This is a genomic window from Dongia sp. (assembly GCF_041906375.1).
Taxonomy (GTDB): domain Bacteria; phylum Pseudomonadota; class Alphaproteobacteria; order Dongiales; family Dongiaceae; genus Dongia.
The window spans coordinates 171,092-400,238 of record NZ_JAYRJJ010000001.1 but is presented as its reverse complement, the minus strand read 5'-3'; the positions used below and the strand labels follow the sequence as shown (position 1 = coordinate 400,238).

Annotated in this window: 207 protein-coding genes, 1 tRNA gene, 1 other RNA gene, 1 pseudogene and 2 riboswitches (2 of these 212 cut by a window edge); of the genes and pseudogenes, 82 read left to right on the top strand and 128 right to left on the bottom strand. The window is 63.5% G+C overall.

The window, feature by feature from the left end:
- The 5 genes in view from gpmI to ACE3OA_RS01850 are tightly spaced (at most 20 nt apart) and all read left to right on the top strand, a layout consistent with a single transcriptional unit that may run on beyond the window.
- Window positions 1–685: the final stretch of a 2,3-bisphosphoglycerate-independent phosphoglycerate mutase gene (gene gpmI, locus ACE3OA_RS01870; protein WP_374307226.1), read on the top strand. 926 nt of this gene lie to the left of the window's left edge; only the last 685 of its 1,611 coding nucleotides appear in the window; its start codon lies beyond the left edge, outside the window; its stop codon occupies window positions 683–685.
- Between the two features lie 20 nt (window positions 686–705).
- Window positions 706–1,995 carry a murein hydrolase activator EnvC gene (locus tag ACE3OA_RS01865; protein WP_374307223.1) on the top strand — a complete coding sequence of 430 codons (1,290 nt, stop codon included), beginning with the start codon at window positions 706–708 and terminating at the stop codon, window positions 1,993–1,995.
- A 15-nt stretch (window positions 1,996–2,010) separates the two neighbouring features.
- Window positions 2,011–3,417: a S41 family peptidase gene (locus ACE3OA_RS01860; protein ID WP_374307221.1), complete on the top strand. Its 1,407-nt coding sequence runs from the start codon at window positions 2,011–2,013 to the stop codon at window positions 3,415–3,417.
- Between the two features lie 17 nt (window positions 3,418–3,434).
- Window positions 3,435–4,553, top strand: coding sequence for a divergent polysaccharide deacetylase family protein (locus ACE3OA_RS01855; protein ID WP_374307219.1), 1,119 nt, complete (start codon window positions 3,435–3,437; stop codon window positions 4,551–4,553).
- Window positions 4,554–4,559: 6 nt separating this feature from the next.
- Window positions 4,560–5,048, top strand: coding sequence for an RNA pyrophosphohydrolase (locus tag ACE3OA_RS01850; protein WP_374307217.1), 489 nt, complete (start codon window positions 4,560–4,562; stop codon window positions 5,046–5,048).
- A 68-nt stretch (window positions 5,049–5,116) separates the two neighbouring features.
- Here the strand turns inward: ACE3OA_RS01850 and acs are convergent, their stop codons facing one another.
- The 6 genes from acs to tsaD form a co-directional block, all read right to left on the bottom strand.
- Window positions 5,117–7,054 carry an acetate--CoA ligase gene (gene acs, locus ACE3OA_RS01845; protein ID WP_374307215.1) on the bottom strand — a complete coding sequence of 646 codons (1,938 nt, stop codon included), beginning with the start codon at window positions 7,052–7,054 and terminating at the stop codon, window positions 5,117–5,119.
- Window positions 7,055–7,277: 223 nt separating this feature from the next.
- Window positions 7,278–9,365, bottom strand: coding sequence for a methyl-accepting chemotaxis protein (locus ACE3OA_RS01840; RefSeq protein ID WP_374307212.1), 2,088 nt, complete (start codon window positions 9,363–9,365; stop codon window positions 7,278–7,280).
- A gap of 128 nt (window positions 9,366–9,493) precedes the next feature.
- Window positions 9,494–10,870, bottom strand: coding sequence for a cell envelope integrity protein CreD (gene creD / locus ACE3OA_RS01835; RefSeq protein ID WP_374307210.1), 1,377 nt, complete (start codon window positions 10,868–10,870; stop codon window positions 9,494–9,496).
- A 99-nt stretch (window positions 10,871–10,969) separates the two neighbouring features.
- Window positions 10,970–11,383, bottom strand: coding sequence for an EVE domain-containing protein (locus tag ACE3OA_RS01830; protein WP_374307208.1), 414 nt, complete (start codon window positions 11,381–11,383; stop codon window positions 10,970–10,972).
- Window positions 11,384–11,394: 11 nt separating this feature from the next.
- Entirely contained in the window at window positions 11,395–11,685 is a 291-nt protein-coding gene (locus tag ACE3OA_RS01825; RefSeq protein ID WP_374307206.1) for a YciI family protein, read from the bottom strand.
- Window positions 11,686–11,714: 29 nt separating this feature from the next.
- Window positions 11,715–12,776 carry a tRNA (adenosine(37)-N6)-threonylcarbamoyltransferase complex transferase subunit TsaD gene (gene tsaD / locus ACE3OA_RS01820; protein ID WP_374307204.1) on the bottom strand — a complete coding sequence of 354 codons (1,062 nt, stop codon included), beginning with the start codon at window positions 12,774–12,776 and terminating at the stop codon, window positions 11,715–11,717.
- Window positions 12,777–12,848: 72 nt separating this feature from the next.
- Between tsaD and hemC the strand changes: the two genes are divergently transcribed.
- The 6 genes from hemC to ACE3OA_RS01790 all read left to right on the top strand — a co-directional run bounded on the left by hemC (window position 12,849) and on the right by ACE3OA_RS01790 (window position 18,699).
- Complete coding sequence (gene hemC, locus ACE3OA_RS01815; protein ID WP_374307202.1) at window positions 12,849–13,820, top strand: hydroxymethylbilane synthase; 972 nt, start codon at window positions 12,849–12,851, stop codon at window positions 13,818–13,820.
- 10 nt (window positions 13,821–13,830) lie between these two features.
- Window positions 13,831–15,984: a uroporphyrinogen-III synthase gene (locus ACE3OA_RS01810; protein ID WP_374307200.1), complete on the top strand. Its 2,154-nt coding sequence runs from the start codon at window positions 13,831–13,833 to the stop codon at window positions 15,982–15,984.
- Window positions 15,985–15,997: 13 nt separating this feature from the next.
- A complete protein-coding gene (locus ACE3OA_RS01805; protein WP_374307198.1) occupies window positions 15,998–17,530 on the top strand; it encodes a heme biosynthesis protein HemY in 1,533 nt (510 codons plus the stop codon).
- 51 nt (window positions 17,531–17,581) lie between these two features.
- Window positions 17,582–17,656 (top strand) — tRNA-Thr (locus tag ACE3OA_RS01800).
- A gap of 173 nt (window positions 17,657–17,829) precedes the next feature.
- Window positions 17,830–18,333 carry a PAS domain-containing protein gene (locus ACE3OA_RS01795; protein WP_374307197.1) on the top strand — a complete coding sequence of 168 codons (504 nt, stop codon included), beginning with the start codon at window positions 17,830–17,832 and terminating at the stop codon, window positions 18,331–18,333.
- 111 nt (window positions 18,334–18,444) lie between these two features.
- On the top strand, window positions 18,445–18,699 hold the full coding sequence (locus ACE3OA_RS01790) for a Flp family type IVb pilin (protein WP_374307195.1): 255 nt from the start codon (window positions 18,445–18,447) through the stop codon (window positions 18,697–18,699).
- Window positions 18,700–18,750: 51 nt separating this feature from the next.
- Here the strand turns inward: ACE3OA_RS01790 and ACE3OA_RS01785 are convergent, their stop codons facing one another.
- The 20 genes from ACE3OA_RS01785 to ACE3OA_RS01690 all read right to left on the bottom strand — a co-directional run bounded on the left by ACE3OA_RS01785 (window position 18,751) and on the right by ACE3OA_RS01690 (window position 43,471).
- Window positions 18,751–19,260 (bottom strand): PAS domain-containing protein, encoded by a 510-nt coding sequence (locus ACE3OA_RS01785; protein ID WP_374307191.1) that lies wholly within the window; start codon window positions 19,258–19,260, stop codon window positions 18,751–18,753.
- A gap of 8 nt (window positions 19,261–19,268) precedes the next feature.
- Window positions 19,269–21,317, bottom strand: coding sequence for an NAD-dependent DNA ligase LigA (gene ligA, locus ACE3OA_RS01780; protein ID WP_374309192.1), 2,049 nt, complete (start codon window positions 21,315–21,317; stop codon window positions 19,269–19,271).
- Between the two features lie 53 nt (window positions 21,318–21,370).
- Entirely contained in the window at window positions 21,371–23,050 is a 1,680-nt protein-coding gene (gene recN, locus ACE3OA_RS01775; protein ID WP_374307189.1) for a DNA repair protein RecN, read from the bottom strand.
- 17 nt (window positions 23,051–23,067) lie between these two features.
- Window positions 23,068–24,180 (bottom strand): outer membrane protein assembly factor BamD, encoded by a 1,113-nt coding sequence (gene bamD / locus ACE3OA_RS01770; RefSeq protein ID WP_374307186.1) that lies wholly within the window; start codon window positions 24,178–24,180, stop codon window positions 23,068–23,070.
- A gap of 210 nt (window positions 24,181–24,390) precedes the next feature.
- Complete coding sequence (ftsZ, locus tag ACE3OA_RS01765) at window positions 24,391–26,181, bottom strand: cell division protein FtsZ (protein WP_374307184.1); 1,791 nt, start codon at window positions 26,179–26,181, stop codon at window positions 24,391–24,393.
- A gap of 42 nt (window positions 26,182–26,223) precedes the next feature.
- Complete coding sequence (gene ftsA, locus ACE3OA_RS01760) at window positions 26,224–27,480, bottom strand: cell division protein FtsA (protein WP_374307181.1); 1,257 nt, start codon at window positions 27,478–27,480, stop codon at window positions 26,224–26,226.
- Window positions 27,481–27,500: 20 nt separating this feature from the next.
- Window positions 27,501–28,496 (bottom strand): cell division protein FtsQ/DivIB, encoded by a 996-nt coding sequence (locus ACE3OA_RS01755; RefSeq protein ID WP_374307179.1) that lies wholly within the window; start codon window positions 28,494–28,496, stop codon window positions 27,501–27,503.
- Window positions 28,484–29,407 (bottom strand): D-alanine--D-alanine ligase, encoded by a 924-nt coding sequence (locus tag ACE3OA_RS01750; protein ID WP_374307176.1) that lies wholly within the window; start codon window positions 29,405–29,407, stop codon window positions 28,484–28,486. Before ACE3OA_RS01750 ends, ACE3OA_RS01755 begins: the two co-directional genes overlap by 13 nt.
- Before the next feature lie 17 nt (window positions 29,408–29,424).
- Window positions 29,425–30,369 carry a UDP-N-acetylmuramate dehydrogenase gene (gene murB, locus ACE3OA_RS01745; RefSeq protein WP_374307174.1) on the bottom strand — a complete coding sequence of 315 codons (945 nt, stop codon included), beginning with the start codon at window positions 30,367–30,369 and terminating at the stop codon, window positions 29,425–29,427.
- A gap of 11 nt (window positions 30,370–30,380) precedes the next feature.
- Window positions 30,381–31,820, bottom strand: a complete 1,440-nt coding sequence (gene murC / locus ACE3OA_RS01740; RefSeq protein WP_374307171.1) for a UDP-N-acetylmuramate--L-alanine ligase — start codon at window positions 31,818–31,820, stop codon at window positions 30,381–30,383.
- Window positions 31,820–32,962, bottom strand: a complete 1,143-nt coding sequence (murG, locus tag ACE3OA_RS01735; protein ID WP_374307169.1) for an undecaprenyldiphospho-muramoylpentapeptide beta-N-acetylglucosaminyltransferase — start codon at window positions 32,960–32,962, stop codon at window positions 31,820–31,822. The genes murC and murG overlap by 1 nt, the downstream gene beginning before the upstream one ends.
- Entirely contained in the window at window positions 32,959–34,083 is a 1,125-nt protein-coding gene (locus ACE3OA_RS01730; protein WP_374307167.1) for an FtsW/RodA/SpoVE family cell cycle protein, read from the bottom strand. The genes murG and ACE3OA_RS01730 overlap by 4 nt, the downstream gene beginning before the upstream one ends.
- Window positions 34,080–35,477, bottom strand: coding sequence for a UDP-N-acetylmuramoyl-L-alanine--D-glutamate ligase (gene murD, locus ACE3OA_RS01725; protein WP_374307165.1), 1,398 nt, complete (start codon window positions 35,475–35,477; stop codon window positions 34,080–34,082). Before murD ends, ACE3OA_RS01730 begins: the two co-directional genes overlap by 4 nt.
- A gap of 6 nt (window positions 35,478–35,483) precedes the next feature.
- On the bottom strand, window positions 35,484–36,572 hold the full coding sequence (gene mraY, locus ACE3OA_RS01720) for a phospho-N-acetylmuramoyl-pentapeptide-transferase (RefSeq protein WP_374307163.1): 1,089 nt from the start codon (window positions 36,570–36,572) through the stop codon (window positions 35,484–35,486).
- Between the two features lie 29 nt (window positions 36,573–36,601).
- Entirely contained in the window at window positions 36,602–38,035 is a 1,434-nt protein-coding gene (locus ACE3OA_RS01715; RefSeq protein WP_374307160.1) for a UDP-N-acetylmuramoylalanyl-D-glutamyl-2,6-diaminopimelate--D-alanyl-D-alanine ligase, read from the bottom strand.
- Window positions 38,032–39,504 (bottom strand): UDP-N-acetylmuramoyl-L-alanyl-D-glutamate--2,6-diaminopimelate ligase, encoded by a 1,473-nt coding sequence (locus ACE3OA_RS01710; protein WP_374307157.1) that lies wholly within the window; start codon window positions 39,502–39,504, stop codon window positions 38,032–38,034. The genes ACE3OA_RS01715 and ACE3OA_RS01710 overlap by 4 nt, the downstream gene beginning before the upstream one ends.
- On the bottom strand, window positions 39,491–41,455 hold the full coding sequence (locus ACE3OA_RS01705; protein WP_374307155.1) for a penicillin-binding transpeptidase domain-containing protein: 1,965 nt from the start codon (window positions 41,453–41,455) through the stop codon (window positions 39,491–39,493). The genes ACE3OA_RS01710 and ACE3OA_RS01705 overlap by 14 nt, the downstream gene beginning before the upstream one ends.
- A complete protein-coding gene (locus tag ACE3OA_RS01700; RefSeq protein WP_374307153.1) occupies window positions 41,452–42,030 on the bottom strand; it encodes a hypothetical protein in 579 nt (192 codons plus the stop codon). Before ACE3OA_RS01700 ends, ACE3OA_RS01705 begins: the two co-directional genes overlap by 4 nt.
- Window positions 42,027–43,016: a 16S rRNA (cytosine(1402)-N(4))-methyltransferase RsmH gene (rsmH, locus tag ACE3OA_RS01695; RefSeq protein WP_374307151.1), complete on the bottom strand. Its 990-nt coding sequence runs from the start codon at window positions 43,014–43,016 to the stop codon at window positions 42,027–42,029. The genes ACE3OA_RS01700 and rsmH overlap by 4 nt, the downstream gene beginning before the upstream one ends.
- Entirely contained in the window at window positions 43,013–43,471 is a 459-nt protein-coding gene (locus ACE3OA_RS01690) for a division/cell wall cluster transcriptional repressor MraZ (RefSeq protein ID WP_374307149.1), read from the bottom strand. The genes rsmH and ACE3OA_RS01690 overlap by 4 nt, the downstream gene beginning before the upstream one ends.
- Before the next feature lie 608 nt (window positions 43,472–44,079).
- On the opposite strand from ACE3OA_RS01690, the gene ACE3OA_RS01685 reads away from it, so the two are divergent.
- Both ACE3OA_RS01685 and ACE3OA_RS01680 read left to right on the top strand, forming a co-directional pair.
- Window positions 44,080–45,021, top strand: a complete 942-nt coding sequence (locus tag ACE3OA_RS01685; protein WP_374307147.1) for a tetratricopeptide repeat protein — start codon at window positions 44,080–44,082, stop codon at window positions 45,019–45,021.
- Window positions 45,018–45,152, top strand: a complete 135-nt coding sequence (locus ACE3OA_RS01680) for a hypothetical protein (RefSeq protein WP_374307145.1) — start codon at window positions 45,018–45,020, stop codon at window positions 45,150–45,152. The genes ACE3OA_RS01685 and ACE3OA_RS01680 overlap by 4 nt, the downstream gene beginning before the upstream one ends.
- Before the next feature lie 47 nt (window positions 45,153–45,199).
- Here the strand turns inward: ACE3OA_RS01680 and rnpB are convergent.
- The 8 genes from rnpB to ACE3OA_RS01640 all read right to left on the bottom strand — a co-directional run bounded on the left by rnpB (window position 45,200) and on the right by ACE3OA_RS01640 (window position 52,791).
- Window positions 45,200–45,633: RNase P RNA component class A (rnpB, locus tag ACE3OA_RS01675), an RNA gene on the bottom strand.
- Between the two features lie 35 nt (window positions 45,634–45,668).
- The gene (locus tag ACE3OA_RS01670) at window positions 45,669–46,643 is read right to left on the bottom strand and encodes a phosphoribosylaminoimidazolesuccinocarboxamide synthase (RefSeq protein WP_374307143.1); all 975 of its coding nucleotides are present in this window, start codon (window positions 46,641–46,643) and stop codon (window positions 45,669–45,671) included.
- Window positions 46,644–46,726: 83 nt separating this feature from the next.
- A complete protein-coding gene (locus ACE3OA_RS01665; protein ID WP_374307141.1) occupies window positions 46,727–47,599 on the bottom strand; it encodes a hypothetical protein in 873 nt (290 codons plus the stop codon).
- 112 nt (window positions 47,600–47,711) lie between these two features.
- Complete coding sequence (locus ACE3OA_RS01660) at window positions 47,712–48,827, bottom strand: DSD1 family PLP-dependent enzyme (protein WP_374307139.1); 1,116 nt, start codon at window positions 48,825–48,827, stop codon at window positions 47,712–47,714.
- 8 nt (window positions 48,828–48,835) lie between these two features.
- Window positions 48,836–49,495, bottom strand: a complete 660-nt coding sequence (locus ACE3OA_RS01655; RefSeq protein WP_374307137.1) for an N-acetylmuramoyl-L-alanine amidase — start codon at window positions 49,493–49,495, stop codon at window positions 48,836–48,838.
- 1 nt (window position 49,496) lies between these two features.
- Window positions 49,497–50,378 carry a DMT family transporter gene (locus ACE3OA_RS01650; protein WP_374307135.1) on the bottom strand — a complete coding sequence of 294 codons (882 nt, stop codon included), beginning with the start codon at window positions 50,376–50,378 and terminating at the stop codon, window positions 49,497–49,499.
- A gap of 46 nt (window positions 50,379–50,424) precedes the next feature.
- Window positions 50,425–51,309, bottom strand: coding sequence for a DMT family transporter (locus tag ACE3OA_RS01645; RefSeq protein WP_374307132.1), 885 nt, complete (start codon window positions 51,307–51,309; stop codon window positions 50,425–50,427).
- A gap of 207 nt (window positions 51,310–51,516) precedes the next feature.
- Window positions 51,517–52,791, bottom strand: coding sequence for an ammonium transporter (locus tag ACE3OA_RS01640; protein WP_374309190.1), 1,275 nt, complete (start codon window positions 52,789–52,791; stop codon window positions 51,517–51,519).
- 377 nt (window positions 52,792–53,168) lie between these two features.
- Between ACE3OA_RS01640 and ACE3OA_RS01635 the strand changes: the two genes are divergently transcribed.
- A complete protein-coding gene (locus ACE3OA_RS01635) occupies window positions 53,169–53,735 on the top strand; it encodes a heme NO-binding domain-containing protein (RefSeq protein ID WP_374307130.1) in 567 nt (188 codons plus the stop codon).
- A complete protein-coding gene (locus ACE3OA_RS01630; RefSeq protein WP_374307127.1) occupies window positions 53,732–54,925 on the top strand; it encodes a sensor histidine kinase in 1,194 nt (397 codons plus the stop codon). Before ACE3OA_RS01635 ends, ACE3OA_RS01630 begins: the two co-directional genes overlap by 4 nt.
- Before the next feature lie 10 nt (window positions 54,926–54,935).
- Here the strand turns inward: ACE3OA_RS01630 and ACE3OA_RS01625 are convergent, their stop codons facing one another.
- Window positions 54,936–55,760 (bottom strand): alpha/beta fold hydrolase, encoded by an 825-nt coding sequence (locus ACE3OA_RS01625; protein ID WP_374307125.1) that lies wholly within the window; start codon window positions 55,758–55,760, stop codon window positions 54,936–54,938.
- Window positions 55,761–55,891: 131 nt separating this feature from the next.
- Here ACE3OA_RS01625 and ACE3OA_RS01620 point away from each other — a divergent pair, with 131 nt between their 5' ends.
- Window positions 55,892–56,437 (top strand): GNAT family N-acetyltransferase, encoded by a 546-nt coding sequence (locus tag ACE3OA_RS01620; protein ID WP_374307122.1) that lies wholly within the window; start codon window positions 55,892–55,894, stop codon window positions 56,435–56,437.
- Here ACE3OA_RS01620 and ACE3OA_RS01615 read toward each other — a convergent pair.
- The 9 genes from ACE3OA_RS01615 to ACE3OA_RS01575 form a co-directional block, all read right to left on the bottom strand.
- The gene (locus tag ACE3OA_RS01615) at window positions 56,434–56,832 is read right to left on the bottom strand and encodes a rhodanese-like domain-containing protein (protein ID WP_374307119.1); all 399 of its coding nucleotides are present in this window, start codon (window positions 56,830–56,832) and stop codon (window positions 56,434–56,436) included. The two genes, ACE3OA_RS01620 and ACE3OA_RS01615, sit on opposite strands and share 4 nt — an antisense overlap.
- 61 nt (window positions 56,833–56,893) lie before the next feature.
- A complete protein-coding gene (locus tag ACE3OA_RS01610; RefSeq protein WP_320499519.1) occupies window positions 56,894–57,259 on the bottom strand; it encodes a VOC family protein in 366 nt (121 codons plus the stop codon).
- A gap of 32 nt (window positions 57,260–57,291) precedes the next feature.
- Window positions 57,292–58,140 carry a helix-turn-helix domain-containing protein gene (locus ACE3OA_RS01605; RefSeq protein ID WP_374307116.1) on the bottom strand — a complete coding sequence of 283 codons (849 nt, stop codon included), beginning with the start codon at window positions 58,138–58,140 and terminating at the stop codon, window positions 57,292–57,294.
- An 80-nt stretch (window positions 58,141–58,220) separates the two neighbouring features.
- A complete protein-coding gene (locus tag ACE3OA_RS01600; RefSeq protein WP_374307114.1) occupies window positions 58,221–58,754 on the bottom strand; it encodes a PAS domain-containing protein in 534 nt (177 codons plus the stop codon).
- A 117-nt stretch (window positions 58,755–58,871) separates the two neighbouring features.
- On the bottom strand, window positions 58,872–59,420 hold the full coding sequence (locus ACE3OA_RS01595) for an MOSC domain-containing protein (protein ID WP_374307112.1): 549 nt from the start codon (window positions 59,418–59,420) through the stop codon (window positions 58,872–58,874).
- A protein-coding gene (gene prfB / locus ACE3OA_RS01590) for a peptide chain release factor 2 (RefSeq protein ID WP_374307110.1) occupies window positions 59,417–60,536 on the bottom strand; the annotation gives its coding sequence in 2 pieces (ribosomal slippage) (window positions 59,417–60,466 and window positions 60,468–60,536; 1,119 coding nt in all). Before prfB ends, ACE3OA_RS01595 begins: the two co-directional genes overlap by 4 nt.
- Window positions 60,537–60,613: 77 nt before the next feature.
- Window positions 60,614–63,481, bottom strand: a complete 2,868-nt coding sequence (locus ACE3OA_RS01585) for a PBP1A family penicillin-binding protein (protein ID WP_374307108.1) — start codon at window positions 63,479–63,481, stop codon at window positions 60,614–60,616.
- Window positions 63,482–63,709: 228 nt separating this feature from the next.
- Window positions 63,710–64,471, bottom strand: a complete 762-nt coding sequence (locus ACE3OA_RS01580) for an ion channel (RefSeq protein ID WP_374307106.1) — start codon at window positions 64,469–64,471, stop codon at window positions 63,710–63,712.
- Between the two features lie 55 nt (window positions 64,472–64,526).
- Window positions 64,527–65,921: an N-acetylmuramoyl-L-alanine amidase gene (locus ACE3OA_RS01575; RefSeq protein ID WP_374307103.1), complete on the bottom strand. Its 1,395-nt coding sequence runs from the start codon at window positions 65,919–65,921 to the stop codon at window positions 64,527–64,529.
- 514 nt (window positions 65,922–66,435) lie between these two features.
- Between ACE3OA_RS01575 and ACE3OA_RS01570 the strand changes: the two genes are divergently transcribed.
- Window positions 66,436–69,594, top strand: a complete 3,159-nt coding sequence (locus tag ACE3OA_RS01570) for an Rne/Rng family ribonuclease (protein ID WP_374307100.1) — start codon at window positions 66,436–66,438, stop codon at window positions 69,592–69,594.
- A 92-nt stretch (window positions 69,595–69,686) separates the two neighbouring features.
- On the opposite strand, the gene ACE3OA_RS01565 is transcribed toward ACE3OA_RS01570, so the two are convergent.
- Both ACE3OA_RS01565 and ACE3OA_RS01560 read right to left on the bottom strand, forming a co-directional pair.
- Window positions 69,687–70,919, bottom strand: a complete 1,233-nt coding sequence (locus tag ACE3OA_RS01565) for a hypothetical protein (RefSeq protein WP_374307098.1) — start codon at window positions 70,917–70,919, stop codon at window positions 69,687–69,689.
- A gap of 136 nt (window positions 70,920–71,055) precedes the next feature.
- The gene (locus ACE3OA_RS01560; RefSeq protein WP_374307096.1) at window positions 71,056–71,664 is read right to left on the bottom strand and encodes a transglutaminase-like cysteine peptidase; all 609 of its coding nucleotides are present in this window, start codon (window positions 71,662–71,664) and stop codon (window positions 71,056–71,058) included.
- Between the two features lie 286 nt (window positions 71,665–71,950).
- Between ACE3OA_RS01560 and ACE3OA_RS01555 the strand changes: the two genes are divergently transcribed.
- On the top strand, window positions 71,951–74,071 hold the full coding sequence (locus ACE3OA_RS01555) for an HD domain-containing phosphohydrolase (RefSeq protein ID WP_374307093.1): 2,121 nt from the start codon (window positions 71,951–71,953) through the stop codon (window positions 74,069–74,071).
- 60 nt (window positions 74,072–74,131) lie between these two features.
- Here the strand turns inward: ACE3OA_RS01555 and ACE3OA_RS01550 are convergent, their stop codons facing one another.
- Window positions 74,132–75,763, bottom strand: coding sequence for an alpha/beta hydrolase (locus ACE3OA_RS01550; RefSeq protein WP_374307091.1), 1,632 nt, complete (start codon window positions 75,761–75,763; stop codon window positions 74,132–74,134).
- A gap of 148 nt (window positions 75,764–75,911) precedes the next feature.
- Here ACE3OA_RS01550 and ACE3OA_RS01545 point away from each other — a divergent pair, with 148 nt between their 5' ends.
- From ACE3OA_RS01545 to ACE3OA_RS01505, 9 genes are read left to right on the top strand one after another with little or no spacing between them, the layout of a single operon-like run.
- Entirely contained in the window at window positions 75,912–78,542 is a 2,631-nt protein-coding gene (locus tag ACE3OA_RS01545; protein ID WP_374307089.1) for a YdbH domain-containing protein, read from the top strand.
- Between the two features lie 56 nt (window positions 78,543–78,598).
- Window positions 78,599–78,811: a YnbE family lipoprotein gene (locus tag ACE3OA_RS01540; protein WP_374307086.1), complete on the top strand. Its 213-nt coding sequence runs from the start codon at window positions 78,599–78,601 to the stop codon at window positions 78,809–78,811.
- A 17-nt stretch (window positions 78,812–78,828) separates the two neighbouring features.
- Window positions 78,829–79,179 carry a YdbL family protein gene (locus ACE3OA_RS01535; protein ID WP_374307084.1) on the top strand — a complete coding sequence of 117 codons (351 nt, stop codon included), beginning with the start codon at window positions 78,829–78,831 and terminating at the stop codon, window positions 79,177–79,179.
- 38 nt (window positions 79,180–79,217) lie between these two features.
- Window positions 79,218–80,159 carry an AAA family ATPase gene (locus ACE3OA_RS01530; protein ID WP_374307082.1) on the top strand — a complete coding sequence of 314 codons (942 nt, stop codon included), beginning with the start codon at window positions 79,218–79,220 and terminating at the stop codon, window positions 80,157–80,159.
- A gap of 5 nt (window positions 80,160–80,164) precedes the next feature.
- On the top strand, window positions 80,165–81,367 hold the full coding sequence (locus ACE3OA_RS01525) for a VWA domain-containing protein (RefSeq protein ID WP_374307080.1): 1,203 nt from the start codon (window positions 80,165–80,167) through the stop codon (window positions 81,365–81,367).
- The gene (locus ACE3OA_RS01520) at window positions 81,364–81,687 is read left to right on the top strand and encodes an XdhC family protein (protein WP_374307078.1); all 324 of its coding nucleotides are present in this window, start codon (window positions 81,364–81,366) and stop codon (window positions 81,685–81,687) included. Before ACE3OA_RS01525 ends, ACE3OA_RS01520 begins: the two co-directional genes overlap by 4 nt.
- A complete protein-coding gene (locus ACE3OA_RS01515; protein ID WP_374307076.1) occupies window positions 81,684–82,358 on the top strand; it encodes an XdhC family protein in 675 nt (224 codons plus the stop codon). The genes ACE3OA_RS01520 and ACE3OA_RS01515 overlap by 4 nt, the downstream gene beginning before the upstream one ends.
- Window positions 82,355–83,983: an NTP transferase domain-containing protein gene (locus ACE3OA_RS01510; RefSeq protein WP_374307074.1), complete on the top strand. Its 1,629-nt coding sequence runs from the start codon at window positions 82,355–82,357 to the stop codon at window positions 83,981–83,983. The genes ACE3OA_RS01515 and ACE3OA_RS01510 overlap by 4 nt, the downstream gene beginning before the upstream one ends.
- A complete protein-coding gene (locus ACE3OA_RS01505; RefSeq protein WP_374307070.1) occupies window positions 83,980–84,390 on the top strand; it encodes an iron-sulfur cluster assembly scaffold protein in 411 nt (136 codons plus the stop codon). Before ACE3OA_RS01510 ends, ACE3OA_RS01505 begins: the two co-directional genes overlap by 4 nt.
- A gap of 9 nt (window positions 84,391–84,399) precedes the next feature.
- Here ACE3OA_RS01505 and ACE3OA_RS01500 read toward each other — a convergent pair whose 3' ends face one another.
- On the bottom strand, window positions 84,400–85,332 hold the full coding sequence (locus ACE3OA_RS01500; RefSeq protein WP_374307068.1) for a hypothetical protein: 933 nt from the start codon (window positions 85,330–85,332) through the stop codon (window positions 84,400–84,402).
- A 197-nt stretch (window positions 85,333–85,529) separates the two neighbouring features.
- Complete coding sequence (locus ACE3OA_RS01495; protein WP_374307065.1) at window positions 85,530–86,102, bottom strand: hypothetical protein; 573 nt, start codon at window positions 86,100–86,102, stop codon at window positions 85,530–85,532.
- 365 nt (window positions 86,103–86,467) lie between these two features.
- Here ACE3OA_RS01495 and ACE3OA_RS01490 point away from each other — a divergent pair, with 365 nt between their 5' ends.
- Window positions 86,468–87,397 (top strand): hypothetical protein, encoded by a 930-nt coding sequence (locus ACE3OA_RS01490; RefSeq protein WP_374307062.1) that lies wholly within the window; start codon window positions 86,468–86,470, stop codon window positions 87,395–87,397.
- Here the strand turns inward: ACE3OA_RS01490 and ACE3OA_RS01485 are convergent, their stop codons facing one another.
- Window positions 87,398–88,150 carry a hypothetical protein gene (locus tag ACE3OA_RS01485; RefSeq protein ID WP_374307060.1) on the bottom strand — a complete coding sequence of 251 codons (753 nt, stop codon included), beginning with the start codon at window positions 88,148–88,150 and terminating at the stop codon, window positions 87,398–87,400. It lies immediately after the preceding gene.
- Between the two features lie 128 nt (window positions 88,151–88,278).
- On the opposite strand from ACE3OA_RS01485, the gene ACE3OA_RS01480 reads away from it, so the two are divergent.
- Complete coding sequence (locus ACE3OA_RS01480; protein WP_374307057.1) at window positions 88,279–89,499, top strand: hypothetical protein; 1,221 nt, start codon at window positions 88,279–88,281, stop codon at window positions 89,497–89,499.
- A 41-nt stretch (window positions 89,500–89,540) separates the two neighbouring features.
- The gene (locus ACE3OA_RS01475; RefSeq protein ID WP_374307055.1) at window positions 89,541–90,173 is read left to right on the top strand and encodes a hypothetical protein; all 633 of its coding nucleotides are present in this window, start codon (window positions 89,541–89,543) and stop codon (window positions 90,171–90,173) included.
- A 105-nt stretch (window positions 90,174–90,278) separates the two neighbouring features.
- Here ACE3OA_RS01475 and ACE3OA_RS01470 read toward each other — a convergent pair whose 3' ends face one another.
- From ACE3OA_RS01470 to ACE3OA_RS01455, 4 genes are all read right to left on the bottom strand, one after another.
- On the bottom strand, window positions 90,279–90,788 hold the full coding sequence (locus ACE3OA_RS01470) for a hypothetical protein (protein ID WP_374307053.1): 510 nt from the start codon (window positions 90,786–90,788) through the stop codon (window positions 90,279–90,281).
- A gap of 378 nt (window positions 90,789–91,166) precedes the next feature.
- Window positions 91,167–91,616: a hypothetical protein gene (locus ACE3OA_RS01465; protein ID WP_374307051.1), complete on the bottom strand. Its 450-nt coding sequence runs from the start codon at window positions 91,614–91,616 to the stop codon at window positions 91,167–91,169.
- A 178-nt stretch (window positions 91,617–91,794) separates the two neighbouring features.
- A complete protein-coding gene (locus tag ACE3OA_RS01460; protein ID WP_374307049.1) occupies window positions 91,795–92,448 on the bottom strand; it encodes a DUF1013 domain-containing protein in 654 nt (217 codons plus the stop codon).
- A gap of 206 nt (window positions 92,449–92,654) precedes the next feature.
- A complete protein-coding gene (locus ACE3OA_RS01455) occupies window positions 92,655–93,653 on the bottom strand; it encodes an NAD(P)H-quinone oxidoreductase (protein ID WP_374307047.1) in 999 nt (332 codons plus the stop codon).
- Window positions 93,654–93,755: 102 nt separating this feature from the next.
- Between ACE3OA_RS01455 and ACE3OA_RS01450 the strand changes: the two genes are divergently transcribed.
- Window positions 93,756–93,938, top strand: coding sequence for a DUF1192 domain-containing protein (locus ACE3OA_RS01450; RefSeq protein ID WP_374307045.1), 183 nt, complete (start codon window positions 93,756–93,758; stop codon window positions 93,936–93,938).
- Window positions 93,939–94,383: 445 nt separating this feature from the next.
- Here ACE3OA_RS01450 and ACE3OA_RS01445 read toward each other — a convergent pair whose 3' ends face one another.
- Window positions 94,384–94,848, bottom strand: a complete 465-nt coding sequence (locus ACE3OA_RS01445) for an Hsp20 family protein (RefSeq protein ID WP_374307043.1) — start codon at window positions 94,846–94,848, stop codon at window positions 94,384–94,386.
- Window positions 94,849–95,094: 246 nt separating this feature from the next.
- Here ACE3OA_RS01445 and ACE3OA_RS01440 point away from each other — a divergent pair, with 246 nt between their 5' ends.
- Complete coding sequence (locus ACE3OA_RS01440; RefSeq protein WP_374307041.1) at window positions 95,095–95,541, top strand: DUF1465 family protein; 447 nt, start codon at window positions 95,095–95,097, stop codon at window positions 95,539–95,541.
- A 43-nt stretch (window positions 95,542–95,584) separates the two neighbouring features.
- Here ACE3OA_RS01440 and ACE3OA_RS01435 read toward each other — a convergent pair whose 3' ends face one another.
- Window positions 95,585–96,913, bottom strand: coding sequence for an ATP-binding protein (locus ACE3OA_RS01435; protein ID WP_374307039.1), 1,329 nt, complete (start codon window positions 96,911–96,913; stop codon window positions 95,585–95,587).
- Window positions 96,910–97,569: a response regulator gene (locus ACE3OA_RS01430; RefSeq protein ID WP_374307037.1), complete on the bottom strand. Its 660-nt coding sequence runs from the start codon at window positions 97,567–97,569 to the stop codon at window positions 96,910–96,912. The genes ACE3OA_RS01435 and ACE3OA_RS01430 overlap by 4 nt, the downstream gene beginning before the upstream one ends.
- Window positions 97,570–97,752: 183 nt before the next feature.
- On the opposite strand from ACE3OA_RS01430, the gene ACE3OA_RS01425 reads away from it, so the two are divergent.
- Entirely contained in the window at window positions 97,753–98,019 is a 267-nt protein-coding gene (locus tag ACE3OA_RS01425) for a PepSY domain-containing protein (protein ID WP_374307035.1), read from the top strand.
- 31 nt (window positions 98,020–98,050) lie between these two features.
- Window positions 98,051–98,593, top strand: a complete 543-nt coding sequence (locus ACE3OA_RS01420) for a cytochrome b/b6 domain-containing protein (protein WP_374307033.1) — start codon at window positions 98,051–98,053, stop codon at window positions 98,591–98,593.
- Between the two features lie 95 nt (window positions 98,594–98,688).
- On the opposite strand, the gene ACE3OA_RS01415 is transcribed toward ACE3OA_RS01420, so the two are convergent.
- The gene (locus ACE3OA_RS01415) at window positions 98,689–100,002 is read right to left on the bottom strand and encodes a methyl-accepting chemotaxis protein (RefSeq protein ID WP_374307031.1); all 1,314 of its coding nucleotides are present in this window, start codon (window positions 100,000–100,002) and stop codon (window positions 98,689–98,691) included.
- Entirely contained in the window at window positions 99,977–100,501 is a 525-nt protein-coding gene (locus tag ACE3OA_RS01410; RefSeq protein WP_374307029.1) for a PAS domain-containing protein, read from the bottom strand. The genes ACE3OA_RS01415 and ACE3OA_RS01410 overlap by 26 nt, the downstream gene beginning before the upstream one ends.
- Window positions 100,502–100,915: 414 nt before the next feature.
- On the opposite strand from ACE3OA_RS01410, the gene ACE3OA_RS01405 reads away from it, so the two are divergent.
- Both ACE3OA_RS01405 and ACE3OA_RS01400 read left to right on the top strand, forming a co-directional pair.
- Window positions 100,916–101,899 (top strand): TerC family protein, encoded by a 984-nt coding sequence (locus ACE3OA_RS01405; RefSeq protein ID WP_374307027.1) that lies wholly within the window; start codon window positions 100,916–100,918, stop codon window positions 101,897–101,899.
- A gap of 10 nt (window positions 101,900–101,909) precedes the next feature.
- Entirely contained in the window at window positions 101,910–102,533 is a 624-nt protein-coding gene (locus tag ACE3OA_RS01400; protein ID WP_374307025.1) for a carbonic anhydrase, read from the top strand.
- A 69-nt stretch (window positions 102,534–102,602) separates the two neighbouring features.
- Here ACE3OA_RS01400 and rpmE read toward each other — a convergent pair whose 3' ends face one another.
- Window positions 102,603–102,827 carry a 50S ribosomal protein L31 gene (rpmE, locus tag ACE3OA_RS01395; protein ID WP_374307023.1) on the bottom strand — a complete coding sequence of 75 codons (225 nt, stop codon included), beginning with the start codon at window positions 102,825–102,827 and terminating at the stop codon, window positions 102,603–102,605.
- 328 nt (window positions 102,828–103,155) lie between these two features.
- Here rpmE and cyaY point away from each other — a divergent pair, with 328 nt between their 5' ends.
- From cyaY to ACE3OA_RS01355, 8 genes are all read left to right on the top strand, one after another.
- Window positions 103,156–103,503: an iron donor protein CyaY gene (gene cyaY / locus ACE3OA_RS01390; RefSeq protein ID WP_374307021.1), complete on the top strand. Its 348-nt coding sequence runs from the start codon at window positions 103,156–103,158 to the stop codon at window positions 103,501–103,503.
- 5 nt (window positions 103,504–103,508) lie between these two features.
- Entirely contained in the window at window positions 103,509–105,332 is a 1,824-nt protein-coding gene (locus ACE3OA_RS01385) for an ABC transporter transmembrane domain-containing protein (RefSeq protein WP_374307019.1), read from the top strand.
- Complete coding sequence (locus tag ACE3OA_RS01380) at window positions 105,329–106,246, top strand: carbohydrate kinase family protein (protein WP_374307015.1); 918 nt, start codon at window positions 105,329–105,331, stop codon at window positions 106,244–106,246. Before ACE3OA_RS01385 ends, ACE3OA_RS01380 begins: the two co-directional genes overlap by 4 nt.
- Complete coding sequence (locus ACE3OA_RS01375) at window positions 106,243–107,151, top strand: pseudouridine-5'-phosphate glycosidase (RefSeq protein WP_374307013.1); 909 nt, start codon at window positions 106,243–106,245, stop codon at window positions 107,149–107,151. The genes ACE3OA_RS01380 and ACE3OA_RS01375 overlap by 4 nt, the downstream gene beginning before the upstream one ends.
- 330 nt (window positions 107,152–107,481) lie before the next feature.
- Entirely contained in the window at window positions 107,482–108,708 is a 1,227-nt protein-coding gene (locus tag ACE3OA_RS01370; RefSeq protein ID WP_374307011.1) for an aromatic ring-hydroxylating dioxygenase subunit alpha, read from the top strand.
- 68 nt (window positions 108,709–108,776) lie between these two features.
- Entirely contained in the window at window positions 108,777–109,415 is a 639-nt protein-coding gene (betI, locus tag ACE3OA_RS01365) for a transcriptional regulator BetI (RefSeq protein ID WP_374307009.1), read from the top strand.
- A gap of 22 nt (window positions 109,416–109,437) precedes the next feature.
- Window positions 109,438–110,613 carry an acyl-CoA dehydrogenase family protein gene (locus ACE3OA_RS01360; protein ID WP_374307007.1) on the top strand — a complete coding sequence of 392 codons (1,176 nt, stop codon included), beginning with the start codon at window positions 109,438–109,440 and terminating at the stop codon, window positions 110,611–110,613.
- 129 nt (window positions 110,614–110,742) lie between these two features.
- Window positions 110,743–112,020 carry an MFS transporter gene (locus ACE3OA_RS01355; protein WP_374307004.1) on the top strand — a complete coding sequence of 426 codons (1,278 nt, stop codon included), beginning with the start codon at window positions 110,743–110,745 and terminating at the stop codon, window positions 112,018–112,020.
- 117 nt (window positions 112,021–112,137) lie between these two features.
- Here the strand turns inward: ACE3OA_RS01355 and ACE3OA_RS01350 are convergent, their stop codons facing one another.
- Complete coding sequence (locus tag ACE3OA_RS01350) at window positions 112,138–114,204, bottom strand: FAD-dependent oxidoreductase (RefSeq protein ID WP_374307002.1); 2,067 nt, start codon at window positions 114,202–114,204, stop codon at window positions 112,138–112,140.
- Window positions 114,205–114,331: 127 nt separating this feature from the next.
- Between ACE3OA_RS01350 and ACE3OA_RS01345 the strand changes: the two genes are divergently transcribed.
- Complete coding sequence (locus tag ACE3OA_RS01345) at window positions 114,332–115,798, top strand: M81 family metallopeptidase (RefSeq protein WP_374306999.1); 1,467 nt, start codon at window positions 114,332–114,334, stop codon at window positions 115,796–115,798.
- Here ACE3OA_RS01345 and ACE3OA_RS01340 read toward each other — a convergent pair.
- From ACE3OA_RS01340 to ACE3OA_RS01310, 7 genes are all read right to left on the bottom strand, one after another.
- Window positions 115,795–116,718 (bottom strand): ribokinase, encoded by a 924-nt coding sequence (locus ACE3OA_RS01340; protein ID WP_374306997.1) that lies wholly within the window; start codon window positions 116,716–116,718, stop codon window positions 115,795–115,797. The two genes, ACE3OA_RS01345 and ACE3OA_RS01340, sit on opposite strands and share 4 nt — an antisense overlap.
- On the bottom strand, window positions 116,715–118,928 hold the full coding sequence (locus tag ACE3OA_RS01335) for an amylo-alpha-1,6-glucosidase (RefSeq protein WP_374306995.1): 2,214 nt from the start codon (window positions 118,926–118,928) through the stop codon (window positions 116,715–116,717). Before ACE3OA_RS01335 ends, ACE3OA_RS01340 begins: the two co-directional genes overlap by 4 nt.
- Entirely contained in the window at window positions 118,925–119,515 is a 591-nt protein-coding gene (locus ACE3OA_RS01330) for a cysteine hydrolase family protein (RefSeq protein ID WP_374306992.1), read from the bottom strand. Before ACE3OA_RS01330 ends, ACE3OA_RS01335 begins: the two co-directional genes overlap by 4 nt.
- On the bottom strand, window positions 119,512–120,582 hold the full coding sequence (locus tag ACE3OA_RS01325) for an ABC transporter ATP-binding protein (RefSeq protein WP_374306990.1): 1,071 nt from the start codon (window positions 120,580–120,582) through the stop codon (window positions 119,512–119,514). Before ACE3OA_RS01325 ends, ACE3OA_RS01330 begins: the two co-directional genes overlap by 4 nt.
- Entirely contained in the window at window positions 120,575–121,390 is an 816-nt protein-coding gene (locus tag ACE3OA_RS01320) for an ABC transporter permease (RefSeq protein ID WP_374306988.1), read from the bottom strand. Before ACE3OA_RS01320 ends, ACE3OA_RS01325 begins: the two co-directional genes overlap by 8 nt.
- Window positions 121,387–122,250, bottom strand: coding sequence for an ABC transporter permease (locus ACE3OA_RS01315; protein ID WP_374306985.1), 864 nt, complete (start codon window positions 122,248–122,250; stop codon window positions 121,387–121,389). Before ACE3OA_RS01315 ends, ACE3OA_RS01320 begins: the two co-directional genes overlap by 4 nt.
- A gap of 75 nt (window positions 122,251–122,325) precedes the next feature.
- On the bottom strand, window positions 122,326–123,441 hold the full coding sequence (locus tag ACE3OA_RS01310; protein WP_374306983.1) for a PotD/PotF family extracellular solute-binding protein: 1,116 nt from the start codon (window positions 123,439–123,441) through the stop codon (window positions 122,326–122,328).
- Window positions 123,442–123,704: 263 nt separating this feature from the next.
- On the opposite strand from ACE3OA_RS01310, the gene ACE3OA_RS01305 reads away from it, so the two are divergent.
- Window positions 123,705–124,958, top strand: coding sequence for an aminotransferase class V-fold PLP-dependent enzyme (locus ACE3OA_RS01305; protein WP_374306981.1), 1,254 nt, complete (start codon window positions 123,705–123,707; stop codon window positions 124,956–124,958).
- A gap of 27 nt (window positions 124,959–124,985) precedes the next feature.
- Window positions 124,986–125,660, top strand: coding sequence for a Fe2+-dependent dioxygenase (locus tag ACE3OA_RS01300; protein ID WP_374306979.1), 675 nt, complete (start codon window positions 124,986–124,988; stop codon window positions 125,658–125,660).
- Window positions 125,661–125,676: 16 nt separating this feature from the next.
- Here ACE3OA_RS01300 and ACE3OA_RS01295 read toward each other — a convergent pair whose 3' ends face one another.
- Complete coding sequence (locus ACE3OA_RS01295) at window positions 125,677–126,555, bottom strand: response regulator transcription factor (protein ID WP_374306977.1); 879 nt, start codon at window positions 126,553–126,555, stop codon at window positions 125,677–125,679.
- A gap of 165 nt (window positions 126,556–126,720) precedes the next feature.
- Between ACE3OA_RS01295 and ACE3OA_RS01290 the strand changes: the two genes are divergently transcribed.
- Both ACE3OA_RS01290 and ACE3OA_RS01285 read left to right on the top strand, forming a co-directional pair.
- On the top strand, window positions 126,721–128,265 hold the full coding sequence (locus tag ACE3OA_RS01290; RefSeq protein WP_374306975.1) for an amino acid permease: 1,545 nt from the start codon (window positions 126,721–126,723) through the stop codon (window positions 128,263–128,265).
- Between the two features lie 195 nt (window positions 128,266–128,460).
- The gene (locus ACE3OA_RS01285) at window positions 128,461–129,231 is read left to right on the top strand and encodes an SDR family NAD(P)-dependent oxidoreductase (RefSeq protein WP_374306973.1); all 771 of its coding nucleotides are present in this window, start codon (window positions 128,461–128,463) and stop codon (window positions 129,229–129,231) included.
- 8 nt (window positions 129,232–129,239) lie between these two features.
- Here the strand turns inward: ACE3OA_RS01285 and ACE3OA_RS01280 are convergent, their stop codons facing one another.
- The 7 genes and pseudogenes from ACE3OA_RS01280 to ACE3OA_RS01250 all read right to left on the bottom strand — a co-directional run bounded on the left by ACE3OA_RS01280 (window position 129,240) and on the right by ACE3OA_RS01250 (window position 138,340).
- Complete coding sequence (locus tag ACE3OA_RS01280; RefSeq protein ID WP_374306971.1) at window positions 129,240–131,060, bottom strand: prolyl oligopeptidase family serine peptidase; 1,821 nt, start codon at window positions 131,058–131,060, stop codon at window positions 129,240–129,242.
- On the bottom strand, window positions 131,057–132,901 hold the full coding sequence (locus ACE3OA_RS01275) for an alpha/beta fold hydrolase (protein ID WP_374306969.1): 1,845 nt from the start codon (window positions 132,899–132,901) through the stop codon (window positions 131,057–131,059). The genes ACE3OA_RS01280 and ACE3OA_RS01275 overlap by 4 nt, the downstream gene beginning before the upstream one ends.
- Window positions 132,902–132,910: 9 nt before the next feature.
- The gene (locus tag ACE3OA_RS01270) at window positions 132,911–133,894 is read right to left on the bottom strand and encodes an ABC transporter ATP-binding protein (RefSeq protein WP_374306967.1); all 984 of its coding nucleotides are present in this window, start codon (window positions 133,892–133,894) and stop codon (window positions 132,911–132,913) included.
- On the bottom strand, window positions 133,891–134,883 hold the full coding sequence (locus ACE3OA_RS01265; RefSeq protein ID WP_374306965.1) for an ABC transporter ATP-binding protein: 993 nt from the start codon (window positions 134,881–134,883) through the stop codon (window positions 133,891–133,893). Before ACE3OA_RS01265 ends, ACE3OA_RS01270 begins: the two co-directional genes overlap by 4 nt.
- Window positions 134,873–135,775 carry an ABC transporter permease gene (locus tag ACE3OA_RS01260; RefSeq protein ID WP_374306963.1) on the bottom strand — a complete coding sequence of 301 codons (903 nt, stop codon included), beginning with the start codon at window positions 135,773–135,775 and terminating at the stop codon, window positions 134,873–134,875. The genes ACE3OA_RS01265 and ACE3OA_RS01260 overlap by 11 nt, the downstream gene beginning before the upstream one ends.
- Window positions 135,768–136,688: an ABC transporter permease gene (locus ACE3OA_RS01255; protein ID WP_374306960.1), complete on the bottom strand. Its 921-nt coding sequence runs from the start codon at window positions 136,686–136,688 to the stop codon at window positions 135,768–135,770. The genes ACE3OA_RS01260 and ACE3OA_RS01255 overlap by 8 nt, the downstream gene beginning before the upstream one ends.
- A 62-nt stretch (window positions 136,689–136,750) precedes the next feature.
- Window positions 136,751–138,340: pseudogene (locus ACE3OA_RS01250) on the bottom strand (peptide ABC transporter substrate-binding protein).
- A 249-nt stretch (window positions 138,341–138,589) separates the two neighbouring features.
- Between ACE3OA_RS01250 and ACE3OA_RS01245 the strand changes: the two are divergent.
- Entirely contained in the window at window positions 138,590–139,897 is a 1,308-nt protein-coding gene (locus ACE3OA_RS01245; protein WP_374306958.1) for an aspartate aminotransferase family protein, read from the top strand.
- Window positions 139,898–139,901: 4 nt separating this feature from the next.
- Here ACE3OA_RS01245 and thiQ read toward each other — a convergent pair whose 3' ends face one another.
- From thiQ to ACE3OA_RS01225, 4 genes are all read right to left on the bottom strand, one after another.
- Complete coding sequence (gene thiQ / locus ACE3OA_RS01240; protein WP_374306956.1) at window positions 139,902–140,603, bottom strand: thiamine ABC transporter ATP-binding protein; 702 nt, start codon at window positions 140,601–140,603, stop codon at window positions 139,902–139,904.
- Window positions 140,590–142,170, bottom strand: coding sequence for a thiamine/thiamine pyrophosphate ABC transporter permease (gene thiP / locus ACE3OA_RS01235; protein WP_374306954.1), 1,581 nt, complete (start codon window positions 142,168–142,170; stop codon window positions 140,590–140,592). Before thiP ends, thiQ begins: the two co-directional genes overlap by 14 nt.
- Window positions 142,171–142,193: 23 nt before the next feature.
- Window positions 142,194–143,210 carry a thiamine ABC transporter substrate binding subunit gene (thiB, locus tag ACE3OA_RS01230; RefSeq protein WP_374306952.1) on the bottom strand — a complete coding sequence of 339 codons (1,017 nt, stop codon included), beginning with the start codon at window positions 143,208–143,210 and terminating at the stop codon, window positions 142,194–142,196.
- A gap of 64 nt (window positions 143,211–143,274) precedes the next feature.
- Window positions 143,275–143,389: riboswitch (TPP riboswitch) on the bottom strand.
- Window positions 143,390–143,434: 45 nt separating this feature from the next.
- Window positions 143,435–144,295, bottom strand: coding sequence for a phosphotransferase (locus ACE3OA_RS01225; RefSeq protein WP_374306950.1), 861 nt, complete (start codon window positions 144,293–144,295; stop codon window positions 143,435–143,437).
- 137 nt (window positions 144,296–144,432) lie between these two features.
- On the opposite strand from ACE3OA_RS01225, the gene ACE3OA_RS01220 reads away from it, so the two are divergent.
- The 3 genes from ACE3OA_RS01220 to pip all read left to right on the top strand — a co-directional run bounded on the left by ACE3OA_RS01220 (window position 144,433) and on the right by pip (window position 147,002).
- A complete protein-coding gene (locus tag ACE3OA_RS01220) occupies window positions 144,433–145,359 on the top strand; it encodes a diguanylate cyclase domain-containing protein (protein ID WP_374306948.1) in 927 nt (308 codons plus the stop codon).
- 72 nt (window positions 145,360–145,431) lie between these two features.
- Window positions 145,432–145,953 (top strand): hypothetical protein, encoded by a 522-nt coding sequence (locus ACE3OA_RS01215; RefSeq protein ID WP_374306946.1) that lies wholly within the window; start codon window positions 145,432–145,434, stop codon window positions 145,951–145,953.
- Between the two features lie 107 nt (window positions 145,954–146,060).
- Window positions 146,061–147,002 carry a prolyl aminopeptidase gene (pip, locus tag ACE3OA_RS01210; protein ID WP_374306944.1) on the top strand — a complete coding sequence of 314 codons (942 nt, stop codon included), beginning with the start codon at window positions 146,061–146,063 and terminating at the stop codon, window positions 147,000–147,002.
- Window positions 147,003–147,345: 343 nt separating this feature from the next.
- Here the strand turns inward: pip and secA are convergent, their stop codons facing one another.
- Entirely contained in the window at window positions 147,346–149,985 is a 2,640-nt protein-coding gene (gene secA / locus ACE3OA_RS01205) for a preprotein translocase subunit SecA (RefSeq protein WP_374306942.1), read from the bottom strand.
- A 216-nt stretch (window positions 149,986–150,201) separates the two neighbouring features.
- Between secA and ACE3OA_RS01200 the strand changes: the two genes are divergently transcribed.
- The 5 genes from ACE3OA_RS01200 (at window position 150,202) to ACE3OA_RS01180 (ending at window position 154,164) form a co-directional block, all read left to right on the top strand.
- Window positions 150,202–151,128 (top strand): peptidylprolyl isomerase, encoded by a 927-nt coding sequence (locus tag ACE3OA_RS01200; RefSeq protein WP_374306940.1) that lies wholly within the window; start codon window positions 150,202–150,204, stop codon window positions 151,126–151,128.
- Between the two features lie 58 nt (window positions 151,129–151,186).
- Window positions 151,187–152,422, top strand: coding sequence for a bifunctional glutamate N-acetyltransferase/amino-acid acetyltransferase ArgJ (gene argJ / locus ACE3OA_RS01195; RefSeq protein ID WP_374306938.1), 1,236 nt, complete (start codon window positions 151,187–151,189; stop codon window positions 152,420–152,422).
- The gene (locus tag ACE3OA_RS01190; protein WP_374306934.1) at window positions 152,403–152,987 is read left to right on the top strand and encodes a GNAT family N-acetyltransferase; all 585 of its coding nucleotides are present in this window, start codon (window positions 152,403–152,405) and stop codon (window positions 152,985–152,987) included. Before argJ ends, ACE3OA_RS01190 begins: the two co-directional genes overlap by 20 nt.
- On the top strand, window positions 152,984–153,394 hold the full coding sequence (gene mutT / locus ACE3OA_RS01185) for an 8-oxo-dGTP diphosphatase MutT (RefSeq protein ID WP_374306932.1): 411 nt from the start codon (window positions 152,984–152,986) through the stop codon (window positions 153,392–153,394). Before ACE3OA_RS01190 ends, mutT begins: the two co-directional genes overlap by 4 nt.
- Before the next feature lie 68 nt (window positions 153,395–153,462).
- Window positions 153,463–154,164, top strand: a complete 702-nt coding sequence (locus tag ACE3OA_RS01180) for a FecR domain-containing protein (protein ID WP_374306930.1) — start codon at window positions 153,463–153,465, stop codon at window positions 154,162–154,164.
- Here ACE3OA_RS01180 and ACE3OA_RS01175 read toward each other — a convergent pair whose 3' ends face one another.
- The gene (locus tag ACE3OA_RS01175) at window positions 154,165–155,061 is read right to left on the bottom strand and encodes a methyltransferase domain-containing protein (RefSeq protein ID WP_374306928.1); all 897 of its coding nucleotides are present in this window, start codon (window positions 155,059–155,061) and stop codon (window positions 154,165–154,167) included. It lies immediately after the preceding gene.
- 104 nt (window positions 155,062–155,165) lie between these two features.
- Here ACE3OA_RS01175 and ACE3OA_RS01170 point away from each other — a divergent pair, with 104 nt between their 5' ends.
- From ACE3OA_RS01170 to ACE3OA_RS01155, 4 genes are all read left to right on the top strand, one after another.
- Window positions 155,166–155,939: a ComF family protein gene (locus tag ACE3OA_RS01170; protein WP_374306926.1), complete on the top strand. Its 774-nt coding sequence runs from the start codon at window positions 155,166–155,168 to the stop codon at window positions 155,937–155,939.
- 163 nt (window positions 155,940–156,102) lie between these two features.
- Window positions 156,103–156,366, top strand: coding sequence for a glutaredoxin 3 (gene grxC / locus ACE3OA_RS01165; RefSeq protein ID WP_374306923.1), 264 nt, complete (start codon window positions 156,103–156,105; stop codon window positions 156,364–156,366).
- A gap of 47 nt (window positions 156,367–156,413) precedes the next feature.
- On the top strand, window positions 156,414–157,277 hold the full coding sequence (locus ACE3OA_RS01160) for a carbon-nitrogen hydrolase family protein (RefSeq protein WP_374306921.1): 864 nt from the start codon (window positions 156,414–156,416) through the stop codon (window positions 157,275–157,277).
- Between the two features lie 29 nt (window positions 157,278–157,306).
- Complete coding sequence (locus ACE3OA_RS01155) at window positions 157,307–157,942, top strand: peroxiredoxin (RefSeq protein ID WP_374306919.1); 636 nt, start codon at window positions 157,307–157,309, stop codon at window positions 157,940–157,942.
- Window positions 157,943–158,108: 166 nt separating this feature from the next.
- On the opposite strand, the gene ACE3OA_RS01150 is transcribed toward ACE3OA_RS01155, so the two are convergent.
- The 3 genes from ACE3OA_RS01150 to ubiA are packed head-to-tail and all read right to left on the bottom strand — an operon-like array spanning window position 158,109 to window position 160,409.
- Window positions 158,109–158,843 (bottom strand): MOSC domain-containing protein, encoded by a 735-nt coding sequence (locus ACE3OA_RS01150; RefSeq protein WP_374306917.1) that lies wholly within the window; start codon window positions 158,841–158,843, stop codon window positions 158,109–158,111.
- Window positions 158,844–158,847: 4 nt separating this feature from the next.
- Window positions 158,848–159,501: a methyltransferase gene (locus ACE3OA_RS01145; protein WP_374306914.1), complete on the bottom strand. Its 654-nt coding sequence runs from the start codon at window positions 159,499–159,501 to the stop codon at window positions 158,848–158,850.
- Window positions 159,498–160,409 (bottom strand): 4-hydroxybenzoate octaprenyltransferase, encoded by a 912-nt coding sequence (gene ubiA, locus ACE3OA_RS01140; protein WP_374306910.1) that lies wholly within the window; start codon window positions 160,407–160,409, stop codon window positions 159,498–159,500. Before ubiA ends, ACE3OA_RS01145 begins: the two co-directional genes overlap by 4 nt.
- Window positions 160,410–160,485: 76 nt before the next feature.
- Here ubiA and ACE3OA_RS01135 point away from each other — a divergent pair, with 76 nt between their 5' ends.
- The 4 genes from ACE3OA_RS01135 (at window position 160,486) to ACE3OA_RS01120 (ending at window position 163,952) form a co-directional block, all read left to right on the top strand.
- On the top strand, window positions 160,486–161,268 hold the full coding sequence (locus ACE3OA_RS01135; protein WP_374306907.1) for a 16S rRNA (uracil(1498)-N(3))-methyltransferase: 783 nt from the start codon (window positions 160,486–160,488) through the stop codon (window positions 161,266–161,268).
- 13 nt (window positions 161,269–161,281) lie between these two features.
- On the top strand, window positions 161,282–162,646 hold the full coding sequence (locus tag ACE3OA_RS01130; RefSeq protein WP_374306903.1) for a glutamate--cysteine ligase: 1,365 nt from the start codon (window positions 161,282–161,284) through the stop codon (window positions 162,644–162,646).
- Between the two features lie 146 nt (window positions 162,647–162,792).
- The gene (locus ACE3OA_RS01125) at window positions 162,793–163,425 is read left to right on the top strand and encodes a LysE family translocator (protein WP_374306900.1); all 633 of its coding nucleotides are present in this window, start codon (window positions 162,793–162,795) and stop codon (window positions 163,423–163,425) included.
- Window positions 163,426–163,505: 80 nt separating this feature from the next.
- Window positions 163,506–163,952, top strand: a complete 447-nt coding sequence (locus ACE3OA_RS01120; protein ID WP_374306898.1) for a DnaJ family molecular chaperone — start codon at window positions 163,506–163,508, stop codon at window positions 163,950–163,952.
- A 136-nt stretch (window positions 163,953–164,088) separates the two neighbouring features.
- Here ACE3OA_RS01120 and ACE3OA_RS01115 read toward each other — a convergent pair whose 3' ends face one another.
- Both ACE3OA_RS01115 and ACE3OA_RS01110 read right to left on the bottom strand, forming a co-directional pair.
- Window positions 164,089–165,273: a VWA domain-containing protein gene (locus tag ACE3OA_RS01115; protein WP_374306896.1), complete on the bottom strand. Its 1,185-nt coding sequence runs from the start codon at window positions 165,271–165,273 to the stop codon at window positions 164,089–164,091.
- A 3-nt stretch (window positions 165,274–165,276) separates the two neighbouring features.
- Window positions 165,277–166,131 (bottom strand): AAA family ATPase, encoded by an 855-nt coding sequence (locus ACE3OA_RS01110; RefSeq protein WP_374306894.1) that lies wholly within the window; start codon window positions 166,129–166,131, stop codon window positions 165,277–165,279.
- A gap of 181 nt (window positions 166,132–166,312) precedes the next feature.
- Between ACE3OA_RS01110 and hspQ the strand changes: the two genes are divergently transcribed.
- The 3 genes from hspQ (at window position 166,313) to nhaA (ending at window position 169,414) form a co-directional block, all read left to right on the top strand.
- Window positions 166,313–166,660, top strand: coding sequence for a heat shock protein HspQ (gene hspQ, locus ACE3OA_RS01105; RefSeq protein WP_374306892.1), 348 nt, complete (start codon window positions 166,313–166,315; stop codon window positions 166,658–166,660).
- Between the two features lie 279 nt (window positions 166,661–166,939).
- A complete protein-coding gene (gene nhaD / locus ACE3OA_RS01100; RefSeq protein ID WP_374306889.1) occupies window positions 166,940–168,238 on the top strand; it encodes a sodium:proton antiporter NhaD in 1,299 nt (432 codons plus the stop codon).
- 3 nt (window positions 168,239–168,241) lie between these two features.
- Window positions 168,242–169,414, top strand: coding sequence for a Na+/H+ antiporter NhaA (gene nhaA, locus ACE3OA_RS01095; RefSeq protein WP_374309188.1), 1,173 nt, complete (start codon window positions 168,242–168,244; stop codon window positions 169,412–169,414).
- Here the strand turns inward: nhaA and ACE3OA_RS01090 are convergent.
- Both ACE3OA_RS01090 and ACE3OA_RS01085 read right to left on the bottom strand, forming a co-directional pair.
- Window positions 169,411–170,178: a serine protease gene (locus tag ACE3OA_RS01090; protein ID WP_374306887.1), complete on the bottom strand. Its 768-nt coding sequence runs from the start codon at window positions 170,176–170,178 to the stop codon at window positions 169,411–169,413. The genes nhaA and ACE3OA_RS01090 overlap by 4 nt on opposite strands.
- A 12-nt stretch (window positions 170,179–170,190) precedes the next feature.
- On the bottom strand, window positions 170,191–170,544 hold the full coding sequence (locus tag ACE3OA_RS01085; protein ID WP_374306886.1) for a hypothetical protein: 354 nt from the start codon (window positions 170,542–170,544) through the stop codon (window positions 170,191–170,193).
- 286 nt (window positions 170,545–170,830) lie between these two features.
- On the opposite strand from ACE3OA_RS01085, the gene ACE3OA_RS01080 reads away from it, so the two are divergent.
- Window positions 170,831–175,642, top strand: a complete 4,812-nt coding sequence (locus tag ACE3OA_RS01080) for an NAD-glutamate dehydrogenase (RefSeq protein WP_374306885.1) — start codon at window positions 170,831–170,833, stop codon at window positions 175,640–175,642.
- Window positions 175,643–175,759: 117 nt separating this feature from the next.
- Here the strand turns inward: ACE3OA_RS01080 and ACE3OA_RS01075 are convergent, their stop codons facing one another.
- Window positions 175,760–176,389 carry a LysE family translocator gene (locus ACE3OA_RS01075; RefSeq protein WP_374306883.1) on the bottom strand — a complete coding sequence of 210 codons (630 nt, stop codon included), beginning with the start codon at window positions 176,387–176,389 and terminating at the stop codon, window positions 175,760–175,762.
- Window positions 176,390–176,543: 154 nt separating this feature from the next.
- Window positions 176,544–176,621, top strand: a riboswitch (SAM riboswitch).
- A gap of 65 nt (window positions 176,622–176,686) precedes the next feature.
- Here ACE3OA_RS01075 and metA point away from each other — a divergent pair.
- The 6 genes from metA (at window position 176,687) to ACE3OA_RS01045 (ending at window position 182,761) form a co-directional block, all read left to right on the top strand.
- Complete coding sequence (metA, locus tag ACE3OA_RS01070) at window positions 176,687–177,604, top strand: homoserine O-succinyltransferase (RefSeq protein ID WP_374306881.1); 918 nt, start codon at window positions 176,687–176,689, stop codon at window positions 177,602–177,604.
- Window positions 177,605–177,801: 197 nt separating this feature from the next.
- Complete coding sequence (gene pheA / locus ACE3OA_RS01065; protein WP_374306879.1) at window positions 177,802–178,728, top strand: chorismate mutase; 927 nt, start codon at window positions 177,802–177,804, stop codon at window positions 178,726–178,728.
- A 35-nt stretch (window positions 178,729–178,763) separates the two neighbouring features.
- Window positions 178,764–179,864 carry a histidinol-phosphate transaminase gene (gene hisC, locus ACE3OA_RS01060; RefSeq protein ID WP_374306877.1) on the top strand — a complete coding sequence of 367 codons (1,101 nt, stop codon included), beginning with the start codon at window positions 178,764–178,766 and terminating at the stop codon, window positions 179,862–179,864.
- On the top strand, window positions 179,861–180,742 hold the full coding sequence (locus ACE3OA_RS01055) for a prephenate/arogenate dehydrogenase family protein (protein WP_374306875.1): 882 nt from the start codon (window positions 179,861–179,863) through the stop codon (window positions 180,740–180,742). Before hisC ends, ACE3OA_RS01055 begins: the two co-directional genes overlap by 4 nt.
- A 4-nt stretch (window positions 180,743–180,746) precedes the next feature.
- Window positions 180,747–181,052 (top strand): chorismate mutase, encoded by a 306-nt coding sequence (locus tag ACE3OA_RS01050; protein WP_374306873.1) that lies wholly within the window; start codon window positions 180,747–180,749, stop codon window positions 181,050–181,052.
- Window positions 181,053–181,336: 284 nt separating this feature from the next.
- On the top strand, window positions 181,337–182,761 hold the full coding sequence (locus ACE3OA_RS01045; protein WP_374306871.1) for a homospermidine synthase: 1,425 nt from the start codon (window positions 181,337–181,339) through the stop codon (window positions 182,759–182,761).
- Between the two features lie 193 nt (window positions 182,762–182,954).
- Here ACE3OA_RS01045 and ACE3OA_RS01040 read toward each other — a convergent pair whose 3' ends face one another.
- The 9 genes from ACE3OA_RS01040 to ACE3OA_RS01000 all read right to left on the bottom strand — a co-directional run bounded on the left by ACE3OA_RS01040 (window position 182,955) and on the right by ACE3OA_RS01000 (window position 191,384).
- Entirely contained in the window at window positions 182,955–183,869 is a 915-nt protein-coding gene (locus tag ACE3OA_RS01040; RefSeq protein ID WP_374306869.1) for a DUF2125 domain-containing protein, read from the bottom strand.
- A 10-nt stretch (window positions 183,870–183,879) separates the two neighbouring features.
- The gene (locus ACE3OA_RS01035) at window positions 183,880–184,608 is read right to left on the bottom strand and encodes an ABC transporter permease (RefSeq protein WP_374306866.1); all 729 of its coding nucleotides are present in this window, start codon (window positions 184,606–184,608) and stop codon (window positions 183,880–183,882) included.
- 19 nt (window positions 184,609–184,627) lie between these two features.
- A complete protein-coding gene (locus ACE3OA_RS01030) occupies window positions 184,628–185,356 on the bottom strand; it encodes an ABC transporter permease (RefSeq protein WP_374306864.1) in 729 nt (242 codons plus the stop codon).
- Between the two features lie 280 nt (window positions 185,357–185,636).
- Window positions 185,637–186,437, bottom strand: coding sequence for a transporter substrate-binding domain-containing protein (locus ACE3OA_RS01025; protein WP_374306862.1), 801 nt, complete (start codon window positions 186,435–186,437; stop codon window positions 185,637–185,639).
- A 402-nt stretch (window positions 186,438–186,839) separates the two neighbouring features.
- The gene (locus ACE3OA_RS01020; protein ID WP_374306860.1) at window positions 186,840–188,021 is read right to left on the bottom strand and encodes a pyridoxal phosphate-dependent aminotransferase; all 1,182 of its coding nucleotides are present in this window, start codon (window positions 188,019–188,021) and stop codon (window positions 186,840–186,842) included.
- Between the two features lie 26 nt (window positions 188,022–188,047).
- Window positions 188,048–188,968, bottom strand: coding sequence for a DMT family transporter (locus ACE3OA_RS01015; protein ID WP_374306858.1), 921 nt, complete (start codon window positions 188,966–188,968; stop codon window positions 188,048–188,050).
- Between the two features lie 129 nt (window positions 188,969–189,097).
- On the bottom strand, window positions 189,098–190,738 hold the full coding sequence (locus tag ACE3OA_RS01010) for a tetratricopeptide repeat protein (protein ID WP_374306856.1): 1,641 nt from the start codon (window positions 190,736–190,738) through the stop codon (window positions 189,098–189,100).
- Window positions 190,739–190,862: 124 nt separating this feature from the next.
- Window positions 190,863–191,144: a hypothetical protein gene (locus tag ACE3OA_RS01005; protein WP_374306854.1), complete on the bottom strand. Its 282-nt coding sequence runs from the start codon at window positions 191,142–191,144 to the stop codon at window positions 190,863–190,865.
- Between the two features lie 21 nt (window positions 191,145–191,165).
- The gene (locus ACE3OA_RS01000; RefSeq protein ID WP_374306852.1) at window positions 191,166–191,384 is read right to left on the bottom strand and encodes a hypothetical protein; all 219 of its coding nucleotides are present in this window, start codon (window positions 191,382–191,384) and stop codon (window positions 191,166–191,168) included.
- Window positions 191,385–191,667: 283 nt separating this feature from the next.
- On the opposite strand from ACE3OA_RS01000, the gene ACE3OA_RS00995 reads away from it, so the two are divergent.
- A complete protein-coding gene (locus ACE3OA_RS00995) occupies window positions 191,668–192,558 on the top strand; it encodes a CoA ester lyase (protein ID WP_374306850.1) in 891 nt (296 codons plus the stop codon).
- Here the strand turns inward: ACE3OA_RS00995 and ACE3OA_RS00990 are convergent.
- A complete protein-coding gene (locus ACE3OA_RS00990) occupies window positions 192,555–192,719 on the bottom strand; it encodes a hypothetical protein (RefSeq protein ID WP_374306848.1) in 165 nt (54 codons plus the stop codon). The genes ACE3OA_RS00995 and ACE3OA_RS00990 overlap by 4 nt on opposite strands.
- Before the next feature lie 213 nt (window positions 192,720–192,932).
- Here ACE3OA_RS00990 and ACE3OA_RS00985 point away from each other — a divergent pair, with 213 nt between their 5' ends.
- Together ACE3OA_RS00985 and ACE3OA_RS00980 are read left to right on the top strand one after the other, a co-directional pair.
- Entirely contained in the window at window positions 192,933–193,628 is a 696-nt protein-coding gene (locus ACE3OA_RS00985; protein ID WP_374306846.1) for a Crp/Fnr family transcriptional regulator, read from the top strand.
- A 6-nt stretch (window positions 193,629–193,634) separates the two neighbouring features.
- A complete protein-coding gene (locus ACE3OA_RS00980; RefSeq protein WP_374306844.1) occupies window positions 193,635–194,951 on the top strand; it encodes a hemolysin family protein in 1,317 nt (438 codons plus the stop codon).
- A gap of 653 nt (window positions 194,952–195,604) precedes the next feature.
- On the opposite strand, the gene ACE3OA_RS00975 is transcribed toward ACE3OA_RS00980, so the two are convergent.
- Window positions 195,605–196,897: a M24 family metallopeptidase gene (locus ACE3OA_RS00975; RefSeq protein ID WP_374306842.1), complete on the bottom strand. Its 1,293-nt coding sequence runs from the start codon at window positions 196,895–196,897 to the stop codon at window positions 195,605–195,607.
- Between the two features lie 174 nt (window positions 196,898–197,071).
- On the opposite strand from ACE3OA_RS00975, the gene ACE3OA_RS00970 reads away from it, so the two are divergent.
- Complete coding sequence (locus tag ACE3OA_RS00970; RefSeq protein ID WP_374306840.1) at window positions 197,072–197,842, top strand: class II aldolase and adducin N-terminal domain-containing protein; 771 nt, start codon at window positions 197,072–197,074, stop codon at window positions 197,840–197,842.
- Window positions 197,843–197,998: 156 nt separating this feature from the next.
- On the opposite strand, the gene ACE3OA_RS00965 is transcribed toward ACE3OA_RS00970, so the two are convergent.
- The 7 genes from ACE3OA_RS00965 to ACE3OA_RS00935 all read right to left on the bottom strand — a co-directional run bounded on the left by ACE3OA_RS00965 (window position 197,999) and on the right by ACE3OA_RS00935 (window position 204,745).
- Entirely contained in the window at window positions 197,999–198,373 is a 375-nt protein-coding gene (locus tag ACE3OA_RS00965; protein WP_374306838.1) for a VOC family protein, read from the bottom strand.
- 55 nt (window positions 198,374–198,428) lie between these two features.
- Window positions 198,429–200,114 carry an acyl-CoA synthetase gene (locus ACE3OA_RS00960; RefSeq protein ID WP_374306836.1) on the bottom strand — a complete coding sequence of 562 codons (1,686 nt, stop codon included), beginning with the start codon at window positions 200,112–200,114 and terminating at the stop codon, window positions 198,429–198,431.
- 22 nt (window positions 200,115–200,136) lie between these two features.
- On the bottom strand, window positions 200,137–200,745 hold the full coding sequence (locus ACE3OA_RS00955) for a DUF1326 domain-containing protein (protein ID WP_374306834.1): 609 nt from the start codon (window positions 200,743–200,745) through the stop codon (window positions 200,137–200,139).
- A 28-nt stretch (window positions 200,746–200,773) separates the two neighbouring features.
- On the bottom strand, window positions 200,774–201,568 hold the full coding sequence (locus ACE3OA_RS00950) for a DUF2182 domain-containing protein (RefSeq protein ID WP_374306832.1): 795 nt from the start codon (window positions 201,566–201,568) through the stop codon (window positions 200,774–200,776).
- A gap of 63 nt (window positions 201,569–201,631) precedes the next feature.
- Window positions 201,632–203,032, bottom strand: a complete 1,401-nt coding sequence (locus tag ACE3OA_RS00945) for an ATP-binding protein (RefSeq protein WP_374306830.1) — start codon at window positions 203,030–203,032, stop codon at window positions 201,632–201,634.
- 3 nt (window positions 203,033–203,035) lie between these two features.
- On the bottom strand, window positions 203,036–203,755 hold the full coding sequence (locus ACE3OA_RS00940; protein ID WP_374306828.1) for a response regulator: 720 nt from the start codon (window positions 203,753–203,755) through the stop codon (window positions 203,036–203,038).
- Window positions 203,756–203,965: 210 nt separating this feature from the next.
- The gene (locus ACE3OA_RS00935; protein WP_374306826.1) at window positions 203,966–204,745 is read right to left on the bottom strand and encodes an EF-hand domain-containing protein; all 780 of its coding nucleotides are present in this window, start codon (window positions 204,743–204,745) and stop codon (window positions 203,966–203,968) included.
- Window positions 204,746–205,151: 406 nt separating this feature from the next.
- Here ACE3OA_RS00935 and ACE3OA_RS00930 point away from each other — a divergent pair, with 406 nt between their 5' ends.
- Window positions 205,152–205,397, top strand: coding sequence for a ParB N-terminal domain-containing protein (locus tag ACE3OA_RS00930; protein ID WP_374306824.1), 246 nt, complete (start codon window positions 205,152–205,154; stop codon window positions 205,395–205,397).
- Window positions 205,398–205,400: 3 nt separating this feature from the next.
- Here the strand turns inward: ACE3OA_RS00930 and ACE3OA_RS00925 are convergent, their stop codons facing one another.
- The 10 genes from ACE3OA_RS00925 to ACE3OA_RS00880 all read right to left on the bottom strand — a co-directional run bounded on the left by ACE3OA_RS00925 (window position 205,401) and on the right by ACE3OA_RS00880 (window position 215,700).
- Complete coding sequence (locus ACE3OA_RS00925; protein WP_374306822.1) at window positions 205,401–206,591, bottom strand: benzoate/H(+) symporter BenE family transporter; 1,191 nt, start codon at window positions 206,589–206,591, stop codon at window positions 205,401–205,403.
- Window positions 206,592–206,700: 109 nt separating this feature from the next.
- Complete coding sequence (locus tag ACE3OA_RS00920) at window positions 206,701–207,918, bottom strand: NAD(P)/FAD-dependent oxidoreductase (protein ID WP_374306820.1); 1,218 nt, start codon at window positions 207,916–207,918, stop codon at window positions 206,701–206,703.
- Window positions 207,919–207,928: 10 nt separating this feature from the next.
- A complete protein-coding gene (locus tag ACE3OA_RS00915) occupies window positions 207,929–208,246 on the bottom strand; it encodes a 2Fe-2S iron-sulfur cluster-binding protein (protein WP_374306818.1) in 318 nt (105 codons plus the stop codon).
- Window positions 208,247–208,267: 21 nt separating this feature from the next.
- Window positions 208,268–209,557 carry a hypothetical protein gene (locus tag ACE3OA_RS00910; RefSeq protein ID WP_374306816.1) on the bottom strand — a complete coding sequence of 430 codons (1,290 nt, stop codon included), beginning with the start codon at window positions 209,555–209,557 and terminating at the stop codon, window positions 208,268–208,270.
- Between the two features lie 46 nt (window positions 209,558–209,603).
- On the bottom strand, window positions 209,604–210,866 hold the full coding sequence (locus ACE3OA_RS00905; RefSeq protein ID WP_374306814.1) for a cytochrome P450: 1,263 nt from the start codon (window positions 210,864–210,866) through the stop codon (window positions 209,604–209,606).
- 45 nt (window positions 210,867–210,911) lie between these two features.
- Window positions 210,912–211,712, bottom strand: coding sequence for an acetoacetate decarboxylase family protein (locus tag ACE3OA_RS00900; protein WP_374306812.1), 801 nt, complete (start codon window positions 211,710–211,712; stop codon window positions 210,912–210,914).
- 13 nt (window positions 211,713–211,725) lie between these two features.
- Window positions 211,726–212,580 carry a fumarylacetoacetate hydrolase family protein gene (locus ACE3OA_RS00895; protein ID WP_374306810.1) on the bottom strand — a complete coding sequence of 285 codons (855 nt, stop codon included), beginning with the start codon at window positions 212,578–212,580 and terminating at the stop codon, window positions 211,726–211,728.
- Between the two features lie 39 nt (window positions 212,581–212,619).
- Entirely contained in the window at window positions 212,620–213,519 is a 900-nt protein-coding gene (locus tag ACE3OA_RS00890) for a hypothetical protein (RefSeq protein ID WP_374306808.1), read from the bottom strand.
- Window positions 213,516–214,973 (bottom strand): aldehyde dehydrogenase, encoded by a 1,458-nt coding sequence (locus ACE3OA_RS00885; protein WP_374306806.1) that lies wholly within the window; start codon window positions 214,971–214,973, stop codon window positions 213,516–213,518. Before ACE3OA_RS00885 ends, ACE3OA_RS00890 begins: the two co-directional genes overlap by 4 nt.
- A 91-nt stretch (window positions 214,974–215,064) precedes the next feature.
- Window positions 215,065–215,700, bottom strand: a complete 636-nt coding sequence (locus ACE3OA_RS00880; protein ID WP_374306804.1) for a MarR family winged helix-turn-helix transcriptional regulator — start codon at window positions 215,698–215,700, stop codon at window positions 215,065–215,067.
- 303 nt (window positions 215,701–216,003) lie between these two features.
- Between ACE3OA_RS00880 and ACE3OA_RS00875 the strand changes: the two genes are divergently transcribed.
- Window positions 216,004–217,452: an APC family permease gene (locus ACE3OA_RS00875; protein WP_374306802.1), complete on the top strand. Its 1,449-nt coding sequence runs from the start codon at window positions 216,004–216,006 to the stop codon at window positions 217,450–217,452.
- A gap of 71 nt (window positions 217,453–217,523) precedes the next feature.
- On the opposite strand, the gene ACE3OA_RS00870 is transcribed toward ACE3OA_RS00875, so the two are convergent.
- The 10 genes in view from ACE3OA_RS00870 to ACE3OA_RS00825 are tightly spaced (at most 49 nt apart) and all read right to left on the bottom strand, a layout consistent with a single transcriptional unit that may run on beyond the window.
- Complete coding sequence (locus ACE3OA_RS00870; RefSeq protein ID WP_374306800.1) at window positions 217,524–219,008, bottom strand: SRPBCC family protein; 1,485 nt, start codon at window positions 219,006–219,008, stop codon at window positions 217,524–217,526.
- A 3-nt stretch (window positions 219,009–219,011) separates the two neighbouring features.
- Window positions 219,012–219,449 carry an SRPBCC family protein gene (locus ACE3OA_RS00865; protein WP_374306798.1) on the bottom strand — a complete coding sequence of 146 codons (438 nt, stop codon included), beginning with the start codon at window positions 219,447–219,449 and terminating at the stop codon, window positions 219,012–219,014.
- Window positions 219,450–219,461: 12 nt separating this feature from the next.
- The gene (locus ACE3OA_RS00860) at window positions 219,462–221,669 is read right to left on the bottom strand and encodes a flotillin domain-containing protein (protein WP_374306796.1); all 2,208 of its coding nucleotides are present in this window, start codon (window positions 221,667–221,669) and stop codon (window positions 219,462–219,464) included.
- A gap of 19 nt (window positions 221,670–221,688) precedes the next feature.
- Entirely contained in the window at window positions 221,689–222,522 is an 834-nt protein-coding gene (locus ACE3OA_RS00855; RefSeq protein ID WP_374306794.1) for a phosphoenolpyruvate hydrolase family protein, read from the bottom strand.
- Window positions 222,523–222,527: 5 nt separating this feature from the next.
- Window positions 222,528–224,759: an ABC transporter permease gene (locus tag ACE3OA_RS00850; protein ID WP_374306792.1), complete on the bottom strand. Its 2,232-nt coding sequence runs from the start codon at window positions 224,757–224,759 to the stop codon at window positions 222,528–222,530.
- Complete coding sequence (locus ACE3OA_RS00845; protein ID WP_374306790.1) at window positions 224,752–225,534, bottom strand: ABC transporter ATP-binding protein; 783 nt, start codon at window positions 225,532–225,534, stop codon at window positions 224,752–224,754. The genes ACE3OA_RS00850 and ACE3OA_RS00845 overlap by 8 nt, the downstream gene beginning before the upstream one ends.
- 25 nt (window positions 225,535–225,559) lie before the next feature.
- On the bottom strand, window positions 225,560–226,798 hold the full coding sequence (locus ACE3OA_RS00840) for an ABC transporter substrate-binding protein (protein WP_374306788.1): 1,239 nt from the start codon (window positions 226,796–226,798) through the stop codon (window positions 225,560–225,562).
- Window positions 226,799–226,847: 49 nt separating this feature from the next.
- Window positions 226,848–227,894: a branched-chain amino acid ABC transporter permease gene (locus ACE3OA_RS00835; RefSeq protein WP_374306786.1), complete on the bottom strand. Its 1,047-nt coding sequence runs from the start codon at window positions 227,892–227,894 to the stop codon at window positions 226,848–226,850.
- A gap of 10 nt (window positions 227,895–227,904) precedes the next feature.
- Window positions 227,905–228,903: a branched-chain amino acid ABC transporter permease gene (locus tag ACE3OA_RS00830; RefSeq protein WP_374306784.1), complete on the bottom strand. Its 999-nt coding sequence runs from the start codon at window positions 228,901–228,903 to the stop codon at window positions 227,905–227,907.
- Window positions 228,904–228,913: 10 nt separating this feature from the next.
- Window positions 228,914–229,147, bottom strand: the final stretch of a protein-coding gene (locus tag ACE3OA_RS00825; protein WP_374306782.1) for an amidohydrolase family protein. It continues 1,116 nt past the right edge of the window; only the last 234 of its 1,350 coding nucleotides appear in the window; the start codon falls outside the window, past its right edge; its stop codon occupies window positions 228,914–228,916.

The window sequence follows — 229,147 nt, the reverse complement described above, 5'->3', positions numbered from 1 at the left end:
CAAGCTGATGCCCTGCCTGTTTCCGCCCGTGGAACTGACGCGCACCCTGGGCGAGATCGTCGCCGACCACGGCATGAAGCAGCTGCGCATGGCGGAAACCGAGAAATACGCTCACGTCACCTTTTTCTTCAACGGTGGCGAAGAGAGTCTTTTCCCCGGCGAAGAGCGGATCCTGGTGCCGAGCCCCAAGGTCGCCACCTATGACCTGATGCCGGAAATGTCAGCCTATGAACTGACCGACCGGCTGGTTGAAGCGATCAAATCCGACAAATTCGATCTCATTGTCGTCAACTACGCCAATGGGGACATGGTCGGCCATAGCGGCAACCTCGCTGCCGCGATCAAGGCGGTTGAGGTGATCGATTTCTGCCTCGGCCGCGTGCGCGACGCCATTGTCGAGCAAGGTGGCGCGCTGCTCATCACCGCCGATCACGGTAATTGCGAAATGATGAAGGATCCCATCACCGGCGAGCCGCATACAGCGCATACGCTCAATCGCGTTCCCTTCATTCTGGTGAACGCTCCGGCCTGGGCGCACAAGCTCAATGATGGCCGCCTTGCGGACGTGGCGCCGACGATCCTGGCCCTGCTCGGCATCACACAACCCAAGGAGATGACCGGCCAATCGCTGGTGGCGGACGCAGCATCGGGCGAGATGCGCAATGCGGGTATAGCTTCTGCGTGACCTGGTCCAGGGCAATCGGGGTGAGGGTCATCGGCTGCGCCGGCGTCGCTTTGCTGCTGTCGGCGGCAGGTGTCGTGCCGGCTGCCTTTGCGCAAACGGCCAGCGATCTCGAAAACGTGCAGCAGGAGCTGCAATCCAACCAGAAGAAGGCCGACGAACTCGCCAAGGAAGCGGCAGCGCTCGACCGCGAGGTGGCCGATCTGCAGACAGCGCTTATCTCGGCGGCAGCCGACGTCCAACGGCGCGAGCGCGAAGTGACCGAGATCGAGAACACGTTGGCGACGCTGAGCGAATCCGAGCATGAGAAGGAAATTGCCCTGCGGCGCGGACGCAAGGAACTGGCAGCGACCCTCGTTGCCCTGCAGCGTCTTTCCGCCCTGCCGCGCCAGGCATTGCTGTTCGGCCCCGAAAAGCCGATCGACATGGCGCGCTCGGCACGCCTCCTCAGCATGACGACGCCGGTCCTCGACGCGCGGGCCCGCACCCTGCAGAGCGAACTCAACGAAATCAAGGAACTGCGCCAGGAAATGGCGCGGCGGCGCGACGACCTTACCGCAGCACTTGCCAAACTGGCCGGCGACAACCGGCACCTCTCCGACCTGGTCGCCAAGAAATCGGGCCTGCGGCAGTCGACTCTGGCTGAAACCGAAGCCACGAAACAGCGCCTGCAGCGCCTCGCCGACCAGGCCAAGAACCTCCAGGATCTGATTTCACGGCTGGAACAGACTGAAGCGGAGAATCCGACGGCGGCAGAGGAATCGGCCGACGAGGATACCCAGGTGGCAGCCCTGGAACCGGATGCGCCGCAGAAGGCGGCACGGCTCAAAAAACCGGCGGATTTGCGTACTTTTCCCAAGAATATCAGCAAGCTGACAGCCCCGGTGAACGGCAAAATGGTGACGAAGTTCGGTTCCAAGACCGAAACGGCCGGCACCATGAAGGGGGCCGAGATCGAAACCCGGCCCGGCGCCCAAATTGTGGCCACATTTGATGGCCAGATTGTGTTCGAAGGCCCGTTCCGCGGCTATGGCCAAATATTGATCATCGAGCATACGGGTGGGTATCATACGATTTTGGCGGGCCTCGACCGGGTGGTGGTCGAAGTCGGCCAGTGGCTGAAAGCCGGCGAACCGATTGGTCGTATGGGCGCAGCCGGAAAACTGGAATCGATACAGCCGGCCGATGATTCGGCCGGCGGCGGATCCGGCAGCAACTTGGGAGATGGGCGGCCTCGGCTTTACGTAGAACTGCGCCATAACGGCCAGCCATTCGATCCGGCGCCGATTTTCAATACCAGCAACAGCAACTGAAGGTCATTTAATCACATGTTCCGCCAATCGCTCCTCGTCGCCACCGCGCTTGCCGCCGGCATGGTCATCGGCACGCTCGCCTTCTCGCCGGCCCTGGTCCAGGCTGAATCGAGCGCCACGACCGACGCGCCGCCGGTCAACACCTATGAACAGCTCAACCTGTTCGGCGAGGTGTTCGAGCGCGTGCGCGCGGCCTATGTGGAGCCGACCAAGGACGACCAGCTCGTCGAGGCCGCCATCAACGGCATGCTGACCTCTCTGGATCCGCATTCAAGCTATATGAATGCCAAGGAATACCAGGACATGCAGGTGCAGACCAAAGGCGAGTTCGGTGGTCTCGGCATCGAAGTGACCATGCAGGATGGCCTCATCAAGGTGGTGACGCCGATGGACGACACACCGGCGGCGAAGGCCGGGATGCAGCCCGGCGACCTCATTGCCCAGATCGACGGCCAGCCGGTTCAGGGCCTGACGCTCAACGAGGCGGTCGAGAAGATGCGCGGCGAGATCGGCAGCAGTGTCACGCTGACCGTGCTGCGCGGCGACCAGGATCCGTTCGAGGTGACCCTGAAGCGTGCCGTGATCGAGCTTAAATCGGTGCGCTGGGAACTTGAGGAGGGCAATATCGGCTATGTGCGCATCACCTCCTTCAGCGAGAAGACGGACAATGGCCTGCGCGCTGCCGTCGACGAACTGAAGAAGGCGACCAAAGGCGAGCTTGCCGGCTTGGTGCTCGACATGCGCAACAACCCGGGCGGCCTGCTCGACCAGGCGATCGCGGTGTCCGATGACTTCCTGGAAAAGGGCGAGATCGTTTCGACCCGCGGCCGCGACCCCAATGACGCGCAGCGCTGGAACGCCGAGGGCGGCGATATCATCGGCGGCAAGCCGATTATCGTGCTCATCAATGGCGGTTCGGCCTCGGCGTCTGAAATCGTTGCCGGCGCGCTGCAGGATCATGCCCGCGCCGTGCTGATCGGTACCAAATCCTTCGGCAAGGGTTCGGTGCAGTCGATCATGGCGATCCCGGGCCACGGCGCCATGCGCCTGACCACTGCGCGCTATTACACACCGTCCGGCCGGTCGATCCAGGCCACCGGCATCGATCCCGACATCATGGTCGAACAGGCCAAGGTCGAGAAGCTCGGCGCCGAAAAGCGGCCGCATGAGGCCGATCTCAAAGGTGCGCTGGCCAATCCCGGCAATGGCGAAGGCGAGGCGGCCCCCAAAACCGAACCCAATGCCGAGCAGGACGCCGCTGCCACGCCGAAGACCGATGCGCAGAAGAAGGAAGAGGCCGTGCCCTTCGTCGGCTCCGAGCGCGAGCAGATCGCCCGGCCGGACGATGACTTCCAGCTGGCCCGTGCCATCGACCTGTTGCGGGGCCTCAGCTTGATCCAAGGCAAGTCGGCCGCCAACTGAGGCCGACCGCGCGCCCAATGCGCGACGACAAACTGCCCGGGAACGACGATCCCTTCCACCGCGCCGCGCTGCATCCGGTCAGCAGCGGGCGCGGCAGCTGGGTCGGCGGCCCGGGCTTCATCTTTCTGGTTTTGCTGCTGCTCATCGTCGCCGGTGCCGGCCTCTATCTGCAGGCCACGGGCCGGCTCGGCGACCTGCTGGCTCAAGGCGGCCAACTCATCGACCTTGGCCGAACGCCGGCGCCGCCGGCAACCAATGGCCAAGGTCCCGACCTGCAGCCGATGGCAGCGCTCGACAATGCACCGGCAGCATCCCTGCCGGTCAAGCCGCTCGTTCTCACTGCCATGGGGCCGCAGGAACTGCTGGAAAAGCGGCCGCCGCCGCGTACCTTGCGCCTGCAGCCGGGCGAGTTCGACCAGCCACCTGTATTGCGTTTCGCAAGAGCCGCCCTCTTCCTCGGCGCCAAGCCGCGCCTCGGTGTCCTGGTGGTGGGGCTCGGCCTCAATCAGGGTGTCACCGCCGCCGCCATCGCCGACCTGCCGCCGGAGATCACGCTCAGCTTCAGCCCCTATGCGCCGGAATTGGTTGCCTGGATCGATGCCGCCCATGCCTATGGCCATGAAGTGATGCTTGATCTGCCGCTGGAGCCCAGGAACTACCCGCAGGACGATCCAGGACCGCTGGGTCTTCTCACCGCCCTCAACAAGGATGAGAATTTGCGCCGGCTCGACCAATTGCTCACCGATGCCGGCGGCATCACTGGCGTCGCCACGCAATTCGGCGATCGCTTCCTTGCCGACAGCAGCGCGCTGCGCCCCATTCTCTCGGAACTCGGCCAGCGCGGCCTCGGCTTCGTCGCCACGATCCAAAGCGGCGGTCTCGAAGCGGCAGCCAAAGGATTGGCCGACGCGCCGCTCCGCGCCGGCGCCGATCTCGCCTTCTCGCAGGACGCGTCGCGCCAGGCACTCACGGCCGAGATCGAGACATTGCTGCGTCAGACCAAATCTCAGGGGCAGGCCCTGGCCGTCGTGCCATCCTATCCGCTGGCGATCGCCGGCTTGACGAGTCTTGCCGCAGCGGCCAAGGATCGCGGTCTGGCCCTGGTGCCCGCCAGCGCCTTTCTGAGCAAGGAATAGATGACGATGACGACGCTCTCGGATGCCGAAATCGACCTCCTGCCCTATCGCCGCGGCGTCGGCATCGTGCTGCTGAACGGCAAGGACGAGGTCTTCGTGGCACAGCGCATCGACAGCCCCGTACCGGCCTGGCAGATGCCGCAAGGCGGCATCGACAAGGGGGAAGAACCCCTGGCCGCCGCTTGGCGCGAGCTATTTGAAGAGACGGGTGTCAAATCGGCCGTGCTGCTTGAGGAAACCCCAGACTGGCTGCGCTACGACCTGCCGCGCGAACTGGTGCCCAATATCTGGAAAGGCCGTTATCGCGGCCAGAAGCAGAAGTGGTTCGCCTTCCGCTTCACCGGCAATGACGGCGAGATTGACATCAACGGCGAGCATCCTGAGTTCAGCGAATGGCGCTGGGCCGATCTCAAGAAAACGCCGGACTTCATCGTCGGCTTCAAGCGCCCGCTCTATGAGCAGGTCGTGAAGGCGTTCCAACACCTGGTCGGCTGAAACGGCACAAAAGCAACATGCCCGGCACGAGGCCGGGCATGACGCAAACTGATAGACAGCCAAGTCGCCTATTTGTTCATGCGGTTGTCGACGAGGTCCGTCACCACAGCGGGGTCGGCCAGGGTCGAGGTGTCGCCGAGGCTGCCATATTCGTTCTCGGCGATCTTGCGCAGGATGCGGCGCATGATCTTGCCGGAGCGGGTCTTAGGAAGACCCGGCGCCCATTGAATGAGATCGGGGGCAGCGATCGGACCAATCTCCTTCCTGACCCACAGAACCAGTTCCTTGCGCAATTCCTCGGTCGGCGTGATGCCGGTCTTCAAGGTGACATAGGCGTAGATGCCCTGGCCCTTGATGTCGTGCGGATAACCGACCACCGCGGCTTCGGCGACCTTGGGATGCGCCACCAAGGCACTTTCCACTTCCGCCGTGCCCATGCGGTGTCCTGAAACGTTGATGACGTCGTCAACGCGGCCGGTGATCCAGTAATAGCCATCTTCGTCGCGGCGGCAGCCGTCACCGGTGAAATATTTGCCCTTATAGGCACTGAAATAGGTCTCGGCGAAGCGCTTGTGATCACCATAGACCGTGCGCATCTGCCCAGGCCAGGAATCGCTGATACAGAGATTGCCTTCGCAGGCGCCCTCCAGGACATTGCCATTGGCGTCGACGATCTCCGGCATGATGCCGGGCAACGGCCGCGTGGCGGAGCCCGGTTTCAGCTTGGTCGCCCCCGGCAGCGGCGAAATGAGGATGCCACCGGTTTCCGTCTGCCACCAAGTGTCGACGATCGGGCAATGATGCTTGCCGACGACCCGGTGGTACCACAGCCAGGCCTCGGGGTTAATCGGTTCGCCGACGGAACCCAGCAGACGCAGGGAATCCAGTTTGCACTTCTGCACCGGCTCCTCGCCGTCGCGCATAAGGGCGCGGATGGCAGTGGGCGCGGTATAGAAGATGTTGACCTTATGCTTGTCGCAGACCTGCCAGAAACGTGAGGAATCCGGATAGTTCGGAACACCTTCGAACATCAGGGTCGTGGCACCGTTGGCCAGCGGCCCGTAGACGATGTAGCTGTGCCCGGTGACCCAGCCCACATCCGCCGTGCACCAGTAGATATCGCCTTCGTGATAGTCGAAGACATATTGATGGGTGAAGGATGCATAGACCAGATAGCCGCCGGTCGTGTGGAGCACACCCTTGGGCTTGCCGGTCGAGCCAGAGGTATAGAGGATGAAGAGCGGGTCCTCGGCATTCATCTCCTCCGGCTTGCATTCCGGGGACACTTTGGCCGCTTCCTCGTGATACCAGACATCGCGCCCGGGCTTCATTTCGATGCCGCCGCCGGTGCGCTTCACCACGATACAACTGGTGACGTCAGGGCACTGCTTGAGGGCCGCATCGACATTTGCCTTCAAGGGGACGGACCTGCCACCGCGGAGGCCTTCATCCGCCGTGATGATGACGCGGGAATCGCAATCAACGATGCGTCCGGCAAGGCTGTCCGGCGAGAAGCCGCCAAAGACGATCGAATGGACGGCGCCGATACGGGCACAGGCCAGCATGGCATAGGCCGCTTCCGGAATCATCGGCATGTAGATAGTGACGCGGTCGCCCTTTTTGACGCCCTTGGCCTTCAGCACATTGCTCATGCGCCCTACATGCTCGGCGAGTTCACCATAAGTGATATGCTTTGACTCCGACGGGTCGTCGCCCTCCCAGATGATAGCTGTCTGCTTGGCGCGCTTGGGCAGGTGCCGGTCGATGCAATTGGCCGTGACGTTGAGCGTGCCGTCATAGTACCAGCGGATGCGGACATCGCCGGTATAGTCGACGTCCTTTACTTGGGTATAAGGCTTTATCCAGTCGATTCGGCGGCCCTGCTCGCCCCAGAAGCCGGCGTTGTCGGTAACAGACTTCCGGTACATCTCCTCATATTGCGCAGCATTGATGAGGGCGCGCTTGGCAGCGGGCGGCGGAACATCGAAAACCTGAGGATCACTCATACGCTTCGGGCCTCCCAGACCCCGGAAATTCGCTTATTTTTCAAACACCCGATCTGACCGGGCGCCCCGTTCAGTCTGGATTATCGACAGAACCAAGCACCGTTACAAGACTTTGCCGCGGCGCGGCAAAACAGTTGCGGCCGGGATGCGATAGCACCCCGGCCGCCTGGGAAAGGAAATCCCTACAAAAGGAGGGATGAGGGTCGCGACTGCGACGCGCTCGCTAGCGCGCCTGGACGCGGGTGAGGAAGGCTTCGACCGCCTGGCGCAGATTGGCCTGTTCGCGCAACATGCCCTCCAGCGAATTGGTCACATCGGTTGCGGCCGAGCCGGTACGTTGGCTCGATTCAGCCACCACGGCGATGGTGTGGGTCACTTCCTGGGTGCCCTGCGCCGCCTGCTGGACGCTGCTGGCGATTTCGCCCGTGGCCGCTCCCTGCTCTTCGACCGCGGCTGCGATGGCGGTGGCGCCCTCGCTGATCGCGTTGATCGAGACTGTGATGTCACGGATCGCCATCACCGCTTGATTGGTGGTCGTTTGGATCTCGGTCACCAGTTCGGAAATCTCCTGCGTCGCCTTGGAGGTTTGACCGGCGAGGTTCTTGACCTCGGAAGCCACCACGGCGAAGCCTTTGCCGGCATCGCCGGCGCGCGCCGCCTCGATGGTGGCATTGAGGGCCAGCAGGTTGGTCTGCGCCGCAATCTCGCTGATCAGCCCCAGCACATCGCCGATGCGCTGGGCGGACTTCGCCAGCGCATCGAAGGTGCGGTTCGTCTCCTCCGCCTTCAGCACCGCCGCCTTCGAACCATCGGCACTTGTGGTGACGCGTTGCGAGATTTCGGCGATGGAAGCCGATAGCTCCTCGGTCGCGGCTGCGACGGTCTGTACGTTGCCGGCCGCCTGGTTGGCGGCGTTGGCGACGGTCTGCGCCTGGGTACTGGAATTGGTCGCCGTGTCGCGCATCGTGTCGGCGGTGCTGCGCAACGAATCCGTGGCCTGACCGATCGTCACCAGGGACTGTTTGACCTGATTGTCGAACTGGCGACAAAGCTCCTGCAGTTCCCGCGCTTTTTCGAGTTCTACCGCCGAACGTTCTTTCGCTTCGGCTTCCAGACGCTCGGCCTCAAGGGCACTGATGCGCAGGCTTTCGAGTGCCGTCGACAGCTTGCCCAATTCGTCAGGCTGCTTGGGTGCTGGAACAGGTTCGACAAAATTGCGGTCGGTGAGCTTGCCGACAGCCACCATCAGAGTCTGAATCGGCTTTGCGAAGCGGTTGAGGACAGCAAGGACACCGACAATCGCTACAGCGATGGCAATCAGGAGGCCGCCAACGGCAACGGCGAGCATAGTGGTCGCCTGGGTGCGCAGGGCTGCGACATGCGCTTTGGCCTGTTCGAAAGCGACGTCGGAAATAGCGTAGGTGGCGTCGAAAGGGCCGTTGCAGAGATCGCTGAAAGCCTTGCCTTCCATCGCCGGTTGGCCGCTGCCATCGAATTTGGCGACGATATCGTTCAATTTGGCCTGGGTGTCGGTAATTTGCGCGCGCGCGGTTTCTACCACACTCTTGATTTCCGGTAGCGTGCTGGGGCTCGCCAGCAACTCGTCCAACACCAGAAAGGCGCCGTTATAGAGACCGATGCCGTTATTCCAATCCGCGACCTTTTTGGGCGGCAACGGTGCATTTTCCAGAACCTGCGTGCGCAACAGAGTGCATTGCGGGCCATAGGTGTTGCGCAGCATCCAGCCAAGCCGGCGAACCTGAACCATTTCGGCCAGGAACGGGTCCTGCAGGCGAACGATGTTGCCCATTACCACCGACATAGCATTGAGAGAATCCTGAGTGTCGTAGACGGCAGCACGCCAATCCATGGTCTTTTCGAGCGTTTCCTTCGTCTTACGCACGTCGATTGGCAAAGGCGCCAACGCATAGAGCGTGGCCTCCAGGGCCTTCATCGCCTTCACCTTGGCATCAACATCGGCAAGCATCGCTTCCTTGCCGGCAAGATCCATCATTTGGACCTGGGCAATTGCGGCCGCCAAAGCCGTATCGGCCTTGGCGATCACTTCGTCGATCTTGGGCTTGGGATCATCAGCGGTCTGAATGCCGGTTTGAATCGGGCTGATCTGAAAGCGCACCGCTTTCACAGCCTGAAACACAGCGGAGTCCGTATCCACTGCGATCTGCGAGGCTGTCGCGGCGCGGTAGTCCTGCCATGCATTGACGGCGAATGCGCCCATGGCAACCACCAGACCAGACAGGATGACGGCTTGCAGCGTGATCAGCAGACGCGAAATGGAAGTTCGGAACATAGGTAGCCCCTGGCCAGAGAGATTTGTCTGACTATTTTTTAGCTTCCATTTCTGTTTATTTTGTTAATCGCCCAAACCTATCCTGTGGGCGGGCAGGAATATGATCCCGCACCGCCCACAATCCAGGATCAGTTGGCAGGAACTGCCGCCGATTCCTCGCCGATGGCATACCAATCGACCTTGCGCGTGGCGATCATGGTGAGGACGAGGATGATCAGCAGACCGACCGTACCAGAGAGCAGCGCGTAGCTTTCCATCTGCAACAGCACATACATATATCCGTGCAGGGCCGCGAGGATGAGGCCGGTCAGCACCCCCATCAGCCGGCGGATGGTGGCCCCGGCATAGATAGCGACGATGGCGATGTCGACCACGCTGGCGACGAGATAGGCGCCACCGAACGGCATCTGTTCCGCCAATGAGAGCAGCAACAGATAGAAGAGTGCGATGGCGGCACCGATCAGCAGATATTGCATCAGATGTACACGGTCGCGCTTCAGCAGGCCGATAACGAAAATGGTGCCGAAGGTCAGCGTGACCACGAGCATGCCGTATTTGACGATGCGATCCGTTTGCTGATGGACGTCACCGGGCTCGGTCAAGGCGACACCGATATAGCTCATCGCCATCGTGTCAAGATTGAACTCACCATCGCGCCAGGACAGCGGAATGCCGGTGGCCAGATGGTTGATCGACCAGGTGCCACTGAAGCCCTGCTGGCTGATCTCGCGCTTGGCGGGTAAGGGCGACCCGATGAAATTGGGGTGCGGCCAGTCGCTCGACAGCCTGATCTCGCTTTGTCCGCCAAGGGGCCAGACACTCACCGAATCGCGCCCGTTGAGGCTGAGTTTCATGGAAAAGGCGAGCGACTTGGCTCCGGTCAGATGGAGATCAGCACGCAGGCCCTGGCCGCGCGGATGTTGCGGCAGCAATCCGGCATCGACTTTGAGCTGCTGTCCGTCGACACGCAGATCGATCGATTGCAACGCCCGCGCACCCGGCAGCAGAATGGCAAGGCTCGCCTCGTTCCAATGGATCTGTTCCGGCGGCACGTTCCAGCGCTGGAAATCAGGTGCCTCGAATTGCCCGTCGACGGTGATTTCGGCGCCATAGACCAGCACCTCATAGATGCTCTTGTGACGCTTCTCGACCTTGCTCGACGCGTCGATGGCACTGCTCGCAGGCAGAAAGGTCGCAAAATGGCGCATGCGGGAGAGCACTTCGCTGCCATCCGCCTTGGGCCGCATTTCCAGCATGTCATATGGGATGACGAGGATCGGCGCGCCGATCGCCTGCAAGGGGCCCCATTGCTCGCCGACTTCGGCGATCACCTCTTGTTTGCGCTGGCTGCGTTCCTGCACCACCCCTTCGACCATGCCAAGAGGTATCATCATCAGCAGGATCAACAGGCTGAGGAACAGGATGCGCTTGGCGGCCTCGAAGCCGGAGCCGCGCCAGCGCTGCATCCAGGGACTGGGTGCGGGTTCGAGTATTGAATCGGTCATGGAAAAACCCCTGTCAGATAAATGAACAGGGGCTTTGTCGCTGTGGAACCGGGCGGCGGCGCGACCGCATCATGGCGAGATCGCGGCCATCTTGAGATATCAGGGCTTAATACCACCCATCTTGCAGATCAGCTTCCATTGCGCCGGCGTGATCGGCATGACGGAAAGCCTTGATTGCCGAATGAGGGCGATGTCGGCGAGGTCTGCCTCTGCCTTGATTGCCGCCAGCGTCACCGGATTTTTCAGCGGCCGCACCGGTTTCACGTCGACCATGCCGAATTTGCCGCTCTCATCGGTGTGGTCCGGGTAATATTCCTTCGCGATCTCGCAGATGCCGACCACGGCAAGGCCTTCGTTGGAATGATAGAAGAAGGCCTGGTCGCCTTTCTTCATCGCCTTCAGATTGTTGGCCGCCTGATAGTTGCGCACACCGTTCCAGAAGGTCTTCCCATCCTTGACCAACTGATCCCAGGCATATTTGACGGGCTCGGACTTCACCAGCCAGTAATTCATGGCGGCGGCTCCTATTGTGCGGCGCGCGGGAAGACGTTGCGATAGGGCTTGATGGTGACCGACTGAAAAAGGCCCGCCTTGGTATAGGGATCAGCGGCGAGGAAGGCGTCGACGCCGGCACGGTCGGCAAAATCCACGACCAGCAGGCTGCCGATCATTGTCTGGCCATCGTCGGTGAGGAGCGGCCCCGCCGAGATCAGATGGTTTTCATACTTGGTCAGATGCTCGACATGGGCCGGCCGATTGGCAAGACGCGTTTCCACGTGATTGGCTTTGTCGAGGCAGTAGATCATGAAGGCCATGGTCGTTTCCTTGGGTTGTGAGGGGTGGGTCAGGCTTTGACGCCGGCGCCGGCCAAGGCGGATGCGGCGGAATCGAGCGGCCAGCGCGGACGCGGCGCGTAATCGAAATCGCTCAGTTCGCCTAAGCGGAACCGTTCGATTCCGGCCCAGGCGATCATGGCAGCATTGTCCGTGCAAAGACGCGGCGGTGGCGCCACGATGGGCAGGCCATGCTTGGCGGCCAGTTCCTGCAAGGCGGCGCGGAGTTGCTGATTGGCAGCGACACCACCGGCCACAACCAGCGCACTCAGCGTTGGATGGTCCGCCTTGGCCATCGCCAAAGCGTGGCTGGTGCGGTCGATCAGACAATCGACCACGGCCTGCTGGAAGCCGGCGGCAAGATCGGCCCGCGCCGTGTCGTCGAAGGCACCGGCGGCACGCAGCGCATCGACGCGCTGGCGCAAGGCTGTCTTCAGTCCGGAAAAGGAAAAATTGCAGTCGGGCCGTCCCTTCATCGGGCGCGGCAGATCGCGGAACGGCGCTGTTGCCTTGGCGGCCGCGGCGGCTACGGCCGGGCCGCCGGGAAAGCCGAGGCCCATCAGCTTGGCCGCCTTGTCAAAAGCCTCGCCGGCGGCATCGTCGATGGTGGCACCGAGGCGGCGGTAGCGTCCCACCCCTTCCACCACCAGCAGCTGGCAATGCCCGCCCGAAACCAGCAGCAGCAGATAGGGGAAGGCGACTGCGTCGGTGAGCCGCGCAGTAAGGGCATGACCTTCGAGGTGGTTGACGGCAATGAAGGGCTTGCCGTGGGCGAAGGCGATCGCCTTGGCCATCATGACACCAACGATGACGCCACCGATGAGCCCCGGCCCCCCGGTCACCGCGATGCCGTCGAGATCCTTGAAATCAAGGCCCGCCTGGCGCATGGCGGCAGCGATGGTGTCGTCGAGATGATCGAGATGGGCCCGGGCGGCGATTTCGGGCACCACGCCGCCAAAGGGGGTGTGTTCGGCGATCTGGGCGAAGATGGTATCGGCCAGGATGCGCCGGTCGTCGGCGACAATCGCCGCCGCCGTTTCGTCACAGGATGATTCGATACCCAAAACGACCATTTTGCGCCTATTCCGGCATTTGCAATCGCCCCGCAGGGCCGCTAGGAAAGGGCCAACAAGAGCGAGGTAGTTATGGCCGGTTCGGAAGATCGGATCAACCAAGGCGGCAGCCCCCTTTCCCGGGCGGCCATTCGTATCGGAACGCGCGGCTCGCCCTTGGCATTGGCGCAGGCGGAAATGGTCAAATCTGGCCTCGCCGCCGCCCATCCGGCGCTGGCGGCGCCCGGTGCGGTCGAAATCGTCGTCATCAAGACCACGGGCGACCAGATCCAGGACCGCGCCCTGTCGGAAATCGGCGGCAAGGGATTGTTCACCAAGGAGATCGAGGAAGCCCTGGCGGACGGGCGGATCGATGTCGCCGTGCACTCCATGAAGGACGTGCCGACCCAGTTGCCGGAGGGGCTCGAGATCGCCTGCCTGTTGAAGCGCGAGGATCCGCGCGACGTACTCATCAGCAGCAGGGGCAGCAGCATTGCCGACCTGCCGCGGGGGGCCGTGATCGGCTCGGCCTCGCTGCGGCGCCAGGCGCAGCTCCTGGCCCTGCGGCCCGACCTCAAGGTTGTGACCTTGCGAGGCAATGTCGGCACGCGGCTCAACAAGCTGGCCAAGGGCGATGCCGACGCAACCCTGCTGGCGCTGGCCGGACTGAAGCGCCTGGACAAAGCGGATGTCGCGACCGCGATCCTCGACATGACGGAAATGTTGCCGGCAGTGGCACAAGGGGCCATCGGCCTGGAAATTCGCGCGACCGATCGCCGCATGCGGGATTTTCTGACACCGCTGCATCATGCCGCAACCGCAGCAGCGGTAACGGCGGAACGTGCCTGCCTTGCCGAATTGGAAGGTTCCTGCCGCACGCCGATTGCCGCCTATGCCGAACTGACACCCGACGGCCGGCTGCATTTGCGCGCCCTGGTCGCCAAGCCCGACGGCACCAGTCTTCACCGCGATGAACGCAGCGGGCCAGTGGCGGATGCGGAACGCCTCGGCCGCGACTCGGGGTGCGCCCTGAAGTCACTAGCCGGGCCCGATTTCCTGGCTTAACTTCCTCCCCATGCGCATTCTCATCACGCGACCCAGGGAAGATGCTGACAGCTTCGCCGCGGCCTTGGCCGCGCGCGACATTGAGGTTACGGTCGAACCGTTGCTGCGCATCCAGCCGATCACCGTCCCCGAGATCGATCTGGGCGGTGTGCAGGCGCTCCTTTTCACCAGCGCTAATGGCGTGCGCTGTTTCGCAGCGATCCATGCGCGCCGTGACCTCAAGGTCTTCGCCGTGGGCGATGCGTCGGCAGTGACCGCGCGTTCGCTCGGATTTGTCACTGTCGAAAGCGCCAGCGGCGACGTGGACAGCCTTGCTACCCTGGTCGCGGACCGCCTCAATCCGGCCGACGGTGCACTGTTGCATGCCGCGGGCTCCAGCCTTGCCGGCGACCTCAAGGGGCAATTGGAAGCTTCCGGCTTCACGGTGAAGCGCGTCGCCCTATATGATGCCGTGCCGGCGAGCGAGCTTTCGCCGAGTACGTTGATGAACCTGCGGCTGGGCGGCATCGATGCCATTGCCCTCTTCTCGCCGCGCTCGGCGCGCACCTTTGTGCAATTGTGGCGCGGCAGCCAGCAACCCGATGCGGGCGGCGAAGGTCTCAGCCGCGTCACGGCGCTGTGCCTCAGTGCGGCGGTGGCCCGCGAGGTAAAGGATTTGGATTGGCGACGCATCGAGATCGCTACGCGTCCCGACACATCATCACTGTTGGCCCTCGTCACCGAGGAGCAACAAAGGAGAGAGGCGGAGATGTCGAATCCAGCGGAGGGTCCCAACGCGGACCCGGCAACGGAACCCGGTCGCTCCGGTGCCGGCATCAATGACGAGATGCGCGCGGCGGCGGCGAGCGATGCGGCCGCCGGTGCCGCCATCGTCGCGGCCATGCCGAAGCCGGCCAGCGGCGGACGCGGCGGCAGCTTGATCATCGGCCTTCTCGCCGGTGCCGTTGCCGGCGCCGGCATGGTGGTGGCCGAGCCCTACTGGCGCCCTTATCTGCCGATCTCCGCCAGCCAGGACGGCGCCACGCTGGCAGCCATCAGCGAGGAACTGGCAAGCCTGAAGCAGCAAATGTCGAGCCGACAGGCGGTCGATACGGAAGCGCGCCAGAATATCGAGGCATTGCAGGCCGAGATAACCAATTGGAAGGACCAGCTGGCACAGGCGAGCGGCATCACCCCCGACACGACCACACCCGTCGACCTCGGCCCGATCGAGATGCGCCTGGCAGCCCTCGAAGACAAGCTGAAGAATTTACCGGTGGCGGAACAGGCGCCGGCCGAACTCGCGGCCCCGTCGACAGATGCCGCGGCACCGGCCATGGACGTCGATGCCTTGACTAGCCGGATTGCGGAGCTTGAAGGCAAATTCGCCGCTCTCGGCGATACCACCACGCGGCTCGACTTCCTGAGCAGCGAGACGGCAACCCAGAAGGCGGAGATCGAAACCGCGAAGGCCAAGCTCGACAATGTCGCGGCGCTGGGCGATCGTCTGGCGGAACTGGAAGCGCAGGCGAAATCGCTTGGTACCAGCCTCAATGAAATCAGCGAGGCAAAGGCGGATGCGGTGCTGAAGCGCCAGCGTGCCGCGGCCCTGGTCCTCGCACTCGGTCAGCTGCGCGGTGCCCTATCCGGTTCAGCGCCCTTTGCGGCCGAGCTTGCGGCGGCCGAGGATCTTGGCCGTGCCGATGCCGACCTTGCCGCCAAGCTCGCCCCCGCTCTTGAGGGCTTGAAGCCGCTGGCGAATGAAGGTGCGCCGACGCTCTCACAGCTGCAGGCCGAGTTCCCCGCTGCGGGCATCGCTCAGGCTGCCTCGGCCGACGCAGCCGGCGCGGCGCTTGGCGCTGAAAGCTCGTGGCTACAAAAGACGCTCGGTCGCCTCTCCGAATTGGTGACCGTGCGACCGGTGGGCGAGGTCGAAGGTGATACGGCGCTGGCGCATCTTGCCCGCGCTGAAATGCGGCTTGGCGATGGCGATCTTGGCGCGGCCGTGACGGAAGTGAAGGGCCTCGGCGGCCAGTCGGCCGACATGGCCAAGGCTTGGCTCACCCGCGCCGAAGCACGCCTCGCCGTAGACGCCGCCGCCACACAGCTTGCAACACTCTCGGTCGAAGCTCTGACGCCGGCGGCTGACGCCGGCGCAGGCGCCCAGACCGAACCCTCGAACTGAGGCGGAGCAGGTCATGACCTTCTTCCGAGTCCTCTGGTTCTTCATTAAGCTCACCGCGGTTATTCTTGTCGCGTGGGGTCTCGCCAGCCACCCAGGAAATCTGTCGCTGACGTGGTTCGGTTATCGCATTGATTTGCACCCCGTTGCACTGGCGCTGTTGGGGTCGCTGCTTTTCCTGGCAGTCCTCTACGTGATTGGCCGCCTCATGATGCGTGTCATTGCCATCCCCAGCAACGTCGGCGCGATGCGCGGTGCCGCACGCGAGGCCAAGGGTTATCAGGTCCTCACGCGCGGTCTCGCCGCCGCAGCGGCTGGCGATGCGCGGGAAGCCAAACGCCTATCGGTGATGGCGCGCAAGCTGCTCGTCCAGCGCGGCAAGGAACCCCCGATCACCCGCCTGCTGGCGGCGCAGGCTGCCCAATTGGAAGGCGACGAGACGGCCGCCCACGCTCATTTCAAGGCGCTGGCGGAAACGCCGGAAACAGCCATTCTGGGCCTTCGCGGCCTTGCCCTGAGCGCCCTCAAGGAAGGCAACGAGACCGAGGCGCGCCGCTTGGCCGAGCGGGCCCTTGCCGCCAATCCACATGCCCAATGGGCGGCCGAGACCGCGTTGCGGCTGCAGGCCAAGGCCGGGCGTTTCGACTCTGCCGATGAAAGCCTGAAGGCACTGGTTCGCGCCGGTGCGCTCGATGCCCGCCATGGCCAACGCCGCCGCGCAGCCCTGCTCACCGAAAAGGCGCGACAGGCCTTGATCGTCGGTGGCACCGATGTCTCAAATGACGTCGCCCTCAGTGCGGCGCGGGAAGCAGTCAAACTGTCTGGCGATTTTGCGCCCGCGCGCTTTGTGCTGGTGCGCCTGCTGCTGCGGATGGGCAAACGCAAGGAAGCGATGCGCCTCATCGAACAGATCTGGGACAGTCACCCGCATGAGACGTTGGGCGAGCTCTATTTGACATTGGGCGAAAACGAGAAGCCCCTGGAGCGCACGCAGCGCCTGGAGCGCTTGCAGAAGCAGAACCCGGACCATGCCGAAAGCCATCGCATTCTGGCAGAGGCGGACCTGGCCGCCGAGCTCTGGGGCGAAGCCCGGCGCCATATCGACCAATTGGTCGCCTTCGAGACCGAGCATCTGGGAGGGCCCAGCCGCTCGACCTGCCGTGCCATGGCGCAGCTCGAAGACCGCGAGCGGCACGACCCGGCCGCGTCCCGGCGCTGGCTGGATGCGGCCAGTTCGGCCCGGCCCGACGCTTCGTGGCTCTGCCGGCAATGCGGCCATCGCGGCGAAGCCGGGCCGGAGAGTGGTCACTGGCAGCTGGTCTGCCCGCAATGCCAGGCCATCGACAGTCTGGAATGGCGCCATCCGGCAGCGACCCGCTTGGGTGGCAACGCCCTGGCCCTCAGCGTGATCGTTCCTGGTGCTGGCGATCCCCTTGATCGCACAAAAGAAATTGACGTTTTGCCAGGCTCTGGCGGGCCGGCGGGCAAGGCCGACGCCTCGGCGAATTCCGGTGCTGCATCAGTTGACGCGGCCCGGCTGATAAACTAGCTTCCGGCCCGCGCCAACCGGTTGGATTCAGACTCGGTGTCACGGCCCGGCGCCGCCTTAGCTCAGCGGTAGAGCAACTGATTCGTAATCAGTAGGTCCGCGGTTCAAGTCCGCGAGGCGGCACCATCACTCCCCTGGCATGTATCGCCAGCTCTACGGCAGAATCGTTAGATTTTCCGAAAATGCGCGGCATCGACCGCTGCTTGCCAACAGCCATGCCTCTCATTTCGATGTATCCCTTTCGGTTGTGAGAGGTTGGCCCTATTCTAATGTTCAGACAGGCAACATCCGGAGGCCGGATGACCGCGTGGCAGGACATCAGCAGGTCGACATCGCAGCGCGTCCAGGCACTCGATGCCTGGTGGCATGCCAAGGCTGGATCACGCCCATTGCCCGACCGCGCCGACCTCGATCCAGCGGAAATTTCCCAGCTGTTACCGTATGTTCTCATCTCGGAGCTTATCCGCCCTTTTCGCGTCCGCTATCGGCTGCTCGGCACCGAAGTGGTGCAGATCGCGGGAATGGATTTCGCCGGCTGCTATCTCGATGAACTGATTCCCGCCGGCGATGAAGAAGCCTGGATGGATCACTATCGCCTGTGTGCCCAGACAGCGAGGCCCGTCTATGGTGTGAGTACGGTAAAAACTCTCTCCGGCAGCGCGTTTTCTTACGAGTACGGCATCTGGCCACTCACCAAAGGATCCGCAGAAGTCAGCCAGTTCATCGGGATCGAGGATTATGGCCCCCACAAGATTCGTGCACGTGCGCTGCTCGATCAAGTGAAGCAGTGGCGGCGGGCCTGAATAGGCCGAATTGCGTTACGGCTACCGGGGGGGGCATGTTATTATTTCCTAACAGAGACGCACCGGTTACCTGGTTCACGAAGAGCCGCAAACAACAGGAGCATTGTGCCGTTGGAAGAGAATGAGCCCGGACGGCCCGGCCCTGCCGACGCGTCAAAGCTGGCAACCAGCGGGACGCGGCGGCGCCTTTGCCTGTCGGAACTTGGCGCCACGAGCATCGAGTATGGCGTCATTGCCGGCCTCCTCGCCCTGGCCCTCTATGTCGGGACGCAGGTCTCGGGCAACGGCCTCAACAAGGTCTTTGCCCTGATCGGCGTCACGGTGCAGAACGCCACGAACCAGGCCGAGCAGAACACCGGCAACTGATCTCGCCTGAAATTCGCCGGCCACTTCCCCCAGCATCTCAGGCGATGGCGACTACTTCTTCACCAGGTCCGCGGTGCTGGGCGCATGCGATGCCATTTCCGCTGCGCCAATGAAATCGACGGCGAACATCAGCATATCGACCTCCTGATCGTCGCCGGCCAGCGGCAGGATGATGCTTTCGACGAAGAGAAAATCCCGGTGTGGGCCGATATAGGGTGGACGCGCCAGCAATGGGCTACGTGTGCGTATCACCGCGAGGTTGTTCTCCCAGACGGTCGAACCTGGCCGCTGGAAGGGTATGTCGCTGAGCCAGCGCCCCGTCCAATCGGTAGCCATGTGTCGCCGCAAAGCCGTGCCGACCAGCCGATAGCGGAAGTCGAGCGGGTCGCGCCGGACATCCATCAGCATCAGACGAGGAGCCAGGCGCGGCATTTCGATGAGGGGATCGAAGTCGCGGCGATGAGGAAGCAAAGATGGATCGGCCAGGGCGCGTCGCTTGGCAAGCCAGTAATCGTAGCCGGCAAGGACATGAGATGATCTGATGTCATTCCGGTCGATCACGAAACAGCCTAGCCCCCGATCAGATCCAACCACTCCTGTTCGGACAATACCACAATGCCAAGCTCGCGCGCCTTGCTTGCTTTTGAGCCCGCATCTGCTCCCGCGATCAGATAATCGGTGTTCTTGGAGACCGAGCCGGCGACCTTGGCCCCCAGGCTTTCTGCCTTGGCCTTGGCCTCGTTGCGGGTCATGCGTTCCAAAGCGCCGGTGAAAACCACCGTCTTGCCGGCAATCTTTGAATCCCCGACCTTGGGTGGAACAAAGGGCTGCACCGAGACGAAGCCGGCCAGATCCTTGACCACCGCACGGTTATGCGCCTCGTCGAAGAAATCGATGAGATCGGCGCGGATCGACGGGCCGATCCGCCCGATCGTGGCGAGATCCTGATAAGCAGCGCTTTCCTCGTCCTTGGCGGCGATCATTGCCTCACGCCAGGCATCCAGCGTCAGATAGTGGCGAGCGAGCAGCTTGGCCGTTTCCTCGCCGATCTGCGGAATGCCCAGCGCATAGATGAACCGCTCAAGCGAGATCTGCCGGCGCGCCTCAATGGCGCGCAGCAGGTTGTCGACTGAAAGCTCGCCCCAGCCTTCCCGCTGCAAAAGAACGTCTCGCTTCGCCTCAAGGCGGAAAAGATCGGCCGGCGATTTGATGAGCCCGTCGGCAAAAAACGCCTCGATATGCTTGCCGCCCAGCCCGTCGATGTCGAAGGCCATGCGCGAAACGAAATGCCGCAGGCGCTCGACGGCCTGGGCCGCACAAATGAGGCCGCCGGTACAACGGCGCGCCACCTCGCCCTCCTCCCGCACGGCATGGCTGCCGCAGACGGGGCATTTGTGAGGCAGTTGGTAGGGCCTGGATCGGTCCTTGCGATCCGGATCGAGCACGGCAACGATCTGCGGAATGACATCGCCGGCACGCTGCACGATGACACGATCGCCGACGCGGATGTCCTTGCGCGCAATCTCGTCCTCGTTATGCAAGGTTGCGCGCGACACCATGACACCGCCGACATTGACGGGTTCCAGTTCCGCAACTGGCGTCAGCACGCCCGTGCGACCGACCTGGATGGTAATCGCCTTCAAGACGGTATTGGCCTGTTCGGCCGGAAATTTGTGCGCGATGGCCCAGCGCGGTGCGCGCCCGATGAAGCCGAGGCGTTCCTGCCAATCAACCCGGTCAACCTTGTAGACGACACCATCGATATCATAGTCGAGCGTCGCGCGGTCATTCTGGACCGATTCATAGAATGCCAATGTCTCGGCAAGGTCGTGTGTCACGCGCCGGCGTGGATTGACGTCGAATCCCCAGGCGAGCAGCTGATCGTTGAGCGCATGCTGGCTGTCCGGGCGGCTCTTCAACCCCTCGACAGCGCCAAAGGCATAGGCGAAGAACTTCAACGGCCGCGACTTGGTGATGCCGGCGTCGAGCTGGCGCAGGGAACCGGCGGCGGCATTGCGCGGGTTGGCAAAGAGCGGTTCACCGGCCTTCTCTCGTGCTTCATTGAGCTTCAGGAAGCCCGCTTTCGACATATAGACTTCGCCGCGGATCTCGATGCGCGTCGGATGATTTCCGTCCTTGAGGCGCAGCGGCAGGCCGGCGACATGCTTCAGGTTGGCCGTGATATCCTCGCCCACCGCGCCATCGCCGCGGGTGGCACCCCGCACGAAAGCTCCGTCTTCATAGAGAAGGTTGGCGGAGAGGCCGTCGATTTTCGGCTCGGCTGCAAGCGGCACTGGTGTCCCGGCTGGAAGGCCGAGGAACCGGCGGATGCGATCGACAAAATCCGTCACGTCTTCGGCGGCAAAAGCGTTGTCGAGTGAAAGCATCGGCACCAGATGTGGCACCTTGGCAAATCCCTGCGCCGGCTCGGCACCGACCTTGTCGGTGGGCGAATCCGCCAGCTTCAACTGAGGAAAGCGCCGCTCGATCGCCTCGTTGCGCTGCATCAGCGCGTCGAATGCAGCATCGGTGATTTGGGGAGCATCTTTCTGATAGTAGAGCGCCCGGTGATGCGCGATCTCCTTGGCCAGATGCGCCAGTTCGAACGCTGCTTCCATCCGGTTGAGGTCCTCGACCGGCTTCTGCTCCGGCGCGGTCTTTCGCGACCTGCTCACGCAGCCCCCTTCAGCAGCTTGTCGGCGGCGGCTCGCGCTTCATCGCTGATCGTAGCGCCGGAGAGCATGCGGGCGATTTCCTCGCGCCGGGCTTCCTGGGGAAGTGTTGCTACCGTTGTCGAGGTAACGCCCTTGGCCACTTTCTTTTCGACCCGCCAATGCTGCGCGCCGAGGGCCGCCACCTGCGGCGAATGGGTGATGACCAGGACCTGCAATTGATCAGCGAGGCGCTTCAACCGCTCGCCCACCGCAGCCGCCGTTGCGCCGCCGATGCCGGCATCGACTTCGTCGAAGACCAGGGTCGGCACAGGCTGAGCACGTGAAAGCGAAACCTTGAGCGCCAGCATGAAGCGTGCGAGTTCGCCGCCGGAGGCGATGCGCTGGATCGGCCCGGGTTCCGCGCCGGGATTGGTCGCAACTTCGAAGGCGATGCGGTCGGCGCCACTTTCGCCGAGCTGCGCATCGGAGAGCGCCTCGATCCGCGTCGCAAAGCGTGCCTTTTCGAGCTTCAGCGGCGCCAATTCCTTGGCCACCGCGGCATCAAGAATCTTTGCGGCCTTCTGGCGCGCCTGAGTCAAGGCACCCGCCGCCGCGAGATAGGCTTTGCGCGTCTCAGCCGCCTTGGCGGTCAGGCCGGCGATATCTCCACTCTTGCCGTCGATCAGCTGCAATCTTGCGGCAAGATCGGCCAGCAATTCAGGCAGCGCATCGGCGCGCACGCGGTGCTTGCGCCCCAGATCGCGCAGCAGATGCAGACGTTCCTCGACCCGTTCGAGGCGCGCCGGATCGGCGTCGAGCGAGGATTGGAGGGCCTGGATGCCGGCGATGGCGTCTCGCAATTCAACCCCGGCCCGCTCCAGCGAGCCGCTGATGGCCGCGAGTTCCGCGCCCAGGGCTTCGCCAAGCTTGTCAGCCAAGCGCTGCAAGCGGCGTTCGGCCGCGATGAGCGCGCGATCCGCACCGCGGTCCCCGGCGAGATCCTGATGCGCGGCATTGACCGCCTCGATCACCTGCGCGCCGGAAAGCAGCAATTGCCGCTCCATGGCAAGCTTCGTCTCCTCTTCCGGCTGCGGATCGGCCAATTCAAGCTCGGCCACCGCATGGCGCAGGAAGTCTTCATCTGCGCGTGCCTTTTCGAGGATTGCTTGCGCCTCGGCCAGCGCCGTTTCGGCACTTCGCCAATCACGATAGGCACTCGCTGTCTTGGTCAATTCAGCCCGGTGCCCGCCGAAGCCATCGAGCAGGTCGCGATGGGTCGCCGGGTCGAGCAGACCGTGGGATTCGAACTGGCCTTCGATCTCGATGAGATGTTCACCCAGGGATTTCAAGAAGGCGACGCTGACCGGCTGGTCGTTGACGAAGGCGCGGCTGCGGCCATCGCTGCCCAGTTGGCGCCGAAGGATGAGGTTTTCATCGCGCTCGATCCCTTGTTCGTCGAGCAGGGCCAGCGCCTCGTGATCGCGCGGCAGGTGGAACTCGGCCGTCACCATGGCGTGGGCGGCTCCGGCACGGACCAGACCACTTTCCGCCCGCGCGCCCAGCGCCAGGCCAAGCGCATCCAGCAGGATCGATTTGCCGGCACCGGTTTCGCCGGTAAGCACGGTTAAGCCCGGTGCGAAGGCGAGTTCGAGCCTTTCGATGAGGACGACATTGTTGATGGTGAGGCCGACCAGCATGGCCCGCCCGTTCCGCGTTATTGCGGCGCTGGGGCGTCGCCCAGCGGGATCAGGACCTGCTCGCCGCTCGGCTCGCTGCCCGGTTCGGGTGCCATCAGATCTTCGGCCGAATTGGTCGACAGTGCCGGGCCATCAGTTGAAGGCACCGGCGCGGAAACGGCCGGAGCCGCTTGATCCGGCAAGGGCAAGCCGGTCACTGGGTCAACTGGGACGGCGTCCGGGGCCGGGGCGATGTCGGATGGCGGCGCTGCCATCGGTTCGACCGCAGGTGCGGGTTCGGTCCCCTTGACCGCGCTGGGATCGACCAAGGCAATCGGCGGCTCAACTTCGTTCCCCTCTGGGGTCAGGCCCTTGCTGTTGAGGAGACTGTAGGCATCCTGGTACCAGGGCGAGCCGGGATAGTTGAAGCCGAGGACGGCCGTCGCCTTCTGCGCCTCCGCAAACACACCGAGCGCCACATAGGATTCGGTCAGGCGCTCAAGCGCTTCCGGCACATGGCTGGTGGTCTGGAACTTGTCGACCACTGTCTTGAAGCGATTGATCGCCGCCAGATACTGGCCGCGAACCTGATAATAACGGCCGACATCCATTTCCTTGCCGGCGAGGTGGTCGCGCACCAAGTCGAGCTTCACCGTGGCGTCACGCGAATAGGGCGTATTGGGGAAACGTGCGACGACGTCGGAGAGTGATCGCTGCGCCTGTTCGGTATTGCCCTGGTCGCGCGTCACGTCTTCGATCTGCTCGTAATAGCACAGCGCGCGCAGATAAAAGGCATAGGCCGCGCTGCGATTGCCCGGATGCAGTTCGATGAATCGTTCCAGCGCCGGAATGGCGTCGTCATAGGCGTCGACGAGATAATAGGCATAGGCCGACATCAGCTGCGCCTGCGTCGCCCATTTCGAATAGGGATGCTGGCGTTCGACCTCGTCGAACAGCTTTGCCGCCTTGCGGGTCTCCCCGGTCTGCAGCGCGTCCTTGGCATTGTTGTAAAGGATCTCGACCGGCGTCTCTGGGATCTCCGGTTCGGGGCTGGAGCAGGCGGCCATCAGGCAACCGGCGAAGACCGCCGCCAGGAGTCTGGCGCTGCCATACGTCCAAGCGCTTGATTTATAATCGTTTCGAGTCGCCATTTATACCTGTTCCCCGGGCCGAAGCGGGTCGACTATAGGCGGCTGGCGGCTCCCGCTCAAGTACAAGGGTGCAACGGGGCGGCTTTGCCCAAGTGATTGTTATGGGCGAGAAAAAAGGGGCCCGGGCAGCTTTCGCCACCCAGGCCCTGATCAGTTTATAGGCACCTCAGAAGGGGCCGCCGAAGCGGCACCCTTAAACCACGATCCGACTCAGTTCGCCTGGCGACGCAGGAAAGCCGGAATGTCGAGCATTTCTTCTTCCTGGCGGTTCTGGGTCAGCCGGTCGGTCGGGTCGAGATTGAGCGAAGGCTGCACCGGCTGCTGCGGTTCCTGGCGGGAAACGCGCGGTTCGGGACGCTGCACGCCGCCCGGCACCGTTTCACGGCCCGGCAGACCCGCGGCCTTGTTCTGACCGGCAAAGCGGCTGGTCATCTTTTCGAACAAGGTCGGCGCCTTCTTGCGGACTTCGCCTTGCGCAGACATCGGCGCCTGTAGCGCCTGGGGCGCCACCGGTTCCGCCGCACGCGGCTGCTCAGCCGCCGCCTTCACCGACAAGGTGATGCCGGGATTGCTGCCAAGCGTCGAGGCCGGCTGCACGACCGGCTGCGACACGGTCGGCTGCGAACGAGCTTCCATCGCCGGCGGGGCCACGAAGTTCCCGCCCTGGAAACCGCCGGCCGACTGACGTTCGGCCGGACGTTCGACCGACTTCTGGGTGATGCCTTCCAATGCCGCCATCTCGTCACGCAGGATCGGCCGCGCCGGCTGCGCCTGCAGGGCGGTAGCACCCATGGTCGGCGTCATCATGCTGGTGTGGCCCATCTGCGGCTGGCCCATGGACATGCCGCGCTGGGCGGCCGAGGCGGTGACCGCCTGGACGCCGATCGACTGCGCGGTGAGCGGGCTGCTCGCCACGGCATCGATCCGACCACCACGATCGTCGGCGGCATAGCCACCGGGCTGCGGGTTCGGGTTGCGAGCGACGATGGAGAGGCCGCCGCCCATGCTGTTGCCGCGCGGCTGCACCTGAGCGATGGATTCGATACCCGTCGCCACCACCGAGATGCGGATCTTGCCGTCGAGCGCCTGGTCGAAGGTCGAACCGAAGATAATGTTGGCGTCCGGGTCGACCTCGTCGCGAATGCGGTTGGCCGCTTCGTCGACTTCGAACAGGGTCATGTCCATGCCGCCGGTGATGTTGATGAGGACACCGCGCGCGCCCTTCATGCTGACTTCATCGAGGAGCGGGTTGGAGATGGCGGCCTCGGCCGCGGCAATGGCGCGGTTTTCGCCGGTCGCTTCGCCGGTACCCATCATCGCCTTGCCCATCTCGCTCATGACGGCGCGGATATCCGCGAAATCAAGATTGATGAGGCCCGGCATGACCATGAGATCGGTGACGCCGCGGACACCCGAATAGAGCACTTCGTCGGCCATCTTGAAGGCGTCGGCGAAGGTGGTCTTTTCATTGGCGATGCGGAACAGGTTCTGGTTCGGAATGATGATCAGCGTGTCGACATATTGCTGCAATTCCTGGATACCCGATTCCGCCAAACGCATGCGGTGGGCACCTTCGAAATGGAACGGCTTCGTCACCACGCCGACGGTGAGGATGCCCTGCTCGCGAGCGATCTGCGCCACGACGGGGGCCGCACCCGTACCGGTGCCGCCGCCCATACCGGCGGTGATGAAGGCCATGTTGGAACCGGCCAGCTGTTCGGCGATTTCACGCACGGCCTCTTCGGCCGAAGCGCGGCCGATATCCGGGCGCGCACCGGCGCCGAGCCCTTTGGTCACGGTTGAGCCGAGCTGGATGCGGCGTTCGCAGAGTGATTGCTGCAAGGCCTGGGCATCGGTGTTGGCCACCATGAATTCGACGCCTTCCAGCTTCGAACGGATCATGTTGGAAACGGCATTGCCGCCGGCACCGCCGACGCCGATCACCGTGATCTTCGGGCGGATGTCGAATGGATCTTGGGGCAGAGAAAGATTGAGTGACATTGAGGTGCCTCCTTTTTGAGTTCGCTTATTCCGTACGCATGATCAGAAATTGTCTTTTAGCCAGGTGCCGAAACGGCCGATAAAGCCGGTCGACGCCTGTTCGCGGGCTTTGCCGGGGCGCATGACCTCGGCATCGGTTTCGAGGGCGTAAGAGAGCAGGCCGGTCGCCGTGGCAAAGGCCGGGCCATTGGTGGCGTCGGCCAGGCCATGAATGCGCAAGGGCCTGCCCATGCGCACTTGTTTGTCGAGAACGAGCGCCGAGAGTTCGCGCACGCCCGAAAGCTGGCTGGCACCGCCGGTGAGCACGACGCGGCGGCCGGCCACCTTGTCGAAGCCGGAGCTTTCCAGGCGCGAGCGCACCAGTTCGAAGGTCTCTTCGAGGCGCGGCTGGATGATGCCGATCAGGATCGAGCGCGGAATGGCGTTCATCAGGCCATTTTCCTCTTCGCCCACCTGCGGCACCTGGATGATCTCGCGCTCGTCGGCCGGGGTCGCCAGGCAATTGCCATAGAGCGTCTTCATGCGCTCGGCATGGGTGAGCGGCGTGGAAAGACCACGGGCGATATCGTTGGTGACGTGGCCACCGCCGATCGGCACCGAGTCGGTATAGACGACGTGGCCATCGAAGAAGACGGCGAGCGAGGTGGTACCAGCCCCCATATCGATCACCGTGACGCCGAGATCCATTTCGTCATCCACCAGAGTCGAAAGACCCGAGGCGAAAGGCGATACCACGAGTGCCTTGATATCGAGGTGACATTTCGCGACACAATTGGTGAGGTTGCGCACGGCACCGGCAGCTGCGGTGATGACATGCATGTCGACACCGAGTCGCTCGCCGAACATGCCGCGCGGATCGCGAATGCCCTTGGAGCCGTCGATCGAATAGCCAACCGGAATCGAATGGATGAGGCGCCGCTCGGCATTGCCGTTGATCTGACTGCCATGCATCAGCACGCGTTCGAGATCATGCTCGGCCACTTCGCGGCCCGAGAGCGGCACTTCGACGCCGACCGTCTGCGATGCCGGATACCCGCCGGAGAGATTGAGCACCACTTCCTGGATCGTCTCGCCGGCCATCTGTTCAGCGGCATGCACCGTGGAAAGAACGGCCATTTCGGCCTGTTCCATGTCGACGATGGTGCCGGCACGAACGCCGCGCGAAACCTGATGACCGATGCCGACGACATTGGGACGGCCATCATCGGCGACGCGCGCGATGAAGCAGCAGATCTTGCTGCTGCCGACATCGATGGCGGCGATCAATCCGTTCTTGGGCGCGATGCGTGGCTTCTTCATCTTTCTTGCCTTGTCGCCCTTCAGGTCGCGTTGTTCTTGGCGGCCGGCGCCGAAACGGGCGTCAGCACGGGGTTGATTCCGGGCGCGGTCTTGTCGGTTTTCTTGTTCGCACCGCCTTCTGCGCCTTCGTCTTGACCGGACGTCGCCGGATGCGCCTGGCGCACCACGAGCTTGTCGTCCTGCCGGAGGTCGACGATGCTGATATCCTTGTCGAGCAGATGATGCTGCCGCTCAAGGCCGGCAAAACGCGCCCAGGCCGCAGCGGCATTCACTTCCGGCAGCTTCACGTCGACGCCGTTGTCGAGACGCAGGTTCCACCGGCGATTGCCGACGAGGACGGCCGCGGTGACGCGCTTCTGCAATGTGGGTTCGAGGGCCAGCATGGCAAATAGATCGCCGGCCTTTTGCGGCGCCGCATCGCCGACGATGACCGGCAGCTTGCCGAAGCGCGCCACATCCTTCACAGCCAGCACGTCGCCGGTCCGACTGACCAGATAGAAGTCGCCCTTCTTCTGCCACAGGGCCAGGGGTTCCGCTTCGGTCAGCGTCACCCGCAAGGTTCCCGGCAAACGCCGCTCGACCACCGCCGAGGTAACCCAGGGCAGGTCGACGATACGTTGGCGCGCCGCTTCAAGGTCAATGTCGAGGATCGGGTCGCCCTTCATCGCGCCCAGAGCCAGCATGATGTCCTGCTTGGGCGTTTCCTTGCGCCCGTCGACTTCGAGCGTCGCCAGCGCATAGCCGGCATCGGCCGTCGCGGAGACGAAGTGCGCGCTCGTCGCTGCGCTGAGATAACCGATCCAGCCGCTGGCAAAGCTCCAATAACCGACGCCGCCCACAGCAGTGCTGATGCCCAGGATCAGACCCCAGGTGGCCAGGTGACGCTCAAGTGCCGAACGCGGGCGCTTGCGTACCGGCACGCGCTGCGTAGCGCTCACCTGGCGCTTGCGCAGCACACCGCCCGCCAAGGGCAGCGTGGCGGCAGCAGCACCCCTATGAGCGCTTACGCGTCGCATTCAGCGTGCTCCACCATCCAGGAAACAAGTTCGGGATAGGAAATACCGGCATGCCGCGCCATTTCCGGCACCAGGCTGAGCTCCGTCATACCCGGCTGCGTGTTGGTCTCCAGGATGTAGACGTTGGCGATTCCGCCAGCACCCGTGTCGTCATAGCGGAAATCGGAGCGCGACACGCCGCGGCAACCCAAGGCCTGATGCGCCGCCACCGCCATGCGCTGGATTTCAGCATAAACCTCGGTGGGAAGCGGCGCCGGAATGAGATGCTCGGTGCGACCGCCCGTATATTTGTTGGCGTAGTCGTAGAAGCCCGATTTGGGACGCAGCTCCGTCACCGCCATCGCCTTGTCGCCCATGACGCCACAGGTCAGTTCGCGGCCCGGGACAAAGCGTTCCGCCAGCACCATGTCGCCGAACGGCCAGTCGATGCCGGCGAAGGGCTTGGCATTGTCGCCTTCTTTGATGATGGTGACGCCGACACTGGAGCCTTCGTTGAACGGCTTCACGACATAGGGACGCGGCATCGGATCGCCCGCCACCACTTCGGCCCTGGTCAGCAGCTTGCCTTCCGGCACGCGGAGACCGGCGGCAACGAACAGGCGCTTGGCTACCGGCTTGTCCATGGCCAGCGCCGAGGCCATCAGGCCGGAATGGGTATAGGGGATCTTCAGCAGGTTGAGGACACCCTGGATATTGCCGTCCTCGCCGAAGCGCCCATGAAGGGCATTGAAGACGACGTCCGGCTTCTGCGCCTTCAACTGCGCGATGACGCTGCCGAGGTCGGCGCCCGCATCGAGCGTCTCGACGACATAGCCCGCCTCCTTAAGTGCTGCCGCACAATTGGCGCCGGAGGCCAGGGAGACCTCGCGCTCTGCCGACAAACCACCCATCAGGACCGTGACGCGCTTCATACTCTCAGATACTCCGTTTACGCTTCAGACTTGGCGGCGATCGCCAGCGGAGAATCCGCCGGCACGCCAATGCGCTTGATTTCCCAGGCGAGTTCGATGCCGCTGGTTTCCTTGACGCGGCGACGCACCATCTCACCCAGTGTTTCGATCTCGGCAGCAGTGGCATTGCCGGTGTTGATGAGGAAGTTGCAATGCTTCTCCGACACCATGGCTCCACCCAGCGTGAGGCCACGGCAACCGGCCTGATCGACCAATTGCCAGGCCTTGCCACCCACTGGATTGACGAAAGTGCTGCCGCCCGTCCGTGCCCGCACCGGCTGGCTCTCCTCGCGCGCCGCCTGGATCTCGTTGAGACGCTGCTGAATGGCAGCGGCATCGCCCGCCTGGCCGGCAAGTTCGGCCCCGCAGAAAATCCAGTCATCCGGCACGGCGCTGTGACGATAGGTGAAGCCCATGCCATCCTTGTCGAGCCGATGCAGCACGCCCTTGCGGTCAAGTGCAGTCGCGCCGACGAAAACGGCCGCCAGATCGCTGCCATAAGCGCCGGCATTCATGCGGCAGGCGCCACCGATCGTGCCCGGAATGCCGGAGAGGAATTCGAGGCCACCGATGCCGGCGGCGCGAGCGGCAAGCGCCACGTTGAGATCGAGTGCTGCAGCACCGGCATAGACATGCGTACCTTCGGTACGAATCTCGGCAAAGGCTCTCCCTAAGCGGATGACGACGCCCGGAATGCCGCCATCGCGCACCAGCAGGTTGGACCCGACGCCGAGCATTGTGATGGCAACATCCTGCGGGCAGCCGGCGAGGAAGGCCTGCAGATCGGCGACATCGGCGGGCTTGAACAGGACCTCCGCCGGACCGCCGACGCGGAACCAGGTGACTTTGGCAAGGCTCGCACCTTCGGTAAGCCGGCCGCGGACCGCGGGCAGCCTTTCCAGAAGCGAGAATTGTCTCGTCATGGCCTGCCTCATCATTTGGCCTCGAGCAGCGGCTTGAGTTCAGCGGGAAGTGCATGCGCCCAAGTTGTGATCGTGCCGGCCCCGAGACACACGACCAGGTCGCCGCCATGCACCAGCGGCGCCACCATGGCGGCGAGATCCTTGGGGTCGGAAAGGTGTTCGACATGCCGATGGCCGCGCTCGCGCAGGCCCTGCACAAGCGCTTGGCCATTCACGCCTTCGATCGGCGATTCACCGGCAGCATATACATCGGCGATGATGACATGATCGGCATCGTTGAAGCAGGTGCAGAAATCCTCGAACAGATTGCCGAGGCGCGAATAGCGGTGCGGCTGCATCACGGCGATCACCTTGCCGGTCGTTCCACCGACACCGGATGCCTGAGTAGCCTGGCGCGCCGCCTTCAGTACCGCGGCAATCTCGACCGGATGATGGCCGTAATCGTCGATCACCGTGACGCCGGCCACTTCGCCGGTCCGCGTGAAGCGGCGCTTGACCCCGCCAAAGCCGGCAAGGCCCTTGCGCAAGGTATCGTCATCGACACCCATCTCATTGGCGACGGCGATGGCGGCGAGGCTGTTCTGCACATTGTGCTGGCCGACCATGGGCAGCTTCATGTTCTTGATTTCCCGCTCCGTCTCGCGGAAGCGGTCACTGATCACGACAGTGAAGGTCGAGCCCGACGGCGCCATTTCGATGTCGACGGCACGGATATCGGCCTGCGGCGAGAAGCCGTAAGTGATGATGCGCCGATCGGCGAGGCGCGGGATCATCGCCTGCACCACCGGATGGTCGATGCAAAGTGCTGCAAACCCGTAGAACGGGATATTCTTGACGAATTCCTCATAGGCCCGGTTCATCGCATCGACTGAGCCGTAATGGTCGAGATGCTCGGGGTCCATGTTGGTGACGATGGCGATGGTCGCCGGCAGCTTCACGAACGTGCCGTCGCTCTCGTCCGCTTCGACCACCATCCAGTCACCGGCGCCGAGGCGCGCATTGGTGCCGTAATTGTTGATGATGCCGCCATTGATGACGGTGGGATCGAATCCGCCGGCTTCGAGGAGAGCCGCCACCAAAGACGTGGTCGTCGTCTTGCCATGGGTCCCGCCGATGGCAACCGACCATTTGAGGCGCATCAGTTCGCCCAGCATCTCGGCGCGACGCACGACGGGCAGCCATTTGGCGCGGGCGGCCAGCACTTCAGGGTTATCCGGCTTCACGGCGGAAGAAATGACGATGACGGCGGCATCAGCCAGATTCTCGGCACGGTGGCCGATCTCGACCGGAATGCCTTTGTCCTTCAGGCGCTTGGTGTTGTAGCTGTCGGCGAGATCCGAGCCGCGCACTTTATAGCCGAGATTGTGCAGAATCTCGGCAATGCCGCTCATGCCGATGCCGCCGATGCCGACAAAATGGATGACGCCGATGTCGAGTGGTAGGGCGCGCATCAAACCTGCTCCGTCTTCAAATTCTGTTGCCGGCTCGCCGGGACGAGCCCCATCACCACATCGGCAAGGCGCTCGGCGGCATCGCGTCGGCCAAGTTTCTTGGCAGCGGCGGCGGCGAGGTCGAGCCGGTCGGGATGGTTGAGGATGGTGGTGAGCCGCTCGGCGATTGAGGCCGGCGACAGGGCGGATTCCGTGAGCACCCAGCCGGCACCCGGGCCTTCGAGCGCACGGGCATTGGCCAATTGATGATCATCGATCGAATTGGGCAGCGGCACCATCAGGGAGGGACGCCCGGCGGCGGTCAGCTCCGTCACCGTCGAGGCACCCGATCGGCACAAGACGAGATGAGCGATGGCAAGACGCGCAGGCATGTCGTCGAAGAAGGGCTTCAACTCGACCGCAAGTCCGGTCGCCTTGTAGGCGTCGGCAACACTCTCCAAATCTTCGGGGCGGCACTGCTGTACGATGCGCAGGCGGTTGCGCAGCTCGGCCGACATCAAAGCGATGCCCGCCGGAATGTGGCGCGAAAAGGAACGGGCACCGAGGCTGCCGCCAAAAATAAGCAGGTTGATCGGCTCGAAACCGCGCGGCGCGCGATAAGGCTGGTCGGCCAAGGCTGCGATTGCGGGACGCACCGGATTGCCTGTGACGACGCGCTTCTCAGCGGGCAAATCGTCGGTAAAGCGTACTTGCGGGAAGCTCAGCGCGACCTTGCTCGCCCGCTTCATCAGGAAGCGGTTGGCACGGCCGGCGACGGCATTCTGTTCGTGCAGCACCGTGCGGCTCTCGCGCTGCTGCGCGGCCAGCAAGGGCGGAACGGACGGATAGCCGCCAAAACCGACCGTCACGAGCGGGTCAAGGCGCTTGATCAGGCTGCGGCACTGGAAATAGCCGAGCGCCAGGCGGGCAATATTCTTCACCTTCGGCACCAGCCCCTTGCCGGCGACACCGCCGGAAGAGACGTGATGGACGGCGACCTCCGGCAGGCGGTTGCCGAAACCCTGACCGCGCTCGTCGGTGATGAGATCGATGCGGCAGCCACGGCGCAGCAGGGCTTCCGCCAGTGCTTCCGCCGGGAACATATGGCCGCCGGTCCCACCGGCAGCGAGCACGATTTGCGCCCGGTTATCGTTGGCGATCATGGCTCGACGCTCCCCGGGAAGCGCCGGCGGGTGAGCGCCAGCAGCATGCCGACGCCAAGCCCGATGGCCACGATGGACGAGCCGCCATAGGAAATGAACGGCAAGGTCATGCCCTTGGTCGGCATCAGATGCAGGGTCGACGCCATGTTGACGATGGCCTGCAGGCCAAACGAGGTGACCAGGCCCGTGGCGGCCAGGATGATGAAATGATTGTGCTCGCCCAGCAGTCGCGACAGGGCGCGCAGCACGATGAAGGCAAAGAGCGCCACCAGGATGAGACAGACGATGAGGCCGAATTCCTCCCCTGCCACCGCGAAGACGAAATCGGCATGGGCATCGGGCAGAACCAACTTCACGGAGCCCTCGCCCGGACCCTTGCCGTAAAGACCGCCATTCTGGAAGGCTTCGAGCGCACGGTCGATTTGATAGGTATCGCCGCTCGCCGGATTGAAGAATTGATCGACGCGCTCGGTCACGTGCGGCAGGGCGAAATAGGCGCCGACCAGACCGGCAACGCCGGCGCCCACCAGCAGCAATACCCAGAAGATGGGAAGGCCGGCGATAAAGAACTGGGCCGCCCAGGTCGCGGTGACGACGGCCGTCATACCGAGATCCGGCTGCTTCAGCAGCACCGCAACGACTGCGAGATAGGCGCCGATGGCGATGATATTGCCCGGCGCGCTCGGCGACGTCTTCTGCAGCGAGAACATCCAGGCGGCAAAGATGGCAAAGCAGGGCTTCAGGAATTCAGAGGGTTGCAGGGACAGCGGCCCCACCGAAATCCAGCGCGTCGCCCCCTTGATCTCGACACCGAAAAAGAGTGTCAGCACGGTCAGACCGAAGAAGACGAAGAACAGGATGACGCCCAGGCGCCGCACCTGCTTGGCCGACAGCATGGAGACGAAGACGACTGTCGCCAGCGCCAAGGGCAACATGGCGTAATGGCGGCGAACCAGAGCGAAGCTGTCCATGCCGATGCGCGTCGCGACGGCCGGGCTTGCGGCGAGGACCAGGATGGCGCCGATGAAGGCGAGTGCCACGACGGCCGCCAGCATCCAGCGGTCGACCGTCCACCACCATTGCGCCACCATCGAGCGGTCGGTGCGGGCAAAGCCTCTCATGCCGCCCCCTTTCTGCCCGCGATGTCTTCTACCAGGGCACGGAAGCGATTGCCGCGGATTTCGAAGTTCGGGTACTGGTCGAAGGAAGCACAGGCCGGCGACAGCAGCACAACCGCACCCGGCTTCTTTTCGCGCTGGGCCAGGGCATGGGCATCAGCCACGGCCTTTTCCAGCGTGCCACTCATCGTGGTCGGGAAGGCCCGGTTGATCTGCTTGAAGAAGGCCGCGGCCGCTTCGCCGATCAGGAAGCCGTGGCGGATCTTGCCGTAATAGGGCTCGAGGCCGGCGAGGCCGCCTTCCTTCGGTTTGCCGCCGATGATCCAATAGATGTTGTCGTAGCAGGCCAGCGCCTTTTCGGCGGCATCGGCATTGGTCGCCTTGCTATCGTTGATATAGCGGATGCCGCCCATGGTCGCGACCAGCTCCTGGCGATGGGCGAGGCCCGGATAGCTCTGGAAGCCGGCGACAATCTCTTCCGGCTGCAGGCCCAGCGCCTTCACGGCGACATAGGCCGCGGCGGCATTCTGCCAATTGTGCTTGCCGGGCAGGCTCGCGATCGACTTCAGGTCGAGCACGGTCACGGATGCGCCCTTGAGCGCGTCGATGAGGCGACCGTCCTTGTCGACATAGACGCCGTTTGTCACCGGCTTTTCGGCCGAGATCGGGATGAGACGACGCCCCTGATCCTTCAGCGCCGTGAATGTAGCCCGGCTCGGCGCATCGTCCTGGCCGACGATACCGATGCTGGATTTGCCTTTCGGGCGCAGGATGGCCTGTTTCGAGGTGATATAGCCCTCCATCCCGCCATGGCGATCGAGATGATCCGGCGTGATGTTGAGGAGCAGGGCGATGTCGGCCAATGGCGTCGGCGTGATGTCGAGTTGATAGGAGGAAAGCTCCAGCACATAGATGCCGTCGATCCCGACCGGCGCCAGCGACAGAGCGGCCTGACCGAGATTGCCGCCCACCTCGACCCGGCGGCCGGCGGCTTTCAGCACATGGGCGATGAGCGTCGTCGTCGTGGATTTGCCGTTGGTGCCGGTGATGCACACGAAGCGCGCCTGCGGCTGCGCCAGCGCCAGCAATTCGATATCCGAAATGATCGGCTTGCCCGCCGCCTTGGCCGCCGCTGCTACCGGATGCGGGGTCGGATGCGTATGCGGGATGCCCGGGCTCATGACCAGCGCGTCGATGCCCGTCCAGTCGACATCCTTCAGATTGACCAGAATGTCGGCCGGTACCGCGGCGCGCGCGGTCTCAGAATCGTCCCAGGCCAGCACGCGCGCACCGGAACGGATCAGCGCCTCCGCCGTCGCAGCACCGGAACGGCCGAGGCCCAGCACCGCATAGGTGCCGCCGGCGATTCCAGGAATATGCAGGCTGAGTTCGCTCATCTTCCCCTAGCGCAGCTTCAAGGTGGCAAGGCCGATCAGCGCCAGCACGGCGGCGACGATCCAGAAGCGGATGACGATGGTTGGTTCCGCCAGGCCCTTCTTTTCATAATGGTGATGCAGCGGTGCCATGCGGAAGACCCGCTTGCCGGTCAATTTGAAGCTCATCACCTGGACGATCACCGAGACCGTCTCCAGGACGAACAAGCCGCCGATGATGGCCAGCACCAGCTCATGCTTGGTGATGACGCTGATGGCGCCTAAGGCACCGCCCATGCTCAAGGACCCTGTATCGCCCATGAACACCATGGCCGGCGGCGCGTTGAACCACAGGAAGCCGAGGCCCGCCCCGCAAAGTGCCCCGCAGAAGACGGCAAGCTCGCCCGAGCCGGGCACGAAATGCAGCTGCAGATATTCGGCAAAGATCTGGTTGCCGACGAGATAGGCGATAAAGGCGAAGCAGGCGGCAGCGATCATCACCGGCACCGTGGCAAGGCCGTCGAGACCGTCGGTGAGGTTGACCGCGTTGGACGAGCCCATCATCACCAGCGCGCCGAAGGGAATGAAGCCGAGGCCCAGCGGGACGAGCAAATCCTTGAAGAAGGGAAGTGCCACGCTGGTGCCGATGGCTGCCGGCTGGTGCGCCACCACAACGGTCGTGGCGATAAGGCCGATCAGACCCTGGCCCACCAGCTTGAAGCGGCCGTTGAGCCCCTTGGTGTTGCGCTTGGTCAGCTTGAGGAAGTCGTCCGCAAAACCGATACCGCCGAAGCCGATGGTGACGAACAGCACCACCCAGACATAGATGTTGGAAAGATCCGCCCACAGCAGCGTGGTGATGCTGGCCGAGAGCAGGAACATCAGGCCGCCCATCGTGGGCGTGCCTTTCTTGGTGAGAAGATGGCTTTCCGGCCCATCGCTGCGAATCGGCTGGCCGTCCCGCTGCAATTTCTTCAGCCAGCGGATCATGCCGGGGCCGATGACGAGGGTCAGGAAGAAGGCGAACAGGATCGCGCCGCCGCTACGGAAAGTTAGGTAGCGGAACAGGTTGAAGACGCGCATGTCTTCGGCCAACGGTGCGAGCAGATTATAGAGCATGCCTCCCCTTCACTTCCCCTCTGGTCTCTTCAATGACCGTTTGCGGCTTTGGGCCGCGCTGTTGCATGAACATCCATGTCGCGGATCGCCTCGACGATCGGCGCCATGCGGGTGCCCAGGGACCCCTTCACCAGCACGATGTCGTTGGGCCGGATGGCCTTGGTCGCCAAAGCCACCATGGCAGTCGATTCTGCGGTATGGGCGCCGCGCATGCCTTCCGGCAACAGCGCGAACAATTCACCCATCAGCGGACCAACCAGAAAGGCGCTGTCGATACTGCCGGCAATGAGATCGTCCTTCAGCCCGCGATGCAGGCCCGGCCCTTCCTGGCCCAGTTCGCGCATGTCACCGAGGATGACGAGGCGACGACCGCCGGCTGCGATCGGCAGGCCGGCCAGCACCGCAAAAGCGGCGCGCATTGCGGCCGGGCTCGCATTGTAGGATTCGTCCATCAGGGTGAACGTGCCGGCGGCCAGCCGGATTTCTTCCCTGTAGCCGCGGCCTTTAAGCGGAATGGCCCCGGCAAGGTCCTTGGCCGCGCGCGCGACATGCGCGCCGAGCGCCTTGACGGCACCAAGCACGGCCAGCGCATTGATCGCCTGATGGCGACCGGCGAGACCGGTTGAGAATTCCATTTCCTTGCCGAAAACGTCGGCGCGGACGCGATTGCCGGTCGAGCTCGTTTCGCAAGCCAGCAATTTCACATCGCTTGCCGGGTCGGCGCCAAAGCTCACGATGTTGGCGATGCCGAGATCCTTGGCGCGCTTGCTCATCCGCTCGAAATGCGGATTGTCGCGCGGCAGTACGGCGGCTCCGCCCGGTTCCAGACCCTCGAGGATTTCCGCCTTGGCATCGGCAATCTCGGCCACCGAGTTGAAGAACTCGATATGCACCGCCTCGACAGTGGTGATAACGGCGACATGCGGACGAACCATCCGGGCGAGCGGCCGGATTTCGTCGGCATGGTTCATGCCGAGCTCGAAGATACCGATCTCGGTGCCGCGCGGCATGCGCGCCAGCGACAACGGCGCGCCCCAATGATTGTTGAGATTGCCTTCTGAGGCAAACGTGCGGGCCTGCGCCGTCAGCACGGTCTTGAGCATTTCCTTGGTGCTGGTTTTGCCGACGCTGCCGGTGATGGCGATGAATTTCGCTTCCGAGCGATTGCGCGCGGCGGCACCCAGGTCCTGCAATGCCTGCAGTGTGTCCTTGACCAGCACGATCGGCGCGCTTGCGGCGACACCGTCGGGCAAACGATGGGCGATGACGCCGGCAGCACCGCTGGCGAGCGCCCCGGCGATATAGTCATGCCCGTCGAAATTCGGCCCCTGCAAGGCGATGAAGAGATCGCCCTTGCCCACCTTGCGGCTGTCGATGGAAACGCCGGTCGCAGCAAATGCCACCTGTGCGGTGCCTTTGACCGCGGCGGCAATCTCGGCGGAAGCCCAGAGGATCTCGCTCATGCGGCCCCCCGGCTGAGTTCCTCGGCGCAATGCCGCGCCACTTGGCTGTCGTCGAAATCGAACTTCTTGTCGCCCACGATCTGATAGGTCTCATGCCCCTTGCCGGCGATGACCAGGAGATCGCCGCCCTTGAGGTCCCGCATGGCGGCGCGGATCGCGGCCGCGCGGTCGCCGATCTCGATGGCGCCGGGGGCTGCGGCCAGGATTTCGGCGCGAATGGTGGCCGGGTCTTCGCTCCGGGGATTGTCGTCGGTCACCACCACGCGGTCGGCAAGACGCGTCGCCAGCGCCCCCATTTCCGGCCGCTTGCCCTTGTCTCGGTCGCCGCCGCAGCCGAACACCACGACCAGGCGGCCGCTGGTATGTGGGCGCAGCGTACTCAAGACGGCGTCCAATCCGGCCGGCTTGTGCGCATAGTCGACATAGACGGCAGCACCGGACGGCGTCGTCGCCACACGCTCGATGCGGCCATGGACGCCGGTCAGGCGGTCGATCATCCGCACCGCCATGCCGGGCTCCTCGCCCTCGCCGATGACGAGGCCGAGAGCCGTCAGCAGGTTTTCAGCCTGGAAGAGACCAGCCACGGAGAAGGTGACGTCAAAGCGCTGGCCGAATACGTCGAGCGACAATTGCTGGCCGGTCGCCAGCGGCTGCTGCTTGACGATCCTGAGGTCGCCCGATTTGCGGCCGAAGGTGATGATGCGGTGATGCCGAGACTTCGCCAAGGCGATGATGCGATCGCTTTCGGCGATATCGGCATTGATGACGGCAGCCCCGCCGGCCGGCAGAAGCTCGGCAAAGAGGCGCAGCTTGGCGGTGAGATAGGCTTCCATCGTCAGGTGATAGTCGAGATGGTCGCGGGTAAGATTGGTGAAGGCCGCGGCCGACACTTCGACGCCGTCGAGGCGGAACTGGTCAAGGCCGTGGCTCGAAGCTTCCATCGCCAGATGGTCGATATTCTTTTCGGCCAGTTCCGCCAGCAGCTCATGCAGCTTCAGCGGATCGGGCGTGGTGAGCGATTCACCGTATTCGATGCCGGGACCGATGAGGCCGATAGTGCCGAGGCTCGCGGCGCGGTGCCCGAGCAGGGTCCACAGCTGGCGGGCAAAGACCGTGGTCGAGGTCTTGCCGCTGGTGCCGGTCACAGCGGCGATGATCTTGGGCTGGCGATGATAGAAACGGGCGGCGATCTTGGCCAGCGCCAGGCGCGGATGATCGGCTTCGATCAGGGCAACATGTTGGGGTACCTGAGGCCGCTGGCCGGTGGCGACCAGGATGGCCACGGCGCCGGCAGAGACCGCTGCCGGCACAAAGCTCAATCCGTCGAGCTTGGCGCCCGGCAGGGCGGCAAAGAGATGGCCTGGCGCCACGACGCGCGAATCAAGCGACAAGCCGGTAATGCGCGCGGCATCTCCGCTGCCGGGTTGCACAAGGCGGGCATGGCCGCCGATGAGATCATTCAACAGCAAGGGGCATTCCTTCCGTCTCCAGCGGCGCCTCCGGCGCCGGCGGAGTCGTCACGTCGTTGTTCGTCGCCGAGACCGGGGTGGCGCCGAACGGCTTTGCCTTGAATACCAGTGGAGCATTGCCGTCATTCGTCTCGGTCGCCGGCGATTCAGTGGTCGATGAATCGGGCGCCGGCGCGGCAGCTTGAATGACGTTCGATTTCGCCTTTTTTGAGGCGGCGGAATCGTAATCGGCGACCATCGCAACCAGCGGGTTCTGTGCCAGCGGTGAATCATCCGGAATGGGGGAAATGCCCATCAACGGCGCCATGCGCTGCACCAGCGCGCCGACGACAGGCGCTGCCACCCAGCCGGCCGTCGCATAGCCGTAGGAATGGGCATTGGGCTTGGGCTCGTCGATCAGCACGACCACGGCATAGCGCGGCGCGCTCATCGGGAAGGCAGCAACGAAAGCCGCCATGCGGGCGTTTTCGCTATAGCCCCTGCCCTCCTGCTTGTCGGCGGTACCGGTCTTGCCGCCGACCAGATAACCCGGCGCATTCGCCTTCTTGCCGGTGCCGACCTGGACCACGAGGCGCATCAGCTGGCGCATCTGCGCCGAGGTCTGTTCGGAAATGACCCGCGTGCCGGTCTCGACTTCATGCGCGGCCCGCTTCAGCAGGGTCGGCTGACGGAGAGTGCCGCCATTGGCGATGGCGCCCACAGCGGAAACAACCTGGATCGGCGCCACCGACAGGCCGTGACCATAGGAGATGGTCATGGTGTTCACCCGACGCCAGTTCTTCGGATATTGCGGCTCACCGATTTCGGCAAGTTCGACCGGCGATTTAGTCAGCAGGCCAAAGCGCTGCAGATAGGTCTTCTGCACTTCGGCGCCGAACGCGTCGGCAAGCTTGGCCGAGCCGATATTGGAGGAATAGGTGAAGATCTCCGGAATGCTCAGCCAGCGATGCTTGCCGTGATAGTCGTCGATCGAAAAGCGGCCGATCTTGATGGAGTGCGTGGCGTCAAAGCCGCCGGCTAAGGTCGTCGTACCGGAATCAAGGCCGATCGCCGTATTGAACAGCTTGAAGGTCGAGCCCATTTCGTAGGTGCCGAGCGTCGCACGGTTGAAGCGCGCGTCGTCGGTCGCTTCGCCGGGGCGCGCCGGATCGAAATCAGGCAGCGAGACCAGCGCCAGCAATTCGCCGGTCTGGATATCCATCACCATCCCGGCACCGCCGATGGCGGTGAAGTCGGTCATGGCGCGGCTGATTTCTTCGTGCAGGATATGCTGAATGCGGACGTCGATGGACAGCTGCAGCGGTCGCTGGCCACCGGCCAGGACATCGTCGAAGGACCGTTCGACGCCGGCCAAGCCCCGTGAATCGACATCGGCGAAGCCGACCACATGGGCGGTGAGATTGCCCTGCGGGTAGACGCGCTTGGTCTCGTATTGGAAATAGAGGCCCGGAACGCCGAGGCGGTTCACCGCCTGCTGCTGCTTGGGCGTGAGGTTCCGCTTCAACCAGATGAAGCTCTTGTCAGCCGAGAGCTTGGCCGCGGTAGGGCTCGCCGGCATGTCGGGCAGGATCTCGGCCAATTGCGCCGCCACTGCATCCGGCTCGCGGATCTGGTGCGGATTGGCATAAAGCGAAGCGGTGGTGAGCGACGTCGCCAGCACCACGCCATTGCGATCGAGGATGTCGGCACGGTCGGCGCTGGGCGCCACGGCAACGCGCATCGTCTCGTGATCGCCCGGAATCAGGGTTACCGCGGCCAGGCGCACGGCGATGACGACGAAGGCCACGGCAAAGAGACCGAGGCCCAGCATCAGGCGGTTGTGGCTGACCTCGAGTGCGCGACGCTGCAGGCCATCGGGCTCCGGCTGCAAGGCAATCGGATTGATCACCGGCTGGGCGCGCTGCGCCTTGTAGCTCGGCTGGGTATTGCTGTTGCTGCGCAGGCGGATCATTCGACACCTGCCTCGTTGGCCGGTTCCGTCTTGCCCGTGCCGGCTTCCGGCTGCGCGTCACCTTGATTGGCCTGCATGTCCTGCAGGATGGCGCGAATGGTCGCGTCATCCTCCTCGGCGGCCGGCGCTGGCTTGCCGGCGGAGGTGCTGAAGACCGGGTCGTTCTGCGGTTCGGGCGCAGGAGTCACCACCTTGGTCGAAACCGGCGTCGCCACGACGTCGCCACCTGCTTCCGGCCCTGCTGCTTCGGGCGCTGCCGCCAGTGGCGGCAGGGCGGGTACGGCATCAGTCGCGCCGGCCGGGCGCGGCGCGAGGCCGTCGAAGGTCGCAATCTGGCTTGCCATCACCGGCGCCAGATCCGTGTGACGGCGCGTGAGGTCCGCCAGGCGCACCGGATCGTTGAGATAGCTCCATTCCGCCTCGAGCACGCGCATCGCCTCATGGTCAGCCGCGATCTGGCGGTTGACCTTGCGCAGTTCGCGTTCCTTCGACTGCACGGCATATTTGACCTGGAACAGGCCGACACCGAGCATGGCAAGCACGACGAACCAGACGATGGTGCCGATGCGGATCATGCCGCCACCTCGCCACCCGCATTTTCTGCACCGATCTTCTCGGCAACGCGCAGCCGCGAGGAACGCGCGCGCGGATTGGCGGCGATCTCAGCCTCGGAGGGCGTAATGCCTTGGGGTGAAATGAGGCGCAGTGTCGGCTTGGTCTCCGCCAGCTCCGGCAGATGCCGCGAGCCCTTCGGGTTGCGGCCAGCGCGTTCACGCATGAAATGCTTCACGCGGCGATCTTCCAGCGAGTGGAATGAGACGATGGCCATGCGCCCGCCCGGCGCCAGCAGCCGTTCCGCCGCATCAAGACCGCGGTCGATCTCGCCCATCTCGTCATTCACGGCAATGCGCAGCGCCTGGAAGGTGCGGGTCGCGGGATCGATGCGGTCCGCACCGCTGGGGCCTACCGCGCGACGCACGATTTCCGCAAGGCGCGACGTCGTGGTGATCGGCGCCAGGGCGCGCGCAGCGACAATGGCCTTGGCGACGCGGCGCGCCTTCTTCTCCTCGCCGAACGTAAAAATGAGATCGGCCAGCGGTCGCTCGGCCATGTCGTTGACGATGTCGGCGGCACTTTCGCCCGCCTGCTCCATGCGCATGTCCAAAGGACCGTCAAAGCGGAACGAGAACCCGCGCTCCGCCTCGTCGATCTGCATCGAGGAAACGCCGAGATCGAGTGTCACGCCATTGACCGCGCGGATGCCGCGCTCGGCGAGCAGTTCGACCATATCGCCGAAGCGGCCCTGGATCACATGCAGGCGGCCGGCAAATTCCTTGACCAGGTCATGAGCGCCGGCAATGGCGTTGGGATCGCGGTCGATGGCGAAGACCGTGCAATTGGCGGCTTCCAGGATGGCGCGGGAATAGCCACCGGCGCCGAACGTCCCGTCGACATAGATGGCACCGTCTTGCGGAGCAGAATTGTCGGCGCCCCCATGACGCACGTTCAGCGCTGCGACCACTTCAGCCAGCAGCACCGGTTGATGACGCTGGCCCGTCATTGCGCACCGCCGCCGTTCTTGAGCGTCATGCCCTTTTCGAGCGCACGGCGGCGGGCCTCGGCGCGATGCGCTTCAAGGGCGGCCGGCTGCCAGATCTCGAAGATCTCGCCGCGGCCGACAAAGGCCGCTTCTTCGCCGAGCTTGGCGTGGGCGATCAGAGCTTCCGGGAGCACGATGCGGCCTTCGCCGTCGAAACCGAGTTGCTTGGCTTCCGAGAACAGCGTGATGGAAAGATCGTCATGGGCATCGGAGAAGAGATCGACGCTGCCCATCTTCTCAACGAGCTTCTGCATCCAGTCGATGCCGGCGCATTGCAGAGCGTCGTAACGGAAACCTGGCAATGCCACGATGCCGTTGAAATTCTGTCCGGTCAGCGCAGCACGGAACGTCGCCGGGACGGAGACCCGTCCCTTCTTGTCGATCCGGTTGACGAATGTGTCGATGAACAATGCCATCGGACGCCAGACACCCCTTTACGCCAACTCTGCGTGCGTGGCCGGCGCGCCACCCAATTCCCATCCACCCGAACCGCTTTGCCATGCGGTTCTGGGAAATCTGCCATTAGCAATGGGATAGCATGGGATAGCATGGGCGTCAATGGGAATGAGCTGTAAAGCTATGGAAAATATTGGATTTTTCCGTTTTTGACCGATTTGGAAAAATCCCGATATGAATGTTAACAAGGACTTGGCGCACGCCCCTGATAACGAATGTTAACGAGATATATCAGGGGCTTCACCTCAAAACCATTTATGTTTGCAAAATGTTCTCATTCGTTCTCTAATGTTGACGCGGATAGGTGGGTGATAGGTTGATGCTCAGATTCGGGCAAGCGGCCCATTTTCACGCTGACCTCTGGCCGCGCTGAAAGGGGCGTGATGCTGCGTGAACTTACGCTTATTGCGAAAGTATTTTGCAATGTTATACGCTGAATAAGGGATGACACGATCACGGCCCGAACTTACTTCATCGATCGATGCGATCGATCAGATTTCCCGAATTCCCAAACGGAACCGATCATAGGAAGAAGCCCGTGGACCCTTGGCGCCGGAAGCAGCATGGCGTGAATGAAGCAAAACGGTCGCGCTCCTCCGCCCGCGCCACCGATCTGACCATTGCCAGATGGGGAAAAGCGGCCCTCGTCTGCGCGGCCATCGCAGCCGTTTGGTTTCTGATGCGGGACGACACGCTGCGCCTGCATGAGGGCGAGACAGCCGTACCGGCATCTTCGCTTGCCGCTGACAGCGCCACGACCGCCGATCCATACCAACTCTATCTTCAGCAGCAATATGAGGCGGCCCTCCCGCTCTTGCTGCCGCAGGCAGAGGCCGGCTTCTCGCTCGCGCAATGCATGGCCGGGAAGATCCTGGCGGAAGGCCGAGGCGGCGTTGCGCCGGACAGGATCGAGGCCGCAAAATGGCTCGACCTCTGCACCCGCGACACAAATTCCGAAGATGATGACGAGGCGCGGGAGATGCTCGACAGCCTCATCAAGACCGCTGGCTGGGACATCGTCGGCGAAGGAAAATACCGTTCCTTTCAATGGCAGCAGGCCTATCTCAACGCCGAGAAGGACGAGCCGGGCAGCGCTTCGGAATTGGTCTTGCGCGATCTCGGCACCATGGACGGCGACGCCGCCTTTGCCCTGGGTACCAAGCTCAATGACGGCAACAATTCACCGGTCGACTATGAAAAGGCCTTGCGCTGCTTCAAGCGCGCGGCCGAGTTCGATATCGCCGAGGCGCATTTCAACGTCGCTGTTGCCTACTATGCCGGCAAGGGCGTGAAAGCGGATCCGCGCGAAGCACTGAATTGGTTCAAGAAGGCGGCCGCGGGCGGCTTCGCTGAGGCCGCTACCATGGTGGGCGTCATGGCTGTGCGAGGTCATGGTATGGATTCGGACATCGACATGGCCCTCACCTATCTCAAGCGGGCCGCCGATCTCGGCGATCCCCAAGCGGGTCTGATCCGTGAATCGGTCGCAGCCGGAAACGTCCCGCAATGAACGCCGTCGCCATCCGCGGCCCTTACCGCGCCGGCAATCTTGGCTTTGCATCGGCCGCCATGATGCGCGCGGTGATGAGCGTGCGCGGCCATGGCGTTCCCGCTGACTGGGAAGAAGCGATGCGCCCTTGATGGCCGAAGCGCTGGCCCAGGGCAGCGACTTCGACTGAAGGAAGAAAGGCGCCAGACGGTCTGTAAGCCGGGTTCTGTCCAGGGCCGCAGCCGCGCACGATATGGCGGTTGCCCACCATCACTCACGCGCGTTCGGCCCCTGTATGGCCATTCATCTGGGACGCCCGTTACCGGACGCCTCGCGCGACCTACCCGAGGATCGGTGCGGAAAAGCACCTGCCCGGATTTCTCCGGACCCGCCCTCCTATCTGGTCTTGCTCCCGGTGGGGTTTGCCGTGCCGCTTCCGTTGCCGGTCGCGCGGTGCGCTCTTACCGCACCGTTTCACCCTTACCGTTCTCGAAAGAGCGGCGGTTTGCTTTCTGTGGCACTGTCCCTAGGCTTGACGCCCGCCGGACGTTATCCGGCACCGTTTTTCCGTGGAGCCCGGACTTTCCTCCCTCATCCCATTGCTGGGGCAAGAGCGGCCATCCGACCATCTGGCTGGGCCGAGGAGGTAGGCGCTTGGGCTGCCGGAGTCAAGCTTTAGCGAAAAACGGTGCCAGGTTACGCCGCACGCGATCAAGCACCTTTTCACCCGCCGGCGGGCGCTCGAATTTGGCGCCCGTGATCATCTCATAGGCGCGGATATAGACGGCCGAGGTCTCCAGGATGAGTTCTGCCGGGATCTCGGGGATGTCGTCCTTGTAGGGATCGCAGCGTGCCGCCACCCAGTTGCGCACGAAATCCTTGTCGAAGCTTTCCGGCTTCTCGCCCTTGGCAAAGCGCTCGGGATAGCTGGCCGCCACCCAGTAGCGGCTGCTGTCGGGCGTATGAATCTCGTCGGCCAGGATAATCTTACCCGCCTTGTCGATGCCGAACTCATATTTGGTGTCGACCAGGATGAGGCCGTTCTTCGCCGCCATTTCCTGGCCCCGTGCGAACAGGGCCAGCGCGTATGTCGAGAGCGTCGCCCATTGTTCGGCCGAGAGCAGCTTTTTCGCCACGATCTCATCGGGCGTCAGCGGCTCGTCATGGGCGCCGATTTCGGCTTTTGAGGTCGGGGTGATGATCGGCTTAGGGAGCTTCTCGTTATCCTTCATCCCATCGGGGAAGGTGAAACCGTACATGGTCCGCACACCCTTTTTGTATTGGGTGAGGATCGATGTGCCGGTGGTGCCGGCAAGGTAGCCGCGCACCACGATTTCGACCGGTAAAATGGTGACGCGCTGGCCAATCACCACATTGGGATCCGGATAGCCCAGCACATGGTTGGGGCAGATATCCTTCGTGGCCTCGAACCAGAAGCGGGCCGTCTGCGTCAGCACCTGGCCCTTGAACGGAATGGCCGCGAGGATCCGGTCGAAGGCGGAAAGCCGATCGCTGGCGATGATGATGCGCCGCCCGTCGGGCAGGTCGTAATTGTCGCGCACCTTGCCGCGGTAATGATTGGGCAGTTCCGCAATGGTCGCATCGGCCAGGATCTGGGCCGGATCGAGGGTCGCTTGGGTCATGTCATCCGTGGGGAAAGGGTCAGAATTGCCCCACTTTGTGCGCGGCCCGGCGGCAAAAAGCAACGATCCGGCGAACCCTCCCGCTATTTGGCCTGGATTGAGACGCTGATGGCGCCGTCCTGACCCGGAATCTTCGTCGATTGCTTGCCCAAAACACCCTTCAAGGGGCCGATAACGGGCGGCAAGGCGGTGCTGCCCATCAGCGGCACCTTGTAGTTGACGGCGCCCTTCATGGAGCTGTTGCCAGGGAAGGTGCCCTGGACCGGGGCGCCGATCTTATAGCTGGTCGTCTTGCCGACCGAATCCGTCTCGATCATCACGGCCAGCGCCTTGGGATCGATCGGCGCGGTGCCCGCGACCGTGGTCGTATCCTGGAAGGCGCCGTCGCCCCCCTCGCCGCCGGGGTCGCTGGTGAAATAGGTGTCGTTGACGCTGAGCGTGCCGCTGCAGCTTTGCGGCGACCAGGACTGGTAGCGGGCCGGGCCGAGATCGGGCGTCAGCCCTGCCACATCCTTCTTGGCCTGTTCCTGCTTGGCGACCATGCCCTGCACTTCGGCGGTCTGCGACATCTTCATGACTTCGGCCTGGATGCAGGCTTCGTCTTCACCGCATTTCTCCATCATGGCTTCCATATTGGCCATCATGTTGTCGCTCGGCGCGTAATTCTGCTGGAAGGCCTCGGCATTGGCCTGCCCCTTGGCGATCGCAGCCTCCTGCTCCGCTGTGGGCCCGTTCCAGCCGATCTGCGTGGCAGGTCCGGCGATCATCACGCATTGCGCCTTCAGCACACGGTCGATGGCGGTGCTCGACCATTGCGACTTGGTCTGCTCCTTCACGGCGAGGGTGATATTGACCGTGGCCGTGGCCCCTTCCGGCACCGGTCCTTTGGCAAGGGCCAGATTGGCGCTGAGCGGAAGGCTGAGCATGGCAAGTGTGGTCGCGATATTGAGGCGCATGAAAATGTCCCCTGTGTCTTGACGTCGAAATCGTGCCCGCAATGTGCCAAAGCTGCAATATCGGTTCAGTGACACCCGTCACAGTCTAGACATGGGCCCGGCACCCAGTGGGTCAGGCCAATGCACCGCGCGCGTCGATGGCCCAGATATCGGCGACCCTGCCGCCCCGCACAATGACGATCCAGTCATAGAGATTGACCGTCGGATCGCAATGACCGGGAATGAGGCGCAGCCTCTCACCCAATCCGGGCAAGACGCCGTTGGCGGCGCGCAGAATGCCATGCTCGTCGGACGGATTGGAGAAGGTGAGATCCGGGCGGGCGGCCACGGTCGGATAGCCGCAATCAATCGAATGCGCCTTCAGCCCCGCGTCGATGACGGCAAAATCCGCGCGCCGGCTCATCACCGAGGTCAGCACGAACAAGCTGTGAGAAAATCGCGGCGCTGCCGGGTCAGCTGTGTTGTCGGCATAGTCCCGGTCCATGAAGACATACGACCCCGGCTGGATTTCGTTATAGACGCCGCTTGCCGCTTCGTTCGGGAAGGTTCCCGTCCCGGCCCCGGTGATGACGGGCACCTCAATGCCGGCCCGTGCCAGAGCCGCTGCGAGCGCTGCCGCCCGCTCCGTGGCAAAGGCAATGGCAGCCTGCCGCTCGCCGGGTGTTCGCAAATGCTGGGCGGCGCCCTGGTAAGCATGAATGCCGCCGAAGCGCAGGTTCCTGCCAGCAGCGATCCGGGTGGCGAGTGCCACGCCGTCTTCGATATCGACAATGCCGCAGCGATGGCCGCCGACTTCGAGTTCGACATAGGCGTCGATCGGTGATGTTGCCTTTTCCGCCGCTTCGATCAATCGATCGAGGCCCAGATCGCTATCGACGCAGATACCGATCCGTGCGCGTGCGCTGAGACCCACAAGCCGCGCCAGCTTCGACGGCGCCAGCACCTCATTGGTGACCAGTACGTCGGTGACGCCGCCCTCGACCAGCGCTACCGCTTCGCTGACCTTCTGGCAGCACAGGCCCACGGCACCCAGCGCCATCTGCCGCTTGCCGATTTCAGCGCATTTGTGGGTCTTGCCGTGGGGGCGCAAGCGCAGGCCGCGCGCCTTGGCGTAATCGGCCATCAGGCGCAGATTGGCCTCGAAGGTGTCGAGATCGACGATCAGCGCCGGCGTTTCGATGGTGTCGATCGGCGTACCGGGAAGCAGGTCAGGACGCGGCACGGGCATTGCTTCACTCACATATTCAGAAGGCCATTGAGGATCGCCGCCAGTTCCGCATCCGGCGCATCGCTGAGGCGCTGCTGGCGGAAGTGCCGGCAGAAGGCGCGCGTCGCCGCGGCGCGGTCGCCGGCGTCATAACCGAAGCGCTGCAACCCGGCGAAGAATTCGTCATCGGACCATGGCACGGGTCGGGGCTGCGGCCACAGACCGATGCCGGCGGCGGCCAAGCCCCGCCAGTCAAAGAGCTCGCCCGGATCTTCCTTGCGCGTCGGCGCCACATCGGCATGCCCGATGACGCGCGCCGGCGGAATGGGATGCCGCGCCAGGATGCCCAGCGCCAGATCGCGCACCGCCGCCATCTGCACCGCCGGAAACGGGCGATAGCCGAATTCATGGCCCGGATTGACGATCTCGATCCCGATCGAGCGCTGGTTGATGTTGGTAGCACCTTGCCAGGATGAGAGGCCAGCATGCCAGGCGCGGCGGTCTTCCGGCACCAGATGAAAGACCCTGCCATCCTCCTCGACCACGTAATGCGCGCTGACCTTCGCCGCGCTGTCCCGCAGGCGGTCGATAGCGGCCTGCCCGGTCGGCATGCCGGTATAATGCATGAGCAGGATGTCGACCGGCTGGCCGTCGCGGCTGTCGTGATTGGGAGATGGCGCTTCGATCATGTCAGATGCCGGTCTTGGTGGACGGCGCCACCACGGCCGGGCGACGGATGACCACGATAGCAACCCCGGCCAAGGTGGCAAGCCCGCCCAGCACCATCTGCCAGGTGATGACTTCGTCCAGCATGAGATGGCCGGAAATGACACCGATCATCGGCAGCAGCAGGGTGAAGGGCATGACCTGGTTGACCGGATAGCGCCGCATCATGTTGTACCAGATGAGATAGCTGAAAATGGCGACGATGACCGACTGGAACAGCAGCGCGCCCCAACCCATCCAGCTCGCTTCCAACACCTGCGGCCACTGATTGCCTTCGATCAGGTAGGAAACCACGAGCAATTGCGGCGCTGCCAGGATGGCGATGTAGCCGTTGAGCTTCAAGGCGTCGAATTCGTCACCGAGCGCCTTTACCTGCACATTGGCGGTGGCCCAGACCAGGGCGGCGCCGATGACCGAGAGCAGCGGCCAGATATTGCCGGCAAAGCGCGGTTCGCCCGCAATCAGCACGACGCCGGCAAAGGCCACGGTCATGCCGGTCAGGCGCCGCCATCCCAGCTTTTCCTTGAAAAAGATGGCGGCGAGAATGGCGGCGAAGGGCACCTGCAGCTGTACGGCGATCGAGCTGGTGGCGGCGTCGAGATAGCGCATGCCGGTAAAGATCAGGCTGAAATGCATGACGCCCATGGTCATGGAGAGCGGAATGAGCTGCAGCAGCTTGCGGCGCGGCAAGCCGACGAATGGCAACAGCAGCAGAGCCACCAGACTGAAGCGCAAAGCGACGAAGAAGAGCGGCTCGAAATGCATCAGCCCGATCTTGGCAGCCACGAAATTGACGCCCCAGATGAGCTGACAGAGCAGCATGAGGGCGAGATGTTGCGGTTTCATGATTTGGCCTTCTACTCGTCTACGCCGTCATTGTTGAGAGTGATGTTCAAGCCCCCGGCCCCACGGGCTGGTTCACGACCTGCGGGCGGCGGATGATGATGATGGCGAGGCCCGACATGGTGAGGAGCGCGCCAGCGACCATGCGCCAATCCCAACCTTCGCCCAGCAGCAGGACCGCTGTGGTGGCGCCGAAGATCGGCTCCAGCAGGGTGAAAGGCATGACATAGCTGACCGGATACCTGCTCATCATCGCATACCAGATCCCATAGCAGAGGGCGGTGACGATCAGGACCTGATAGGCCATGGCACCCCAACCGGCAAGGCCGGCCTGCGTAACCGCCGTCATCTGGCCATGCTCAGTGGCGGCGGAAAGGACCAGCATCATCGGCCCGGCCACCAGACCGACCCAGCCATTGATGCGCCAACCATCCATATTCTCCGCCAATTTCTTGATGAGGAGGTTGGAGGCAACCCAGGAGACCGCCGCCAGCAGCATGAGGCCGACGCCGATCCAGCCGCCGCTGAAGGCAGGACGCCCCACCAGCACGGCGATGCCGATGAAGGCCAGTCCCATGCCGCTCCAGCGCCGCCAGCCGATCCTGTCGCCAAAGAGCCAGGCCGCGGTGAGGGCCGAGAGCGGCACCTGGATCTGGATGAGGATCGAACTCGTGGCCGCATCGACCCGGTTGATGCCGTGGAAAATGGCGCCGAAATGGATGACACCCAGGATCAAGCCCAGCGGCAGCAGCGCCTTGAGATCGCTCTTCCGAGGAAGGCCGATGAAGGGGCAGATCAGCGCAGCCACCGCGATCATGCGCAGGCCGGCAAAGAAAAGCGGCGGCCAATCGGCCAAGCCCCATTTCACGACGGCGAAATTGGCACCCCACAGGATCTGGGAGAAAGCCAGCAGGGCAATGTGGCGAGCGGGCATCGGATACTCGGGTGAACAGGGCGGCGGGGCTTCTGTTTAGCCGAAGGTCACGACTCTGAGTACCCGCACGGGGCGCATAGGGGGCATGGGAAAGTTGGCGCGCGCATTGGCTAAAACCGTTGCTTTCGCCCCCTCGCTCCCCTCAAAAAGAAAACGCCGCCGGGGCGTCCCACCCCGGCGGCGCAGGCTTTCGCTCTGGGATAAAGCTTACTGCACGGCCTCGCCATGAAGGGCGAGATCGAGCCCGTCGCGCTCGGCATCTTCGGCGACACGGCAGCCGATGATGAGGTCGACGACCTTGTAGATGATGGCCGAGCCGATGGCGGCGACGAGGATCGTCACCACCACGGCTTCGATCTGGATCAGCATCTGGCCGGTATTGCCGTCGATGACACCGACGGGCACGTCGCCGCCCTTGATGCTCATCGTGGCGAAGACGCCCGTCAGCAAGGCACCCAGCGTGCCGCCGATGCCGTGGATGCCGAAGGCATCGAGGGCGTCGTCATAGCCGAGCTTGTTCTTGAGGGTCGTCGAGGCGAAGAAGCACACCACGCCCGCCGCCAGACCGATGACGAGGGCACCTGACGGAGCCACGAAACCAGCCGCCGGCGTGATGCCGACCAAGCCCGCCACGATGCCGGAGATGATGCCCAGCACCGAGGCCTTCTTATGGAACAACCATTCGGCGGCGACCCAGGAGCAGCCGGCCGCGGCCGCCGCGATCTGGGTGGTGACCGCCGTCATGCCGGCCATTGAACCGGCCGAAAGCGCCGAACCGGCGTTGAAGCCGAACCAGCCGCCCCACAGCAAGCCGGCGCCGATGACGCTGTAGACCAGATTGTGCGGCGTGAAGGGCACCTTGCCGTGGCCGCGACGCTTGCCGATCATCAGGGCAACCACGAGGCCCGAGACGCCGGAAGCGATATGCACCACCGTGCCGCCGGCGAAATCCAGCGCGCCGAGATTGAAGAAATAGCCGGTGCCGGCCCACACCATGTGGCAGATCGGCGAATAGACCAGCAGCGACCACAGAATATAGAACAGGATCAACGCCGAAAACTTCATGCGGTCGGCGAAGGCGCCGGTGATGAGGGCCGGCGTGATGATGGCGAAGGTCATCTGGAAGAAGAAGAAGACCGTTTCCGGGATCGTGCCGGAGAGGGCTTCGGGCCCGACGCCGGATAGAAAGGCCTTCGAGAAATCGCCGACGAAGGCATTGCCCTCGCCGAAGGCAAGGCTGTAGCCCGCAACCAGCCACACCAGGGTGATGATGCAGCAGGCGGCCAGCGATTGCGCCAGCACGGTCAGCACATTGTTCTTGCGCACCAGGCCGCCATAGAAGAGCGCCAGGCCTGGGACCGTCATCATCAGCACCAGGACCGATGAGGTCAGCATCCAGGCGGTATCGCCCTTGTCGGCCGTCGGCACGGCATCCTGCGCCGCAGCGAGACCCGGCGCCATCAGCGCGGCGAGGGTCGCCATACCTGCGGTCAGGCTACCTGCGACCGGACCGCGGCCCCGCGTCAGGAGCCTCTGTTGCAATTTCGTATCGAGGGCTCCCCCGATTTCCCCGTTGGTGCGCATGCGCCTCTCCTGATTGTCGAAATATTCTTGCTGCAAAGCAGCACATGGAGAGCAACCTTCATGCCAATCGTAGGATTTATTGATTCAAAACAAGAATCTAGGCGTGCTCTCCCAAGGCGCGCTCAAATATTGATCAATGATGCGACAGTTGCCTAAATTTTGGTCATTCACTCATTTGCGGGAAACTTGTGTTGCTGAGTGCGGGCTGAAGCGCGTTACAGTTCCATGAAAATCGCACCCAGGATGTCCGCTGGGGCCATGAACCGGGGGCTGGCATGTTCGGGCTCGTCAATATCGCCGCCAAGGAACTGATCATCGGCGAGTTCGGGGCCGAGGCCTGGGAGACGATCCGTCATCGCGCCTATCTGGTCGATGATGATTTTGTCGGCATGCAGGACTATCCCGACGACCTCACTTATCGCCTGCTTGCGGCGGCGAGTGCCGTTCTCGGCCTGCCCTCGGACGACCTCCTCAAGGCCTTTGGCCAATATTGGACCCGCTTCGTGGCGCGGCGCGGCTTTGGCGAACTGCTCGACGTCTCCGGCCATTCGCTGACCGACTTCCTCGAGAACCTCGACAACATGCATGCCCAGGTGGGCTTCATCTTCGAGGGATTGAAACCGCCCTCCTTCCGCGTCACCGATGCCGGCGCGGGCCGCCTGACGCTGCACTATTTCAGCGACCGGCCCAATCTGGGGGCGATGGTGGCCGGCATGCTGCAGGGGCTGGAGGCGCATTTCCAGCTCGACATCCAGGTGTGCCAGACGGAGGAGAAGGCGAAGGGCGCTGATCACGACGTCTTCGAGGTGACCTTTACCCCGCGCGCGGAGGCGGCAAATTGAGCGACCTCAGCCTGGATGGGGATGCCCTCGCCACCCTCTTCCCCTTTCATTTCCGGCTCGATGCGGCCTTGCGCTTCACCGCAATCTCGCCGACGCTTACCCGCCTCATGCCGGAACTGAAGGCCGGCGACGCCTTTACCGATCATTTCCTGCTCGAACGCCCGGTCCTCCGCCTCAACTTCCAGGCCATGGCCGAATGCCGCCGCGTGATGTTCCTGCTGCGCGCCAAGCGCCCGCTCGATGCACCGGAACTGCTGCTGCGCGGGCAGATGCTCTATTTTCCCGCCGGCAATGAACTGCTCTATGTCGGCAATCCGCGCGTGCGCGATCTTGACGACATGAAGCATCTCGGTCTCACCATGCGCGACTTCGCGGTGGATTCGACGCTGACCGACTACCTCATCCTCATCCGCACGCAGCAATCGGCGCTGGCCGAGGCACAGCGCCTCGCCGGCGACCTCGCCAAGGCACGTGATGCGGCGCTGATGGCGTCCAACCAGAAATCCGAATTCCTCGCCAATATGAGCCATGAGCTGCGCACGCCGCTCAACGCCATTCTCGGTTTTTCCGAGATGATCACCAGCCAGATGGCCGGGCCGCTCAGCCAGGCCTATCAGGGATATGCGGCCGACATCCACAAGAGCGGCCGCCTGTTGCTCGCCATCATCGGCGACGTGCTCGACATGGCGCGGATCGAGGCCGGCTACCACACGCTGGATGATGATATCCTTTCCATCGACGAGCTGGTCGGCGAATGCATTCACCTGCTCGAACCCCGCGCCGAGGAGCGCGAGATCACCTTGTCCTACCGGACCGAGCTGCCCGGCGCGCGCCTGCGCGCCGACAGCCGCGCCCTGAAGCAGATCTGCCTCAACCTGTTGTCGAACGCGGTGAAGTTCAACAAATGGGATGGCGTGGTGGGCGTCTCCGTCACGCGCAACGAAGACGGCCAGCTTGCCATCGCCTTCGCCGATACCGGCCAAGGCATCGCCGCCGAAGACCTGCCGCGCCTCTTCCGCCCCTTCCAGCAAGCCGGCGCCGCGACCGCCCGCACCAGTGGCGGCACCGGCCTCGGCCTCTCCATCACCCGGACCCTGGTCGAAATGCACGGCGGCAACATCACCCTCGCCTCCGAACTCGGCAAAGGCTCGACTTTCACCGTGTTGCTGCCAGGGGAGCGGATCGTTTAGCCCGGCAAGTTCAATACTGAACCACAATCCCCTCGATCACCGCGTTGATCTCGTCGTGCTTGTGGCCGTACCAGGAGCCGTGGCCCATGCCGGGGAGGAGGTGGAGCCTGGCGCCGGGGATGAGGCGCGCTACTTCCTCGCCGTCCTGGGGTGGGGCTTCGACGTCTTCCTCGAACGCGAGGACATGGGTCGGCACGCGGACATTTTTCAATCCTTCGCGCTGGTCGAATCTGAGGCTCGCATCCCATTGCGGCACGAGCGATTCCTCGTTGCTGCCACTGTCCATCCATTCCAGCATCAAGGCCTTGAGCCGGGGCCACAGATCGCGGTCGCCCAAGGCACGCGCGGGATAGAGCATGGCAGCGTAATGCGTCACCCCCATCATGCCGTCGAGCCGGCCGCCGGCTTTGCGGAAATCGATCTCCGCTTCCTGATAGTCCCAGCCCCAGCCGGTGCTCCAGGCGCCGGTCCCCATCAGGATGGCGACGCGCTCCAGATCGGGATAGTCGATCATCACCTGCTGGATGATGGCCGACCCCAGGCTTGAGCCGATCAGCGCCACCTTGCGGCCGCCGCAGGCACCGCGAATGATCGCCGCCACGTCGGCCGCAAAGTCTTCAATGGTCCAGGGCATCGGCGCCGTACTGGTGGTGAGGCCGATGCCGCGATTGTCGAACACGGTCGAGCGGAATTTCGCGTCGAAATGGGGCGTCTGGAACCGCTGCCAATCGCGCCCCTTGGTGCCGCCGCCACCCACCCAGACGATGTCCGGGCCACCCACCGGCCCCGATTGGTCGTAGAAAAGGCGGGCATCCACGGTTTCGACATACGGCATGACTCAGTTCCCGTAGCGCTATTTTTTACGGTTGTATAATATGCTTTACACAGCGGTCAAATCTCGCCACGGTTGCGCCAAATGCGCTAAAAGGACGGCCTTGTTATGCGTTCCACGAGTCGTGAGCTAAGATGGTAGATGTTCCGGTACTGGAGACCGCTCGCCTGAAGCTGCGCGGTCACTGCCTGGCGGATTTCGATGCCGCCGTCGAGATCTGGAGTGACGAGGTCGTCACGCGGTTTCTCGGCCGCAACTTCACCCCCGAAGAAAGCTGGAGCCGGCTGCTGCGCTATGTCGGGCATTGGGATCTGCTTGGCTACGGCTTCTGGGCGATCACCGACAAGGCGAGCGGCCGCTTCATCGGCGAAGGCGGCATCTGCGACTTTCGCCGCGACATCACCTGGCCGGATTGCGTTTCGGGGGATGACGCGACGCGCGAAATCGGCTGGGCGCTGGGCGGCGCCTATCACGGGCAGGGCCTCGCTACCGAAGCCGTGCAGGCGATGACGAATTGGGCCGACCGGCATTTCGGCGGCCGGCGCACCATCTGCATCATCAACCCCAGCAACCAGCCATCCCTGCGCGTCGCCGAGAAATGCGGCTATGGCGAGATCGGCAGCGCCCGCTACAAGGACAACGACCTCAAGGTCTTCGGCCGCACGGCAATGGCGCGCTAACGGGCAGGCACGGGCTCAATCGGCCCGGCTGCACTCTTCCAGGCGGTGAAGCCGCCTTTGAGATGCGACACGGGCGCGAGGCCCATGTCCTGCGCGGTCTTGGTGGCCAGTGCCGAGCGCCAACCGCTGGCGCAATAGAACACGAAGCGCTTGGGTTCGGCGAAGACCGGCTTGTGATAGGGGCTCGCAGGATCGAGCCAAAATTCCAGCATGCCGCGCGGACAGTGAAAGGCGCCGGGAATCTTGCCCTCCCGCTCCAGCTCGCGCGGGTCACGCAGATCGACGAAGACGACGTCTTCACCACCGAGGTCGGCGATGGCCGCCGCCGGCTCCACCGCCGTGATGGCGGCATTGGCTTCGGCGAGCAGCTGTTGGTAGCCCTTGGTGATCGGCATCTTGGAAAAAACCTCCGGCAGGATCGGACTGCAAGCCATCCTGCCGGAGCGGCAGTCGCCGTCAAGCACCCATATAGACGGCCTCGACATTGTTGCCGTCGGGATCGATGAGGAAGGCGGCGAAATAGGTCGGGCTGTAATCGGCGCGCAGGCCCGCCCCGCCATTATCCTTGCCGCCGGCCTTCAAGCCCGCGGCGTGGAATTTCTCGACCGCCTTGCGGTCGGGTGCCGTGAACGCAATATGGCTGCCGGGCCCCTTGGCGCCCTTATGCGCATAGAGCCACAGCACCGCATTGCCGTCGGGGCCGAGGCCGGCGCCGTTTTCGTCCTGCGAGCAGACCTTGGCACCGAGCGGCGCCATCACCGCCTTATAGAACGCGACGCTCGCCGCCACGTCTTTCACATGCAAACCCAGATGATCGAACATTGAATGCCTCCAAAAGAACCGGGAGGCATGCTTTAGCGGGGCGTGCGGATCCGATCTTGGAGGATCTTGCGCTGGCCGGCGCCAGCCGCATGCGCGCGGCGGCGGAATTCGCGCGGGCTGATCCCGGCGGCCCGGCCGAAGGTGCGCACGAAATTGGAGAGATCGCCGAAGCCGATGTCATAGGCGATGTTGGTCACCGGCTGTTCGCTTTCGGCCAGCAGCCGCGCCGCCCGGCGCAGGCGCGCACGGATGAGATATTGATGCGGCGTCGCGCCGACGATCCTGGCGAAGAGCCGCAGGAAGTGAAAGGCGGAAAGCCCGCTCTCGCGCCCGGCCTTGGCAAGGTCGATGTCCTCATGCGCATGGGCATCGATCCAATGCGCCGCATCGACGATGCGCTTGCGGTCCTGCGGCCGGATGCGGTCGTCACCATGGCCGTCATCGCGCCCGGCCGCGGACATCTTGCCGAGAATGGCGAGGCCCACTTCTTCCAGCGCCAGATCGGTCTTGCCGGCAGCCGTCGCATCGGCGAGCTCGCCCAGCACCATGAAATCGGCACGCGGTGCCAGGGCGCCATGCTGCCACCCCGCACCCGCTTCATCGACCAGGGCCGGCGCCAGCCTGAAGCACAGGCATTCGTCGCCGCCGTCGTGATGATCATGCGTGCAGGTATATTCCTCGCCCGGCCGCCCGATCAGGAACGAGCCCGGCACCATGTCGAAATGCCGACCGCGATTGATATAGCCGAAGCTGCCCTTGCGGACGTAAGCGAAGGAAAAGGAATCATGCGCCTCGGCATAGGGCGTCGCCTCCGGTCCCGCCTCGCAGCGATAGAGGGTGGCCGACAAATGCGGCGTTTGCGTCAGTTTCGTTGCCAACATGATGATTCAAAGCCTATTGGGCCGGAGAGCATCGGGCAAATCACGATTGGAAACTTGGCAAATCTTGCTTTGCCGCGACCTCAGGTCGATGGCGCCGCCTGGCTTCCGCCAACCGGAACGGTAACGCCGCAGATGCCGACGACCTCGCCCTTCGCGTCGCCCAGCGGCAGCATCAGGCGCTCGGTACTGATGAAATCGCGACCTTCCAGCGTGACCGGCCCGACAAAATAGAACGGCAGGCGCCGTTCGATGATCCGGCGATAGCGGGCGATTCCGGTCGCATAGGAGGCGGCGTCATAAAGATCGATGAACCGCTTGCCGGTGGCGTCGATGCCCATCACATCGCGGCCGGTGGTGCCGATGAGCCGGTAGCGCGGCATCAGAACGTCACCTTCATAAAGGTCGACGAGGCGGAAATAGGGCAACAGCCCAGTGATGTCCGATGGATCGATCATGCTGCGCCGTGGCAGCGCATCGCCTGCCAGTGCCCGCAAGGAGCACCAGTAGTCGTAGCATTTGCGCAGGACCGGGCCGGTGCCGGCGAGGTCTTCCGCTCGCTCGATGAAGGCCTCTCGCGTGGCCGGCAGCAGATCCGTGTTTACCGAAGCCGTCATCTCGCTCCCGCCGGAAGGCGCCTATGCCCTTCCCTCCGCTTCATTTTTAGCATGTCCATGGATGGTATCGCTAGACCGGCCGGATCAATCTCAAACCACGGCCAGCGGCCGCCGGGCTCAAACCACGGCCAGCGGCCGCCGGGACCCCTCGGGCAGACGGATTTCGATGGAATCGCCCACCCTCACGTCGCCGTCCCTTATGACGACCGCCATCACCCCGGCCTTGCGGATGAGGTTCCCCTCGGTGTCACGATCGAGCACGGCTTGCATGAGGCCCTGCCGGAACTGGTCGATCTGGATGCAAGGATTGCGCAGGCCCGTGATCTCGACGATGGCCTCGGCCCCCAGATGCAGGCGTGCAGCCTCCGGCAGCCGCAAGAGGTCGAGCCCGCGCGTGGTTACGTTCTCGCCCATATCGCCCGGATTCACCGAAAATCCCCGCACGGCCAGTTCGTCGAAAAGCTCGGCCTGGATGAGGTGCACCTGGCGCAGATTGGGCTGGGTCGGATCCTTGGCAAGGCGGCTCCTGTGCTTGACCGTCTCGCCCATATGCGCATCGCCGGCAACGCCGAGGCCGGTCAGCAGGCGGATTTCAAGAGCAGGTTGCTTGGAGAAATTGTGTCCGCGCGCCAGCGAAACACCGACGACGCGCGGACCCTCGATCACGCCGGCTCCCCTTCGCCGCCATGCACCTTGGCGGCAAGCGAGGCCGAGAGGAAGAGATCGATATCGCCGTCGAGCACGCCCTGGCTGTCGCTGGTCTCGGCGCCCGTCCTGAGATCCTTGATCATCTGGTAGGGTTGCAGCACGTAGGAGCGGATCTGATGGCCCCAGCCGATATCGGTCTTGGAATCGGCGATCGCTTGGGCCTTTTCCTCGCGAATGCGCAATTCGCGCTCATAGAGGCGGGCCTTCAGCATGTCCATCGCCATGGCGCGGTTGCGGTGCTGCGAGCGGTCGGCCTGGCAGGAGACAACAATGCCGGTCGGCTCGTGGGTGATGCGGATGGCGCTGTCGGTCTTGTTGATGTGCTGGCCACCCGCCCCTGAGGCGCGGAACGTGTCGACGCGTAGATCCTTGTCGAGGATCTCGATCTCGATATTGTCGTCGATGACGGGATAGACCCAGACCGAGCTGAACGAGGTGTGGCGCCGCGCGTTGGAATCGAAGGGCGAGATGCGCACCAGGCGATGGACACCGCTTTCCGATTTCAGCCAGCCATAGGCATTGGGCCCTTTGATCTCGATGGTCGCCGATTTGAGGCCGGCTTCTTCGCCCGCACTTTCTTCCAGCCATTCGACCTTGTAGCCGTGCTGCTCGGCCCAGCGCGTATACATGCGCAAAAGGATCTGGGCCCAGTCCTGGGCCTCGGTCCCGCCGGCGCCGGCATGGACTTCGAGATAGCAATCGTTCTGGTCGGCTTCGCCCGACAGGAGACTTTCGAGCTCGCGCTGGCCGGCCTTGACCTTCAATTCCTTGATCAGCTTTTCGGCTTCGTCGACCGAAGCGGTATCGCCCTCCATCTCGCCCAGCTCGGCGAGGGTCAGCGCATCATCGAGCTCGCGCTCGAGGGACTTGTAGCCGTCGAGGGAATTTTGCAGATGGGTGCGCTCGCGCATCACCTTCTGTGCCTTTTCAGGCTTGTCCCAGAGGGTCGGGTCTTCGGAGAGGGCGTTCAGTTCGTCGAGACGACGCAGGGCGTTGTCCCAGTCAAAGATGCCTCCTCAGCAGGGCCAGGGAAGATCGGATCTCCCCCGCCGCCGCCTCGATCTCAGCGCGCATGATGATGCCTTTGGATTGCTCAAATATCGAATTCGGGCCGGAACATGCCCATTGGAACGGGTCGCGTCAACCACCCCTCAATAGAGCCCGGAATCGCCCCCGCTGGGGGCCGGCGGCGGGATCAGGACCGGCGCCTGTTGCTGCTGCACCGGATATTGCGGCTGAACCGGATATTGGGGCTGCTGGCCCGGAAGCTGCTGGTTGGGCAGCGCTCCCGGTACCGGCTGAACCGGGACCGGTTGGCCGGGCGGGATGACCATGGGCTGCTGCTGATATTGCGGCTGCGGATAGACGGGTTGCTGGCCATAGACCGGCGCCTGCTGGCCATAGGCCGGCTGCTGGCCGTAACCGGGCTGACCCGCCGCCGGCTGCTGCTGCCCGCCCTGGTAGACGCCCGTTGAATCGATGATCGTCGTCCCGCTGTCGTTATAGACACCCTGATTGCCGTAGGGATTGCCGAAAGGCCCGGTCGGGATGACCGAGCCATAGCCCGCATCCTGGCCGTAATTGGCATAGCCTTCGATGATCTGCTGTTGACCGGTCGGCTCGGTGCCCGGCTTGAAGGCTTCCCAGATGGCGAGCCCCTCGTCGCCGGCAACCCAGCGTTCGCCGGTCTTCTCGTTGACCTTGACCAGGCGCACCCCGGGCGGCACGCGGAAGGGTGTCGCCGGTTTGTCCTTCAGGGCCTCGATCATGAAGTCGCGGAAGATCGGTGCCGAAAGCCGGCCGCCGGTCGCCTTGGCCCCCAGCGAGCGCGGCTGGTCGAAGCCCAGATAGACGCCGGCCACAAGGTCCGGCGAATAGCCGATGAACCAGACGTCGCGACCGTCATTGGTGGTGCCGGTCTTGCCCGCAAGCGGCTTGCCGACGGCCTTCACCGCCGAGGCCGTGCCGCGCTGCACGACACCTTCCATCATCGAGACCATCTGGTAGGCATTGGCCGGGTCGAGCACCTGCGGCCGGTCGTCGGGAAGTTCCGGCGGCGGAGCGCCGTCATAGCTCGCACTCTGGCAGCGGTCGCATTTGCGTTCGTCATGGCGATAGATGGTCCAGCCCTGCGCGTCCTGCACGCGGTCGATGAAGGTGGGCACCACCTTCTTGCCGCCGTTGACGATCTCGGCATAGGCACCGACCATGCGCAGCGCCGTCGTCTCCTGGGCGCCCAGCGACATGGCAAGCGTCTGCTGCAGCTTGTCGACGGCGCCTAAGCGCTCGGCCACTTCCGCCACCTTCGCCATGCCGATGGTCTGCGCCATGCGGATGGTCATCAGATTGCGCGAATGCTGCAGCCCTTGCCGCATCGTGGCCGGCCCGAGGAAGTTCTTCTCGAAATTCTCCGGCTGCCACAGCGGCAGGCCCGGGCCCTGGTCGATGGCGATCGGCGCATCGAGGATGATGGTCGAAGGCGTGTAGCCAGCCTCGAGGGCGGCCAGATAGACGATCGGCTTGAAGGATGAGCCCGGCTGGCGCATCGCTTGCGTCGCGCGGTTGAACTCGCTCTGCTTGTAGGACCAGCCGCCGGTCATGGCGAGCACGCGGCCGGTATGCGGGTCCATCGCGACGAGCGCGCCGGAAATCTCCGGCACCTGGCGCAGATGATAGAGCGGCAGGCCTTCGGCCTTCTGCTGCTTTTCGATCTTGTTGCCGTTGACGTCGAGTTCCTCGACATCATCCAGCTTGTCCTTGTCGGAGACCTTGGCTTCGACGGCGACGACGTCGCCGACCTTGAACACATCGACGGCACTCTTCACCGCCGGGCCTACCTTGCCTTCCGGCGAACGGCGCCGCGCCCAGGCGAGATCGTCGAGCCTGATCAGGCCTTCCTGGCCGTCGGTGAAGCCGATCTTGGCCTCGCCCTTGTCGACCGACAGCACCATCGCCGGCTTCCACGCGTAGAGCCACGGCACGTTGCCGAGCTTGGTCAGCGTCTTCTGCCAATCGTCGAGACTGTCCGTGTGATTCAGCGGGCCGCGATAACCCTGGGTACGGTCATAGGCCACGAGATGTTTGTGCAGCACCTGGTCGGCGATCTCCTGGAGATGCGGATCGACCGTCGCCTTGACGGTAAGGCCCTTCTTGTAGAGCCCGTCCTCGCCGAAGCGCTGCACCAGTTCGCGCCGGACTTCTTCGGCGAAATAATCCGCCTCGAACCGCTCCTCGCCGCTGCGCGCCTTCTGCACCAGCGGGGTCGCCACGGCCTCGGTGGCCTCTTCCTCGGTGATGTGACCGTCTTCCAGCATGCGCGAGACGACCCAGTCGCGCCGCTCCTTGGCTGCGTCCGGAAACTTGGCGATCGAATAATTGTTGGGCGCCTTGGGGAGGGCCGCGAGATAGGCCGCCTCGGCAACGCTCAGTTCATCCAGTGACTTGTTGAAATAGTTGAGCGCCGCCGCGGCAACGCCGTAATTGCCCTGGCCCAGATAGATCTGGTTCAGATAGAGCTCGAGGATGCGGTCCTTCGAGAAGGCCTTCTCGATGCGCAGGGCGAGAATGGCTTCCTTGATCTTGCGGTCGATCGACCGTTCGTTCGTGAGCAGGAAGTTCTTGGTGACCTGCTGCGTGATGGTCGAGGCACCGACAGGCCGCTTGTCCGACCCGTAATTCTTCAGATTGACGATGATGGCGTTGATGAGGCCGGGGATGTCGATGCCGGCATGGCTGTAGAAGGATTTGTCCTCGGCCGCGAGGAAGGCATTGATGACCCGCTTCGGAATGACCTTGATCGGCACGAAGACGCGGTTTTCGACGGCATATTCGGCCAGCAACCTTCCGTCGCCGGCATAGACGCGGGTCGTGACGGGCGGATCATAGGCCGCCAGCTGGTAGTAGTCCGGCAGGCCCTGCGAGTAGTGCTCATAGACCAGCCAGGCACCGATGGCCCCCACGGTCGCCAGGACCATGAAGATGCCGACCAGAAAAGAGAGGATACGCGTCAATCGGTTCATATCTGGCTTTTCGTCACAAATCTGCCCGCCATGGATATGGCCGGGCGCGGGGCCGCAATTCCGTGGCTTCGCGTAAGGCAGGCATGCCGCAAGATCAAGGCAATTTTACGACCTTTGGCAGCAGGGCGGGTCGAACCGGACGTCCGCCAGACGCAGGCTCCCCCGAAAGCGCGGATTTTCGGGAAGTAACCCAATAACGTCAAATCGTTAATCCGGGATTGACCCGGATCAGGCAGCCCCCTCGTCTTCGATGTTCAGGATCGTCCCGCAGGCCTTGCAATGGACGGCGTCGTGATCGTGGCGGGTCAGGCCGCAACGCGGGCATTTATGCAGCACCTTGGGGGGCCGGATGACCACCTGCACCAGGCGCAGGAACAGCGAAACGCCGAAAATCATGATGAGGACCGCGATCATCTTGCCGCTTGTCCCGGTCAACGTCACGTCGCCGAAGCCGGTGGTGGTGAGCGTGGTCACCGTGAAATAGAGCGCGTCGGCATAATTGGCGATGCTCTTGTTGGTGTAATGCTGGGTTTCGTAAACGATGGCCGTCATGACGAACATGAAGATGCCGAGATTGAGGCCGGCTAGGACCGTCTGCTCGTTGCGCCGGAAGAAAGCGAAATCCTGGCGCAGGCGTTTGAGCAGCTGATAGGAGCGCAGCAGCCGCAGCATGCGCGCCACGCGCAGGAAAGCGAGGCCTTCGCCAATGATTGGCGCCAGCAACGAGACGATCACCACCAGATCGGCCAGGCCGAACGGGTTGACGATTTCGGCCAGGCGGTTGCGACTGATCCAGAGCCGCGCCGAGAAATCGGCAACGATGCCAAGGCCGATCAGCGCGTCGATAAGTTCCACCGGCAGCGGATGCGGGATGAAGGAGGAGATGACGAGAAAGGTGACGGTGACGAGATCGAAGATCAGCAAGCCATAGCGGAACCGATGCGCGCGCCTGGTATCGCCGAGATAGAGCTCGCTGAGCAGTTTCTTCATGCAGCACTCCCAGCGCGCATTCCGCAGTCGACTGCCCGCTTTTCGATCGGGCCGGTCACGTCCGTTTGATGCTGTCCTGCCAGTCGAAGAAAGACTGGATCGCGCGCGAGATCGCCTTGGCGAGCCCCTTCTGGTGGGATTTGTTGGTCAGCAGGCGCTGGTCCTCGTCGGACGAGATATAGCCCATCTCGAGCAGCACCGAGGGAATATCCGGCGCTTTCAGCACCGCAAAACCGGCGAAACGATGGCTCTGTTCCAGCATCAGGGTGTCGCGCTTCAGCGACTTCACCAGCATCTTGGCAAAGCGGGCCGATAGATTTGTCGTTTCGCGCTGCGCCAGGTCGATGAGGATACCGGTCACCACCTTGCTCTCGTTGGAGAGATCGACGCCGGCGATCACGTCGGATTTGTTCTCCTTGGCCGCCAGCGCCTCGGCCTCGGAATCGGATGCCGTTTCCGACAGCGTGTAGACCGAGGCACCGCGGGTCTTCGCATTGGCGTGACTGTCGGCATGGAGCGAAATGAAGAGGTCCGCGGCATCGTCGCGCGCCAGCTTGAAGCGATCGCGCAAGGGGATATAGACATCCTTGTCACGGGTCAGTTCGACCCGGAACCGGCCGGTCGCCAGCAATTCCTTCTTCAGCGCCTTGGCCACCGCAAGGGTGATGGTCTTTTCCATGGTGCCGTTGCCGATCGCGCCAGGATCGATGCCGCCATGGCCGGGATCGATGATGATGAGTGGCTTGCGCTTGCTTTTCTTGAGGGCCTGATCGGTCGGCTTCAAGGTCGGAACCAGAATCGCAACGTCCGCCGCTTCGGGTTCCGGTACCACGATCTCGGAGGATCCCTTGGCCGACACCGGCACGGCCAGCGGATCCGGATCCACCGTTGGCCCGCCGGCATTGTCGACCGGCCCTTCCTTAGCCAGGGCCGGTTCCTTGGCAACCGCCACGGTCGTTTCGGTGGCAGTCGGCGCAATGGCCGTGCCGTCGCTGGCAAAGAGAGTCCGGCGGATCTGGCCCATGAAGGCCGTCTCGTCGGTCGGCTTCAGATCGATCAGGAGGCGCCGCGGCAGTTCCGCCGTCTTGTCGACCAGCGTCACCTGGGCCACTTGGGCCGGGGCCGCGAGGTCGAGGACGATGCGCGATGTCCCCACTTTGAACAGGCCATAGCGCATGGCAGCGACGAGGCCGCGCCCCTGCAGCTTGCGCCCGGCGGGAATCTGCCAGTCGACCTCGTCAAGGTCGATGACGATGCGGAATGGGTCGGCCAGGGCGAACACCTTGAAGCCGGTCTCGGCGGTGAGGTCGAGCACGACTCGCGTCAGCTCAGGTTCCACCCCCAGTTTCGCATCCGTGACCGCGGGCTTTGCCAAGGCAGCCGGCATCGCAACCACCGACGGCCCCAGGAGACCGACCAGCAGCAGCAGGCCGACGCGCAGCAGCGACATAAAATTGTGGCTCTTCCGCATGTTGCCGGTTCGTTGCGTGAATCTCCCGTAATATAATTCCGTAACTAGCTGAAAGGCAACAAGATATTGGATTTGCCTGAAAATTGAGCAAGGACGGTGACGGCGGTTGGGCGCTGAAGGCGTTCGCCCAGGAAGCGGGCAATTGCAGTTGTGTTGCCGGTCCCGGGTCAGTATGGTGACGTTCCGCGACCGTTCGTGTCGGTCCCAAACCGCTGTTGAAAAGCCGGGCTGGGGCAGAATCGACGGTTGGTCGTGAACTTGGGCCACCGACCATAAGCGCCTCGACTTGGATTGTTTCGAGGCTGGCTGGTACCCAGGCAGCGCTCGCGCAGAATAGGGTCGCTCCCGACCTGAGACGGACCGGAGCCGAGGCTTATTCTGTAGCCAAAACAACAGGTTGACATGACGCCACCCTGCCATTCACCAACCCTTCTCGCGCCGCCGATTGCTGCTGAAGCGATCGACGCTGGGCGCGTCACGGAGCTATGCATCTATGACCAAAATTATGCTGATCGACGCCACCCACCCGGAAGAAACCCGCGTTGCGGTGGTGGACGGCCGCAGGCTTGAAGAATTCGACGTCGAGGTCGCCAGCCGGCACCCTCTCAAAGGCAATATCTATCTCGCCAAGGTAACCAGGGTCGAACCCTCGTTGCAGGCTGCCTTCGTTGAATATGGCGGCAATCGCCACGGTTTCCTGGCCTTCAGCGAAATCCATCCGGATTATTACCGCATCCCGGTCGCCGACCGCGAAGCCCTGATGCGCGAGGATCTGGAGGAGGCCGAGGCCGAGGAACAGCGTCCGCGCCGCAACCGCGGCGAACGTGACCGCAATCGTCGTCGCGACCGCAACCAGACGAATACTGCCGGCGCTCCCCAAGAGCAGGAGCACGACCACGAGCATGGGCCGGAGCACGAGCTCGACCATGATCATGATCACGACCATGACCACGATCACGGTCCCGAGTTGATCGAGGTCGACGACCACCACCACGACGATGTGACCGAGATCCCGTCGGATCACCAAGTCACCTATCTGCGTGACGATGCCGCCGACGAAATGGTGGGCGGCCAGCCGGCTGCCGATGCCGAGCCCGTGCAGGTCATGCCGCTCTCTTCCGGCCATGACACACTGCGCAGCGAGCCTATAGGCTACGATTCCGGCGCGGATGAAGGCGACAGCAACGTCGTCGCCCTGCCCGACGCGGAACCGGCCGGCTTCTCCAGTTCTGCGGCCGGCGATGCCGAGATCGTCGCCTTCCCGACCGCTTCGGCCGACTCGCTCGATGCCGAACTGCCCGCGGCGCCCCATGGCGATATCGTCGAAGTGACCCAGCCGCCGGAAGTCATCGACACGGTCGGTGGCGAGGAAGCGAGCCAAGCAGATGATGCCGAAGACGAGGAGGATGACGACGATTCCGATCGCCGCCGCCGCCAGCGTCACCTGCGCCGCTACAAGATCCAGGAAGTCATCAAGCGCCGGCAGATTCTGCTCGTGCAGGTGACCAAGGAAGAGCGCGGCAACAAAGGTGCAGCGCTGACCACCTATCTGTCGCTGGCCGGACGCTATTGCGTGCTGATGCCCAACACCGACCGTGGCGGCGGCATCTCGCGCCGCATCACCTCGGTCGCCGACAGGAAACGCCTGAAGTCGATCGTCGACGAACTGGATCCGCCGGAAGGCATGGCGGTCATCGTCCGCACCGCCGGCATGGAACGCCAGCGCAGCGAGATCAAGCGCGACTTCGAATATCTGCTGCGCCTGTGGGACGAGATCCGCGAAAACACGCTGCGCTCTTCGGCCCCGTCGCTGATCTATGAAGAAGCCAGCCTCATCAAGCGCTCAATCCGCGATCTCTATACGCGCGATATCGGCGACATCGTCGTCGCCGGCGCCGAAGCCTACAAATCAGCCCGCTCCTTCATGCGCATGCTGGCCCCGGGCCATGCCAAGCGCGTGCAATTCTATCGCGATCCGTCGCTGCCCCTCTTCCAACGCTACCAGATCGAAAGCCAGATCGCGGCCATTCATCACCCGGTCGTCAATCTGCGCTCGGGCGGCTATATCGTCATCAACCAGACCGAAGCCCTGGTCGCCGTCGACGTGAACTCGGGCCGCTCCACCCGCGAGCGCAACATCGAAGAAACCGCGCTCCGCACCAATCTGGAAGCGGCGGAAGAAGTCGCCCGCCAGCTGCGCCTGCGCGATCTCGCAGGCCTGATCGTCATCGACTTCATCGACATGGACGAAGGGCGCAACAACGCCGCCGTCGAACGCCGCATGAAGGACGCTCTCCGCAACGACCGCGCCCGCATCCAGATCGGCCGCATCAGCTCGTTCGGCCTCCTCGAAATGTCGCGCCAGCGGCTGCACGCCAGCCTCCAGGAAGCCTCGACCGAGATCTGCCCGCATTGCCACGGCACGGGCCGCATGCGCTCGGTCGATTCGACGGCGCTTCATGTGTTGCGCATGGTCGAGGAAGAAATCACCCGCAATGCCAGCGCCGGCGTCACGGTTTTCGTGCCCTCCTCGGTGGCGCTCTATATCCTCAACCAGAAGCGCCATGCCCTGGCCCAGCTCGAGCTGCGCCGCGGCGTCCGCATTTACCTGAGCGCCGATGACGAGCTGACGCCGCCCGATTACCGGCTTGAGCGCATCAAGATCCTGGCACCGGGCGAGGAACTGCCACCGGCGCCGGAGCCGCAGGTCATCGAGATCGATTTCGACGAGGCCGAGGACGAGAATTACGTCGAGGAACTCGACGACGTCGACGCTGCTTCCGATACGGATGGCGAGGCTTCGGCCGAGGGCCATGGCGAGGATGCCCAGGCCGGCGACGAAAATGCCGAACGTGGCCAGGGGCGCGGCAAGCGCCGCCGCCGCCGCCGTGGTCGCGGCGGTCGTTTCCAGGCCGATGAATTCACCGAACAGGCCAGCAGCGGCTCGCCCGAGGGCGATGCCGAGGGCGAGGTTCAGGCCCGCCGCCAGCCGGAAGCCGACGAGACCTCAGGCGACGAAGGCGACGACACCGAGGATGGTGACGATCTAGGCGATGGCGAGGAAGCAGCCGATGGCGCCGAAGCCGCCGCCGGTGGTGCCGGTGAAAGCGAAGAACATCGCCGCCGTCGCCGTCGCGGCCGTCGTGGTGGCCGCCGCCGTTCGCGCCGCCCTCAGGAAGGTGGGCCGCAGGCCGGCTCAGAGGGCGAAGCCGGTGCCGTGACCGAGGGCGACGTTCCCGGTTTCGGCGATCAGCCGGATCTGCCGGGTGATGCCGACGCCTTGCCGCCGCTGTGGCGGGCAGAGGGCGAGCAGGTTGAGAATGCCGGGCCCACGGAATCCGATGGCGCCAAGAGCGATCGGCCGCGCCGAGCCCGCCGGCCGCGTCGCGACCGCGACGCGCCGCAGGAACCGATAGGCGATGTGGCGGAGACCGCCCCCATTGCCGCGCCCGCCGCGCCGATCGCTGCCGAACCGGCAGCACCGGCCGTTGCGAATAGCCCGGTCGAGATTGCTCCCGCCGGAATCGCCCTGGCCGAGCGTCCGGTCACGGTGATCGAAGTAAAAGACAGTGGCGAGGCCGTTGCTGCCACCGTCGAGGAAGATCCGAACCAGCCCAAGAAGCGCGGCTGGTGGCGCCGGCTGATCGAATAGTCGCCGCCGGACTCAGCCCCCGGACTCAGTCCATAGCAACAAGGCCCGATCGCAAAGATCGGGCCTTGTTTGTTTTGGGTCGACGAGAAGGCTTAACCGGCTTTGCCCTGCGCCATCGCGTCGAGCAGGCGCCCTTGATAAAGCGAAATGCCGAGCTTGCCGCCGATTTCCAACCCCTGTTCGGAATCGACCCGGCACAGGATGATGCGTTCGCGGCCGAAACGGTCGACGGCGGCCTGCATGCGCTCTTCCTGTGTCGTCGTGCAATCGTCGTAGAGCGCCGGCGTCCAGATCACCTTGATGAGGTCGACATTGAGTTGGTCGCGATCAAGTTGCGGCAGCAGTTGATACTTCACCTGGTCGAGAATGATCTTGTAGCCGCGCTCGCGCAGGAAATCGCGGGCGAAGGCGAAATCCTCCGGTTCGCTGAAGAAGTCGATCGCCGGCAACTCAATCGCCAGCGGCCCGCGTTCCTTGTTGTTGGTGGCGCGGTCGAAATCGAGGAACTCCTGCGTCAGCAGAGTGCCCAGCGACAGGTTGAGGCTCGCATTTTTCAGCATAGGCTGATAGTCCTGCCGCGGCATCAAAGCCAGCATGCGTGCATCCAGCACGCGCGCCAGATGCTGGAACAGCCATTTGTCGGCCGTGACGTTGTAGCCGGGCGCCACCGTCTGGGCGAGGAACGGCATCGAGAAGAACAGTTCGGTGAGAATCGGTGCCGGCTTGGCGCCGGGAATGATGGCAAAGACCTGCTGGCGGCGCAGCACATTCGCGAGATCGGCGCTGATGATGGCTTTTTCCAGCTTTTCCAGGATGGCCGGGCTGATCAGCTGACCGCGCCCTTCTTCCAGGATGCCGGTCTTCGCCGCCGCAGCTGCCTGGGCGTTCGACTTGCGCCGATCGTCCATGTGTTTCCGGGCCAGTTCGACGAAGCCTTCCCATTCCACCTCGATATCGTACCAGGTGGCAAAGGCCGGCGGCCGGCGCGACGGGCTGGGTGGTGCGGAGAAGAGCGGGTCGTCCTTGAACATCTGGCGGATGTGCCGGACATAGACGTCGATGTCATCTTCGCTCGCCCCCTTGGTGAGGGCAATGACATCATTGTTCCACAGCTGATAGATGCCGGCGTCGAAACGCTTCACCAGGGGTTCCAGCACCTGCTTGATGATGCGGATATGGTGCGGCCGCTGATTGTAAGGCCGCAATTGGGACAGATGTATCTGTACCGCGCGGCGACCGGTCCGATGGCGTTCCAACCGCTCGGCATAGTCGACGAGCAGTTCTTCATCCGTCGTGGTGCGCCCGTCCTTGGCCCGCTCGTTCATCCCCCAACCCCTAAGCTGATACCGGGTGTTCGCAGCCGCTGGCCCGAACCCCGTCGCGCTTCCCAACTTCCCCCGCCGTGACGCGCGCCAGCCACGGCATACTCATACTCTTATACGCCAGTTTTCCCCGCGCGCCCTAGCGGCGATGCAGCCACCAGCCCTTTTCATTGATCGAATAGACCGGCTGGTAGTGCTTGATGGTATTGGCCGGCACGACGGTCTTGATCTGGTTGTCGAGCAGCAGCGCATCCGAACCGTTATAGACGATGAGCACGGCGTGGCCGACGCCGAGGTTGAGATCCTGCAACGCCACCACGCGCATGTCCTCGATCGGTATCCCCAGGGCCTTCAGGGCCATGAATTTCGAGATCGCGTAATCCTCGCAATCGCCGTTCTTCTTGAGGAACTGGAAGGGTGTCGCCCAATAATCCTCCTTGCCCCAATTGCGCATGTCGATGATGTATTTCTTGGAATTGAGGAGCTTGTTGACCTCTTTGATCTGGGTAAGCCGATCCTTGCCCTTGAGGTCCTCGATCATGCCGGCCCAGCCCTTGACCGTGCAGGTATCGGACTCGCAAGGGGCGCCCCCCTTCCAGCGGCCAATCATGTCGAGCCATTTGGGAAATTTCTTAAGATTCTTCGACGGCAGTTCGATGGAGCCGAAGATCTTGGGATAAGTGCGCGCCTCGGCCGCCGGAAGGGCTTGGCTCAGGCAAATCGCCAATGACAGAACGGCCAAGGCCATCCGGCCCCCGGCGCGGATGGCGCGGCCAGAGCCATGACGTGGCCGGCGCCTTCGCGCTTGCCTGGACGATCCCCCTGGTCGCATCCTGTCACCTACTTTCAAGCGATCACGAATCTAACCACAGCGTGTGACCGGCAGATATCATTGGCAACGATTAATCACCCCAACATCCCAACCGCCGGGCCGCAACGGCTCGATTGGCGGCGCGGAAAAGCCGTGCTAATGTATCAAATTGAATATTTCTGCCAACCCATTGATTCAGCGATCATGAACGGGGAGATCTAACGTGGCCGAACCAGTTCCGGGGACGACCCCGACCACAATCATACAAGAAGAAACCGGGACGAAGTTCGACCTCAAGGTGATCTTTCCGGCCATTATCCTCCTGCTCATCGCCATCATCGGCGTGGTGGCGGTGAGCTATTTCGTCGACCAGGAGCGCGAGCGCGAAGAAACCCAGTGGCAATTGCGCATGGGCATCGTCGCCGACAGCCGCTTTACCGATGTCGACCGCTGGCTCAACCGGCAGCTCGACGAACTGACGGGCCTTGCCAAGAACGAGTCCCTGCAGATCTATACCGACCAGATCAACGAGCTTTCGGCCGACGCGACGCAGAGCGACCAGGTCGAGGCCCTGCGCGATTACCTGCGCAACCTTCTCACCGTCACGGCCGATCGTACCGGCTTCACCCTGCCCGCGCCCGCCAGCGGCGACGTGCCGGCCAATGTCGCCGAAGCCGGCCTTGCCGGCCTCATGATCATCGATGACAAGGGCGATGTCGTTGCCGCCTCGCCGGGTGCTCCGCCCTATAGCGGCGATCTGCGCAACTTCGTCTCGGCCCAGGCACAGGGCCAACGCGCCATCAGCGACATGACGCTGAATTCGCGCGGCAATCCCAGCATGGCGTTCGTCGTGCCGATCCTTGCCGCCCAGTCGGAAGGCGCCCAGGCAAGCCAGATCGGCATCATCCTCGGCGTCAAGGAAGTGGGCGCCGAACTTTTCCCGCTGCTGCGCCAGCCCGGCGAAACCAGCAGCACCGCCAAGACCACGCTGGTCCGCCTCAAGGATGGCAAGGTCACCTATCTGTCGCCCGACGCCAGCGGCAAGCCGATGACGGTCGAGCTTGGCGCCGACACGCCGGACCTCGACACCGCCTTCGCGGCGCAAAATCCCGGCGCCTTCGCGACCAACAAGCGCAACTCGGCCGGCGACCGCGTCCTGGTAACGGGCCGCGCCTTTACCCAGGCGCCCTGGGCCATCGCCTATGCGATCGACTATGACGAGGCGCTGGGTGCGGCCGAGGCGCGTTTCCGCAACCTCACCATCTATCTGCTGCTCGCCGTGGCTCTCGTCGGCGTCATCATCATCGCCGTGTGGCGCCACGGCTCGTCCCGCCGCGCCAGTCACGCCGCGCACCAGTTCCAAAAGATGGCGACCAAATTCGAGAGCCAGAAGAACCTGCTGCAATTGGTGACCGATAGCCAGCCGACGCAGATCTTCATCCTCGACGACAAGGACCGCTATCAGTTCGCCAACTCCCAGGCGTCGAAGGCTGCCGGCATTCCCACCACCGAGATGATCGGCAAGCCGATCACCAACGTGCTGGGGCCGCAGGCCGCCAAGCGTTATGTAACGCTGAGCCACGAGGCGCTTGAACTGCGCCACGAGGTGTCGGATGTCGCGCGCTCCGAAGACGGCGGCAAGGTCAAAGTGGTGCAGTCAGAGCATATTCCGCTCAAGGACCCGACGGGCACGCCCCGATCGGTCCTGACCGTGGAGCGCGACATCACCGACGTGGTGACCGAACGCGAACGCCGCGCCCGCACCCTCAACCAGCTGGTGAAGACGCTGGTCGATGTGGTCGACAAGCGCGACCCCTTCGCTGCCCAGCATTCCTCGCGCGTCGCCAAGGTGGCCCGCTCGGTCGCCAAGGAAATGGGCCTGACCGAGGTCGAGATCGAAACCGCCGACATCGCCGGCAACCTCCTCAATCTCGGCAAGATCCTCATTCCGCAGGAAGTGCTCTCCAAGACCGGCCAGTTGACCGAAGCCGAACGCGACATGATCCGCAACTCGATCCAGACCAGCGCCGACCTGCTGCAGGGCATCGAATTCGACGGTCCCGTCGTGCTCACCTTGCGCCAGGCACAGGAAAACTGGGACGGCAGCGGCCAGCCGGCGGGCCTGTCGGGTGACAACATCCTGGTCACCGCCCGGGTCATTGCCGTGGCCAATGCCCTCATCGGCATGATCAGCAACCGTGCCTTCCGGTCGGCCCTCTCGGTCGACGACGCCATTGAGAATCTGATGAAGGGTTCCGGCAAGGCGTTCGACCGCCGCGTCGTCGCCGCTCTGGTCAACTATCTCGACAATCACGGCGGTCGCGCCGAATTGGAGATGCAATAAGCCTTCTGTTAAACGGGCGTCATCCTTGCATAGGATGCTGGGATGACGCCCTTTCTTTGCCTATCGATCCGCGGGCAGCACGAAATCCGGCGGCGTCGAACGGCCGAGGCACTTGTCACGCGGCGGCGATTGCGGATCGTCGAGGAATTTGTCGGCGATGATATTGGCGCAAGCATCGTTGCCGAGCAGATCGTGGCCCAACCCATCGAACTCGACATAGAACGCGTTCACCAGATGTGAGGCCGCCATGCGGCCATAGGCCGGCGGCGTCACCGGGTCGTAGAGTCCCGACAGCACCAGGGTCGGCAGGTCGCTCACCACCGGTTCCGTGTCCGTCTGGCGCAAGGGTTGTACCGGCAAGGCCTTGCGCCAGCTGTCGCAGGTCGCCGCAAAACTTCCCGCCTCGCCGCCCACCGCGAGCCCCGCCAGCAGCGGATAACGCCGATAAGCCGCGATTGCCTTGGCCATGTCGTTGAACGGCACTTCCTCCTGGCAATGCACCGACATGAACATGGCATCGCCGAAATCCTCGCGGCCGACATAGTCGGCGACATAGCTGTCGATATCGCTTTCGATCGCCCGGCGATCGTCGCGGTCATAGATGTCGATGAGCTGCGGCACGGTTTCGATGTCGGCGCGGTTATAGAGCAGATTGAAAAGGCGCAGGAGCAGCAATTCGCCATCGACCAAAATGTCGATCTTTCCATCCGCCCCGGGCGCCGGGCGCGCCAGTTTCAAAGGATGCGCATCGAGCCGGTGCACCAGGGACGTGAGCCGCTGCTCCAGGTCGCCATAGGCCTCGCGGCATGTTTCCGCCCGCGCGCAGGCGGTGAAGATCATGCGAAAGGCGCGCTCCGTCGTGCGCGCATCGTCCTCGAGGAACTGTGCCTCGGGCGGCAGCACCGAATCCAACATCACGCTGCGGATTTCGGCCGGATATTGCCGCATGTATTCGAGGGCAAGCCGCGTCCCGTAGGAAAGGCCATAGACATTCCAGGCCGGCACTTTGAGTGCCGCATGGAGATCGTGGAGATCGGCTGCACCGTCGCGGCTGGTATAGGCGCCAGGGTTGAAGCCCGCCGCCAGCAGGCGCTTGCCGCAAGCGGCGGCCGCTTCCCGTTGCAGATCTGTCGCCACGACGTCATCCGTGGTGGCGAGCAGTTTCAGCGCTATCTCTTCGATCTCGGGGCAGTCGATGCGTGGTTCAACCAGGCCCGAGCCCCGCTGGTCGAACAGGATGAGGTCGCGCTTACGCACCCAATCGGTCGTGGCGACGAACTCCCACCACCAATCGATCCGGTCATTGTCGAGCCAGGCGCCGTCACCCGGGCCGCCGGCAAGGTAGATGACCGGATCGGGCCGGGTGCGACCCTCTATTTCGCTGGCGCGGATGATGACGACCGGCAGGGACAGGATCTTGCCGGGCCCGACGTTGAGGTCGAAGGGCCGCGTTTCCGGCACCGTCAGGCGATAGCAATCGACGGTCCGGTCTTTCGGAATATCGAACCAGCAGGTCTTCTTTTCCAAAGCGGGCGGTTCGGCCATGGCAACCGAGCTCCCCATGGCAATGGCGAGGAAGCCGAGAAGCAGACGGGGGAACCAGGGCATCAGGCGCATTGTTACCTTCAATTCGGCCACGGCAAGGAAGGCGGAGCCGCGGCACCCTTCGAACTGTGCTGACAGATTCTGCATCCGGCAAGCCTGATCCAGCCCTGCATTTGTGGCAAAGCCCGTTCGGCATGGCTAGACTGGCGTTTGAACCAAATTCACAAGACTTGCGGTAAGCGTCACGGAAGGGTCATTTCCGGACTGCTGACCGCAAGCGGGAAAAAATACAGGGATGGTGCCTTCCGACTCCCAGAGCGAGCTGCCGCCGCCTTCCGCGCCGGCAAGCGCCGCCCCGCCCATGCGCCGGCACCGCCGTTTCGCGCGCTTTTTTCTGCGCCTCGTCCTGGTGCTGGCGGCGGTGGCGGTCCTGGCCGTCTTCTTTCGGCTGGAACTGCTCAACCGCGCCGGTCCCTGGCTGCTGGCCCGCGAACTGGCTGTGCCGGTCGAGCTCGGCGTGGCGCGCTTCGACTGGCGCAGTTCCCATATCGACCGGCTGATACTGGGCAGCCAGCGCGATGTCGTCGTGGAAGACGTCAGCCTTTCATACGATCCCTGGAACAGCCGGCTGGAAGCGGTCGAGATCGGTCGTGTGGCGCTCCTTGCGAGATATGACATGACGGGCGGCCATGGCATCAGCCTGGGCGAGCTCGACCCCCTCATTGACCGGTTGCGGGCGATGGCAGGCGCGCCCAGCGATCCGGATGCGGCGGCGACGCCGATACCGGATGTGCTGGTGAAATCAATCGAGATCGGCCTCGCCTCGCCCGCCGGCTTCATAACCGGCAGCGGCCAGGCCAACCTCAACGCCCAGGCGATCATCGCGCAATTCACCCTGCGCGAGCAGCAGGATTACGCCCGGCTCGACATCAGCCTGGCGGCCCCCCTCGTCAAGGACGGCAAGCCGCCGACCGGCGATCTCACGCTGGTGATGGATGCGCATTCGGCTCTCTGGTCGCTGCTAGGTCTCGATCAGCCCACGTCAGGCAACATCAAGGTCGGCGCGCATCTGCGCATGCCGGAAAAGACAGCGACAACAGCTGAGATGCCCCTGGCACTCGCGGACTGGTCGATGGAGGCAGTCGACTTCGCCTATCCAGGCCTGGCGGCCCCTCTTTCGGGCACCTTCGCTGGCGAAGCCGCTTATGGGCAGGATTGGCTGAGCCTCGACAAGATTGCTGGCGACCTCAAAGGCGGTTTGGGCGCGGGCTTCACCGCGAAGCTTGCCGGCAATCTGCGCGCTTCTCCCCTCCTCGCCGCACAGCAGGTCGCCGGCAATCTCGACCTCAAGCTCGACGGCGGCGACTTGGCCATCGGCAGCGTGAAGGCCGCGCAGACGAAATTGTCCCTGCCGCTCACGGTCGCTGCAAAACATGACGGCAGCGGCGGCACGCTCGATCTCACACTGGCAAAGGCCGGCACGCTCAGTTTCCAGCGCCTGGATCTTGGCAACGGCGCCGTCAGCCTGCCCAAACCCACCAACCTTCCCTTGAAGGCGGATGGGGCCAGCGCGTTGCATCTGGCCTTCGGGGACCAGGCCGGAGCCAACGCCGATTTTACCCTCGCTTTGGGCAAAGCGACCCTCACGGTTGAACCGAAAGCGGCAGCTGAGCGACTGCTCATTGCCATGCCGGAAGCCAAAATCGCCGGCCGCTATGACGCGGCCACACCGCTCAGCTACACGCTCGACGTCAAGGGCGCGCAGGTGGCTGCTCCCTTGCGCGGCCTGACCCTGGGTCAGGTAGCGCTCAATCTGGTCTCCGACGCCAAGGGATTGCAGGCCAAACTCAGTACCGGCGCGCTTGCCGGTCTTGGCAAATTCACGCCTGTCCGCGGCGAGGCAAGCGCCACCCTGGTCGGCGACAAGGCCACCTTCAAGGCGCATCTCAACGGCGATGACCAGCCGATCGACATCACGTTCGCCGGCAAAGCCGATATCGCCAAACTGAGCGGTTCGGTCGATGTGCATCTGGCACCGCTCGATTTCGCCGTGGGCAAGCTGCAGCCCTATAATTTCTTCCCGCCCTTGCGCGACTATCTCGATGACATATCCGGCCGGGTCGAGCTGGAAGGGCCGGTCAAATTCAGCGGCGGCAATCTCACCTCAGACCTTAAATTCGGTGTCACCAATCTTTCCGGCAAGGTCGGCCCGGTACAGCTCACCAACGTCAATTCGGTGATCGAGATCGACCGCCCCTGGCCCTTCTCGACCAAGCCGGATCAGGTGGTGGCGGTGGAACTGGCCGATATCGGCTTGCCGCTGACCAATGCCCTGTTCCGCTTCAAGATCAGCGACGGCAAGGTTCTCGACCTCAAGGAATCGCGCCTCGACATGACGGGCGGCAAAGTGACCCTCGACCCGGCCGTCCTCAATTTCGATGCGCCGGCGCAGAATCTGATGCTGAAAGTGGACAGCATCTCGGTCGGGCAGCTTTTCGACACGCTGGGCATCGCCGGCCTGTCGGGCGAGGGCGCCATTTCCGGCAATGTGCCGGTCACGATTTTCCCTGGCGGCATCGCCATCCCCGAAGCCAAGCTCGCCGCGACCGCGCCAGGCGTGCTACGCTATGACCGCAATCAGGCGCCGCTTGCCCTGCAGAGCGCCGGTGAATCCGTCGCCATGGCCTTGGAAGCCTTGGCCGATTTCCATTACGAAAAGTTGATCCTGGATCTGACCCGGAACCTGACCGGGGATGTGAGCCTGGGCTTGCATATCAGCGGGCGCAATCCCAGCTTTTATGACGGCTATCCTGTGGAATTCAACCTCACGATCGAGGGACGGCTCGATCAGGCGTTGAAGGAGGGCTTGGCCGGATATCAGGTGCCAGATATGATCCAGCAGCAACTTGAGAAACTTTCGCCCTGACCCACGCAACAAACGACCCGGGCAACAAATAGCCCGGGCAACAAACAAAGGTTCGCATGATGACAGGCCGTCCCATTACCCTGCCTTTTCAGCTGGCAGCATACCTGCTGGCGCTCGGCCTGGTCGCCGCGTGCAACCCGACCGTCAAGGTCGAGGCGCCGGACAAGCCGATCGTGATCAACCTTAACGTCAAGATCGAGCAGGAGGTTCGCATCAAGGTCGACAAGGATGTCGACAATCTCGTCAGTTCGAACCCGAACCTCTTCTGATCAAGAAAGATACAGCGATGCGTCACCTCCTCCGTACCCTGATGGCCACCCTGCTGCTGGTCGGCAGCCTCGGCCTCGCCGCCCTGCCGGCCCGGGCCGATGCCTTCGACGATGCGCGCGCCGCCGGCCTGATCGGTGAACGCGCCGATGGCTATGCCGCCGTGGTTGATCCGTCCGCACCCGCCAACGTCAAGGCGCTGGTCAACGACATCAACACCAAGCGCCGTGCCGCCTATCAGAAGATCGCCGGCGAAAAAGGCGTGCCGGTCGAACAGATCGGCGCCATCACGGGTGAAAAGATCATCCGCGAGATCCTGCAGCCAGGCATGTACTACATGGATGCTTCCGGCAGCTGGAAACAGAAATAGCAGCGCCTGGCGCCGCAACCTGGAAGGGACGTCCAGAGATGAGCCAGCGCAGCCTGCCAGCCGATATCGACGCGACCCTCGCCTTGCTGGGCGAGGGTCGTTACGTTGCCGACCGATCGCTTGCCACGGCCATCTTCCTGTCATTGAAATTGAAGCGGCCGCTCTTCCTTGAGGGCGAGGCCGGCGTCGGCAAAACCGAGATCGCGAAGGTCTTGGCCGCCACGCTGGGGCGCGACCTGGTGCGCCTGCAATGTTACGAGGGTCTGGACGTCGCGGCAGCGGTCTATGAATGGAACTATGCCCGCCAGATGCTGGAGATCCGCCTCGCGGAAGCGGCGCATGAGGGCGACAAAGGCAAGATCGCGGCCGACATCTTTTCCGAACGCTTCCTGATCAAGCGGCCGCTGTTGCAGGCGCTGGAGCCCAATCCCAAAGGCCCGCCGGTCCTCCTCATCGACGAGCTTGATCGCACCGACGAGCCATTTGAAGCCTTCCTGCTGGAAATCCTCTCCGACTTCCAGGTGACGATCCCGGAGATCGGCGTGGTAAAGGCCGAGGAACCGCCGCTGGTCGTCATCACCTCCAACCGCACGCGCGAGATCCACGACGCCATCAAGCGGCGCTGCTTCTATTACTGGGTCGACTATCCCAACGCCGCGCGCGAGCTTGAGATCCTGCGCACCAAGGTGCCGGCGGCCGAGCGCGACCTTGCCGAGGAAGTGGTGGCCTTTGTGCAGCGCTTGCGCGGGCGCGAATTGTTCAAGCTGCCGGGTGTGGCCGAAACGATCGACTGGGCCGATGCGCTGCTGCAGCTCGACCAGACCTCGCTCGCTCCCGATGTGGTCGATAACAGCCTCGGCGCCCTGCTCAAATATCAGGACGACATTGCAAAAATCCGCGGCAGCGAGGCCGCCAAGATCCTCGACGAGATCAAGCTGGAAATCGCGGCCAGCCGCGTCCAAGCCGCCCGCCGGGCCTGAGCTTCATGTCGGCGGCAATGCGCGAAGGCAAGCTCTTCGAGAACATCATGCATTTCGCGCGCGTGCTGCGGGGGGCCGGGATTCCGATCGGACCTGGCCAGGTGCTTGAAGCTCTGGCCGCGGTCAAGGCGGCCGGCATCGGGAGCCGCGCGGATTTCTACTGGACGCTCCATGCCGTCTTCGTCAATCGGCGTGACCAGCGCGATCTTTTCGACCAGGCCTTCCACATTTTCTGGCGCAATCCGCAGCTCCTCAACAAGGTGCTGGGGCTGTTGCTGCCGCGCTTCAAGGACGACACCCCGCCGGACCAAGAGGATGCGATCGCGCCAAGGGTCGCCGATGCGCTCGCCGGCGACCGTCCGCAGCAGGTGCCGGAAGCGGCTGACCAGGAGGAGGTGACGCTCGACGCCAGCCTCACCTATTCCGAACGCGAGCTCCTGCAGGGCAAGGATTTCGAGCGCATGACCGCTGCTGAAATCATTGAAGCCAAGCGCCTCATCAAGAACTTCCGCCTGCCCATCATGGAGGTGCCGACAAGGCGCCACCGGCCCGATCCGAATGGCCGCCGGGTCGATCTGCGCGCCACCTTGCGGGCCAGCCTGCGCAGCGCCGGCACCATCCCGCTGAAGCTGAAATCCCCTAAGAAGCGGCATCCGCCGCTGGTGGTTCTGTGCGACATTTCCGGCTCGATGAGCCGCTATTCGCGCCTGTTCCTGCATTTCCTCCACGCCGTCACCAGCGACCGCGACCGGGTTCATACCTTCCTTTTCGGCACGCGCCTCACCAACATCACGCGCGATTTGAAGGCCCGCGATATCGACGTCTCGCTGGACCGGGTCTCGAAACATGTGCAGGACTGGTCCGGCGGTACCCGCATCGGCCCCTCGCTGGCCGAGTTCAACCGCAAATGGGGCCGCCGCGTGCTGGGGCAAGGGGCGCTGGTGCTGCTTATCACCGACGGGCTTGACCGCGACCAAATCGAGGTCTTGAGTGCCGAGATGGAACGGCTGCACAAATCCTGCCGGCGCCTCATCTGGCTCAATCCGCTGCTACGCTTCGAGGCCTATCAGCCGATCAGCCAGGGGCCGCGCGTGATGATCCGCCATGTTGACGATTTCCGCGCCATCCATAATCTGGCCTCCATGCATGATTTGACGCTAGCGCTGGCAGCGCCGGGCACCAATCGATTGGAAATGAGGGCCGCATGACGCATAGGGAAGAAGACCTGCTGCAGGTCGCCGCCGATTGGAAACGCGCCGGCCATCAAGTGGCCGTGGCCACTGTGACCGCGACCTGGGGTTCCTCGCCCCGCCAGGCCGGCAGCCAGATGGTGGTCGACGATCAGGGCCGCATGCTGGGCTCTGTCTCCGGCGGCTGTGTCGAAGGCGCCGTGGTGCGCGAGGCGATGGAGATCATGGAGGACGGCAAGCCCCGCCTGCTCGATTTCGGCATCACCAATGAGCAGGCTTGGGAAGTGGGCCTCGCCTGCGGCGGCAAGCTGCAGATCTTTGTCGAGCGCGTCGAATGAAACTGCAGCTGATCGATCAACTGGCGGACCTCGCCAATGCCCGCCGGCCGGCGGCCATGGTGACCGACCTTGCCAGCGGCGCGCAGCAGATCGTCAGCGCCAACATGGCTGAGGGCGCCATCGCCGACGCGATCGCCGCCGACAGAAGCGGCGAGGTTCTCATCGATGGACGGAAATGCTTCGTCCTGGTGCGCAATCCCAATCCGCGCATCATCATCGTCGGCGCCGTCCACATCACGCAGGGATTGGCGCCCATGGCGGTGTTGGCCGGCTATGACGTCGTCATCGTCGATCCGCGCGGCGCCTTTGCCACGGCCGAGCGCTTCCCGGGCGCCACCCTGTCGCAGGATTGGCCCGATGAGGCGCTGAGCGCGTTGCAGCCGGATACGCGCACCGCCGTGGTGACACTCACGCACGATCCCAAGCTCGATGACCCGGCCTTGGTCGTGGCCCTCAGGAGCCCGGCTTTCTATATCGGCGCGCTGGGCAGCAAGAAGACGCATGCCGCCCGCGTCGACCGCCTTCTCGGTCATGGCTTCACCGATGCCGAGATCGCCCGCATCCATGGCCCGGCCGGGCTCGACATCGGCGCCAAATCTCCGGCCGAGATCGCCCTTTCCGTCCTCGCGCAGCTCACCGCCGCGCGGCATCAGAAGCCCACCAGCCGATGATCTTCGCCGATCTGCCGCTCGCGCAATGCATGGGCGCGATCCTCGCCCACAGCCAGCGCGTGGGGCCCGAGATGTTCAAGAAGGGCCGCATGCTGAGTGCTGCCGACATCGCGGCATTGCAGGCGGCCGGTCTTGCCAGCGTCACCGTGGCCAAGCTCGATGCCGGCGATATCGGCGAGGATGAAGCGGCACGGCAATTGGCCGAGGCGCTGGTCGGCGGCGATCGCAATCTCCGCCTCGATCCCGCTTTCGCCGGGCGCGTCAACATCCATGCCGCGATTGCCGGTGTCCTGGCTCTCGATATCGCCGCCATCGGCGCGCTCAACGCCATCGACGAAGCCATCACCCTCGCCACCTTGCCGCCTTACGCCGCCATGGTCCCGGGGCAGATGGCCGCCACCCTCAAAATCATTCCCTATGCCGTGGCGGAAAGCATACTGGCGCGCGCCCTGACTGAAATCAGATCCGCGGCGCATCCGCTTCTGCGGTTCCATCCCTACCGCCCGCGGCGCGTGGCACTGATCCAGACCGAATTACCGGGGATCAAGGCCAGCGTCCTCGACAAAACCGAGCGCGTCACCGCTGAGCGCCTCGCCCTGATGGGCCAGGCGCAGCCCACCACCAACCGCTGCCCGCACGCGCCGGCTCCCTTGCAGGCGGAGATCAAGGCGGCTCTCGCCGGCGGCACCGAGATGATCCTGGTGATCGGCGCCTCCGCCATCAGCGACCGCCGCGACGTCATCCCCGCCGCCATTACCAGCCTCGGCGGCACCGTCAATCATTTCGGCATGCCGGTCGATCCGGGCAATCTGCTCCTGCTGGCGCATATCGGCACGGTCCCCATCCTCGGACTGCCCGGTTGCGCGCGTTCGGCCAAGCTCAATGGCTGCGACTGGGTCATGCAACGCCTGCTGGCCGACCTTCCCGTCACCGCCGGCGATATCCGCGCGCTGGGGATTGGCGGTCTGCTTGCCGAGGTACCCAGCCGCCCGCTGCCGCGCGAGGCGCGCCAGGCACCGGCCAAGCCAAGGATCGCCGCCATCATCCTCGCCGCCGGCCGCTCCAGCCGCATGGGGCGCAACAAATTGCTGCTCGACCTCGGCGGCAAGCCCATCGTCGCCCATGTGCTGGATAAGGTGGCCGGCATCGGCTTTGCCGAAACCGTTCTGGTAACGGGCCATCAGGCGGGCAAGGTGAAGGCGGCCCTGAGGTCGCGCGACAAGCTCAAGATCGTCGAGGCACGCGACCACGCCACCGGCATGGCAGCCTCGCTCAAAGCCGGGCTCAAGGCCCTGTCGCCGGATATCGACGCGGCCCTGGTCATTCTGGGCGACATGCCGCGGATCTCGGCCGACCTCCTGCTCCGCCTCATCGGCGCTTATCAGCCGCTGGAAGGCCGCGCCATCGTGCTGCCGGTTGCCGACGGCAAGCGCGGCAACCCAGTCCTCTTCGACCGGCGCTTCTTTCCCGACATGCTGCAGCTCGAAGGTGATGTAGGCGCCCGGCACATCATCGGCGGCAATGCCGAGCTGGTGGCCGAAGTCCCGGCGCCCGCGCAGGAAATCTTCGTCGATGTCGACACACCGGAAGCCTATCAGCAGCTTCTCGCCGGGAATGCCTCATGAGCACGGCGCTCTATCACGAAGCATTGGTCGCCAAGGCGCGCCAGGCGACCGGCAAGGGTCGCCTCGCCGGCGCGACGGCTAGTGCCCGGCTCGACAACCCGCTCTGCGGCGATCGCGTCACGCTGGATATCCGCCTGGAAGACGGCAAGATCATTGCTGTGGGGCATGAGGTGAAGGGGTGCCTGCTGTGCGAGGCGGCGGCCGCGACCATCGCCGAGCTGGCCCCCGGCAAGACCAGCGCTGAGGCACGCGCGCTTGCGGAAACAGTCAAGCGCATGATGAAGGAAGGGGTGGCGCCGACGGAAGCGGCGCTCGACATCTTCACGCCCGTGCAGACCGCCAAATCGCGCCGCGATTGCGTGCTGCTGCCCTTCGGCGCGCTGGAAAAGGCGCTGACAGGTCTCTGAGCTGCGGCGTTAAGCGGCCGAAACCGCCGCCACCACGCGCAGATCCGGGCGCAGGCTGTCGGCGCGCCGATCACCCATCCGCCGGTCGTTGGCACGCCGGTCATTGGCACGACGTTCGCCAAAGCGCAGGTCCTGCCCGATGCCCTCTTTGCCGAGATGATTGTCGGAACGACGGTCGCTGCTGCGCCGGTCGCCGGCACGGCGGTCTATCGCACGCCGATCCCCACTGCGGTTATCGGAAGCACGGCGGTCGCCAACGCGGTTGTCCGGCGCACGCCGATCCGTGGCGCGGCGCCCCCCCGTCATTATTCCCGCTGATGCCAGCCCGGCCAGAACCGGATCGCCCAGGACCGACTGCATGAGTTGGGCCTTCTGCAGCACATGATGCGGCAGTTCGGCCTCGCAGGCCGTGAGCACATGATGGCTTTCGCGCGGATGCACGGCGCCGGGCATGGGATCGAGCGAGCCGAAGACGCCGATGCAGGTCGAGCCGCTGCATTCGATCGGGTGATCGCCGAAACGGTCAACGCGCCCGCCGCTTGCCGCCGCCACCCGGTCCCAGAACTGTTCCAGCCCCAGCACTGAATAGCCGATGAAGCGGCGATAGCCCTTCATGCGCGACAGCTTGAAGCCAAACGTCGCCAGGGCGTAGGCGACACCGCGATCGCCATAGCGCCCTTTGCGGAAGGTGGGCAGAACGGCCAGGCGCTCCGGGATCACGAAATCGGCGAAATAGCGCAGGCGCATCGTGCCGGCCGGCTCGCCGCCGACCTTGGCAATGATATGCGTGGCGCTGAAATCGTTGCCGTCGAATTCCTCATCATGGCCGCAGCCATATTCGCCGACAAAGACGGCGGAACGGATAGCCATCGCCTGCATCAAGGCACCCATGTCCTTGATGACCGAAACCTCGATCTGCGACCGGCGTTCAATGATCCCCATGGAGCCCCCGAGGCCTGTCCATACAGTTTGAGAACAATATCCGTAAAATTTTACAAGAATGAGACTAAACCAAATCCTAACAGAAAGTGGAAAAATGTCCCGAAAATTAGGAATGCGGGGCTAAACTCAACCTTTAAGGGATGTATTATCCTATTATGTCGGATAATTTCCCGCTCAGCGTGTGATCAGTTTCAGCGTCAGTCCGCGCTCGCCATCCGGTTCAGCACAATGCGTTCGGCAACGAATAATTCGCGCCAGGTCTTGGCGAGGCGCTCCGCCTCGGCCGCATTCATCTCGGCAAAGGCGATCTCATCGACATCACCCTGGGCGTTCTTCGTCAGCTTCGCCTTGAAATCACCGCGCGCGATCGCCGCCTCGAAGGGAGCGGTGGCGGGCTTCCAGGCCAGCACGATCCGCTCCTGTGTGGCTTCTTCCACCACGAACAGCATCCACGGATTTTCGGGATTGTTGCGGACGTCAAGGAACAGCTGTTCGCCGACACGGCGCAGGCGCATGTCCATCTTTTCGCCCAGGCCGTTACCGTCCGCATCGGCATCCTCGACGGTAAACGCCCCTGTGGCCGGGTCGACATCCGCGACATGGAAGAAGCCGGGCTCGTCGCCGTCGCGCTGTGGGTCAGCCACCCAGGCGCCGCTCCATTCCCCGGCCGCCACCTTTTCCGGCGCGCCGATCAGGCTGGGATGCTGCACGAAGCAGGCGCCCAGAAGGGTGGCCATAGCCAGGCTCACCGCCAAACCGATCCGCCGCATGGCCTACTCCCTTTGCTGAAGCGCGTATTGCACCTCACTCTAACCTGCAGTTCTGCTGCAATCTATGACGGTGCGCACAGAAGAGACGCTCAGACTGGGCAGCAGGCGTTGACGGCCTTCCCGAAAATTCCTAAAAGAATCCCGCATGTGCAAACGGGCAGCGAAGCGCGGCCCATGCGCGCGGCGACGATACAAACAGCAACAACCATGGTGAACGGCTCGTAGGTGCAGACAGAAACTGTCTGGTAATTCTTCCCTCGGCGCGCGCGTGACTTCGATCCGGCCGGCGCCAGGCACCTGACATCTCCGCGATAAAGGTCGCAGAAAGGGCGCTCACGGCAACTCTCCAGCGAGGGGTGACGGTGATGACGACCGCGTATGATTTCGACCCATGTCCGATCGATCCTGAGCCGCGGCTCAGGTCGCTCTATCGCTTGTGGCGCAGCAAAGGCGTAACCAGCCTCCCCGCCGCGCGCGATCTTGACCGCTCGGCGCTCGCAAGATGGCGCGACAACCTGATGCTGGTCCGCTTCAAGGGCACCGTCACCGATTACGAGATCGAGTGGGAAGGCCCGCGCCTGCAGCAATATTACGGCATGCCGCGCGCTGGCCACGGCGTCGAGACGCTGACCGCGACCCGCGAGCGCGACCTCCTCATCGAGCAATATGGCGCCGTGCTCACAAACCGGCGGCCGGCCTATTTCGACACGGCCTTCACCAACAGCAATGGCGTCTTTGCGCATCAGACCAAGCTCATCCTGCCGCTCTCGGCAGAACCCCAGCTCCACGATCGGCGGCAGATCGACCGCGGGCAGATCGACGGGCGGCAGGTTCACCGGGTCCTGGTCGGGCTCTATTTCCGCGGCATGAACAATGTCGTCGACATCGTCGACCGGCTGAATGACCTTGCTGACGAACTCGCTTGCCCGAAAGATGCGCCGGCACGCATCCAGCGAAGCCAGGCAGCCGTCACCGCACGGCGCAATCTCCTAAGCGCGCAGTTGCACAGCGCCGAGAAGCGCTGCACGGAGCTCCGCCAACCGCGGATCGCCGCCAAGCTCCGGACCACGCTCTTCATCGTCACCGACATGCTGCGCCTTGAAAGCCGCATGATCGAGGCTGGCCCGTCATGGCCCTGGGAGGAAACCCGCGACGACATCGCCTCGCTGTTCGATTTCGGCCTCTGCGATGTGATCCGGGCCGATCTTGCCGAGACCCACGATCCGGCCCTCCTCGCCGAGGTGCTGGCAACCCTCGAAGCGTATCGGGACGCGCTGCTGGCCCTTGAGGCGTGACTATAGGCACAGAACGTCCCGGTAGGCACACAACGCACCGATCAGGTCTTTCTCATTGCTGAGGATCTTCGCCTTCTCCGTTTCGCCGATGAGCTGGATCATGTAGCTCTGCGCCGCATGGCCCTGCCGGTCTATGAAGGGATAGAGAAGGCTGGCGTGGTCATGGAGATCGGGCCGCGCATCAATATCGGCGTTGGTGACGTCCGGCGCATAGAACATCAGATGCGGCATCGGCATGGTGTGCACCTGCATGTCAGGCGGACCGACCGTGCGCATAACCGGCCCTACCATGTAGGACAGGCCCGCCTTTTCGGGCGCTTTATAGGTTCCGTTCCCGTAACGGGTCTCGATCTCGGCCTTCAATGCGGCCGGCCCCATCCCTGCAGCGCGCAGCGCCGCCGCATCCATGATCACCTTCAGATACGTTGCCGTGCCGGCGGCGTCATAGCAGAGCGGAATATAGATATCGTCGCGGAAATCCGACAATTCCCATGCCGTGCGTTCGACCAGGCAGGCGATCCCGCTCGTGCCCTGGCGCGAGAGATAATAGCCCCTCTCAGGGTCCAGAAGCTGTACGGAGGCATTGGCCCGCAAGGCCGGCGGCAACGCACTGAGGGCGAACTGGGTTTCAAGCGCCGCCGGCATCTTCTCGATGACCGGTTCGGTCGCCCGGCCTGGATGCACCGACGCATCGACAAAACCGGCGGCAATGACGCAAGTTGCCGCCAGGGCCGCAGCAAGAGCGGTGTCCATTTCTTGGCTCCTTTTCGCACGATTCACATTCATGACGACCGCACTCGCGGCTTTGCGGGTGGATGGTCGTGCGATAGATTGGCCGTCGGACGGCGCTGGGTGGGAGTGACAAGTGTGGCGGGATTCCGATGGACTCGCTGATCAATGCAGCCGGGCAGGCACTAGCAAAGGGTGATCCGCTCGGCGCGCTGAACCGGATTGCCTTACGTGACGACGCGCCGGCACTGGCGCTGCGCGGCATCGCGATGGCACAGCTCGGTGATCTCGTCCGCGCCAAGTTCCTCCTGCGCAAGGCAGCGCGCGCTTTCGGCCCGAAAGAGGCCCTGGCCCGCGCACGCTGTGTGGTTGCCGAGGCCGAGATTGCCCTTGCGGCACGCGATCTCGGCTGGGCGCCGAACACGCTTGAGGCGGCGCGGGCGACGCTCGAGGCGCATGGTGACCGGCTGAATGCCGCGCATGCGCGCTATCTCGCCCTGCGGCGCCATTTACTGATCGGGCATCTCGACGCGGCCGAGGCGGCAATGACCGACCTCGACCCTGCCCCCTTCCCGCCGGCCTTACGTGCGGCCCACGAATTGGTGGTGGCTGGGATTGCCATGCGCCGCCTCCGCGCAAAGGCGGCGCGCGCGGCACTCGTCAGGGCCGAACGTGCTGCACGACTGGCCCGCATTCCGGCACTGACGGCGGAGATTGAAAGTGCCACGCGCCAGCTCGACATGCCCGCCGCGCGCCTGATAGCACGCGGTGCCGAGCGGCCGCTGCTTCTTGGCGAGGTGGAAACCCTGCTCGCATCCAAGGCGATCGTCATCGACGCCTGTCGCCATGTCGTGCATGACGGCGGCAAACTGGTTTCTTTGGCGACGCGTCCGGTCCTGTTCGCCCTTGCCCGCGCCCTGGCCGAAGCCTGGCCCGGCGACGTCTCCAGGGACGCGCTTCTGAAGGAAGCTTTCGGTGCCCGCCAAGCCGATGAATCGCATCGTGCGCGATTGCGCGTCGAAATCGGCCGCCTGCGCCGCCTGCTGCGGCAAGTGGCTGAAATACGCGCGACCAAGCCGGGATTCATCCTGGCGCCACCCCGCGGGCGCCAAATTGTCGTGCTGGCGCGGCCCGTCGAGGAACGGCACGCGGCGGTGCTGGCTCTCCTCGCCGATGGCGAATCCTGGTCCAGCTCCGCTCTGGCGATGGCGCTCGGCGCCAGCCAGCGACATGTGCAGCGGGCGCTCGACGACCTTGCGGCAACGGGCAAGGTGCAACCCTTCGGCCGCGGGCGCGCCCGCCGCTGGATGACCCCGCCCCTGCCGGGATTCACGACGACCTTGTTACTCCCGGCACCTCTGCCGATTGACTAGGGTGTTGTTCGACGAACGTAGCAACGCACCAAGGTGAAAACATGAAACGATCAGCAGCCGAAATCATCCGCGAATACGGACCCTTTGCAGGCGTCGAGCATGTGCATGGGGTCAGCTTCGACGGACGGAATGTCTGGGTGGCGAGCGGCGAGAAGCTCAACGCCCTCGATCCGGCGAGCGGCCAGATCGGGCGCACGATCGATGTGGCAGCCCATGCCGGCACGGCATTTGATGGCAAGCACCTGTTCCAGATCGCCGAAAGCCGCATCCAGAAGATTGACCCCGCAACCGGCCGCGTGCTCGCGACGATCCCGGCACCCGGTGGTGGTGGCGATTCAGGCCTCACTTGGGCGGAAGGGACGCTCTGGGTCGGGCAGTACCGCGACAAGAAGATTCACCAGATCGATCCCGAAACGGGCGCCATCCTGCGCACCATCGAAAGCAATCGCTTCGTCACCGGCGTCACCTGGGTCGATGGCGAGCTTTGGCACGGCACCTGGGAAGGCGATGAAAGCGATCTGCGGCACGTCGATCCCAAGACGGGCACCGTGCTGGAGAGCCTGGAAATGCCCGCCGGCACCGGCATCTCGGGCCTGGAATCCGATGGCGGCGATCGGTTCTTCTGCGGTGGCGGCAACAGCGGAAAGGTGCGCGCCGTCCGCCGGCCACGGTAGCGCGCGCTAGCGCGCTGATATGGCTCCTCCTCCCACCTTCAGGGGGGAGGCCGGGAGGGGGGCCGCGTTCAGGCCAGTTCTCTCCCCAAATCTTCCGAACTGAAATCAGCAACCAGGCATGAAGCAAGGCCGGTCATTCTCCCGGGAATCTTCCGTCTGGCGCGGGAAGAGTCGGAAGACGATCGAGCGCAGGAATTGCCGGAAGCGCGGATCCTCCGGCCCGGTGATGCCGTCGACCGACGCCACCAGATAAGTGAGAGCGGCACCGGTGCCACGACAGAAGGCAGCTGTCACGGCGACACTGCCGCCGCCCTTCCCCGTTCGACCCGAAGCCCTGCAGGCATAATCGACGCTCATCGCCGACAGGCCGAAGGCGAAGTGAATGACATAGGGGCTGGCGTCACTCTGCTGCACGCCCGGCGGTTGAATGGCCGCATTGACCAGGCGATTGAAGTCTTTCTGCGGCATATCGAACGGATTGCCGCTGACATCGGCGCGCATCGCTTTGGTATAGGGAATGGTGGCGTATTGCCGCGGCGTGTAAGTGGAATTGACATGCACGTAATCAATACGCCCCGGCGTGCAGGCGGCCAGCAACACAGCCGTGCACAGCATCAAGCTGCAAAGACACGCTCTCATCATTGCACCCTACGCCATTTCAACTGACAGCAACGATCTGTCCCGGATGCTGAACGGAATATGGTGTGATTGTGTGCTTTCGCGAGACTCTCCGCAAGGCACAGGAGGTCTCATGCGGCACAGTGAATTCCGCTTGGCCCACATCCCTGGATCTTATCGGCACATCCCGTCATCCCCGGGCTTGACCCGGGGATCAGGTGCGACCGGGCGCGGTATCCATCACCGGCCAGCCGATCCCCGAATCAAACCGGGGGATGACGATGGACGGCAGTCGGAGGCTGTCCGCGATCTATGTGCAACTCAACAAACAGCACTCTGACCACGTTTTCGTCCGCGCGCGTGCGACGATTCAGGTCACTGTGCCTGTAATGCGGCGATCACTCGACGTTTCGCTTCTTCGGTCACGCGATCGGCACCATCCAGGATCTGTGTCCGGTTTCCAGGATAGATTCTCATCAATTCATAAACGGGCTGCAGCGTGTTTCTGCATTGTCCTGCCAACCCACTGGCAGCAGCCTCCGGCTCGGTCGGTGCATTGAAAAACTTATGAGTGTTTTCGTCCATGCAATCGTCAAATGGCGCACGTCGCGCCTGTACTTCTTGCCAGATGGCCGCCCAAGCTGCGGGCTGCGTCTCGCTGCGTTGAAGTTCTGCACCGGCCGCTGCGAGAGACTGAATTTGCGCGGCAGCATCTGCGTTGGCCGGAGCAACGGCGTAGGATGCATCACCAACACCGGCCGGCGCGCAGGCTACCAGCAACACAGCCGAGCAGAACATCACACTGCAAAGAAGTGCTTTCGCCATGATGGCTCTACTCCGTTCCAATAGATTGGGGTCAGAGCTTGTCCCCGCCACCCTTCAACTATTGCACTCACATCATCATAGCTCTACACGCGCCCGCAAGCGCGCACTGCGTACCGCGCACAAAAAAAGAGCCGCGGCCCGTTCGAGGCGGCGGCTCTTTTCGGGTAAGGCGCGCGGGTTACCCCTTGTTGGGGAACAGCGCCGAGAGATCACCCCAGCGGGACTGACTGGATTGGTCCTCTGGATGCTGGTCGTGCGTGTCCTCGGGGATCTCGTGGCCCGGCAGCGGGTCGAGGGTCGCGGGCTTGCCGGCGGCCTTGCGCGCCTTGAGGATCGAGGCGTTGAGATCGGTCTGGGTGCAGAGCCCTAAGAGCACCGGGTCGCGCGGGCGCAAATTCGCGGTGTTCCAATGGCTGCGGTCGCGGATGGCGGCGATGGTCTGCTTCGTCGTGCCGATGAGGCGCGACACCTGCGCGTCACTGAGTTCCGGATGGTGGCGGATGAGCCACGCCACGGCGTCGGGCTTGTCCTGGCGCTTCGAGACCGGCGTGTAGCGCGGGCCCTTGGTACGGGTCAGCGGCTGCGGGATGTCGGACTTCGCCATCTTGAGGTTGGCGCTGGTGTCTTCCTCGCAGCGCTTGATCTCTTCGGCGGTCAGCTGGCCGTTGCCGATCGGGTCCTGGCCCACGATGCCGACCGCGACTTCGCCGTCGGCGATGCCCTGCACTTCCAGTGGATGCAGGCCGCAGAAGGCGCCGATCTGCTCGAAGGAGAGCGCGGTGTTTTCAATGAGCCAAACGGCGGTGGCTTTGGGCATCAGGATCTGGGTCATGACTACTCCTCTTCGCCAACGGGGCGGCAACCCCGTCGGGCGGTCAAGCAACGACTTGACCATGTTGGAAAAACGGCCGGGGGCCGCGCAGAATTTCGCGCCAAGCCCAGCTCTTGCTGAAGGCACATACCACTCGCCCCCAAAACTGCCAAGGGCAATCTTTGCCGCAGCGCTGTTGTTCGCCGCTAACTTCTTGAAATAAATATCTAAACCGTCAAGATGATCTTTCCGGTATGGGCGCTCGATTCCATCAGGCGATGACCCTCCGCGGCCTCGGCCAGCGGGAAGGTCTTGTAGAGCACGGGCTTCACCTTGCCGGCGTCGAGCAACGGCCAGACCTGCGCTTTCAAGGCCGCCGCGATGGCCCCTTTCTGCGCCACCGAACGCGGGCGCAGGGTCGAGCCGGTGATGGTCTGCCGCTTCATCATCACCTGGGCGAAATTGACCTCGGCCTTGGCGCCTTGCAGGAAGGCGATGAAGACCAGGCGGCCATCCATCGCCAGGCAGCTCAGATTGCGGTTGATGTAGTCGCCCCCCACCATGTCGAGGATGAGGTCGGCGCCCTTTTTGTCGGTGGCGGCCATCACCTCGGCCACGAAGTCCTGGCTGCGGTAATTGATGGCAAGGTCGGCGCCGAGCTCCCGGCAGGCCTTGGCCTTCTCGTCACCGCCGACGGTCGTGATCACCTTGGCACCGAACTGATGCGCCAGCTGAATGGCCGTGGTGCCGATGCCGCTCGATCCGCCATGAATGAGGAAGGTCTCGCCGGCCTTCAAGGCACCGCGCTCGAAGACATTGGTCCAGACGGTGAAGAAAGTTTCGGGCAAGGCCGCCGCATGCACCATGTCGAAGCCCTTGGGCACCGGCAGGCATTGCAGCGCGGGCGCTGCGCAATATTGGGCATAGCCGCCGCCGGCCACCAATGCCGCCACCTTGTCGCCGATCTTCCAGCCACCGACATCGCCCTGGGCGCCCACGATCTCGCCGGCGACTTCGAGGCCGGGGAGATCGGACGCACCGGGCGGGGGGGCATAGCCGCCGGTCCGCTGCAGCACATCGGGCCGGTTGATGCCGGCCGCCGCCACTTTGATCAGGACCTCGCCCTCAGCCAGTTTCGGCAAGGGGCGCTTGGTGGCACGCAGCACCTCGGGCCCGCCGAAGCTGCTGATTTCGATCGCGGTCATCTCGGAAGGCAGGGCGGCCATGGTGCATCCTCATCTGGTCAGGCCCTCGACCTAGCCGCCCGGCATGGCAATTGGCAAGGCCTGCCGCTAAACTTCCATCAAAGAGGTGAGGATGGCCGCAACATGGACATGGATGATCTGGACCCCAAAACGAAGAAGCCCCAGAAGCGAAACCTGGAACCGTTGGGGGTCGCGGAGCTGGAGAATTACATCGGGGAACTCCGGGAGGAGATCGCCCGGGTCGAGGCGGACATCGCCCGGAAGAAAAAGCACCTCTCCGCAGCTGAAAGCCTGTTCAAAAGTTGAACGAGCGTTCAGGAAAATATGCCCCATGCAGAACGCAAGAAAATGTCGCTAGCCGTTAACCGTTTGTTCACGCGGTGGGCCTAATTTGGCAGTCAGGAAGAACCTCGTTCTTCCTCTCCTGGATCTCTCCGATCCAGTTTCATGCCTCCCTGTCTAACTTGCCGCCGGCTTCGTGCCGGCGGATTTGTTTTTATGCAAACAAATTTTCCGGCAAATTTCCGCCCGCAAATCTCGATGCATTCGCTTGGGTTTCGACAATCGCATCACGAAAGCGCGCGCGAGCGATCAATGACACGAATCCTGCTTGACGGGTGTCGCCACCCCTCCTAACTTTCGGACGCGACGAGTTAGACAGGTCTGAGGCTTTACAAAATCGAGAGGGCCGCAACCGGGAAACCGGTTAGCGGCCCTCCGCCATTTCAGGCCCAAGCCAGCGTGCTGGGACTTAAGCCGCCTTGTTCTCGATCACCTGCGGCTGCGCCTTCTGTCCGGCGCTGATCGAAATGGTGCGCGGCTTCATCGCTTCCGGCACTTCGCGCTTCAGATCGATATGCAGCAAGCCGTTGACGAGCTCAGCGCCGGTGACGCGGATATGATCCGCCAGTTCAAAACGACGCTCGAACGCGCGGCCGGCGATGCCGCGATGGAGATAGGTTTTCGCTTCATCGCTCTTGGTCGGCTTGCCGGACACAACCAGCTGGTTCTCCTGCGCGGTGATGGTGAGCTCGGCTTCGGTAAAGCCCGCCACGGCCATCGTGATGCGATAGGAATCCTCGCTCGCCTGCTCGATGTTGTAGGGCGGGTAGGCAAGCTGGGCCTCGTCGACGCGCAACGCTGAATCCATCAGGCGCGACAAACGGTCATAACCAACCGAAGAGCGGAAAAGGGGGGTGAGATCAAAGGAACGCATAGCCATATCCTCCGTTGAGCAACATGGAAAATTTGAGGGCCATCCTGCGGATCGACCCGGTGATTTGCCGGCACCCGCCCCTGGCGGCGCCCCGACACTCCGGATTTAGGTCCTGAATTTGTTGCTTCAAGGGTGGATCATCACTTTTTCTTAACGGGTTGGATTGTCTGTTAACGCCGGGCGTTCCGCGTGTTCTCATAAAGGTTGCGCAGGCGGCCTCGCGTACAGATTGGGAGTTGGCGATCGATGGCCACGATCGAGTTCTATGACCGCACGATGACCGAGACGATGGGCCTCCTCGTCGAAGCGCGCCGCTATTTGAGCGACCGCGCCGAAGCGGATGCGCGCAATCTCACCATCGATCAGGGCCTGGCGAGCTCGGTTGAGACCATGCGCCTGGTCTCACGCCTCACCGAGGCGCTGGCCTGGCTGCTCACCCACCGCGCTGTCTTGACCGGCGAGCTGACCCTCGACGAGGCGCTGGCACCGGAGCGGCGCCTGGGCGGCCATGTCCTGTGCGGCCGCGATACCACGGACGACATGCGCACCATGCCGCCGGATTTCCAGAAACTGATGGCGCGCAGCCTGGACCTCTACCAGCGCGTGGCACATCTCGACGCCCAGGTCAGCGACCGCATCAGCCAACCCAACGAGAGCGGCAGCTGGCCACCGGAGCGCAGCGGCAACGCCTGAGCGCGCAGCGGCAACGCCTAAGTCCCCGCTACAATCAGATCCTCTACGACGGCAGATCGACAATCGCTTCGAAACCGTCCGCCTGACCCATGGCCGGAGAGTGCAAGCTGAGCTTGCCGCCGGCCTGGTGCAGGATCGTGTCGGCAATGGCGAGGCCCAGCCCGGAACCGCCGGCCTTGGTCTGTCCGCGCGTGAATCGATCCGTCAGTTGCCGCAGCTGCGCGTCCGCGACGACCGGGCCGTGATTGATGACATGCAGAGCGCCCAAATCATCCAGCAGCACGCGGACCGGCATGTCCGCAGCGCCGTGATTGAGGGCGTTGTCGATGAGGTTGCGCAGCACGATGGCGAAGGCATCGATATCGATCTGCCGCACCCAGGCCGCGGACTTGGTCTCGAACCGAATGCGGCCGGCGCCGGCAGCACTGCGCTCGAATTCGTCGAGCAGGAGCCGCAACACAGGCAGCAGATCGACGGCCTCTCCGGTGATGGCGATGCCGCTTTCGGCGCGCGCCAATTGCAGCATCTTTTCGACCAGATTGCCGAGGCGCCGCAGGGAAGCGAGAATAAGGTCAAGTCGCGCCTGATGGCTGGACGGCCCGATTTCAGCCGAGAGGCGCTGCAACTGCGCCAGTGCCGCCGCCACGGGTGTGCGCAATTCATGGGCGCTGTTCGAGGCGAAGGCGCGTTCGCTGGCTAGAGCCAGGTCGAGACGTTCCAGCAGGCGGTTGACGTCTTTGACGATGGGCGCCAGTTCGGTGGGCAGACCGGAATCGGTGATCGGCCGAAGATCCGTGCCGCTGCGCGCGCGCAGCGCTTCGCGCACCGCGCCGATTGGCGCCACCGTCCGGCCGACCGTCCAATAGATGGCAACACCTGCCAGGGGCAGCAGAAGGGCGATGGGCACCAGCAGCCAGAAGATGCTGTCATAGATGGTTTCAGTGCGATGGTCGGTTTTCTCTGCCACTTGCACGGCCAAGCCGTGTTCCGCTGACATTTCGGTGTAGTAGCGACGACCGTCGATATCGGCAAAGCCCGGAACCAGGGGGGCCGCAAAGGCTTCCGCCGGCGCATCATGCGAGCGCAGGATCACGCGGCCGCGCGCGTCGCGCACCTGATAGATGAGGTATTCGCGATGCCCGGCGATGGTATCGCCGATGGCGCGCTCATCCAGTTCTTCATGTTCTTCAAGATCGTAGCTGGCAAGTGGCAACAGGCGCTGTGCCGTTTCCTGCAGGGCGCTGTCCAGCACCTCGTTGATTTCATGCAAGGTCGCCGTGGTCGACATGGCGGCGGCGCCCAGCCACAGCAGGCTGAGGCCTGCCGACAGCAGCAGAATCAGTCGCCGGGAAAGGCTCCAGCTCCTTTTCATGCGCGCTCCAGCCGGTAGCCGACGCCGCGGATGGTCGTGATGAGATCCTTCCCGAGCTTCTTACGCAGCCGGCTGACATGAACTTCGATCGTATTGCTTTCTATCTCGGCGCCGAAGGAATAGAGCGTCTCCTCAAGCTGCTCCTTGCTGACCACGGCATTGGGACGCCGCAGCAGTTGATCGAGAATCGCCCATTCGCGCTGGGTGAGATCGATCCGCTTGCCGCCCCGCTTCAGTTCGCGGGCTGCCTGATTGAGTTCGATATCATCCAGAGTGACGATGGGGCTGGGATTGCCGGCAGCCCGCCGCGCCACAGCGGCGACTCGTGCCGCCAGTTCGTCGAGATCGAACGGCTTTACCAGATAGTCGTCGGCACCCGCATTGAGGCCGTCGATGCGGTCGCGGATCTGGTCCCGGGCGGTGAGGATGATCACCGGGCGGACATCGCCCTGCCGGCGCATGGTGCGCAGCAGATCGAGTCCGGAGCCGTCCGGCAGATGCAGATCAAGAAGAACGAGGCCGTAGTCGACAGCGCGCAGCGCCGCCTCTGCGTCATCCAGCCGCAGCACGCGGTCGACGGCGTGGCCGGCATCCCTGATGTGCTCCTCGACCGCCTGCCCCAGGCTGGGCTCATCCTCGACCAACAAAACGCGCATTTTTCGCGGCTCCAACGGGGCGCTGCCCCAGATCATGATCCTATAGCGGCGCAATCTCCTTTGCCGAGCTTACAACAGGCTGAAGAAAAATCTGCATAGCGTTCAGTTTGGCGTCAGCTTCGGCGGCGATGGTGGCGCCGTCAACGAGTTCCCCAATCCACAATTCATCAAACGAGGTTTTCCATGAAGCGCGTTCTTCTCACCACCCTGTTCCTCGCCGCCTTTGGCGCCGGCTCGGCCAGCGCTGCCGAACTGTGCAACGTCCCGGAAGCCGAATGGCAGCCCAAGGAAGCGCTGCAGAAGCAGCTGGAGGCCGATGGCTGGAAGATCAAGAAGATCAAGATCGACGAAGGTTGCTACGAAGTCTATGGCACCGACAAGAGCGGCCAGCGCATGGAAAACTATTACGACCCGAAGACCTTCGCCGTCGTGAAGGCCCAGCAGGACTAAGCAACAGAACGAGCGAGCAGGAGAGCTGAGCATGGCGACGATGGTCAAGATCTGGGATCCGCTGGTTCGGGTGTTCCATTGGAGCCTCGTCGCCAGCTTCGCAATCGCCTGGATAAGTGCGGAGGAGTGGAACGATCTGCATCAGTGGGCTGGCTACGCGGCCGGCGCCCTGATCGGTTTCCGGCTTCTTTGGGGGCTGGTAGGCACGCGCTATGCGCGCTTTGCCCAGTTCGTCCGCTCCCCCGGCACTGTCGCGGGCTATCTCAAAGACATCCTCACCGGACGGGAGCGCCGCTATCTGGGGCACAACCCGGCCGGTGGGATGATGATCGTGGCATTGATGCTGTGCATGGCAGCCCTCTGCGTCACCGGCTGGCTCTATACGACGGATGCCTTCTGGGGCGAGGAATGGGTCGAAGAGACCCATGAGTTGCTGGCTAACCTGCTGCTGGCCCTGGTCGGCCTGCATGTGGGGGGCGTGTTAGTGGCTGGTTTCCGCCACCGCGAGAATCTGGTCCGCGCCATGGTCACCGGCCGCAAGCGCGCGCCGGGCACGGGCGACGTCACAGCCTGAGACCGTATTGCCTGAAGCCAATTTGCTAAGACCGAACCTAACCGACCATCCCTAAGAGACTTAAGGGGGCAGCACCACGCTGCCCCCGCTTTCATTTACGAGGCCTTGATCCCGTCCAGGAACTTGGCCACTTCGTTGCGCAAGGTGTTGACTTCGCCGCCGATGCGGACCGAGGCGTCACTGACCTGGGCGGCACTGGCGCCGGTCTTGCGGGCCGCCGCACTGATGCCGACGATGTTGGACGAGACCTGGGTGGTGCCGGTCGACGCCTCCTGGACATTGCGGGCGATTTCCTGAGTCGCCGCACCCTGCTGTTCGACGGCCGAAGCGATGCTGGTCGAGATCTCGTTGATCTGGCTGATCGTCTGGCTGATGTTTTCCACCGCCTGGACCGAGGCGCTGGTCGCCGCCTGCATTTCGGCGATCTTGGCGCTGATCTCGTCGGTGGCGCTGGCCGTCTGGTTGGCGAGCCCCTTCACTTCCGACGCCACCACGGCAAAGCCCTTGCCGGCCTCACCCGCCCGCGCCGCTTCGATCGTGGCGTTGAGGGCGAGAAGGTTGGTCTGGCTGGCGATGTCGCTGATCAGTTTCAGCACGTCGCCGATCCGCTGCCCGGCATCGGCCAGACTGCGGATATGCTCGTTGGTGCGATTGGCTTCGGCCACCGCGTGATGCGTGATCTCGGTCGACTGGATGACCTGGCGGCTGATCTCGGCAATCGAAGCCGACAACTCCTCGGCGGCACTGGCCACGGTCTGGACATTGACCGAGGCCTGCTCGGACGCGGCGGCAACCGCGGTCGATTGATGGCTGGTGTCCTCAGCGGCATTGGCCATGGTCTTGGCGTCGGTGCCGAGCTCGGCTGCTGCCTTGGCCAGCGTCTGCGACACGCCGTCCATGCTGGCGCCGAAACCCTGGGCGAGGCGCGCCAGTTCCTGCATGCGGCGGTCCATCGACGCGGTGCCGGCGTTGATGACCTCGGCACCGTTGCGGAAGGAACCCGGCAGGCCACACGTCAGCACCTTGCGGAAGGTCTTGCCGCGGCTGGCATATTCCATCGAGGCCGCAGCTTCGCGCACGAAGGCGTCGACGATGTCGAGCATGTTGTTGACCGAGGCCTGCATGCGCCCCAGATCGCCGCCATCGCGGCGCCCCATGACGCGCGCCTCGAGATTGCCCTTGAAGGCCTGGTCGCAGACCTCGGCCGTAGCACGCACGCGGTTCGTGGCCCGGCGCTGGAAGAAAAGCGCGAGGACAAGAAACGTGCCCGTGACGGTGATTTCGGCAAGCGAGAGCCAGAAATCGCCGTCCCAAGCGGTGACCAGTTCCACCGTCTCGATGAGGACGAGGCTGACGATGGCGGCGCCGATGGCGATGCCCGCCTTAGAGAGAGAAGACAAATTCATCATATTCAACTTCTTTGTTCTTCAGTGTGTTCAGCAACAATTCATAGCCGCGCTGCATGCCATCCTTGCGGTTGTCGTGGCGCTTTTCCTCGGTGAGGAGCGCTGCATAGAGCGGCTTGATCTTTTCGATCTGGGCGGCATCGGGCTTGCGCCGGTTGGAATGGTATCCGGTCACATTGCCCTTGGCGTCGAAGGTCGGGGTGACATGGGCGAAGACCCAATAGTGATCGCCGTTGCGCGCCATGTTCAGCACATAGGCGAAGATCTCCTTCTTCGCCTGGATCGTGTCCCACAACAGTTTGAAGACGCTGCGCGGCATGTCGGGATGGCGGATCAGGCTGTGCGGCGCACCGATCACTTCCTCCTCCGGATATTTGGAGAGGCGCAGAAAGACGTCATTGGCATAGGTGATATGCCCCTTGAGATCGGTCTTGCTGACGATGAGTTCTTCCTGATCGTAGGGGCGCTCGATGCCGGTTGGATGGATGACTTTGCGCGTCATACCGTTCCTCCAATTAATAATACCGATTAGTTCACTAGTGTATATACGAACGGATATAGCTGCACATCATTTGGTATGGAAGGGAAATATTCGATTCAATATGAACATATAATAGGGTGATTTTAGTACAAACAGATCAATATTCGCGGAGGTTTTCTCTTAAATTTTCGCTTTCGCGTTCTATCCTGCTGCAACGCAAGGCGAACTGAAAATAATCCGCAAAACCGGGGTTGCGGCGATCATCAGGCCACCCCATTTCCACGCGGCGGGCCGGGCCCCTCTGGCGAACACAGGTTCTGAAGAATCTGTTCGTGATGTCGGACCGCATCGGGTGCGCTCGATGCCGGGTCCGGAATCTATTCCCGATGACCGCAGGATATCGGCCACCTCAGCAACTTTATTCTGGGGAACGCCATGGAATCCTTTCTCACCTCTCTCTTTCTCGGCCAGCCGGTGTGGATGTGGCTGGGCTTCATCGCCATCGTCATCGCCCTCCTCGCCTTCGACCTCGGCATCCTGCACAGGAAGACGCATGAGATCGGCGTGCGCGAGAGTCTCACCCTCTCGACCTTCTATATCCTGCTGGGCCTCGCCTTCGGCGGCTTCGTCTGGTGGCAATTGGGCGCGCAGGCCGGCGTTGAATATCTGACCGGCTTCGTGGTCGAGAAGAGCCTGGCGCTCGACAATGTCTTCGTCATCGCGCTCATCTTCACCTATTTCGCCATTCCGCGGGTCTACCAGCACCGGGTGCTGTTCTGGGGCATTCTCGGTGCCATCACCTTGCGCGCGCTGATGATCGGTTTCGGCGCGGCCTTGGTGAGCGAGTTCCACTGGGTGCTCTACATCTTCGCGGCTTTCCTCGTCGCCACCGGTATCAAGATGCTGTGGCTGGGCGAGAAAGAAAGCGATCTTGGCGACAATCCCGTCCTCAAATGGCTGCAGCGCCATCTCCGGGTAACGAAGGAACTGCACGGCCAGCGCTTCTTCCTGCGCCAGCGGGACGAGAGGCGCGGCCGTGTCGTCACCTTCGTCACACCGCTGTTCATGGCCCTGGTCCTCATCGAGATCGCCGACGTGATCTTCGCGGTGGATTCGGTCCCGGCGATCTTCGCCATCACCACCGATCCCTACATCGTCTATACCTCGAACATCTTCGCCATCCTGGGCCTCAGGGCACTCTATTTCGCGCTTGCCGCCGTGCTGCACCGCTTTGCCTATCTCAAGCAGGCGCTGGCGATCCTGCTGGTCTTCATCGGGTCGAAGATCTTCGTCGCCGATCTGCTGGGCTGGGAGAAGTTCCCGGCGGGCTGGTCGCTCGGTATAACTTTCGGCATTCTTGCGAGCGGCGTGATCTATTCGCTGTGGCGCACGCGTAACGACCGCGGCCAATTGGTTTGACGAGGGGAAAATGGAGCGATTGATCGACGGATACCGCCGCTTCCGGACCGAGGTGTGGCCGGCGGAGCGGGACCGCTACCAGGCCCTTGCCGAAAAGGGCCAGCGGCCGGAGACCATGGTGATCGCCTGTTCGGATTCACGGGTCGACCCGCAGACCGTGTTCGGTACCGGCCCCGGCGAGCTCTTTGTGGTGCGCAACGTGGCCGCGCTGGTGCCCCCTTATCAGCCCGACGGTGGGTATCACGGCACCAGCGCGGCACTGGAATTCGCCGTGCGGGTGCTGAAGGTGAAACGCCTCGTCATCCTGGGCCATGCCCGCTGCGGCGGGGTCCAGGCGATGGTCGAAGGGGCGCCGGCCGAAGCGCAGGATTTCGTGGTGCCATGGGTCTCGATCGCGCAAGGGGCGCTGGGTGCTGTGCCGCATGATCAGCGCCGTGATCATGCCCATCCGCAGGGGCATCTCGATCTATGCGAGGTCGAGGTTATCCGCCTAACGCTCGGTAATCTGCTGACCTTCCCCTGGATCCGGGACGGGGTCGCCGCCGGCACCCTCGCCCTTCATGGCTACCGCTTCGACATCCATACCGGGGTGCTGGCGCGGGTGACGGATGCGGGATTGGAGCCGGTGAGCTGACCTCCAAAAGCAAAACGGCCGCCCCCTGGGGGCGGCCGTCGCTTATCCTTGCGGCGTATTTTTGCCGTCTTACTTCTTGAGGCCGATACCGGCGAAGCGCTTGTTGAACTTCGCGAGCTGACCGCCCGAATCCAGGAGGCGGTGAACGCCGGTCCAGGCCGGGTGCGACTTCGGGTCGATGTCGAGGTTGAGCGTGTCGCCCTCTTTGCCCCAGGTCGTGCGGGTCTTGAACTTGGTGCCGTCGGTCATGACGACATTGATCTCGTGATAGTCCGGATGAATGTTGGCCTTCATGGCAAAAACTCCTGCTCTTTACCCATGGGTGAAAGCCCCCTGGGCAGAGACCCGCTGGTAAATCGATTGGGGGCGAAAGTTGGCGGGTTTATAGCCAAGACACCCCCTTTAGGCAAGAACCGATATGGAATCGGCTCGATTCCGGCCCGGTCCGGCCAAGAAGCTGGAAAATCGCGACAAAATGGTTAATTGAGGCGCCAGAATAGCCATTGCAGCCACCGTCCGGGCCGGTTATTTCAGGCGGAGCCTCGGAATAGCCCAGGAAAATGCTGGGGAAAGAACCCCCGGGCACAATGCTTAGGCGGGAACAATGCTTAGGGATCGCATCATGGATGCTGCCGAATTCGACCGCCTTGCCAGCGAAACCCTGAAGCGCCTGCTGATCGCCATCGAAGATTCGATGGAGGATCACCTGGAAGATATCGACCTCCAAGGCTCGGTCCTCACCATCGAGCTGGCGGATGGCGGCACCTATGTCATCAACAAGCATGGCGAAAACCAGGAGATCTGGCTCTCCAGCCCGAAGAGCGGGGCGGCGCATTTCAAGCCCGATGCGATGACTGGCCAATGGCTGCCGACCCGGGGCGGCGAGGCGCTGCATGCCCGGCTGGAGACTGAATTAAGCGCGGTGCTCGGCGAACCGCTGGGTCTTGCTTCCCTGACGGCAGGAGCCTGAACGCCATGGCGCGCGGTGGTGCGAACCTTCCTGACCGGCCGACCTCGCGCGAGATCCGGCGCCTGAGCGACCTGTTGCGCTTCATTTCCCCCTATCGCTGGCAGGTGATGGGCGGGACCATCTCCCTCTTCGTCACGGCGAGCACTGTCCTGGCGCTGGGCAGCGGCATGCGTTACCTGGTCGATCGCGGCTTCGGCCTGGGTGATCCCAAGATCCTCGACCAGACGGTGCTGGCCCTCTTCGGCGTCACCGTGATCATGGCGCTCGCCACCTATGCGCGTTTCTATTTCGTCACCTGGATCGGCGAGCGCGTAGTGGCCGATATCCGAAAGGCGGTGTTCGACCATATCGTCGGCCTGTCGCCCGGCTTCTTCGAGATCACGCGCACCGGCGAGGTGATCTCGCGCCTCACCACCGACACCACCTTGCTGCAGACGGTGGTCGGATCCTCCGCCTCGATCGCGCTGCGCAACACGATCATGATGGTGGGGGCCACGGTGATGCTGTTCATCACCAGCCCCAAGCTCACCGGCCTCGTCTTCCTGGTGGTGCCCTTCGTGGTGGCGCCGATCATCATCTATGGCCGCAAGGTGCGCGTGCTTTCGCGCCTCTCCCAGGACAAGATCGCCGAGGTTTCCGCCGACGCCAATGAATCGCTTTACGGCATCCGCACGGTCCAGGCTTTCGCCCATGAGGCCGAGGAGCGGAAGCGCTTCGGCGCCCGGGTCGAGGAAGCCTTCGACGCGGCAACTGAGCGCGTGCGCGCCAGGGCCTTCCTGACGGCGCTCGTCATCCTTCTCGTCTTCGGGGCGATCAGCATCGTGCTGTGGATCGGCGGTGCCGACGTGCTGGCGGGCAGCATCTCCGCCGGCCAGCTCTCGGCCTTCGTCTTCTACGCGATCGTCGTCGCCGGCTCTCTCGGCGCCATCACCGAAGTAGTGGGCGACCTGCAGCGCGCGGCGGGCGCCATGGAGCGGATCATCGAGCTCCTCAACACGCGGCCGATCATCACCGCGCCGGCCCTGCCCAAGCACCTCCCCAAGCCATTGAGCGGCCGCCTCCGTTTCGAGGACGTCACCTTCCATTACCCCTCGCGCCCCGAGCAGAAGGCGCTGGGCGGCTTCAACCTCGCCATCGAGCCCGGCGAGACCATCGCCATCGTGGGGCCCTCGGGCGCCGGCAAGACCACGGTCATGCAGCTGCTGATGCGCTTTTATGACCCGGATCAAGGCCGCATCACCATCGACGGGATCGATATCCGCGACGTGGTACCCGAGGCCTTGCGCGGCGCCATGGGGCTGGTGCCGCAGGACCCGGTCATCTTCTCCTCGAGTGCGGCCGAGAACATCCGCTATGGCCAGCCGGGTGCCGACATGGCGGCGATCCGCCAGGCGGCCGACGCCGCCCATGCCACGGAATTTCTCGATCGGCTGCCCCAGGGCTTCGACACGCATCTGGGTGAGCGCGGCGTGCGTCTTTCCGGCGGCCAGCGCCAGCGCATCGCCATCGCCCGCGCGGTCCTGCGCAATCCCACTCTGCTGCTGCTCGACGAGGCGACCTCCGCCCTCGATGCCGAAAGCGAGCAATTGGTGCAGGCGGCACTCGACAAGTTGATGGTCGGGCGCACGACCCTGGTCATCGCCCATCGCCTGGCGACGGTCCTCAAGGCCGATCGCATCGTCGTCATCGACAAGGGCCGCATCGACGCAGTGGGCAGCCATGCCGAGCTCATCCGCCAGGGCGGCCTCTATGCGCGCCTCGCGGAGCTGCAATTCGACCAGCCGGCCAACGCAAAGGCCGAGGGTGCCAAGCCGGAAGCCGCGGCATGAGCGCGCCGTCGATCATCGTCACCGGCGGCGCCAATCTCGACATCAAGAGCCGCATTGCCGGCAAGGCCATTGCCGGCACGTCGAATCCCGGCTGGACGGAAACGAGCCCCGGCGGGGTTGGCCGCAATATCGCCGAGAATCTGGCACGGCTTGGCGCGCGTGTCGGGCTTCTCACCCTCATCGGCGAGGATTCGACCGGCGACCGGCTGCGCCGCAGCGCGCGTGCGGCGGGTATCGACACGAATCTGATGCTGCGCCGGAAGGGATCCACCGGCACCTACAGCGCCACGCTCAATGCCGATGGCGAGATGCTGATCGCGGTCAGCGACATGCGCCTCCTCGATGCGATGAAGCCCGGCGACATCAACCAGCACAAGGAAGCGCTGGCTGCCGCCGATCTGCTGGTGGCGGACGGCAATCTGCCGCTACCCTGCCTCAGGACGCTGCTGCAAATCGCCAGGCGCGCCGATGTGCCGGTCGTCCTGGAGCCGGTCTCCGTGCCGAAGGCCAAGCGCCTGAAGCCCCTGCTGCAGGAAGGCCTGCCGATCGCAGCGCTGACGCCCAATCGGGATGAACTCGCCGAACTCGCCGGGTTCGCCGTGAAGACCGAGCGCGACCTCGCCCGCGCGGCAGAGCGCCTGCATAACAGCGGCGTCACGCATGTTCTGGTCGGTTTGGGTGCCGATGGATGCTTCCTCTCCACCGTCAACGAAGGACAGCACCTCATCCCCGCGCGCAAGCGAAGCGGCATCAAGGACGTGACGGGCGGCGGCGATGCGATGGTGGCGAGCCTGGCCTTTGGCCTCGCCGGCGGTGCCACGGCCTTGGCATCCGCGCGCAAGGGCCAGGAACTGGCGGCGCGGGTGGTGCGTTCCATGGAGAGTGGTGCGGGTCAAGGAAAGGGACGCAGATGAACCAGTATCTCGACATCGCGCCGGAAGTCGCGGCGGCACTCCGGGATGGAAAGCCGGTCGTGGCGCTCGAATCCACCATTGTCGCCCATGGCATGCCGTTCCCGCAGAATCTGGAAACCGCGCAAGGCGTCGAAGGCATCATCCGCGATGGCGCGGCGGTGCCGGCGACCATCGCCATCCTCGACGGGCGCCTGAAGGTCGGCCTTTCCCCTGAGGAATTGCAACGCGTGGCACAATCGCCCGACATGGTGAAAGCCAGCATCCGCGACATGCCGGTATTGGTGGCTTCTGCCGGCAATGGTGCCACAACCGTCGCCAGCACCATGCGCATCGCCGCCATGGCTGGCATCCATGTCTTCGTCACCGGCGGGATCGGCGGCGTGCATCGAGGCGCGCAGAAGAGCTTCGATATTTCGGCCGATCTCGAAGAGATGACCGAGAGCAATGTCGCCGCCGTTTGCGCGGGCGCCAAATCGATCCTCGATATCGGCCTGACGCTCGAATATCTGGAAACCGCCGGCGTGCCGGTGATCACGGTCGGGTCGGAGACCTTCCCCGCCTTTTATTCGCGCGAGAGCGGACACAAGTCACCCTTTACCGTGGCGACTGCAGAACAGGTCGCCGCCATCGCCCGCGCGAAATGGGAGATGGGCCTCAGAGGCGGCATGGTGATCGCCAATCCCATTCCGCCGGCAGATGAAATCCCCGCCGCCGAAATCGACCGCCAGATCCAGGGTGCCTTGATCGAGGCCGACACGCTGGGCTATCGCGGCAAGACCGTGACCCCCTTCCTGTTGAAGCATGTGGCGACGCTGACCGAAGGCCGCTCTCTCACCGCCAACATCGCACTAGTGCGCAACAATGCGCGCCTCGGTGCCGCCATTGCGGTGGCTCTGGCGGGGTAAAGCCCCCCTCCCCGGCCCTCCCGCTCAAGGGGGGAGGGAGAAGAAGGAAGGCTCTCCCCAACACACTCGGTGCAGTCCTCTCCCCCCCTTGAGGGGGAGAGTTAGAGTGGGGGGTACGCCACCCCCGCCTCACCCCATCCTCACTTGCACCCCGCCCTTTCCGCCCGTCCTTAGGACCGGGGCGCCAAGTTGTTGATTTGCTTGGTTTTTGATTGAACCATCGTTCAATATATTAGTTCTATTAACATGAAATCATTGACTTTATTGATTTAGCAAACTAAAAATCACGACATATAAACGCCAACGACAAATCGGAGCGGGATGATGACGATGATGCAGGATATCAAAGGCGCAAAAGCGCCACGCCCCTCAACGCCGCGCCATGGCGGTCTGCCGGTGAGCTTGCCGGCCTGGGCCTATGCCAGCGACGAGCTCATCGACATCGAATACGAGAACCTGATCCTGCCCAGCTGGCAGTTCGCCTGCCACATCTCCCAGGTCCCCAATGCCGGCGACTATGCAACGCTCGACATGAAGAAGGATTCGATCCTGGTCATGCGCGGCAAGGACATGGTCCTGCGCGCCTTCATGAATGTCTGCCGCCACCGCGCGGCAAAGCTGCTGACCGGCGCCGGCAATTGCAAGGCGCGGATCACCTGCCCCTATCACGGCTGGAGCTACGACCTTTCCGGCGAGCTGAAAGGGGTGCCGGCGGAAAAGACCTTCCCCGGCGTCGAAAAAGAACATCTGGGCCTCAAGGAAATCGAGATCGAGATCCTGTCCGGCATGGTCTTCACCCGCGTCATTCCGGGCGGCCCGACCTTGCGCGAGAGCTTCGGGGAGATGGCGGACATCATCGCCGATTACCGGCTGGAAGAGATGGTGCCGGGCGGCGAGACCTGGGTCGACACCTGGGACTGCAACTGGAAGATCGCGGTCGACAACAATCTTGAGAACTATCACATCCCGATCGGGCATCCCGGCCTTCACCGGATGCTGGACAGCGATTTGACCGGGGTCATCAACAGCCACGGCATCGCCTATAGCAAGAGCGTGCTCAAAGGCACGCCCTCGGCCAACCGGGCCGAACGGATGTACCAGCACCTCGCCAAGGGCGCCTTCCCGTATTTGCCGGAAGCGGCCCGGCAGACCTGGACCTTTTTCTCGCTGGCGCCCAATATCGGGCTCGACATCTATCCGGACAGCTTCGACATTTTCCAGATCCTGCCCCAGAGCGGCCGGACCTGCGTCATGCGCTACCCCATCTTCGTGCGCCCCGGTTCCAGCCGCGAAGAGAAGGCGATGCAGTATTTGAACGCCCGTATCAACCGGCAGGTCGGGCTGGAGGACCGGGAACTTTGCGAGCGGGTCCAGGACGGCATGGGGTCGCATGGCTATGAGCCGGGGCCGCTTTCCAATTACGAGCATGCGGTGTTAGATTTCCACAATCGGATTCGCGCCGCCTGCCCCGTCGTCACCGACACCCAGGCGCCCGCTTCCGGAACATTGCGGCAGCGTAACGACGCCCTGCGGAGCGGAGCCCGGTCGGCGGCCTGAAAAGGTCCGGTGCCATGAGCCGCTTCTTCTGGCCCGGTCTGCCGCCCAAATGGGGATCTGGAACCGGTATGAGCCGCGAATTAGCCAAAGAGGCTCGGCGTCGACAGCTCATCGAAGCGACCATCGACGGGATCGCCCGCAAGGGCTTTACCGAGTTGAAGATCGCCGATGTCGCCGCCGCGGCCGGCCTCTCCGTCGGCATCGTCAATTTCTATTTCAAGAGCAAGGATGCGCTGCTGATCGCGACCCTCAAGCATCTGGTCGAGGATTACGAACAGCATATGCAGGGCGTCCTCGCCAAGGCCGGCAAGAGTGCGGCTGCGCAGATCGACGCCATGATCGAGGCGGATTTCGCCCGCACCCATGCCAACCGCAAGCATGTCACCGTCTGGTACGCCTTCTGGGGCGAGACGCGCTGGCGGCCGGAATTCCTGAAGCTCTGCGCCGATCTTTCCACCTCGTTCCAGAAGGCGACGACCGGCAGCTTCCAGGCACTGATCGACGAGGGCGGCTATCAGGGCCTCGATGCCGGGCTCATCGCCCGCGGCTTCAATGCCATGATCGACGGGCTGTGGCTCGACATACTGCTCAATCCCAAGCAGACCGACCGCGACACCGCCAAGGCCAGCGTCCGCGCCTTCCTGGCCGGCCTCTTCCCCAAGGAATTTGGCGGCAAGCTGCCCGCCAACGGCAACGCCGCCGCCTGAGACCCATCCACCGGAGATTTCCATGACCCTGCCCTTGCCGCCCCGTGCCCGCGAGATCCAGGCGCGCGTGCGCGCCTTTGTCGATGCCGAATTGATCCCCTGGGAAGTGCATGCCGAGATGCATGACGGGCTGGTGCCGGAGGATGCCTGGACGCGCATCAAGGAGAAGGCCATAGAAGCTGGCCTCGACAATATGGACATGCCGGTGGCGTTGGGCGGGCGCGGTTATACGACGCTGGAACAGGCGGTGGCGCAGGAGCAGACCGGCCGCGTCACCAATGCGCTGGGCTGGTGCGCCAACAATCCGCAGAAATGGATGCTGGAAGCCTGCTCGCCCGAGCAGATCGACCGCTGGATCAAGCCGCTGATGAGCGGTGCGCGGCATGAATGCTACGCCATCACGGAAGCCGAGGCCGGCTCCGATGTCGATGCCATCCAGTCGACGGCGCGGCGAGAGGGTGATCATTACGTGCTCAATGGCGAGAAATGGCATGTGACCAGCGCCAACCTTTCCGACTACATGTTCTTCCAGGCCAAGATCGCCGACGGGCCGAACAAGGGCGCCCATGCCCTGTTCTTCGTCGATCACGACACGCCGGGCGTCGAGATCGTGCGCACGCCGGCCTATACGCATAACTACCGCGCGCATCACCCGATCTATCGCTTCACCGATGTGCGGGTACCGGTCAGTCACCGCATCGGCGCCGAAGGCGACGGGATGGGCTTCACCTATGCCTGGTTCCGGCACGAACGCCTGATGATCGCCGCGCGCTGCTGCGGCTCGGCGGAGCGGCTTATCGACGAGGCGACGACCTTTGCCAAAAGCCGCATCGTCTTCGGCAAACCGCTGGCCGAGCAGCAGGCGGTGCAGTTCATGCTGGCCGACAGCGTCACCGAATTGTTCGCGGCCCGCCTCATGACCTACGAAACCGCGCGTGCCATCGATGCGGGTGCGGATGTGAAGACGGCCCATGCGCAATGCAGCATGGTGAAGCTCTATGCCTCCGAGATGGCCGGCCGCGTCGCCGACCGTGCCGTGCAGATCTTCGGCGGGCGCGGCTATATGCGCGAAAACGTCGCCGAGCGCTTCTACCGCGAGCTCCGCGTCGACCGCATCTGGGAAGGGGCCAGCGAAATCCAGCGCATCATCATCGCCAACGGCCTGTTGAAGCGCGGGGCGGAGAGTTTGGTGGGCTAGACAATGGATCGTCATCCCCGGGCTTGACCCGGGCATGACGACGTTCGGTATGCGCCCCTCCCTAGCCAAACCCCTGCCCGGCCAGCTACATTCGCGGCCGGGGACGAGCGGCATTCAGGGGTAATCAATATGCTTCAAGGCGTTTGGCGGGTGATGCAGCCGGTTTTGCCGGTTTTGATCGGCATCACGCTGATCGAGACGGCCCTGGGCATTCTGATGCCGCTGATCGGCATCCAGCTGGCGCGCTGGGGCGTTTCCTCGATCGTCGTCGGCGTCGCCGCTTCAGCCTATTTCGTCGGCTTCCTGGCCGGGACCCTGATTTGCCAGCGGATCATCAAGCGGGTCGGACATATCCGCGCTTTCGGCGTCTTCGTCGTGCTGGCCGCCGATGCCACTGTTCTGCATCTGGTCATCCAGGACGCTTATTTCTGGATCGCGCTGCGCACCATCGCCGGCTTTGCACTCGCCGGCGGCTTCGTGGTGATCGAATCCTGGCTCAACGACAAATCGACCGACGAGACCAGGAGCCGCATTTTCGCGATCTATACGGCGGTGAGCTGGGGCGCCTCGGGCGTCTCGCCTTTGCTGCTCAATCTTGACGATCCGACCGGCATCCTCCTCTTCGCGCTTTGTGTCCTGTGCCTGGCCAGCGCCATGATCCCCCTGGGACTTACCAAGATCGGCAACCCGGTCATCGCCGAGCACACCCATCTTTCCATCCCACGTCTTTTCAAGGCGTCGCCCCTGGGGGTCGTCTGCTGCTTTGGCGCCGGTTTTCTCAACGGCTCGCTCTATGGCCTGCTGCCGGCCTATATCGACGGCCTCGCCATGGGGGAGAAGGAACTGTCCTTCCTCATTTCCATCGGCACCATCGCCGTGCTGATTGCGCAATTCCCGATCGGCCATGCGGCCGATATCTATGGCCGCCGGCCGATCATCATCGGCACCGTGGCGGCCTCGGCCCTGCTCTGCTTCATCATCTTCGCGACGCCGGAACTGCCTTACATGTTCCTGCTGGCGCTCTTCTTTCTGCTGTCGGCCTTCCAATCGCCGCTCTATGCGCTGGGTATCGGCCAGACCAGCGACTATGTCGCGAGGAAGGATTTCGTCGCGGCGTCATCGGGCCTGCTCTTTGCATGGGGCCTTGGCGCTTCGATCGGGCCGTCGCTTGCCGGCGTGAGCATGAACGAGATGGGGCCGCACGGCCTCTTTCTCTTCGTCGGCTTCGGCTATGGCCTCATCGCCGCCTTTGCCCTCTACCGCGTGCTGCGGCGCAAGGCGAAGACGCCGGAGGAACAGAGCAATTACGTCGCCGTCCCCGCCGTGCAAGGCGCCTACGGCGCCCCCGAACTCGACCCGCGTGGTGAGCACATGCCGCATGTCGGCGCAAGGTCCATGCCGGATTGAGGTGCCCCTCACCCCGACCCTCTCCCCGTAAGCGGGGCGAGGGGGTTTCGAGCGCGGTAGCCTTAAAGCCCCTCGCCCCTCCGGGGAGAGGGGTTGGGGTGAGGGGCCTTCGGTGCCTTACGATGTCGCCATGATCGGGAGCGGGCGGCGGAATTTCACTTCCGAGGTGTCGTTCGTATCCAGTTCGCGCGCATAGCGGTGGCCGGCATAGACGGCGTAGGCGATGAGGCCGGGGGCGAGGCAGTCGCCGATGCGGGTCACGGATTTGATGCCGGCATCCTTCAAGGCATCCGGGTTGGCCATCAGCGCGTGATAGAGCGCTTCCTCCGGCAGGCGCGCTGTTACCGGCACAATGGCATCAACGGCGATGTAATGCGGCTTCTCGCCATAGGCGGAATCGAGCTGGGCGACATTGTCCTTCACCGCCACCAGATCGTGGGCGGTGATGACGCGCACGCCCAGCGCACGCAGACGCTTGTTGATGAAGATGACTTCGAGCGTGTTGCTGGTCCAGCTGGAGGCGGTATCGCCCGGCGTCACATAGACGACGTCGAGTCCGGCCTTCACCAGACGCTCGGCAAGGACGCCGGCCAGATAGAAAAGATCGTCGTCATAGACCAGGACGGTACCGCTGGGCGGCATGCGCCCTTCCATGATGTCGTCGGGCGAGAAGACATTGGCGCCGTCGAGGCCCGGAATCGCCCGGCCATGCGAGCGGCCGACGCCGTCCTTGCGCCAATGGCTGCCGGTCGCCAGCACCACGCGCTCGAAACCCTGTTCCAGGATGTTGGCGGCTTCCATCCGGCTGTCGAGATAAGTTTCGACATGGCTCATCTTACCGATCTGGCCCAAGCGGTAATCGCGCACGCGGCCCCAGGCGGAAAGGCCGGGCAGGCGCGATTCCTTGTTCACGCGACCGCCAAGCTCGGTCGAGCCTTCGGCCAGCGCCACTTCATAGCCGCGCAGGCCCAGGGCGCGCGCGGCCTCGAGACCCGCCGGGCCGCCGCCGACGATGAGGACACGGTCGTTCGAGGCCTTGGCCGGGATGATTTCCGGATGCCAGCCTTTGCGCCATTCCTCGCCCATGGTCGGGTTCTGCGTGCAGCGGAGCGGCGTGATGGTCATGTCGCCGGTGATGCAGATGTTGCAGCCGATGCATTCGCGGATGTCTTCGATCCGGCCTTCCTCGATCTTCTTCGGGAGATAGGGGTCGGCAATCGACGGACGCGCCGCACCGATCATGTCGAGCACGCCCTTCTTGATCAGCGAGACCATGCGATCGGGCGAGGTGTAGCGCCCGACACCCACGACCGGCTTGCTGGTCAGTTTCTTGACGAAGGACGTGAAAGGTTCCTGATAGCCCTCCTCGGCAAAGCGCGAGGTCTGGGAATCGTATTTCCAGTTGGAGACGTTGACGTCCCAAAGATCCGGATGTTCCGCCAGCATGGCGACGATGTCCTTGGCCTCACCCTCAATCGAGACGCCGTCATCGCCCATCATTTCCTCGACGGCGAAACGGACAGCGATGGCGCAGGTGTCGCCGACGGCCGATTTGGCTTCTTCGATCAGCTCGCGGAACAGGCGCACGCGGTTCTCGAGGCTGCCGCCGTATTCATCGGTGCGCTGGTTGCGGCGCTTCTGCAGGAAATGCATCGGCAGCGAGAGATCGTGGCCGGCATAGACATAGATGATGTCGAAACCTGCCTTCTTGGCGCGGATCGCGGCGTCACGGTGCCAGCGGCGATAATTGCGGATATCCTCGCGGTCCATGGCGCGCGCCTGGAACGGATAGTAGTTGGTCGGCTGGTGGCTAGGGCCGATCGGCACTTCGCGGCTGTAGAGGTTGGAGGCGGTGGGGCCGTTATGGACCAGTTCGACCGCCGCCAGCGAGCCGTGGCGATGCACAGCTTCCGTCATCATCGAGAGATAGGGGACGTCGTGATCGTCCCAGATGCGCGCCTCGACATAGGGGGTAACGTCGCCGGAGGGGTGTATCTCGCATTCCTCGGTCGCCACCACCGCCCAGCCGCCCTCGGCCTTCATCCCGCGCATGGCGGCATGGCCCTGGGGATGCTGGTGACCCATGCCGTTGCAATGCGGCACCTGGAAGAAGCGGTTCCTGGCCGTGACCGGGCCGATCTTCACCGGCTCGAACAGAATGTCGTAACGTGGGTCGCGGGCCATGGATTCCCCCTGCCTGATAATGGGTATGCGGGTCGCGGCCGGACTTTAGACGGGCGCCCGAGATGGACGCAAGCCACCCTTTCCGGCTATTTTCGGCGCTTCGCGGTCCAAACAATAGTCTGATGATATGAAGAAGAAACTGGCGGTTGCGCGGCTGTGGTATGAGGGCAACTCGTTTTCGCCCATCGCCACCGATCTCGACATCTTCAAGGCGCGGGAATGGGTCGAGGGCGACGCGGCGGTGCCGCTTTACCGCGATACGGCAACGGAAATGGGCGCCGTCGTCGCCTTTGCCGACAGCCATCCCGAGTGGGAGGTGACGTTCCTGCGCTGCGCCGCGGCACCGCCGGGCGGGCCGGTCACGGATTCCGCCTTTGCCGCCATCCGGGGCGACATGCTCGATGGGCTGCAGCGGCAAAAATGGGATGCGGTCTATCTGTCGCTGCACGGCGCCATGATCACCTGCGGCAATCCGACGCCCGAGCTCGATCTGCTGCAGGATGTGCGCGCGATCATCGGCAAGACACCGCTGGCCGTCACGTTCGACCTCCATGCGAACCTGGGCGCGGGAATGATCGAATTGGTCGATTTCGCCGTCGGCTACAAGACCTATCCGCATATCGATATGGATGTGGTCGCGGCAAGGGCGCTCGATGTGCTCGACAACCTCGCCCATGGCAAGGTGAAGCCGGTCGGCGCCATTGCCAAAGTGCCGGCGATCTATACCAGTTTCAACATGCGTACGACCGATGGACCGATGGCGGAGATCGCCAAGTTGGCCGCACATTGGCGGAGCGAACCGGGTATTCTCGAAGCCACTGTGTTCGGCGGCTTCGCCTATGGCGATTCACCTTTCGCCGGACCGACCGCAATGGTCTTTGCCGACGGCGACCGCATGCTGGCGCAACGCGTGGCGAAGACCCTGGCTGCTGAAATGGCGGCGCGGCAGGATCGTTTCGAATTGAAGCTACCCTCGCCGGCCGAGGCCATCGCCACGGCGCTGGCAACACCGGGCGACAAGCCGGCGGCGATTACGGACCCCGCCGACAATCCGCTGTCGGGCGGGATCGGCGACACGCCGACCCTGTTCCGGGCGCTGCTGGATGCCAAGCCGGATGCCCCCTGCGTCTTCGGTTTCTTCTGGGACCCGGAACTGGTGGCCGAGGCGCAGCGCGCCGGGATCGGGGCGACACTCGACGTCGCTTTCGGCGGGCGAGTCACCACGTCCTTCGGCAAACCGGTGCGCATCAGCGCCAAGGTGCTGGCGCTCACCGACGGCAAGTTCCGCAATGTCGGCCCGTTCGAGCACAATTTTGCCGTCGATGTCGGCAACACGGCGATGTTCGAAGTCGAAGGCATCAAGGTGATCGTCACCTCGTCCTGCCAGACGCCGAACGACCCCGCCTACTTCACCCTGCACGGGATCGATCTTGCGCAAGTGGGCTTGCTGTGCGTCAAGGCGAAGAACCATTTCCGCGCCGGCTTTACCCCGCTCACCCGCGCCATCATCGAATGCGACGCGCCGGGACCCGCAGGGGTGTCGCTCGCCCACTACAATTTCAAGCACGCGCCGGCAACATTGCACCGGCGCTAGGCCGATTGCACCGCCGGCAGATCGGCCAGGCACGCTTCGATCGCCACCAGCATGGGGAGGCTGGGCTGGGCACCGGGGTGCAGGCAGGCGAGCGCCCCGCCGACGCTGGCATAACGCAACGCATCGGCCAGGTCGCGGCCACGATCCGTCGCCGCCGCAAAGCCGCCGACGAAGGAATCGCCGGCACCCACCGTGTCGACCGGCGTGATCGCCAGGGCACCGACCGAAAGACTGTCGCCGGAGCCGAGGAAAGCTGCGGCACCGGCCGCCCCCAATGTCACGATGACCGTGACGCCTCCCGCCTTCGCCAGGGCACGCGCCGCCATGCGGGCATCTTCGGTGCGAATGTCGAAGGCGGCCGCGATCTGCTTCGCCTCGTTTTCATTGACGATGAGCCAGTCGAGCAGCTTCAGGACATCGCTGGGGATGGGGGCCGCGGGGGCGGCGTTGAGGAGGATTCGGGCACCTTTTTCCTTGGCGCGACGGATGAGCGACCAATTCTCGCCATGCGGCACTTCCATCTGCAGCACCAGCAAGGTCTGCGGCCCCAGCAGCGCCTCCGGAAACTGTGCCGCCTTGGTCCGGCGATTGGCGCCGGAGGCGACGACGACGTGGTTTTCGCCGCCCTTGTCGACACAGATGGCGGCAAGACCCGTGGGATCAGTGACTGTGGCGAGATGGCTGAGGTCCACACCGGCCGCGCGCAGATCCTTGAGCGCCGTCTCGGCCAGTGGATCGCCGCCAATGCTGCCGATCATCGCCACCTTGGCGCCCGCACGGGCGGCGGCCAGCGCCTGGTTGGCACCCTTGCCGCCGGCGGTGAGTTCATAACCCGGCCCCAGCACGGTTTCACCCGGCGAGGGCAGATGATCGACGGCAATCATCACGTCGACATTGAGCGAGCCAAAAACGACGATCATTGAATCCCCTCGATGATGCAAGGCTGCCGGGCCGCCACGGCCGGGAGATCGAGCACCGCCTCGTCACCGATCTGCCGCGCGGTGATGACGGCGGCACCATAGCTCGCCCGCTGCACATGGCCTTTGAGATAGATCCTGCCACCGGCCAACGGCGGCTCGAAGGACAGGCGGCCGGGTTTGATATCGACATGACGGAAGCGGCCGACGATATCGGTCGCAAAGACCTTCCTGTCGTTCAGTGTCAGGGTCAGCCGGCCATCGCCGACCCTGATCAGCACCCTGCCACCAAAGGCATTGAGAGGCCCCAGATGCCAGGTGCCGGCCTTGTGGGTCAGCTCCCAACCGTGCCAAGGGGTCACATCCACGATCTCGTTGACGGAGACGAGTGGCATCAGCACACCCCAGCCATAGAACAGATCGGTGTCGGGCTGGTCATCGCCGAGCCCTGTTTCGGCGCTGAAATTCTCCGGGCATTGCCGCCGCTTCCAACTGGCATCGAAGACTTCCGCCGAATCCTCAGCGAGGCTCGCGGCGATATCGTCGAGCCCGGCCCGCTTCAACCCCTGATAGGTAAGATAGTTGAGCGGCGGCCAGATGCGGCCGCGCCAATACACATTGTCATGATAGGCCGGATCGTCGCGCGTCACCGAAGGCAGGCGCCATTTGCCGCCGAACTTCGCGGGGTCGGCCAAGGCAGCGCACAAATCCCGCTGCTGTTGCGGATCAGCGGCATCGGCCAGCAGCGGATAGAAGCTGGTGGGCGCCAGGCTGCGCACGAAATCGCCCGACCAGCGGCGATTGGCAAATATCCGCCGGCTGCTGTCCCACAATCTGTCTGCAATGCGCTGGCGCAGGGCAGCAGCACGCTGCAGTAGGCGATCGGCCGTCGCCCGATCGCCCAAGTGTTTCGCCCAATCGGCCAGCACCTCGGCATCTACCACCAGGAGCGCGTTCAGGCCGACATCGGCCGCATCGAGGCAACCGGTGGCGGGATCGAACTGTGTCTCGTCATGGATCGGCGAATTGTCCATGGAGGATTCATTCTTGGCGCCGAGTTTAGTGCTTTTGTATAGCCCGTCGCCGATTCCGGCCGAACTGCCCCAGCCCATCAATCCCTGATTTTCGCCATCGCGATGGGTGAACCACCAATCATGGGCGCGGAGCAGCTTCCTGTAGCCAAGCTCGACGAGATCGTCGGCGCCGGTATGCTTCCAGATCTTCCACAGCATGAACGAGCAGACCGGTGGCTGCGAACGGTCTATCCACTGGTCACGGCCGGTGATGAGGCAGGGCAGATTGCCCTGCGGTGTCTCCGTCGCGAGCACCGCGCGGATATTCTCACGGGCCATGTCGGTTTCGAGCAGGGCCGACCCCATGGCATGATAGAAGATGTCGGTGAGCCACAGGCCGAAGCCGCCGAATTTCTGCGCGACCCAGGTGCGGCTGAGGCTCATATAGGGCCAGTCATTGATGAAATCATGGACCGAGTTCCAGCCGACGATATCGCGGATGGCGTCGAGCGCGCCCCTTTCGTCGCGCACCGGCAGCGCCTGCGGCGGCGGCGCCGTGAGCGCTGCCTTGGCCGTGGCGAGAGCGTCGGCCGCATCGACCCCGATTCCGACAGCGAAATGCATGGCCGGCATTTCGTCGAGATTGTAGCGCAGCACAGCCATCTTGCCGCTGGTGCCGCGGGACCCGAGATAGAAATAGCCATATTCGGCAAGTTCGGCGGCAAGCGCCGGACGGTCGGCATGGAAGGTCGCCATGAGGGGCGCCTGGCTGCCGATGACGGCAATGTGCCGGCCGTCGATGATGGTCGCGAGCACGCCGCTCGATGGGTCAAAATGCCATAGAATGTCGTCGCGGCCCTCGACCGCGAAGACCGGCATGATCCAGAAGCGGAGACCCCATTCGCCGAATTCGGTCGCCTTCCAAGCGCCACGCAGGCCGCCGGCGACCGGTTGATCCCAACGCCAGTCGAAATGCGTCCCGCCATGCCGGGCCGAAAAGCTCACATCGCGCGCCGTCACGTCGCGAGGTCCATAGGTGACCTGGCCCTTCACGGCGGGAAAGTCCGTGAAACTCGCCGCCGCCGCGGCATAGGCGGTGACGGTCACCGTCAGCCCCATCGGCAGATGCATCATCTGTGCCGGGTATTCGCTGCGCCAGCTGTTCCAGTGGCGCGCGGGTGCCAGACCTTCGCCGATCACCGCCATTGCTCCAGGATTGTCGCCACCGACGCACGATAGACCTGCGATTGCAGCCTCCGCGGGATGACGTCCAGAATATGCTTATGGCCGTCGAGATCGCTGCTGGTCAGCGCATCTTCAGGCATGACGACAAAATAGCCGCGATCGACCGCGTCCATCAGCGTCGCCAGCACGCAAACATCGGTTTCGACACCGCTCATCACCAGCGTGTCTGCCCTGCGCTCTTTCAATATCTTGGTGAAGGCCGGATTGTGAAAGGCCGAATAAGTCGGCTTGTCGAACACCGCCGCTGGACCGGCCACATAAGGCAGAAGCGAGGGCAGGATGCCCATTTCGGCACCGGCCGCCAGGGTCGCTCCCGGCCATTTGCGATAGAGGGCTGCCCACGATCCTTCAGCCTCCTCGGCCGAATGGGCGGAAATGAAGCGGGTCCAGAGCGTCGCCATCGGCCTGGCTTTCGCCAATTCGGCAATGGCCGGCACGATTTTGTGGATGCCGGCAAATCCCCATTGCGGGTTGCTGGCAAAGACTTCCTGCATGTCGACGACGATATGGAGGCTGCGATCGGTCAGCGGAAGGGCATTCAAGGTTGCACCAGAATGTTGTCTGCCGTCGCCCATTCCAGGGTGACGACACTTTGTTCGGAGAGAGGTGCCCGGTTCTTGTTCTGCTCGAACACGACGAAGAGCCTGTCGCCAACGCTGACGCGATAGGTGAGGCTCGAGCCGGAGAAGATGGCGGATTGCACACGGCCGATGACACGGTTGAGCCGCGGCGCCTGGCTGCCGCCGGGTTCAATGCCGATCTTCTCTGGGCGCAGGGCTACCAGCACATCGCTGCCATTGGCGACACCCTGGTGGGTGACGATGATCGCGCTACCGTCCGGCATGACGACCTGCGCTTCAGGGCCGAGGACGCCGACCACTTTGCCTTCGAGGAAATTCGCTTCGCCGAGGAATCCGGCGGCGAAACGGTTGACCGGCCATTCATAGACAGCGCGCGGGCTGCCCGCCTGCACCACCCGCCCTTTATTGAAGATGGCGACGCGGTCGGAAAGGGTCAGCGCCTCCTCCTGGTCATGCGTCACGAAAATCGTCGTGATGCCAATCTGGCGCTGGATGCGGCGGAGCTCCACCTGCATTTCCTGCCGAAGATGTTTATCAAGGGCACTCAAAGGTTCGTCGAGCAGCAGCACCTTGGGGCGAGTCACCAAAGCACGCGCCAGCGCCACACGCTGTTGCTGGCCGCCGGACAATTGCCTGGGACGGCGCTGTTCCAATCCGGACAGGCGCACCAGATCGAGGCTTTCACCGACGCGCTGCGCGATCTCGCCTGCGGGGACACCGCGCACATCGAGGCCGAAGGCGATGTTCTCGGCAACGCTCATATGCGGGAACAGCGCATAGTTCTGGAATACCATGCCGATATCGCGCTGGTGCACGGGGATGCGCGAGATGTCGGTGCCGTCGATGCGGATTTCGCCGGCATCCAGTTCGATGAAGCCGGCGATGGCGCGCAGCAGGGTGGTCTTCCCGGAGCCAGAGGGTCCCAGCAGGCCGAAGAACTCGCCATCGGCAAAGGTCAGATCGACGCCATCGAGGGCGGCGACATTGCCATAGCGTTTGGCGGCGCCGGTGACGGCAACTTCACTCATTACCCGACCTCTCTCCACCGAAGCGATAGAACCTGGCCACGATCAGCATCAATCCCATCGACACGGCGATGATGATGGTCGAGATGGCGTTGATTTCCGGCGTGAACCCCTTGCGGATCGAGGTGTATATCTCGACCGGCAATGTGGTGACGCCGGGCGGGGCCAGGAAATATGAAATGACGAACTGATCGAAGGATACCGCGAAGGCAAAGAGCGAGGCGGCAACGACGCCCGGCGCCAGGATCGGTACCGAGATGCGGCGGAAGACCTGCCAGGGTGTCGCCCCCAGCGTGGCTGCCGCCTCCTCCAGCGCCTTTGGATAATCGTTGAGGCGGGCGCCGACCACGAAGATCACATAGGGCAGAGAGAGCGCCACATGCCCCAGCAGAATGGCATGAAGGCCGCGTGCGATACCCGGCTGGCCGATCGCCTTGCCGATCCAGAAAAAGAACACCAGCATCGCGGTGCCGATCACCAGCCATGGAATGGCAATGGGCGGGAAGAGCAGCGCCTGCAGCATGGTCTTGCCGCGGAAGGTATAGCGACCGAACGCCACTGCCGCCATGGTGCCGAGCGACGTGGCAATGACGGTGTTGGCAATGGCGATGAGCACGCTGTTCATGCCCGCCTTGAGCAGCCGGTCATTTTCGGCCAGCGCCCTGAACCACACGAAGTCGAACTCGAAGGGCAGGCCATAGAGCGGCGATTTGTTGAAGGCGAGAAGCGCCATCACTAGAATCGGCAGGTACAGGAAGACCAGCACCAGGATGAGATAAAGACGAATGCCGCCATCGACCAGCCGCCTCATGCATTTCCCCCCGATCTGCGCAGGAAGGGATAGAGGATGCCAAAGATGATGAGCACAATGGCGAGCAGCACGAAGGAGAGTGCCGAACCTAGCGGCCAGTTGGCGGTCACCGTGAACTGCTCCTCGATATTCATGCCGAGCGTGGCACCCTTGGTGCCGCCGAGGATGCGCGGTTCCATGAAGGAACCGATGACGGGCACAAAGATGAGTGCAGCGCCCGAAACGATGCCGGGCAGGCTCAAGGGCAGGACGACGCGGCGAAAGGTGGTGAATTTCGTGGCTCCCAGCGACCGGCCTGCTTCGATGAGGCTGTCATCGATCGCCTGCAGGGCGATGTAGCAGGTGAGGATCATGTAAGGGAGATAGGAGTGCACCAGGCCGATGACGACCGCCGGATAGGTGAAAAGGAGATCGACCGTCGGCGCCCCCGGAAAGATCGATTGCACGCCAAGATCGATGATGCCGTTGGGGCGCAGCACCATGGTCCAGGAGAAAATCCGCACCAGTGCGTTCGACCAGAAAGGCAGCACGATGAGCAGAAAGATCGCTTCGCGCCAACGCCCCTTGACCTTCTTGGCCAGCGCATAGGCGGCGGGATAGCCGATGGCGAGGCAGAAGAAGGTCACCCAGAGGCCGAGCTCGATCGACCAGCGCGTCAGCGGCCAATAGAACGACTTGGCAAAATAGGCGCCGTAATTGTCGAGCGTAAAGCTCGCCGGCTTCGGCACCAATGGCGACTTGTCGAGGAAACTCAGCGCCAGCATGGCGGCCAGCGGCAGGAAAATAGTGAGCGCCAGCCACAGATAGGCCGGGCCGGTCAGCGTCAGAATGGCAAGGCGGGTGCGGGTTGTGGGAAGCATGCGATGGTCCTCGAACGATGACGCCGCTCCGCAATATGCCGGAGCGGCGTCCTTCGTTCCTGTCCGACAGCGCGCTTACTTGGCGTATTCGGTCTTCACCTCGGCCCAGAGGTCCGAATATTTCTGCCGGTTCTCGTCCGAGATCGGCGCCATGAACTGAAGACGCTTCACATTCTCCTGGTCGAGATAGAAGGCCTTCGACGCGTCGGTATCCGGCAGCGCCGCCATGGCCTTATTGTTGGCTGAAGCCGGCGGGCCGACCTCTGCCCACTTAATGTAGTAGGCGGGGTCGATCATGTAGTTGATGAACTTGTGGGCGCCCTCGGCATTCGGGGCGTCCTTGCCGATGGCCAGACCATCGAACCAGCCGACAGCGCCTTCCTTCGGCACGACATAGCCGACCGGCAGGTTGAAGGAATTCTTGCTGCGGAACGCGGAACCGCTCCAATAGATCGAGAGGTCGAAGGCCTTGGCCTGGAACTGCTTGTTCCATTCGTCTTCTGACGACCAGAGCAAAGCGATGTTCGGCTTCAGGGCGATGAGCTTCGCCTTGACCTTCTCCAGATCGGCCGGGTTGTTCATGTCCTGGCCGGTCGCCATGGCAGCAAAGCCGACGGCTTCGATGGCGTCGTCGCGCAGGGCCACGCGTTTGGCGTTCTTGGCATCCCACAGCACTTCGAGCGATTCCGGCGCCTCCTTGAAGACGTCCGTCGAATAGGCGACGGCCGTAATGCCCCAAACCCAGGCCACGCCGTAATTCTTGCCGTCGACGTTCAGCAGGCTGGAATCGCGGAAGGCCGGGTTGAGATCGGCGAAATTGCTGATCTGGGCTGTATCGATCGGCTGGATGACGCCGAGTTCGGAGGCCCGACCGTTCCAGGCGCAATTGGTGACGATGACGTCATACACGCCGGGATTGGTCTGCAGCTTGGTGATCATCTCCGATTCGGAGTTGTAATATTCGTGCACCACATCGAGCCCGGTCGCCGCCTTGAACGCCTCGAGCGCCCATTTCTCGTCGGTGCCATAGCCTTGCCAGTTGAGAACCTTGACCTCGCCCGCGGCGGCGGCGCGGCGGCTGATGAAGGGCGACACGCCCAAACCCAAGCCGATTGCCGATGCACCCGCCACAAATTTGCGCCGCGACACCTTGCCGAGGCCGCCCTTAAGCCCACGCGTCGTCCCAGTCATTTCACCCTCCTCAACAGGCACACGGAGCGGTGCCTTCGCATGCGAGCAAAACATGGATTTTGGCGACATTCAAGGGAAGATCATTTGCATACAAACAATCTTCGCATCACCATAGCTTGAACTCATATGCTGACCGGCCGCGAAATTTTTGCATTGCAGCGAAAGCACGCATCGCCGGCCTTGACTAATCGCCCCCAGCACCCGCGTGATGGTCGCCGGCCACCCCTGTATCTCACCCACGGCGATCTGGAATTTGAACCGGCATGTCGCAGCCTAAACACCTTCCGCAAGCTCCCGCAGCCACCCCTATCGCCGCCGCTCCTCTGGTGCCGCGCGCGCGTTTCCCGCTGCTGCAGAATGCGCCGGACCTGGTCTATCTCGACAGCGCCTCCAGCGCGCAGAAGCCGGATGTGGTCATCGACCGGCTCGACCGCTTCTACCGCGGCGAATATGCCAACATCCATCGCGGCCTTTATCCTTTGAGCGAAGATGCCAGCGAGGCTTATGACCAGGCGCGGGTGCGGGTAGCGCGCTTTCTGGGGGCGGAGAGGGACGAGATCATCTTCACCCACAATGCCACCGAGGCGATCAATCTGGTCGCCCATGCCTATGGCGACCACAACCTGCGTCCCGGCGACCTGATGCTCGTCTCACTGCTGGAGCATCACGCCAATATCGTGCCCTGGCAGTTGCTCAAGGAACGGCGGCGCCTGCGCCTGGCCGGCATTCCGATCGATGACAATGGCGACATCGATCTCGAACGCTATGAGATGCTGCTGGCACGGGAGCCGAAGCTGGTCTGCATCACGGCGGCAGCCAACACCATCGGCACGGTGACGCCCCTCAAAAAGATCATCGCCATGGCGCATCGCGCCGGCGCCCTGGTAATGGTCGATGCCGCCCAGGCAGCACCTCATTTCCGCCTCGACGTGCAGGCGCTTGACTGCGACTTCCTCGCGGTCACCGGGCACAAGCTCTATGGACCTGACGGCATCGGTGCACTTTACGTGAAAGCGAGCCTCATGGCCGACCTACCGCCCTTCATGGGCGGTGGCGGCATGATCCGCTCGGTCAGCCTCGAGCATACCGAATATGCCGATGGTCCCCGACGCTTTGAGGCCGGCACGCCGGCGATCGCTGCCGCGATTGCCTTCGGAACGGCGCTCGACTTTATCGAGCAGATCGGTTTCGACGCCATCGGCGCCCATGACGCGGCTCTTGCCGATTATGCCGCCAACCGCCTGCCAGAAATCGCCGGCCTGAAGATCGTCGGCGCGCCGAAGAAGCGGATCGGCATCCTGTCCTTTGTCATGGACGGGCTGCATCCCCATGATATCGGCACCCTGCTCGGGGAAAGCGGTGTGTGTCTGCGCGCCGGACACCATTGTGCCCAGCCCTTGATGGAGCATCTGGGTATCACCGGGACGGCGCGCATCTCGTTCGGGGTCTACAACACAATCCATGATGTGGACCGGCTGGTTGACAGCCTCGCCCGCGTGCGGCAGATGCTGCGCTAGAGCAACATTTCCACTGGACCAAAGCGCATGATCGTCATCATCCCCGATGTGCTGACCGAAGAGGAACAGCAGCAGCTCAAGGCCCTGGCGGCGGATGCGCCCTTTGTCGACGGCAAGGAAACGGCCGGCTTCCGCGCCAAGCTGGTAAAGAACAACGAGCAGGTCTCGAAGACGGCGGCTAACAAGAAGCAGCTGCAGGAAATCGTCCTTGCGGCCCTCAACCGGTCGGCGGCTTTTCGCCGCGGTGCCATCCCGCATCGTATCCGCCCGCCGCTGATCAGCCGCTATCGTCCTGGCATGACCTATGGCGCCCATGTCGACGATGCCCTCATGGGCTCGAACGCAACACGCGACCGCACCGACGTCTCCGTCACGGTCTTCATCAACGATGCCACGGAATATGAAGGTGGCGAGTTGGTCATCCACTCACCCTTCGGCGTCCAGGAAGTGAAGCTGCCGGCGCGCTATGCGGTCGTCTACCCTTCCGGCACGCTCCATGAAGTGGCCGAGGTGACCAAAGGCGAGCGCCTCGTCGCGGTCACCTGGGTGCAATCCTATGTGCGCGACGAGCGGCACCGGCAGTTTCTCTCGGATGCACTTGACGTGCGCGACAAGCTGCACGCTCTCGACCCGAAGTCGCCGGAGACGGACAAAGCCTTCCGCCTCTACACCAACCTCATGCGCATGTGGGCCGAGACCTGACCCGCACCCAGACCGGTCAGCGCAACATGTGTTCGATGAACCGGGCGAAGAGTTCCTGCTGACTGGCGAGACCCAGTTTCGCATAAATGCTCTTGCGGTGGTTTTTCACCGTTCCTTCGGCGATCCCCAGCCGGTCGGCAATCGAATAGGCCGAATGGCCGCGCAGCACGTGCTGGACGATCATCTGCTCGCGCGCCGTCAGCAGGCCGGCACCGAAACTCTCGAAGGCGCGTTCCATGACGGCCCCCTTGGCCGACCAGGCCGGCGCCTCATCCCCTCCGTCGGGGTCGGGGCGCAGATGCCGCCATTGCCGGCGGATCGTTTGCCGTACAAGCGGCTCGACCGCCTGCAGCAAGGCGAATTCGGCGGCGCTGAAGGGGCGCTTGTCATTGCTGCGCATCAACGAGAAGGCTGCCATGAAGCCGCCGGGCAGGGTCACGAGGTAGCCGATCTCCTCCGCCAGCGAGCCGGATTCCATTGAGATGCAGGGATGCACTTCCCAGGAGTTGAAATATTCGCCGGCGAAGAAGTCGTCGGGCGCCAGATCGCGCATGCGGTAAAGCCCGTCCGGCACGCGCCGCGCACAGGCGGTTGAAAAGGGGTCGAGCAGATGCGCGCCCTTCACGTAACTGTCGAGCGCCGCCCCCGGCGCGCCGATCCCATTGTAAATGAAGAGCGGCGGTGCTTCGTCCGGATAGGCAAAGGCGCAGGACAGGTCATAGGGCGCCAGGCGCTTGAGGGCAGCATCGAGGATTGCCGGAAGGTCGGGTTCGTCGATGCGCGCCAGAATGTCGGCGCTCGCCACCTGCCAGGCGGACAAGGCTGCGAGCGGGTCGCGCTCCGGTACCGCAGCGGAGCTGTCCCGTATCGCATTCAATGAAGCCTGCCCCGTCATCGCCAGCGTCCGCAACGGCGGCTAACCGCCATTGGTAGCCCCTTTGGGATATTGGCACCCCACCGGACCCAGCGCAACGTCACGCTGGGTTGGCCTATGACGGCCGGCCAAGGTGCTCCAAGACACCGGCTTGACGACATCACAACGGGACAGAGGGGGTTGAAAATGGCCGACAATACGACGCCGGGCAGCGCCGGGTATTCCGACGCCGACCACAAGGAAGACGTTAAGGTCCTCCACAGCATGGGCTATGCCCAGGAGCTCGAGCGGCGGATGAGCCGGTTCTCGAACTTCGCCATCAGTTTCTCGATCATCTGCATCCTGTCGGGCGGCATCAATTCGCTCGGCCAGGGCTTAAGCGGCGTCGGTGGCGCCGCCATCGGCATCGGCTGGCCGCTCGGCGTGTTCATTTCCGGCGTCTTTGCCGTCGCCATGGCGCAGATCTCGTCGGCTTATCCGACCGCGGGCGGTCTCTATCATTGGGGTTCGATCCTCGGCAACAAAGGATCTGGCTGGCTCACCGCCTGGCTCAACCTCATCGGCCTCGTCACGGTGCTGGGCGCCATCAATGTCGGCACCTGGACCTTCTTCCTCGGTGCCTTCGGCGAACAGTTGGGCCTTGAGGCGACCTTCAACGAACAGCTGATCTTCATGATCGTGATTACCGCCAGCCAGGCCTTGATCAATCATTTGGGCATCAAGCTCACCAGCCTGCTGACCGATTTCAGCGGCTATCTCATCCTGCTGGGGTCGGTCGCCCTCGCTCTTGCCTTGTTCGCCTATGCGCCGAGCTACGATTTCAGCCGGTTGTGGACCTTCGCCAATTACAGCGGCGATGCCGGCGCCGGGGTCTGGCCGCGCACGGAATCGGTGGGCTTCCTCTTTGCCCTCGGCCTCCTGCTGCCGATCTATACCATCACCGGTTATGATGCCTCGGCCCACACGTCGGAAGAAACCGTGAAGGCCGCGGTGAATGTGCCGAAATCGATGATCGGGTCGGTCTGGTGGTCGGGCGTGTTCGGCTGGCTGTTCCTGATCGCCGTGGTCATCGCCATTCCCAACATGGATGCGGCTGCCGGCCAGGGCTGGAACGTGTTCTTCTGGACCCTCAACGAAGTCCTGCCGGCACCGCTCAAGATGGTCCTGCTGGTGGCGATTTTCGTCGCACAATATCTCTGCGGCCTGGCCACGGTGACCTCTGTCTCGCGCATGATCTTCGCCTTCTCGCGCGATGGCGGGTTGCCGGGTTCGAGCATCCTGAAGAAGGTGAGCCCGACCTACCGCACGCCGGTGGCGGCGATCTGGACCGGGTCGGTCCTCGCGATCCTCTTTACCGCCTACACACCGCTCTACACCACGATCGTCTCGGTGACCGTGATCTTCCTTTTCCTCTCCTTCACGGTGCCGATCGCCCTTGGCCTCCTCGCCTTCAACAAGACCTGGACGCAGATGGGCCCGTGGAATATCGGCGGCTGGTACAAGGTCTTCGCAATCCTTTCCATCCTCGCCATGGCGCTGATCTTCGTCATCGGCATCCAGCCACCCAACTACAAGGCGCTGTGGATCACCATCGGCTTCCTCGTCCTGACGGCGATCGTCTGGTTCGGCTTCGAGCGGAACCGGTTCCAGGGACCGCCGATCGGTGCCGAGATCGAGAAACGCGCCGCCGCCATCAAACAAGCAGAGCAAGCCGTCGGCGAAACGCATTGATATCGACCCGGCGGGGCCGGACTGGGTGTTCCCCCCCGTCCGGTCCCGCCAATTCCACCGAGATCGACGCTTTGTTGCCCAGCGATGGGTGCACCCCCGGCGTCGGACCCTGACTGGCTGTGCCGCAACCAGATGGCCCGGCCTGTCCAGCCAGGGGTCTTTTTTCAGTGCGACTAAAATTCAAGGAATGACGAGATGAGCGGCAAGAGATTGTCTGGGAAAAGTGCGTTGATTTCGGGCGGGGCCGGCGGCTGCGGGGCCGCGGCATCGCGTCTCTTCGCAGCCGAAGGTGCGGCCATCGCCATCGTCGACAAGCAGAAGGCGGCCGGCGAAGCGCTCGCCGCCGAGATCCGCGCCGAAGGTGGCCGCGCCATCTTCATCGAAACGGACGTGTCGCAGCGCGCCGCCATCGATGCCGCGGTCGCAGCAGCCACGGCGGCGCATGGCGCGCCGCAGGTGCTGTTCAACCATGCCGGCACCATCGTGGTGAAGCCATTTCTGGAAACGACGGATGAAGATTATGACTGGCTGATGGACATCAACATGAAGTCGATGTTCATGATGACCCGCGCTGTCCTGCCCGGCATGATTGCGGCCGGCGGCGGCGCTATCGTCTGCACGTCATCGATATCCGCTGTCGCGGCGACGCCGATGGAAGTGCTCTACGACACCAGTAAGGGTGCCGTGCATATGTTCGCCCGTGCCGTAGCGGTCGAATTCCGTGATCGCAACATCCGCTGCAATACCGTCTGTCCTGGCTTCATCCGCACCCCGCACGGCATGCGCGAGGTGGACGCGCTGACCAAGCTCGGTGTCGACGCATCGGAAGCAGCGCTTGCCGCCCAGCAGGGACGGATGTGCGAACCTGAGGAGGTGGCCAAGGCGGCCTTGTTCCTGGCCAGCGACGAGGCCAGTTTCGTCAACGGCGCGCACCTTTTCGTCGACAATTGCTTTACCGCCGTCTGAACAGGCTGTCAGCGCGCAAAAGACGTGGCGAAGAAATCGGCCATTTCGGCCAGCCACCGCGCCCTATTTCCCTGTTTGTAGATGCCGTGACCCTCGTCCGGGAAGGTCAGCAGCCGATAGGGCGTGCCGCTTGCCTCGAGATCCTGGACGGCAAGCTCGGTATTGGCCGGCGAGACGTTGGTATCGCTGAGCCCGTGGACGATCAGCAGGCGCCCCTTGATATTGCCGGCGAAATTGCGTGGCGAGGCGTTGAAATAGCGTTCCGGAAACTGCTCCGGCGTACCGCCCATCATCTCCTCGCTATAGGCGCGGCCATGGGGCATCTCGGTATTGTGGTAATCGATGCCGAGTTCATACATGCCGCAGATGGGACTGGCGGCGTCGACCAGGTCATGGAAACGGGTGATTGCAACCCAGGAGGAATAGCCGCCATAGGAAACGCCAGCGACCCCGATGCCGCCGCGCCGCGCCTTGCCGGCGGCAATGAGGGCTTCTATACCAGTGCGGATATCATCCTGTTCGCGGCCACCCCAGCCATCCTGCTTGATCGCCTCGCGGAACGGAATGCCGAAGCCGGTCGAGCCGCGGTAATTGGGGTCGAGCACCGTGAAGCCCGCCTGCGCCAGGAACTGGAGCACCGGATGCGCCCAATCCTCGCTGTGCCAAGTGGGGCCGCCATGAACCCAGACGATGAGGCCGCGGCTCGTCCCCTTCGGTTCATAGAGCCAGCCCTGGATGGGCGCGCCATCGGACGAGGTCCAGCGGAAGTCCTGCGCCGCGGTGAAGGCCTGGTGCTCGTTCGGGGTGGCCGAGGCGGCAAGTGATATGGCTGTCCCTCGGGCCGGGTCGACGCGTATGAATTCGTGTGGTCCGGTCGACGCATAGGCCTCGACGATCCACGCGCCATCCGGCGTCTGCTGCAGCGGCAGCAGGCTTTTGCCGCTCACGCCGAGTACCGTCTCCCGGCGCGTGCTGAGATCGAGCAAGGCGGGCTGCAGGCGGCCTTCGACAAATTCCACCAGCATGACATGGCGTCCGTCATGACCGACGACGACATTTTCGATGCCCCGTTTCGGATCGTCGACGATCCAATCCAGGGCCTTGGTGGCAAGGTCGAGGATGCCGATGCGCGCATGGCTCTCGGTCTCGGCCAGCAGCAGGACGCGGCCGTCATCCAGCCAATGGCCATAGGCGCGCAGTTTGGTGCCGGCATTGTAGATTTCGCGCGACTCTCCGCCGTCCCAATCGGCCAGCCAGACCTGTGTGCCGGCCGGATGCAGGTCGCCGCGATGATAGAGCACGCGACGACCGTCCGGACTGATCTCGGGGCAACGATCGACGATCGACTGCGCTCGCGCGATCACCCGCCTTGCGCCGGTCTCAAGATCAAGGACATAGAGCCAGGATCCCTCCGTGCCCTTGCCCGCTTCATAGTCAAAATCCGCCGTATATAGGATATGGCCGCCATCGGGATGAAAGGTGCCGCCGAAGACATAGTGGTCCGTCTGCTCCGGCGTCAGCGGCTTCAGCGGTGCGCCGGATTTGAGGTCGCACAGAAGGAGCCGGTCATGTTCGTTGCCGCCCTTCCCTTGCGACAGGATGAGGCGGCTGCCGTCATCGCTGATGCCGTTGACGAAGAAATGGTCCTGCCCTTCCGTCACACGGCGTGGCGGCACCGAACCGTCGGTCGGGACAATCCAGACCTCGGCGCTTTCGGTGGGACCGCTCCATGACCAGGCGAGCCAGGCGCCATCCTTCGAAACATGGGGCGTCCAGGTGACGCCGTAGCGGGACCAGATTTGGGCAAGATCGGCAAAGGCGACTGTCATTGAAAAGCTCGGGCAAAGAATTCGGCGATACGGCGATAGAGGATGCGTTGGTTCTGCGGGCGGCCGATACCGTGGCCTTCGTCGTCGAAGGTCAGCAGTTCGTAGTCGATATGGGCTGCCTTCAATCGATGAATGACGTCGGTGACGTTCTGCGGCGTCACGTTGGGGTCGTTGTCGCCCTGCACGATCAGCAGCCTGCCCTTGATGTCGCCCACGAAATGGATAGGCGAGCGATCGTGAAAACGCTGCGACGCCGTGGCCGGCGTGCCACCCATCATCTCCTCGGAATAGGGACGCAGATCCGGCCGCGTCGTCTCGTAATCGACCACCAGATCCGTCATGCCGCAGATGGGTGCCGCCGCGGCGATCGTCTCGACGGGGAAATGCGTGATCGCCCACCAGGAGGAATAACCGCCATAGGAAGTGCCGGTGATCCCGACTTTGCCCTTTTCAGCAATACCGTCGCGGATGAGCGCCTCAGCGCCCATGCGGATATCCTCCTGCTCAAGTCCACCCCAACCCTGGGCCTTGATCGATTCCTCGAAAGCGAGGCTGAAACCGGTCGAGCCGCGATAGTTGGGTGTCAGCACGTTGAAACCGCAGGCAAGGTAATACTGGATTTCGGGGTCGAAGGCGTCTTCGTCATGATGCGTGGGACCGCCATGCACCAGCAGGATGGTGCCGCGCGCCGACGCCTTGGCCCGGAACAGCCAGCCCTGGATTTCCAGCCCGTCGACGGAGCGCCAGCGATAATCCTCGGCCGGCACCAGTTCGTCAGCGGCAATCCCCGGCCGGGCCGGATGCACGGCAAGCGGACCTTGCACCGCATAGGGCGCGTCCTTCGACAGACGCAGCAGCCGCGCCGGTGTCTGCGCATCGTAATGCCAGGAGATCCAGGTGCCGCCGGGCGTGATACCGATCGGATCGTAGGTGCCATGGCCCGGCGCGAAGGGCCGCTCCGTCCGGGTCACGGGATCCAGCAGCGACATATAGGAACGCGCGCCGCGATTCTCCTCCACCACGATCTCACTGCAGCGCCGCAGCCAGACGGCATCCTCGACATTGCGCGCGGGATCGTCGACTAGCCAGTCGATCGACCCGCTGCCCAGCTGCCACAGGCCGATGCGCCGGTGCGGCTTCCCTTCCGCCGCCAGCACGACATGGCGACTGTCGGGCGACCAGGCACCGTCGACCTTGGCCGCCGCGCCGACATTCACGATCTCGCGGTCGAAGCTGCCGTCGACGGCCGCGAGCCACAACTGGCAGCCGGCGGCGTCCAGATCCTTGCGTTCATAGAGCACATGCCGGTCATCCGGCGAGAGCAGCGGCCACATGAAGGCGGCCTTCTCCGGGCGTGCCAGCACTTTTCTGGTGCCGGTCTCAATATCGTGCAGGTAAACGATCGCCGGCTCGATCTCCTCGCCGCTATCCGGATCGACATTGGCGGCATAGACCATGTGCCTGTTGTCCGCCAGCAATTCGCCGCCATGGATATAGTAGTCCGGCGCCTCAGGTGTCAGGCGGCGTGCCGGCCTGTCATCAAGAAAGACCTGCAGCAGGCTGATGCGCTCATCGCCGCCGGAGGATTGCCCGACAATGAGAGATCGGCTGTCACGGCCCCAGGTGAAATAGTCGCAATCGCGGCCATCATCGACCAGGCAGCGCGGCGGCGCACTGCCGTCGGCCGGCTGCAGCCATAGTTGCGCGGTCGGTCCCAGCTTGGCCCAGATCCACGCCAGTTGGGTTCCGTCCGGCGACAGGCCGGCCTGATAGATCGACGGCAGATCGAGCAGGCGGTCGAGGAACGCGTCGAAGACGCTGAGATCGGGTGAATTGGCCATGATGAAATCTTACCGGTCGATGTGATGGCACGCGGCCAGATGGCCCTGACCATAGCCCACCAGTTGCGGTTCCGTCTGTCCGCAGATTGCGGTTGCCCTGGGGCAGCGCGACTGGAAGCGACAGCCGGGCGGCGGGTTGATGGGCGATGGCAGATCGCCTTCCAGCAGCAACCGCTCGCGCCCGCGTTCCGTGCGCGGATCTGCGATCGGCACGGCCGAGATCAGCGCTTCGGTATAAGGATGCAGGGGCTTGGCGTAGAGATCGTCGCGATCGGCAATCTCCATCACCTTGCCGAGATAGAGCACCATGACACGGTGGCTGATATGCCGCACCACGGCGAGATTGTGCGAGATGAACAGCAAAGAGAGGCCAAGTTCGCGCTGGATCTGCATCAACAGGTTGATGATCTGTGCCTGGATGGAAACGTCGAGCGCCGAGACCGGCTCGTCGCAGACGATGAGCTTGGGCTTGAGGATGATGGCGCGGGCAATGCCGATGCGCTGGCACTGGCCGCCGGAAAATTCATGGGGAAAACGGTTGGCCATCGCCGGCGACAGACCGACCAGCGCCATCGTCTCCAGCACACGCGCGCGCACCGCTTGGCGGCCGAGTTCGGGATGGAAGATGCGCAAAGGCTTGCCGATGATCGTTTCGACCGACATGCGGGGATCGAGCGAGGCCAGCGGGTCCTGGAATATGATCTGCATGTGCCGGCGCGCATCGCGCATCGCTTTCCCGTCGAGGCCGAGCAGGTCCTGTCCCATCCACAGCACGCGGCCGTCGGTCGGTTCAATGAGGCGCAGGATGGCGCGGCCCAGTGTGGTCTTGCCGCAGCCGGATTCGCCGACGATGCCCAATGTCTCGCCGGCCTTGAGCTCAAGCGAAACGCCATCGACAGCGCGCACCGGGGCGCCTTGCCCGCCGAAAAGATGCGCCGCCCGCATCGGGAAATGCACTTTGAGGTCATCGACCTTGAGCAATGTCTCGCTCATGCCCGCACCTCCCCGCCCCGCACCTGACGGTTATGGCAGGCCAGCCGGTGCCCCGCCTGGCCCGATTTGAGTGGTGGAGTCTGATGGCAGATTTCCGTCTTCAGGGCGCAGCGCGGTGCAAACGGGCAACCGGGCAGATCGCCCATGGCGGCGCGCGGCTGCCCGGGAATGGTCAGCAGCTCGCCATGCGTTGCGGCATCCAGGCGCGGCGTCGCTGCCACCAAGCCCGCGGTATAGGGATGGCGCGTGTCGTGAAAGATATCGTCGACCAGTCCCTCTTCCATGATGCGGCCGCCATAGAGCACGACGACACGGTCGCAAAGCCGGGCGATGACACCGAGGTCATGAGTGACGATGGCGATGGCGGTGCCAAGGTCGCGCCCCAGTTCCGCCATCAGCTCCAGGATCTGCGCCTGCACCGTGACGTCGAGCGCCGTCGTCGGCTCGTCGGCCAGCAGCAGCGCCGGCTTACACAGCAGAGCCATGGCGATCATCACGCGCTGGCGCATGCCGCCGGAGAATTCATGGGGAAAGAGACCGATGCGGCGCTTGGCGTCGGGGATGCGCACCCGTTCCAGCATGTCGGTCGCGGTCTTCAGCGCCGTGGCTTCCGACATGCCCTGGTGGACGGTCAGCACCTCGGTCAATTGCTGGCTCACCCGCATATAGGGATTGAGCGAGGTCATCGGGTCCTGGAAGATCATCGACATGGCGGAGCCGCGGATATGGTCGAGCTCGGCCACCGGCCGGTTGAGAAGCTCCGTGCCCCGGAAGCGCACGCTGCCGCTGGATTTGCCATTGCTGGCCAGCAGGCCCATGACGGAGAGCAGAATCTGGCTCTTGCCCGAGCCGGATTCGCCGACGATGCCGACGACTTCGCCGGGGCGGATCGCGAAACCGACATTGTCCACCGCCGTCACCCAGCCCTGCGGCAGCTTGAAGCGGACGCTTAAGGACTCGACGGCCAGCAGGGGCTGATCAGCGTTCATTGGGGTCGAATGCATCGCGCAGGCCGTCAGTGATGTAATTGAGACAGAAGAGCGTCAAGGCGAGGAAGCCGCCCGGCAGCAGCAGCAGGCGGGCGTCGGTTTCCAGATTCTTGGCGCCATCGGAAATCAGCGTGCCCCAGCTCGCCGCCGGCGCCTGCACGCCTATGCCGAGGAAGGAGAGGAAGCTTTCGGTGAGGATCGCTTCCAATACCAGCAGGCTCGAATAGACGATGACGACATTGACCGAATTGGGCGCCACATGCTGGGAGATGATCTGCCAGCTGCTCATGCCACCTGCCCGGGCCGCCTCGACGAATTCGCGGCTGCGCAGGCTGACGGCCTGGCCGCGGGCGATCACGGCCGGGGTCAGCCACAGGGTGATGACGACCGCGATAAAGAGAGAGACATTCTTCATGCCGAGCCAATCGCCAAGGCTCACATTGATCATGATCACCAGGAACATGAACGGGACGCTCAGGAGGATATCGACAAAGCGCATCATCAGATCGTCCGTCTTGCCGCCCAGATAGCCGGCAGTCGCCCCATAGACGACGCTGATAAGCACGGATGCAAATGCACCGAAGAAACCGAGGGCAAGCGACACCTGGCCGCCACCGAGGACGCGCAGCAGCAGATCGCGCCCCAGGTCATCGGTGCCGAATGGATGCATCGAGAAGAGGTTGACCGGCGCCGACAAATTGTCGAAATCCGCATCTTCTGCCGTGTAGGGCATGAAATGCGGCACAACGAAGCAGCCGAGGATGATCAGCAACAGGATGCCGAAGCTGATGACGGCCAAACGATTGCGCGAGAAGCGATAGAGCGACGCGCGGAAGGGCGAGAGACCCCTGACCGGCGCCGGCACGGCGGCTTCTTGCGTGATCTCACTCATAGCTCACCTTTGGGTCGAGCCAGCTGCGCGCAAGGTCGGTCAGGATGTTGGCGCCGATGACAATGGCGCCGTAGAACATGGTGACACCCATGACCAGGGGATAGTCGCGCCCCGTCGCCCCTTCGACGAAATAGCGGCCGATGCCGGGGATCTGGAAGATCTGCTCGATGACGATCGAGCCGGTGATGGTGACGGCGGTCGCCGGCCCGAGATAGGCGACGACCGGCAGGATGGCGCCGCGGAGGGCATGGGCGATGATCGTGCGCCTCGCACCGATGCCCTTGGCGCGCGCGGTGCGCACATAATTGCTGCGCATGGTTTCGATCATGCTGGCACGCATCAGGCGCGAGACATAGGCGATGCCCGGCAGCGACAACGTGATGATGGGCAAAATCTTGAAGGTCCAGGTCCCATCCCAGCCAGCGATGGGCAACCAGCGGAGATCCAGCCCCAGCACCAATTGCAGGACCGGACCGATGACGAAGACCGGAATGGCAAGCCCAACCATGGCGATGGCCCCGGTGGCGTAATCGACCGAACCGTTGCGGCGAAGCGCACCGGCGATGCCGAGGGCGAGGCCGATGAGAGTGGAGATGATCATGGCCCATAGCCCTACCTCAAGCGAGGTGGGGAGGCCGATGGCGATGAGTTCCGAGACGTTATAGTCGCGGTACTTCATCGACGGCCCGAAATCGAAATGCAGCACACCCCAGAGCCAGCGGCCGAACTGCATCCACAAGGGTTCGTCGAGGTGAAAGGCGCGCTCGACATTGGCGCGGATTTCGTCCGGCACCCGGCGGTTGCCCGAAAACGGCCCGCCAGGTGCGATGCGCATCATGAAGAAGCTGATCACCGCGAGGGCGAATAAAGTGGGTATGGCGCCGAGAATGCGGCGAATGGCGTAAGCGATCATGGCTTTGGCTGGCGACTCAGACGGTCACAGGGCGACGCGTTGCGCGCCGCCCTGCTTCCTCTTTATTGGGCAAGCGACATGAAGCGAGTCGGATGCACGTCGGCCGGATTGTCGACCCAGCCCTGGATCTTGCTGCTGACGAGGTGCCGGTTGGGGCTCGAGGCGATGGGCGCCACCAGATAATCGGCGAGCAGCGCCTTTTCGGCTTCGGCCAGGACTTTCCAGCGTTCCGCCTGGTCGGTCAGCGGCATCGCCTTGTCGAAAGCTGCTTCGAAAGCCGGGCTCTTCCAATGATAGCCGACCTCGGCACGCGGATCCATGTAGGCGAGATAGGTTTCCGGTCCGGGGAAATCGCCGATGAGATTGTCGTTGAACACTTCCCAGCCGCCGGCATTGAAGGCGGCGAGCCAGCCGTCGCGGTCCTGCGCATTGACCTTGGCATCGACGCCCAGCACCTGCTTCCACATGACGGCGACCGTTTCCGCCTGTTTCTTATAGGCGTCGTTGGTGCTCGATTCGATGGTCAGCGACACCGGCTTGTCGGGACCGAAACCGGCTTCGGCATAGAGCGCCTTGGCCTTGGCGATGCGGTCTTCCTTGCTCATGCCCGCCTCGGCGACCTTCGGGGCGTCATAGCCGGGGATCGGTACGACATAGCCCTAATTGACGACATAGCCGCCCTTCACGACCTTGTTGACCAGAGTCTCGCGGTCGATCGCCATGCTGAGTGCCTGCCGCAGCTTGATATTGTCGAAAGGCGGCTTGGTGATGTTGAAGCTCATATAGTTCGTCTCGGTCGAGGCCGAAATATGGACCTGGTCGGCGAACTCTCCCTGCAGCGCATCGATCTGCGCGGTCGGGATGTCGGCCGTGGTGTCGAGCTCGCTGGCACGCCACAATTTCACCGCCGTGCTGTCATCCTCAGTGACGCGGTAGACGACCTTGTCGATCTTGACGTTGGCGGCGTCCCAGTAATTGGGGTTCTTTTCCAGCGTCACATGGCTCTGCGGCACATTCTCGGTGAGGATATAGGCGCCGTTGGTCACGATATTGCCGGGCTTGATGAAATCCTTGCCGAACTTCTCCAGGCTCGCCTTATGGAGCGGCGGCGCATAGAAGGATCCCAGCACAAACAAGGTGTGCGGCGCCGGCGCTGCCAGCTTGAGGACGACCGTCTTGTCGTCCGGCGCCGAAATGCCGACGCTCTTGGGGTCCTTATTCTTGCCGTCGACCAGGTCCTGGGCACCGGCGACACGAATGGTCGAGGTGAAGATATAGGCCTTATCGGAGGCAGTCTCGGGCGAGATGGTGCGGATGATGCCGTCGACGAAATCCTGCGCCTTCAGCGGGTCACCGTTCGACCATTTCAAGCCGTCGCGCAGATGGAAGGTGTAGGTGAGGCCGTCATCGCTGATGTCCCACTTCTCCGCGGCACCCGGAATGACCGCACCGCCGGCGTCGTTGGCAACGAGGCCTTCATAGGCGTCGTCGAGAATCCAGCCTTCCCACGCCAGAAAATTGATATGCGGGTCGAGCGTGCCGATGGTGGCGCCGATGCCGCGATTGAGCACTGTCTCGGCCGAGGCCGCACTCGCCGAGAAGGCCAACAGCGCCGCGACGCTGGTCGCCAGCGCAAACTTCCTGAACAACATGATCTTCATCTCCCGATCGTTTTCAAAACCCTGCCGAATCGCCGATCGGTTGTCCCGACCTGGCTCATTGCTACCCTAGCGCCTCTCGCCCAAATTGCACAAATGCGCTACAAGGACTTGCAAGGCGCATATGTTGCGTCGCAGCAATGCGTTACATATGGCTGTATACAGCTAATTAACCACTCTAGTCGACGAAGTGGGGTCCCTGTCAAGCGCACGGTCACGTGCCGACCCCGAATTGAGGTCCCGATGAACGTCTCCCTGGATGCCGCCCTTGCCGAAGCCGAAAGCCGTTATGTCGCCGCCAATCCGGCCAGCCTTGCCCGCCACGAAGCGGCACGCGGCGCCATGCCGGGCGGCAATACAAGGACCGTGCTTCATTATTCACCCTTCCCGCTGGCCTGGACCAAGGGCGAAGGTGCCGTGCTCACCGACCTCGACGGCCACACCTATACCGATTTCCTCGGCGAATATTCGGCCGGCCTCTATGGCCATTCGAACCCGAAGATCCAGGCCGCGCTGAGACGCGCGATCGATGACGGCACCGTCCTGGGCGGCCCCAACGTCTATGAGGCGGAACTGGCCGGTCTGCTGAAGAGCCGCTTCCCCTCGCTGCAATCCTTGCGCTTCTGCAATTCAGGGACCGAGGCCAATGTCTTTGCGCTGATGACGGCGCAGGCCCATACCGGCCGCAAGAAAATCATGGTGTTCGACGGCGGCTATCATGGTGGCGTGCTCTATTTCGGCCATGGCGGCATCCCCATCAACCTGCCGCTCGATTGGGTCATCGCGCCCTATAACGATGTCGAAGGCTCGCTCGACCTCATCCGCCGCCACGGCAGCGAACTGGCCGCCATCCTGGTCGAACCGATGCTCGGAAGCGGCGGCTGCCTGCCGGCGCGCAAGGATTTCCTCGGCGCGCTGCGGCAGGCCGCCAGTGAACTCGACATCATCCTCATTTTCGACGAGGTGATGACCTCGCGCCTCTCCTCCGGCGGACTGCAGGCGGCACTCGGCGTCACCCCGGACATGACGACACTCGGCAAATATCTGGGCGGCGGCGCCTCCTTCGGCGCTTTCGGCGGCCGGGCCGACATCATGGGTCATTACGACCCGGAAAAGCCGGGTTACTGGCCCCATGCCGGCACCTTCAACAACAATGTACTGAGCATGTCGGCCGGCCTGACGGGCCTGCGGGACATCTATACGCCGGCGGCGGCGATGGAGCTCAATGCCAAGGGCGACCGCCTGCGCGACGGGTTGAATGCATTGGGCGAAAAGCACGATGTGCCGTTGAGCTCGACCGGCTACGGTTCCTTCATCGGGCTGCACTTCACCAAGGAAATCGTCGACCGGCCGCTGCATCCGAGCGCCGAAGTGGAAGCCACGCACGACAAGCTGCACAAGCTCATGCATCTCGACTTCATCGCTGCCGGCCTCTTCTTCGCACGGCGCGGCTATATGGCGCTGAGTCTTGCCCTCACCGACGGTGATATCGACCGCTTCCTGGCGCAGACGGAAGAATTCGTCACCTCGCGCCGGCCCTTGCTCGTCTGACGAATCAAGTCCCGAGATAGTCGCGGATGGCGGGGTTGGTCGAGGCCAGCACCGCCGCCGTCGGGCCGCTCAACACCACCTGCCCCGCGGCGATGAAGCTGGTACTGCCGGCCGCGAAGGCCGCGTCGGCCGGATCATGCGTCACCATCAGCACCGTGAGGCCGTTCTGGACCTTGAGCGACAGCACTAGTTGCAGCATCTCGCGCCGCAGAGCCGGGCCCAAGGCCGCGAAGGCTTCGTCGAGCATCAGCACCGGACGCTTCCTAAGGATGCAGCGCGCGATGGCGACGCGCTGACGCTCGCCGCCAGACAATTGTCCCGGCAGGCGGTCCTCGAATCCCGTGAGGCCGACTTCGCCCAAGGCCCAGGCCACCTGCTCTCTCTCCGCCGCGCTGAGGCGCAGGCCCGGATGCAGGCCGAGCCCGACATTCTGCACGACGGAAAGATGCGCAAAAAGATTGTGATCCTGGAACAGCGTCGTCACCGGCCGCGCATCGGGGGCAAGCGACGTGATGTCGACGCCGTCGATGAGGATGCGGCCCGCCTGCGGCGTCTCGAAACCGCCGATCAGGGCCAGCAGCGTGCTCTTCCCCGCCCCGCTCGGGCCGATGACGGCCATCACCTCGCCCTGCTCGACTTCGACGTCGAAGCGCATCACCAGGTCTTCATAGGTGAATTGCAGGCCGGAAATATCAATGTAGCTCACGGCCACCCACCAGACGTTCGATGATTGCATAGGTCGCCAGCGCCAAGCCGAGCAGGATGAGTGCCGTGCTGGCAGCGCCATCCAGGCGATAGGCGCCGAGCTGGCCATAGAGCAGCAGCGTGAGATTGACCAGATCCTGGTTACCGAAAAGAGCGATGGCGCCAAGATCGCCCATGGCGATGACGCTGGAAAGAGCCAGCGCCGTGCCGATCGGCCGGCGCAGGGTCGGCCAGTCGATCTCGCGCAAGCGGTGCCAGCCGCGAATGCCGAGGGCTGCGCAGAGCTTGTCGTGCCGTTCCGCGGCGATGGTGATGGCCGGTTCGAGAACACCCAGCACGAAGGGCAACGCCATCACGGCGTTGAGCACAATGATTCCGGGAATGGCCAGTCGATAGAGATCGACCCGGCCGGTCGCCGCCAGGAAGATCCCCGTACCAATCACCATCGGTGAGACGAAGAGGCCCAACCGGCCGACCAGCCCCAGCAGAATGGCGCCGCGCCGGTTACCAGCACTGATCACGCGCTGGCGGGCCTGCGCCAACAGGTAGCCCATGAGCGTTGCCAGCAGCCCGCCGGCAATGCCTAGCCCGAGGCTGACCAACGCCGCCTGGAAAAGGCTGCCCGGCGCCGCGGCGGCGCCCATGCCGGCAAGGCCCTTTTGCACCAAGGCGAAGATCGGCAGGCCGATGAAGCTGGCCCCGGACAGGATGACCAGATAATCGAGGGCGCGCGCCGCCGCATCGTCGCCGTCATAGCGGCGAATGACCAAGCGTGAACCATTCCCCAGCATCATCTGCCGGCCCGTGCGCCACACAGCCCAGGCGCCGCCGGCGCAAAGGATGACCTGCAGCAAGGCCAGGACGGCCCCCAACCGCAGATCGAAATCGAAGCGCAACGCCTGGTAGATGGCGACTTCGAGTGTCGTCGCCTTGGGCCCGCCACCCAAGGTCAATGCCACGGCGAAGGTCGTGAAGCACAGCATGAAGATGATGATGCCGATGCCCGGCAATTGCTGGCGCAGCAGCGGCAATTCGATCAGGCGAAAGACATCGCGCCCGCCCATGCCGAGTTGCGCCGCAAGCCGCCAGGTCTCCGCGGGCACGGCGGCATAGGCCGGCAGCAGCAGCCGGATGGCGAGCGGCAGGTTGAAAAAGACATGGGCGATGAGGATGCCCGCCATGCCATAAAGGCGCGGGCGCCAATCCAAACCGAACGCCGCCGCCGCAGCCGCGAGATAGCCGCTGCCGCCATAAACGGCCACCACACCGAAGATGCCGACAATGGTCGGCATCACCATCGGCAGCGCGCAAAGCCGCAACAGCCAGTGGCGTCCCGGAAAACGTCCCTGTCGGGCCAGGCCCCGCACCATCGGGATGGCAGCCAGCAGCGACAACAGCGTCGAGAGCAAAGCCTGCCACAAGGTGAACGCGAGGACCCGGCCGACATAAGGCAGCGCCACCGCCGTATGATCCCCGCCCCCGGCCGCCAGCAGCAGAACGAAGACGGCAATGGCCGACCCGGCCAGCACCGAAGCCAGACCGAAACCGATGAGGACGGTCGCGGACATGGCCCCGGTCCGGACAGCCAACATTATTGGCTGACGCTCTCGACCCATGATTTGATCCAGTCGTCACGATGCGCCGCCGCGTCCTCGGCCGAGAGCAGCAGCGATTTCTGCGGCAACGGCAACGCCGCGAATTCCGGCGGCAGATCGGCACCGATATCCCGCACCGGATACATGTAGTTGGTGGTCGGGATGACCTTCTGCGCCTCGGGCGAGATCAGAAACTGCAGGAAGGCCTTGGCCAGATTGGCATGAGCCGAACCTTCGATGCGGGCCGCCACTTCGACCTGCATGTAATTGCCTTCCGGGAAGACCAGCGCTTTGTAACGGTCGGTCTTCTCGACGATCTGGTGATAGGCGGGCGAGGTCGTGTAGGAGAGCACCATCGGCGCTTCGCCTTGCGTGAAGAGGCCATACGCCTCGCTCCACCCCTTGGTTACGGTGAGAATCTTGGGCTTCAGCCCGGCCCAGGCTTCGCCTGCTTTGTCGCCATAGACCTCGCCCAGCCACATGACGAGACCGAGACCTGGCGTGCTGGTGCGTGGATCTTCGATGAGGATCTTCGGCGCATCCTTGCCGTCGACCAGTTCGGCCAGGCTCTGGGGCGGATTTTTCAGTTTTTCGCTGTCATAGACGAAGGCGAAATAGCCCCAGTCATATGGCACGAAGTCGGAATCATGCCATGCGATCGGCAGCTTCAGCCCGCCAAGATCGGCGCCATGCGGTGCGATCAGGCCGGTGGCTTTGGTCTCGGCCGTGAGATTGGTGTCGAGCCCCAGGACCACATCGGCCTTGGTGTTCCTGCCTTCAAGCTTGAGGCGCGCCAGCAAAGCGGCACCGTCTTCGAGGGCGACCCACGCGACGTCGCAGGCGCATTGCGCCTCGAACGCCTTCTCCAGGGCCGGCCCGGGGCCCCATTCGCTGGTAAAGGAATTGTAGGTATAGACCGTGAGAACCGGCTTCTCATCGGCAAAGGCCACCCCACTGGCGAGAGTGGCGATCGACACCAGGATGGTGGAACAGAATAGATTGCGCAGCCGCATGATATCGTCTCCTCCGCATGGGGCGCCGGAGATCGATAGAAATCGGGATTGGGGCTGTCGAGGCTTCAATCGCTGACTCATATCCCTCCGCCGGCATGACCCGGATCAGGTTCCGCGGGTTGAAGCGCGCCATCGCTTCTCTCAGCCCCTGGCTTATTGGGGCACCCCGTTGAGTGGCGGCCACTTTCTGTGAGGTTGAGGGTGCTTGTCAAGCCGTGCCTAAATCAGGCGCGCTCCAGCCAGATCGCATGGCGGGGATCGGTGAGCCGCATTTCCAGCCGGCGCAGCCGGTGATCGCGCAGGGCGACGAGATCGCTTGAATCATTGCCGGCGACGATTTCCGCCTCGCACCAGCTGGCGGCAACCAGATTGAGCGCCGTCTTGTAGAGCTCGAAACGCGGCAGCTGCGCCGCACCGATGCGTGATTCGATTCGCACCGTTTCCGCGCTGTTGTCGAGGCCGGCTTCCATCGATATGGCGGCGAGATCCCAGAGCGGTTCTTCCATGGCGGCAAATTCCCAATCGATGAGCAGCAGACTGCCATCGGCACAGCGCAGGAAATTGGCCGGGTTGGGATCGATATGGCAGGGCGCCAAGGGCATCGGGTTGCGCTGCAGGGCAAGGCGTACGGGTTCCAGGGCGCGGCGCATCTGTTGCATCAGGGGTGTCGGCGCCAGATCGAGATAGAGATCGATCGCCTGGAAGAGCCCCTGTCGGAAGGGAAAGACGATGGCCGAACGATGCAGCCGCGAGAGCAGGTCGAGTACCGTCGTCAGGGTCACGGGGTCGACGAAGGCCGCACCCTGCAGAGCTTCGGCGCCGGTCGCAAATGCCGTGATGTACCAGCCGGCATCCGGATCAGCCGCCAGGACCGGCGGCGCGATGCCGAGACCGGCCACGGCCATCGCATTGGCGGGTTCCGCGCTGCGGTCGAGATAGCGCGACGCGCTCGCTCCCGGCCAGCGCAGGACGAGATCCATCCCGGCCGCCTGCAGGCGATAGCTGCGATTGGTAATGCCGCCCAACGAGCTGACCTGCCAGGCTTCGCGCGGATGCGCGGCCAGCAGGGGCACTATGGTAAACAAATTCTCAATTTCAGGCGCCAGATGCATACCGCGAGATATCTTATTGTCGATGACGAAGGCAAGAAGCGGTTAGCGCCTTGCCAGAAAGGAAGGGCTCTGTCACGGTCCGGGGACCCCAGCCAAGGAGCGATTTGCAGATGCCCGGCGACGTCGATTTCTTTTCCGTGCCCGACTCTGCGGTGACGCTTGTGGCCCTCACCGGCGATGCCGGCCTTACCGCCGAACTTGAACGCCACGCTTCGGCGGTGGGGCAGGCGGCGATCTCCCTTGTCGTGGTGACGGACCCGGAGAAGGCCTCGAAGGCCCTTGCCCAGGCCGGCATCCAGGGCGTCGCCCTCTACGATCTGCGCGGCGGCGGCACCAGCCATCACAATCTGCTGGCGGCGATTCCGACGATTTCACGCAGCGGTCCGGTCATCGGCCTGGTCGACAGCGAAGCGTCGCAGATCGCGCAAGGGGCCCAGGCGGCCGGTGCGACCGATGTCATCGCGCGCGCCGATCTGTCGCCGCCGCTGTTGCGCCGCGCCCTGCGCTATGCCCTGGCCAGGAAGGAATCGGAACGCAAGCTCGCGCGCCTGCGCCTGTTTGATCCGGTCACCAGCCTGCCCAGCCAGATCCTGTTCTGGGAAATCCTGTCGCTGGCCGTGCGGCGCGCCAAGCGCAACAAGGACTTCTTTGCAATCCTGCTCGTCGATATCGAGAACCTGCCCGACGGACAAGGTGAGGACGGCCCTTATCGCGACCTCGCCATGCGCGAACTGGCCGACCGCATCACGCCCACCTTGCGCGGTAGCGACACCATCGCCCGCTTCGAGCAGCAGCAATTGGCGATCCTCGCGGAATCGATGCCGCGCGTCGAAGACATCCAGATCGTTGCCGAGAAGATCATCGAGGAAGTGACGAAGCCGCTCTCATCCGGCATCGGCCCGGAGGCGATCAATGTCGCCATCGGCATCTCGCTCTACCCGACCAGCGCCACCGGCGCCGAAGGACTCCTGTCGCGCGCCACCGACGCCATGCTGCAGGCGCGCGGACATGGCAACAACCTGTTCGTTTTCGCCTAAGAGCCCCACCACCAGCGGCACACCCCTTGCATCGTCATCCCAGTTGGATGAAACAAGGGGAAGAATCTGCCCATGTTGTCGATGTTCTCAAAGCGCAATGACGCCGAAAAGCCGAACGATCGCAGTCGGATAGAGCCGATGGCGGGACGCTCCGACCAGAGCGGGAATGTGACCCCCCTGAAGGTACCGCAGGCAGGCTTTGCCGCCCGCCCCGGCATGCCGCAATTGTCGTCGCACCAAGCGGCCCCGCAGCGGGCCAAGGTGTTCGACAATATCCCGAGCGTCGGCCAATACCTCTATCACCTCAACGAAGATGTGCGTGCCTTTACCCGGGCCGAGACGGCGCATGCGGTGAATTCCTGCACGCCGGTCGAAGTGCAGCGCGTCGCCCGGTTGCTCGCCAAGCTCAAGGGCCGCTACCTGGCGCAGATCGTCGATCTCGCCAGCGGCAAGCGCGGGCCGATCGGCGAGTTGGACATCGCCGAAATCCGCCGCTCGCGCGAGATGGCCGAGGAATTGGAATTGGGCCTCGGCGCCCTGCGCCATGCCATCGAAACCGGCGATCTGCCGCTCGACGGCGTGAAATCCGACTGACGCCGGCCCCAGTCCAGCATCTCGTCCGGCATCTTGCCCGGGCGCGCAAGATCGCCTAATCCTGAAGGCATCCTAGTCACCTTCTTCAGCCTTCAGGACGGATCAGCATGCGCACGCTCTACCCGGCGATCGAACCCTATCGCACCGGTTATCTCGATACGGGCGACGGCCACCAGGTCTATTGGGAGATCTGCGGCAATCCGGAAGGAAAGCCCGCCGTCTTCCTGCATGGCGGCCCGGGCGCCGGCTGCAGCCCGGCGCATCGGCGCCTGTTCGACCCGAAGAAATACCGCGTCCTGCTGTTCGACCAGCGCGGCTGCGGCCGCTCGAAACCCCATGCCAGCCTTGAGAACAACACCACCTGGGATTTGGTCAAGGACATCGAATCCTTGCGCGCCATCATGGGCGTGGAGAAATGGCTGGTTTTCGGGGGTTCCTGGGGTGCCACCCTCGCCCTCTCTTATTCCGAGACGCATCCAAACCACGTCAGCGAACTGATCGTGCGCGGTATCTTCACGCTGCAGAAGCGGGAGATCGACTGGTACTACCAGGAAGGCGCCTCGAACCTCTTCCCCGATCTCTGGGAATCCTTCCTCGCCCCCATCCCGCCGGCCGAGCGCGGCGACCTGGTGGGCGCCTACCGGAAGCGCCTTACCGGCACCGACCCCAAGGCTCAGCTCGAAGCGGCGCGGGCCTGGAGCATTTGGGAAGGCAGCACCATCAAGCTGCTGCCCAGCAAGCAGAACAGCACCTCCTACGGCCAGGACCAGTTCGCCCTCGCCTTCGCCCGCATCGAGAATCACTATTTCACCCATGGCGGCTGGATGGATGACGGCCAGCTCATCCGCGACGCAGGGAAGCTGAAGAACATTCCCGGTGTGATCATCCAGGGCCGCTATGACGTCTGCACCCCGGCCATCACCGCGTGGGAACTGCACAAGGCCTGGCCGGAAGCCGAGTTCATCATCGTCGACGATGCCGGCCATGCCTTCGACGAACCCGGCATCATGCACCAGCTGATCAGCGCCACGGACAAGTTTGCGGGGTGAGCTAGCAAGTACGTCGTCATCCCCGGGCGAAGACCCGGGGATCCACTGATTGCCTGGAGAGAGTGGATGCCCGGCCAGAAGGGACCAACGCTGGGCCCGGGCATGACGAAATATATGCTATGCCATCTGCTGGCTGCGCCGACCGGTACCTCACTCCCTCTCCCCTAGTCGGCGCATGCCGACATTCGTCGGCGGGCGGGAGAGGGTCAGGGTGAGGGGGCGAGTGACGGGTATCTCCCAGTCACATCCGTCATTGTCGAGTTACCATGACGAGCAAAAGACAAAACCCGCCGCATCATTCCCTGATGCGGCGGGTTCTTCTTTTCACCAGGCCGTCAGGCCATCAAGCCGTCAGCTGGCCGTGGCAGTGCTTGTATTTCTTGCCCGAACCGCAGGGGCATTCGGCGTTGCGGTTGAGGTTGGCCCAGGTCGCCGGGTTGTTCTTGTCGATGCCGCTGTTCTCGATGACCGGCGCAGGTGCCGCGGGGACGGCCTGTTGCGGCGCCTCGGCCCGCACTTCGATATGCGAGAGCATCGAGGTCGCCTGTTCGCGCAGGCGATCCAGCATCTGCTCAAACATCTCGAACGCTTCGCGCTTGTATTCGTTCAGCGGATCGCGCTGGCCATAGGCGCGCAGGCCGATGGCGTGGCGCAGATGGTCCATGGCGAGGAGATGCTCTTTCCAGTTCTGATCCAGCACCTGCAGGACCAGCGACTTCTCGATGGCGCGCATCAGTTCGGGACCGATATTGGCAGCCTTTTCGGCCATCTTGCGGTCGACCGCCTCGACCAGGCGCTCGCGCATCGCCTCATCGGCAATGCCTTCTTCCTTGGCCCAATCGGCAAAGGGCAGGTCGAGCGCGAAGACACGCAGGACTTCCTCATGCAGGCCCTTGGTATCCCATTGCTCGGCAAAGGCCTTTTCGGGAACATAGCGACCGATCAGATCCTCGATCACTTCATGGCGCATGGAGAGGACCTCTTCCTTGAGGTCGCTTGCCGCCATCATTTCCTTGCGCTGCTCATAGACGACCTTGCGCTGGTCGTTCATGACGTTGTCGAATTTCAGCAGGTTCTTGCGGATCTCGAAGTTGCGCGCTTCGACCTTCTGCTGCGCCTTCTCGAGCGCCTTGTTGATCCAGGGATGGACGATCGCCTCGCCCTCCTTGAGGCCTAAGCGCTTCAACATCGTGTCCATGCGCTCGGACCCGAAGATGCGCATCAGATCGTCTTCGAGGCTGAGGAAGAAGCGCGAGGCGCCCGGATCGCCCTGGCGGCCCGAGCGGCCGCGCAGCTGGTTGTCGATGCGCCGGCTTTCATGCCGTTCGGTCGCGATGACGAAGAGGCCGCCGGCTTCCAGCGCCACTTTCTTCGCCGCTTCCACTTCGGCCACGATCGCCGCGATCCGCGCGTCGCGCTCAGGGCCTGCCGGCACATCCTTCAATTCGCGCTCGATGCGCATCTTTACGTTGCCGCCCAGCTGGATGTCAGTGCCGCGACCTGCCATGTTGGTGGCGATGGTAACGGCGCCCGGCACGCCGGCATCGGCGATGATATAGGCTTCCTGCTCGTGATAGCGCGCGTTCAGCACCGAATGCGGAATCTTCTTCTTCTTGAGATGCTCCGAGAGCATTTCCGACTTCTCGATCGAGACCGTACCGACCAGCACCGGCTGGTTGCGCGCGCGGCACTCCTCGACCAGTTCGCTGATCGCCTTGAACTTCTCGCCCGCGGTCCGATAGACCTCGTCGTCATAATCCTTGCGGCTGACCGGCACATTGGTCGGGATTTCGACCACATCAAGACCGTAGATATCCGAGAATTCCGGCGCTTCGGTCATCGCCGTCCCGGTCATGCCGGAAAGCTTCGGATACATGCGGAAATAGTTCTGGAAGGTGATCGAGGCCAGCGTCTGGTTCTCGTTCTGGATCGAGACGTTTTCCTTGGCTTCCAGCGCCTGGTGCAGGCCTTCCGAATAGCGGCGGCCTTCCATCATGCGGCCGGTGAATTCGTCGATGATGACGACCTTGTCGTCCTTGACGATATAGTCGACGTCGCGCGTGAACAGCTTGTGCGCGCGCAGGGCCTGGTTGACGTGATGGACCAGGCTGATATTGGCGGTGTCGTAGAGCGTTCCCGCCTTCATCAGGCCGACACCGCGCAGCAGCTGCTCGATATGCTCGTTGCCGGCATCGGTCAGCGTCACATGGCGCGACTTCTCGTCCTTCTCGAAATCGGCATCGACCAGATGCGGAATGAGCTTGTCGACCTTGTAATAGAGGTCGGAATTGTCCTCGGTCGGGCCGGAGATGATGAGCGGCGTGCGCGCTTCGTCGATGAGGATGCTGTCCACTTCGTCGACGATGGCGTAGTTGAACGGCCGTTGCGTCATGTCCTCGACGCGGTGCTTCATGTTATCGCGCAGATAATCGAAGCCGAATTCGTTATTGGTGCCGTAGGTGATGTCGCAGGCATAGGCCGCCCGGCGCTCCTGGTCGTTGAGGCCGTGGACGATGGACCCCACGGTCAACCCCAAGAACTCATAGACCTGGCCCATCCAGCTGGCGTCGCGCTTGGCGAGATAGTCGTTCACCGTCACCACATGCACGCCCTTGCCTTCGAGCGCATTGAGATAGACGGCAAGGGTTGCGACCAGCGTCTTGCCTTCGCCGGTCTTCATTTCCGAGATCTTGCCCTGGTGCTGGACGATGCCGCCCTTGATCTGGACGTCGAAATGGCGCTGGCCCAGGGTGCGCTTGGCAGCTTCGCGCACGGTCGCAAAGGCATCGGGCAGGATGTCGTCCAGGGTCTCGCCCTTTTCCAGGCGGCCGCGCAGCCAATCGGTCCGCGCGCGCAGATCCTGATCGGAGAGGGCCTGGACTTCGGGTTCGAGGGCGTTAACTGCGGCGACTGTCTTGTCTAACGTCTTAATAAAACGGTCATTCGCGGATCCGAAGACCCGCCTCGCCAGAGCCGCGAACATGCTGAGAAACCCTTAAAATTCCGGAATGTGGTTGCGGAAGAGATAGGTCGCGGGCGTTCCCCTGTCAACTTGGGGTGAAGCCACGGAAATCCTTGACCTTTCCGCTTGTAAGGCCCGGCGCCGTTCGGCATAGTCCCCGGCGTTTGGCGGCTTTGCGGCCCAAAATGGCCAGCCCCGCCCACGCGTTTTCAGGCACCAAAGGACACCCCTAATCCCATGGCCACTCAGATTTTCCGCCAGGCTCTGACCGCCGGCGCCCTTCTTGTCCTCAGCTCGAGCCTTGGCTTGGCGCAGGACAATTCCACCACCACCGAGCCGGCCGCCGCGGCGCCCGCCATGCCGGGCCAGCCCGATCCGAAGCTGGTCGTGGCCAAGCTCAACGGCACCGACATCACCCGACAGGACATCCTCGATTCCGCGGCGGGTCTTGACCCGCAGATCCGTCAGAATGCTGACCAGTTCTTCCCGCAGCTGCTCGACCGCTACATCTTCCTGAAGCTGGTGGCCGAGAAGGGCCGCGCCGATGGGCTCGACAAGGATCCGGACGTCACCAAGCTGGTCGAGGAATCGGTCCGCCAGATCGAAGACAACGCCATCCGCCAGGTTTTCTTCAAGAAACTGATCGAGGCGAAGGTGACCGACGCCCAGGTCGACGCCCGCTATAACGAGCTGAAGGCGAAGTTCGACGAAGAGCTGAAGAAGATGCCGGCCGAACGCGAAATCTCGGCCAGCCACATCCTGGTCAAGACCGAGGATGAGGCCAAAGCCATCATCGCCGAGCTGGAAAAGGGCGCCGATTTCGGCAAGCTCGCCAAGGAAAAGTCGATCGACCCGAGTGCGGCCAAGAATGATGGCGCGCTCGGCTGGTTCACCAAGGGTGCGATGGTGAAGGAATTCGAGGAAGCCGCCTTCGCCCTGAAGGATGGCGAGACCAGCAAGGCGCCGGTCAAATCGCAATTCGGCTATCACATCATCAAGATCACCGGCGACCGCACCAAGGCGCTGCCGACCTTCGACAAGCAGAAGGAAGAGGTTCGCCTCGATCTCGTCGAAGAGCTGCGCCAGCAGGTCGCCAAGGATCTCAAGGATGCCGCCAAGCTCGACATCATTGATCCCAGCGGCGGCGCCAAGCCGGCCCAATAAGATTGTAAGATAACGACTCTAAAATCGATCCAACAACCCGACGAAAGGCCGACAACAGATGGGCGCCAAGGTCTCGCCGCTTGCACCGACCGTGATTCATCCGTTGCCGGCCCTTCCCGGGGTCAGGCTTGCCGCCAGGGAATGCGGCGTCCGCTATAAGGGCCGCAAGGACGTCATGCTGATGGAGGTTGCCGCCGGCAGCACGGTGGCCGGCGTCCTTACCCGCTCACTCACCTGCTCCGCTCCAGTCGACATCTGCCGCAAGCATCTCAAGGGCGGCAAAGCCCGCGCCATCCTGGTCAATGCCGGCAATGCCAACGCCTTCACCGGCAAGGTCGGCGTCGAATCCGCCGATCGCTGCATCAAGGCCGCGGCAAAGCACCTCAAATGCCAGCCGCGCGAGATTTTCATCGCCTCGACCGGCGTCATCGGCGAGCCGCTCAACGACGCCCGCATCACCGACAATCTTGGCGCCCTGATCAAAGACTTGCACGAAGATGCCTGGAACGACGCCGCCCGCGCCATCATGACCACCGACACGTTCGAGAAGGTGGCGACCCGCACCGCCAAGATCGGCGACGCAACTGTCACCCTCAACGGCATCGCCAAGGGGTCCGGCATGATCGCGCCGGACATGGCGACCATGCTGGCCTTCGTCGCGACCGATGCCAAGATCCCGGCGGCCATCCTGCAGACCTTGCTCGCGAAGGCCGCCGACCGCTCCTTCAACTGCATCACCGTCGATGGCGACACGTCGACATCTGACACGCTGCTGCTGGTGGCGACCGGCCAGGGGCCTAAGCACAAGAAGCCGGCATCGGCCACCGATCCGCTGCTCAAGGATTTCCGCGCTGCCCTCGACTCGCTCCTCACCGATCTGGCTGTCCAGGTGGTGCAGGATGGCGAAGGGGCTGAGAAACTCGTGACCATCGACGTTACCGGTGCCGCCAGCGCGGCTGCCGCCCGCCGCATCGGCCTTGCCATCGCCAATTCGCCCCTGGTGAAGACGGCGATCGCAGGCGAGGACGCGAATTGGGGCCGCATCGTTATGGCCGTCGGCAAGTCCGGCGAGAAGGCCGACCGCGACAAGCTCTCGATCAGCATCGGCGGCGTCGAGATCACCCGCAACGGCCAGCGCCGCCCCGATTACGACGAGGCCCCGGTTGCCGCCCATATCAAGACCCGCGACGTCCATATCGGCGTCGATGTGGGCGTCGGCAAGGCAAAGGCACGCGTCTGGACCTGCGACCTCACCCATCGCTATATCGAGATCAATGCCGATTATCGTTCCTGAGATAGAAACGGAACGCCTGCGCCTGCGACCGCTCAACCTGGCGGACGCACCGGAGATCGCGCGCCTGGTGAACGATTTCGAGGTGTCGCGCTATACGGCGACGATTCCCTATCCCTATGATTTGCAGATGGCGCTCGACTTCATCGCCACACCCGAAGCAGCGCCTGAGGCGGCCTCGCGCTTCATCGACGATCCGGAAGCGGCCCTGGTGCTCGCCATCGAGCTGAAGAGCAGCGGCCAATTGCTGGGCTGTGTCGGCCTGCAAAAGACGCCGCAGGGGCCCGAGCTCGGCTATTGGATCGGGCGCGAATTCTGGCGCCGGGGTTATGCCTCGGAAGCGGCCGGACGATTGGTGCGCCTCGCCTTCGAGAATTTCGCCTTGCCGGAACTGATTGCCTCGGCCGTCACCGTCAACGATGCCTCGCACCGCGTGCTGGAGAAAATCGGCTTTGTCATCTGCGGCACCGGCGAGATCCACTCCAAGGCACAGAATGGCGATTTGCCGGTGATCCACCGCCGCCTCAAGCGCAACGACTGGCTGCGCGCCACGGGCCGGGCGGCATGACGGAAACGAAGAAAATGGTGCTGGTCGTCGCCGTCGCGCTGGTCGATGCCGATGGCCGCGTGCTGCTGGCTCAGCGTCCCGAAGGCAAGAGCATGGCGGGCCTGTGGGAATTTCCCGGCGGCAAGGTGCATGAAGGCGAAACGCCCGAAGCGGCGCTAATCCGCGAACTGAATGAAGAGCTCGGCATCGACGTCAAGGAAAGCTGCCTCGCACCGCTTACCTTCGCCTCGCACAGCTACGACTCGTTCCATCTCCTGATGCCGCTCTATGTCTGCCGACGCTGGGAAGGCCAAGTGCATGGACGCGAGGGCCAGAGCCTCGCCTGGGTGCGCCCGACACGGCTTGGCGATTATCCGATGCCGCCCGCTGACAAGCCGCTCATTGCCATGATCTGCGATTTGTTGTGAGATTGCGCCTGATTCAAACGTCGACTCGACTGGTGGCGAGTCGGCTGGGCCAGATGGGGATCTCGAAAATGCGCGTTTCCGCGATGTGGAGCCTGCGATCGGCCTTTCTGGCCAGCATGCTTGTCGCCGGCATGCTTGTCGGCAGCACGGCGCCGGTGCTGGCCGACCCCGTGGGCCTCGTGCAGCGCGTCCAGAACGCGGTCTATGGCACCGAACCGCAAGGGACCCGCATTCCGAAGCAACGCCGCGATGGAATCGTCGGCCAGGAACTGATCGAGACGACGCAGCACAGCGCGGTCGAAATCGGCTTCGTCGACGGCACGAACCTCACCATCGGCGCCGAAGCAACGGTCGTGATCGATCAATTCGTTTTCGACGAGAACGTCAGCACGGGCGAGGCCATCCTGACCCTCAGCCGCGGTGCTTTCCGCTGGGTCACCGGCGTCATGCCGCCGGCCGGCGTTCGCTTCGAGACGCCGACCGCCACCATCAGCATTCGCGGCACCAATGTGAAGATCGGCGTCCGCGCCAATGGCGACACGCTGCTGGGTCTCGACGAAGGCGAGGTGCAGATCCGCGCCAAGGGTACAGGCGACACGGTGACCTTGCAGGCCGATCAGAGCGCGCGCATCACATCAAAGGGCATCGAGATTTTCGATGACGATATTTCGGTGGCCGACGCCGTCGTCGATGACGGCTGGTTCAATGCCGTCGGCAACGGCCCGGATCGCGACCGCTCCAACAGCGGATCGAGCGGCGGCAATCAGTAACTAAGGCTTCTTGGCCAGAAAATCGGCGAGGCTCACATCGCCGCTGCCACGGCGCGCCGGCTGCTGCTGAATGGCCGACGGCGCCCAACCCGTCACGAAAATGGCCTGGAAGGTCGCCCTGATGCGGCCGTCGCTGTCGGCAAAGCGCGCGGCATAGAGCGCACTCGCCCGGGCAATGACCTGCCGGCTGAGGGGGCGGCGCGGCCGCGCCGCCAGGGCGTTCCCTTCCCCCATGCCGCGCAGATCCCGCAGCAACGCCAAGGCATCGGCATAGGTGACGGTCAGCGTCTCGGCATCGGCGACCGGCAGGGCGAAGCTTGCCCGCTGCAACAGGCCCGCCGCGTCACGCAGGCCAACCATCGGCGAGACGCGCGGACTGGCGCCGCCGGTCTCGGCAAGCTCTGCTTCCATCAGGCATTGGCGTAATTCGGTCAGCGTCTCGCCCCCCAGCAGGACACCGAGGAAAAGCCCGTCCGGGCGCAAGGCGTCGCGGATCTGAATGAGGGCGCCAGGCAGGTCATTGACCCAATGCAGCCCCAGGCAGGACAGAATGAGGTCGAGGCTCCCGCGCCGGAACGGCAGGGCCTCCTCTTCGCAGACGAGGCGCGGACCACCACCCGGCGGAAAGCCGACATCGCTCGCGGCCACCATCGTCTCGATGCCGCCGAGGCGCGCATCGACTTCGCGGCGGAGACTTTCGAGCATCCCGGCATGGGGCGAAACATCGGCCGCCAAAGGAAAGCCCTGGCGGATATCGGCCAGCCGGTCGAGCAGCCGTTCGCCCAGTTCGCGGAACAGGAAATCATGGGCTGCAAAGCCGCCTGCCACCCGCTGGCGCTGGCGGCGCAATTGAGCCCGATCAAAGACTTGAGGCGAGGATTGAGAAGGGACGGTCATGGCGGCGGAGTATGCCGATGGCGCCGCACGGCGCAACCGCCTTTCGGGGGCCACAACTGGAGATTGACGAGGGATCGCCGCATACGTCAAATGGCTTCATGACAATGATGTCGCCGATTAAGGCCAGCATCGCCCGGCCGATGAAGCGCAACCTGCACCGCCTGCTCGATGCCGTGCTGCCGCCGCGCTGCCTCAAATGCGGCCAGGTCGTCGCTGCCGAAGGGGGTGCCCAAGGGGCGCTCTGTCCCGGCTGCTGGCAGCAATTGAGCTTCCTCGGTGGCCCCTGCTGCGCCTGTTGCGGGCAGCCCTTCGATTTCGAGCTCGGCCCCGACGCCCTGTGCGGCGCCTGCATCGAAGCCCCGCCCGCTTTCGACCGCGCCCGGGCGGTCCTGCGCTATGACGAAGCGAGCCGCGACCTGATCCTTGCCTTCAAGCATGCCGACCGCACCTCCCTGGCGCCGACCTTCGGCGCCTGGCTCAACCGGATCGGCCAGGAACTGCTCGGCGACAGCGACCTCATCGTGCCAGTGCCGTTGCATTGGTCGCGCCTGTTCGGCCGCCGCTACAACCAGGCGGCCCTCCTCGCCAATGCCCTGGGTGCCTTGAGCGGCAAGCCGGTCCTGCCGGACCTCCTCATCCGGCGACGGGCGACGAAAAAGCAGGGCCATCTCGGGCGCCTCGCCCGGCAGCGCAATGTGGCGGGCGCCTTCGCACTGCATCCGCGCCGCGGGGCACTTCTGGAGGGGAAACGGATCTTGCTGGTCGACGACGTCATCACCACCGGCGCCACCGTCACCAATTGCGCCAAAGTCCTCCGCAAGAATGGGGCCATAGCCGTCAACGTTCTGGCTTTGGCCCGGGTTATCCAGGCCGCCTAGGTAAGTGGCGCCGGATCCCACAGAAAAATTGCGCTTTCCCTTAGGAAAGCTCGCGACAAGCGGCCGGTGCCCCCCTTGTCAATTGCAGGGCAAAGGCTGACATTACGGTCGTGTCGCCGGCCGGATGCCGGCCTGATTGGATTTACCTCGGATCGGTGTGTTAATGGCCAAGGTTGAGATCTACACCACGATGCTGTGCGGCTACTGCTATCGCGCCAAGAAGCTGCTGGAAGAACGGGGCGCCGCGTTCACCGAGATCGACGTCATGACCGACGGCAAGCTGCGCGATGAAATGCGCAAGCGCGCCGGCGGCCGCACATCGGTCCCGCAGATCTTCATCGATGGCCAGCATATCGGCGGCTGCGACGATCTCTACGCACTCGATCAGGCCGGCAAGCTGAAGCCGCTGCTGCAGCCGAGCCACTGAGTCACTTCCGGCCGGATAGGGCCGCCTGAGTTGAAGGGAACAATGTCATGCCCGAAAATAAACCGGCCGTCTTCACCGCCGCTTGCGTGCAGATGAATTCGCAGCGCGATGTGGCGCCGAACATCGCCGCCGCGAGCGACCTCATCCGCGCCGCCCATGCCCAGGGCGCCAAGCTCATCGTGACGCCGGAAAACACCACGATCCTCGAACCGGATAAAAAGGCCGCACTCGCCAAGACGCCGGCCGAGGAAGAGCATCCCGGCATTCCGGCCTTTGCCGGTCTGGCCAGGGAACTCGGGGTCTGGCTGGTGATCGGCTCGATGCCGGTGAAGGCGGAACCGACCCGCATCGCCAACCGCCAATTCGTCTTCGCGCCCTCCGGCGAGATCGTCGCGCGTTACGACAAGATCCACATGTTCGACGTCGACCTGCCGACCGGCGAGAGCCACCGCGAATCCGCACAGGTGCGCCCCGGTGTCGAAGCGGTCGTCGCCGACACGCCCTGGGGTGGCCTCGGCCTCACCATCTGCTACGACGTACGCTTTGCCTATCTGCACCGGGCGCTGGCGCAAGGCGGGGCGAAGCTCCTGACCGGCCCCGCCGCTTTCACCGTGCCGACCGGCGAGGCGCATTGGCATGTGCTGCTGCGCGCCCGCGCCATCGAGACCGGCTGCTTCATGTTCGCCGCCGCGCAGACCGGCATCCATGCCGACGGCCGCGGCACCTATGGCCATTCGCTGATCATCGACCCCTGGGGCAAGGTGCTGGCCGATGCCGGCACCGATATCGGCGTGGTGACGGCCGAGATCGACATGGCCCTGGTCCAGAAGGCGCGCTATGCCGTTCCGGCCCTCACCCACGATCGCAGCTTTACCAAGCCGCAGGCACGCCTCAGCGCCGCCGGCGAATAGATCCTTTTCAAAAGACAGTGGAGATAAAGATGAGCCTTCGACTTGGCGACACCGCCCCCGATTTCGAACAGGATTCGACCGACGGCCGGATCAAGTTTCACGACTGGATCGGCAATTCCTGGGCGATCCTGTTCTCGCATCCCAAGGACTTCACCCCCGTCTGCACCACCGAGCTCGGTGAAGTGGCGCGGCTCAAACCCGAATTCGACAAGCGCAACACCAAGGTGATCGGCCTTTCGGTCGATGGCTTGAAGGAGCATCAGGGCTGGATCGGCGACATTAAGGAAACGCAGGGTCATGCCTTGAACTTCCCGCTGCTGGCCGATGCCGACCGCAAGGTGTCCGAACTCTATGACATGATCCACCCGAACACGGACGCGACCGCGACCGTCCGGTCGGTCTTCATCATCGGCCCGGACAAGAAGGTGAAGCTGCAGATCACCTATCCGATGAGCACCGGCCGCAACTTCGACGAGATCATCCGTGTCCTCGATTCCCTGCAGCTCACGGCGAATTTCAAAGTGGCGACGCCAGTCAACTGGCGCGACGGTCAGGATTGCATCATTCCGCCCAGCATCCCCGATGCTGAAGCCGACAAGCTCTTCCCCAAGGGCTACAAGAAGATCAAACCCTATCTCCGCGTAACACCGCAGCCGAACAAGTAACTTCGACCGCCGAAATGAAAAGCCCCGCAAGAGATTGCGGGGCTTTTTAGTTTCCCCTCACCCCAACCCCTCTCCCCGCAAGCGGGGCGAGGGGCTTAGCACCAAGCTTGCCAGGCACTCCCTCGCCCCACGAAGTGGGGAGAGGGTCGGGGTGAGGGGCGCTTGCCTATTGCTTGAGCACCTTCGCCGCATCCCCGATCTTCACTGCGCCCGCCGTCACCACCGAACCGTAGACGCCGGCAATCGTCTTGTTGGCAACGGTGCTGTGCAGGATGCCGGGATCGTCGGGCAGTGCGCCTTGCGCCCGGGTGGTGAGGGCACAGCGTTTGCAGACATCGTTGACGTCGAAGATGACGCCGCCGACTCTCACCTGATTGCCGAGCCAATCCTGTTCGAGAAAGCCCACATCCTCGCCGGTATCGAGCAGGATGTTGGGGCGGAAGCGCGCCGGCGCGAAATCGCCGCTTTCGTGTTCTTGTTTGAGGCGCTTCAGCGTGGCGGTGGTCAGCAGATGGCAATGACTCAGCTCATAGAGCTTCGGCACGCGTCTGCCGTCATTGCGCACGAAAGCCGCCGGCATGCCGAGCCGGTCGCTGATAACGCGGTCGATCGCCGGATCATCGCTGCGGATCGTCGTGCCATCGGCAAAATCCAGCTCTACCACAGGCATCTCGGCGCCGAGCTCTGGTTCGGAAAGATAACGCGCGTTCCAGGTAATGAGCGCCCGATACTGTTTCTTGGCGCGGCTGGCATGGGCGATGACGCCAAGTTCGATATCGGCGATGCCGAAGGCGCGGTCGCCGATCACGCCGGCTGGTCCGAACGCGGCCGCCGATAATTCCTCGCCGCGCACGCTCTGTACGGGATAACGATAGAGACCCATCACCTTTGCGCCCGTCACGATTCTACGCTCCGCTCTTGAGGCGCCAGACCAGGGTGAGGCGCATGTCCTTGTCTTCCAGTTCGATCGAGGTCGGCACCTGATAGCGCGCCATCTCGACCAGGCCTTTCCTCGGCAGATAGGCGCGGCCGGGATCGCCCATCAGCACGGTGACGCCGCTTTCAGCCAATTGTTCGAACCAGGCGAAGACCCGTTCCGCCATCGGCCGTTCGTAGCACACGTCGCCGGCCAGAACGATATGGACGCCCAAATCCATGCGCCCGACGAGGTCTTCTGTGACGACATTCACCTTCGCCTTGTTGAGCTTGGCATTGAGCGCGATGGCTGCCGCGGCGAAATCGTCGATCTCGGCCGCCGTCACATGTGCGGCACCGGCCCGCGCGGCGGCAATGCCGGAAATGCCGCTGCCGGCCGCGAAGTCCAGTACGCGCTTGCCCTTCACCCATTGCTTCTGGTCGATGAGAAAACGTGTGAGGGCTTGGCCGCCCGGCCAGCAGAAGGCCCAATAAGGTGGTGGCACACCGGCATTGTCGAGCTCGGACTGCGTCGCGCGCCAGATCGGGCTGATCTCGGTCGCCAGATGCAGTTTCAGTTCCGGCACAAGGCTGGGGCGCGCGATCTTCGTCTGGTTGCGAATGAAGCCCGCGGGATCGCTCACACAAGTGCCCGGTCGAGCACGATGCCGAAAAGCAGGATCCAGCCGATGAAGCGGTTAGCGCGGAACTTGGCCAGACAATCCTGCGGATTGTCGATATCGACGTCGTAGAGCTGCCACAAAAGATGCGCAAGCACGCCGGCAAGACCCAGATAGGCAATGAGCCCGCTGCCCGCCGACCAAAGCGATGCGCCGAAGCAGAAGATCGTCGCCGCCGCGAAAGCCGCCAGCCAGGGCTTGGTAGCGGTCCCTAGGCGCAGCGCCGTGGATTTGACGCCGATCAGCGCGTCGTCGACCTTGTCCTGATGGGCATAGATCGTGTCGTAGAACAGCGTCCAGAACAGGCCGCCGATATAGAGCCAGATCGGTGCTGCGGCGAGGCCGCCCCAGATGGCCGCCCAACCGAGCAGTGCTCCCCAGTTGAAGGTGAGGCCGAGGAAGGCCTGCGGCCACCAAGTGATGCGCTTCATGAACGGATAGCTGGCGACCAGGGCCAGCGAGGCAATGCCGAGCCCGATGGCGAAGGACGGGAATTGCAGCAGGATAATGAGCCCGATCGCCAGTTGCAGCGCGAGGAAGACCAGCGCCTGTTTGAGGCTGAGCGCGCCGGAGGCCAGCGGCCGCGTTGCTGTCCGCGCCACCTTGGCATCGATATCCCGGTCGACGATATCGTTGACGGTGCAGCCCGCCCCGCGCATGACGAGCGCCCCCAGCGCGAACAGGGCGAGCAGTTTGAGATCCGGACCGATTCCCCGCGGCAAAGCGAGGCTGAGCGACCACCAGCAGGGAAAGAGCAGCAGCCAGGTGCCGATCGGCCGGTCGAGCCGGGCCAGGCGGCAATAGGGGCGCCATCCCGCCGGCACGAAACGGTCGATCCAGTCCCCGCTGCGGATGTCGCTGGCCTCGCTCATCGGTTTATCATGTCACAGTTTAGGGTTACCGTTGCTGCCGGCGACCATAGTGATACCTCAAGGATAGCTCAAGAACATGATCCCACGCCTTTTCGTGACCGTCGACCTCAAGCCCGGCGCCGTTTTCGCCGCGGAAGAGCGGGCGGCGCATTATCTGAAGAACGTGATGCGGCGGAGCGTCGGCGATCCGGTCATCCTGTTCAACGGGCGCGACGGCGAATACACGGCCGAGATCGCCGGCGTCTCGAAGCGCGCGGTCGAGATCCGGGTGGATGACCTGCGCCGGGCGCAAAGCTTCGTCCCGGATGTCTGGCTCTGCTTTGCACCATTGAAGAAGGACGCCGTCGATTTCCTGGTCGAGAAAGCAACCGAGCTAGGCGTCTCCGCCTTCCAGCCGGTCTTCACCCAGCACACGACCGCAACCCGCCTCAACCACGAGCGGCTTGAGGCCAATGCCATCGAAGCGGCCGAACAGACCGAACGCCTGACCCTTCCGGAGATTCGCGCGGCCGTTTCCCTGCAGGATCTGCTGCAAGGCTGGGACCCCGGCCGCCACCTCATTCTCTGTGCCGAAGCCGGTCCTGCCCTTCCCATCGGGGAAGCGTTATCGAGGCTAAAGTCCGACGTGAGGCAAACTAACGCATGGGCCATACTTTGCGGGCCAGAAGGGGGTTTTGCGCGTTCCGAGCTTGACCTGCTTTCAAAACTGCCATTTGTTACGCCGGTTGGGCTGGGGCCGAGAATCCTGCGCGCCGACACTGCAGCGCTCGCAGCGCTTGCGGTCTTTCAAAGCATCCTGGGCGACGGCGCCCAACGGCCACCGGCACCGCTTCTGCCGATCGGCCAAAGGCCGGAATAAAAGGGGGATCAACGTGTCAGCACCGCCAAAATCGCGCGGCGAGCCGGTGACGGCCAAGAGCCAGCTCATCGACTGGATCGCCCAAGGCAACAAGCCAAAATCGGATTGGCGCATCGGCACCGAGCACGAGAAGTTCGTCTACGACCTCAAAACGCTGCGCCCGGTGAGCTATGACGCGCCCAACGGCATCGGCGCGCTCTTGAAGGGCCTCATCCGTTATGGCTGGGAACCGATCGAGGAGAACGGCAAGATCATCGCCATGGCGCAGAATGGCGAGAGCATCACGCTCGAACCGGGCGGCCAGTTCGAATTGTCCGGCGCCCCTTTGCGCACCATTCACGAGACCTGCCGCGAAGTCGGCCAGCACCTCAAGCAGGTGAAAACGATCTCCGAGGAGTTGGGCATCGGCGTCCTCGGCATGGGCTTCAACCCGAAATGGTCGCGCGCCGACACGCCCTGGATGCCCAAGGGCCGCTACAAGATCATGGGCGACTACATGCCCAAGCGTGGCGGCCTCGGCCTCGACATGATGCTGCGGACCTGCACCGTGCAGGTCAATCTCGACTATTCGTCCGAAGCGGACATGGTGAAGAAGTTCCGCACGTCGCTGGCGCTGCAGCCGATCGCCACGGCCCTCTTTGCCGATTCTCCCTTTACCGAAGGCAAGCCCAACGGTTACTTGAGTTTCCGCAGCCATATCTGGACCGATACCGATCCAGATCGCTGCGGCATCCTGCCCTTCGTCTTCGAGCCCGGCATGGGCTTCGAGCGCTATGTCGACTACATGCTCGATGTGCCGATGTATTTCGTCTATCGCGACGGGAAGTATATCGACGCCTCCGGCCAGTCCTTCCGCGACTTCCTGGAAGGGAAGCTCCCGGCGCTGCCCGGCGAGATTCCGACGACGGGCGACTGGGCCGATCACATGACCACCGCCTTCCCCGAAGTGCGCCTGAAGCGCTTCCTGGAAATGCGCGGCGCCGATGGCGGTCCGTGGGAACGGCTCTGCGCCCTCCCCGCCCTTTGGGTCGGCCTGCTCTATGACCAGACGGCGCTCGATGCCGCCTGGGATCTGGTCAAGGACTGGACCATCGCCGAGCATGAAGCCCTGCGCCGCGACGTGCCGCGCCTCGCTCTCAACACCCCATTCCGTGGCCGCAAGGTGCGCGACATCGCGCTCGACGTGCTCAGCATCGCCCGCGCGGGGCTGCAGCAGCGCGGTGCCACCGATCTCGGCGGCATGGATGAATCCGGCTTCCTCAACCCGCTGCAGATCATCGCCGACAGCGGCAAGACGCCGGCCGAGTTGAAGCTCGACCTCTATCACGGCAAATGGGGCGGCGTGGTCGACCCGGTGTTCAAGGAATTTGCTTACTGAGGGGGAAGCCCCCTCACCCCAACCCCTCTCCCCGCAGGCGGGGCGAGGGGCTGAATGCCCGGTCCTCCCGCGAAACTCCCTCGCCCCGCGATAGCGGGGAGAGGGTCGGGGTGAGGGGAACGCCCTCGATCGATGGAGAATGACCCATGTTCGACCCGTTGCATTTCCTGGTCTTCTTCGGCGCCGCCCTGGCGCTCGCCATCGCGCCGGGGCCGGGCATGCTCTATGTCGCGGCGCGGTCGATCTCCGGCGGGCGGGCGGAGGGTCTTGCCTCCAGCTTCGGCACGGCGCTGGGCGGGTTTGTGCATGTGATCGGCGGCGCCATCGGCGTCACCGCCATCCTGATGGCCAGCGCCGAGATTTTCACGGCGCTGAAACTGGTCGGTGCCGTCTATCTCGTCTGGCTGGGCATCCGCACTTGGCGCCAGGCGGGCTTCGATCTCTCCAACATCGAGGTAAAGCCCGCGGGCTGCCGCCGCGCCTTCGTCGAAGGCATCTTCGTCGAAATGTTCAACCCGAAGACGGCCGCCTTCTTCCTCGCCTTCGTCACCCAGTTCGTCGACCCGGCGCGGGGCAATGTGGCCCTGCAATTCGTCATCCTGGGCGCCATCTCGGTGACGCTGAACACCACACCCGACATCATCATCGCCTTTTTCGCGGGCACAATCCGGCGCCGCCTGTTGTCGCGGCCGCAATGGATGAAGCGCACCCAGCGTGGCTCCGGCGCCTTGCTGTGCGGCTTGGGCCTTGCCCTGGCCTTCGCGCGTCGGCCGGCATGATCCTGTCCTGATCGCCATCATTTGTTAACCATTTAATTGCACTCTGGCCGCTGCCCTTAGCAACGGTTGCAGAGCCGCGGATGTTCGACAGTTCAAACACCAAGAAGACCCGGCACAAGATCATGATGCAGGTCGAGCTGGATGACGGCATCGAACGGCTGATGGCCTTGTTCGTGGCGCCGGGCACCCGCGTCAGCGACACATTGAACGACAACCGCCTGTTCCTGCCTTTCGAGGCCGCCGACGGCACGGTCGAGATCATCCGCAAGGAAGCGATCCGCCGCGTCATTCCGCAGGAAAGTGCGACCCGCCCGGCGCGCAACCCCTATGACATCCTGGGCATCACCGACACGGCGACGGATGCCGAGGTGAAGGCCGCCTATCACAAGGCGATCACGCCGGTGCATCCCGACAACATCGCCGCCAAGGATCTGCCGCCCGATTTCGTGGCGCTCGCCAACCGCATGGCCGCCCAGGCCAACGAAGCCTATGCCAAGATCAAGAAGATGCGTGGGCGCGAGGATTAGCCAAACGCCCCTTGCTCTGTCATCCCCGCAAAAGCGGGGATCCATCCATCTTGTATACGGATCCATGGATGGCCCGCTTTCGCGGGCCATGACATTGAATAAAGCGAGGTTGAAATCGCTTGGATAGGGAAACCTCTTAGTGCGGCCGCCTGAGTTCCTTCAGCGCGCCGTCCAATCCATCGAGCGTCAAGGGGAACATCCGTTCACCCATCAATCGCCTGAGCAGTTTCACCGAGGCCGTGAAGTCCCAGTAATGCGTGTCCCTGGGGTTGATCCAGGCTGATTTCGGATAATGCTTCAGCAGCCGGTCCAGCCAGACGGCACCGGCTTCCTCGTTCCAATGTTCGACCGAGCCGCCGGCATGCGTGATCTCATAGGGGCTCATCGTGGCATCGCCGACAATGATCAGGCACCAATCCGGCCCATAGGTATTCATCACCTGGGCCGTCGGTGTGAATTCGTCATGGCGACGCCTGTTCGACCGCCACAGCTTCTCATAGGGGCAATTGTGGAAGTAGAAGGTCTCGAGATGCTTGAACTCGGACTTCGCCGCCGAGAAGAGTTGCGCCGATTCCTCGATATGATCGTCCATCGACCCACCGATATCGAGGAGGAGCAGCACCTTCACCTTGTTGCGCCGTTCGGGCCGCAGGTGCAGGTCGAGGACGCCGCCATTGGCAGCCGTGGCACGGATCGTCCCGTTGAGGTCAAGCTCGCTGGCCTCGCCCTCGCGGCCCCAGCGGCGCAGGCGGCGCAGCGCCAGCTTGATGCCGCGCGTGCCGAGTTCGACTTCGCCGTCGAGATCCTTGAATTCGCGCTTGTCCCAGACCTTGACCGCGCGGCGATGGCGCGATTCATCCTGCCCGATCCGCACCCCTTCCGGGTTGTAACCATAGGCGCCGAAGGGTGAGGTGCCGGCGGTGCCGATCCATTTCGAGCCGCCTTCATGGCGCTTCTGCTGTTCCTGAAGGCGCTGGCGCAGGGTCTCCATCAGCTTCTCGAATCCGCCCAGCGCCTTCACCGCCGCCATTTCCTCAGGTGTCAGGTATTTTTCGGCCAGCTTCTTGAGCCATTCGTCAGGAATCTCGGCCAGCAGATCGCCGCCGATGCCGGACAATCCCTGGAAATAGAGTGCAAAGACACGGTCGAAGCGATCGACCAGCCGCTCATCCTTCACCAGCGTGGCGCGAGCGAGGTAATAGAAATCCTCGACATCCAGGACCGCGACCTGCTGCTGCATCGCTTTGAGCAAAGTGAGATATTCTGTGAGGCTTACGGCCACACCTTCATTGCGCAAGCTCGTGATGAAGCCCGCGAACATCGGCTACTGACCGCGCCGGGCGAGGAAGGCCACACGCTCGAAGAGATGCACATCCTGCTCGTTCTTGAGCAGTGCCCCATAGAGCGGCGGCACCACCATCTTGGGGTCGTTCGATTTCAGCACCTCCGGCGGAATATCGTCGACCATCAGCAGTTTCAGCCAGTCGAGCAGTTCCGAGGTCGCCGGCTTCTTCTTCAGCCCCGGCACCTCGCGAATGTCGAAGAAGAGATTGAGCGCTTCGCGCACCAGGTCGTGCTTGATGTTGGGATAATGCGCGGCGACGATCCGTTCCATCGTCGCGCGGTCCGGGAAGCGGATGAAATGGAAGAAGCAGCGACGCAGGAAGGCATCGGGCAACTCCTTCTCATTGTTCGAGGTGATGATGACCAGCGGACGGTGTTTGGCCCTGACCGTCTCCTTCGTCTCGTAGACGAAGAATTCCATGCGATCGAGTTCCTGCAGCAGGTCATTGGGAAATTCGATATCCGCCTTGTCGATCTCGTCGATCAGCAGCACGACTTGGGTATCAGCCGTGAAGGCTTCCCACAATTTGCCGCGGATGATGTAGTTGGAAATATCGTGGACCCGGGCCTCGCCCAGCTGCCCGTCGCGCAAACGCGCCACCGCGTCATACTCGTAAAGACCCTGCGCGGCCTTGGTGGTCGACTTCACATGCCATTCGATGAGCGGCATGCCCAGCGCCCGCGACACCTCGCGCGCCAGCACGGTCTTGCCCGTCCCGGGCTCGCCCTTCACCAGCAAGGGCCGCTCCAACGTCATCGCCGCATTGACGGCAATCTCAAGGTCGCGGGTGGTGATATAGGCCTCGGTACCGGAAAACTTGGCGGGCTTGTTCATGAACGGTGACTTCCTCGGGTCAGGCTGTGCGCGCAAGCTTCATAACATCATTGATGCCGCGAACTTGGGCAAGACATACGGTCTGTCAACATGAAGCAATGGGTTTTGAGCGAGTAAGGCACTTTCTAAGCCGGATCGACGGGGACTTGACGCCGTCGCCATTCGGCCCAAATTGGGGCCTATGAAAGAACGATTTCGAACCAGCGGCGGCACCGCGCGCTTCAACATCGGCGACATCGTCAAGCATCGCGTCTACCCCTTCCGTGGGGTGGTATTCGACGTCGACCCGGTCTTTGCCAATACCGAGGAATGGCTGCAGGCCGTCCCGGCGGAAGTACGCCCGCACCGCGACCAGCCCTTCTACCATCTGCTGGCCGAGAACGCCGAGACGACCTATGTGGCCTATGTCTCGGAACAGAATCTCCTGCCCGACGACAGTGGCAAGCCCTGCCGCCATCCGCTCCTGCGCGACATGTTCGACGGCCTTGAGGGTGGCGGCTACCGGCGCAAACCCGTTCCACTCAATTGATTGTCGAAGGGTCTTGACGTTGGAACTTAAATAGAACATAAAGGGTCCATAAACGATACTCAATGGAGCGTGTCATGGCCTTCAATCTCCGCAACGCCTTCGAAGCCATCGCCTTTTCCGCCCTGATGACCCTGATCTTGGCCCTCCCCAGCCTCGCCTGAAAGGCGTCGTTCCTTCTTATATCAATAGCTTAGTCTATTTCGGCCTATTCCGGGCGACAGACTCAACCGGCCTTCGTTATGTTAGGCGCCCTTGGCGCCGGCAATAAGGAGCAACCGGGTGATTGATCTGACCACGCATTGGGCGGGCCTCGCCGTTCTCGGCATTTTCGTCGCCGCCTATGTCCTCGTCATCTGCGAGGAAGCCATCGAAATGCGCAAATCTAAGCCCGTGCTGGTCGCGGCCGGGTTGATCTGGGCGTTGGTGGCACTAGGCTATGCCTCGATCGATCAGGCCGAAGCGGCGCATGATCAGGCCAAGGAGATCATCCTCGAATATGGCGAGCTGCTGCTGTTCCTGCTGGTCGCCATCACCTATGTGAACACACTCGAGGAACGCCGCGTCTTCGATGTGCTGCGGGCCAAATTGGTCGGGTACGGCCTCGGCTATCGCTCTCTCTTCTGGCTGACCGGCGCCATCGCCTTTCCGATGTCGGCGGTGCTCGACAATCTGACCACCGCCCTCGTCATGGGCGCCGTGGTCATGGCCGTGGGCGCGGGTTCGCGCGCCTTCATCGCTCTCGGCTGCATCAACATCGTGGTGGCGGCCAATGCCGGCGGCGCCTTTTCACCCTTCGGCGATATCACGACCCTCATGGTCTGGCAGAACGGCAAACTGACCTTCTGGGAATTCTTCGACCTGTTCCTACCCTCGCTGGTCAATTGGCTGGTCCCGGCAGTTCTCATGCATCTGGCCATCCCGGCAGGCAAACCCATGCCCAGGCAGGAACGCGCCAGCACAAAGCCGGGTGCGCGCGGCGTCGTGGTGCTCTTCGCGGCCACCATCGCCACCGCCGTCTCGTTCAAGAACTTCCTGCATCTGCCGCCGGCCATGGGCATGATGCTGGGCTTGGGCTATCTGCAGATCTGGGCCTATTACCTCAACATCACTAGCAAAAAGCGCGACGATTCCGACATGCTGCTCGATTCCTTCAAGGAGATTCAGCGCATCGAGTTCGACACGCTGCTGTTCTTCTTCGGCATCATCTTCGCCGTCGGCGGCCTGGGCGCCATGGGTTATCTCGCCTTCGCGTCGCAGCTGCTCTATGACGGTTTCGGTCCCACGGCGGCCAATATCGCCATCGGCGCCCTCTCGGCGATCGTCGACAATATTCCGCTGATGTTCGCCGTCCTCAAGATGGACCCCGCCATGTCCGACGGGCAATGGCTGCTGGTGACGCTGACCTGCGGTGTCGGCGGCTCGATCCTCTCCATCGGTTCGGCCGCTGGTGTCGCCCTGATGGGCCAGGCCAAGGACAGCTATACCTTCTTCAGCCACCTCAAATGGAGCTGGGCGGTCGCCGCCGGCTACGGCGCCAGCATCCTCGTGCATCGGCTCCTCAATGCAGCACTCTTCTAGGCGATCCGTATGAATCCAATCCGTCAGTTCCTGCAGCTTGAATCGAGCGGCGGCGTCCTGCTTCTGCTGGCCGCCGTGCTGGCGATGATCTGCAGCAATTCCGCTCTGGCGCCGTTCTATCAGGGCTTTCTCGACCTGCCCTTCGGCGTCACCCTAGGCCCGCTCGGGCTGGTGAAGCCGCTGCTGCTCTGGATCAATGACGGGCTGATGGCGGTCTTCTTCTTCCTGGTGGGGCTGGAGATCAAGCGCGAGGTGCTGGGCGGTGAGCTGTCGAGTCCGGCCCAGGCAAGCCTGCCCGGCATCGCCGCCTTGGGCGGCATGGCGGCGCCGGCCCTGGTCTATTTCCTCGTCAACCGCGAAAGCCCCGAATACTTGAGCGGTTGGGCCATTCCGGCGGCCACCGACATCGCCTTCGCCCTTGCCGTGCTGACGCTTCTGGGCAACCGCGTTCCGCCCAGCCTCAAGATCTTTCTGCTGGCGCTGGCCATCATCGACGATCTCGGCGCCATCATCATCATCGCCATCTTCTACACCGCCGATCTCTCGCTGCTCTCGCTGTCATTGGCCGGCATCGGCATGCTGGGACTGCTGATCCTCAACCGCGCGCGCGTCACCCGCATCACGCCTTATGTTCTGATCGGCATATTCATCTGGGTCTGCGTGCTGAAATCGGGTGTGCATGCGACCTTGGCCGGTGTCGCCGTCGCCTTTTTCGTCCCGTTCAAGCTTCCCGGCGACAGTGAAGCCACCCCACTCCGGCGGGCCGAACATGGCCTGCATCCCTGGGTCAGCTTCGGCGTCATGCCGATCTTCGCCTTCGCCAATGCCGGGGTGAGCCTCGACGGGCTCTCGCTGCAATCGCTGGCGCACCCGCTGACCCTTGGCATCGCCGCCGGCCTCTTCATCGGCAAGCAGGTGGGCGTGCTGGCGGCGGTGGCCCTCGGCGTTCTATTGCGCCTGTGCCGGCGCCCCAGTGGCGCCAGCTGGTCCCAGCTTTACGGCGTGGCGCTCCTCACCGGCATCGGCTTCACCATGTCGCTGTTCATCGGCGGCCTCGCTTTCCCCGATCCGGCTCTGGCGGCGGAAGTGCGCTTAGGCGTTCTCGGCGGGTCGGGCCTTTCGGCCGTCTGCGGCTATCTGATGCTGCGTTTCTTCGCGCGGGCTGAATCGGCCTAGGGAAGCACAGTCGACCGGAACGTCCAGACCGGAACGGCAGCCCCCAGATCCGTCTGGTCTTTGAGTTCCAGCACGCCGCTCAGCACGCCGACGATCTCGGCCTTGTCGCCCTTCAGCATGACCAGGGGACCGCCCGAAGCGCCGAAGGTCGTGTCGCAATCGTGGATAAGAAGCGGCCGCTCGGCCAGCATGCCTTTGAGTTGGCAACCGGCATCGCGCATCAGGATCTCCGACCAGTCGCCATTGTAGCCGGCAGCGCTCACCTTGGCCTGCGCCTGGCGCGCAAAGACCTCGTTGCGCGCGCCGTCGCTCAAGGGAACCGGCTTCAAATCCAGCTTCTGGTCGAGTTCGATGACCGCCCAATCGCGCGCCATCTGCGCCGGGGTCGCGGCCTTCTTGGGATCGTATTTGGGATCTGTGATGAACTTCTTGCCCCGTGCATGGGCGGCATAGGAACCGCGGTCATAGCCGGCGACGAAATGCACCTCGAACGGCGCCGTCCAGCGGCCGTCATCCTTGTTGTAGAGGCAATGCGCCGCGGTGAGGACCAGAGCGGGGGCGATGAGCGTGCCGGTGCAATGGCCGCCGATCTCGCGGTTGACGCGGCCGATCGATATCCACGGCCATTGCTTGGGATCTGTGCGCACCCGGTTGTCCGCGCCCTCGATGCCGATCTTGGGCAAGGGCGGCAACGTGCTGCTCTGCGCCGAGGCGAGCTGCGACGACAAAAAAAGGGCCAGCAGCCCAGCGATAATCCTGCGCACGGGGTTCGGTCTTTAAGGCGTCAGCACCGCGTTATGGAACAGGAGGGCGATGAAGGCCGCCAGCGTGAAGGCCGCAAGCCCCAAGCCGAAGACAACGATCTGGCTCAGCCGGTCGGTCGGGCGCAGCTGCTTGTCGAGCTGGCGGCGGGCGCTGGAGCGTTTCTCCTTGCCGATCAGAAAGACCAGATAGGCCCGTTCGCCGAACGGCAAAGGCAGCGAAACGCGGAAATCGATCGGGTGGCGGCGCTGGATCGTCCCCTGCGCCACGCGGCTGATCGCCTCCGTCTGCGTCGGCGTCAGCCCGTCCCTGATGTCCTGCGGCAGCTTGCGCAGGAACGCTTCGCCGCGGACTTCGTCCATCAACATGGTCGTCTCCTCATGAACCGAGCGCAATTTGCCCGCGATCGGGTCAACGCGCCTCTCTTTCTCCGAGAATGACGGCTGATGGTTTAAATTTTCTTTACCAAAACAGGTTTAGATACATGAAAACGGGCGAGGTGGACGGCTAAACCCATCGAAACAGCCGGTTGGGCGGCTTTTTGCCGGTCTAAACCAGCGCTGTGCCAGATTGGCGCTTTCTGTCCGCATCGGCTAGAATCTCAAAAAAAACAATGACTAACCTCCAGTAACTGTCATCGGGGATATTGCTATCATGCGAGCGGAAAAGCTGAAGAACCAGCTGATCGACGAAGTCGTGCGCTTTGTGGGTGAACGGATTGAGCGCAAGCGCAGCGCGTTGATCGAAACCTTCATCCGCCATTTCTATGCCAATGTGCCGCAAGCGGACATTGCCGGCGAAAGCCCGGAAGATCTTTTCAGCGCCGCCTTGTCGTTGGCCAATTTTGCGCAGGTCCGCGCGCCGCTGCAGGCCAAGGTCCGCGTCTTCAACCCCCGCATCGACGAACATGGCTGGCGCTCGCCCCACACGGTGGTCGAACTGGTCAACGACGACATGCCGTTCCTGGTCGACTCGCTCACCGCCGAAATGAACCGCCAGGAACTGGGCGTCCATCTGGTCATCCACCCGGTCATGCGCGTCTCGCGCGACGCCAAGGGGCAGTTGACCGCCATCGGCGCCGAAGACGGCAAAGCTGAGTCGGTGATGCAGCTCCGCGTCAACCAGGTGGCGACACAAGAACAACTCGACGCCGTCAAGGCGCGGATCGAGATCGTGCTGCGCGACGTGCGCCTCGCCGTCGAGGATTGGCAGAAGATGCGCGCCAAGCTCGCCACGGCGATCGAGGAAACGAACAAGCGCAAGCTGCCGTTGCCCAAGGAGGAAGTGACCGAGGTGGTCGACTTCCTCAAATGGATCAATGACGACCATTTCACCTTCCTCGGCTACCGCGAATACATCTTCGCCGGCGAGAAGGACAACATCACCTATCATATCAAGAAGGAAGCCGGCCTCGGCGTGCTGCGCGATGCGGAGGTCCGCGTCTTTGAAGGCATGCGCAATCTCGACGCGCTGCCGCCGGATGTGAGAAGTTTCCTCACGCAGCCGAAGATGATCCTGGTCACCAAGGCCAATCTTCGCTCGACCGTGCACCGCAACGTTCACCTCGACACGATCGGCATCAAGATCTTCAACGACAAGGGCGAGGTCGTCGGGGAGCATCTCTTTGCCGGACTCTTCACGTCGGTGGCCTATAACCGCTCGCCCTGGGACATTCCGCTGCTGCGCGACAAGGTGGAATCGGTCGCCCGCCGCGCCGGCTTCAACCCGCAAAGCCATGACGGCAAGGCGCTGGCGCATATCCTCGAGACCTATCCGCGTGACGAGCTGTTCCAGATCAATGCCGACGAGCTGCTGGAAACATCGCTCGGCATCCTCAACCTGCAGGACCGCCAGCGCGTGGCGCTCTTCGTCCGCCGCGATCCTTACGAGCGCTTCCTTTCCTGCTTCGTCTACCTGCCGCGCGACTGGCAGACGACGGAACTCAGGCAGCGCATCCAGAACATCCTCAGCAAGGCCTTCAATGGTCGCATCTCCAACTACTACGTCTACCTCACCGAAAGCCCGCTGGCGCGCGTGCATCTCATCATCGCGACGACCCCCGGCGAAATCCCGCCCTATGACGTGAAGGAACTGGAGCAGCTGGTAACCGATGCCTGCCGTTCCTGGGCGGACCATCTCAAAGACGCGCTTATCGAAGCCAAGGGCGAGGCCGAGGGCCTTACCCTGCTCAGGAGCTATGGCGACGCCTTCCCGCTCGGCTTCGAGGAGTATTTCAACGCGCATGCGGCGGTCTCCGACATCGACCGGATCGAGGAGGCGCTGCACGAGAACAAGACCGCGATCAACCTCTACCGGCCGGTGGAAGCGGGTGCCAACGAGCTCCACCTGAAGCTCTATAAATCCGGCGAGAAGATCGCCCTCTCCACCGTCCTGCCGTCGCTGGAGAATTTCGGCCTCAAGGTCATCAGCGAAAACCCGTTCGACGTCCGCCCACAAGGCCAGGAACAGCCGATCTGGATCCACGCCTTCACCATGGTGACGGCCGACGGCGCCGAAGTGGACATCGCCGCCATCCGCGACAATTTCCACGAAGCCTATGCCAAGATCTGGACCGGGCAGATGGAGGATGACGGCTTCAACCGCCTGGTCATCACTGCCGGCCTTGATTGGCGCGATATCACGCTGGTGCGCGCCTATTGCAAATATCTGCGGCAGGCCGCGATCGCCTTCAGCCAGTCCTATATGGAAGCGACGCTGAATGCCAATCCCGGCATCACCCGCAACATCATCCAGTTGTTCCACGTCCGCAACGATCCGGATTCTGCCGGCGACCGCGATGCCAAGTCGCAGAAGATCATCGACGAGATCGCTACCAAGCTCGACGCCGTGGTCAATCTCGACGAGGACCGGATCCTCAGGCGCTATCTCAACGCCGTGCAGTGCACCCTGCGCACCAATTTCTACCAGCCGGCGGCCGATGGGACCCCGAAGGAATATGTCTCCTTCAAGCTCGATTCCAGCCGCATCGAGGAATTGCCCCTGCCGCGACCGCTGGTCGAGGTTTTCGTCTATTCGCCCCGCGCCGAGGCCATTCATCTGCGCGGCGGCAAGGTCGCCCGTGGCGGCATCCGCTGGTCGGACCGGCGCGAAGATTTCCGCACCGAAGTGCTGGGCCTGATGAAGGCGCAGATGGTGAAGAACGCCGTCATCGTCCCGGTGGGCTCCAAGGGCGGCTTCGTGGTGAAGCGCCCCGTCCAGGGTGACCGCGAAGCCGTGATGGCCGAAGTAGTGCATTGCTACAAGACCCTGATGCGCGGCCTCCTCGACATCACCGACAATCTGGTGGGTGGCGCCGTGAAGCCGCCGCTCAGAGTCGTGCGCCATGACGAGGACGATCCCTATCTGGTCGTCGCAGCCGACAAGGGCACGGCGACCTTCTCCGACATCGCCAATTCCGTCTCCCGCGATTACGGTTTCTGGCTCGACGACGCTTTCGCCTCGGGCGGTTCGGCCGGCTACGATCACAAGAAGATGGGCATCACCGCCCGCGGCGCCTGGGAATGCGTCAAGCGCCATTTCCGCGAGCTCGACCACGACATCCAGAATGTCGACTTCACCTGTGTCGGTGTCGGCGACATGTCGGGCGACGTCTTCGGCAACGGCATGCTGCTGTCGAGCCACACGAAACTGGTCGCTGCCTTCAACCACATGCACATCTTCCTCGACCCCAATCCGGACGTGAAGGCGAGCTTTGCCGAACGGCAGCGGCTCTTCAACCTGCCCCGCTCCGGCTGGAACGATTACGACACCAAGCTGATCTCGGCCGGCGGTGGCGTGTTCGAGCGCAAGGCCAAGTCGATCAAGCTGTCGCCTGAGGTGAAGCAGCGTTTCGGCTTCACCAAGGATCAGGTGACGCCGAACGAACTCATCCAGCTGCTCTTGAAGGCCGAAGTGGACCTGCTCTGGTTCGGCGGCATCGGCACCTATGTCAAATCGACCGACGAGACCCATGCCGATGTCGGCGACCGCGCCAATGACGCGACCCGCGTCAACGGCGCCGATCTTCGCTGCCGAGTCATCGGCGAAGGCGCCAATCTGGGTTGCACCCAGCGCGGCCGCGTCGAGGCGGCTCTCTCCGGCAAGCGGCTCAACACCGACGCCGTCGACAATTCCGCCGGCGTCGACACCTCGGACCATGAGGTCAACATCAAGATCCTCATCAACGAGGCGATCGCCAGCGGCGATCTCACCATGAAGCAGCGCGATAAGCTCCTGGCCGAGATGACCGACGAAGTGGGCACCCTGGTGCTGCGGGACAATTACCTGCAATCCCAGGCCCTGTCGGTGGCCGAGGCGCAGAACTACACGCTCCTCGACCAGCAAGGGCGCTTCATGCGCGGGCTCGAACGCGCCGGGCGTCTCGATCGCGCCATCGAGTTCCTGCCCGATGACGAAATCATGCGCCAGCGCCTCACCCAGCGCATCGGCATGACGCGCTCGGAAAGCGCCGTCCTGCTCGCTTATTCCAAGATGGCGCTCTATGACGAATTGCTGCCCTCGGATCTTCCCGACGACCCGCAATTGGCCGACGATCTCATCTCCTATTTCCCGGTCAAGCTGCAGGAAGGCTACAAGCCGCTCATCCAGAAGCATCGCCTGCGGCGCGAGATCATCTGCACGGTGGTGACAAACAGCCTGGTCAACCGCATGGGCGCCACCTTCGTCCATGTCACCAAGGAGAAGACCGGGCAGAACGCTTCCGCCATCGCCCGCGCCTATGCTATCACCCGCGGCGCCTTCAAGCTCCGCGAGCTGTGGTCCGGCATCCAGGCGCTCGACAACAAGGTTTCGGCCAGCATCCAGACGTCGATGCTGATCGAGATCAACCGTCTCGCGGAAGCCGCGACCCTGTGGTTCCTCAGGAATGGCGAGCAGCCGCTCAACATCGCCAACAACATCGCCGCCACCGAACCAGGCATTGTCGCCATCGAAGCGGCTCTGTCGAAGATCCTGTCGCCGGCGGACCAGCAGGCCAACACCAAGCGCTACAGCGCGCTGATGTCGGCCGGCGTGCCGGACAAGCTGGCGCGGCGCGTGTCGCAGCTGTCCAGCATCGGCACCACGCTGGACGTGGTGAAGATCGCGGCCCAGACCAAGATCAAGGTCGAAGATGTGGCAGCGACCTATTTCGCCATCGGCGACCAGTTCAACATCGACTGGTTGCGCAGCGGCGCGAAGGCCCTCATCGGCGACAGCCATTGGCAGCGGCTGGCGGTCTTTGCCATCATCGATGACCTCAACACCCACCAGCGCGACCTGACGACCGCCGTGCTGGCCAACGATCTGGCCCTCACCGGCGAGAAGGCGATCGATGGCTGGAAAGCCGGCCGCACCGCCGCCCTACCCCGCGCCGAAGCCCTCTTTGCGGACCTGCGGCAAGTGGGCAAGCTGGAACTCGCCATGCTGGCGGTCGCCAACCGGACGCTGCGGAGCTTGTTGGATTGACCCCTCACCCCAACCCCTCTCCCCGCTGAAGCGGGGCGAGGGGCTCATAGCCGAGGCGCAATAGAAACTCCCTCGCCCCACGAAGTGGGGAGAGGGTCGGGGTGAGGGGTTCTGTCTTTAAATCTCCGTCCCGCTGAAAATCAGCCGTAGGCCCAGCGCCGCCATGACGGCGCCGGCGGTGCGATCGATCCAGGCCTTGAAACTGAGATAGACCGCGCGCGGACGCGCGGTCGAAAAGGCGAGCGCCACCGCGCTGTACCAGCCGCCCTCGATGAGGAACAGGATGAGGGGCAGCACCATGATGACGGTGAGCGAGGGCCTTGCCGGCAGCAGGGCGGCGAACACACTGGAATAGAAGATCACCGTCTTCGGGTTGCTAAGCTGTGTCCCCAGCGCCAGCAGGAAGGTCGCCAAGCGCCCACCGCGCGCCACCGCCTGATCACCGGCCGCCAGCGGTTCCTTCGCCCCGCGCCACAGGCGATAACCCAGATAGACAAGATAGGCACCACCGCCGATCTTGAAGCCCATATAAAGCCATTCGACCTGCATGAAGAGCGCCTGCAGCCCGATGACGGCTAGAGTCGCGAGAATCATGCCGCCGACGCCCATGCCCAGCGCCGAGGCCAACCCATGCCCCCGCGATTGCGACAGCGATATCCGCGCCACCAGCAGGAAACTCGGCCCCGGGCTGATCGCGCCGACGAGAATGGCAGCCATGATCGCCAGAATGGCATAGGTCTCAGTCATCTAGGCTCCTCTCGGTTATCAGCGCCTGTCACTGAAGGCAAATTCACCCGCATTATGCGGCAAAATGTCCCATAACATGCATGAATCGCCGCCCAGGACGGCGCTCAACGCCTGATGAATCGTATTGTAGCTAGGGGGCCGGTTCGGTTAAATAGGGCCATTCCGTGGTGATTTGGCCGGCCGGCTTGCAGCCACGTAAAAAAACTCGCTAAAGGGCCGCCCGAGATTTTCAAGACTGGAATCTCAAGGCTGCGGACCCCGGAAGCGAGCCATTTGCCGTTTTTTGGGTGACCGTACATGCCGATCAAGATTGCCGACAAGCTCCCCGCTTTCCAGGCCCTCCAGGACGAGGGCGTGCGCGTGATGACCGAGACGGCGGCGATCCGCCAGGACATCCGCCCGCTGCAGATCGGCTTGCTTAACCTGATGCCGAACAAGATCAAGACCGAGTTGCAGATCGCGCGCCTGCTCGGCGCCACCCCGCTGCAGATCGACCTGTCTTTGATCCGCATCGGCAACCATGCCTCCAAGAACACGGCGGAAGACCATCTGCGGACGTTCTACCAGACCTGGGAAGATGCGCGGCACCGCAAGTTCGACGGCTTCATCATCACCGGCACGCCGGTCGAGACGATCCCCTATGAGGACGTGACCTATTGGCCGGAGATGCAGCAGATCTTCGACTGGACCACCACCAACGCGCATTCGACGATCAATGTCTGCTGGGGTGCCATGGCGGCACTTTACCATTTCCATGGCATTCCGAAGCATCAACTGCCGGAAAAGGCTTTCGGCGTCTATCGCCAGAAAATCATGAAGCCGTCTTCACCCTTTCTGATCGGCTTCTCGGACGATTTCGTGATCCCGATTTCGCGCTGGGCAGAGATCCGGACGGCCGACGTGGCGGCCTGCCCGGATGTCGAGGTGCTGGCCTATTCCGACGAGAAAGGCGTCTGCATCGCCCAGAGCCGTGGCACACGGCGTCTCTACGTGCTCGATCACATGGAATATGACGCGACGTCGCTGGGCGACGAGTATGCGCGCGATGTCGCGGCCAAGGTCCCCATCAAGCTGCCACACGACTATTTCCCGGCAAATGACCCGACGCAGGCACCGCTGAACCGCTGGCGCCCGCACGGCCATCTCTTCTTCTCGAACTGGATCAACGAGATCTATCAGACGACCCCCTTCGAGATCGAGAAGGTCGGCCAATAGGGTCCGCAGCAGCCGCCCCCACCACCCCGGTGTCGGGTGATCGCGCGGGCGGCCTGGAATTGGTTTCTTTCAAGGTTTTCTTTGCTTTTCCGGCGCTTGACGGCTATCACTGGGCCGCGGCCAGGCGCCTTCCGGGGACCCATCTTCGTGACCGGATGCCGGGCCATTCATCATGACTTGGGAGTGGTTCGGGGGACATGCAGGGGCCAAGTGGCACTGGGGACGGCACCGGGGATGAGCTGGTCCAACTGCGGCACAAGATCGACGCGGTCGACAACCAGCTGCACGATCTGCTGATGCAGCGGACGGAGTTGGCTGTGGCGGTCGGCGCTGCCAAGGCGGCGCGCCAGCCGGTCAGCGGCGATTCTCCCGCCGAAGGGGCGAAATTCATCAGGCCCGCCCGCGAAGCCAAGATCCTCCGCCGCCTCATTGCCCGCCACAAGGGCAAGCTGCCCAAGGCCGTCATCGTGCGCATGTGGCGCGAGATGATCTCGGCCCTCCTCCAGGTCGAAGGCCCCTTCGCGGTGGCCGTCTACGCCCCGCACGCCCAGCCGGGCTTCTGGGATCTGGCGCGCGACCATTACGGCAGCCGGGTCAAGATCATCACCTGCAGCCGCGTCGACCGGGCGCTCTCGGCCGTCATGGACGGGTCGGCGACGGTCGCGGTCTTGCCGTTCCCGCGCGAGGACGATAGCGGCCCCTGGTGGCGCCGTCTGGTCGGTTCCGCGCAGCTTCCCCATGTCATCGCCAGGCTGCCCTTCGGCGATCCCGGCAACCAGCGCAATCCGGACCTGCAGGCGCTCGTCGTCGGCCGGACGCCCACCGAGCCCACCGACCGCGACCATTCGCTGCTGGTTCTCGAGGCACCGGAACCGGTCAGCCGCTCGACCCTGCGGCAGGCCCTGGCCGGCGTCGGCCTCACCACCAGCTTCATCCATGGCGGCCGCGACAACCAGGATTCCGACCTCAACCTGGTCGAGGTGGCAGGCTATGTCGATGCCAGCGACCCGCGCCTGCAGCTGGCGGCGAGCGGCCTTGGCAAGGATGCAAGGCTCCATAGCATCGGCTCCTATGCCGAACCGCTCACCAGCGAAGAATTGGCCGACGAGCCGGCCGATCACTGAAAATCTGGCGCCCACTGCGCCGTGGAGTAGAGACCATGACCCTCACCGTTCGCCCCGGAATCCTCGACATCGCCGCCTATGTGCCGGGCGAGCATGACCTGCCGGGTTCCGGCCCCATCTACAAGATGTCGTCGAATGAGAGTGCACTGGGCGCCAGCGCGCTCGCCATGGACGCCTACGCCCGAGGTGCGGCTGAACTTCACCGCTATCCCGACGGCGCCAGCCACCATCTGCGCGCAGCCCTTGCCCGCGAGGTAGGCGGCAAGGAAGAGGAGATCATCTGCGGCACCGGGTCGGATGACATCCTGGTGCTGATCACCCGCGCCTATGCCGGCCCCGGCGACGAGGTGCTTTATTCGCGCCACGGCTTCCTCATCTATCCCATCGCCGCGCAATCGGTCGGCGCCACCCCCGTGACGGCGCCGGAAAAGGACCTCACCACCGATGTCGACGCGCTGTTGGCGGCCGTAACGCCCCGGACGAAGATCTGCTTCGTCGCCAACCCGAACAATCCCACCGGCAGCTACATCCCGGCATCCGAGATGAAGCGCCTGCGCGAGGGCCTGCCGCAGAATGTGCTGCTGGTGATCGATGCGGCCTATGCCGAATATGTCGATAAGCCCGACTACACCGATGGTGCCGAGCTGGTAAAGGCATATGACAACGTCATCATGTCCAGGACCTTCTCCAAGATCTACGGCCTCGCCGCCCTGCGCCTCGGCTGGGCCTATGGCAACAAGTCGATCATGGACGTGCTGCACCGTATCCGCGGCGTCTTCAACGTGGCAGCCCCGGCGCAGTTGGCCGGTGTCGCGGGCCTCGCCGACATCGATCACGTCAAGCGCTCCAAGGCGCATAACGATTACTGGCTGCCCTGGTTCGTGAACGAGGTGAAGCGCATCGGCCTGCACCCCTATCCGTCCGTCGGCAATTTCCTGCTGGTGCGCTTTCCCTCGGACCCGAAACTGAATGCCGATGCGGCCGAGAAACTCCTCAAGAGCCGCCGCGTGCTGGTCAGGAAGATGGGCGCCTATGGCCTTGCCGATTGCCTGCGCATCACCATCGCCGAGGAAGCGGCCCTGAAGGCCTGCGCGCAAGGTCTCGCCGATTTCGTCGCTGGAGCGGCCACGCAATGACGGATCCTCTTTTTCAGCGCATCGCCTTCATCGGCATCGGCCTCATCGGCTCATCGCTCGCCCGCGCCATCGCGGAGCAGAAACTGGCCGGTGAAGTCGCCATCTTCGACGCCAGCGCCGAGGCCCGCGCTGTCGCCGCCGAACTGAAGCTCGGGGACGTTTCGGAGACGCTGGCCGGCGCCGTCGCGGGGGCCGACCTCGTCATCATCGCAACACCGATCGGCGCCTATGCTGATCTCGGTCCCGCCCTCGCCCCGCATTTGAAACCTGGCGCCATCCTCACCGATGTGGGCTCGGTCAAGCAGGCGGTCATCCGCGATCTTGGGCCCCATGTGCCGGAGGGCGTCCATTTTATCCCCGGCCACCCGCTCGCCGGCACCGAGCATTCCGGCCCGCGCGCCGGCTTTGCCGAGCTCTTCAAGGGCCGCTGGGCGATCGTGACACCCGTCGCCGGCACCGACCCGGCGGCGACCGAAAAGCTCAAGGCCTTCTGGTCCGGCGTCGGCTCGATGGTCGAGGTGATGGAACCCAGCCATCACGACCAAGTGCTGGCCATCACCTCGCACCTGCCGCACCTCATCGCCTACACGATCGTCGACACGGCGACGCAGCTCGAGACCTCGACCCAGTCGGAAGTCATCAAGTTTTCCGCCACGGGATTTCGCGACTTCACGCGTATAGCTGCGTCGGATCCGACGATGTGGCGTGACATCTTCCTCAACAACCGCGAGGCGGTGCTGGAAATCCTCGGCCGCTTCACCGAGGATCTCACTGCCATGCAGCGCGCGATCCGCTGGGGCGACGGCGACAAGCTGTTCGACGTCTTCAGCCGCACCCGCGCCGTCCGCCGCGCCATCATCGACGCGAAGCAAGCGTGAACCGATGAACGCCCGCCGCAAGACCTGCAGCAGCATGGCAGAGGTCCGTGCCGAGATCGACGCGCTCGACCGCCAGATCGTGGCGCTGCTCGCCGACCGCCTGCACTTCATCGGCGAGGCCGCGCGCATCAAGGCCAGCCGCGACGCCGTGCGCGACGAACCGCGGATCGAGGATGTGGTGGCCAAGGTGCGCGCAAGCGCCGCGGCCGCAGGAATGAATCCCGACTTCATCGAACCGCTCTATCGCGACCTCATCGATCGCTCGATCAACCACGAATTCGTCGAATTCGACCGGCTGCACAAATCGTAAAAGATTCCGCCAATCTCGTTCGTCATGCCCGGGCCAAGCCCGGGGATGACGGTCGGCGTGAACGGCCCTGATAGCGCACGCATTCGGCTCCTCGCCGAACCACACACCGCGCCCTGTAAAATTCACTTGCGAGTCCGGCCGATTTTCCGTAAGTGCCGAGGTTCGGGGCTATTTGGTCGACAATCCCGCGCTCGTGGCGCCACCCGGGGACACTCATGGGGGCAAAGCCGGCTGCGCTGAATGACGCAGCAGTACTGACCGCCATTTCTACGAACATGAGGAATATGATGGCAAAGTTTCCCTTCAAGGGCCGCATTGTAATGATTGGCTATGGCTCGGTCGGCCGGTGCACGATGCCGCTGATCGAGCGTCACTTCGACATGCCTTTGAGCCGCGTCACGGTGGTCGACGGTCATGACCATTCCGAGGATGCCGCGCGCTTCATCGAGAAGGGTGTCAATTACATCGTCGAGCCGTTGCACGAGAACAATTACACCAAGGTGCTGGCGAAGAATCTGTCGAAGGGCGATCTCCTGATCAATCTGTCGGTCGAGGTCGATTCCCTGGCGCTCATCGCCTGGTGCCAGAAGCAGGGTGTGCTCTATATCGACACCTGCATCGAACCCTGGGCCAATTACTACGACAATACCGCCATTCCCGAAGAGCAGCGGACCAACTATTTTCTGCGGTACCGCGCCCTGGAAGCAGCGAAGAAATTCCCCAAGAACGGCCCCTCGGCCCTGCTCACGCATGGCGCCAATCCGGGCCTCATCACCCATTTCATCAAGCAGGGTGTCCTCGACATCGCGCGCATGCGCGGCCTCAAATTCTCGAAGCCGAAAAGCCGCGAGGATTGGGCCAGGCTGATGCGCGATTGCGGCGTCAAGGTCATCCATGTGGCCGAGCATGATCTGCAGGTCACCGACGTGCCGAAGATGCCGGGCGAGTTCGTCAACACCTGGTCGATTCCCGGCTTCGTCGGCGAAGGCTGCCAGCCGGCCGAGCTCGGCTGGGGCACGCATGAGAAGAAGCTGCCCGAAAACGCGGTCGAGCACAAAGTGGGCTCGAAGGCCGCGATTTACTTGCGCCAGCCGGGCTGCACCACCGAGGTCAGGTCCTGGACGCCGCATGGCGGGCCGATGATCGCCTATCTCATCACCCACGGTGAATCGGTCACCACCGCCGACTATTTCACCGTGACCGAGAAGGGCAAGGCGGTCTACCGCCCGACCGTGCATTATGCCTATCACCCCTGCGACGACGCCGTGCTTTCGGTGCGCGAGTTCCAGGAAAAGAACTTCACCATGCAGAAGGACGTTCGCCTGCTGGGCGAAGAGATCGTCGAGGGCATCGACGAGCTGGGCGCCCTGCTGATGGGCGATTTCGGCGCCTATTGGTACGGCTCGCAGCTCTCGATCCACGAAGCGCGCCGCATCATGGGCCCGGAATACAACGCCACTTCGCCGCAGATCGCCTCGCCGGTTCTGGCCGGTGCCATGTGGCTCATTGAGAACCCGAACCGTGGCGTCGTCGAGCCGGAAGAAATCGACCACGACTACATCCTCGACATCTGCCGCCCGTATCTCGGACCGGTGGTCGGCTGCTACACCGATTGGACGCCCCTCAAGGACCGCAACGTCCTCTTCAAGGAAGCCAATCTGGATCTCACCGACCCGTGGCAGTTCGAGAACTTCCGCGTGCGGCGGTAAGCCCCCTCACCCCAACCCCTCTCCCCGCAAGCGGGGCGAGGGGCTTTTTGCCCGCACTCGATCGTCACTCCCTCGCCCCGCGACAGCGGGGAGAGGGCCGGGGTGAGGGGTTCGAGCAATCAAATTCGATACGAAAAAGGCCCGCTCTTCGGAGCGGGCCTTTTCTTTAACGCGCCCACCTAAGCAGAGCGCCTTACCAGCGCAAGGCCGGCAGCCTGGCGAGCTTGACCGGGCCCAGCCACACATGACCTTGCTGCAGGCTGAGGCTGACACTGACCGTGGGTTTGCCCGCCGCGTCGGGCTTGGCGAGGCCATCGGCCATCAGGCGGGCGGTCTTCGCCGAACGGGCGTCAATCATGCCGTCCTGCTCAAGGAGCAGAACCGTATCGGTGAGGCCATGGGCGGTAATGGTGAGGGCGCCCAGCGGCTGCAGCAGCTCGTCGAGCGCCAGGGTTCCCTCGCCAGTGAGATCGAGCGGTGCCTGCGCGAAACTGAAATGCTTCAGTTCCAGCACGCCGCCGGTCGCCGCCCAGGCGGCGACGGCGTCCTGCAGGCTGGCCCCTTGTGCGACCGGTCCCATGATCGCCCCTTGCGCCGCCAAGGTCTCGATCGGCCCCGCCGTCACGGCGCGCTGGCCGGCAGGCAGAGTCACTTGGGCAGCGGATATGTCAAAGCCCAGGAACGGCTGGTGATAATCGGCGGGCGGTGTTTTCGGGATGTCGATGCTGCCCCCGGCCGCGCCAGCGCGATAGGCGCCTTGCGCGCCGGTGAGCGAGAGATCGCGCGCAGCGAAGATCACATGATTGAGGTTCCAGGGCCGGATCTCGGCCACCGCAGAGCCAGCTGTCACCGACAGCGGCGCATCGCCCTGGATGGTGAGGGTGGCCGCACCGAAATCGCGCCGGAAGGCCAAGGGAAAGCCGCCGATCGATCCATCGGCGATCGTGACCGCGTTGCCGGCAGCGCGCTGCTGCGCCACCCATTCCACGATCCCAGCCTGCAGCTTCGCCGCCACGAAGAACCAGTAACCGGCATAGGCACCCCCCAGGATCAGAACCAGGATCAGGATCAGAACCGGGCCCGGGCCGAGATAGGCAGGCAACTTCACGCTTTCACATTCATGCTTGTGCCGCCGCCGGGCGGCCCGAGGCCGGGATCGCCATGCGGTCCTTGTTGAGCTTGCGCTCGAACCAGTTGAGGCCGCGCGTGAGGAAATAGACCGTGACGAAATAGACGATGCCGGCACCGATCAAGGTATCGTAGACGCGATAGGTGTCGACGCGGATCGTCGTCGCCGTGCCCATCACCTCATAGACCGTGACCAGCGAGGCGATCGAGGTGGCCTTGAGGAGCAGGATCGTCTCCGAGCTCATGGTGGGCAGGCAGATGCGCACGGCGCGCGGCAGGGTGATGCGCCAGAACACCTGGAAGCGGCTCATGCCGAAGGCCCGCGCCGCCTCGATCTCGCCATGCGGCACGGCGAGGATAGCACCGCGCAGGATCTCGCCGGTATAGCCCGCCGTGTTCAGCGAGAGCGCGAAGATGGCGTAATAGATGCCGTCCTTGAGGAACGGGTAGCCGCGCATCATCCAGCCGGGGATGAGCTGGCCAAGGCCGTAATAGATGAAATAGAGCTGAATGAGGAACGGCGTGCCGCGCATCATGAAGATGAAGACGCGGGCCGGAACCCACAGCAGCGGGTTGGGCGAAAGGCGCGCCACCGCCACCGGCACGGCGAAGATATTGCCGATGACGCTCGACGAGATGGTGAGCAGCAGTGTGAGCGGCAGCGCCCAGAGGAGCTGCGGCATCACTTCAGTGATCATATAGATCGGATCGAATTTCATGTTTGATCTCTCCCGGCCGTCAGGCGCGCCGAACGCCGCGATTGGCGCGCTTCTCGAGACGGCCGGTGACATACATCGAAATGCCCGACACGATCATGAAGACGATCGCGGTCATCCCGAAATAGAAGATGAAATGCTTGGTCTGGTTGGCAGCACCCCGCCCCACCGACATGATGTCGCCGACCGCCGCCACGACGCTGACGAAGGCGCTGTCCTTGGTGATGTTGAGCCATTGGTTGCCGAGGCCGGAAATGGAATAGCGGATCATCTGCGGCAGGATGATGCGGATGAAGCGCCGCGGTCCATGCATGCCGAAGGCCTTCGCTGCCTCGATCTGCCCCTTGGGCACCGCCTGGATACCGCCCCGGAGCACGTCAGTGAGATAGGCGCCGTAGATGATGCCCAGCGCCGAGATGACGGCGCCGAAGGGATTGATCTCAACGCCGCGCTCGGCGAGGCCCAGCCCCACCAGCACGCTGGAGAGGGTCGAGGTACCGGCGTAGAAAATGAGGATGATGAGGAGAAGTTCCGGCACCGACCGGACCACGGTCGTATAAACCTCGCCAACCCGGTTGAGGGCCTTCACATGGCAGAGCTTGGCCCAGGCGCCCAGCATGCCGATGCCGAAGGCGATCGTATAGGCGCAGGCCGAAATGAAGAGCGTGATATAGACGCCCCGAAAGAACTCGTCACCATAGCCTGCGTCCCCCCAGGCTAGGCTTGACCATAAGGATTGTTCTGCCGCCAAAGCTGGCCCCCTCGTAAAACCCTGTTCCCTAAACTGGCCGGTTTTCCCGGCTCATGGCTTGGCCGGATGGTACCCCCCCGACGCGGCCCGCAGCAATACCGCATTGCGCCAATTTCTCAAGTCGTCATGCCTGATATCTTACTTATTCACCCCAGTATCTCACGTCGTCATCCCCGAGCTTGACCCGGGGATGACGGAATGGAAGGGCGCCAATGCCCCCAAAGCAAAACCGCCCGGTCCATCCGGACCGGGCGGTCTGTCACGTGACGTCTCTCCAGCCTTAGAAGGTCGGCTTAATCAGCATGCCGGTCAGTTCCGGATACTTGGCGGTGATCTCGTCATACTTGCCGCTGGTGACGACTTCCTTGATGGCGGCATTGAGCAGATCGAGCGTGGCCTGGTCGTCCTTGCGGACGGCGGCACCCACACCTTCACCCATGATCGGGTCCTGCGGCACGACGGCCTTTTCTTCGTAATCCTTGCCCGCATCCGACTGCATGAACGGGGCCAGGGTCGAACGGCCTTCCTGCACGTAGTCGACGCGGCCGGCGGCGAGATCGGCGAGAGCCGTGTCGAGACCGTCATAGGTCTTGATCTCGGCGGCGGAGCCGAAGCGCTTCTGCAGGAACTTCGAATGGATCGTGGCGTTCTGCGCGCCCATGATCTTGCCGCTCATCGATTCCGGCTTGTCGAAATCGATCTTGGTCGTGTCCGACTTCGGGCCGATGATGATGGTGGTCGAGTCATAATAGAAATGCGTGAAGTTCACCTGCTGCTTGCGATCGTCGTTGATCGTCATCGAGGCGAAGATGAAGTCGATCTTGCCTTCCTGCAGCGCCGGGATGATTCCGTCCCAAGCGGTCGGGAAAAGTTCGCACTTGATCTTCGCTGCTTCGCAGACGGCCATGGCGAGATCGACTTCCCAGCCGGTCCACTTGCCGCTGGTGTCCTTGGTGGCGAACGGCGGATAGTCGGTCTGGTCCATGCCGACCTTGTAAACCTTGTCCTGCGCCTGGGCGCTGACGGACATGACCGCCAAGACGACGCCGGCGACGAGGCTCCCAAACAAGCTCTTTTTCATGATAGTTCCCTGGTCAAAGTTGCCCTGTTTCAACAGGATGACACCGATACCTGCTCTCTGCCGTCCCGCTGGCCGTTCTTCTGTCGACCGTTAGGCGGGGGGTGGATCGGCTGTGCCAAAGACTAGCATAAGAAAATCCGGCTTGGGTAGCCGCGATACAGGCGTCAAATAGACAATTCCGCGTGAGAAAGGCCTGTGATTGGCCGGCGTTCACCCTCGAATCGCCGGGAAGTGTTGCGCATCCGAAGCCCCCTCACCCCACCCCCTCTCCCCAAAGGGGCGAGGGGCTTGTTTCCGAGACTTGCGTGAACCTCCCTCGCCCCGCGCCGCCGACGAAGGTCGGCATTCGCCTCCCAGCGGGGAGAGGGTCGGGGTGAGGGGGCTTTTGAAGACCCTCGGCGCTCACGCCTTGCCGAGAAATGCCTCGAACCGGTCCATGGCCAGGGACAGGCGCTCGTTCGACTGGGCATAGCAGAGTCGCAAGTACCCCTCGCCGCCGGCGCCGAAGGCGGTTCCCGGCGCCAGCCCGACGCGCCCCTCGACCACCAGCCGCTTGCAGAAATCGAGCGCGCTGCCTGGGTCCTTGCCGAGTTCGGCCACCTGCAGCATCAGGTAGAAGGAGGCATCGGCCGGGATGACCCGGACCCGGTTCATGCCGGCCAATCGCTCCAGCACCAGATCGCGGCCGCTTTTGCAGCGCGCCACCATCCACTTGACCCAATCCTCGCCTTCCGTGACCGCCTTGACGCAGGCCGCCTGCAGGAAGGGCTGGCCGCCCGAGGTGTTGAATTCGATCAGCCGCTCCATCGGCGTCACTGCCGCCTTCGGCATGACCATCCAGCCCATGCGCCAGCCGGTCATGGCCCAGGTCTTGGAGAAGGAATTGACGACGAAGACCGGGTCGTCAGGTCCAGCGATCTCCAGGAAGGAGGGGGCGACGGCGGTGGTGTAGACGAGGCGGTTATAGACCTCGTCGGCAACAAGCGCGATGCCGCGGGCGCGGCAGAAATCCAGCAGCGCCCTGCGCTGGCCTTCCGGCATGATCCAGCCGGTGGGATTGCCGGGCGAGGCCACATAGATGGCGCGCGTGCGGCCATCGCAGGCCGCGAACAGCTTATCGAGGTCGAGATGCCAGCCGTCGCCCTCGCCCGTCATGGCGACCTGGCGCGGTTCGCCGCCCATGATCTCCACGGCGCGGAAGATGTTCGGCCAGACCGGCGTCACGCAGACCATGTTGTCGCCGGCGCCGATGAGCGACTGCACGATCAGCATCATCGCATTCATGCCGCTGGAGGTGACGGCGATGCGGTCCTCGGTCAGCTCCACCCCATAGAGACGGCGATGATAGTCGATGAGCGCCTGGCGCAGTTCCGGAATGCCGCGCTTGTAGGTGTAGAAGGTCTTGCCTTCCTGCAGCGCCTCGGCTGCCGCGTCGCAGATGAATTTGGTGGTCGGCAGATCACCCTCGCCCACCCACAGGCCCACCACGTCGGGGACGGTGAAGCCCATTTTCCACACATCGACGATCTGCGAATCCTCGAGCTTTTCGATGGCGGGTCGGAGATGCAAGGAAGCAGCGCTCATGTCTGTTCGGGCCTTCAACTGGTGGGCTATCGGGTTGACTGCGGCTGCGGCACCGGAGCGTCGCGCCGTTCGGCTTCACGCGGGCGCCACAGTACCAAAAGATTGCCGGACAGTACCAAAGCAAAGCCCATTCCCGCCAGGGGCGACCATTGATAGCCTTCGAGCAGGGTCGAGAGCGTCAGGGCCACCACCGGGAACATGACGCTGGTATAGGCGGCGCGGGCGGCGCCGATGCGCTGCACCAGCTGCAGATAGCAGCCAAAGCCGATCACGGTCGCAAAGAGGGCAAGACTGATGAGCGAGATCGTATAGGCCGGACGCGGGTCGTAGTTGAAGGCGGCACCCGCCGCCAGTGCGAAGCCGACGCAGAACAACGCGCCGAAGCTCATGCCGATGGTGTTCGATTCGAGCACCGGAACGGCCAGCGCCTTCAACCGCACCGACACCATGTTGCCGAGCGAGGCGAGATAGGTCGCCAGCAAGGAAAGGCCCAGCCCCAAAGCCGGTTCGGCGCCGAACCCGCTCTGGCTCAGTTCCGGGTAGAAGACCAGGCAGAGGCCCGCCAGCCCGACCAATGCCGCGACGAATGCGCGCCGGTCGATCCTCTGCCGGAAGATGAGGGCGAGGTTGAGGATGTTCATGACCGACATGGTCGAGAAGCAGACGGCAAGCAGCCCGCTCACCAGATGGCTCCCGGCGAAATAGAACAGGATGTAATTGCCGCAGAAGAGGCACATGCCCTGCACCGCCATCAGGAGCAGGACGCGGCCCGGAAAGCGCAGCGATCTGCGGGTAAGCGCGCAATAGCCGAGCAGGATCACCGCCGACAGCAGGAAGCGATAGGCCAGCGACACCTGCGGCGCCACCACACCCAATTGCTGCTCGATGCCGTACCAGGACGAACCCCAGATGGCGATGACGATCGTATAAAGGGCCCAGACGGGCATGGCGGTTGGCTCCCCAAACGGAAGCGTCGACGCTAGTTCCGCATCCCAGCCCGTACAATCATCGATACGGCATGACGGTCATGCGGGGAATTGTCTGGAGACAATATGCCCGTCCTTTCAGCTCTGCCGTCACCCGACCAGGTTGAAGAAGATCCGCGTATTGTCGTAGCCGGCAGCGAGCCTCAGGCGGTCGCCGGGTTTCACCGCGACAGGCTGTTTGAAGAACTGCGCCGCCTGCTTCCAGTGATTGGTGCGGGCATGGCTGTCGGAGTGGTAGACGACGTCGCCGAACATGTGGAGATCGAACCAGAAGGCAACGCCATGGCAGAGGCCCGCTTCGGTCACGGGCACCGTCAGGCGATGGCTGTCCATTTCCTTCATGTCGATGCGGAAATCGAAATCGAGAGCCGCGAAGCGGTCGGAGAGGCGCCGGTGCGGGTCGCTCGCGAAATCGATCACGGCATAGCCCGGCGAGCGGAAGCGATCCATCACCGACATGTCGAAGCCGGCGATCTCGCCCACCGGATTGACGCGCGCCAGATGCTCGCATTCTAGCAGGACACCATAGACGGTGGCGGCTTCCGGCACGATCCGCCCTTCGGGCTTCACCAGGTTTTCGCGCGCATGGCGGATGATCGGCAGCATGTTGGGTGCCAGCATGCCGACATTGATCAGTTCGGAGACGAAGAGATCCGCCTTTTCCGGCAAATCCTCGCCGAGGCGCAGCTGGGTCGACTTCTTGGTGATGACGTTGATCCTGTCGGCAAAGCCGTTCCTGGCGACGATCTCGCGCGCGGCATCGGCCATAACCGGCAATACCTCGCAGGTCACCACCTGGCCCGCCCCCGCCCGCGCCGCCATCATCGAAACGATGCCGGAGCCGGTGCCGATCTCCAGCACCAGATCGCCGGGACGGATGGCGCGCTCGAGCGCCAGATTGTAGGCAATGTTGCGCTCGTCATCATTGATCATCGGAATGTGCCAGGCCGGCACCATGCTCGACAATTGCAGGCGGAGCGCGAAATTAAGATCGTCATCGTCGGGTACTTCGGCAAGGCCGGCATGGATGACCGTCATCGCCTCATCGGGCTTCTGCTGGTCATGCAGCGCCTGCGCCAGCGAGGCATAGGCCGGGGCGCATTTCGGATCGAGGCGCAGCGCCTCGCGGAAGCAGGCTTCCGCTTCCGGCATCTGGTCCAGCTGATAGAGGATCTCGCCGGCATTGAAATGCGCGTCGACGAAGGTGGGGTCGTGCAGTATCGCCTCGCGAAAGCAGATCAACGCCTTGTCGAACTGTCCGCGCCGCTTGATGGCGATACCCAGATTGTTGATCGCCGCCACCAGCACGGGCGGCGTGATGAGGGCTTGGCGAAAGGCGATCTCCGCCTCTTCCACCCGGTCGAGGCGCAGCAGGGCATTGCCCAGATTGTTCCAGGCCATGCCGTCGTCGCTCTTCAACTGCGTGGCACGCCGGAAGCTCATCTCAGCGTCGCCATTGCGGCCGACCGAATAGAGCAGCGCGCCCCGGCTGTTGTGAAACTGCGCCTGGTCGGGCCCGATGGCGATGGCCCGGTCGATAAGATCAAGCGCCTGTTCCGGCGCCGCGCCACCCTGGAACCCGATGACGCCCAGAAGATGCAGGGCGTCGGCATTGTCAGGCTCGCGCTCGACCAGTTCGGCGCAGATGGCGCTGGCATCGGCGAGGCGACCTTCCTCAATGGCGACCATCACCGGTTCGATCGATTGTGCCCGTTCCTCGGCGGATTTCATGATGCGGCCTTCTGCTTGCCCAAACTGCTTAACCAGCGATATTGGCCGGCAGTCTAACGTGCAGAATCGGGCCAGCGCCAGTTTTGGCGCGCCTTCAGACCGGATGGGGCTGGAACGGGGGCCTTCAGGCGAGGATATCGATCAGCGAGCCACGCCCGGCCGGCAGGCCGTTGCGGCCGCTGGGAATGTTGCCCGAGCTGCTGTCGAGCGACGGCGCGGCGGGCGCCTCCGGCGCGCTTGGGGCGGTGCCGGAAACCTGCTTGGCGGCACTCACCGCCTGGTTCAGCAGATTGATGACTGTCTGATCCTGCTTCTGCTGCCCGCGGATACCCGACAAGGCGGCCTGCTGGCCACGCTGGGCGCTGGCAATCTGGGAAGCGGCAAAACCGGCGGCTGCGACGTCCATTCTCTGATCCTGAATCGAGCGTTAGGCGGTAATGTTGAGGAGGGCCTGGGTGTTCTCGTTCTCGGTCCGGATGACCGCGGCATTCGCCTTGAAGCTGGTGGCAGCAAGGCTCAGCGACACGATATCCTGCGGATCGGTCGACCCTTCGGCGATGTTCTGCGCCGTGTTCTCAATATCCGTCTGGGCCTTTTTGAGGCCTTCGACAGCCGTGCTGATGGCGCTGGATGTTGTGATTTCCATGGTCACCTCCCTGGCCGCAGCGTTGCGACCACTTATTCGACGTAGGCGGCAACATACCCCAAACCGCTTAAAAATTCGTTTCTTTTCGACGCCGAGAGGCCTCAATCTTCAGAATGGTTAACAAGTTGTCAATTTTCGGCGCGCCGGCGGGTCCTGGACTAAGGTCGCAGCATCCCCGCAGTTTTACCGCTTGGCAGTTTTACCGCTTGATCGAAAATTTCAAAGCTTGTTAGCATCTGCAGCAACAATTGCTTTTCCCGAATTCAAGGACGTTCCGCCGACCATGCCCATTCGCCCCCGCCGCTCGGTCCTCTATCTCCCCGCCAGCAATGCGCGCGCACTGGAAAAGGCGCGCAGCCTGCCGGCCGATGCGCTGATCCTCGATCTCGAGGATGCCGTGGCGCCGGAAGCCAAGGAAACCGCGCGGGCGCAGCTGGTCGATGCTTTAAAGGTGGGCGGTTTCGGCAAGCGCGAGGTCGTCGTCCGCGTCAACGCGCTGGAAACACCCTGGGGCCATGACGATGTGGCGGCGGTCGCCAAGCTCGGCGCCGATGCGCTCCTGTTCCCGAAGATCAACACGGCCCAGGACGTGCTGGACGCCGTGGCCGCGCTCGATGCCGCCGGTGCCCCGGCAGATCTCCCCGTCTGGATCATGGCGGAAACGCCGCGCTGCATCATGGGCATGGATGCCATCGCCGGCGCCAGCCCGCGCCTCGCCTGCCTGGTGGCGGGAACGTCCGATCTCAGCCGCGATCTGCGCGCCCGCCCGGCACCGGGGCGCATCGGCGTCATCTCGGCCCTTTCCATCATCGTCATCGCGGCGCGCGCCCATGGGCTCGACGCGCTCGACGGCGTGCATCTCGACATGAATGACGATGCGGGCTATGCGGCGGCCTGCGAGCAGGGCCGCGATCTCGGCTTCGACGGCAAGACGCTGATCCATCCCAAGCAGATCCCCGCCGCCAACGCTGCCTTTGCCCCGGGACCGGCGGAAGTCGAACAGTCCAAGGCCATCGTCGCCGCTTGGGCCGAAGCCCGCGCGCAGGGGAAAGGCATCTGCGTCCTCAACGGCAAGCTCATCGAAAAGCTGCATGTCGAGGATGCCGAACGCCTGTTGCTGCTCCATGCCGCCATTCGGGAATTGAGCGAGGGCGGCGCTTCGGCCGCCGCTTAGTCCTTCCCGCCGATGCGGTCGACGCAGCCCACCTGCTGCAGCTTGTTCACCTGGTTGTAAGCGCCAAGGTCATAGGCGCGGGGTGCGGCGCAGGCGCTCAAGCTGCCGGCGATCAGCGCCAAGGCCGACAATGTCTTGATGTGCTTCAGAAAAGTCGTCATCGCGAAACTCCTTGAACCAGGGCGGGGGCGATCGGGTCGACTGACCGGAAACGAGATCCCGCATGCCTTCCGCCCTTAACCTGGGGGTTCCTTTCGGTTAGGTTGTGAACCGTTTCACAGGAGGCCTTCATCGCCAGCACCCCCCATAGCGGTTCCTCAGATGCCGGAACGCCCTCCGCTGCCGGAGCCCTGGGCGGCCTAGCCGCATTGCCGGTGCGCGCCCAGTTGCTGGGGAAGAGCTTCCTCTTCCGCGGCCTCGAGGCCGGCTTGCTGGAACGCGTGGCGCGCCTTTGCCAGCCGCGGCGCCTTTCCGTCGGCGAGACCTTGTTCTGGGAAGATGAGCCGGCCGACGCGCTTTATGGTGTCGCCAAGGGACTTGTCCGCATCTGGGTGCATGGTCCGGACGGGCGGGAACTGACGCTCAATCTGATGGAGAGCGGCGATTTCTTCGGCGAGATCGCCCTCCTCGACGGTCTGCCGCGCACGGCCAGCGCCTCGGCCCTGGCCGATACCGAGATGTTGAGCGTGCCGCGAGCGGCTTTCCTTGAGCTGATGGGCAAGGAGCCCAAGCTCGCGCTCCACATCATCGAATTGCTGTGCGAGCGGCTGCGGCACAACACCGACCGCATCCGCGATGCCGCCTTCCTCGATCTCGGCACGCGCCTAGCGAAGACTTTGGAAGCGCTGGCGCTGGGCCATGGCGAAGACGGGCCCGAGGGCATCCTCATCACCGCCAAGCTCAATCAGAGCGAACTGGCGCAATTGCTGGGCGTCACCCGCGAAGCGGTGAACAAGCAGTTGAAGCAGTTCACCCAGGAGGGACTCATCGCCACCAAGGGCAGCCGCATCCTGGTGCGCGACCGCGCCGCCTTGTCGGAACGCGGCAAGGTCAAGGAAGAGAGTGCTTAAGGTGCAATGACCGACGTTCCGCTCGAAGACAGTTCGCTCTGGTTCGAAATCCTCATCGTCCTTCTGCTGGTCCTGCTCAATGGCTTTTTCGCCATGTCGGAGCTTGCCATCGTTTCAGCACGTCGTGCGCGCCTCAAGCCCTTGGCCGATGCCGGTCATCGCGGCGCCAGGAAGGCGCTGGAACTGGCGGAGGATCCGACCCAGTTCCTGTCCACCGTGCAGATCGGCATCACGCTGGTGGGTGTCGTCGCCGGTGCCTATTCCGGCGCCACGCTATCGGCGCCGCTCGCCAGATTTCTCGAGCAATGGCCGCTCATCGCCCAATACGCCTATCCGGTCGCGGTGACGCTGGTGGTGGCCTGCATCACCTATCTGTCGCTGATCGTGGGCGAACTGGTCCCGAAGCGCATCGCCATGAACCATGCCGAAGCGATCGCCATGCGCGTTGCCTTGCCGATGGCGCTCATCGCCAAGATAGGCGCCCCCCTGGTCTTCATCCTGCGCGTTTCCACCAACGCGCTCCTGACGCTCATCGGCCTCGGCGGCGACCGGGACCAGGCGGTGACGGAAGAGGAAGTGAAGAGCATGGTCGCCGAAGGCGCCGAGACCGGCATCTTCGCCGAGGAAGAGCGGCACATGATCGACCGCGTGCTGCATCTGGCCGACTATTCCATCCGCTCCATCATGACGCCGCGCCCGGATATCGATTGGATCGACATCAACGATCCGGTGCCGAGCATGATCCAGCAGATCAGCGACAGCCAGCACACACGCCTGCTGCTCTGTGCGGGCAATGTCGATGAAGTGGTGGGCGTGGTGCACACCAAGGATCTGCTGCATCAGGTGGCAAGCGGTGCCGCCATCGACCCGCAGGCCTGCGCCAAGCCGCCGCTGACTCTCCATGAGACGACGACGATCCTGCGCCTGCTTGAACTCTTCCGCGGATCGCCCAGCCATATGGCGGTGGTGCTCGACGAATATGGCAGCGTCGAGGGCATCGTCACGCAATCCGACATCTTCACCGTCATCGCCGGCGAGATGGCCGAAGGTGCAACCGAAGACGACGCTATCGCCGAACGCGCCGAAGGCTCGTGGCTGATCGACGGCCGCACGCGCCTCATCGACGTCGAACGCCGCATCGGCGCCAGCGGTTTCGTCCATGCCGATTATGCGACCATCGCCGGGCTGGTGCTGCACCGCCTGGGGCGCGTGCCGAAAGTCGGCGAAAGCCTCACCTATAACGGTTTCCGCATCGAAGTCGTCGATCTCGATGGCCGCCGCGTCGACAAGGTGCTGGTCGAACGGCTGCCGGAAACAGACTGAGCAATTTTTCCACCGATCATCTGTAATCACTCGGGCAGCGGATGCGGCCCTTTTCGGCGGCCGGCGAACCGTTGAGCGGAGACCTGCCGCTCCAGGGGACCGCGTTTCCCGTCGTGGTCCGGGGAGACGGGTTTTCCCACCCATCCAAGGGAAGCCGCGTTTCCCGGGCGGCTCGCGGGAGCGCACTTTTCCCAGGTGCGCCACGGTGGAATCTGTTTAGCCACGTGATCCCACGTGGGGATCCTTCACCCATGATCCGGGGCCCGTCTTTCACCTCGCGGGCGGAGGGGCGTCGGGAATCCCGACGCCGGAGCCGACCTGCGCCGCGCCGGCTTTTGGACCGGAACGGCTTGCGCCGGAGACAACCGAGTGATTGCAGATGACCGGTCGCGAGCCAGCCATCCCGTGTTAAATGCGCGCCAGAGTATTAGTACCACATTCCTATTGCATCTGTCAAGAACAAATTGGGAACATAGTGGCTGGGATGGCCATTTGATGCAATAGAATGGCGAGAACGAGACTGGCCCCGCCCCCCTCCCGCCGACGCAATTCGCCGACGGGCCTCCCCCCTGAAGGTGGGAGGAGTTAGACCAGAGCTCGGTGCAATCCTCTCCCACCTTAAGGGGGGAGAGTTAGAGAGGGGGGGCGGGCGCCTACACCTCTTCCCATGGGAAACTGTCGAGACGCTGGGCGCCTTTCGCGGTGATGACGACCTGCGTTTCCAGTTTCACGCATTCGCCCTTCCCTTCTTCGCCGATGAGGCTTTCGACGCAGACGGTCATGTTCTCCTGGAAGATGCCCTTATAGGCGGCCTGCCAATCGGGGTGCAGCGGGATCGAGGGATATTCGTCGGCGAGGCCCACGCCATGCAGCACCACGGAATAGCGGCAGGCCACATATTTGTCGGGGATGCGCCAGCTCTTGGCGTTGAATTCGTCGAAGCTCAAGCCCGCCTTGAGCAGCGCCAGATTGTGCTCGATCTGCTCGCGGGCGGCCAGATAGTGATCGCGCTGATGCGGCTTCATCTTCGTGTGGCCGATGGTCCAGGAGCGCGAGAGGTCGGCGCAATAGCCATAGGGGCCGATCATGTCGGTGTCGAAACCCAGCATGTCGCCAAGTTTGGCGACATGGTCCGAGCATTCCTGGAACCAGGGATTGGTGCGGGTCCCCACGGTGAGGAGCCGCGTTTCCAGCCATTCGCCCCCGGAGCGGATGTTTTCATAGTGAAGCTCGGCCCAGATTTCCTGTTCCGTCTTGCCGGGCAGCGAATGATCGTAGAGCCGCGCCATGCCGGCCTCGCAGACGCGCACGGTCCAGCGCATCAGTTCCAATTCTTCCTCACTCTTGATTGAACGTGCGATTTCGGTGAGGGCCTGGCCTTCGACCACGGTGACGCCGCGTTTCCTGAGCGCATCGACGCCGGGCGGATCGAGCTTATCAATAGCCAGTCTCAATCCATGGGGGCGCATATTGCCGCCATTGCGTTCGTGCAAGATCGAGACCAGTTCATCGGCCCAGGCGTCGACGCGTTCCTGCAGCCGGTCGGCGGTGTACATGTAGAACCAGGCGTTGCCGGGGCGGACCTCGTTCACCGTCTCGAACCCGTCCGCCAGATGCTCGGCACCGCGATAGGCGAATTCGATGGCGTGGCCGTCGGCAAAGAGCAGCGCGTAGTGGAACGGGTTGTGCGTCGCCCAGAGCTGCATGTTGGAAAGGTCGGTCGCATAGCGGATGTTGATCGGGTCGTAGAGCAGGATCGCGGCGCAATCATGCTTCACCACCTGGTCGACCAGGCGCTGCTTGCGGTAGCCGCGTGCCTTCACGAGAGTCGATTTCGGCAGCGGACTTTTCAGCGGTCGGTCAGATCCTTCCGGATTGAGATAGGTCGCTTTGCGCGCGTCCTTGAAAATCTGCATTGTGGGCGCCGTAGCCAGATCCGCCGACATGTCTTCCCCTGCACAAGACTGTTTCGCTTGGCGGCAAGTCTAGCGCCGGGCAGCACGGTCGGGCGATACGTAATTGGAATGCCTGGATATGGCGCAAGAATGGTCCATTTGACCGCTTGAGGAGGCTGTCGCATACTCGACGCCGACCCGTTCCCAGCCAATTTTCAGGAGCAGATGATGTCTTCGGTTGCGCGTATTCCTGCTAAAGCCCGGCTCGACAATTCGCATTACGAAGAACGCTGCCAGCTGGCCGCCGCCTTCCGCTGGACGGCCGAACTCAACATGCATGAAGGCGTCGCCAACCATTTCAGCCTCGCCGTCTCGGACGATGGCAGCCAGTTCCTGGTCAATCCCTGCGGCAAGCATTTTTCGCGCATCAAGGCCAGTGACCTCATCCTGCTTGACGCCAACGACCCCACGACGATGGACCAGCCCAATGCGCCGGACCCCACCGCCTGGGCGATTCACAGCGCCATCCATCGCAACGCGCCCCATGCGCGCTGTGTCCTCCATGTGCATTCGAAATATGCGCTGGCGCTGGCCTGCCTCAAGGACCCCAGCATGCCGCCGATCGACCAGAACACGATGCGCTTCTATAACCGCATCTCCTATGACATGGGTTTCGACGGCATGGGGCTGGGCGACGAGGCGGAGAGGCTCTCGACGTGCCTTGGCAAGAACAAGGTCATGGTGCTGGGCAATCACGGCGTGCTGACCGCCGCCGCGAGTGTCGCTGAGGCGTTCGACCTGCTCTATTACTTCGAACGCGCGGCGGAGACGCTGATCACGGCCTATTCGACGGGCCGCGAGCTCAACATCGCCAGCCCGGAAGTGGCCGAGAAGACGGCGCGGCAGTGGGAAGACTATCCGAGCGACCAGGAGAACATGCATCTCGCCGAGATCCGCGCGATCCTGGATGCGAAGCAGCCGGATTACGCGGAGTAGGTCTCTCCGACAGACCGAGGCACAGATAGACCCCTCACCCCAACCCTCTCCCCACTTCGTGGAGCGAGGGAGTATCGGAGTCCCTTTGCCTGTTGGCGCGGGAGGAAATTCTGGAACGCGCCGGTTGGCGTCGTCCGCGGTTCCCTGCGCGATCGCTCAGTCCTCAGGCGCGTGGCACACGACTTCGATATTGTGTCCGTCCGGGCCGATCACGAAAGCTGCATAATAGTTTGCGTGGTAATGCGGACGCAGGCCCGGCGCGCCATTGTCCTTGCCACCGGCCTCCAGCCCAGCGCGGTGAAAGGCGTCGACCTGCTGCCGGCTCTCGGCCATGAAGGCCAGGTGAAGATGCGCTGGCTTCTCCTTGGTCTCGAACAGGCACAAAGTCGTCGGACCCTTGGCGCCAAGCTCGACCCCGTAGCTGGGCTCGCCCTCGCCGAGGACGGTCAGGCCAAGCGGCGCCAGGGCCTTGAGGAAGAAGGCTTTGCTCGCGGCATAGTCGCTGACGCCGAATTTGACGTGGTCAAACATGAACGCTCCTAAATGTCATTCCGAGACATGGCATCTCTTGACAGGGCGTAAAGCCCTACAATGCCTTTGCCTGTTCGCGCAGGAGGAATTTCTGGATCTTGCCGGTTGAAGTCTTCGGTAATTCGCCGAAGATCACGCGCTTGGGTGTCTTGAAGCCGGCGAGGGCTTCGCGGCAGAAGGCGATCAGCTCGGCTTCAGTGACGTCGGCGCCGGGTTTCAGTTCGACGAAGGCGCATGGGACCTCGCCCCATTTGGGGTCGGGCTTGGCGACGACGGCGGCCAGCGACACGGCGGCATGCTTGAAGAGCCGGCTTTCGATCTCGATCGAGGAGACATTCTCGCCGCCGGAGATGATGACGTCCTTCAAACGATCCTTGATCTCGACATAGCCGTTGGGATGACGCACGGCGATGTCGCCGGAATGGAAGAAGCCGTCCTTGAACGCCTTTTCGGTGGCGGCCCTGTCTTTGTGATAGCCCTTCATGACCGTGTTGCCGCGGAGCAGAATTTCGCCCATCGCCTGGCCGTCGGCGGGCGGCGTGGCGCCTGTTTCCGGATCGCGCAGCTCGAGCCCCTCGGTGATGGGAAAGCGGACACCCTGGCGCGCTTTCATTTCCGCCTGCTCGGCGAAGGGGAGTTGGTCCCATTCCGCCTGCCAGGCGCAATGCACGACATGGCCGTAGGTCTCGGTAAGGCCATAGACCTGCATCACCTCGAAACCCAGTTCCGCCATCCTGGCCAGCACCGCGCTGGGCGGCGGCGCGCCGGCGGTCATCACCTGGACCTTATGCGGCAGCGGCCGGCGTTCATCTGCGGGCGCATTGACCAGCATGCCCAGCACCACGGGGGCCCCACCCAGATGCGTGATGCCATGATCGGCGATGGCGTCGAAGATGGCCTTTGCCCCCACATAGCGGCAGAGCACGGCAGTGCCGGCCACCAACGCCAGGGTCCAGGCATGGCCCCAGCCGTTACAATGGAACATCGGCACGGTGTAGAGATAAGTCGGGTGGGAGGTGTGGCCCCAGCCGACGACGGTGCCCATGCTCATCAGATAGGCGCCGCGATGGTGATAGAGCACACCCTTGGGCCGGCCGCTGGTGCCCGAGGTGTAATTGAGCGAGAGCGATTGCCATTCATCCTGGGGCAGATGCCAGAGATAATCCGGATCACCGGCCGCGATGAAGTCGTCATAGGTCTTGGCGCTCAACCGATCGTCCGGGTTCTGGCCGCCCTTGGCCGAACCATCGACAATGTCGATCACCAGCGGTCTGGCACCGGTCATCCGCGCCAGTGCCGCGCGCACCATGGGCGCGAATTCGGTGTCGGTCAGCAGGACCTTGGCGCCGCCATGGTCGAGGATATAGGCGACCGTATCGACATCGAGCCGCGTGTTGATCGTGTTGAGGATGGCACCCGAAAGGGGCACGCCGAAATGCGCCTCGAACAATTCCGGCGTGTTGGCGGCCACCATGGCGACGACATCGCCGGGCATGACACCATGGCCGGCAAGGGCGGAAGCCAAGCGCAGCGCCCGGTCACGCACGTCGCGCCAATTGTAGCGGCGCGCGCCATAGATGATGGCGGGACGCTCGGGGAAGACATCCGCCGCCCGCGCCAGGAAGGACAAGGGCGAGAGGGGCACGAAATTGGCCGGATTGCGCTGCAGTCCAGGGTCATCATGGCCCGGTTCATCATGGCCAGGGTCATCGTGGCCCGGTTCATTATGGATGGCAGTCATGGCGCTTCTTTCCGCCTAGCCGTCAGGGCCCGCGCCAGTCGATCTCGCAGATCTCGGCGCTGCGGCCATCGAAATCCCAGACGCGGCCGAAGGCGCGCACGCGACCTTGGTTTGCCTTGGCGACGGTGATGTCGGGCCCCATCCAATATTCGGTGTTGCTGATGACGACATGGGAACCGGGGTCCTTGCCGCCGATGGGCTCGACCTCGCCGATGATCTTCTTCGGCACGACGAGGCGGCGCTTTTCGCCCTCGCGCTCGAAGCTCACCGGTGCGCGCTCGGCGCCGAGGAAGGTGCTGACCAGGATGGAGAAGAGGCCGGTGGTGCCGCGTGCCTTGCCGCTGAAGATCTTGACGAGCCTTTCATAGGCGGCATCGGATGCGCGCTCGTCGATATAGGCGGCAGCGGTCCAATTGCCCCGCGCCATATTGCCGGGGATGTCGAGCAGAAGGGCGACGTTGAGGCCGGAAAGATCCGTTTCGCCGCTATGACCCTGGTCGATGCGGATGCCGGCCCAGCCCTGGCACTGGCCCTCGGTCGGCGGATGCTTGCCGAGCGAGACGACGCAAGGACAGAACACCGTGCAGCTACAATTGAGGATCAGCTCACCCTTGAGCGCCCATTTTTCCATTTTCGATATCCTCCCCGAATTTTTTGGATCAGGCCGCGAACCAGAGATGCCCGAGGGCAAACCCCGCGGCCGCGATCAGGACCAGGCCCAAAGGTACGGTGACGAAGCGTCCGGTGCCAGCAAGTTTTTCAAGCGTCATCAGGATCATGCCCAGACCCATCCAGGCAAGGTTCATGGCACCGCCGATGAGCGAGAGCAGCATCGGGGCCCAGCAGCAGCCGAGGCAATCGCGCCCATGCTTCAGGCCCATCACGGCTGCACCCCGCAACCCGTCGCGCCAATTGACCATGAAGAAGGTCATCGGATGCCGGCAGCGCGTGAGGCAGGCATGCTTGAGGCGGCTGAACTGGTAGAGGCCGGCGCCAGCCAGGATGAGGACGGCGACAATCGGCTGCCCTGCCGGTGGCAGCGCCCGTGCGAGCAGCACTTGCAGCAAGGCCGCGGCGATTGAGAAGCCGAGCCAGATCGCGGCATAGGCGAGCAGGAAGGCTAGGAAGCGGGCGCTGGGTCGTCCCGTTCCGCCCTGGCGGACGAGATCGCCGAAGCGCCGCAGGGTGGGAAGCGAGGTCGGCAGCATCATGCCGAGCGACATCAGCGCCCAGAGCAGCATGAGCGTCGGCAGGCCGGTGGCATTGGCCGGGGCGAGGCAGCGCGCCAGCAGCGTGCCGAAGAAATCGGCCTGCGGTTCGGCCGCCATCGACACCAGACTGAGCCACGCACCGCCGATGAGCAGATAGAGAACCAGCCAGCCGAGCATGGGCCATTGGCCGGCAAGGGCGGATGTCTTGGGCGCCGGGAGGCGTTGCGATCGGTCGAGACTCATGGGCGCCAGAAAAGCACGAAATGACCGCGTGTGGAAAGGGCACCGCATTGCAGCAGAAGATTGCTAGATCCCGGCCCGCGGCAGATGGAGTGTCACGACAAGACCGCCCGCTTCGGCATTGCGCAAGCTCACGTCGCCGCCATGGGCGCGCAGGACATGGCGCGCGATGGCAAGACCCAGGCCGGTGCCCCCGGTGCTGCTGCCCATGGCATCTGGCGAGCGCGCGGCGTCGAGGCGATAGAAGGGCTCGAAGACCCGCTCGTGCTCGGCCACCGGAATGCCGGGTCCGGCATCGGCCACCGCGATGTCGATGCCCGACGTCGTTTCAACGATGCGGACATGCGCTTCGAACCCGTATTTCACCGCATTCTCGATCACATTGGTGGCAGCGCGCATGAGCGAAAGCGGAGCCGCGTCAATGGCCAGGAAGTCGGGCCCCTGACAAGTCGCCACCCCGCCGGCATCGACGATTTCGTCACAGACGGCGTGGACCAGGGAAGCAAGATCGACCTTCACCCGCTGTTCGCCAGCCACATCGTCGCGTGCGAAGGACAGGGTGGCGGCGATCATGCGGTCCATCAGATCGAGATCAGCGAGGATCTTGGCGCTGTCGGCGCTGGGCGGCAGATTTTCGGTCCGGAGGCGCAAGCGTGAGAGCGGCGTGCGCAGATCGTGCGAGATCGCCGCCAGCATCTGCGTGCGATCGGCGACGAAGCGCTGGAGGCGCGCCTGCATGCGGTTGAAGGCGCGCGTCACCGAGCGGATTTCGCGCGGTCCGGCTTCGGCCAGCGGCACCGAGCCGATATTGATGCCGAGCTGCTCCGCCGCGCCAGCGAGACGCCGCAGCGAGCGGGAGATGCCGCGCGCCGCCAGCAGGGAGATGGCGATGATGGCCAGGAAGGCTACCGTCCAAGGCATCCAGGGACGGAACAAGGGCGGCGGCAGCAAGTCGCCGAGCGGCAGGGTGGCGGTGAGCCACGACCCGTCGCTGAGGCGCAGCCACAAGGTCACCGGCTGGCCGAGATCCTGCGGAAAACCGAAAGGCGGCGGGCCGGGCGTGCGTGTGGGCAATTTTGCTTCGACCAGGACTTGGTCAACGAGAAGCGGCATGGCGCGCAGGATATGATCGCGCAACCGCTCGATGGGCGGGATCTGTGCGATCGACTCATGCGGATCAAAAGTGGCTCTGGCGTCGAGCCGGAAGCTGCTGATGGCGCGCAGCACCGCACGGCGTTCGGCCGGCGGCGTGCGCAAGGCTAGTTCGACAGGTCCCCGTAGGCGCAGGATGGCGGCATCGAGATCCGATTGCGGCCACCAGCCGTTGCGATCACCCAGGAAAAGCAGATAGCCGACGCATTGCGTCAGCAGCATCGCCGCGATCATCATGAGGGCGATGCGCGTGGCGATGCGGTCCGGCCACAATTTGGCCGGCCGTAACCTGCCTGCAAACCGCCACCAGGCCATGGCTTATTCGAGCGTCACGGCCGGAGCGAACAGATAGCCGCCGCTGCGCACGGTCTTGATGAAACGGGGCGCGCGCGGATTGCGTTCGATCTTGCGGCGGATGCGGCTGACCAGGATATCAACGCTGCGGTCACTGCCGTCGCTGCCGCGATGGCGCGTCAGTTCGACCAGATGATCGCGGGTGAGCACGCTCTGGGCATGTTCGACAAAGGCCAGCAGCAGATCGATCTCGCCCGAGGTTAGGGTGATGAGCACATTGTCCGGCGACAGCACCTCGCGCTTGGCGGCATCGACCCGCCAACCCTCGAAGCGATAGACACGCTTGACGCCCTTGCGGCCCGCCGGCAGCGCATCGCCGCCGCGGCGGGCGCGGCGCAAAACGGCCCGGGTGCGTGCCACCAGTTCAGCCGACTCAAAGGGCTTGGCGATATAGTCGTCGGCACCCATGTCAAAGCCGGCGAGCTTGTGCGGTCCCCGCCCCAGCGCACTCAGCATGATGATGGGCAGGTCGGATTCGGCGCGGATACGGCGACAGAGCGAGAGCCCGTCCTCGTCCGGCAGCATGAGGTCGAGGATCACGAGATCAGGCGGCGTCGCATCCAGCATCTTCAGCATGGTGCCGCCATCCGGCGCCAGGGAAACGCGAAAGCCGTGATCGCCGAACAGGCGCCCAAGCAGCAGGCGATGTTCGCGATCGTCGTCGACGATCAGGAGATGGGGCAATTGGCTGGGCTTCGGGGCGGATCTTGCCGGCATGGCGAGCATGAAATTTGGACCTGAATGAAGAGTGGCACCGTAAGTGAGTCTGTCATGACGCGGATTGTCGTCGCGGGCAAGAGCAAGAGAATGCCTGGAGAAAGGAGGGCTCCGCCACCGACGCGACGGCGGAGCCCCGCCGCCAGCAAAGCTGCCGACGGCGTTGACCAAGAAGCCTCAGGCCGTCGCCGAATAAGTCTGGCTGACCTGGGTTTCCTGCAGCTTGAGGAAGCTGCTGAGGATGCTGGCCAGATCGTCCTTTTTCGCATTCGCGGACGTCTGGCTCTCCTCGAGCCGCTTCTGCAGCATTTCCAGCAGGGTGTCCTCGTCATCTTCCTCCGTCGCGGAGGTAGAGGACGCGGATGACGGCGGCGGACCACCGGCACCGCCACCCGGAGGCGGCCCCCCGGCGACACCGCCACCTGGCGGGGGACCGGACGGACGGCTGTTCTTGAAGCCGCTGTCCAGTTCCTCGGCGGTGAGCGCGCCGTCGCTGTCCGTATCGAAGGTGGCAAACATCTCCTTCAAGTCGGATTCGCTGGGACCGCGACCATCCTGCGGGGCGCCGGCGATGAATTCGGCTTCATCGACGCCGCCGTCAGCGTTGCTGTCGAGCTTGGCAAGCATCTGCTCAGGCGACGGCGGTTGTGGCCGCGACGCCTCTTGCTGCTGGATCAGCGTCGCGCGCATCTGATCGCTCAACTTCTGGAAACCACTTTCCAGTTCGTCCTGCGTCAGTTTGCCGTCGCTATCGCTGTCGAAGCTGTTGAACAGCTGCGTCGCCAGCGATTCCTTCGAGGAGCCGGTGTCGCTTGTACTGACACCCGCCCCGCTCAGGAATTCCGCTTTGTCGACGCCGCTATCTTCGTTGGCATCGAGCTTGGCGAACATCTGTTGGCGCATCTGGCTCAGCGCGGCCGAACTTGGCCCCGCTGTGCTGTAGCTGGTTGAGATCATGGAGTACTCCTCCGTTCGGGTTAAGGATGCCGGCATGTTTCGTGACCCGGTCCCGGGCACCGCGCAACGCCACCCGCCGCCATCCGCCCGCGCTTGTCGCAGGAAATATGCCACCATTATTTCAATATGTTAGCGGGCATTTCCAGGCGCTGGAGAAACAAAAAAATATAATCGGCGCTAAGGAATTGCGTTCATTGGAATCGGAGCCCGGCAGTCGCATGCTTTTGCGCGCGCATGTGCCCTGACATCATGTCTGGATGTGTCTGGGGGCGAAAAAAGACATCAAACGACAAATGGCGGCCGGACCCGCGCGACGTGATTTCATGACGTTTTGTTTCCGGGCCTGCTTGGCGATATGGTGCAAGCGGTCCATGGGACCAAAACGAATTGCAGGAGCCAGGCAAGAATGAAGCCCGTCAAGGTCAAGATCGCCGACATCTATGTGCCGGCCGCCCTGCGCGTGCCGGTCGATGCGGCCAAGGTCGAGGAATTGGCGCTGAGCATCGCCGAGCAAGGGCAACAAGTGCCGATCCTGGTCAGGGCCGACAAGGAACGCTTCGTGCTGGTGAGCGGTCTCCACCGCATGGAGGCGTGCAAGGCGCTGGGCGAGGCCACGGTCATTGCCAATCTGGTCCAGGCCCGCAAGCACTGAGGCCTAGCGCTGCACCCGCCAATGGGTCAGCGCATAGACGGCACCGCCGGCCAGCAGACCCCAGAAGGCGCCGCTGATGCCGAAGAAGCTGAAACCGGACGCCGTGACGATAAAGGTGATGATCGCCGCCTCGCGGTCCTTCGCCTCCGCGACGGCGCCGAGCATCGCCGAACCGAGTGCGCCCAGCAAAGCGAGGCCCGCCACCGCCTGGATGAGGATCGGCGGTGCGGCGCTGATGAAGGCGGTGGCGGCACCGGCCGCGAGGCCGAACAGGACATAGAACGCGCCTGAGGCCGCCGCCGCCCAATAGCGCCGCGCCGGATCCGGGTGCGCGTCGTGGCCGGCGCAAAGGGCCGCGGTGATGGCGGCCAGATTGACCGCATGGCCGCCGAAGGGGGCGGCAAGGAGACTGAAGAGACCGGTCACGCTGAAGAGAGGACCGGGATCCGGACGGTAGCCGTTGACGTTGAGGACGGCGATGCCGGGAATGTTCTGCGAAGCCATGGTGACGATGAAGAGCGGCAAGGCGATGCCGACGACCGCTGCCGGCGTGAATTGCGGCATCACCCAGATCGGCTGCGGCCACAGCGCCGTAACATCGAGATGCGACACGTCGACGGTGAGCGCGATGATGATCACGGTGACGATGACGGCAGCGGGCACGGCGAGGAGCCGCCGCCATTTCGCGACCAGAGCCCAGGTTAGGACGATGGCCAAACCCAAGACCGGCGAATCCGCCACGGCCTCAACCGGCGCCAGACAGAGATGCAGGAGGACGCCCGCCAGCATGGCATTGGCGAGCGGCGCCGGGATCGCGGCCACGGCACGGCCCAAGGGCTTCCACAACCCGGCGATGATGATGAGCAGGCTGGAGACCAGAAAAGCGCCGACCGCGACGGCAAAGCCGCCTTCGGGGGCCGCGGTCGAGGCGAGGAGTGCCGCACCGGGTGTCGACCAGGCGATGCTGATCGGCTGGCGTGTCTTGAAGCTGAGCAGGATGCCGCAAAGCCCCATGGCAATGGAAAGCGCCATCAGCCCCGAAGCCGCCTCCTGCTGGCTGGCGCCCACGGCGGTGAGGCCCTGGATGATCACGGCAAAGGAAGAGGCAAAGCCGACGAAGGCCGCAAGAAGTCCTGCCGAAAAGGCCTGCGCCGAGAAGCCGTGCCCCGTGGCACCCGTGGGTTGCGTATCCATCGCCTTGAGTCGCTTTCAAATCGTCGATAGCGGCGACAATGCGAAATTCAGGCCGGTTCGTAAAGGTGTCTGGAGATCGTCCCCTCACCCTTCTGGGGAGAGGGGCTATCTAAGCGAGCACGGATTTGAGGTCGGAATTGGGATCGGCCAGTGCTTTGGGGTCGGGAGATCTGCCGGCTTCGATCGCCTTCTTGCCGAACGCATAGGCCAGAGCGTCGTTCATCGCGTCAACGGCGAGCAGCTGCGCCCCCCGGAAGTACCAGACCGATTGCGTACCAGGACGCTTGCCGGGGCGCACCACCGTGCTGTCATAGCCGCGATTGAGGCCGGCAATCTGCAGCTTGACGTCATATTGATCGGACCAGAACCAGGGCTTCGGGTCGTAATCGGTGGCCCCGCCCATGATGATACTGGCTACGTGCTCAGCCTGGTCGATGGCGTTCTGAACGGATTCGAGCCGCGTGCGCATTCCGCGCCACATGAAGTTCGCACAGTCGCCGGCCGCAAACACGTCGGGCGCATTGGTGCGGCATTGTCCGTCGACCAGGATGCCGCCATCGACGGCAAGCCCCGCCTCCTTCGCCAGATCGTCATTGGGCAGGATGCCGATGCCGACGATGGCAAGGTCGGCGGGAAGCACCGTTCCGTCCTTCAGCCTGGCGCCGGTGAGGCGGCCTTTTTCACCAATGAGTTCGGCAAGGCCGGTCGCTTCGCGGATCTTGACCCCATGCGCCTGATGGAGCGCCCGGAAGAAGTCGGAAGTGGGTGCCGCCGCCACGCGCTGGAGGATGCGGTCGGCCATCTCGATGACCGTGACGTCGAGGCCCTTGAGCGCAGCCACCGCCGCGGCTTCAAGGCCGATATAGCCGCCGCCGATGACGAGCAGCCGCGCGCCCGCCTTCAAGGCCGGCGCGATGGCATCGGCATCGGCAAGGTTACGCACCGTGAAGACGCCGGCCAGGCCGCCGCCGATCTCAGGTGGTAATCGCCGGGGGCGTGAACCGGTGGCAAGCAGCATTTGGGCATAACGGAGCGTCGAGCCGTCGCCCAGCACCAGTTCATGCCGATCCGGATGCAAAGCGGTGGCTCGCTGACCGAGGCGGAGCTCGATCTTCTGCTCGTCATACCAGGAGAGCGGGCGCAGGAAGAGCCGTTCAAGCGCCAGTTCGCCCGAGACGTATTTCTTGGAGAGCGGCGGCCGCTGATAGGGAGCCGCCGGCTCGTCGCCGAGGACCACAAGCGGACCATCATAGCCGAGGGCGCGGAGCTTGGCGGCGCAGGATGCGCTGGCCTGCCCGGCCCCGACCAGAACGATGGGATCGCTCATGCCCTGCTGCTCAGAGATGCGGCACGTGCAGGACCAGGCCGTCGAGTTCTTCGCTGGCGACGATCTGGCAGGAGAGGCGGCTGTTGCTCTTGCGTTCGGCCGTCGTGATTTCCAGCATGTCGTTTTCCATTTCGCCGGGCTTTCCGGTCTTGGCTTCCCAGGCCGGATCGACATAGACATGGCAGGTGGCGCAGGAGAGGCAGCCGCCGCATTCGCCGATGACATCGGGCACATTGTTGGCCACGGCCGCTTCCATCAGATTGTGGCCGATGGCGACTTGCGCGCTGATTTCGCGCCCGTCGCCGAGGATCCAGGTGACTTTCGGCATACTGCCTTCCCCAATCGCTGCCTAGATGAAGTTGATATAATAGTCGCGCAAGGCATCGCCTTCGAGCCCCGCAACGCGCTCGACCTCATGATGCTTCACAAAGACATGGTTATCCACCAATCCCTGACCGACCGCCTTGACCAGGGCCTCGTCGGCCACCAGGGCGTTGAGGGCGCCGGTCAGGTTTTCCGAGACGCCATCCTTGGCATTCTGGGAGCCCAGGCAATCGCTGGTTTCCGAGGGGGCCAGGGCATAATTGTTGACGAAACCGAGCCTCGCCGCCTGCAGGATCGTCGCCACCATCGTATAGGGATTGGCCATGCCGTCGGCCATGCGATGTTCGATGCGCGACTTGGCGCCGCCTTCGGCAGAGAGGCGCGTGGTGACGCCACGATGATCGACACCCCAATTGCGCCAGAAGCCGGAAAGGCTCGCCGGCTTCAACCGGTCGTAGGAGTTCACGCTGGGGGCGATGAGCCCGGCCATGCCGGCATGGTGATGCATCAGCCCCGCGATGCAGCCGCGCGTCAGCGCCGGCATCTTGGCGGGATCGGTCGCATCGCCGATGGCATTGCGGCCGTTCTCGTCGTTGAAGCTGAAATTCACGTGCAGGCCGCTGCCGGCAAGGTTCAGGATGGGCTTGGGCATGAAGGTGAGAAGGACACCGTGCTGCCACGCCACTTCACGCGCGAGGAGCCGGAAGAGGAAGACGTCGTCGACGGCCCTCAGCGCCTCGTCATAGGTCAGCGTGAATTCGAATTGCGGCGAATCATATTCCGAGGTGAAGCAGTCGATGCGGAAGCCGGCGGCGGTCGCTTTTTCCCAGATCGCGTTGGTGAAGCCCTGCGGATCGGTAAAGGGGCCGGTCGAGTAGACGAAGGCGCCGGGCGTGTCATAGGGGACCCATTTCCCCTCCGCATTGCGCACGAAGGCATAGGCCTCGAGCTCCAGCCCGACCTTGGGCGAGAAGCCCAGTTTCTGCCAATCGGCGATGGCGCGCTTCAGGGCACCACGACCGCAGAGCGGCAGCGGCGTGCCGTCATTGTCGTATTGATCGGCAATGACGACCTTGGTGTTCGGCTCCCAACCGGCACGAATATCGGCCGCCTTGTAGACGGCATCGTAATCGGGCAGGCCCTCCAGCATCTTCGAGCCCGGCGCCGGGATGAGATCCTTGGCGTAGCTGACCGCATAAACGCCGAGGCAGAAACGCGACGAGCCGTCGCCCATCTTGGCCGCCGGCAGGTATTTGCCGCGCGCCAGATTGAGATGATCGCAAAACAGAAGCCGAAGCCTCTCGCCGCTCGCCATTTGTTATCTCCCAGACTAGACGTTTGTTGGTTGGTCGTTTCGTTTCTTAAATCGCTTGGATACGCACCGGCAGACGCTTGATACCGCCGATGAAGTTTGAGCGCAGGAATTCATGCGGACCGGTCTGTTCGATCGACTTCACGCGCTTGACCATTTCCTGCAGCAGGATGCGGACCTCGAGCCTTGCCAGCCACATGCCGAGGCAGACATGCGGCCCGCCCTGGCCGAAGGATACATGCCGGTTGGGCGCGCGCAACAGGTCAAGCTCAAAAGGATCGTCGAAGACGGTTTCGTCGCGATTGCCAGAGACGAACCAGAAGATGACCTTGTCGCCCTCGCGCACCTGCTTGCCGTGGAGCTCGAAATCGCGCGTCGCCGTGCGGCGGAAATGCATGGTCGGCGAGGCCCAGCGGATGAATTCGTCCGGCGCCGTCTCCCATACATTGTTTTCGCCGGCGCGGAGCTGGTCCATCAGCTGCGGCCGGTTGGCCAAGGCAAAGAGCGAAGCGGCGATGGAATAGCGCGTCGTATCGTTGCCGGCGGCCACCAGCAGGCAGAAGAAGTTGCGGAACTCGGCTTCCGAAATGACGTTGCCCTGGGCGTCGGGCTGCAGGATGAGATGCAGCACGCCATTGGTGTCGCCACGGGCCTGCTTGTCGCGCATCAGCTTCTTGGCATATTCGTAGAGGTCGGCACCTGCCGGCGAGCGGAAAGGCATCAGCCGATAGGCCTCCGTATCGGCCTTGTCGAGCACGAGGCTGGTGAATTCCGGATCGGTGTTGGCGATGAGCTGGTCGCCCTTCTCCACCAACCAGTCGAGATCCTCGTCCGGCGTGCCGAGGATCTGGCCCAGCATGCGCATCGGCAATTGGCGGGCGATGTCCTTGGTGGCATCGAAGCTGCCGCGTTCCAGCACGCTGTCGAGAATCTGGTCGCAGATGCTGCGGATCTGCTGGTCGAACTGCGCCACGACCGGCTTCGAGAAGGCTTTGGCCACCAGCACGCGGGTGCGTGAATGTTCGGGTGGATCGGTTTCCTGGAAGGTGCGGCGGGCCAGATATTCCTCATAGGTCTGGTCTTCCATGCGGATGCCGCGGGCCGAACTCAGCAATTCGTAGTTCTTGTTGAGGTCAAGAATGTCGGCATGGCGCGTCAGCGACCAGAAACCCTTGCCACCCTTCATCTCGCTCCAGGCCAGCGGATCCTCGCGGCGGAGGCGCGCGAAGGTGTTGTGCGGCGCGCCGGAGAGGAAGGTGTCGTGGGCCGAAAGATCGGCATGGCCGTCATCGGAAGGATTGAAACTCGTCATGGCGGAACCCTTGCGTTGCGATAGCTGCGTGAGGCGGGTGGGCTGTCAGGCGCCGATCTTCGGCACCAGCGACTTGCCGCCATTCCAGACGACCCCGATCTGCCGGTAATAGCCGCCGATGATTTCCTTGGGCTTCAGATGCGCCAGCTCTTCGGTGGGCGAGTCGAACAGGGCGAAATGATCGACACGGGCCGCGAATGGCTGGCCGCCCTCGAACTTGGCGCCGGTCGATTCGATGAGCTCCGCATGGGCGTCACCCTTTCCGTCGATGGCGGGCAGCCAGCGGTGATGGGCCATCGGATGGCCGTTGACGAAGCCGTTCTTCTCGGCGGGGCCGGTCAGGGTGATGACGGCTTCGGCGAGGCGCCGGTCGGCGGCAGCGAGTGTCGCGCCGAACGTGCCACCGGCCGCCACCTGCGGCGCCGGGGCGAAGGGATGCGGCCGCGTCATATGGATCGAGCCGAACTTCTTCGGATAACCCTGGTGGATGCCGCGCAGCATGGCGAAATCCTTGTCGACCCAGATATAGATGCAGCGCGAATATGTGCGGCCTTCGAAGGTGCAGCGCACGACGGCGAAGGCCTCCTTATACTGCGCGCGCACGGGATCGAGCATCTCTTGCCTGTCGCCGCCGCAGGATTGCCAATCGGCCCAGATGAGCGCCACGGCGCCGGGATCTTCGGCCGCCAGCGTCAGCGGTGTCGGCAGGATGTCGGCGATGAGCTTGGGGTCGGTGCGGTATTCGACGGTGAGGAGATCGCCGGCATAATGCCAGGGCGGCGGCGGCAGCAGGCTCGACTGGCCGCTCTGGCTGCGCGGATAGAAGAAGCCTTTGGGCTCGGTCATGGCGGCGCCCTCCTTACTGGCCGGGTTTCTTCGGGGCGCGGATGCCGCGGAATTCCCAATCGCCGCCCAAGGCCGTGGAGAGCACTTCCTCGGATTCGGTCGGCTGCGCGCCGACATCGCTGCGGATCGGTTCCGGCCCTTCGACCACGCGGTTGGAGAGCCTCCCTAAGCCTTCGACTTCGACCTCGACCAGATCGCCCGGCTGCACGGGGCGCGAATTGGCCGGCGTCCCGGAGAGGAGCACGTCGCCCGGCTCAAGCGTGATGTTGCGGGCGATGTCAGCCACCAGATAATGCATGTCCCAGGTCATCTCGGCGGTGTTGCCGTCCTGCTTGAGCACGCCGTTGACATAGGTGCGCAGGTACTTGTTGTGGAAATCCCAGCCGGTGACGAAGCCCGGCCCCAGCGGGCAGAGCGTGTCGCTGCCCTTGACGCGCAGCATGGAGCCGGCATCGGTGTCGCGGAAATCATGGAGGCCGAAATCGTTGGCGACCGTATAGCCGGCGATATAGGCGCCGGCCTCGGCTTGGGAGATGTTGCGGGCGCGCTTGCCGATGACGATGGCGACCTCGCCCTCATAATTCAGCCATTTGCAGCCCTTGGGCCGCACGATCTCGCCGAGATGCGAATTGAGCGCCGAGGTGGGCTTCTGGAAATAGGTCGGTGTGGCCGAGAGCTTGATCTGGAATTCGTGAACGCGGCTGACATGGTTCAAATGCACGGCAATGATCTTGCCGGGCTGGACGGGCGGCAAATGAATGGCGTCCTTGATGGCGACGCGGCGGCCATCGCGCGCCACCAGTTCTTCGCCCTGGCGCTCGGTCTCGACGACAGCGCCGCCCAGCAGAATGCGTCGGTATTCGGTCACATCAACCTCCCAATTCTCTTGCTTTGTCGGCGGGCAGTCTTATTCCGCTGCCTTGGCCTTGCCGGTCCAGCCATCCCGCGGCCGGTCGAACCAGATATGCACCTGACCGGTGCCGATCGAATTTTCGTAATTGCTGAAGAGACGGCCGGGCGCGCTGAGCTTCTCCTCGCCCAGGGCCGCCGCCATCATCAGATAATGGCCGAAATTGGCTTCCGGCTTGAATTTCAGGAATTCCGGCATGGTCTTGATGACAGCGGCATGGTTGCCGGCCTTGAACCATTCGATCCGCTCCAGATCGGCCGCCGAATGTTCCGGGCTGAAGATATGCTCGACCCCGGCCGCCTCATGTGCCCGCAGCTTCTGCAGCGGCCAGAATTTGTGGCTCATGGCGCCGGACGCCAGCAGCAGAACCTTCTTGCCGCTTTCCGCGATGGCCTCGCCGAGGGCGCGACCCACCCGCAGGAAATCCTCGGTCTCGCCGGTCTGGGCGCAGCTCATGGAGAGCCAGGATTCGCTGCCCTTCTGCAGATAGGCCGCCACGTTGACGGTGGCATACTGGATGGGGAGGCACGGATCGGCGATCGGCGTGATCCAGGTGCCGTGCTTCTTGGCCTTGCTCGCCACCAGTTCGGCGAAGGCCGGGTCGCCTGGAAGATCGTAGGGCACCTGGCTCATGCCGCGCGGCAATTCGTCGGAGGTGTATTTGCCCTTGCGCCGCGCTTCGCTGGTGATGACGAATTCGACCGTGGTGAACCAATGCGAATCGAGCACGACGACGGTGTCGTAATCGAGCTTCTCCAGCACTTCGTGCTTCAGGCGATGAAAGCCTTCGACGACGGTGAAATCACTGCCGTTGTTGAGCTCGTGGCGGATATGCTCCGGCAGCATGACGGTGGGAACATGGGCGAGGAGCCCGCAACCGACGACTTCACCCATCATTTCCTCCAGCCATTCGGCGCATATACGCTGTTCTTGACGTCGCAATAGAAATCGAACGACCAGCTGCCGCCCTCGCGGCCGATGCCGGACTTGCCATTGCCGCCGAAAGCCTGCCTGAGATCGCGCACGAAGAAGCAATTGTTCCAGACGAGGCCCGCATTCACCGCCCCGGTAATGCGTTCGGCACGGGCGGGGTCGCCGGTCATCACCACGGCGGCAAGGCCATATTCGGTGTCGTTGGCCATGGCGATGGCTTGCGCCTCGTCCTTGAAGGATTGCAGGCAGAGCACCGGCCCGAACACTTCGTCGCGCAGGATTTCGGAACCCGGCGTCGGATCGGCAAAGAGGGTCGGGCGGAAATAGAGACCGCCCAGATCCGTATTTGGGCCACCGCCGATCACGGGCTTCATGCCGGCAGCCTTGGCCCGCTCGACGAAGCCACTGACGCGGTCGAAATGCGTCCGGCTGATCTGCGGGCCGATGTCGCTGGCCTCGTCGCGGGGGTCGCCCTGGCGGATATTCCTTGCCTTGGCGATGAAGGCTTCCTGGAACTTGTCGCGGATGCTCTCCTCCACCAGGATGCGCGTGCCGGCCAGGCAGACCTGCCCCGCATTGTCGTATTGGCCGATGGCCGTGTTGACGGCAAGGTCGAAGTCGCAATCGGCAAAGACGATGAAGGGCGACTTGCCGCCAAGCTCAAAGGAGAGTGGCACCAGATTGGGGGCAGCGGCGGCGGCAATCGTGCGGGCCGTCGGCACCGAGCCGGTAAAGCTCAAGCGCCGCACCTTCGGATGGCGCGAAAGAGCGGCACCGGCCTCGCGACCGATACCCTGCACCACGTTGAAAACACCGGCCGGGAGACCTGCCTCGGCAGTGATGTCGGCCAGGAGCGAGGCCGTGAGCGGCGCCCATTCCGGCGGTTTGTAGACGACGGTGCAACCGGCGGCCAAGGCCGGGGCGATGCGCCAGGTGCCCAACATCAAGGGCGCGTTCCACGGCGTGATGATGCCGGCCACACCGCTGGGATCATAGGAAATATGGTTGCGATGGCCGCGCACGTCGAAATCGGGGTGCTCGAGCTGCGTCAGCCAATCGGCAAAGAAGCGGAAATTCATGGCGACGCGCGGCATCACGCCCCGGCGGTGCGAGCGCAGCAGCGAGCCATTGTCGCGGGTTTCCACCACCGCCAGCTGCTCGACGCGGGCTTCGACAATGTCGGCGATTTTGTGGAGATAGGCAGCGCGTTCGGCGGGGCTGGTTTTCTTCCAGTTTTGAAACGCCGCCTGTGCGGCCGTCACAGCCTGGTCGATCTCACTTTCGCCCCCCGCCGACATGTCGGCGATATTCTGCTCGTCGATCGGCGAAATGCTGGCAAAGGAGGCGGCACTGCCGACGCGCTTGCCGTCGATCCAGTGGCGAACGTCAACCTCAACCCCTTCGACCAGCGCCTTCATGCCACTGCCGCTCCCGCATAAATCGTTCGACGTCGAATAATTATGCGAAGCACTCTCGCCGAGTCAAGCAGGAGCCGCGACCGATCGTCGCTTATTCGGATTCGGCGATGCCGTCGAGGTCGGCGATGGTGGCGAGAATGAGGCGGATGGCATCGGTCGCCGCCTGCATCTGCTTAGGGGAAAGGCGCGCGACGATGCGCGTTTCCTCCGCATTGAATTTGGGGAAGAGGCTGCTGATCAGCTCGGCCCCCGTAGCCGTAAGGTTGACGATGACGAGGCGCCGCTCCAGCTCGTTGGTGCGCCGGCGCACCAGCTTGCGTCCCTCCAGCATGTTGAGAATGCTGGAAAGCGTGCTCTTGGCGACCCCCGCTTCGGCCGCCAGTCGCCTTGTTTCCAGCTCGCCATAGATCCACAGGCACCACATGGTGACGAAGGCGGACCAATGTAAATCGGCCTCCTGCAGCACCGCGCGCTCGAAATGATCGCGGATAAAGCCGGAGGCGCGGTGGATGTTGGAAACCAGAGCCATCGAATCGAGATTGATGCGCAGGCCCGCAACGCGTTTCTCGCCCAATACTTCGGCCAATGGCTTTTTCTGGGGCTTCTTCAGCGGCTTTCCACTCGGCTTCCGCAGCGCAGCAGCGGCAAGCGATGATTTCGACGGCGTTTCCACGGCAGCCTTCGCGGGCGCAGCAGCGCGGGTGGCAGGTCGTCGGTCTTTGGTCAAAGCGCTGAACTCCGATCAGATGGTCAGGTTTGGGGTGTCGGGCGGGCATTCTTATAGCATCGTCCATCGCCGCTCATAATAGGCCAATCGGCCCGCGACAATTTTCCATCTTGATCTCTTGCCACGGATTTTCATTCGCGTTATCGTTCGACATCGAATGAATAACGAAGACCGTCGCGCCTGAGAACTCTCAGGCGGAAACGGTCCAGTGTGCCCTGCGGCGAATGCTGCATCGGCCGACAAAAACGGGGTTGCGGTGGGCACGAGATCGTTCGGTCCCGCCAGCGTCACAGGAGGGGAAGAATGACCGACATCACATCCACCGACAGGTTGCGACGTAACGCGCTAGGCGTTGCCGCCGTTACCTTCTTCGTCGTATCCGCCGCAGCACCCCTGACGGCTGTGGCCGGCGGCTATCCGATCGCCATGCTGCTCGGCAACGGTGTCGGTGTCCCGTTGGCCGTGCTCATCGTCATGGCGATCCTGCTGGTCTTCTCGGTCGGCTACACCACCATGGCGCAGCACATCTCCAATGCCGGTTCCTTCTATGCCTTCACGGCGCGGGGCCTCGGCGGTGTCGCCGGCGGTGCCGCCGCCTACATCGCGGTGCTGGCCTACAACGCCATGCAGGTCGGGCTTTATGGCCTGTTCGGCGCGGTGGCGGCCGGTACGGTCGCCGGCATGTCCGGCGGCGCCATCGACCAGCCCTGGTGGGTATGGGCGCTGGCATCGTGGGCGCTGGTCGGCATCTTCGGCTATCTGAAGATCGACCTGTCGGCCAAGATCCTCGCCATCCTCGTGGCGGCCGAATACCTGATCGTCGTGCTGCTCGATTTCGCCATCCTCGGAAATGGCGGACCGGAAGGCGTCTCGACCGTCAGCTTTACCCCGTCGGCCTTCATGACCGGCGAGCCGATCATTGGCATGCTGCTCTGCTTTGCGGCCTTCATGGGGTTCGAGGCGACCACGATCTACAGCGAGGAAGCGCGCGATCCGGAACGCACCGTGCCGCGGGCCACCTATCTGTCCGTGCTCGTCATCGGCATCTTCTATGCCTTCACCACCTGGTGCATGGTGATCGGCACGGGGTCGAGCAAGCTGATGGAAACGCTGGGCGGCCTCGCCGACCCGACCACCTTCATCTTCGTGCTTTCCGACCAATATGTCGGGTCGTGGCTCACCGCGGTCATCAGCCTGCTGCTGATCTCCAGCGTGTTTGCAGCACTCCTGGCCTTCCACAATGCCGCCGCCCGTTACTTCTATGTGCTGGGCCGCGAGGGCCTGCTGCCGGCGCATCTGGGGAAGACGCATAACGAGCATCAGAGCCCGCATATCGGCTCGGTCCTTCAGACCGTGCTGGGCGTCGTCATCCTCGCCATCTTCATCGTGACGGCGCAGGATCCGGTGCTGGGCCTCTTCGCCTGGCTCACCAACCTTGCGACACTCAGCGTTATCACCCTGATGGCGATCGTGTCCTTCGCGGTGATCGTCTTCTTTCGCCGCCAGCCGCAGCTGGGTGGTTCCGCCTTCAAGACGATGCTGATGCCCCTGCTGTCCGGCGTGGCGCTCGCCGTCATCGCCTATCAGGTGGTGACGCATTTCGACGTGCTGACCGGTGCCTCGCCGGCATTGGCCATCGGCCTCCCCGTCCTGGTGCCGATCGCCGGCGTGCTGGGGGCGCTGGTCGCCTTCCAGATGAAGCAATCGGGCAGCGCCCGGTTTGCACAGCTCGGCGCGCATCAGGACAAGTAAGCAACCCTCGACAAGGGGCGGAACGGCCGTCGGCTGTTCCGCCCCTTTTTCTTTTGGGCGGGCGGCCCGGTTCAGGGCACCAGCACGATCGAGCCGATATTGGCGCCGGTTGCCAATTGCCGATGCGCCGCGGCGGCATCCGCCAGCGTGAAGGTCGTTATCCGCGGTGCGATCACGCCGCGCCGGATGAAATCGAACAGGCGCCGGGCGCGCTCTTCGATCTCGCGGCGGCTTGCCATGTAATGGGCAAGGTTGGGGCGCGACAGGGTCAGCGCATTGTCGGCCAGGGCGTCGAGATTGCGCGGCCCCAGCGGGCCGGAGCTCTGTCCATAGACGATGAGATGGCCACGCGGGGCGAGGAGTGTGAGCGACTCCTCATAAGTGTCGCGGCCGATACCGTCGAAGACCGCGTCGATGGTCTGGCAAAGGTCGCGCATTCCATCATCCCCGCGCGTTACGACGATTTCGTGGCAGCCGGCTTCCCGTGCTGCCGCCACCTTGTCGGTACTGGAGACCGCGCCGATGACATGGGCACCGGCGGCCCGCGCCATCTGGGCGAGGATCATGCCGACACCGCCGGCGGCGGCACGGATGAAGATACGCTCGCCGCTGCGCAAGGGATGGACGTCATGGAGCAGCGCGTCGGCCATCAACCCTTTCAGGAAAGTTGCGGCCGCAACCGGCGCGTCAATATCGTCCGGCAGCGGGATGGCGATCTCCGCCGGCAACAGGCGATGGCCGGCATAGGCGCCAAGCGGCATGCCAGCATAGACCACGCGCTTGCCAGGCCGCAGATCCGTGACACCCGCGCCGATTTCCGTGATGACACCCGCCCCTTCGACGCCCGGCACGCCAGGCAAGGCCAGCATCGGAAAGTCGCCGGCGCGGCAATGGAGGTCGAGGAAATTGACGCCGATGGCGTCGTGGCGCAGGCGGATCTCGCCGGCGGCGGGCGGCGGCACGTCGATCTCGACGGGCTCCAGCACCTCCGGCCCACCATAGGCGCGCACCATGATGCCTCGCGTGCGGAGAGCTGCGGCCGATCCAACGGGGGGCGAAGACGGGGCGATCGGACGAACCGGCGGGACGTGAATCGCCTGGGGCATCCTTGGCCGCGCGCCGCCGAAATGCGCCTGCAGGGCGGTGATGCCAGCCTCATAGATGGCGGTGGCGACAAGTTGCGTCAGTGATTGCGCCTGAGCCGGCGGCGGCTCGAAATGCGATTCCCAGGTGATAAGGCAGCGATTGCCATCTGTCACCGGCCGCAGTCGCAGATGCGCCACATAGTCGTTGAGCGGCATGGGTGCTTCAAGCAGGCAATAGCTGAACGCCATGTCGCGGTCGGAGAGCGAAAGCAGCTGTTCGCGCAAGTATCCGCCATCCTGCAGGCGGAAGGCGCGGATGCCGCCAACAAGATCGCCGGGTTCGCCCGCTTCAATCTGGCTGCTGGCCACCGCCGGGTGCCATTTGTCATGCCCGTTGAAATCGCGCAGCAGATGCCAGACATCGGCAGCGGGAGCATCGATCACCGCGCTGCGCATGAGGCGGACGGTCATATCTCAGCGGCCCAGCTTGCCTTGCAGGGAGCGGAAGGCGGATTGGAACACGTTCTGGCCGATATGCTGGACGAGTTCATTGACCCGGGGCGGCGCGCAATCGAATTCGGCGCTCCATTCGGCGAAGGTGTGGTTGCCGTCGGTCACCGGGATGAGCTTCAGCGTCGCCACGTAGTTTTCGACGCCCATCGGGCTTTCCAGGATCGAGTAGGTCATGGAGAAATCGAAGTCGGAGAGGGCCAGCAATTGCTCACGGATGCGTCCGCCATCCTTCAGGGTGAAATTGCGGATGCAGCCAACCTTGTCGGCGGGCTGGTTCTGCTCGATCCGGCTGTCGGCGACGAAGGGCGTCCAGCCGGCCAGGCCGTTGAAATCGCGAATGCGCGCCCAGACCTCGGCCACCGGCGCCGTGAGGATGGTGGAGATATAGACCTTGGCCAAGCCGGCCTCCCCTTAGCGGTCGTCGTCGCGGTCGTCGCGACCCGGTTCCGCCTCGCCCTTTGATTTGTCCTTGTCTTTCTTGCGGTTGCGGGTGAGCGAGTCAATATCCTTGGCGTCGCGCAGCACGTCGGTCATGCGGCCAATGCTGCCGCCTTCGATGCCGACTTCCTTCATCAGGCTGTCGATCATCGGCGCCTGCACCCGGTAGCGGAGCGCGCTGTCGATGACCTCGTCGGTGACGTTCTTGCGGTTGCCGTCGCCCCCGCCGCCCAGCCCGTCAACATGCAGGATCTTGATCGCCTCGATCTTTTCCATGGGCTTGGCGCTTTCGCGCACGATGCCCTCGATCTTGTCGAGGAGGCGCATGCGGGCCCTCGAGGCGCGCGCGGCATCGGTGAGGACATTCTCCGCTTCGTTGGTCTTGCGCTGGCCCTCGGCATCGACGGCGTATTTCTTGGCCGCCGCTTCGGAACGGATCGCCGTGGCGTCAGCTTCCGCCTTGGCGGCGATCCGCTGGGCTTCGGCAAAGGCGCCGGCTGCGTCCTTTTCGGCCTCGGCCTTGGCGGTGAGCGTGAGATGCGCGCGTTCGGCCTCGCGCGCGGCGGCGATGAGGTCCATCTCCTTGCGGCGCTCGGCGATTTCGCGCTCGCGGGTGGTGAAAGCCTGTTCTTCGGCGAGGATCGCCTCGGACCGGGCCACTTCGGCCTTGGCGATGGCGGCGGACCGTTCGCGGCTCTTATCGGCCAGAGCGATGGCTTTCTCGATCTCGGCCATCTCCAGCGCCTTGTCGCGTTCGATGGTGAGCTTGCGGATGTCGCGGTCGCGCACGACGCGCGCTTCCTCGATGCCGCGTTCGGTGGCGATGCGGGCGCGCTCGACCTCTTCGCCGGCGGCGATCTCCGCCTCCTCGAAGGCCTGGCGCTTGGCGATCTCGAGGGCCTGCAGCGCCTGTTCACGCTCGATACGGGCGGAATCGAGCATGCGGTCGCGGCCCACGCGTTCGCGTTCGATGTCGGCATTGGCCGAGATTTCAGCCTGTTTGCGTTCCGCCTCGGCACGGGTCACTTCAACCCCTTTCACCGCGAGCGCAATCTCGCGTTCGCGCTCGGCGATTTCGACGGCCATGCGGCGGGCCACTTCCAATTGCTCCTGCTCGCGCTGGCGCTGGATGCGTTCCTTCTCGATGGCGAGTTCCAGGGCGATTTCCTCGCGCTCGGTCTTCTCGCGGCTCCTGAGCTCGCTTTCCTGGACGGCGCGCCGGCGGGCGATCTCGCGCTTCTGCAATTCCTCTTCCGAGGCGATGCGGCTTTCGGCCACCGAGCGTTCCTGGGCGATGCGGGTCTTTTCCGTAGCTTCGCTCGCCGCCAGCTGGGCCTGGGCTGCTTCCTGTTCGCGCTGCGCCCGCTCTCGGGCCAGGTCGGCGCGCTGGGTGGCGCGACGGATCTCCAGCTCGCGCTCCTGCTCGATGCGGGCATATTCGCTTTCGCGGTCGATCTCCAGCACGCGGCGTTCGGATTCGAGATTCTGGTTGCGGATCTCGATCATGGTCTGCTGTTCGATCTGGTTGCGCATCTTGCGGCGCATCTCGATCGCTTCGGTAAGCTGCGTGAGGCCCTGCGCGTCGAAGGCGTTGGAGGGATCGAAGAATTCGAGGCTGGTCTGGTCGAGATCGACCAAAGCGACGTTTTCCAGTTCCAGTCCGTTCTGCGACAGGGCTTCGGCCGCCTGTTCGCGCACGCGGGTCATGAACTGGCCGCGCTTCTCGTGGATTTCCTCCAACGTCATTTCAGCGGCGACCGTGCGCAGGGCGGAGGAGAATTTGCCTTCGAAGAGGGCGCGGATGTCATCGGGCTCCATGGCGCGGCGCCCCAAAGTCTGGGCGGCCAGGGCCACGGCCACGGCGTTGGGCTGCACGCGCAGGAAGAATTCGGCGATGAGGTCGATGCGCATGCGGTCGCGGGTGATGAGGGCGTTGGATTGGCCGCGCCGCACCTCGACCCGCATCACGTTCATGTTGACCGGCGTCACTTCATGAAGGACCGGGATGACGAAGGCGCCGCCATTGATCACCACCTTTTCGCCGCCGAAGCCGGTGCGCACGAAGGCCGTCTCCTTGATCGAGCGGCGATAGAGCCAGCGCAGCAGATAGACGCCGATCACCACGATGATGGCCAGGGCTATCAGCCAGAGAATGACTGAACCGAGGATCTGCGTTGCCATGATTACTTCTCCCTCACCCTTAAATTCGCTTGATCGCCTTGAAGCGCCTGGTCTGGTCGACCAGCGCCCGCTCCGTCGGCAGCCGCTCCATCGAGGAGGCGCCATAGAAGCCGTGGCAGTTCTTGGTGTTCTTCAGCACAAATTCGGCATCTTCCGGCTCGGCCACCGGCCCGCCATGGACCAGCACGATGATATCGGAGCGGACTTTCCTTGCCGCTTCCGCCCATGCATCGACCAGGGCCGGACAATCAGCCAGTTTCAAGGCCGTCTCGGCGCCGATCGAGCCGCCGGTGGTGAGGCCGAGATGGCAGACGATGATATCGGCGCCGGCCTTGGCCATCGCTTCCGCCTCGCCGGCGTTGAAGACATAGGGCGTCGTCAGCATGTCCTTCCCGTGGGCGAGCTTGATGAGATCGACCTCGAGACCATAGGACATGCCGGTCTCCTCGAGATTGGCGCGGAAGGTGCCGTCGATGAGGCCCACGGTCGGGAAATTCTGCACGCCGGAAAATCCCACCGCCTTGAGGTCGTCGAGGAACTTGTCGAAATGACAGAAGGGGTCGGTGCCGTTGACGCCGGCCAGCACGGGTGTCTTTTTTGTGACGGGGAGGACCTCCGCCGCCATTTCCATGACGATCTCGTTGGCATTGCCGTAGGCCAGCAATCCGGCAAGCGAGCCGCGCCCGGCCATGCGGTAGCGGCCAGAATTGTAGATGACGATGAGGTCGATGCCGCCCGCCTCTTCGCATTTGGCGGAAAGGCCCGTGCCGGCGCCACCGCCGATGATCGGTTCTTGCCGCGCGATCATGCCGCGGAATTTTTCCAGCAATGCCGCACGTTCGATGCGAGCCATGTGTTTCAAGCCCTCTTCTTCATCGGCAGCACGATCTCGCGGTAGGCGCGCGCGAGGGCTGCCACAAATTCCTGATCATTGATATGCGCCTTGACGCGGATGAGGCGACGCTGCCCATTCTGCTGCAGATGGGTTTCGATCGCCTCGAACAGCGCCCGGTCGGCCTCCGGGTCCCAGAAGTCCTTGCCTGGCGCATCGAGCGCCGAAACCCCGCCTTCGGGAAGGAGGAAGCGCACCGGCCCCTGCATCTGGTTGAGCCGTTCGGCGATCCAGCGGCCGGCCGCGGCGTTTTCCTCGCGCGTCGTGCGCATCAAGGTGACGTTCTGATTGTGGATGACGAAATTGCGGCCGCGGAATTTCTCCGGCACCGTGTCGCGCGGACCGAAATTGACCATGTCGAGCGCGCCCACCGAGCCCACATAGGGGATGCGCTGGCGGATGAAGGCGCCAAAGCGGTCGCTTGTCGCCGGGAACACGCCACCCACCAGCATGTCGGCCACTTCCGTCGTGGTGACGTCGATGACGCCGGCGAGCAGGCCGGAATCAGCGAGGGCCTCCATCGAACGGCCGCCTATGCCGGTGGCGTGGAAGATCAGACAGTCATAGTCGCTTTGCAGTTCGGCCGTGAGCGCCTTGACGCAGGGCGTGGTGACGCCGAACATGGTGATGCCGATGGCCGGCTTCGATGCCGCCTCATGCGCCGTGCTCTGCAGCGATCCGGCCATCATGCCGGCCAGGGCATGGGCGCCGTTCTTGAGGATGCGCTCGGTAATGACGTTGAGGCCCTGAATATCGGCGACAGAAGGCAGCATGAGGATGTCGCTGGCGCCGACATAATGCGCCACCTGGCCCGAGGCCACGGTCGAGATCATCACCTTGGGGAGGCCAACAGGCAGGCGCCGCATGCCCGATGTGGCAAGCGAGGTGCCACCGGAGCCGCCGGCCGAGATGATGCCGCCGATATCGCGCTGGCGCGTGATCCAATGTTCAAAAGCCACCGCCATCGCCTCAACCGACTGGCCGCGGTCGCCAGTGAACACCGCATTGCTGCCGCGTGGATGGGAGATGGCCACTTCCTGCGGGCTGACATCGGCACTGGATGGCTTGCCGGAGGTGGAGAGATCGACCATGCGCGTGCGCAGACCGAGATCGCGCAACGCGTCGCGGAGAAATTTGAGTTCCCGTCCCTTGGTATCGAAGGTACCGACAATGAGGGCGGTGCGGCCCATGCGCACCTCGCGCGGCATGCGCAGGATCGCCGGGGACTGCTCCTCACCGGCCTTCGCGACCGTTGGTACCGGGCGGACACCTTGCGACAGTTCGGCTTCGGTCAAGGACCAGCGATTTGGCAGGTGCCGCATCGTGCGGATATTGCCGCCGGCTTCCGCCGGCAGGACGGGTGCGCCCTGACCCTGCCGCACGACACGGAACACTTCAGCCACGCGCTCCGGCGTGTCGCCGGCACTTTCCGGCACCGCCTCGACCGGCTCGTCGGCATGACGGCCGACGCCGAGCAGGCGCTGCTGCAGGTCGCGGTCATGGGCGAGCTCGCGCGACGGCATGATGCGGTTGATGCGGCCGTTCATCATGATGGCGACGTTTTCGGCGACCGAGGTGGCGACACCGATATTCTGCTCGATGAGCAGCACGGCAATATCGCCCTCATCCGCCAGTTGGGTCAGCATCGCCGCCACCTGGTCGACGATGACGGGCGCCAAGCCTTCCGTTGGCTCGTCCATGATGAGAAGATGCGGATTGCCCAGAAGTGCCCGGGAAATGGCCAGCATCTGCTGCTCGCCACCGGAAAGCTGCGCGCCGCCATTGTTGCGCCGCTCGGCAAGCCTGGGGAAGGTCTGATAGACGCGCTCGACCGACCACAGCGCATCGCGACCGCCGCGCGAAGCGAGGCGCAGATGCTCGTCGACCGAGAGGCTGCGCCAGACGCGGCGCCCCTGTGGCACATAGCCGACACCCAGACGCGCGATCGCATGCGGCTCCAGCCCGCTGATCTCGCGGCCCAGGACATTGATCGAGCCCGACCGCGCGCGTTTCAGCCCCATGATGGTGTTGCAGAGCGTGGTCTTGCCCATGCCGTTGCGGCCGACGATGGAAAGAATGCGCCCTTCCAGCGCCAGATCGACACCCTGGATGGCGTGGGATTCGCCGTAATAGACGTGAAGATCGCGGATGCGCAGCGGCAGCGCGTTGACGGAGGTTCGGGCAGGCGGCTTAGCCATGGCCACCTCCCAGATAGATCTCCTGCACCTGCGGATCGTTTTCTATCTCGTTCGGCGTGCCTTCCTTGAAGATGCGGCCATTGTGCATCATCGTCACCCGTTCCGACACCCGCAGCGCCACATCGAGATCATGCTCGATGATGATATAGCCGATATGGCTGGGTAGCGAGGTGAGGATGTTAATGAGATCGCGCCGTTCGGCCGGCGAGAGGCCAGCGGCCGGTTCGTCGAAGAGGATGAAGCGCGGGGCACCTGCCAATGCGAGCCCCACTTCCAATTGCCGCTGCTGGCCGTGGCTGAGCGAGGAGACCAGCGCGTTGCGGCTCTCCTCCAGCTTCACGGCGCGCAAGATTCGTTCGGCCTGCTCCATCGTCGCATCGTCGCGCTTGGGGCGAAGCAGCGAGAAGCGCCGGCGTGAAACACCGCGGCAGGCGAGAAAGATGTTGTCGAGTACACTCAAACCGCCGAAGAGCAGCGAGATCTGATAGGTGCGTCGCAGGCCACGACGGATGCGCTCGAAGGCTGCGAAATTGGTGATGTCTTCGCCGAAGAAGCGGATATAGCCGGCCGAAGGCGGAAAATCGCCGGTGATGACGTTGAACAAGGTGGTTTTGCCGGCCCCGTTGGAGCCCAGCACCGCACGGCGTTCGCCGGCGCGTACCGTCATGGTAATGTCGGACAGGGCCGCAAGGGCACCGAAGCGGCGGCCGATGCCGAAGAGCTCGAGCGCATAGGCGCCGCTCTCTCCCAGCAGATTGTCGGCAGTTTCCGCCATCTTCGATGCCCTCACGCGTCCAGTCTTACTTGCAGTCCGGGTTGTCGCGCGTGGCCGGGCCGATCTTGAGGAATTCCTCCTCCGGCTCGCCCAGCGTCTGATTGACGCCCTGCGCGATCTTGATGACCTTGTTGCGCAAGGTGCCGCCATCGTCGACCACTTCGGTGACGAAGATGTCGGCCACGGCGTTGCGGTTATGGTCGAGCTTCACCGGACCCGTCGGCGTCTCGAAAGTGAGGCCGGCAAGGGCATCGCGGAACTTCTTGCCGCCGTCGGACAGATCGCCACCGACCTTCTCCAGCGCCAGGATCGCCGCCTTGGCGTTGATATAATAGGCATGGGCGAAGAGCGAGGGCGCCGGGAAGCCGTCCGGAAACGCCTTCTTGTAATCCTCGGTGAATTTGGTCCAGCGCGGATCGTCCCAGGTATCGGCGGTGGGGCCGGCCGCGATGGTGCCGATCACGGCGTCGCGGATCGAGCCCTTTGAGCCGAGCACCGTCTGGTCGACGGTGATCGAGCCGCCGATCAGCGGCGATTGGCCGCCCGATTGCTGGTACTGGGTGAGGAAGTTGATGGCGTCGGCCCCACCGAGGGCCACATAAATCGCGTCGACATCATCGGGGATCGAGGCAATGACCGAGGAGAAGTCCTTGTTGCCGATGGGGACCCACAATTTGGTCGGCACCTTGCCGCCCGCTTTGCAGAAGGGCAGCATGAAGCCTTCGACCTGGCTGTAGGGGAAGGAATAATCCTCGGCCACCACGGCCACCGTCTTGTAGCCCTTTTCGGTATAGGCGTATTCGCCAAGGCCCGCCATCCACTGCACGCCGTCGGTCGAGAAGCGGAAGAAGTTCTCCGCCGGGCCGAACAGAGTCGTGTCTTGCGCCGCCGACGAGCCGTTGATGAAGGTGACGTTGGGCTGGGTCTTGGCGTAATCCTTGACCGCGATGCCTTCGGAACCGGAGAGCGGCCCGACCAGAACCTGCACGCCGCCCTGCTCGACGAGCTTGCGGGTGGCCTTCAAGGCGCTTTCCGGAGAGGCATCGGACGAGCCGGTCTGCAGCTCGATCTTCTTCCCCGCGACAGTGTAGTTCACTTCCTGCAAGGCGAGCTTCAGCCCGCGCATGCCGTCTTCGCCGAGCACCGTGAAGGGGCCTTCGAGGGTCGCCAGCGCGCCCATCTTGATGACATCTTCGGCCTGAGCCTGGGGCATCAGGGCGGTGAGAGCCACCGCCGCCGCCAGGACATGTCTTCTGCTAAGCATCGCGTTTCCTCCAGTTGGTTTGTTTTTCATGTCTTTTGTCCTCCCAGCTTCAGTTCCCTTGGCTGCGCCGGGAGGATGGACGCAGCGATCTGTTGACGTCGACAGCCTTGAGCCTTTCCCAAAGGCCCAGGATGCCGTCGGGTGAGAAGAAGATGACCGCTAGGAAAACCAGGCCGATCACCGTGTTGAACCGTTCCGGATTGAGAAGGTCGATGGCGAAATTCTGCAGCAGCACGAAAAGCAGCGCACCGAGATAGGGGCCGATCGGCCGGCGGATGCCGCCCACGACGGCGATGACCAGCACATTGACGGCGGCGTTGACGTCGAGTGTGCCGGGTGTGATCTGGCCGTTGAACCAGACCAGCAGCACGCCGGAGGTCGCGGCGATGATCCCGGCCAGGAAGAAGGCGAAGATGCGGTGCGCCGCGACATCGAAGCCGATGGCGCGCACGCGGCGCGGATTGTCGCGGATCGCCTGCAGGCTGAGGCCGAAGGTCGAGCGGTGGCCGTACATCACCGCCGCGTAGAAGAAGGCGGCGATGCTGAGCGACAGGTAATAGAAGGGCATCGGGTCGCGCCAGTTGATACCCCAGAATTCCGGCGCCGGGATTCCGTGGAAACCGTTGAAGCCGTTGAAGAGGGCGTAGTTCTGGCGCGCGAAATAGAAGAAGGCCGTGGCGATGGCCAGCGTGATCATGATCATGTAGATGCCGGCCGTGCGCACAGCGAGCGCACCGATGAGCGTGCTGGCCAAGGCACCCATGGCAATGGCGATGGGAGCCGCCAGCCACCACGGCCAGCCCAGGCCCATGACGCCCGATGAATTGATGCCGAAGATGGCGAAGGTATAGCCTGCAATACCGGCCACCGTCATCTGGCTGAGGCTCACCATGCCGCCATAGCCCGCCAGCACCATCAGCGACAGGGCGATGGTGCCCATGATGAGCGTGTAGGCGCCGACCTGGAAGGTGAAGAAGGGCGAGGCAAGGAAGGGATAGAGCAGCAAGGCGATGCCAAGGAGGACATGGCCCGCATCGAGCCGGAAGCGTGCGGCAGGCGTGGCACCGGGGCCGGCAATGGCATCGAGAATGCTCATGCCAGATTCCTCATGCGGGCCGCCCCATGATGCCTTGCGGCCGCACGGCCAACACCACCACCATGATGACGAAGGTGAGCACGACGCCATAGGTCGGGAAATAGGCAAGGCCGATCTGTTCGGCCAAGCCGATGATGAGCGCGCCGATGGCGGCCCCCGTGATCGAGCCCATGCCGCCGACGATGACCACCACCAGAGAAGCCAGCAGATAGCGCACGTCTTCACCAGGGGCGATGGAAAGGGCGGTGCCACCGACAACACCGGCAAAACCGGCAAGTCCCGCCCCGATCGCAAAGACGATGGCAAAGACCATGTGGACGTTGACGCCATTGGCCGCGAGCATGGCGCGGTCATCGACACCGGCGCGGATCATCATGCCGATGCGCGTGCGGTTGAGCAGCAGCCACAGCGCAATGCCGATGGCCACCGCCGCCGCCAGCACGACCAGCCGATAGAGCGGATACATCATGACGACCGAGGTGCCGTTCGACTTGACGGCGGTCACGATCGGCGTCGCCACGGCGCCGTCGATCCAGGCGGGAATAGTGAACTGGTAGGTATTGCCGGACCAGAACGCCAGCATCAGATCGGCCCCGACGATGGAGATGCCGATCGTCACCAGCGTCTGCCGGAGGTCGTCGCCTTCCATGCGGCGGAACACGAAGACCTGCATGAGCACGCCAGCTATGGCAGCCCCCAGGAAGCCGGCGGCGACGCCCAGGAGCCAAGACCCCGACCAATCGGCCACGTCATAGCCGATATAGGCGCCAAAAAGATAAAGCGAGCCGTGCGCCAGATTGACGTTGCGCATCAACCCGAAGACGAGGGTGAAGCCGCTGGCCACCAGAAAATAGAGGCCACCCACGGTGACGCCATTGAAGATGGTGTTGACCAGCACTTTCTTCGGCCCGATGAGCGCCACCAGCCATGCCGGCCACAGCGCCAGGAACAGCCACAGGACCAGGGCTGCCAGCACGACATAGAGAACGATGGCGACGGGATGCTTCACGAAGCGCGCCTCAGGCCGTCAGGCGCCGACGCTGTTCCTGCGTCTGCGGCCGCTTGTGGAACTTGCCGTCCTTCATGATGGCAAGCAGCCGGTCCTTGTCCTGCAGCACGCGGACATTGGCAGCCGGGTCGCCATCGACCAGCAGCAGGTCGGCGAGATACCCTTCGCGGATCTGTCCCAGCTCATGGCCCATGCCCATGATCTCGCCGCCGAGGCGGGTGCCGGCGATGATGGCCTCCATCGG

Coding starts and splice junctions, on each gene's coding strand:
- ACE3OA_RS01500 (WP_374307068.1), bottom strand. CDS start 85,332: ATGGGGATCATTGAACGCCGGTCGCAGATCGAGGTTTCGGTCATCAAG.
- ACE3OA_RS01465 (WP_374307051.1), bottom strand. CDS start 91,616: ATGGCGAAAGCACTTCTTTGCAGTGTGATGTTCTGCTCGGCTGTGTTG.
- ftsZ (WP_374307184.1), bottom strand. CDS start 26,181: ATGTCACTCAATCTTTCTCTGCCCCAAGATCCATTCGACATCCGCCCG.
- ACE3OA_RS01480 (WP_374307057.1), top strand. CDS start 88,279: ATGGACTCGCTGATCAATGCAGCCGGGCAGGCACTAGCAAAGGGTGAT.
- ACE3OA_RS00970 (WP_374306840.1), top strand. CDS start 197,072: ATGATGTCTTCGGTTGCGCGTATTCCTGCTAAAGCCCGGCTCGACAAT.
- murD (WP_374307165.1), bottom strand. CDS start 35,477: ATGAGCGAACTCAGCCTGCATATTCCTGGAATCGCCGGCGGCACCTAT.
- ACE3OA_RS01520 (WP_374307078.1), top strand. CDS start 81,364: ATGACGCATAGGGAAGAAGACCTGCTGCAGGTCGCCGCCGATTGGAAA.
- betI (WP_374307009.1), top strand. CDS start 108,777: ATGAGCCGCGAATTAGCCAAAGAGGCTCGGCGTCGACAGCTCATCGAA.
- secA (WP_374306942.1), bottom strand. CDS start 149,985: ATGTTCGCGGCTCTGGCGAGGCGGGTCTTCGGATCCGCGAATGACCGT.
- ACE3OA_RS01245 (WP_374306958.1), top strand. CDS start 138,590: ATGAACGTCTCCCTGGATGCCGCCCTTGCCGAAGCCGAAAGCCGTTAT.
- ACE3OA_RS01450 (WP_374307045.1), top strand. CDS start 93,756: ATGGACATGGATGATCTGGACCCCAAAACGAAGAAGCCCCAGAAGCGA.
- ACE3OA_RS00995 (WP_374306850.1), top strand. CDS start 191,668: ATGCCCATTCGCCCCCGCCGCTCGGTCCTCTATCTCCCCGCCAGCAAT.
- ACE3OA_RS00905 (WP_374306814.1), bottom strand. CDS start 210,866: ATGACGAGTTTCAATCCTTCCGATGACGGCCATGCCGATCTTTCGGCC.
- ACE3OA_RS01115 (WP_374306896.1), bottom strand. CDS start 165,273: ATGTTCGCGGGCTTCATCACGAGCTTGCGCAATGAAGGTGTGGCCGTA.
- ACE3OA_RS01305 (WP_374306981.1), top strand. CDS start 123,705: ATGTCGCAGCCTAAACACCTTCCGCAAGCTCCCGCAGCCACCCCTATC.
- ACE3OA_RS01400 (WP_374307025.1), top strand. CDS start 101,910: ATGGAGCGATTGATCGACGGATACCGCCGCTTCCGGACCGAGGTGTGG.
- ACE3OA_RS01505 (WP_374307070.1), top strand. CDS start 83,980: ATGAGCACGGCGCTCTATCACGAAGCATTGGTCGCCAAGGCGCGCCAG.
- ACE3OA_RS01340 (WP_374306997.1), bottom strand. CDS start 116,718: ATGATCGTCGTTTTTGGCTCGCTCAATGTCGACGTGATGATTGCCGTC.
- hisC (WP_374306877.1), top strand. CDS start 178,764: ATGACCCTCACCGTTCGCCCCGGAATCCTCGACATCGCCGCCTATGTG.
- ACE3OA_RS01430 (WP_374307037.1), bottom strand. CDS start 97,569: ATGCGCGTTTTGTTGGTCGAGGATGAGCCCAGCCTGGGGCAGGCGGTC.
- ACE3OA_RS01025 (WP_374306862.1), bottom strand. CDS start 186,437: ATGAAAAAGAGCTTGTTTGGGAGCCTCGTCGCCGGCGTCGTCTTGGCG.
- ACE3OA_RS01700 (WP_374307153.1), bottom strand. CDS start 42,030: ATGATCCGCATCGGCACCATCGTCTGGTTCGTCGTGCTTGCCATGCTC.
- ACE3OA_RS01660 (WP_374307139.1), bottom strand. CDS start 48,827: ATGCCCGTGCCGCGTCCTGACCTGCTTCCCGGTACGCCGATCGACACC.
- ACE3OA_RS00945 (WP_374306830.1), bottom strand. CDS start 203,032: ATGGCCTGGTGGCGGTTTGCAGGCAGGTTACGGCCGGCCAAATTGTGG.
- ACE3OA_RS01455 (WP_374307047.1), bottom strand. CDS start 93,653: ATGGCCGCCCTGCCTTCCGAGATGACCGCGATCGAAATCAGCAGCTTC.
- ACE3OA_RS01825 (WP_374307206.1), bottom strand. CDS start 11,685: ATGGCCTTCATGATCTACTGCCTCGACAAAGCCAATCACGTGGAAACG.
- ACE3OA_RS01460 (WP_374307049.1), bottom strand. CDS start 92,448: ATGACCCAGATCCTGATGCCCAAAGCCACCGCCGTTTGGCTCATTGAA.
- ACE3OA_RS01155 (WP_374306919.1), top strand. CDS start 157,307: ATGAGCCTTCGACTTGGCGACACCGCCCCCGATTTCGAACAGGATTCG.
- ACE3OA_RS01410 (WP_374307029.1), bottom strand. CDS start 100,501: ATGACGCGCAAAGTCATCCATCCAACCGGCATCGAGCGCCCCTACGAT.
- ACE3OA_RS00975 (WP_374306842.1), bottom strand. CDS start 196,897: ATGTCGGCGGATCTGGCTACGGCGCCCACAATGCAGATTTTCAAGGAC.
- ACE3OA_RS01605 (WP_374307116.1), bottom strand. CDS start 58,140: ATGTTGGCAACGAAACTGACGCAAACGCCGCATTTGTCGGCCACCCTC.
- rsmH (WP_374307151.1), bottom strand. CDS start 43,016: ATGACGGGCCAGCGTCATCAACCGGTGCTGCTGGCTGAAGTGGTCGCA.
- tsaD (WP_374307204.1), bottom strand. CDS start 12,776: ATGGTCGTTTTGGGTATCGAATCATCCTGTGACGAAACGGCGGCGGCG.
- ACE3OA_RS01535 (WP_374307084.1), top strand. CDS start 78,829: ATGCGTCACCTCCTCCGTACCCTGATGGCCACCCTGCTGCTGGTCGGC.
- ACE3OA_RS01680 (WP_374307145.1), top strand. CDS start 45,018: ATGAACGCCGTCGCCATCCGCGGCCCTTACCGCGCCGGCAATCTTGGC.
- ACE3OA_RS00885 (WP_374306806.1), bottom strand. CDS start 214,973: ATGAAGGCGCTGGTCGAAGGGGTTGAGGTTGACGTTCGCCACTGGATC.
- ACE3OA_RS00955 (WP_374306834.1), bottom strand. CDS start 200,745: ATGGAAAAATGGGCGCTCAAGGGTGAGCTGATCCTCAATTGTAGCTGC.
- pheA (WP_374306879.1), top strand. CDS start 177,802: ATGCAGGGGCCAAGTGGCACTGGGGACGGCACCGGGGATGAGCTGGTC.
- ACE3OA_RS00870 (WP_374306800.1), bottom strand. CDS start 219,008: ATGACCGTCCGCCTCATGCGCAGCGCGGTGATCGATGCTCCCGCTGCC.
- ACE3OA_RS01000 (WP_374306852.1), bottom strand. CDS start 191,384: ATGGAAATCACAACATCCAGCGCCATCAGCACGGCTGTCGAAGGCCTC.
- ACE3OA_RS01005 (WP_374306854.1), bottom strand. CDS start 191,144: ATGGACGTCGCAGCCGCCGGTTTTGCCGCTTCCCAGATTGCCAGCGCC.
- pip (WP_374306944.1), top strand. CDS start 146,061: ATGCGCACGCTCTACCCGGCGATCGAACCCTATCGCACCGGTTATCTC.
- ACE3OA_RS01415 (WP_374307031.1), bottom strand. CDS start 100,002: ATGATGAATTTGTCTTCTCTCTCTAAGGCGGGCATCGCCATCGGCGCC.
- ACE3OA_RS01320 (WP_374306988.1), bottom strand. CDS start 121,390: ATGAGGCGGCTGGTCGATGGCGGCATTCGTCTTTATCTCATCCTGGTG.
- ACE3OA_RS01805 (WP_374307198.1), top strand. CDS start 15,998: ATGACCTTCTTCCGAGTCCTCTGGTTCTTCATTAAGCTCACCGCGGTT.
- ACE3OA_RS01345 (WP_374306999.1), top strand. CDS start 114,332: ATGAAGAAGAAACTGGCGGTTGCGCGGCTGTGGTATGAGGGCAACTCG.
- ACE3OA_RS01610 (WP_320499519.1), bottom strand. CDS start 57,259: ATGTTCGATCATCTGGGTTTGCATGTGAAAGACGTGGCGGCGAGCGTC.
- ACE3OA_RS01310 (WP_374306983.1), bottom strand. CDS start 123,441: ATGACTGGGACGACGCGTGGGCTTAAGGGCGGCCTCGGCAAGGTGTCG.
- ACE3OA_RS01635 (WP_374307130.1), top strand. CDS start 53,169: ATGTTCGGGCTCGTCAATATCGCCGCCAAGGAACTGATCATCGGCGAG.
- ACE3OA_RS01515 (WP_374307076.1), top strand. CDS start 81,684: ATGAAACTGCAGCTGATCGATCAACTGGCGGACCTCGCCAATGCCCGC.
- ACE3OA_RS01795 (WP_374307197.1), top strand. CDS start 17,830: ATGACCGCGTGGCAGGACATCAGCAGGTCGACATCGCAGCGCGTCCAG.
- metA (WP_374306881.1), top strand. CDS start 176,687: ATGCCGATCAAGATTGCCGACAAGCTCCCCGCTTTCCAGGCCCTCCAG.
- ACE3OA_RS01445 (WP_374307043.1), bottom strand. CDS start 94,848: ATGCGTTCCTTTGATCTCACCCCCCTTTTCCGCTCTTCGGTTGGTTAT.
- grxC (WP_374306923.1), top strand. CDS start 156,103: ATGGCCAAGGTTGAGATCTACACCACGATGCTGTGCGGCTACTGCTAT.
- ACE3OA_RS01035 (WP_374306866.1), bottom strand. CDS start 184,608: ATGAAATTCGATCCGATCTATATGATCACTGAAGTGATGCCGCAGCTC.
- ACE3OA_RS01570 (WP_374307100.1), top strand. CDS start 66,436: ATGACCAAAATTATGCTGATCGACGCCACCCACCCGGAAGAAACCCGC.
- ACE3OA_RS01215 (WP_374306946.1), top strand. CDS start 145,432: ATGTTGTCGATGTTCTCAAAGCGCAATGACGCCGAAAAGCCGAACGAT.
- ACE3OA_RS01325 (WP_374306990.1), bottom strand. CDS start 120,582: ATGAGTGAAGTTGCCGTCACCGGCGCCGCCAAACGCTATGGCAATGTC.
- ACE3OA_RS01420 (WP_374307033.1), top strand. CDS start 98,051: ATGGCGACGATGGTCAAGATCTGGGATCCGCTGGTTCGGGTGTTCCAT.
- ACE3OA_RS01260 (WP_374306963.1), bottom strand. CDS start 135,775: ATGAGTGAGATCACGCAAGAAGCCGCCGTGCCGGCGCCGGTCAGGGGT.
- cyaY (WP_374307021.1), top strand. CDS start 103,156: ATGGATGCTGCCGAATTCGACCGCCTTGCCAGCGAAACCCTGAAGCGC.
- ACE3OA_RS01190 (WP_374306934.1), top strand. CDS start 152,403: ATGCCGATTATCGTTCCTGAGATAGAAACGGAACGCCTGCGCCTGCGA.
- ACE3OA_RS00925 (WP_374306822.1), bottom strand. CDS start 206,591: ATGGATACGCAACCCACGGGTGCCACGGGGCACGGCTTCTCGGCGCAG.
- ACE3OA_RS00950 (WP_374306832.1), bottom strand. CDS start 201,568: ATGAGTCTCGACCGATCGCAACGCCTCCCGGCGCCCAAGACATCCGCC.
- ACE3OA_RS01135 (WP_374306907.1), top strand. CDS start 160,486: ATGATCCCACGCCTTTTCGTGACCGTCGACCTCAAGCCCGGCGCCGTT.
- ACE3OA_RS01380 (WP_374307015.1), top strand. CDS start 105,329: ATGAGCGCGCCGTCGATCATCGTCACCGGCGGCGCCAATCTCGACATC.
- murC (WP_374307171.1), bottom strand. CDS start 31,820: ATGCGCGCCCTACCACTCGACATCGGCGTCATCCATTTTGTCGGCATC.
- ACE3OA_RS01715 (WP_374307160.1), bottom strand. CDS start 38,035: ATGAGCGAGATCCTCTGGGCTTCCGCCGAGATTGCCGCCGCGGTCAAA.
- ACE3OA_RS00875 (WP_374306802.1), top strand. CDS start 216,004: ATGACCGACATCACATCCACCGACAGGTTGCGACGTAACGCGCTAGGC.
- ACE3OA_RS00835 (WP_374306786.1), bottom strand. CDS start 227,894: ATGAGCATTCTCGATGCCATTGCCGGCCCCGGTGCCACGCCTGCCGCA.
- ACE3OA_RS00890 (WP_374306808.1), bottom strand. CDS start 213,519: ATGATGGGTGAAGTCGTCGGTTGCGGGCTCCTCGCCCATGTTCCCACC.
- creD (WP_374307210.1), bottom strand. CDS start 10,870: ATGACCGATTCAATACTCGAACCCGCACCCAGTCCCTGGATGCAGCGC.
- ACE3OA_RS01050 (WP_374306873.1), top strand. CDS start 180,747: ATGAACGCCCGCCGCAAGACCTGCAGCAGCATGGCAGAGGTCCGTGCC.
- ACE3OA_RS00855 (WP_374306794.1), bottom strand. CDS start 222,522: ATGGCTCGCATCGAACGTGCGGCATTGCTGGAAAAATTCCGCGGCATG.
- ACE3OA_RS01510 (WP_374307074.1), top strand. CDS start 82,355: ATGATCTTCGCCGATCTGCCGCTCGCGCAATGCATGGGCGCGATCCTC.
- ACE3OA_RS00960 (WP_374306836.1), bottom strand. CDS start 200,114: ATGACTGCCATCCATAATGAACCGGGCCACGATGACCCTGGCCATGAT.
- ACE3OA_RS01645 (WP_374307132.1), bottom strand. CDS start 51,309: ATGCCCGCTCGCCACATTGCCCTGCTGGCTTTCTCCCAGATCCTGTGG.
- ACE3OA_RS01580 (WP_374307106.1), bottom strand. CDS start 64,471: ATGAAGAAACTGCTCAGCGAGCTCTATCTCGGCGATACCAGGCGCGCG.
- ACE3OA_RS01850 (WP_374307217.1), top strand. CDS start 4,560: ATGACGACGCTCTCGGATGCCGAAATCGACCTCCTGCCCTATCGCCGC.
- ACE3OA_RS01625 (WP_374307125.1), bottom strand. CDS start 55,760: ATGCCGTATGTCGAAACCGTGGATGCCCGCCTTTTCTACGACCAATCG.
- ACE3OA_RS01475 (WP_374307055.1), top strand. CDS start 89,541: ATGAAACGATCAGCAGCCGAAATCATCCGCGAATACGGACCCTTTGCA.
- ACE3OA_RS01120 (WP_374306898.1), top strand. CDS start 163,506: ATGTTCGACAGTTCAAACACCAAGAAGACCCGGCACAAGATCATGATG.
- ACE3OA_RS01170 (WP_374306926.1), top strand. CDS start 155,166: ATGATGTCGCCGATTAAGGCCAGCATCGCCCGGCCGATGAAGCGCAAC.
- ACE3OA_RS01010 (WP_374306856.1), bottom strand. CDS start 190,738: ATGAAATCCGCCGAGGAACGGGCACAATCGATCGAACCGGTGATGGTC.
- ACE3OA_RS00850 (WP_374306792.1), bottom strand. CDS start 224,759: ATGGCTAAGCCGCCTGCCCGAACCTCCGTCAACGCGCTGCCGCTGCGC.
- ACE3OA_RS01350 (WP_374307002.1), bottom strand. CDS start 114,204: ATGGCCCGCGACCCACGTTACGACATTCTGTTCGAGCCGGTGAAGATC.
- ACE3OA_RS01860 (WP_374307221.1), top strand. CDS start 2,011: ATGTTCCGCCAATCGCTCCTCGTCGCCACCGCGCTTGCCGCCGGCATG.
- ACE3OA_RS01530 (WP_374307082.1), top strand. CDS start 79,218: ATGAGCCAGCGCAGCCTGCCAGCCGATATCGACGCGACCCTCGCCTTG.
- ACE3OA_RS01085 (WP_374306886.1), bottom strand. CDS start 170,544: ATGTTGATGGACGAAGTCCGCGGCGAAGCGTTCCTGCGCAAGCTGCCG.
- ACE3OA_RS01355 (WP_374307004.1), top strand. CDS start 110,743: ATGCTTCAAGGCGTTTGGCGGGTGATGCAGCCGGTTTTGCCGGTTTTG.
- ACE3OA_RS00920 (WP_374306820.1), bottom strand. CDS start 207,918: ATGAGCGATCCCATCGTTCTGGTCGGGGCCGGGCAGGCCAGCGCATCC.
- ACE3OA_RS00990 (WP_374306848.1), bottom strand. CDS start 192,719: ATGACGACTTTTCTGAAGCACATCAAGACATTGTCGGCCTTGGCGCTG.
- ACE3OA_RS01730 (WP_374307167.1), bottom strand. CDS start 34,083: ATGAGAGGCTTTGCCCGCACCGACCGCTCGATGGTGGCGCAATGGTGG.
- ACE3OA_RS01490 (WP_374307062.1), top strand. CDS start 86,468: ATGACGACCGCGTATGATTTCGACCCATGTCCGATCGATCCTGAGCCG.
- ACE3OA_RS01665 (WP_374307141.1), bottom strand. CDS start 47,599: ATGCGCCTCAATATCGCGACCACACTTGCCATGCTCAGCCTTCCGCTC.
- ACE3OA_RS01080 (WP_374306885.1), top strand. CDS start 170,831: ATGCGAGCGGAAAAGCTGAAGAACCAGCTGATCGACGAAGTCGTGCGC.
- recN (WP_374307189.1), bottom strand. CDS start 23,050: ATGCTGGTCGGCCTCACCATCAACAATGTCGTCCTCATCGAAAGGCTC.
- ACE3OA_RS01220 (WP_374306948.1), top strand. CDS start 144,433: ATGCCCGGCGACGTCGATTTCTTTTCCGTGCCCGACTCTGCGGTGACG.
- ACE3OA_RS01435 (WP_374307039.1), bottom strand. CDS start 96,913: ATGAAAAGGAGCTGGAGCCTTTCCCGGCGACTGATTCTGCTGCTGTCG.
- ACE3OA_RS01485 (WP_374307060.1), bottom strand. CDS start 88,150: ATGGACACCGCTCTTGCTGCGGCCCTGGCGGCAACTTGCGTCATTGCC.
- ACE3OA_RS00935 (WP_374306826.1), bottom strand. CDS start 204,745: ATGATCTCAACCAGCTACAGCACAGCGGGGCCAAGTTCGGCCGCGCTG.
- ACE3OA_RS01810 (WP_374307200.1), top strand. CDS start 13,831: ATGCGCATTCTCATCACGCGACCCAGGGAAGATGCTGACAGCTTCGCC.
- ACE3OA_RS01180 (WP_374306930.1), top strand. CDS start 153,463: ATGCGCGTTTCCGCGATGTGGAGCCTGCGATCGGCCTTTCTGGCCAGC.
- ACE3OA_RS01285 (WP_374306973.1), top strand. CDS start 128,461: ATGAGCGGCAAGAGATTGTCTGGGAAAAGTGCGTTGATTTCGGGCGGG.
- ACE3OA_RS01495 (WP_374307065.1), bottom strand. CDS start 86,102: ATGCGGCGGATCGGTTTGGCGGTGAGCCTGGCTATGGCCACCCTTCTG.
- ACE3OA_RS01690 (WP_374307149.1), bottom strand. CDS start 43,471: ATGGCATTGTTCATCGACACATTCGTCAACCGGATCGACAAGAAGGGA.
- ACE3OA_RS01125 (WP_374306900.1), top strand. CDS start 162,793: ATGTTCGACCCGTTGCATTTCCTGGTCTTCTTCGGCGCCGCCCTGGCG.
- ACE3OA_RS01550 (WP_374307091.1), bottom strand. CDS start 75,763: ATGCAGAATCTGTCAGCACAGTTCGAAGGGTGCCGCGGCTCCGCCTTC.
- ACE3OA_RS01600 (WP_374307114.1), bottom strand. CDS start 58,754: ATGACGGCTTCGGTAAACACGGATCTGCTGCCGGCCACGCGAGAGGCC.
- mraY (WP_374307163.1), bottom strand. CDS start 36,572: ATGCTCTATAATCTGCTCGCACCGTTGGCCGAAGACATGCGCGTCTTC.
- ACE3OA_RS00915 (WP_374306818.1), bottom strand. CDS start 208,246: ATGCCGAAAGTCACCTGGATCCTCGGCGACGGGCGCGAAATCAGCGCG.
- ACE3OA_RS01020 (WP_374306860.1), bottom strand. CDS start 188,021: ATGAGCGCTGCTTCCTTGCATCTCCGACCCGCCATCGAAAAGCTCGAG.
- ACE3OA_RS01055 (WP_374306875.1), top strand. CDS start 179,861: ATGACGGATCCTCTTTTTCAGCGCATCGCCTTCATCGGCATCGGCCTC.
- ACE3OA_RS01405 (WP_374307027.1), top strand. CDS start 100,916: ATGGAATCCTTTCTCACCTCTCTCTTTCTCGGCCAGCCGGTGTGGATG.
- ACE3OA_RS01265 (WP_374306965.1), bottom strand. CDS start 134,883: ATGAACGCTGATCAGCCCCTGCTGGCCGTCGAGTCCTTAAGCGTCCGC.
- ACE3OA_RS01275 (WP_374306969.1), bottom strand. CDS start 132,901: ATGGCCAATTCACCCGATCTCAGCGTCTTCGACGCGTTCCTCGACCGC.
- ACE3OA_RS01370 (WP_374307011.1), top strand. CDS start 107,482: ATGATGCAGGATATCAAAGGCGCAAAAGCGCCACGCCCCTCAACGCCG.
- hemC (WP_374307202.1), top strand. CDS start 12,849: ATGGCCGGTTCGGAAGATCGGATCAACCAAGGCGGCAGCCCCCTTTCC.
- ACE3OA_RS01560 (WP_374307096.1), bottom strand. CDS start 71,664: ATGGCCTTGGCCGTTCTGTCATTGGCGATTTGCCTGAGCCAAGCCCTT.
- ACE3OA_RS01615 (WP_374307119.1), bottom strand. CDS start 56,832: ATGCCGATCACCAAGGGCTACCAACAGCTGCTCGCCGAAGCCAATGCC.
- ACE3OA_RS01650 (WP_374307135.1), bottom strand. CDS start 50,378: ATGAAACCGCAACATCTCGCCCTCATGCTGCTCTGTCAGCTCATCTGG.
- ACE3OA_RS01565 (WP_374307098.1), bottom strand. CDS start 70,919: ATGAACGAGCGGGCCAAGGACGGGCGCACCACGACGGATGAAGAACTG.
- thiB (WP_374306952.1), bottom strand. CDS start 143,210: ATGCGGCTGCGCAATCTATTCTGTTCCACCATCCTGGTGTCGATCGCC.
- murB (WP_374307174.1), bottom strand. CDS start 30,369: ATGACGAGACAATTCTCGCTTCTGGAAAGGCTGCCCGCGGTCCGCGGC.
- ACE3OA_RS00840 (WP_374306788.1), bottom strand. CDS start 226,798: ATGCTTAGCAGAAGACATGTCCTGGCGGCGGCGGTGGCTCTCACCGCC.
- ACE3OA_RS00860 (WP_374306796.1), bottom strand. CDS start 221,669: ATGGCAACGCAGATCCTCGGTTCAGTCATTCTCTGGCTGATAGCCCTG.
- ACE3OA_RS01315 (WP_374306985.1), bottom strand. CDS start 122,250: ATGCTTCCCACAACCCGCACCCGCCTTGCCATTCTGACGCTGACCGGC.
- ACE3OA_RS01175 (WP_374306928.1), bottom strand. CDS start 155,061: ATGACCGTCCCTTCTCAATCCTCGCCTCAAGTCTTTGATCGGGCTCAA.
- ACE3OA_RS01655 (WP_374307137.1), bottom strand. CDS start 49,495: ATGATCGAAGCGCCATCTCCCAATCACGACAGCCGCGACGGCCAGCCG.
- ACE3OA_RS01670 (WP_374307143.1), bottom strand. CDS start 46,643: ATGACCCAAGCGACCCTCGATCCGGCCCAGATCCTGGCCGATGCGACC.
- hspQ (WP_374306892.1), top strand. CDS start 166,313: ATGAAAGAACGATTTCGAACCAGCGGCGGCACCGCGCGCTTCAACATC.
- ligA (WP_374309192.1), bottom strand. CDS start 21,317: ATGGAAGCAGCGTTCGAACTGGCGCATCTGGCCAAGGAGATCGCGCAT.
- ACE3OA_RS01200 (WP_374306940.1), top strand. CDS start 150,202: ATGGCCACTCAGATTTTCCGCCAGGCTCTGACCGCCGGCGCCCTTCTT.
- ACE3OA_RS01705 (WP_374307155.1), bottom strand. CDS start 41,455: ATGATCCGCCTGCGCAGCAACAGCAATACCCAGCCGAGCTACAAGGCG.
- ACE3OA_RS01290 (WP_374306975.1), top strand. CDS start 126,721: ATGGCCGACAATACGACGCCGGGCAGCGCCGGGTATTCCGACGCCGAC.
- ACE3OA_RS01470 (WP_374307053.1), bottom strand. CDS start 90,788: ATGCTGTGCACGGCTGTGTTGCTGGCCGCCTGCACGCCGGGGCGTATT.
- ACE3OA_RS01525 (WP_374307080.1), top strand. CDS start 80,165: ATGTCGGCGGCAATGCGCGAAGGCAAGCTCTTCGAGAACATCATGCAT.
- ACE3OA_RS01840 (WP_374307212.1), bottom strand. CDS start 9,365: ATGTTCCGAACTTCCATTTCGCGTCTGCTGATCACGCTGCAAGCCGTC.
- ACE3OA_RS01545 (WP_374307089.1), top strand. CDS start 75,912: ATGGTGCCTTCCGACTCCCAGAGCGAGCTGCCGCCGCCTTCCGCGCCG.
- ACE3OA_RS00910 (WP_374306816.1), bottom strand. CDS start 209,557: ATGGCGAGCGGCGAGAGGCTTCGGCTTCTGTTTTGCGATCATCTCAAT.
- ACE3OA_RS01075 (WP_374306883.1), bottom strand. CDS start 176,389: ATGACTGAGACCTATGCCATTCTGGCGATCATGGCTGCCATTCTCGTC.
- ACE3OA_RS01110 (WP_374306894.1), bottom strand. CDS start 166,131: ATGAACAAGCCCGCCAAGTTTTCCGGTACCGAGGCCTATATCACCACC.
- ACE3OA_RS01640 (WP_374309190.1), bottom strand. CDS start 52,791: ATGGCGACCCTCGCCGCGCTGATGGCGCCGGGTCTCGCTGCGGCGCAG.
- ACE3OA_RS01425 (WP_374307035.1), top strand. CDS start 97,753: ATGAAGCGCGTTCTTCTCACCACCCTGTTCCTCGCCGCCTTTGGCGCC.
- ACE3OA_RS01300 (WP_374306979.1), top strand. CDS start 124,986: ATGATCGTCATCATCCCCGATGTGCTGACCGAAGAGGAACAGCAGCAG.
- ACE3OA_RS00900 (WP_374306812.1), bottom strand. CDS start 211,712: ATGACCGAGCCCAAAGGCTTCTTCTATCCGCGCAGCCAGAGCGGCCAG.
- ACE3OA_RS01855 (WP_374307219.1), top strand. CDS start 3,435: ATGCGCGACGACAAACTGCCCGGGAACGACGATCCCTTCCACCGCGCC.
- ACE3OA_RS01160 (WP_374306921.1), top strand. CDS start 156,414: ATGCCCGAAAATAAACCGGCCGTCTTCACCGCCGCTTGCGTGCAGATG.
- ACE3OA_RS01045 (WP_374306871.1), top strand. CDS start 181,337: ATGATGGCAAAGTTTCCCTTCAAGGGCCGCATTGTAATGATTGGCTAT.
- ACE3OA_RS01375 (WP_374307013.1), top strand. CDS start 106,243: ATGAACCAGTATCTCGACATCGCGCCGGAAGTCGCGGCGGCACTCCGG.
- argJ (WP_374306938.1), top strand. CDS start 151,187: ATGGGCGCCAAGGTCTCGCCGCTTGCACCGACCGTGATTCATCCGTTG.
- ACE3OA_RS00965 (WP_374306838.1), bottom strand. CDS start 198,373: ATGTTTGACCACGTCAAATTCGGCGTCAGCGACTATGCCGCGAGCAAA.
- ACE3OA_RS01385 (WP_374307019.1), top strand. CDS start 103,509: ATGGCGCGCGGTGGTGCGAACCTTCCTGACCGGCCGACCTCGCGCGAG.
- ACE3OA_RS01830 (WP_374307208.1), bottom strand. CDS start 11,383: ATGAATTACTGGCTGGTGAAGTCCGAGCCCGTCAAATATGCCTGGGAT.
- bamD (WP_374307186.1), bottom strand. CDS start 24,180: ATGGCGACTCGAAACGATTATAAATCAAGCGCTTGGACGTATGGCAGC.
- ACE3OA_RS01255 (WP_374306960.1), bottom strand. CDS start 136,688: ATGATCGCTTACGCCATTCGCCGCATTCTCGGCGCCATACCCACTTTA.
- ACE3OA_RS00845 (WP_374306790.1), bottom strand. CDS start 225,534: ATGGCGGAAACTGCCGACAATCTGCTGGGAGAGAGCGGCGCCTATGCG.
- murG (WP_374307169.1), bottom strand. CDS start 32,962: ATGATCGCCAACGATAACCGGGCGCAAATCGTGCTCGCTGCCGGTGGG.
- ACE3OA_RS00930 (WP_374306824.1), top strand. CDS start 205,152: ATGAAGCCCGTCAAGGTCAAGATCGCCGACATCTATGTGCCGGCCGCC.
- ACE3OA_RS01540 (WP_374307086.1), top strand. CDS start 78,599: ATGATGACAGGCCGTCCCATTACCCTGCCTTTTCAGCTGGCAGCATAC.
- ACE3OA_RS01440 (WP_374307041.1), top strand. CDS start 95,095: ATGGCCACGATCGAGTTCTATGACCGCACGATGACCGAGACGATGGGC.
- ACE3OA_RS01360 (WP_374307007.1), top strand. CDS start 109,438: ATGACCCTGCCCTTGCCGCCCCGTGCCCGCGAGATCCAGGCGCGCGTG.
- ACE3OA_RS01295 (WP_374306977.1), bottom strand. CDS start 126,555: ATGACGGGGCAGGCTTCATTGAATGCGATACGGGACAGCTCCGCTGCG.
- ACE3OA_RS01585 (WP_374307108.1), bottom strand. CDS start 63,481: ATGAACCGATTGACGCGTATCCTCTCTTTTCTGGTCGGCATCTTCATG.
- ftsA (WP_374307181.1), bottom strand. CDS start 27,480: ATGAAGAAGCCACGCATCGCGCCCAAGAACGGATTGATCGCCGCCATC.
- rpmE (WP_374307023.1), bottom strand. CDS start 102,827: ATGAAGGCCAACATTCATCCGGACTATCACGAGATCAATGTCGTCATG.
- ACE3OA_RS01620 (WP_374307122.1), top strand. CDS start 55,892: ATGGTAGATGTTCCGGTACTGGAGACCGCTCGCCTGAAGCTGCGCGGT.
- ACE3OA_RS01015 (WP_374306858.1), bottom strand. CDS start 188,968: ATGCCCGTCTGGGCCCTTTATACGATCGTCATCGCCATCTGGGGTTCG.
- ACE3OA_RS01755 (WP_374307179.1), bottom strand. CDS start 28,496: ATGCGACGCGTAAGCGCTCATAGGGGTGCTGCTGCCGCCACGCTGCCC.
- thiP (WP_374306954.1), bottom strand. CDS start 142,170: ATGTCCGCGACCGTCCTCATCGGTTTCGGTCTGGCTTCGGTGCTGGCC.
- mutT (WP_374306932.1), top strand. CDS start 152,984: ATGACGGAAACGAAGAAAATGGTGCTGGTCGTCGCCGTCGCGCTGGTC.
- ACE3OA_RS01575 (WP_374307103.1), bottom strand. CDS start 65,921: ATGTCGCTGCTGCGCGTCGGCCTGCTGCTGCTGGTCGGTCTCCTGGGG.
- ACE3OA_RS01750 (WP_374307176.1), bottom strand. CDS start 29,407: ATGAAGCGCGTCACGGTCCTGATGGGTGGTTTGTCGGCAGAGCGCGAG.
- ACE3OA_RS01280 (WP_374306971.1), bottom strand. CDS start 131,060: ATGACAGTCGCCTTTGCCGATCTTGCCCAAATCTGGTCCCGCTACGGC.
- ubiA (WP_374306910.1), bottom strand. CDS start 160,409: ATGAGCGAGGCCAGCGACATCCGCAGCGGGGACTGGATCGACCGTTTC.
- ACE3OA_RS00980 (WP_374306844.1), top strand. CDS start 193,635: ATGACCGACGTTCCGCTCGAAGACAGTTCGCTCTGGTTCGAAATCCTC.
- acs (WP_374307215.1), bottom strand. CDS start 7,054: ATGAGTGATCCTCAGGTTTTCGATGTTCCGCCGCCCGCTGCCAAGCGC.
- ACE3OA_RS01270 (WP_374306967.1), bottom strand. CDS start 133,894: ATGAGCGAGACATTGCTCAAGGTCGATGACCTCAAAGTGCATTTCCCG.